General features: G+C 47.1%; 226 protein-coding genes, 1 tRNA gene, 1 other RNA gene, 2 pseudogenes, 3 riboswitches and 3 other annotated features (2 of these 236 only partly in view). Of the genes and pseudogenes, 47 read left to right on the top strand and 183 right to left on the bottom strand.

Annotated features, from left to right (window positions below; all coding sequences use genetic code 11):
• The 8 genes from pheT to infC form a co-directional block, all read right to left on the bottom strand.
• A protein-coding gene (gene pheT, locus KNP99_RS06390; protein ID WP_215193117.1) for a phenylalanine--tRNA ligase subunit beta crosses the window boundary here: on the bottom strand, positions 1–823 show its 5' portion. Its footprint begins 1,574 nt before the window's first position; only the first 823 of its 2,397 coding nucleotides appear in the window; it begins with the start codon at positions 821–823; the stop codon falls past the left edge of the window.
• 12 nt (positions 824–835) lie between these two features.
• Positions 836–1,858, bottom strand: a complete 1,023-nt coding sequence (gene pheS / locus KNP99_RS06385) for a phenylalanine--tRNA ligase subunit alpha (RefSeq protein ID WP_029331121.1) — start codon at positions 1,856–1,858, stop codon at positions 836–838.
• Positions 1,859–1,906: 48 nt separating this feature from the next.
• Positions 1,907–2,122: a binding site (T-box leader), on the bottom strand.
• Between the two features lie 44 nt (positions 2,123–2,166).
• Positions 2,167–2,922, bottom strand: coding sequence for a TrmH family RNA methyltransferase (locus tag KNP99_RS06380; protein WP_029331122.1), 756 nt, complete (start codon positions 2,920–2,922; stop codon positions 2,167–2,169).
• Positions 2,923–2,925: 3 nt separating this feature from the next.
• Positions 2,926–4,008: a M42 family metallopeptidase gene (locus KNP99_RS06375; protein ID WP_088837589.1), complete on the bottom strand. Its 1,083-nt coding sequence runs from the start codon at positions 4,006–4,008 to the stop codon at positions 2,926–2,928.
• Between the two features lie 12 nt (positions 4,009–4,020).
• The gene (locus KNP99_RS06370) at positions 4,021–4,503 is read right to left on the bottom strand and encodes a dUTP diphosphatase (RefSeq protein ID WP_214766554.1); all 483 of its coding nucleotides are present in this window, start codon (positions 4,501–4,503) and stop codon (positions 4,021–4,023) included.
• A 118-nt stretch (positions 4,504–4,621) separates the two neighbouring features.
• Positions 4,622–4,981, bottom strand: coding sequence for a 50S ribosomal protein L20 (gene rplT, locus KNP99_RS06365; protein WP_088837591.1), 360 nt, complete (start codon positions 4,979–4,981; stop codon positions 4,622–4,624).
• Between the two features lie 37 nt (positions 4,982–5,018).
• Positions 5,019–5,213, bottom strand: a complete 195-nt coding sequence (gene rpmI, locus KNP99_RS06360) for a 50S ribosomal protein L35 (RefSeq protein WP_012371058.1) — start codon at positions 5,211–5,213, stop codon at positions 5,019–5,021.
• A gap of 27 nt (positions 5,214–5,240) precedes the next feature.
• Positions 5,241–5,771 carry a translation initiation factor IF-3 gene (gene infC, locus KNP99_RS06355; RefSeq protein WP_029331126.1) on the bottom strand — a complete coding sequence of 177 codons (531 nt, stop codon included), beginning with the start codon at positions 5,769–5,771 and terminating at the stop codon, positions 5,241–5,243.
• A gap of 432 nt (positions 5,772–6,203) precedes the next feature.
• On the opposite strand from infC, the gene KNP99_RS06350 reads away from it, so the two are divergent.
• Positions 6,204–7,679, top strand: a complete 1,476-nt coding sequence (locus KNP99_RS06350) for a catalase (protein ID WP_159173490.1) — start codon at positions 6,204–6,206, stop codon at positions 7,677–7,679.
• Positions 7,680–7,835: 156 nt separating this feature from the next.
• Here the strand turns inward: KNP99_RS06350 and KNP99_RS06345 are convergent, their stop codons facing one another.
• From KNP99_RS06345 to KNP99_RS06285, 13 genes are all read right to left on the bottom strand, one after another.
• Positions 7,836–9,032 (bottom strand): glycoside hydrolase family protein, encoded by a 1,197-nt coding sequence (locus tag KNP99_RS06345; RefSeq protein WP_251132185.1) that lies wholly within the window; start codon positions 9,030–9,032, stop codon positions 7,836–7,838.
• A 201-nt stretch (positions 9,033–9,233) separates the two neighbouring features.
• On the bottom strand, positions 9,234–11,174 hold the full coding sequence (thrS, locus tag KNP99_RS06340) for a threonine--tRNA ligase (protein WP_215193116.1): 1,941 nt from the start codon (positions 11,172–11,174) through the stop codon (positions 9,234–9,236).
• Between the two features lie 323 nt (positions 11,175–11,497).
• On the bottom strand, positions 11,498–12,415 hold the full coding sequence (gene dnaI, locus KNP99_RS06335) for a primosomal protein DnaI (RefSeq protein ID WP_214766556.1): 918 nt from the start codon (positions 12,413–12,415) through the stop codon (positions 11,498–11,500).
• A gap of 12 nt (positions 12,416–12,427) precedes the next feature.
• Entirely contained in the window at positions 12,428–13,783 is a 1,356-nt protein-coding gene (locus tag KNP99_RS06330; protein WP_088837595.1) for a replication initiation and membrane attachment family protein, read from the bottom strand.
• 67 nt (positions 13,784–13,850) lie between these two features.
• On the bottom strand, positions 13,851–14,333 hold the full coding sequence (gene nrdR / locus KNP99_RS06325) for a transcriptional regulator NrdR (RefSeq protein ID WP_088837596.1): 483 nt from the start codon (positions 14,331–14,333) through the stop codon (positions 13,851–13,853).
• A gap of 13 nt (positions 14,334–14,346) precedes the next feature.
• Positions 14,347–14,715 (bottom strand): hypothetical protein, encoded by a 369-nt coding sequence (locus KNP99_RS06320; RefSeq protein ID WP_088837597.1) that lies wholly within the window; start codon positions 14,713–14,715, stop codon positions 14,347–14,349.
• Positions 14,716–14,819: 104 nt separating this feature from the next.
• Positions 14,820–15,206, bottom strand: coding sequence for an adenosylmethionine decarboxylase (gene speD / locus KNP99_RS06315; protein ID WP_029331133.1), 387 nt, complete (start codon positions 15,204–15,206; stop codon positions 14,820–14,822).
• Positions 15,207–15,468: 262 nt separating this feature from the next.
• Positions 15,469–16,509, bottom strand: coding sequence for a glyceraldehyde-3-phosphate dehydrogenase (locus tag KNP99_RS06310; RefSeq protein WP_088837598.1), 1,041 nt, complete (start codon positions 16,507–16,509; stop codon positions 15,469–15,471).
• 164 nt (positions 16,510–16,673) lie between these two features.
• Positions 16,674–17,264 carry a dephospho-CoA kinase gene (coaE, locus tag KNP99_RS06305; protein WP_088837599.1) on the bottom strand — a complete coding sequence of 197 codons (591 nt, stop codon included), beginning with the start codon at positions 17,262–17,264 and terminating at the stop codon, positions 16,674–16,676.
• The gene (mutM, locus tag KNP99_RS06300) at positions 17,261–18,091 is read right to left on the bottom strand and encodes a DNA-formamidopyrimidine glycosylase (RefSeq protein ID WP_088837600.1); all 831 of its coding nucleotides are present in this window, start codon (positions 18,089–18,091) and stop codon (positions 17,261–17,263) included. Before mutM ends, coaE begins: the two co-directional genes overlap by 4 nt.
• A 21-nt stretch (positions 18,092–18,112) precedes the next feature.
• The gene (polA, locus tag KNP99_RS06295) at positions 18,113–20,707 is read right to left on the bottom strand and encodes a DNA polymerase I (RefSeq protein WP_088837601.1); all 2,595 of its coding nucleotides are present in this window, start codon (positions 20,705–20,707) and stop codon (positions 18,113–18,115) included.
• Between the two features lie 213 nt (positions 20,708–20,920).
• Positions 20,921–22,654: a two-component system histidine kinase PnpS gene (pnpS, locus tag KNP99_RS06290; protein WP_088837602.1), complete on the bottom strand. Its 1,734-nt coding sequence runs from the start codon at positions 22,652–22,654 to the stop codon at positions 20,921–20,923.
• Entirely contained in the window at positions 22,651–23,358 is a 708-nt protein-coding gene (locus KNP99_RS06285; RefSeq protein ID WP_029331139.1) for a response regulator transcription factor, read from the bottom strand. The genes pnpS and KNP99_RS06285 overlap by 4 nt, the downstream gene beginning before the upstream one ends.
• A 223-nt stretch (positions 23,359–23,581) precedes the next feature.
• Between KNP99_RS06285 and KNP99_RS06280 the strand changes: the two genes are divergently transcribed.
• The gene (locus tag KNP99_RS06280) at positions 23,582–24,007 is read left to right on the top strand and encodes a divergent PAP2 family protein (RefSeq protein ID WP_088837603.1); all 426 of its coding nucleotides are present in this window, start codon (positions 23,582–23,584) and stop codon (positions 24,005–24,007) included.
• A 243-nt stretch (positions 24,008–24,250) separates the two neighbouring features.
• Here the strand turns inward: KNP99_RS06280 and KNP99_RS06275 are convergent, their stop codons facing one another.
• The 11 genes from KNP99_RS06275 to dnaE form a co-directional block, all read right to left on the bottom strand.
• Positions 24,251–25,390, bottom strand: coding sequence for a zinc-dependent alcohol dehydrogenase (locus KNP99_RS06275; RefSeq protein ID WP_214766562.1), 1,140 nt, complete (start codon positions 25,388–25,390; stop codon positions 24,251–24,253).
• Between the two features lie 318 nt (positions 25,391–25,708).
• The gene (mdh, locus tag KNP99_RS06270) at positions 25,709–26,641 is read right to left on the bottom strand and encodes a malate dehydrogenase (protein ID WP_214804342.1); all 933 of its coding nucleotides are present in this window, start codon (positions 26,639–26,641) and stop codon (positions 25,709–25,711) included.
• A gap of 26 nt (positions 26,642–26,667) precedes the next feature.
• Complete coding sequence (icd, locus tag KNP99_RS06265; RefSeq protein ID WP_214810617.1) at positions 26,668–27,942, bottom strand: NADP-dependent isocitrate dehydrogenase; 1,275 nt, start codon at positions 27,940–27,942, stop codon at positions 26,668–26,670.
• A gap of 66 nt (positions 27,943–28,008) precedes the next feature.
• Positions 28,009–29,121: a citrate synthase gene (citZ, locus tag KNP99_RS06260; protein WP_214768725.1), complete on the bottom strand. Its 1,113-nt coding sequence runs from the start codon at positions 29,119–29,121 to the stop codon at positions 28,009–28,011.
• 214 nt (positions 29,122–29,335) lie between these two features.
• Positions 29,336–29,806, bottom strand: a complete 471-nt coding sequence (locus KNP99_RS06255; protein ID WP_214766568.1) for a DUF441 domain-containing protein — start codon at positions 29,804–29,806, stop codon at positions 29,336–29,338.
• 57 nt (positions 29,807–29,863) lie between these two features.
• A complete protein-coding gene (gene pyk, locus KNP99_RS06250) occupies positions 29,864–31,612 on the bottom strand; it encodes a pyruvate kinase (protein WP_088837607.1) in 1,749 nt (582 codons plus the stop codon).
• An 85-nt stretch (positions 31,613–31,697) separates the two neighbouring features.
• Positions 31,698–32,666, bottom strand: coding sequence for a 6-phosphofructokinase (gene pfkA, locus KNP99_RS06245; protein ID WP_088837608.1), 969 nt, complete (start codon positions 32,664–32,666; stop codon positions 31,698–31,700).
• 147 nt (positions 32,667–32,813) lie between these two features.
• Complete coding sequence (accA, locus tag KNP99_RS06240) at positions 32,814–33,749, bottom strand: acetyl-CoA carboxylase carboxyl transferase subunit alpha (protein WP_029331147.1); 936 nt, start codon at positions 33,747–33,749, stop codon at positions 32,814–32,816.
• Positions 33,736–34,596 carry an acetyl-CoA carboxylase, carboxyltransferase subunit beta gene (gene accD, locus KNP99_RS06235; RefSeq protein ID WP_215193115.1) on the bottom strand — a complete coding sequence of 287 codons (861 nt, stop codon included), beginning with the start codon at positions 34,594–34,596 and terminating at the stop codon, positions 33,736–33,738. Before accD ends, accA begins: the two co-directional genes overlap by 14 nt.
• A 21-nt stretch (positions 34,597–34,617) precedes the next feature.
• Positions 34,618–35,136, bottom strand: a complete 519-nt coding sequence (locus KNP99_RS06230) for a FadR/GntR family transcriptional regulator (RefSeq protein WP_214768727.1) — start codon at positions 35,134–35,136, stop codon at positions 34,618–34,620.
• 101 nt (positions 35,137–35,237) lie between these two features.
• Positions 35,238–38,408 carry a DNA polymerase III subunit alpha gene (gene dnaE, locus KNP99_RS06225; protein ID WP_214804339.1) on the bottom strand — a complete coding sequence of 1,057 codons (3,171 nt, stop codon included), beginning with the start codon at positions 38,406–38,408 and terminating at the stop codon, positions 35,238–35,240.
• A gap of 163 nt (positions 38,409–38,571) precedes the next feature.
• On the opposite strand from dnaE, the gene KNP99_RS06220 reads away from it, so the two are divergent.
• The gene (locus tag KNP99_RS06220) at positions 38,572–38,766 is read left to right on the top strand and encodes a YtzJ family protein (RefSeq protein ID WP_214766574.1); all 195 of its coding nucleotides are present in this window, start codon (positions 38,572–38,574) and stop codon (positions 38,764–38,766) included.
• Between the two features lie 58 nt (positions 38,767–38,824).
• On the opposite strand, the gene KNP99_RS06215 is transcribed toward KNP99_RS06220, so the two are convergent.
• Positions 38,825–39,763 carry a DHH family phosphoesterase gene (locus tag KNP99_RS06215; protein WP_088837613.1) on the bottom strand — a complete coding sequence of 313 codons (939 nt, stop codon included), beginning with the start codon at positions 39,761–39,763 and terminating at the stop codon, positions 38,825–38,827.
• 67 nt (positions 39,764–39,830) lie between these two features.
• On the opposite strand from KNP99_RS06215, the gene KNP99_RS06210 reads away from it, so the two are divergent.
• A complete protein-coding gene (locus tag KNP99_RS06210) occupies positions 39,831–40,139 on the top strand; it encodes a YtpI family protein (protein WP_088837614.1) in 309 nt (102 codons plus the stop codon).
• Between the two features lie 35 nt (positions 40,140–40,174).
• On the opposite strand, the gene KNP99_RS06205 is transcribed toward KNP99_RS06210, so the two are convergent.
• Positions 40,175–41,485 (bottom strand): DRTGG domain-containing protein, encoded by a 1,311-nt coding sequence (locus KNP99_RS06205; protein WP_029331154.1) that lies wholly within the window; start codon positions 41,483–41,485, stop codon positions 40,175–40,177.
• Positions 41,486–41,638: 153 nt separating this feature from the next.
• Here KNP99_RS06205 and KNP99_RS06200 point away from each other — a divergent pair, with 153 nt between their 5' ends.
• Entirely contained in the window at positions 41,639–42,742 is a 1,104-nt protein-coding gene (locus tag KNP99_RS06200) for a M24 family metallopeptidase (RefSeq protein WP_215193114.1), read from the top strand.
• A gap of 59 nt (positions 42,743–42,801) precedes the next feature.
• Here KNP99_RS06200 and KNP99_RS06195 read toward each other — a convergent pair whose 3' ends face one another.
• Positions 42,802–43,527 carry an SDR family oxidoreductase gene (locus KNP99_RS06195; protein WP_088837617.1) on the bottom strand — a complete coding sequence of 242 codons (726 nt, stop codon included), beginning with the start codon at positions 43,525–43,527 and terminating at the stop codon, positions 42,802–42,804.
• Between the two features lie 152 nt (positions 43,528–43,679).
• Here KNP99_RS06195 and KNP99_RS06190 point away from each other — a divergent pair, with 152 nt between their 5' ends.
• Positions 43,680–44,117, top strand: coding sequence for a universal stress protein (locus KNP99_RS06190; RefSeq protein WP_088837618.1), 438 nt, complete (start codon positions 43,680–43,682; stop codon positions 44,115–44,117).
• A gap of 90 nt (positions 44,118–44,207) precedes the next feature.
• Here the strand turns inward: KNP99_RS06190 and KNP99_RS06185 are convergent, their stop codons facing one another.
• From KNP99_RS06185 to tpx, 4 genes are all read right to left on the bottom strand, one after another.
• A complete protein-coding gene (locus KNP99_RS06185; protein ID WP_029331158.1) occupies positions 44,208–44,813 on the bottom strand; it encodes a 3D domain-containing protein in 606 nt (201 codons plus the stop codon).
• Between the two features lie 619 nt (positions 44,814–45,432).
• Complete coding sequence (locus tag KNP99_RS06180; protein ID WP_088837619.1) at positions 45,433–46,644, bottom strand: acetate kinase; 1,212 nt, start codon at positions 46,642–46,644, stop codon at positions 45,433–45,435.
• 122 nt (positions 46,645–46,766) lie between these two features.
• Positions 46,767–47,675: a class I SAM-dependent methyltransferase gene (locus KNP99_RS06175; protein ID WP_088837620.1), complete on the bottom strand. Its 909-nt coding sequence runs from the start codon at positions 47,673–47,675 to the stop codon at positions 46,767–46,769.
• Between the two features lie 103 nt (positions 47,676–47,778).
• Entirely contained in the window at positions 47,779–48,276 is a 498-nt protein-coding gene (tpx, locus tag KNP99_RS06170) for a thiol peroxidase (protein ID WP_157898524.1), read from the bottom strand.
• Positions 48,277–48,443: 167 nt separating this feature from the next.
• Here tpx and KNP99_RS06165 point away from each other — a divergent pair, with 167 nt between their 5' ends.
• Positions 48,444–49,259, top strand: a complete 816-nt coding sequence (locus KNP99_RS06165) for an NAD kinase (protein ID WP_215193113.1) — start codon at positions 48,444–48,446, stop codon at positions 49,257–49,259.
• Positions 49,260–49,506: 247 nt separating this feature from the next.
• Here the strand turns inward: KNP99_RS06165 and KNP99_RS06160 are convergent, their stop codons facing one another.
• Together KNP99_RS06160 and ezrA are read right to left on the bottom strand one after the other, a co-directional pair.
• On the bottom strand, positions 49,507–51,072 hold the full coding sequence (locus tag KNP99_RS06160; RefSeq protein WP_214804337.1) for an amidohydrolase: 1,566 nt from the start codon (positions 51,070–51,072) through the stop codon (positions 49,507–49,509).
• Between the two features lie 67 nt (positions 51,073–51,139).
• Entirely contained in the window at positions 51,140–52,846 is a 1,707-nt protein-coding gene (gene ezrA / locus KNP99_RS06155) for a septation ring formation regulator EzrA (protein ID WP_215193112.1), read from the bottom strand.
• A gap of 224 nt (positions 52,847–53,070) precedes the next feature.
• On the opposite strand from ezrA, the gene KNP99_RS06150 reads away from it, so the two are divergent.
• The 3 genes from KNP99_RS06150 (at position 53,071) to KNP99_RS06140 (ending at position 55,061) form a co-directional block, all read left to right on the top strand.
• Positions 53,071–53,556: a GAF domain-containing protein gene (locus KNP99_RS06150; protein WP_088838511.1), complete on the top strand. Its 486-nt coding sequence runs from the start codon at positions 53,071–53,073 to the stop codon at positions 53,554–53,556.
• 225 nt (positions 53,557–53,781) lie between these two features.
• Entirely contained in the window at positions 53,782–54,381 is a 600-nt protein-coding gene (gene rpsD, locus KNP99_RS06145; protein WP_012371102.1) for a 30S ribosomal protein S4, read from the top strand.
• Positions 54,382–54,533: 152 nt separating this feature from the next.
• Positions 54,534–55,061 (top strand): biotin transporter BioY, encoded by a 528-nt coding sequence (locus tag KNP99_RS06140; RefSeq protein ID WP_088837624.1) that lies wholly within the window; start codon positions 54,534–54,536, stop codon positions 55,059–55,061.
• 51 nt (positions 55,062–55,112) lie between these two features.
• On the opposite strand, the gene tyrS is transcribed toward KNP99_RS06140, so the two are convergent.
• The gene (tyrS, locus tag KNP99_RS06135) at positions 55,113–56,360 is read right to left on the bottom strand and encodes a tyrosine--tRNA ligase (protein WP_215193111.1); all 1,248 of its coding nucleotides are present in this window, start codon (positions 56,358–56,360) and stop codon (positions 55,113–55,115) included.
• 50 nt (positions 56,361–56,410) lie between these two features.
• Positions 56,411–56,612 (bottom strand) — a binding site (T-box leader).
• Positions 56,613–56,764: 152 nt separating this feature from the next.
• On the opposite strand from tyrS, the gene KNP99_RS06130 reads away from it, so the two are divergent.
• Positions 56,765–59,287, top strand: a complete 2,523-nt coding sequence (locus tag KNP99_RS06130; protein ID WP_214766582.1) for a transglycosylase domain-containing protein — start codon at positions 56,765–56,767, stop codon at positions 59,285–59,287.
• A 126-nt stretch (positions 59,288–59,413) separates the two neighbouring features.
• Here KNP99_RS06130 and acsA read toward each other — a convergent pair whose 3' ends face one another.
• A complete protein-coding gene (gene acsA, locus KNP99_RS06125; protein ID WP_214807228.1) occupies positions 59,414–61,117 on the bottom strand; it encodes an acetate--CoA ligase in 1,704 nt (567 codons plus the stop codon).
• Between the two features lie 145 nt (positions 61,118–61,262).
• Between acsA and KNP99_RS06120 the strand changes: the two genes are divergently transcribed.
• The 4 genes from KNP99_RS06120 to KNP99_RS06105 all read left to right on the top strand — a co-directional run bounded on the left by KNP99_RS06120 (position 61,263) and on the right by KNP99_RS06105 (position 64,596).
• Positions 61,263–61,895 (top strand): GNAT family N-acetyltransferase, encoded by a 633-nt coding sequence (locus KNP99_RS06120; RefSeq protein ID WP_214766586.1) that lies wholly within the window; start codon positions 61,263–61,265, stop codon positions 61,893–61,895.
• A 12-nt stretch (positions 61,896–61,907) separates the two neighbouring features.
• Positions 61,908–62,540, top strand: coding sequence for an acetoin utilization AcuB family protein (locus tag KNP99_RS06115; protein ID WP_088837629.1), 633 nt, complete (start codon positions 61,908–61,910; stop codon positions 62,538–62,540).
• Complete coding sequence (locus KNP99_RS06110) at positions 62,537–63,730, top strand: acetoin utilization protein AcuC (RefSeq protein WP_215115531.1); 1,194 nt, start codon at positions 62,537–62,539, stop codon at positions 63,728–63,730. The genes KNP99_RS06115 and KNP99_RS06110 overlap by 4 nt, the downstream gene beginning before the upstream one ends.
• Positions 63,731–63,840: 110 nt before the next feature.
• Positions 63,841–64,596, top strand: coding sequence for a FixH family protein (locus tag KNP99_RS06105; RefSeq protein ID WP_214810608.1), 756 nt, complete (start codon positions 63,841–63,843; stop codon positions 64,594–64,596).
• Between the two features lie 74 nt (positions 64,597–64,670).
• Here KNP99_RS06105 and ccpA read toward each other — a convergent pair whose 3' ends face one another.
• The 4 genes from ccpA to KNP99_RS06085 form a co-directional block, all read right to left on the bottom strand.
• Positions 64,671–65,681 carry a catabolite control protein A gene (gene ccpA, locus KNP99_RS06100; protein WP_088837632.1) on the bottom strand — a complete coding sequence of 337 codons (1,011 nt, stop codon included), beginning with the start codon at positions 65,679–65,681 and terminating at the stop codon, positions 64,671–64,673.
• A gap of 156 nt (positions 65,682–65,837) precedes the next feature.
• Positions 65,838–66,923, bottom strand: a complete 1,086-nt coding sequence (locus KNP99_RS06095; RefSeq protein WP_088837633.1) for a bifunctional 3-deoxy-7-phosphoheptulonate synthase/chorismate mutase — start codon at positions 66,921–66,923, stop codon at positions 65,838–65,840.
• A gap of 185 nt (positions 66,924–67,108) precedes the next feature.
• Positions 67,109–67,672 (bottom strand): YtxH domain-containing protein, encoded by a 564-nt coding sequence (locus KNP99_RS06090; RefSeq protein WP_214766590.1) that lies wholly within the window; start codon positions 67,670–67,672, stop codon positions 67,109–67,111.
• Entirely contained in the window at positions 67,669–68,241 is a 573-nt protein-coding gene (locus tag KNP99_RS06085; protein WP_029331178.1) for a DUF948 domain-containing protein, read from the bottom strand. The genes KNP99_RS06090 and KNP99_RS06085 overlap by 4 nt, the downstream gene beginning before the upstream one ends.
• Before the next feature lie 140 nt (positions 68,242–68,381).
• Here KNP99_RS06085 and KNP99_RS06080 point away from each other — a divergent pair, with 140 nt between their 5' ends.
• Positions 68,382–69,494 (top strand): aminopeptidase, encoded by a 1,113-nt coding sequence (locus KNP99_RS06080; protein ID WP_088837635.1) that lies wholly within the window; start codon positions 68,382–68,384, stop codon positions 69,492–69,494.
• Between the two features lie 54 nt (positions 69,495–69,548).
• On the opposite strand, the gene KNP99_RS06075 is transcribed toward KNP99_RS06080, so the two are convergent.
• The 7 genes from KNP99_RS06075 to KNP99_RS06045 all read right to left on the bottom strand — a co-directional run bounded on the left by KNP99_RS06075 (position 69,549) and on the right by KNP99_RS06045 (position 74,814).
• On the bottom strand, positions 69,549–69,989 hold the full coding sequence (locus KNP99_RS06075; RefSeq protein WP_029331180.1) for a Dps family protein: 441 nt from the start codon (positions 69,987–69,989) through the stop codon (positions 69,549–69,551).
• A 114-nt stretch (positions 69,990–70,103) separates the two neighbouring features.
• Positions 70,104–70,619 (bottom strand): DUF5698 domain-containing protein, encoded by a 516-nt coding sequence (locus tag KNP99_RS06070; protein ID WP_088837636.1) that lies wholly within the window; start codon positions 70,617–70,619, stop codon positions 70,104–70,106.
• A 165-nt stretch (positions 70,620–70,784) separates the two neighbouring features.
• A complete protein-coding gene (gene murC, locus KNP99_RS06065) occupies positions 70,785–72,080 on the bottom strand; it encodes a UDP-N-acetylmuramate--L-alanine ligase (protein ID WP_214766592.1) in 1,296 nt (431 codons plus the stop codon).
• A gap of 78 nt (positions 72,081–72,158) precedes the next feature.
• Complete coding sequence (locus KNP99_RS06060; protein ID WP_215193110.1) at positions 72,159–72,953, bottom strand: hypothetical protein; 795 nt, start codon at positions 72,951–72,953, stop codon at positions 72,159–72,161.
• A gap of 37 nt (positions 72,954–72,990) precedes the next feature.
• Positions 72,991–73,599, bottom strand: a complete 609-nt coding sequence (gene ytpR / locus KNP99_RS06055) for a YtpR family tRNA-binding protein (protein ID WP_214766594.1) — start codon at positions 73,597–73,599, stop codon at positions 72,991–72,993.
• A 53-nt stretch (positions 73,600–73,652) separates the two neighbouring features.
• Positions 73,653–74,450 (bottom strand): DUF1444 domain-containing protein, encoded by a 798-nt coding sequence (locus KNP99_RS06050; protein WP_088837640.1) that lies wholly within the window; start codon positions 74,448–74,450, stop codon positions 73,653–73,655.
• A 55-nt stretch (positions 74,451–74,505) separates the two neighbouring features.
• Positions 74,506–74,814 carry a thioredoxin family protein gene (locus tag KNP99_RS06045; RefSeq protein WP_029331186.1) on the bottom strand — a complete coding sequence of 103 codons (309 nt, stop codon included), beginning with the start codon at positions 74,812–74,814 and terminating at the stop codon, positions 74,506–74,508.
• Positions 74,815–74,940: 126 nt separating this feature from the next.
• Between KNP99_RS06045 and KNP99_RS06040 the strand changes: the two genes are divergently transcribed.
• Positions 74,941–75,231, top strand: a complete 291-nt coding sequence (locus tag KNP99_RS06040) for a hypothetical protein (RefSeq protein ID WP_214768760.1) — start codon at positions 74,941–74,943, stop codon at positions 75,229–75,231.
• Between the two features lie 164 nt (positions 75,232–75,395).
• Here KNP99_RS06040 and KNP99_RS06035 read toward each other — a convergent pair whose 3' ends face one another.
• Together KNP99_RS06035 and KNP99_RS06030 are read right to left on the bottom strand one after the other, a co-directional pair.
• Complete coding sequence (locus KNP99_RS06035) at positions 75,396–76,409, bottom strand: PTS sugar transporter subunit IIC (RefSeq protein WP_088837641.1); 1,014 nt, start codon at positions 76,407–76,409, stop codon at positions 75,396–75,398.
• 147 nt (positions 76,410–76,556) lie between these two features.
• The gene (locus tag KNP99_RS06030; protein ID WP_088837642.1) at positions 76,557–77,627 is read right to left on the bottom strand and encodes a M42 family metallopeptidase; all 1,071 of its coding nucleotides are present in this window, start codon (positions 77,625–77,627) and stop codon (positions 76,557–76,559) included.
• 123 nt (positions 77,628–77,750) lie between these two features.
• Between KNP99_RS06030 and KNP99_RS06025 the strand changes: the two genes are divergently transcribed.
• Both KNP99_RS06025 and KNP99_RS06020 read left to right on the top strand, forming a co-directional pair.
• The gene (locus tag KNP99_RS06025) at positions 77,751–78,053 is read left to right on the top strand and encodes a PepSY domain-containing protein (protein ID WP_029331190.1); all 303 of its coding nucleotides are present in this window, start codon (positions 77,751–77,753) and stop codon (positions 78,051–78,053) included.
• A gap of 57 nt (positions 78,054–78,110) precedes the next feature.
• A complete protein-coding gene (locus KNP99_RS06020; RefSeq protein ID WP_214768764.1) occupies positions 78,111–78,467 on the top strand; it encodes a DUF1304 domain-containing protein in 357 nt (118 codons plus the stop codon).
• A 71-nt stretch (positions 78,468–78,538) separates the two neighbouring features.
• Here the strand turns inward: KNP99_RS06020 and KNP99_RS06015 are convergent, their stop codons facing one another.
• Both KNP99_RS06015 and trmB read right to left on the bottom strand, forming a co-directional pair.
• Positions 78,539–79,054 carry a hypothetical protein gene (locus KNP99_RS06015; protein ID WP_029331192.1) on the bottom strand — a complete coding sequence of 172 codons (516 nt, stop codon included), beginning with the start codon at positions 79,052–79,054 and terminating at the stop codon, positions 78,539–78,541.
• Positions 79,055–79,170: 116 nt separating this feature from the next.
• The gene (gene trmB / locus KNP99_RS06010; RefSeq protein ID WP_215193109.1) at positions 79,171–79,812 is read right to left on the bottom strand and encodes a tRNA (guanosine(46)-N7)-methyltransferase TrmB; all 642 of its coding nucleotides are present in this window, start codon (positions 79,810–79,812) and stop codon (positions 79,171–79,173) included.
• Between the two features lie 175 nt (positions 79,813–79,987).
• Between trmB and cydS the strand changes: the two genes are divergently transcribed.
• The 3 genes from cydS to budA all read left to right on the top strand — a co-directional run bounded on the left by cydS (position 79,988) and on the right by budA (position 82,677).
• The gene (cydS, locus tag KNP99_RS15560) at positions 79,988–80,089 is read left to right on the top strand and encodes a cytochrome bd oxidase small subunit CydS family protein (protein ID WP_371816015.1); all 102 of its coding nucleotides are present in this window, start codon (positions 79,988–79,990) and stop codon (positions 80,087–80,089) included.
• Positions 80,090–80,253: 164 nt separating this feature from the next.
• Positions 80,254–81,948, top strand: a complete 1,695-nt coding sequence (gene alsS, locus KNP99_RS06005) for an acetolactate synthase AlsS (protein ID WP_215193108.1) — start codon at positions 80,254–80,256, stop codon at positions 81,946–81,948.
• Between the two features lie 15 nt (positions 81,949–81,963).
• Positions 81,964–82,677: an acetolactate decarboxylase gene (budA, locus tag KNP99_RS06000; RefSeq protein ID WP_029331195.1), complete on the top strand. Its 714-nt coding sequence runs from the start codon at positions 81,964–81,966 to the stop codon at positions 82,675–82,677.
• Between the two features lie 329 nt (positions 82,678–83,006).
• Here the strand turns inward: budA and KNP99_RS05995 are convergent, their stop codons facing one another.
• The 6 genes from KNP99_RS05995 to pepV form a co-directional block, all read right to left on the bottom strand.
• On the bottom strand, positions 83,007–83,804 hold the full coding sequence (locus tag KNP99_RS05995) for a phosphotransferase family protein (protein WP_215193143.1): 798 nt from the start codon (positions 83,802–83,804) through the stop codon (positions 83,007–83,009).
• Between the two features lie 51 nt (positions 83,805–83,855).
• Positions 83,856–86,024 carry a type I pullulanase gene (pulA, locus tag KNP99_RS05990; RefSeq protein WP_251133058.1) on the bottom strand — a complete coding sequence of 723 codons (2,169 nt, stop codon included), beginning with the start codon at positions 86,022–86,024 and terminating at the stop codon, positions 83,856–83,858.
• 38 nt (positions 86,025–86,062) lie between these two features.
• Positions 86,063–86,929, bottom strand: coding sequence for a hypothetical protein (locus KNP99_RS05985; protein WP_088837646.1), 867 nt, complete (start codon positions 86,927–86,929; stop codon positions 86,063–86,065).
• A 9-nt stretch (positions 86,930–86,938) separates the two neighbouring features.
• On the bottom strand, positions 86,939–87,454 hold the full coding sequence (gene thpR, locus KNP99_RS05980; RefSeq protein ID WP_157898490.1) for an RNA 2',3'-cyclic phosphodiesterase: 516 nt from the start codon (positions 87,452–87,454) through the stop codon (positions 86,939–86,941).
• Positions 87,455–87,459: 5 nt separating this feature from the next.
• Positions 87,460–88,605 carry an MFS transporter gene (locus KNP99_RS05975; RefSeq protein ID WP_088837648.1) on the bottom strand — a complete coding sequence of 382 codons (1,146 nt, stop codon included), beginning with the start codon at positions 88,603–88,605 and terminating at the stop codon, positions 87,460–87,462.
• 64 nt (positions 88,606–88,669) lie between these two features.
• Positions 88,670–90,067, bottom strand: coding sequence for a dipeptidase PepV (pepV, locus tag KNP99_RS05970; protein ID WP_088837649.1), 1,398 nt, complete (start codon positions 90,065–90,067; stop codon positions 88,670–88,672).
• A 307-nt stretch (positions 90,068–90,374) separates the two neighbouring features.
• Here pepV and KNP99_RS05965 point away from each other — a divergent pair, with 307 nt between their 5' ends.
• Both KNP99_RS05965 and KNP99_RS05960 read left to right on the top strand, forming a co-directional pair.
• The gene (locus KNP99_RS05965) at positions 90,375–90,593 is read left to right on the top strand and encodes a DeoR family transcriptional regulator (RefSeq protein WP_029331202.1); all 219 of its coding nucleotides are present in this window, start codon (positions 90,375–90,377) and stop codon (positions 90,591–90,593) included.
• Positions 90,594–90,703: 110 nt separating this feature from the next.
• Entirely contained in the window at positions 90,704–91,336 is a 633-nt protein-coding gene (locus tag KNP99_RS05960) for an SDR family oxidoreductase (protein ID WP_088837650.1), read from the top strand.
• A gap of 75 nt (positions 91,337–91,411) precedes the next feature.
• Here the strand turns inward: KNP99_RS05960 and KNP99_RS05955 are convergent, their stop codons facing one another.
• Together KNP99_RS05955 and KNP99_RS05950 are read right to left on the bottom strand one after the other, a co-directional pair.
• Positions 91,412–92,131 carry a pseudouridine synthase gene (locus tag KNP99_RS05955; RefSeq protein WP_029331204.1) on the bottom strand — a complete coding sequence of 240 codons (720 nt, stop codon included), beginning with the start codon at positions 92,129–92,131 and terminating at the stop codon, positions 91,412–91,414.
• Positions 92,118–93,782 (bottom strand): putative polysaccharide biosynthesis protein, encoded by a 1,665-nt coding sequence (locus KNP99_RS05950; protein WP_215193107.1) that lies wholly within the window; start codon positions 93,780–93,782, stop codon positions 92,118–92,120. Before KNP99_RS05950 ends, KNP99_RS05955 begins: the two co-directional genes overlap by 14 nt.
• A gap of 379 nt (positions 93,783–94,161) precedes the next feature.
• Between KNP99_RS05950 and KNP99_RS05945 the strand changes: the two genes are divergently transcribed.
• On the top strand, positions 94,162–95,427 hold the full coding sequence (locus KNP99_RS05945; protein ID WP_088837652.1) for a BaiN/RdsA family NAD(P)/FAD-dependent oxidoreductase: 1,266 nt from the start codon (positions 94,162–94,164) through the stop codon (positions 95,425–95,427).
• A gap of 61 nt (positions 95,428–95,488) precedes the next feature.
• On the opposite strand, the gene KNP99_RS05940 is transcribed toward KNP99_RS05945, so the two are convergent.
• The 5 genes from KNP99_RS05940 to KNP99_RS05920 form a co-directional block, all read right to left on the bottom strand.
• Positions 95,489–96,469, bottom strand: a complete 981-nt coding sequence (locus tag KNP99_RS05940) for a hypothetical protein (protein ID WP_214767961.1) — start codon at positions 96,467–96,469, stop codon at positions 95,489–95,491.
• Between the two features lie 132 nt (positions 96,470–96,601).
• Positions 96,602–99,007 carry a leucine--tRNA ligase gene (gene leuS / locus KNP99_RS05935; protein ID WP_215193106.1) on the bottom strand — a complete coding sequence of 802 codons (2,406 nt, stop codon included), beginning with the start codon at positions 99,005–99,007 and terminating at the stop codon, positions 96,602–96,604.
• A gap of 46 nt (positions 99,008–99,053) precedes the next feature.
• Positions 99,054–99,276: a binding site (T-box leader), on the bottom strand.
• A gap of 39 nt (positions 99,277–99,315) precedes the next feature.
• Positions 99,316–99,960 carry an HAD family hydrolase gene (locus KNP99_RS05930; protein WP_215193105.1) on the bottom strand — a complete coding sequence of 215 codons (645 nt, stop codon included), beginning with the start codon at positions 99,958–99,960 and terminating at the stop codon, positions 99,316–99,318.
• A 61-nt stretch (positions 99,961–100,021) separates the two neighbouring features.
• The gene (locus KNP99_RS05925; protein WP_215193104.1) at positions 100,022–101,053 is read right to left on the bottom strand and encodes a peptidoglycan bridge formation glycyltransferase FemA/FemB family protein; all 1,032 of its coding nucleotides are present in this window, start codon (positions 101,051–101,053) and stop codon (positions 100,022–100,024) included.
• A gap of 174 nt (positions 101,054–101,227) precedes the next feature.
• Complete coding sequence (locus KNP99_RS05920) at positions 101,228–102,403, bottom strand: MDR family MFS transporter (RefSeq protein ID WP_088837658.1); 1,176 nt, start codon at positions 102,401–102,403, stop codon at positions 101,228–101,230.
• Positions 102,404–102,529: 126 nt separating this feature from the next.
• Between KNP99_RS05920 and mnmM the strand changes: the two genes are divergently transcribed.
• Positions 102,530–103,165 (top strand): tRNA 5-(aminomethyl)-2-thiouridylate-methyltransferase MnmM, encoded by a 636-nt coding sequence (gene mnmM / locus KNP99_RS05915; protein WP_157898525.1) that lies wholly within the window; start codon positions 102,530–102,532, stop codon positions 103,163–103,165.
• A 38-nt stretch (positions 103,166–103,203) separates the two neighbouring features.
• On the opposite strand, the gene KNP99_RS05910 is transcribed toward mnmM, so the two are convergent.
• The 3 genes from KNP99_RS05910 to metK all read right to left on the bottom strand — a co-directional run bounded on the left by KNP99_RS05910 (position 103,204) and on the right by metK (position 105,824).
• Positions 103,204–103,908 (bottom strand): alpha/beta fold hydrolase, encoded by a 705-nt coding sequence (locus KNP99_RS05910; RefSeq protein ID WP_088837660.1) that lies wholly within the window; start codon positions 103,906–103,908, stop codon positions 103,204–103,206.
• Positions 103,909–103,985: 77 nt separating this feature from the next.
• Positions 103,986–104,474, bottom strand: coding sequence for a GNAT family N-acetyltransferase (locus KNP99_RS05905; protein WP_088837661.1), 489 nt, complete (start codon positions 104,472–104,474; stop codon positions 103,986–103,988).
• Between the two features lie 141 nt (positions 104,475–104,615).
• Positions 104,616–105,824 carry a methionine adenosyltransferase gene (gene metK, locus KNP99_RS05900; protein ID WP_088837662.1) on the bottom strand — a complete coding sequence of 403 codons (1,209 nt, stop codon included), beginning with the start codon at positions 105,822–105,824 and terminating at the stop codon, positions 104,616–104,618.
• 128 nt (positions 105,825–105,952) lie between these two features.
• Positions 105,953–106,079, bottom strand: a riboswitch (SAM riboswitch).
• Between the two features lie 232 nt (positions 106,080–106,311).
• Between metK and pckA the strand changes: the two genes are divergently transcribed.
• Positions 106,312–107,880 carry a phosphoenolpyruvate carboxykinase (ATP) gene (gene pckA, locus KNP99_RS05895; RefSeq protein ID WP_214768776.1) on the top strand — a complete coding sequence of 523 codons (1,569 nt, stop codon included), beginning with the start codon at positions 106,312–106,314 and terminating at the stop codon, positions 107,878–107,880.
• 67 nt (positions 107,881–107,947) lie between these two features.
• Here the strand turns inward: pckA and KNP99_RS05890 are convergent, their stop codons facing one another.
• The 9 genes from KNP99_RS05890 to KNP99_RS05850 all read right to left on the bottom strand — a co-directional run bounded on the left by KNP99_RS05890 (position 107,948) and on the right by KNP99_RS05850 (position 117,968).
• Positions 107,948–109,204: an EAL and HDOD domain-containing protein gene (locus KNP99_RS05890; RefSeq protein WP_088837664.1), complete on the bottom strand. Its 1,257-nt coding sequence runs from the start codon at positions 109,202–109,204 to the stop codon at positions 107,948–107,950.
• 164 nt (positions 109,205–109,368) lie between these two features.
• Positions 109,369–110,109 (bottom strand): alpha/beta hydrolase family protein, encoded by a 741-nt coding sequence (locus KNP99_RS05885; protein ID WP_239456741.1) that lies wholly within the window; start codon positions 110,107–110,109, stop codon positions 109,369–109,371.
• On the bottom strand, positions 110,081–110,554 hold the full coding sequence (gene ytkD / locus KNP99_RS05880; protein WP_029331221.1) for an RNA deprotection pyrophosphohydrolase: 474 nt from the start codon (positions 110,552–110,554) through the stop codon (positions 110,081–110,083). The genes KNP99_RS05885 and ytkD overlap by 29 nt, the downstream gene beginning before the upstream one ends.
• A 133-nt stretch (positions 110,555–110,687) precedes the next feature.
• Positions 110,688–112,037: a glucose-6-phosphate isomerase gene (locus KNP99_RS05875; protein ID WP_029331222.1), complete on the bottom strand. Its 1,350-nt coding sequence runs from the start codon at positions 112,035–112,037 to the stop codon at positions 110,688–110,690.
• A 113-nt stretch (positions 112,038–112,150) separates the two neighbouring features.
• Positions 112,151–113,317 carry an iron-containing alcohol dehydrogenase gene (locus tag KNP99_RS05870; RefSeq protein ID WP_215193103.1) on the bottom strand — a complete coding sequence of 389 codons (1,167 nt, stop codon included), beginning with the start codon at positions 113,315–113,317 and terminating at the stop codon, positions 112,151–112,153.
• A 136-nt stretch (positions 113,318–113,453) separates the two neighbouring features.
• Positions 113,454–113,846, bottom strand: coding sequence for a S1 domain-containing post-transcriptional regulator GSP13 (gene yugI, locus KNP99_RS05865; protein WP_012371159.1), 393 nt, complete (start codon positions 113,844–113,846; stop codon positions 113,454–113,456).
• 379 nt (positions 113,847–114,225) lie between these two features.
• On the bottom strand, positions 114,226–115,269 hold the full coding sequence (locus KNP99_RS05860; protein WP_214766931.1) for a ribonucleotide-diphosphate reductase subunit beta: 1,044 nt from the start codon (positions 115,267–115,269) through the stop codon (positions 114,226–114,228).
• Positions 115,238–115,726, bottom strand: a complete 489-nt coding sequence (locus tag KNP99_RS05855) for a flavodoxin domain-containing protein (RefSeq protein WP_088837666.1) — start codon at positions 115,724–115,726, stop codon at positions 115,238–115,240. The genes KNP99_RS05860 and KNP99_RS05855 overlap by 32 nt, the downstream gene beginning before the upstream one ends.
• A gap of 16 nt (positions 115,727–115,742) precedes the next feature.
• Positions 115,743–117,968: a ribonucleoside-diphosphate reductase subunit alpha gene (locus KNP99_RS05850; RefSeq protein ID WP_251132187.1), complete on the bottom strand. Its 2,226-nt coding sequence runs from the start codon at positions 117,966–117,968 to the stop codon at positions 115,743–115,745.
• Between the two features lie 317 nt (positions 117,969–118,285).
• Between KNP99_RS05850 and KNP99_RS05845 the strand changes: the two genes are divergently transcribed.
• From KNP99_RS05845 to KNP99_RS05825, 5 genes are read left to right on the top strand one after another with little or no spacing between them, the layout of a single operon-like run.
• Entirely contained in the window at positions 118,286–118,519 is a 234-nt protein-coding gene (locus KNP99_RS05845) for a DUF1871 family protein (RefSeq protein ID WP_214766927.1), read from the top strand.
• 13 nt (positions 118,520–118,532) lie between these two features.
• On the top strand, positions 118,533–118,772 hold the full coding sequence (locus KNP99_RS05840; RefSeq protein ID WP_215193102.1) for a NifU N-terminal domain-containing protein: 240 nt from the start codon (positions 118,533–118,535) through the stop codon (positions 118,770–118,772).
• Positions 118,773–118,829: 57 nt separating this feature from the next.
• Positions 118,830–119,624 carry a glycosyltransferase family 2 protein gene (locus tag KNP99_RS05835; protein WP_215193101.1) on the top strand — a complete coding sequence of 265 codons (795 nt, stop codon included), beginning with the start codon at positions 118,830–118,832 and terminating at the stop codon, positions 119,622–119,624.
• A gap of 5 nt (positions 119,625–119,629) precedes the next feature.
• Complete coding sequence (locus KNP99_RS05830; protein ID WP_051667304.1) at positions 119,630–120,127, top strand: Lrp/AsnC family transcriptional regulator; 498 nt, start codon at positions 119,630–119,632, stop codon at positions 120,125–120,127.
• On the top strand, positions 120,124–121,311 hold the full coding sequence (locus KNP99_RS05825) for an aminotransferase (protein WP_088837670.1): 1,188 nt from the start codon (positions 120,124–120,126) through the stop codon (positions 121,309–121,311). Before KNP99_RS05830 ends, KNP99_RS05825 begins: the two co-directional genes overlap by 4 nt.
• Positions 121,312–121,390: 79 nt before the next feature.
• Here KNP99_RS05825 and KNP99_RS05820 read toward each other — a convergent pair whose 3' ends face one another.
• Complete coding sequence (locus KNP99_RS05820) at positions 121,391–122,281, bottom strand: MazG nucleotide pyrophosphohydrolase domain-containing protein (protein WP_239456742.1); 891 nt, start codon at positions 122,279–122,281, stop codon at positions 121,391–121,393.
• On the bottom strand, positions 122,244–122,432 hold the full coding sequence (locus KNP99_RS05815; protein WP_088837671.1) for a hypothetical protein: 189 nt from the start codon (positions 122,430–122,432) through the stop codon (positions 122,244–122,246). Before KNP99_RS05815 ends, KNP99_RS05820 begins: the two co-directional genes overlap by 38 nt.
• Positions 122,433–122,517: 85 nt before the next feature.
• Here KNP99_RS05815 and ytvI point away from each other — a divergent pair, with 85 nt between their 5' ends.
• Positions 122,518–123,642, top strand: coding sequence for a sporulation integral membrane protein YtvI (gene ytvI, locus KNP99_RS05810; RefSeq protein WP_159173454.1), 1,125 nt, complete (start codon positions 122,518–122,520; stop codon positions 123,640–123,642).
• Here the strand turns inward: ytvI and KNP99_RS05805 are convergent.
• From KNP99_RS05805 to KNP99_RS05795, 3 genes are read right to left on the bottom strand one after another with little or no spacing between them, the layout of a single operon-like run.
• A complete protein-coding gene (locus tag KNP99_RS05805; protein ID WP_215193100.1) occupies positions 123,622–124,293 on the bottom strand; it encodes a DUF429 domain-containing protein in 672 nt (223 codons plus the stop codon). The two genes, ytvI and KNP99_RS05805, sit on opposite strands and share 21 nt — an antisense overlap.
• Positions 124,274–124,444: a hypothetical protein gene (locus KNP99_RS05800; protein WP_157898492.1), complete on the bottom strand. Its 171-nt coding sequence runs from the start codon at positions 124,442–124,444 to the stop codon at positions 124,274–124,276. The genes KNP99_RS05805 and KNP99_RS05800 overlap by 20 nt, the downstream gene beginning before the upstream one ends.
• Positions 124,441–125,874: a leucyl aminopeptidase gene (locus tag KNP99_RS05795; RefSeq protein WP_215193099.1), complete on the bottom strand. Its 1,434-nt coding sequence runs from the start codon at positions 125,872–125,874 to the stop codon at positions 124,441–124,443. Before KNP99_RS05795 ends, KNP99_RS05800 begins: the two co-directional genes overlap by 4 nt.
• A gap of 355 nt (positions 125,875–126,229) precedes the next feature.
• Here KNP99_RS05795 and ptsP point away from each other — a divergent pair, with 355 nt between their 5' ends.
• Positions 126,230–127,954, top strand: a complete 1,725-nt coding sequence (ptsP, locus tag KNP99_RS05790; RefSeq protein ID WP_214766917.1) for a phosphoenolpyruvate--protein phosphotransferase — start codon at positions 126,230–126,232, stop codon at positions 127,952–127,954.
• A gap of 690 nt (positions 127,955–128,644) precedes the next feature.
• Here ptsP and KNP99_RS05785 read toward each other — a convergent pair.
• From KNP99_RS05785 to KNP99_RS05760, 6 genes are all read right to left on the bottom strand, one after another.
• On the bottom strand, positions 128,645–130,168 hold the full coding sequence (locus KNP99_RS05785; protein WP_214804325.1) for an MDR family MFS transporter: 1,524 nt from the start codon (positions 130,166–130,168) through the stop codon (positions 128,645–128,647).
• 165 nt (positions 130,169–130,333) lie between these two features.
• Entirely contained in the window at positions 130,334–132,427 is a 2,094-nt protein-coding gene (gene ptsG / locus KNP99_RS05780) for a glucose-specific PTS transporter subunit IIBC (protein WP_214766915.1), read from the bottom strand.
• Positions 132,428–132,566: 139 nt separating this feature from the next.
• On the bottom strand, positions 132,567–134,090 hold the full coding sequence (gene ptsG / locus KNP99_RS05775) for a glucose-specific PTS transporter subunit IIBC (protein WP_088837677.1): 1,524 nt from the start codon (positions 134,088–134,090) through the stop codon (positions 132,567–132,569).
• A 223-nt stretch (positions 134,091–134,313) separates the two neighbouring features.
• A complete protein-coding gene (glcT, locus tag KNP99_RS05770; protein WP_029331241.1) occupies positions 134,314–135,171 on the bottom strand; it encodes a glucose PTS transporter transcription antiterminator GlcT in 858 nt (285 codons plus the stop codon).
• Between the two features lie 100 nt (positions 135,172–135,271).
• Positions 135,272–135,589: a YuiB family protein gene (locus tag KNP99_RS05765; protein WP_029331243.1), complete on the bottom strand. Its 318-nt coding sequence runs from the start codon at positions 135,587–135,589 to the stop codon at positions 135,272–135,274.
• A gap of 84 nt (positions 135,590–135,673) precedes the next feature.
• On the bottom strand, positions 135,674–136,885 hold the full coding sequence (locus KNP99_RS05760; protein WP_088837678.1) for an NAD(P)/FAD-dependent oxidoreductase: 1,212 nt from the start codon (positions 136,883–136,885) through the stop codon (positions 135,674–135,676).
• A gap of 243 nt (positions 136,886–137,128) precedes the next feature.
• Here KNP99_RS05760 and KNP99_RS05755 point away from each other — a divergent pair, with 243 nt between their 5' ends.
• Entirely contained in the window at positions 137,129–138,124 is a 996-nt protein-coding gene (locus KNP99_RS05755) for an NAD(P)/FAD-dependent oxidoreductase (RefSeq protein ID WP_088837679.1), read from the top strand.
• Positions 138,125–138,209: 85 nt separating this feature from the next.
• Here KNP99_RS05755 and KNP99_RS05750 read toward each other — a convergent pair whose 3' ends face one another.
• The 4 genes from KNP99_RS05750 to KNP99_RS05735 form a co-directional block, all read right to left on the bottom strand.
• Positions 138,210–138,707: a GNAT family N-acetyltransferase gene (locus KNP99_RS05750; RefSeq protein ID WP_215193098.1), complete on the bottom strand. Its 498-nt coding sequence runs from the start codon at positions 138,705–138,707 to the stop codon at positions 138,210–138,212.
• A gap of 62 nt (positions 138,708–138,769) precedes the next feature.
• Complete coding sequence (locus KNP99_RS05745) at positions 138,770–139,279, bottom strand: GNAT family N-acetyltransferase (protein WP_214766911.1); 510 nt, start codon at positions 139,277–139,279, stop codon at positions 138,770–138,772.
• A complete protein-coding gene (locus KNP99_RS05740; protein ID WP_214810594.1) occupies positions 139,276–140,142 on the bottom strand; it encodes an NAD-dependent epimerase/dehydratase family protein in 867 nt (288 codons plus the stop codon). Before KNP99_RS05740 ends, KNP99_RS05745 begins: the two co-directional genes overlap by 4 nt.
• A gap of 124 nt (positions 140,143–140,266) precedes the next feature.
• Positions 140,267–140,617, bottom strand: coding sequence for a HesB/IscA family protein (locus KNP99_RS05735; protein ID WP_029331252.1), 351 nt, complete (start codon positions 140,615–140,617; stop codon positions 140,267–140,269).
• A gap of 116 nt (positions 140,618–140,733) precedes the next feature.
• Positions 140,734–140,873, top strand: a riboswitch (FMN riboswitch).
• A 157-nt stretch (positions 140,874–141,030) separates the two neighbouring features.
• Here KNP99_RS05735 and KNP99_RS05730 point away from each other — a divergent pair.
• On the top strand, positions 141,031–141,597 hold the full coding sequence (locus KNP99_RS05730) for an ECF transporter S component (protein ID WP_088837683.1): 567 nt from the start codon (positions 141,031–141,033) through the stop codon (positions 141,595–141,597).
• A gap of 60 nt (positions 141,598–141,657) precedes the next feature.
• Here KNP99_RS05730 and KNP99_RS05725 read toward each other — a convergent pair whose 3' ends face one another.
• Positions 141,658–141,891, bottom strand: a complete 234-nt coding sequence (locus KNP99_RS05725) for a YuzB family protein (RefSeq protein ID WP_088837684.1) — start codon at positions 141,889–141,891, stop codon at positions 141,658–141,660.
• Between the two features lie 92 nt (positions 141,892–141,983).
• Between KNP99_RS05725 and KNP99_RS05720 the strand changes: the two genes are divergently transcribed.
• Positions 141,984–143,036, top strand: a complete 1,053-nt coding sequence (locus KNP99_RS05720; protein ID WP_088837685.1) for an NAD(P)/FAD-dependent oxidoreductase — start codon at positions 141,984–141,986, stop codon at positions 143,034–143,036.
• A gap of 350 nt (positions 143,037–143,386) precedes the next feature.
• Here the strand turns inward: KNP99_RS05720 and KNP99_RS05715 are convergent, their stop codons facing one another.
• Positions 143,387–143,689, bottom strand: a complete 303-nt coding sequence (locus KNP99_RS05715) for a DUF1462 family protein (RefSeq protein WP_088837687.1) — start codon at positions 143,687–143,689, stop codon at positions 143,387–143,389.
• 109 nt (positions 143,690–143,798) lie between these two features.
• Here KNP99_RS05715 and KNP99_RS05710 point away from each other — a divergent pair, with 109 nt between their 5' ends.
• A complete protein-coding gene (locus KNP99_RS05710; protein ID WP_012371190.1) occupies positions 143,799–144,026 on the top strand; it encodes a NifU family protein in 228 nt (75 codons plus the stop codon).
• A gap of 47 nt (positions 144,027–144,073) precedes the next feature.
• On the opposite strand, the gene KNP99_RS05705 is transcribed toward KNP99_RS05710, so the two are convergent.
• Both KNP99_RS05705 and KNP99_RS05700 read right to left on the bottom strand, forming a co-directional pair.
• Positions 144,074–144,838 carry a TIGR01457 family HAD-type hydrolase gene (locus KNP99_RS05705; protein ID WP_088837688.1) on the bottom strand — a complete coding sequence of 255 codons (765 nt, stop codon included), beginning with the start codon at positions 144,836–144,838 and terminating at the stop codon, positions 144,074–144,076.
• Between the two features lie 6 nt (positions 144,839–144,844).
• The gene (locus KNP99_RS05700; protein ID WP_088837689.1) at positions 144,845–145,288 is read right to left on the bottom strand and encodes a DUF86 domain-containing protein; all 444 of its coding nucleotides are present in this window, start codon (positions 145,286–145,288) and stop codon (positions 144,845–144,847) included.
• A 155-nt stretch (positions 145,289–145,443) separates the two neighbouring features.
• On the opposite strand from KNP99_RS05700, the gene glpX reads away from it, so the two are divergent.
• Positions 145,444–146,424 (top strand): class II fructose-bisphosphatase, encoded by a 981-nt coding sequence (gene glpX / locus KNP99_RS05695; RefSeq protein WP_088837690.1) that lies wholly within the window; start codon positions 145,444–145,446, stop codon positions 146,422–146,424.
• 38 nt (positions 146,425–146,462) lie between these two features.
• Positions 146,463–146,741, top strand: a complete 279-nt coding sequence (locus KNP99_RS05690) for a DUF3055 domain-containing protein (RefSeq protein ID WP_088837691.1) — start codon at positions 146,463–146,465, stop codon at positions 146,739–146,741.
• Between the two features lie 47 nt (positions 146,742–146,788).
• Here the strand turns inward: KNP99_RS05690 and KNP99_RS05685 are convergent, their stop codons facing one another.
• The 26 genes from KNP99_RS05685 to KNP99_RS05560 all read right to left on the bottom strand — a co-directional run bounded on the left by KNP99_RS05685 (position 146,789) and on the right by KNP99_RS05560 (position 172,521).
• Positions 146,789–147,241, bottom strand: a complete 453-nt coding sequence (locus KNP99_RS05685; protein WP_088837692.1) for a general stress protein — start codon at positions 147,239–147,241, stop codon at positions 146,789–146,791.
• 88 nt (positions 147,242–147,329) lie between these two features.
• Complete coding sequence (locus tag KNP99_RS05680) at positions 147,330–147,695, bottom strand: YutD family protein (protein WP_088837693.1); 366 nt, start codon at positions 147,693–147,695, stop codon at positions 147,330–147,332.
• Positions 147,696–147,800: 105 nt separating this feature from the next.
• Positions 147,801–148,700 carry a lipoyl synthase gene (lipA, locus tag KNP99_RS05675; RefSeq protein WP_088837694.1) on the bottom strand — a complete coding sequence of 300 codons (900 nt, stop codon included), beginning with the start codon at positions 148,698–148,700 and terminating at the stop codon, positions 147,801–147,803.
• Between the two features lie 64 nt (positions 148,701–148,764).
• A complete protein-coding gene (locus tag KNP99_RS05670) occupies positions 148,765–150,069 on the bottom strand; it encodes a bifunctional metallophosphatase/5'-nucleotidase (protein ID WP_214766905.1) in 1,305 nt (434 codons plus the stop codon).
• Positions 150,070–150,089: 20 nt separating this feature from the next.
• Positions 150,090–150,932 (bottom strand): DUF72 domain-containing protein, encoded by an 843-nt coding sequence (locus KNP99_RS05665; protein ID WP_088837696.1) that lies wholly within the window; start codon positions 150,930–150,932, stop codon positions 150,090–150,092.
• Positions 150,933–151,052: 120 nt separating this feature from the next.
• Positions 151,053–151,613, bottom strand: coding sequence for a dihydrofolate reductase family protein (locus tag KNP99_RS05660; protein ID WP_215193097.1), 561 nt, complete (start codon positions 151,611–151,613; stop codon positions 151,053–151,055).
• 619 nt (positions 151,614–152,232) lie between these two features.
• Complete coding sequence (gene sufB / locus KNP99_RS05655) at positions 152,233–153,630, bottom strand: Fe-S cluster assembly protein SufB (protein WP_028105809.1); 1,398 nt, start codon at positions 153,628–153,630, stop codon at positions 152,233–152,235.
• A gap of 32 nt (positions 153,631–153,662) precedes the next feature.
• Positions 153,663–154,097, bottom strand: a complete 435-nt coding sequence (sufU, locus tag KNP99_RS05650; protein ID WP_029331275.1) for a Fe-S cluster assembly sulfur transfer protein SufU — start codon at positions 154,095–154,097, stop codon at positions 153,663–153,665.
• Entirely contained in the window at positions 154,087–155,310 is a 1,224-nt protein-coding gene (locus KNP99_RS05645) for a cysteine desulfurase (RefSeq protein ID WP_029331277.1), read from the bottom strand. The genes sufU and KNP99_RS05645 overlap by 11 nt, the downstream gene beginning before the upstream one ends.
• A 1-nt stretch (position 155,311) precedes the next feature.
• Positions 155,312–156,589: a Fe-S cluster assembly protein SufD gene (sufD, locus tag KNP99_RS05640; RefSeq protein ID WP_088837698.1), complete on the bottom strand. Its 1,278-nt coding sequence runs from the start codon at positions 156,587–156,589 to the stop codon at positions 155,312–155,314.
• Positions 156,590–156,607: 18 nt separating this feature from the next.
• Entirely contained in the window at positions 156,608–157,393 is a 786-nt protein-coding gene (gene sufC, locus KNP99_RS05635) for a Fe-S cluster assembly ATPase SufC (protein ID WP_012371204.1), read from the bottom strand.
• A gap of 156 nt (positions 157,394–157,549) precedes the next feature.
• Entirely contained in the window at positions 157,550–158,776 is a 1,227-nt protein-coding gene (locus KNP99_RS05630; protein ID WP_214766898.1) for an MDR family MFS transporter, read from the bottom strand.
• A 72-nt stretch (positions 158,777–158,848) separates the two neighbouring features.
• Positions 158,849–159,676 (bottom strand): MetQ/NlpA family ABC transporter substrate-binding protein, encoded by an 828-nt coding sequence (locus KNP99_RS05625; protein ID WP_088837700.1) that lies wholly within the window; start codon positions 159,674–159,676, stop codon positions 158,849–158,851.
• 33 nt (positions 159,677–159,709) lie between these two features.
• Positions 159,710–160,375, bottom strand: coding sequence for a methionine ABC transporter permease (locus KNP99_RS05620; protein ID WP_088837701.1), 666 nt, complete (start codon positions 160,373–160,375; stop codon positions 159,710–159,712).
• Positions 160,372–161,394 carry a methionine ABC transporter ATP-binding protein gene (locus KNP99_RS05615; RefSeq protein WP_088837702.1) on the bottom strand — a complete coding sequence of 341 codons (1,023 nt, stop codon included), beginning with the start codon at positions 161,392–161,394 and terminating at the stop codon, positions 160,372–160,374. The genes KNP99_RS05620 and KNP99_RS05615 overlap by 4 nt, the downstream gene beginning before the upstream one ends.
• A gap of 78 nt (positions 161,395–161,472) precedes the next feature.
• Positions 161,473–161,579: riboswitch (SAM riboswitch) on the bottom strand.
• A 59-nt stretch (positions 161,580–161,638) separates the two neighbouring features.
• Positions 161,639–162,805: a bifunctional cystathionine gamma-lyase/homocysteine desulfhydrase gene (locus KNP99_RS05610; protein ID WP_215193096.1), complete on the bottom strand. Its 1,167-nt coding sequence runs from the start codon at positions 162,803–162,805 to the stop codon at positions 161,639–161,641.
• The gene (locus KNP99_RS05605; protein WP_215193141.1) at positions 162,798–163,721 is read right to left on the bottom strand and encodes a PLP-dependent cysteine synthase family protein; all 924 of its coding nucleotides are present in this window, start codon (positions 163,719–163,721) and stop codon (positions 162,798–162,800) included. The genes KNP99_RS05610 and KNP99_RS05605 overlap by 8 nt, the downstream gene beginning before the upstream one ends.
• A complete protein-coding gene (locus tag KNP99_RS05600; RefSeq protein WP_088837705.1) occupies positions 163,718–164,182 on the bottom strand; it encodes an S-ribosylhomocysteine lyase in 465 nt (154 codons plus the stop codon). Before KNP99_RS05600 ends, KNP99_RS05605 begins: the two co-directional genes overlap by 4 nt.
• 3 nt (positions 164,183–164,185) lie before the next feature.
• Positions 164,186–164,824 (bottom strand): class I SAM-dependent methyltransferase, encoded by a 639-nt coding sequence (locus tag KNP99_RS05595; RefSeq protein WP_214845237.1) that lies wholly within the window; start codon positions 164,822–164,824, stop codon positions 164,186–164,188.
• 549 nt (positions 164,825–165,373) lie between these two features.
• Positions 165,374–165,652 carry a thioredoxin family protein gene (locus tag KNP99_RS05590; RefSeq protein WP_029331290.1) on the bottom strand — a complete coding sequence of 93 codons (279 nt, stop codon included), beginning with the start codon at positions 165,650–165,652 and terminating at the stop codon, positions 165,374–165,376.
• A 101-nt stretch (positions 165,653–165,753) separates the two neighbouring features.
• Positions 165,754–166,137 (bottom strand): glycine cleavage system protein GcvH, encoded by a 384-nt coding sequence (gene gcvH / locus KNP99_RS05585; protein ID WP_029331292.1) that lies wholly within the window; start codon positions 166,135–166,137, stop codon positions 165,754–165,756.
• 64 nt (positions 166,138–166,201) lie between these two features.
• Positions 166,202–166,555: an arsenate reductase family protein gene (locus tag KNP99_RS05580; protein WP_088837707.1), complete on the bottom strand. Its 354-nt coding sequence runs from the start codon at positions 166,553–166,555 to the stop codon at positions 166,202–166,204.
• Between the two features lie 35 nt (positions 166,556–166,590).
• On the bottom strand, positions 166,591–167,046 hold the full coding sequence (locus KNP99_RS05575) for a DinB family protein (RefSeq protein ID WP_214804317.1): 456 nt from the start codon (positions 167,044–167,046) through the stop codon (positions 166,591–166,593).
• 71 nt (positions 167,047–167,117) lie between these two features.
• Positions 167,118–168,902 (bottom strand): acyl-CoA dehydrogenase family protein, encoded by a 1,785-nt coding sequence (locus KNP99_RS05570; protein ID WP_088837709.1) that lies wholly within the window; start codon positions 168,900–168,902, stop codon positions 167,118–167,120.
• On the bottom strand, positions 168,899–170,089 hold the full coding sequence (locus KNP99_RS05565; RefSeq protein WP_215115554.1) for an acetyl-CoA C-acetyltransferase: 1,191 nt from the start codon (positions 170,087–170,089) through the stop codon (positions 168,899–168,901). Before KNP99_RS05565 ends, KNP99_RS05570 begins: the two co-directional genes overlap by 4 nt.
• Positions 170,090–170,103: 14 nt before the next feature.
• Positions 170,104–172,521 carry a 3-hydroxyacyl-CoA dehydrogenase/enoyl-CoA hydratase family protein gene (locus KNP99_RS05560; protein WP_215193095.1) on the bottom strand — a complete coding sequence of 806 codons (2,418 nt, stop codon included), beginning with the start codon at positions 172,519–172,521 and terminating at the stop codon, positions 170,104–170,106.
• A 186-nt stretch (positions 172,522–172,707) separates the two neighbouring features.
• Here KNP99_RS05560 and KNP99_RS05555 point away from each other — a divergent pair, with 186 nt between their 5' ends.
• Positions 172,708–173,343 carry a class I SAM-dependent methyltransferase gene (locus tag KNP99_RS05555; protein ID WP_215193094.1) on the top strand — a complete coding sequence of 212 codons (636 nt, stop codon included), beginning with the start codon at positions 172,708–172,710 and terminating at the stop codon, positions 173,341–173,343.
• 157 nt (positions 173,344–173,500) lie between these two features.
• Here the strand turns inward: KNP99_RS05555 and KNP99_RS05550 are convergent, their stop codons facing one another.
• The 13 genes and pseudogenes from KNP99_RS05550 to KNP99_RS05490 form a co-directional block, all read right to left on the bottom strand.
• Entirely contained in the window at positions 173,501–174,322 is an 822-nt protein-coding gene (locus KNP99_RS05550; protein WP_215193093.1) for a DUF2785 domain-containing protein, read from the bottom strand.
• A gap of 77 nt (positions 174,323–174,399) precedes the next feature.
• Positions 174,400–175,317 carry a proline dehydrogenase family protein gene (locus KNP99_RS05545; RefSeq protein WP_029331301.1) on the bottom strand — a complete coding sequence of 306 codons (918 nt, stop codon included), beginning with the start codon at positions 175,315–175,317 and terminating at the stop codon, positions 174,400–174,402.
• A gap of 84 nt (positions 175,318–175,401) precedes the next feature.
• Complete coding sequence (locus KNP99_RS05540) at positions 175,402–176,076, bottom strand: TVP38/TMEM64 family protein (protein WP_088837713.1); 675 nt, start codon at positions 176,074–176,076, stop codon at positions 175,402–175,404.
• Positions 176,073–176,756, bottom strand: a complete 684-nt coding sequence (trhA, locus tag KNP99_RS05535; RefSeq protein ID WP_214892826.1) for a PAQR family membrane homeostasis protein TrhA — start codon at positions 176,754–176,756, stop codon at positions 176,073–176,075. Before trhA ends, KNP99_RS05540 begins: the two co-directional genes overlap by 4 nt.
• A gap of 201 nt (positions 176,757–176,957) precedes the next feature.
• Positions 176,958–177,573: pseudogene (hisIE, locus tag KNP99_RS15555) on the bottom strand (bifunctional phosphoribosyl-AMP cyclohydrolase/phosphoribosyl-ATP diphosphatase HisIE).
• Entirely contained in the window at positions 177,570–178,319 is a 750-nt protein-coding gene (gene hisF, locus KNP99_RS05525; protein ID WP_029331307.1) for an imidazole glycerol phosphate synthase subunit HisF, read from the bottom strand. Before hisF ends, hisIE begins: the two are co-directional and overlap by 4 nt.
• A complete protein-coding gene (hisA, locus tag KNP99_RS05520; protein ID WP_215193092.1) occupies positions 178,313–179,017 on the bottom strand; it encodes a 1-(5-phosphoribosyl)-5-[(5-phosphoribosylamino)methylideneamino]imidazole-4-carboxamide isomerase in 705 nt (234 codons plus the stop codon). The genes hisF and hisA overlap by 7 nt, the downstream gene beginning before the upstream one ends.
• A complete protein-coding gene (gene hisH / locus KNP99_RS05515; RefSeq protein WP_215193091.1) occupies positions 178,990–179,577 on the bottom strand; it encodes an imidazole glycerol phosphate synthase subunit HisH in 588 nt (195 codons plus the stop codon). Before hisH ends, hisA begins: the two co-directional genes overlap by 28 nt.
• The gene (hisB, locus tag KNP99_RS05510; RefSeq protein WP_088837717.1) at positions 179,574–180,155 is read right to left on the bottom strand and encodes an imidazoleglycerol-phosphate dehydratase HisB; all 582 of its coding nucleotides are present in this window, start codon (positions 180,153–180,155) and stop codon (positions 179,574–179,576) included. The genes hisH and hisB overlap by 4 nt, the downstream gene beginning before the upstream one ends.
• Positions 180,128–181,099, bottom strand: a complete 972-nt coding sequence (locus KNP99_RS05505; protein WP_215193090.1) for a pyridoxal phosphate-dependent aminotransferase — start codon at positions 181,097–181,099, stop codon at positions 180,128–180,130. The genes hisB and KNP99_RS05505 overlap by 28 nt, the downstream gene beginning before the upstream one ends.
• On the bottom strand, positions 181,099–182,316 hold the full coding sequence (gene hisD, locus KNP99_RS05500) for a histidinol dehydrogenase (protein WP_214766880.1): 1,218 nt from the start codon (positions 182,314–182,316) through the stop codon (positions 181,099–181,101). The genes KNP99_RS05505 and hisD overlap by 1 nt, the downstream gene beginning before the upstream one ends.
• Positions 182,316–182,924 (bottom strand): ATP phosphoribosyltransferase, encoded by a 609-nt coding sequence (gene hisG, locus KNP99_RS05495; protein ID WP_029331313.1) that lies wholly within the window; start codon positions 182,922–182,924, stop codon positions 182,316–182,318. The genes hisD and hisG overlap by 1 nt, the downstream gene beginning before the upstream one ends.
• Entirely contained in the window at positions 182,925–183,746 is an 822-nt protein-coding gene (locus KNP99_RS05490; RefSeq protein ID WP_214768821.1) for an ATP phosphoribosyltransferase regulatory subunit, read from the bottom strand.
• Positions 183,747–183,877: 131 nt separating this feature from the next.
• Here KNP99_RS05490 and hisJ point away from each other — a divergent pair, with 131 nt between their 5' ends.
• A complete protein-coding gene (gene hisJ, locus KNP99_RS05485; RefSeq protein ID WP_215193089.1) occupies positions 183,878–184,672 on the top strand; it encodes a histidinol-phosphatase HisJ in 795 nt (264 codons plus the stop codon).
• A 39-nt stretch (positions 184,673–184,711) separates the two neighbouring features.
• Here the strand turns inward: hisJ and KNP99_RS05480 are convergent, their stop codons facing one another.
• From KNP99_RS05480 to hxlA, 3 genes are all read right to left on the bottom strand, one after another.
• Positions 184,712–185,491, bottom strand: coding sequence for a hypothetical protein (locus KNP99_RS05480; protein ID WP_215193088.1), 780 nt, complete (start codon positions 185,489–185,491; stop codon positions 184,712–184,714).
• Between the two features lie 229 nt (positions 185,492–185,720).
• Complete coding sequence (gene hxlB / locus KNP99_RS05475) at positions 185,721–186,269, bottom strand: 6-phospho-3-hexuloisomerase (RefSeq protein WP_028105789.1); 549 nt, start codon at positions 186,267–186,269, stop codon at positions 185,721–185,723.
• Positions 186,270–186,905 (bottom strand): 3-hexulose-6-phosphate synthase, encoded by a 636-nt coding sequence (hxlA, locus tag KNP99_RS05470; RefSeq protein ID WP_026827605.1) that lies wholly within the window; start codon positions 186,903–186,905, stop codon positions 186,270–186,272.
• A 204-nt stretch (positions 186,906–187,109) separates the two neighbouring features.
• Between hxlA and KNP99_RS05465 the strand changes: the two genes are divergently transcribed.
• A complete protein-coding gene (locus KNP99_RS05465; RefSeq protein ID WP_215115564.1) occupies positions 187,110–187,475 on the top strand; it encodes a winged helix-turn-helix transcriptional regulator in 366 nt (121 codons plus the stop codon).
• A 55-nt stretch (positions 187,476–187,530) separates the two neighbouring features.
• Here the strand turns inward: KNP99_RS05465 and KNP99_RS05460 are convergent, their stop codons facing one another.
• The 14 genes from KNP99_RS05460 to KNP99_RS05395 all read right to left on the bottom strand — a co-directional run bounded on the left by KNP99_RS05460 (position 187,531) and on the right by KNP99_RS05395 (position 199,932).
• Positions 187,531–188,040, bottom strand: a complete 510-nt coding sequence (locus tag KNP99_RS05460; RefSeq protein WP_215193087.1) for a GNAT family N-acetyltransferase — start codon at positions 188,038–188,040, stop codon at positions 187,531–187,533.
• A gap of 174 nt (positions 188,041–188,214) precedes the next feature.
• Positions 188,215–188,733, bottom strand: a complete 519-nt coding sequence (locus KNP99_RS05455) for an AAA family ATPase (RefSeq protein ID WP_251133065.1) — start codon at positions 188,731–188,733, stop codon at positions 188,215–188,217.
• 524 nt (positions 188,734–189,257) lie between these two features.
• Positions 189,258–189,616, bottom strand: a transfer-messenger RNA (tmRNA) gene (ssrA, locus tag KNP99_RS05450).
• Between the two features lie 58 nt (positions 189,617–189,674).
• Positions 189,675–190,145 carry an SsrA-binding protein SmpB gene (smpB, locus tag KNP99_RS05445; protein ID WP_014971147.1) on the bottom strand — a complete coding sequence of 157 codons (471 nt, stop codon included), beginning with the start codon at positions 190,143–190,145 and terminating at the stop codon, positions 189,675–189,677.
• A 32-nt stretch (positions 190,146–190,177) separates the two neighbouring features.
• Complete coding sequence (rnr, locus tag KNP99_RS05440) at positions 190,178–192,535, bottom strand: ribonuclease R (RefSeq protein ID WP_215193086.1); 2,358 nt, start codon at positions 192,533–192,535, stop codon at positions 190,178–190,180.
• Positions 192,536–192,549: 14 nt separating this feature from the next.
• On the bottom strand, positions 192,550–193,290 hold the full coding sequence (locus KNP99_RS05435; protein WP_215193085.1) for an alpha/beta hydrolase: 741 nt from the start codon (positions 193,288–193,290) through the stop codon (positions 192,550–192,552).
• A gap of 101 nt (positions 193,291–193,391) precedes the next feature.
• Entirely contained in the window at positions 193,392–193,625 is a 234-nt protein-coding gene (gene secG / locus KNP99_RS05430) for a preprotein translocase subunit SecG (protein WP_029331335.1), read from the bottom strand.
• A 146-nt stretch (positions 193,626–193,771) separates the two neighbouring features.
• Positions 193,772–194,686 (bottom strand): ribose ABC transporter substrate-binding protein RbsB, encoded by a 915-nt coding sequence (rbsB, locus tag KNP99_RS05425; protein WP_214766857.1) that lies wholly within the window; start codon positions 194,684–194,686, stop codon positions 193,772–193,774.
• Between the two features lie 30 nt (positions 194,687–194,716).
• Entirely contained in the window at positions 194,717–195,676 is a 960-nt protein-coding gene (gene rbsC, locus KNP99_RS05420) for a ribose ABC transporter permease (protein WP_029331338.1), read from the bottom strand.
• A 10-nt stretch (positions 195,677–195,686) separates the two neighbouring features.
• Complete coding sequence (locus KNP99_RS05415; protein ID WP_214768833.1) at positions 195,687–197,165, bottom strand: sugar ABC transporter ATP-binding protein; 1,479 nt, start codon at positions 197,163–197,165, stop codon at positions 195,687–195,689.
• A gap of 12 nt (positions 197,166–197,177) precedes the next feature.
• A complete protein-coding gene (rbsD, locus tag KNP99_RS05410; RefSeq protein ID WP_214804307.1) occupies positions 197,178–197,567 on the bottom strand; it encodes a D-ribose pyranase in 390 nt (129 codons plus the stop codon).
• Positions 197,564–198,442 carry a ribokinase gene (rbsK, locus tag KNP99_RS05405; RefSeq protein WP_215193084.1) on the bottom strand — a complete coding sequence of 293 codons (879 nt, stop codon included), beginning with the start codon at positions 198,440–198,442 and terminating at the stop codon, positions 197,564–197,566. Before rbsK ends, rbsD begins: the two co-directional genes overlap by 4 nt.
• Positions 198,439–199,419, bottom strand: a complete 981-nt coding sequence (locus KNP99_RS05400) for a LacI family DNA-binding transcriptional regulator (RefSeq protein WP_088837739.1) — start codon at positions 199,417–199,419, stop codon at positions 198,439–198,441. The genes rbsK and KNP99_RS05400 overlap by 4 nt, the downstream gene beginning before the upstream one ends.
• A 180-nt stretch (positions 199,420–199,599) precedes the next feature.
• On the bottom strand, positions 199,600–199,932 hold the full coding sequence (locus KNP99_RS05395; RefSeq protein WP_214801990.1) for a hypothetical protein: 333 nt from the start codon (positions 199,930–199,932) through the stop codon (positions 199,600–199,602).
• 152 nt (positions 199,933–200,084) lie between these two features.
• Between KNP99_RS05395 and KNP99_RS05390 the strand changes: the two genes are divergently transcribed.
• Complete coding sequence (locus KNP99_RS05390) at positions 200,085–200,405, top strand: hypothetical protein (RefSeq protein WP_215193083.1); 321 nt, start codon at positions 200,085–200,087, stop codon at positions 200,403–200,405.
• A gap of 531 nt (positions 200,406–200,936) precedes the next feature.
• On the opposite strand, the gene eno is transcribed toward KNP99_RS05390, so the two are convergent.
• The 8 genes from eno to KNP99_RS05350 form a co-directional block, all read right to left on the bottom strand.
• Positions 200,937–202,229 (bottom strand): phosphopyruvate hydratase, encoded by a 1,293-nt coding sequence (gene eno, locus KNP99_RS05385; RefSeq protein WP_023469213.1) that lies wholly within the window; start codon positions 202,227–202,229, stop codon positions 200,937–200,939.
• Between the two features lie 72 nt (positions 202,230–202,301).
• Positions 202,302–203,849, bottom strand: a complete 1,548-nt coding sequence (gene gpmI / locus KNP99_RS05380) for a 2,3-bisphosphoglycerate-independent phosphoglycerate mutase (protein ID WP_214807213.1) — start codon at positions 203,847–203,849, stop codon at positions 202,302–202,304.
• Positions 203,850–204,602: a triose-phosphate isomerase gene (gene tpiA / locus KNP99_RS05375; RefSeq protein ID WP_215193082.1), complete on the bottom strand. Its 753-nt coding sequence runs from the start codon at positions 204,600–204,602 to the stop codon at positions 203,850–203,852. It lies immediately after the preceding gene.
• Positions 204,603–204,631: 29 nt separating this feature from the next.
• Positions 204,632–205,816, bottom strand: a complete 1,185-nt coding sequence (locus KNP99_RS05370) for a phosphoglycerate kinase (RefSeq protein WP_088837743.1) — start codon at positions 205,814–205,816, stop codon at positions 204,632–204,634.
• Positions 205,817–205,938: 122 nt separating this feature from the next.
• Positions 205,939–206,949: a type I glyceraldehyde-3-phosphate dehydrogenase gene (gap, locus tag KNP99_RS05365; RefSeq protein ID WP_088837744.1), complete on the bottom strand. Its 1,011-nt coding sequence runs from the start codon at positions 206,947–206,949 to the stop codon at positions 205,939–205,941.
• Between the two features lie 53 nt (positions 206,950–207,002).
• On the bottom strand, positions 207,003–208,025 hold the full coding sequence (locus KNP99_RS05360; protein WP_215193139.1) for a sugar-binding transcriptional regulator: 1,023 nt from the start codon (positions 208,023–208,025) through the stop codon (positions 207,003–207,005).
• Between the two features lie 118 nt (positions 208,026–208,143).
• Complete coding sequence (locus KNP99_RS05355) at positions 208,144–208,407, bottom strand: glutaredoxin family protein (RefSeq protein ID WP_215193081.1); 264 nt, start codon at positions 208,405–208,407, stop codon at positions 208,144–208,146.
• Positions 208,404–209,552 carry an RNA polymerase factor sigma-54 gene (locus KNP99_RS05350; protein WP_215193080.1) on the bottom strand — a complete coding sequence of 383 codons (1,149 nt, stop codon included), beginning with the start codon at positions 209,550–209,552 and terminating at the stop codon, positions 208,404–208,406. Before KNP99_RS05350 ends, KNP99_RS05355 begins: the two co-directional genes overlap by 4 nt.
• 187 nt (positions 209,553–209,739) lie before the next feature.
• Between KNP99_RS05350 and KNP99_RS05345 the strand changes: the two genes are divergently transcribed.
• Together KNP99_RS05345 and clpP are read left to right on the top strand one after the other, a co-directional pair.
• Positions 209,740–209,815, top strand: a tRNA-Arg gene (locus KNP99_RS05345).
• Between the two features lie 180 nt (positions 209,816–209,995).
• Positions 209,996–210,580: pseudogene (gene clpP, locus KNP99_RS05340) on the top strand (ATP-dependent Clp endopeptidase proteolytic subunit ClpP); the annotation flags it as partial.
• Positions 210,581–210,720: 140 nt separating this feature from the next.
• Here clpP and KNP99_RS05335 read toward each other — a convergent pair.
• The 11 genes from KNP99_RS05335 to hprK all read right to left on the bottom strand — a co-directional run bounded on the left by KNP99_RS05335 (position 210,721) and on the right by hprK (position 219,881).
• Entirely contained in the window at positions 210,721–210,957 is a 237-nt protein-coding gene (locus KNP99_RS05335; RefSeq protein ID WP_029331360.1) for a hypothetical protein, read from the bottom strand.
• A gap of 82 nt (positions 210,958–211,039) precedes the next feature.
• Entirely contained in the window at positions 211,040–211,996 is a 957-nt protein-coding gene (gene whiA / locus KNP99_RS05330; protein WP_088837747.1) for a DNA-binding protein WhiA, read from the bottom strand.
• Positions 211,993–212,991, bottom strand: coding sequence for a gluconeogenesis factor YvcK family protein (locus tag KNP99_RS05325; protein ID WP_029331362.1), 999 nt, complete (start codon positions 212,989–212,991; stop codon positions 211,993–211,995). The genes whiA and KNP99_RS05325 overlap by 4 nt, the downstream gene beginning before the upstream one ends.
• A complete protein-coding gene (gene rapZ / locus KNP99_RS05320; RefSeq protein ID WP_029331363.1) occupies positions 212,991–213,860 on the bottom strand; it encodes an RNase adapter RapZ in 870 nt (289 codons plus the stop codon). The genes KNP99_RS05325 and rapZ overlap by 1 nt, the downstream gene beginning before the upstream one ends.
• Before the next feature lie 112 nt (positions 213,861–213,972).
• Positions 213,973–214,935 carry a thioredoxin-disulfide reductase gene (trxB, locus tag KNP99_RS05315; protein WP_215193079.1) on the bottom strand — a complete coding sequence of 321 codons (963 nt, stop codon included), beginning with the start codon at positions 214,933–214,935 and terminating at the stop codon, positions 213,973–213,975.
• Positions 214,936–214,995: 60 nt separating this feature from the next.
• Positions 214,996–216,477 carry a tetratricopeptide repeat protein gene (locus tag KNP99_RS05310; protein ID WP_215193078.1) on the bottom strand — a complete coding sequence of 494 codons (1,482 nt, stop codon included), beginning with the start codon at positions 216,475–216,477 and terminating at the stop codon, positions 214,996–214,998.
• Positions 216,478–216,575: 98 nt separating this feature from the next.
• On the bottom strand, positions 216,576–216,956 hold the full coding sequence (gene kapB / locus KNP99_RS05305; RefSeq protein WP_215193077.1) for a kinase-associated lipoprotein B: 381 nt from the start codon (positions 216,954–216,956) through the stop codon (positions 216,576–216,578).
• A gap of 29 nt (positions 216,957–216,985) precedes the next feature.
• Complete coding sequence (locus KNP99_RS05300) at positions 216,986–217,468, bottom strand: acyltransferase (protein WP_214766843.1); 483 nt, start codon at positions 217,466–217,468, stop codon at positions 216,986–216,988.
• Positions 217,452–218,108 (bottom strand): pyrophosphatase PpaX, encoded by a 657-nt coding sequence (ppaX, locus tag KNP99_RS05295; protein ID WP_088837752.1) that lies wholly within the window; start codon positions 218,106–218,108, stop codon positions 217,452–217,454. The genes KNP99_RS05300 and ppaX overlap by 17 nt, the downstream gene beginning before the upstream one ends.
• A gap of 4 nt (positions 218,109–218,112) precedes the next feature.
• Complete coding sequence (lgt, locus tag KNP99_RS05290) at positions 218,113–218,946, bottom strand: prolipoprotein diacylglyceryl transferase (RefSeq protein WP_088837753.1); 834 nt, start codon at positions 218,944–218,946, stop codon at positions 218,113–218,115.
• Entirely contained in the window at positions 218,946–219,881 is a 936-nt protein-coding gene (gene hprK, locus KNP99_RS05285) for an HPr(Ser) kinase/phosphatase (protein WP_029331373.1), read from the bottom strand. The genes lgt and hprK overlap by 1 nt, the downstream gene beginning before the upstream one ends.
• Before the next feature lie 126 nt (positions 219,882–220,007).
• Here hprK and KNP99_RS05280 point away from each other — a divergent pair, with 126 nt between their 5' ends.
• The gene (locus KNP99_RS05280; RefSeq protein ID WP_215193076.1) at positions 220,008–220,400 is read left to right on the top strand and encodes an Asp23/Gls24 family envelope stress response protein; all 393 of its coding nucleotides are present in this window, start codon (positions 220,008–220,010) and stop codon (positions 220,398–220,400) included.
• Between the two features lie 185 nt (positions 220,401–220,585).
• Here KNP99_RS05280 and tnpB read toward each other — a convergent pair whose 3' ends face one another.
• From tnpB to KNP99_RS05250, 6 genes are all read right to left on the bottom strand, one after another.
• On the bottom strand, positions 220,586–221,758 hold the full coding sequence (tnpB, locus tag KNP99_RS05275; protein ID WP_215193075.1) for an IS200/IS605 family element RNA-guided endonuclease TnpB: 1,173 nt from the start codon (positions 221,756–221,758) through the stop codon (positions 220,586–220,588).
• A 117-nt stretch (positions 221,759–221,875) separates the two neighbouring features.
• Positions 221,876–222,982, bottom strand: a complete 1,107-nt coding sequence (locus KNP99_RS05270; RefSeq protein ID WP_029331375.1) for a DUF4097 family beta strand repeat-containing protein — start codon at positions 222,980–222,982, stop codon at positions 221,876–221,878.
• A 108-nt stretch (positions 222,983–223,090) separates the two neighbouring features.
• Positions 223,091–225,946: an excinuclease ABC subunit UvrA gene (uvrA, locus tag KNP99_RS05265; protein WP_214766837.1), complete on the bottom strand. Its 2,856-nt coding sequence runs from the start codon at positions 225,944–225,946 to the stop codon at positions 223,091–223,093.
• A gap of 1 nt (position 225,947) precedes the next feature.
• A complete protein-coding gene (gene uvrB / locus KNP99_RS05260) occupies positions 225,948–227,915 on the bottom strand; it encodes an excinuclease ABC subunit UvrB (protein WP_371816394.1) in 1,968 nt (655 codons plus the stop codon).
• A 204-nt stretch (positions 227,916–228,119) separates the two neighbouring features.
• The gene (locus KNP99_RS05255) at positions 228,120–229,283 is read right to left on the bottom strand and encodes a PDZ domain-containing protein (protein ID WP_088837757.1); all 1,164 of its coding nucleotides are present in this window, start codon (positions 229,281–229,283) and stop codon (positions 228,120–228,122) included.
• A gap of 19 nt (positions 229,284–229,302) precedes the next feature.
• A protein-coding gene (locus tag KNP99_RS05250) for a S41 family peptidase (protein WP_214766833.1) crosses the window boundary here: on the bottom strand, positions 229,303–230,686 show its 3' portion. Its footprint extends 35 nt past the window's final position; 1,384 of the gene's 1,419 nt are visible here — the last part of the coding sequence; its start codon lies off the right edge, out of view; it ends in the stop codon at positions 229,303–229,305.

Below are 230,686 nucleotides of genomic sequence, written 5' to 3'. Positions count from 1 at the left end.
TTTCAGCATCGAATGAATGAAGCGGTTGTCCTGTTTCAAGTAAGACGAAGTTCGTCACGTCGACGACATTGTTGATTGGACGAATCCCGTTCGCAATCAAGCGGTTTTTGAGCCAAAGTGGCGACTCACCGATGACGACATGTTGGATTTCACGCGCCGCATAAAACGGACATTCCTCCGACTCAAGTGTGACAGCAAGTTTCGTTTTTTCTTCATCTTCCGTCACGTCGATTGCCGGGAAAACAGCCGTCGTATTTAAGATACCTGCTACTTCATGCGCCACACCGTACATGCTCAAGCAATCAGAACGGTTCGGTGTCAAACCGAGTTCTAATACTTCGTCATGCAGACCAAGTAGTTCTAAGACGTCTTGCCCTGGTGTGACCGGCTCACGGAATGTATGAATTCCAGCTTGCTCATCTTCACGAATATACTTTTTCTCAAAGCCAAGTTCTTCAAGTGAACAAATCATGCCTTCAGAAACGACTCCACGCAGTTTAGCTCGCTTAATTTTAATGCCCGGAAGGCGTGCTCCGACACGGGCAACGATGACATCTTGTCCTGCTTCAATGTTTGGTGCACCACACACGATTTGGACCGGTTCTTCTTGTCCGATATCAACCGTCGTGACGTTTAGCTTATCCGCTTCCGGATGCTTTTCTTTTGTTAATACATGACCGACGACGATATTGTTCAAATCGGCGTCACGGACTTCGACACCCTCGACTTCGATCCCACTCTTCGTAATTAAGTCCGCCAGTTCCTCACCGGTTTTCTGACTGACGTCAACGAACTGCTGTAACCATTGTTTTGAGACTAACATCTGTTTTCCCCCTTAAAACTGTTCGCTGAAGCGAACGTCATTCGTATAGAAGTGGCGAATATCATCGACCCCATATTTCAACATGGCGATTCGCTCAATCCCCATCCCGAAGGCAAATCCAGACATTTTCGTACTATCATATTCTGCCATCTCAAGGACGTGCGGATGAACCATACCGGCACCTAAAATTTCAATCCAGCCTGTTTGTTTACAGATATTGCACCCTTTTCCACCACATTTAAAACACGAGACGTCGACTTCGACGGATGGTTCTGTGAACGGGAAGAAGCTAGGACGTAACCGGATTTCACGTGCCTCCCCAAACATTTGCTTCACGAATGCTTCGAGCGTGCCTTTTAAGTCTGCCATTGAAATCGACTCTCCAACGACGAGTCCTTCCACTTGCATGAATTGGTGTGAGTGCGTCGCATCGTCTTCATCGCGACGATAGACTTTCCCTGGGCAAAGAATCCGAATCGGTTCACCTTTCGAAGCGAGCATCGTCCGCGCTTGGACAGGTGACGTATGGGTCCGCATCAGAATTTCATCCGTGATATAAAATGAATCTTGCATATCACGTGCCGGATGATCTTTCGGCAGATTCAACATTTCGAAGTTGAACAAATCTTGTTCGACTTCAGGTCCTTCTGCAATCGTATAACCGAGTCCAACAAAGATGTCCTCGATCTCGTCCGTGACTTGTTGAAGCAAATGCGCTTGTCCGACTTTTTTGGGACGACCCGGAAGTGTCACGTCAATCGCTTCAAGCGCTAGTTTTGCGTCCATTTCTTGTTGCTTGACGTCTACTAAACGTTGCTCGAGTTCTGTTTGGATGACACCACGAACCGCATTTGCGATTTCACCGACGACCGGACGTTCTTCTGCTGATAATTTTCCCATTCCACGTAATACTTCTGTGATCGGACCTTTTTTTCCGAGATATTTGACACGGACATCATTTAATTCTTTTTGTGTACTGGCTTGATTCACGAGTTGTAACGCTTCGTCGCGAAGTGCCTCTAATTGTTCCCGCATGCTCGTCACTCCTTTTTTTCAAATAAAAAACGCCCCTTCAGCAAATGCCGAAGGGACGATTTAATTCAATCGTGGTACCACCCTTGTTCGACTTGAATCCATCAAGTCCTCAAGTAGCGCGATAACGGGCGCTTCCCGTCACGATCTCTCGTGCGACTCCGGAGTGAATTCAGCTAGCGGATTCGTAAAGAAGCTTGCAGTCTAAGGCTTCTTCTCCCTAATCGAATCGTTCTCTAACCTACTCTGTTCCATCAACGTCTAATTAAATGTTCTACTGTAACTCACTTTAGCATGAACGCTTCAGTGATTCAATCGACCGGAGCAAAATGATACAGTAAAATTCCTGCTGCAACGGCTGCATTGAGTGATTCGGCTTTTCCGCGAATTGGAATGTAAGCACGTCCATCACATTGGTCGAGCAATTCTGGTGCAACACCTTGTGCTTCATTCCCGATGATGAGTCCGATTGCACCAAGATTTTCGACTTCTGTATACGGATTGGCATTGCGTAGCGCCGTTCCGAGAACGAACACCCCTAATTCATGCAAGTCTTGAATCGCTTCATCAAGCGACATCATGATGACCGGCAAGTGGAAAATCGAACCTTGTGTTGCGCGGAGGACTTTGCTGTTATAGACATCAACTGTCCCGTGACCAATGATGACACCATCGAATCCAGCCGCATCGGCTGTCCGAATCATCGTTCCGACATTACCCGGGTCTTGCAGACGATCGAGTAACAGGTAACGGCCACGCTCTAAGCGCTCTGTTTGCTCTTTCATCTCACAAACTGCGAAAATCCCTTGTGTCGTTTCTGTTTCTGACAAGACTTTGGCAACTGATTCGTCAATTGTGATTAAGTCAGCCGCATTTTTCTTCCAAGAACCCGGAACTTGAACATCTTCACGGACAATCAATTCTTTGATGATTCCAGCACGAACAGCCTCTTCAACTAAGTGTTCCCCTTCAATGAGGAAACGTTTTGTCTGAAGACGTCCTTTTTTTGTTAAAAGCTTTTTCCATTGTTTGACGATCTCATTCTTCGTAGAAGAAATATGTTTCATGGTTTACCCCTCGTAAATCGCTTGGACTGCTTGCGTATCTAAACGTTTCGTAACGGCAACGATTAAATCGACTGCTGCTTCAAAATCTGCTTTATGCATAATGGAAACGTTCGTATGCAAGTAACGGATTGGTACTGTCAATGCGAGCGAAGGAACTCCTGTGTTCGATAAATGGAATTTCGCAGCATCCGTCCCACCACCCGGTGTTAGGTCCAATTGATATTTAATGTTTTCTTCTTTTGCGACACCTGTGACGAAATCGATTAATCCACGGTGTGCGATCATCGTCGCATCAAACATGATGACTTGTACACCTTCTCCAAGTTTTGACAATGCTTCGCGATCCGTCATTCCTGGTGTATCACCAGGGATTCCTGTGTCAACAGCAAATGCAATCGATGGATGAATCAAGTTCGCAGCCGTTTGCGCGCCACGAAGCCCAACTTCTTCTTGCACCGTTGCTCCTGCAAAAATCGTGTTCGGATGTCCTTCTTCTTTTAAACGTTTGATGGCTTCAATCGCAATCGCGCAGCCAATCCGATTGTCCCAAGCTTTTGCCATCAAGAAATTCTCATTTTTCATCACAGTAAATTCGCAATGTGGAACGACCGTATCTCCTGGTCGGATTCCCCAACCTTCGACTTCTTCTTTTGAAGTAGCACCGATATCAATAAACATTTCTTTAATATCGACTGGTTTATTGCGCGCTTCCGGTGGTAAAACATGAGGTGGTTTCGCACCGATTACGCCTGGAATGACTTCTCCAGATGATGTCACAATGTTCATACGCTGTGCCAGAAGCACTTGTCCCCACCAACCACCGAGTGGTTGGAAGCGAAGAAACCCTTTTTCATCGATCTTCGTTACCATGAATCCAACTTCATCCATGTGACCGGCAATTAAAATACGAGGCGCATCATCTTCTGCCCCTTTGTGTTCCGCGAATAAGCTACCTAACCCATCTTGATGGAATGCTTCAGCGTGAGGTTCTAGATACTCCCGCATGAGCTGGCGTACTTCTTTCTCGTTCCCGGGTACTCCTGTTGCATCCGTTAGACGCTTCAACATATGTAATTGTTCATTCATCTGATTTCCTCCTCAGTAACCGTTGTCTTGGCGAACATGATTCGCCTCGTTTTTTGAAACATAAGCCTTGAAAATCATTTCTTGTGTAAAACCAAGTGTAGCACCTAATGCTAGGTATGCACCAATTAAAACATCGTAACTTTGTTCTGTTCTTGAAATCGCGAACACATTTGTTTTATTGTAAACATCTAAAAACGCGTCTGTCGCAGTCAAGTAATAATCCCCTTCAACGAATCGATCTTTCTTATAATCAAGAGCTAGACCGAGCGATAGGAGGAAATGGACGCCGTCGACATATTCCTCAAGAATCGTAACTTGTGCTGATGGTCCCTTTGTCGACCAGAATTTAAAGCAACGTGTTTCATTCGCCAGTTCGCCTAACTCTACTAATAGGGCAAGCAACCGCTCATCAAACTGATTCCCGGTCAAATTATGTTCTGACTGGATTCGTTTATCTAACTGTTCCTGCATCTCAAAAAGTGTCAACCAGTCCATCTTAATTCTCCTTCTATCCAAAAAAATAAAACGTAGACATAAACTTCTGCCTATCACCTATTTTAGCATTCCTCAAAAAAAACGCCGGAGAATTAAATTCCCCGACGAATTGTAGAACTTAAGCGTTCAATTTTGCTTTTGCTGAGTCAGCAAGTGAAGCAAATGCAGCTGAATCTGTAACTGCGAGGTCAGCAAGCATCTTACGGTTGATGTCGATACCCGCAAGTTTGAGACCATGCATCATGCGGCTATAAGAAAGACCGTTGATACGTGCAGCCGCATTGATCCGAGTGATCCAGAGGCGACGGAAGTCACGTTTCTTTTGACGACGGTCACGGTAAGCATACATGAGAGATTTCATGACTTGCTGTTTCGCTACCTTGAAGAGTGTATGTTTCGAGCCGTAATAGCCCTTAGCTAATTTGAGTTGTTTTTTACGACGTTGACGAGTCGTATATCCGCCTTTTACGCGTGGCATATAAATTCCCTCCTAAATCTGTGTACGATTGAATAAATTACTTCGCGATCATGTGACGGATGCGTTTGAAGTCACCCGATGATACCATGCTAGCTTTACGTAATTTACGTTTCGCTTTAGTTGATTTGTTACCGAATAAGTGGCTTGTGTAAGCACGACCACGTTTCAATTTGCCAGAAGCAGTACGTTTGAAACGCTTAGAAGCACCGCGGTGCGATTTCATTTTAGGCATGAGAGATTCCCTCCTACTTCGATTCGATTAGTCTTCTTTCTTTGGAGCAAGCACTAAGAACATGCTGCGTCCTTCCATCTTCGGTCTCTGTTCAACTACACCGAACTCGCTTAAATCCGTAGCGAGACGTTCAAGGACACGTCTACCGATTTCCGAGTGAGTGATGGCACGTCCGCGGAAGCGAATACTCGCTTTCACTTTGTTACCATTCTCCAAGAATTTCTTCGCATTACGGAATTTCGTTTGGAAGTCATTCTCCTCGATTGTTGGGCTGAGACGGACTTCTTTCATCTGAATCACTTTCTGATTCTTCCGAGTTTCTTTGTCCTTCTTTTGCAACTCGAAACGGTATTTACCGTAGTCCATGATTTTACATACAGGCGGCGTTGCTTGTGGTGCGACCATGACGAGGTCAAGGTCAGCTTCCTCAGCGAGACGCAATGCCTCAGTGCGTGATTGGACTCCAAGTTGTGCACCATCCGCTCCGATAAGACGAACTTCTCGAGCGCGGATGCCTTCATTGATTAACAGATCTTTGCTAATGGTTAGCACCTCCATCGTGCAGAGCACGAAAAATGAATGATATAAAACGCTATAAAAAAAGCGTCGGCAGTTTTTCCCGCCCACACTCATAAAGAATACAATAGTCAGAGAACACTCTACTATCACATATCATCATGATGGACCAGCACAGCAACCTGTACATGGTGAGAAGCGGGATGCTTCTGCTTTGTTGTCATTTCACTTTGCTATCATAGCACTTACTTTCCCGTGATGTCAAGCCGCTTTATCAGTTCAATTAGAACGTTGCTCACATACTTGATTATAATAGCAATCCTAAGTTCGTTTAGCAAGAAGTTTCTGATTAGAAATGAATGGGTAAATTTATCTTGTGCTAAAAATTATTTATTTGAATAGTGCTTATTTCTTTATTTAGAATGATTATTGTTTTATAATTGTTTTAATCTTACATAAGGGGGAGTTAAAATAATGAATGAAAACGAAAAGAAATTAACGACGAATCAGGGTGTGCCGATTGGGGACAACCAAAACTCACGTACAGCTGGACGTCGCGGACCTACTTTATTAGAAGACTATCAATTAATCGAAAAAATTGCTCACTTTGACCGTGAGCGCGTACCGGAACGCGTTGTACACGCACGTGGCTTCGGCGCACACGGTGTCTTTAAAGTAAAAAATTCGATGAAAAAATATACAAAAGCGGCTTTCCTACAAGAAGAAGGAACGGAAGTCCCTGTCTTTGCCCGCTTCTCTACCGTCATTCATGGTACACACTCTCCTGAAACACTCCGTGATCCACGCGGCTTCTCTGTTAAATTCTATACAGAAGAAGGAAACTGGGATTTCGTCGGTAACAACTTACCGGTCTTCTTCATTCGAGATGCAATGAAGTTCCCGGACATGGTTCATTCATTAAAACCGGATCCACGGACAAACATCCAAGATCCTGATCGTTACTGGGATTTCATGACACTTCGCCCTGAATCAACGAATATGTTGATGCACCTCTTCACAGATGAAGGAATTCCAGCGAGCTACCGTAAAATGCGTGGTTCTTCTGTTCACTCATTCAAATGGGTAAACGCACACGGTAACACGGTCTACATCAAGTTACGTTGGGTACCAAAAGAAGGCGTTCATAATTTATCTGCCGACGAAGCAACCGAAGTACAAGGAAAAGATTTTAATCATGCGTCTAACGATACATTCCAAGCTATCGAAAATGGCGATTTCCCAGAATGGGATCTTTTCGTCCAAGTACTCGATCCTGCTGATGTCGAAAACTTCGACTTCGACCCACTTGACGCTACAAAAGACTGGTTCGAAGATGTCATTCCATTCCAACACGTCGGAACAATGACATTAAACAAAAACGTCGACAACTACTTTGCTGAAACGGAATCAGTCGGTTTCAACCCAGGTGTCCTTGTACCGGGTATGTTACCATCTGAAGATAAACTACTTCAAGGCCGTTTATTCTCTTACTCCGATACACAGCGTCACCGGATTGGACCGAACTATCAACAGCTTCCAATCAACTGCCCGTTCGCTCAAGTCAACAACTACCAGCGTGATGGTGCAATGCCGTTTAAGCAGCAAACAAGTTCAGTCAACTACGAACCAAACCGTTACCAAGATGAACCGAAACAAACACCTGAGTATACGGAAGACACACAGCCACTCCATGATGACATCCATGGCCGTCTCGAAATCGAGAAAACGAATAACTTCGGCCAAGCTGGTGAAGTCTACCGTCGTATGACGGAAGAAGAACAGATGGCTCTTCTCAATAACCTTGTGAATGACCTTCAACAAGTACGTCACGAAAACACAGTCTTACTTGCAATCTGTAACTTCTACCGTGCCGATGCGTCACTCGGTGAAAAGTTATCGGAAGCATTAAACGTCGATATCAAACCGTTCTTGCAACAAATGCAAAAATGATAAGCCGTATAAACGAACAGCCTACTCCTGAATCGGGAGTAGGCTGTTTTTAATTATAGAAACACTACTGACAGAAGAATTTTACATAGGATGACCAGTTCTTCTTTTTGCAGCAATCACTTGTCACGTTTCGCTTCAATATGGAATTTATATGCTTCATGGGACAAAATTGAACCGTTCTGATGTCTCTACTGAAAAATTATTCAACTTTGAATAAAGTACGACTTGCCCTACTTTGACTTCTTTGATTTTATTTTTACGAAGATTCAGCTTTTCAGCATCCGTAAATCGATTATAGACGGGTTTAAATCCATTACTTTGATGTGGTTGCATCTGGATCGCACGATCTGTATTTTCAATCTTATTACCTTTGATGATTCCACCAACGACACCGCGTCCGAGAATCGCGATCGCCTTTCCATCTGCTCGATGAACGTTTCGGATTGTATTCATTTGAACGATCGCCTTCTCCCAATTCATCATCGAAATCGCGTGATCTTTCGTACCATCAATCGTATTGTATTCAATTCGAATATTCTGATGCGGACGGTCTTGCGAGTACTGGTGGGTACCGATTGCGACATTTATGTTTTTGAACGTATTGTTTCGAATCACAATATTTTGATTCGGTGTCCGATCCTGCGCAGACCACTTCCATCGAAATCCTTGTGTTACCGGATCAGGTGTATCTAAATTAATTGATTCATTGGGTCCCGTATTTTTAATCATCGTCGCATTGATGAATGCCATATTTTCTATCACAGCATGATTCGTTGCATCTAACTCAATCGCGTGTGAACCGTTTTGGTTACGAATCGTCAGTCCACCGATGTAAAGATTCGCGTTATGGGCAATCGCAAAGGCTGCGCCTCTAGCGAGATGACTTAAATCGATTTGTGCATTGCCCTGACCTTCAATCGTCACATAATTCGAACCGTTATATTTTCCGACCGTTGTCTTCAGACGCAAAACGGATGGTGGAACGAGGTCGAAGACACTTGTTGTTGCTGCGATTTTCGTCGTCCCGGTATCGAATGTCTTTTTAATGATGACACCATCCTCTAAACGAATCGTCGTATTCGACGGAACCCCCACACGAATCGGCGACAGATACGTTCCTTTCGCTAAGATCAGTGTCCCACCGCCTTCCGCCTCGATTTTTTCTAAATAAGATCGTAACGTATAATAGTTTTTTGTTTTTTCATTATATGTCGAATACTTTCGTAAAACAGAATCAATCGGCTCCGTCCGAGGTGTAATCCGGTATGTTTTCATACTTTCGACTCGTTCGATGTCCGGCGCAATGAAGGTAAACGACATCGCACAAAGACACACTAAAATTAATTTCTTCAACCGTTCCACTCCTCTCATCCATGTATCGGCCGATTCTCAAAAACTATGTAGATACAAAACGGGTGGACTCGAAAATTTCTCCAAAATCCATCGGGGTAAGCTACGATTCCTCCTGGATGCAAGAAAAAGCCAGCTTTCCCGTGCCCGCGACGGACAGGAAAGCTAGCTTGTGTCGTGCTAACCGATTCAGCTTATTATTGATTACTTCGAACGGTTGGCGATTTCTGCTTCTAAATCAGCAACGAATTGCTCAAGCGAGGCATTGCTTGAATCTTTCGAGCCATAACGACGGATGTTGACTTCCCGTGACTCCACTTCTTTATCCCCGAGTACGAGCATGACCGGGATTTTGTTCATCTGTGCTTCACGGATGCGGTAACCGAGCTTCTCATCGCGGAAGTCCGTTTCAATCCGGATCCCTTTTTTCAAGAGCATCGCTTTAATTTCACGTGCATAGTCTTCCTGTGCCCGTGAGACCGGAATCAATTTGACTTGGACCGGTGCGAGCCATGTCGGGAATGCCCCTTTGTATTCTTCGATCAAGTACGCAACGAAACGTTCCATTGTCGAAACGACACCACGGTGCAAGACGACCGGACGATGATCTTGTCCGTCATTTCCTTTATACGTCAATTCAAAGCGCTCCGGTAACAAGAAGTCGAGCTGAACTGTCGACAGTGTCTCATCCTTACCGAGTGCTGTCCGGACTTGAACATCGAGTTTTGGACCATAAAACGCGGCTTCACCTTCTGCTTCGAAATACTCAAGTTCAAGTTCATCCATCGTTTCTTTCAACTCACGTTGCGCCATTTCCCAAATCGCATCGTTGTCGAAATACTTTTCCTTATCTGCCGGGTCACGGTAAGACAGACGGAATTTATAATCAGTAATCCCGAAGTCCGCGTAGACTTCTTGAATCAAGTGAACGATGGCTTTAAACTCATCTTTCATTTGATCCGGACGGACGAATGTATGCCCGTCGTTTAGGACCATGTAACGCACGCGTTGTAGCCCAGTCAGTGCACCTGACATTTCATAACGGTGCATGCCACCAAGTTCTGCGACACGGAGTGGTAAGTCACGGTATGACCGTGGTTCATTTTTATAAATCATCATGTGGTGCGGACAGTTCATCGGCCGAAGAACGAGTTCTTCATTATCCATCTCCATTTTCGGGAACATGTCATCTTGATAGTGATCCCAGTGACCTGACGTCTTATACAACTCAACTGAACCGAGCACAGGTGTGTAGACATGTTCATAACCCAGTTCGAGCTCTTTATCGACGATGTACCGTTCGACAGTACGACGGATGGCCGCCCCTTTTGGTAACCACATTGGTAACCCTTGACCGACGTCTTGCGATGTAAAGAACAAATCAAGTTCTTTTCCGAGTTTCCGGTGATCACGTTCTTTTGCTTCTGCCAAGAAGTGTAATTGTTGTTTCAGTTGGTCTTTTGTTGCCCAGGCTGTCCCGTAAATCCGTTGCAGCATTTTATTTTTTGAATCACCACGCCAGTAAGCACCTGCGATGCTCATCAATTTGAAGACTTGTAGCTTCGCTGTCGCCGGGACGTGTGGACCACGGCATAAGTCGAAGAACTCGCCTTGACGATACAGTGTCAAATCTTGATCGGCTGGAATCGACTCAATCAATTCGATTTTAAGCGGGTCATTCAGTTCCTTATAGATGTTTAAAGCTTCGTCACGCGAAACGACTTCCCGTTCAATGGACAAGTTTTCTCCCGCAATTTTATTCATCATCTTTTCGATGACCGGAAGATCTTCTTCTGTCAAACGACGTTCCATATCGATGTCATAATAAAAGCCGTTTTCAATTGTCGGTCCGATTCCAAGGTGAATCGTTTCATCCGGGAAAAGACGTTTGATCGCTTGCGCCATCAAGTGCGCAGACGAGTGACGAATCAAATCGAGTCCTTCTTCTGAGTCTGGCATGACGAGTTCGATGACACCGTCTTTTTCAATCGGACGTCGGTAGTCGATGACTTCACCGTCTAGTTTTGCGGCAAATGCCTTTTTACGGAGTCCTGGACTGATGGAAGCCGCGACTTCTTCAGCAGTTGTACCGGCTGCGAATTCTTTGACCGCGCCGTCTGGAAATGTAAGAGCAATAGTTGACATGACTGTTTCCCCCTTAAATTAAATAAAAAAAAGACCCATCCCTCTAAAAAGGGACGAGTCTTCATCTCGTGGTACCACCCTCGTTCCCGAACATGTTTCCATGTACCGGCTCGAACACGCGATAACGGGCGTGAGACGCAAACGGATTAGCCCCGTCTGTGCTATGAGGGAGTAAAGAAAACGAATAGAGTCCATGAGAAGCTTTCACCATCCTTCTCTCGCTTGTTTGGTCCAGTTCGTCCTTCGTATCCTCAATCTTTGCAATTCACTATACTGATTGTGCACTAAGTATAGCGAAAGATGAAGTTCTTTGACAAGGAAAATTAATAACGCCGGCGATTTTCACCTAAAAATTCAACTGGATTCGTCGTCGTCCGGATGCGTTCCATCAATCGCATCGCTTTCAATTTATCTCCTTGATCATTCGTAATCCCGAAATGAAGCTCGAGTTCATCATAGGATAAATTCGAACTGAACAATGTCGGCAAGCGATGCATCATCCGGTACTGCAAGATGATCCCGAACAGTTCGTCCCGGACCCACGGGCTGATCGACTCCGCCCCGATGTCGTCAATCAATAAAACGGGCACCGTCTGAAAACTCTCGAGGAACGTATCAAAACTATCAGACCGGATTCGGCGTTTCGCTTCCGAGACAAATCCCGGAGCATGGACAAGAATTGTCGCAACACGCTCTTTTTTGAGCGCATTCCCGATTGCTGCGAGCAGGTACGTTTTCCCGACACCGAAACTCCCGTGCAGATACAGTCCTTTGACCTGCTCTTTCGAACGAATCGTATTCAAAAATTGTGATGCTGCCCGCAAGGCAAGTTTTCGATCCGTCGTCGTCAAATCAAAGTCACTGAAGTTCGCGTCCCGTACTTCATCCGGTAAAAACAAACTTTTGAATTTTTTCTCGAGCGCCCGTTCATTTTCACGATCTTTGAGTGCTTGCGTTTTTTCATAAGCGACCATGATTTGACCTTTTTCTAAATGCAGCACGGGCTGATAGCCTTCGATAACGGCTTTTTTTTCAATCACTTGATGACCGTCCATCTGCTCGGCATATTCATTGAGCTTTAACATCCCTCGCTCAATCGTTCGTTGATCAATTTCAGGATGTGTCCTTAAAAAGACGATGACACCTGGATGCGATAGGACTCGCTCATGAATGGCGCGCACGGATGCTGCGACACCTGGACGATTCAAGATTTTTTCAATCGATGATTGGATATGTTCCATCTCACTACTCCTTTACTTCCCCTTTAGTTCACGCAGAATCCGTTCCATCTCTGCATCATCCGGTACTTCGGATTCAAAACTCGCTTTTTTAGTCGCTTCATATTTTTGTTGTTTCTCTTTTTCTTCTTGTAGCCATTTCGGATTCGGTCCAGTCGAACTCGGACGCCCTCTTCTGCCGCCAACCGTTTGGCGTGACCGTTCTTGCTTTTGATCCTGTTTCTTTGCGATTAATTCGTCTTGGTCTTTTGTTTTCGCTAATGCTTCTGCTGCTGTCGCGTAACCTTTCTGTTTCCAATCGTCGACAATCGACAGCAAAAAGTTTTTACTGAAGCGATTGTCCTTTTTCATGACAAGTGCGTAATAATAGGCAGCATTGACGATTCCCGACGACATTTCATAATCGATGATCAATTGCTGAATCAATTCTTCATCCCGTTCAGAAAGTGACTTCACCTTACGTAACTTCGCGACATAGTGCTTCGGATGAGTCCCTTCCATCGTCTCACTTTCACTTAAATCACCGACTTCGACTTCTTCGAGGACAGCGACCTTCGCTTTTTTATCACGACTGAGCTTTTGTTTCGCCGATAACATCATCTGTTTACAGCGCTCTTGCTTCTCACTGTCCGTCATTGGTAGGTACGCTTCATGCCGGAAGCGGGCATTCAACAGTTCCGCCATCAAGGTTTCATTCGACTGTGTGACGTAAGCTAGCTTCAGCAACAATTGGTCAATCGATTTCGTATAAAAGCTTCTCGGGAGAAAACGATCGGTCTGACGCTTCATTTCTTCTAAGTCGAATGAATAATCAAATTCATAGGCGGCACGTTCTTGTTTCGCATACGATTTTGGTTGATGGGCAGAAGCAAGTCCTGCTTTGACATCAAACACTTGATCAAAACGAACCGTCCGGTCAACGACATTTTTCGGTAGCTGCTCCGTCCGAAAACGATTTTGAAGTGCTCGAAAGCGGATTTCTCCGACACGATAAAACAGTAAGCTTGATAAGACACCATCATTCAAGAACGTATTCGGTGCTAACGGGACGCGAATTTGATAAACATAACGATAGGCAGCTTGTTTCGCCTCAAATGTTCGAATCAATCCAATTCCTTCGAGCTTAAAAAGCTCCTCTTTAAATTCATCAACAGAAAATCCTAACAATGTTCCTAGTTCTGCATGTGAGATATATTGTGATTTCGTTTTACCAGGAATCATCTCACTCCAAAACGTTTGGTACAGACCAAGAGCTTTTACACCGATGATCGGCTGATATAAATAATAGAGGGATTGATAAGCTTCACGATCGACGACACCATTACTCATGATTAAACATAAGTCCGTTCCCGATACATCACGTTCCAACATCTGTTTCGTCCCTTCTTTCGTGAGAAAAAGAGAGGTGCGTTCTGACCTACAGACGACCTCTCCTCGATTACGTTAAATTTTCACGTTCATTTTCTTGATGGCGTTCCATTAGTTCAGATAACTCTTGGAAAAAGACATTGATGTCTTTGAATTGTTTATAGACACTCGCAAAACGGACGTAAGCCACTTCATCAACAGAAGCGAGTTCATTCAAGACGAGCCGGCCGACCTGTTCACTCGGAATTTCATGTTGTGCCGTTGCCCGTAAGGCTTTTTCGACACGACTGACGACCGTTTCGAGTTGCTCAATTGAAATCGGACGTTTTTCACATGCACGGACGAGTCCACGTAAAATTTTATCACGATTGAATTCGTCACGGGTCCCATCCTTTTTCACGATGATGAGTGGTGTTTGTTCAATCATCTCGAATGTTGTAAAACGATAACCACATGATTCACATTCACGACGGCGCCGAATCGAGCCAAAATCTTGCACAGGTCTCGAATCGAGAACCTTCGTCCCGTTATAATTACAGGCTGGACAACGCATGCCGCACCTCCGTTCACGTAAATTCTTTTGTTCCAATCATTTTCAATCGGTATGTCGCATCTAATTCTTGATAGATTGTTTCAATCCATTGCTCGAGGTCCGGACCAAGTAATCCTTCGCGATGCAAAAATAGATCAACAGCTGTTCTACCAGAACCGACCATGATGACTGTCGCTAGTCCATCTAACCCAGTTCCTTGAAAAGATAATTCTCCTCGTTCAACATCAATTCGTTTAACGGTTCCGTGTTGCTTCGCCACGACAGTCTCAAGACCTGTAAACAACATCTCGGGAGTCGCAGCATAATAGTGCGTTCGTAATTTTTCGTTTTTATGCGTATCAGACGTTTCAAGTTGTTTTTGCAAACGTTCTTTAAATCCCATCCGCCATCACCTTTTCTGTTTTCTTCTACTATTAAGAATAACAGACGTCAGACATATTAAAAAGCCCTCGCCATAAAGACGAGGGCTGGTAGTTCGTGTTTTTGTCAGTTAACGTGCTGAATCGTAGCTGCCGGAACTTTAACTGGTCCCATGCCACGCGGAATTTCGACATTTTCACGGATTTTTGCATCTAATGCGTCAGCGATATAATTCGCTGCGATTGCTGGATCGATGCGATCCCCACACGTAAAGACATCAACTGATGCATATCCGTGTTCTGGGAAGCTATGAATCGTCAAATGCGATTCAGAAATGATGACGACGCCGCTTACTCCGTGTGGAGCAAACTTATGGAATGCGACTTCGCGTACCTCTGCACCTGCTTGAAGTGCTGCGTCAACGAAGAGTCGTTCGACAAACTCCATGTCGTTTAATTTTTCAGGATTACAATCCCAAAGTTCTGCAATAATGTGTCTTCCCATAGTATCCATTAGTGGATCCCCCCTACATTCAATGGTCTTCAAAGTATAGTCATGATCACTTACTTTGCGCCTGAGTCTTTCGCACCCACGGGGGAAAGTTAGTCCAGAGAGGTCCTAACCCTTTAAGCTGCGATTGCCAGACCGATTGAAGTTCACGATTTGAATTATAGCGAGTATCAAAAAGATACACAAGGATAAATTTTAAATTTCAGTGCCTATTTATTAAAAAACCGCTCTATCTGTTGGTATAGAGCGGTTTAAAAAATATAAATTATTTTAATTCTAATTCCTTTTCAACCGTTGTTGCCTCAATATGTGCTCCAATCATCTGAACGAGATCGACGACACGACATGAATATCCCCATTCATTGTCGTACCAAGCAAGCACCTTCACTTGGCGTCCACCCATGACCATCGTCGATAGGCCATCGACGACCGTCGAACGGACTTCCCCGTTAAAATCAATCGAAACGAGCGGTTCCATCGTCAACCCTAGAATCCCGTCTAACGCACCATCAGCTGCTTTCACGAACGCTTCATTTACTTCTGCGACCGTCGTATCACGACTCACTTCGACGACGAGGTCAACGAGCGACACGTTCGGTGTCGGAATACGGAGCGCAAGCCCGTTCAACTTCCCTTCGAGATGCGGTAAAACGAGCGAAATGGCACGTGCCGCACCAGTGGATGTCGGAATAATCGATGATCCACAAGCCCGTGCCCGACGTAAATCCTTATGTGGATTATCAATATTATTTTGATCATTCGTAAAAGCATGAATCGTCGTGACGAGTCCCGTCTCGATTCCGAATGCCCGATCGATGACTTGAACGACAGGCGCAAGACAATTCGTCGTACAGGATGCATTCGAGACGACATGATCGTTCTCATGATCGTACATCGCATCGTTGACCCCCATTACGATTGTCCGAATGTCCCCTTTCGCCGGTGCCGTGATGACGACTTTTTTTGCTCCCGCCAACACATGTTTACTTGCGCCGTCTTTCGAATTGAACTTTCCTGTTGCTTCGACGACGACATCAATCTCAAGTTCCCCCCACGGTAATAACTCAGGATTACGTTCGCTGACGATTCTCACGAGTTGTTCATTAATCATCAAACCACCCTCGACAATCTCGACCGGGTATTCAAACTTTCCATGGACCGTATCGTACTTAATTAAGTGCGCGAGTGTTTCCGGTGGATAACTTGCATTAATTGCGACGACCTGACTTTTCCCCTCAGCGATTAATCGACGGAACACCATTCGACCAATACGCCCAAACCCGTTAACTGCCACCTTGACTCCCATGTGCGGATCCCCCTTCAATGTGACGGATAATGCTCCGTTTACAGATAGAACTATATCATGAAATGTAAGCGATTTCATTATGTAAACAAAAAAAAGTTGAGAGAAGTCATCAACTTCTCCCAAAACGATACTTCTACTTCTTTAATTTTGTTTCGCTCCAAACCTCAACGCGTGACAGGTAACGTTTTTAACCACTGATCGATTTGTCGGTATAACGCTTCGACCGTTCCTTCGTTGACCAACACATAGTCGGCGAGGAGACGTTTCTGTTCAATATCGAGTTGAGATTGCACACGTGATTGCGCTTCCTCCCGTGACATTTGATTGCGTTCCATCAAGCGATCCAATTGTAGATAAGCGTTACAATAGACGACCACGACTTGATCGACAAGCTGTTTCCAATCTCCTTCTAATAAAAGCGGGATATCAAAAACAACTAAAGATTCTTCTTGCTGTTCCAATTCGTCTGCCCGGGCGAGCATCTGTTGTCGAATCTTCGGATGCATCAACTCATTCAGTAAATTCCGTTTTTCACTATCGTGAAAAATAATTTCACCAAGCTTGGCTCTGATTAATATCCCATCTTCAAATGCTTCCGGAAAGGCAGCTTTCACATCTTGATAAGCCAGCCCATCCGGTTCCATGACTTCCCGCGCGATCAAATCAGCATCGATGACCGGAATCCCATTCGTTTGTAGATACGTCGCGACGGTACTCTTTCCCGTCGCGATTCCTCCCGTCAAACCGATTCTCATAACGCGACCTGCTGACAGTTCGGGCAGAAGTGTGTCCCACGTCCACCAACCTTGATTTTTTCAATCGCTGTCCCGCAACGCGGACACGGGACACCTGTTTGACCATACACAGCAAGTTGCAGTTGAAACTCCCCTTTTCCGGATGGCGAGACATAACTCCGAATCGTACTGCCGCCACTTTCGACGGCTTTTTGTAAGACATCAACACCTGCGACGTGAATCCGCGAAATATCGTCAAGCGTCAAGGCCCCTGCTTTCGTTAACGGATGAATCCGTGCCGCGAACAACGTCTCATCGACATAGATATTCCCAAGTCCTAAAAAGATCGATTGATCGAGCAATGCTGTCTTGATCGGGCTGCGTTTTTTACGAATTAGATTTTCGGCTAAGACTTCCGCCGTGAACGTCGGATCAAACGGTTCCCGCTCGAGTTGGGCAAGTGGTGGGACCTGCATCACGGTCGCTTTTTCCCGCAGCTCCATCGTCCCGAACTTTCGGACGTCGTTATAATGCAACTCTGAGCCGTCTGTGAATCGAAAGATGACATGAGTATGCTTATCTTTTTCAATCGCTTGGGGATACGGAAAATACTTCCCTTCCATTCGTAAATGACTGACGAGATAAAACTGTTCAAATGCAAATAAAAGAAATTTCCCACGCCGTTCGACCCGTTCGATCCGCTCTTGCTTCAAAGCGTCGACAAACGGTGCAACTTCCATTCCCCGGATCATCTTCGGATGGAAGACCTTCACAGAAGAAATCGTTTTTCCAGAGACCGTCCGCTCCAGATTGCGTCTGACGGTCTCGACTTCAGGTAATTCAGGCAAACTAGCTCCTCCTCTAACAGATTATTTCGTTTCGTACCATGAATGCCCCGCATCCCCGTCAACGCGTAACGGCACTGACAATTCGACGGTCTGCTCCATCGCTTGTTTGACGAGTGCTTTTAAAGCGTCTAGTTCTTCGTCTGGTGCTTCAAATATCAATTCATCATGTACTTGAAGCAGCAAACGTGCCTTGAGTGGTGACGCTTCAAGCGCAGCATGGACATCGAGCATCGCTTTTTTGATGATATCTGCCGCCGAGCCTTGAATCGGTGTATTGATTGCTGTTCGTTCTGCAAAACCACGTAAGTTAAAGTTCTTCGAATTGATATCTGGAATGTTGCGACGCCGGTTCATCAACGTCTCGACGAATCCATTCGCTCGTGCTTTTTCGATTGCAGCATCCATGAATAACTTAATTTGCGGGAACAACTCAAAATAACGATCGATGAAGTCTTGTGCTTCTTTTCGACTGATATTCAAGTTTTGCGACAAACCATAATCACTGATGCCGTAGATGATTCCGAAGTTGACGGCCTTCGCTTGGCGACGCATGTTTCCTGTCACGTCGCCCGGATCGACCGAAAAGACACTACTCGCTGTTTGCGTATGAATGTCAGCGTCGTGCAGGAATGCATCGACCAGCGTTTTATCTTCCGACATATGCGCCATGACACGCAACTCAATTTGTGAATAGTCGGCAGCGTACAGTGACCATCCGGCTTGACTCGGAACAAACGCTTTACGAATCTTACGTCCCTCTTCAATCCGGACAGGAATATTTTGCAGGTTCGGGTTAACGGAACTGAGTCGTCCTGTTTGGGCAATCGTCTGAGCGAACCGCGTATGGATTTTCCCATCTTCTTTGATGACTTTTTGTAACCCTTCGACATACGTCGATTGGAGTTTTTGCAGTTCACGATATAGCATGATGTGATCGATGACCGGATGGAGTGGTCTTAACTTCTCTAAGACATCTGCTGCCGTCGAATAACCCGTCTTCGTTTTCTTAAAGGCAGGAAGTTCGAGTTTTTCGAACAGGATGACGCCGAGTTGTTTCGGTGAGTTGATATTGAACGCTTCACCCGCTTGACCATAAATCAATTCCTCAAGATCCGTTAAGCGTCCTGCAAGATCATGTTGCATCTCTTGCAACGTCGCGACATCAACACGGATGCCGGTCCACTCCATTTCAGCAAGCACACCTGACAAAGGACGTTCGAGCGTCTCATACAATTCGAATTGTTGGTTCGCTTTGAGCTCTTCTTGTACTTTCGGGAACAACCGCTCAATCATCCGTGCTTTTTCTGCCAAATAAGGATGCAACAGTTCGTCTGTCGGCACGCTACGCTTTGCACCTTTTCCAAGGACGGCTTCTTCACTCGGCGCCATCATCGCATAATGACCGGCAATCGACGCTAGTGTCGTCCCACCGCTTAAGTTCAATAAATATCCAGCGAGCAACAAGTCATCGAAGGCTTGCAGTTTTAAACCATGTTTCCGCAACGCGAAGGCAGCTTGTTTCGCATCGAGACAGATTTTTTGATGGTCCGACTCGATCCATTCGCGAAAAGCAGGATCCTCGACCAATTCACGAGAAGCGACATAAATTTGATTCGGTGTCGCGATACTAAAACCGATGATGTCTTCTTCCATATAGTCTTCGCGCAACTGCTCGACGACGAGGACAGCATCCTGCACGTCTGAAGGAAGTGTCGTAATCGTCTCGACGTTCAATTGTTCCTTGTCCTCTTCCTTGATGACAGGAGCAAAACGATTCGTTAACGATTTAAACCCGAGCGATTGGAACAACGAATACGGTACTTGTGTGTCGACATCACTGATTTGTAAATCAGGCAACGTGACGTCGAGCGGGACATCGAGTTTGATTGTCGCAAGTTCTTTCGACAACCGGGCAAGGTCTTCGTTCGCGATGACCTTCTCTTTTTGTTTTCCTTTTAAGTCTTCGACATGCTCATACAGTCCTTCGACTGAACCATACGCAGAAATTAATTTAATCGCTGTTTTTTCGCCGATACCAGGAATCCCGGGAATGTTATCCGATTTATCACCCATCAGCCCTTTTAAATCAATCATTTGAATCGGCTTCAGTCCACCGTATGTCTCGGCAAACAAGTCTTCCGTCATACACTGAACGTCCGTGATACCGCGCTTCGTGATCAATACCTCGACTTGATCGGTGACGAGTTGAAGTAAATCTTTATCACCCGTGACGATCCGTGTCCGGTCTGCCGGCATCGTCCGCGCTAGGGTTCCAATCAAATCATCTGCTTCATAACGATGAAGCTCCATCATTTGAATACCGAGCGCTTCACAGATATCACGTACAATCGGGAACTGCTCCCGTAGTTCAGACGGCGTCTTTTCCCGACTTCCCTTGTATTCTTGGTACACATCGTGGCGGAACGTTTCGCTCGAAGCATCAAACGCGACTAACATATGCGTCGGTTGCTCCTCTTCAAGTAATTTAAGTAACATCATCGTAAAGCCGTAAGCGGCGTTCGTGTTACGTCCTTGTGCGTCCGTCATCGGCGGCAAGGCAAAAAAGGCACGATACGTTAGTGAGTTTCCGTCAATCAATAAAAGTTTGTTTTCCATCGTCTCCGCTCCTTTGGAAGAATTTCTGTTCTTATTGTATCACTCTACACACATTTGTTCGCTAAAAACGCCATAAAAAAAGACGATTGGCTGTGAAGCCAATCGCCTTGTGGTGTACGACATGGGAGCTGAACCAGTCGTTCCACAGATGATGAAGAAGGTATCTTTAGCATACAATCGCTCTGTAAAGAGAATATGAACTCACGGTGAAGTTCAGCCTTTTTTCGGTAAACGTATCGTAAAGGTCGTTCCTTGTTGCTCCTCCGACTCGACATCAATCGTTCCATGATGCAAATCGATGATGTGTTTAACGATGGCAAGACCTAACCCTGTCCCACCTGAATTACGACTTCTCGCTTTGTCAATCCGATAGAAACGTTCGAAAATCCGTTGCGTTTCTTTCGGATGTATTCCGATCCCGTCATCCTTGATTTGGAGCGTGACCATCTCTTCCCCGTCTTCTAAGCTGACCCAGACATTCCCACCATTCGGCGTATAATTCAAAGCATTAGCAACTAGGTTGACGACGACTTGTTTCAACCGATTCAAGTCTGCCCGGATGAAGACTTCCTCTTCCGTCTCGATATGGATCGTCATCTCTTTTTCTTGCGCCTTATGATGCAGCAACGCCTCTGTCTCGTTAATCAGACTCGTCACATCGACAATCGTCGTCTCAAGTTGATAGTTATCTTGTTCAAGACGCGATAACTCCAACAAGTCCTCTACTAATGTCTGCATCCGCTCAGACTCATCGTGAATGATATTCAAAAATTGTTCGCGGATTTCCGGTACGTCTTGCGCACCATCAAGCAAGGTTTCCGCAAATCCTTTAATCGATGTTAATGGTGTCTTTAACTCGTGGCTAACATTTGCGACGAAGTCTTTCCGCATCTGCTCCAGCTTCTTGATTTCCGTGATGTCATTGAAAACGACGGTCGTACCTTGGACACGGCCATTCTTACCGAAGATTGGTGCCGCACTGACCATGAACGTCCGACTATTGATTCCAAAGCGGACACTCGATTGTTTCCGGTTCGGTTTTTCCGTCAAGTAAACATCTTCAATGACTTGACTCATTTTCTCATTTGGCAACACACGATAATACAGTTGACCATTTGATTTACCATGAATGTTGAACATTTCCCGATACGTCCGATTGACGAGGAGAACGTAGCCTTTTTCATCAATCAACATCAGACCGGCACCCATGTATTCAATCAACGACTCAAGTCGCGCGCGTTGCATCGCTTCACCGGACGAAGCATTTTCTAAGTTGCGTGCGAGTAAATTGATCGACTTCCCTAAGTCCCTTGATTCATCTGGTGAATTTAACTCATAGACACGGGATTTATAGTTTCCGTGCGATAGTTCACGCAAAACTTCCGTCGCTTCCGCTACAGGACGTAAGAACCGTTTCGTCGAGCTGTAGACGGTAAAGAAAATCATAAACAAGGAGACGATGAGCGAAAGAACGATCACCGTCCAAATGCGTGAGTAGATGACATCTAAGTCTTTCGTATAACGAATCAAGCTGAGGTACACTTCATTTCCACTAGCTGTCTGGACAGGTTTCGTAAACTGGAGACTCGTATCATCGGTCTTCGATTCGAACGTACCATCCACCGGAATCGCTGAGAAATTGATTGCCCGCACATTTAATTTCGTAACATCAACGGGTGTCCCGGCAATGATTTCTCCCCGTGAGTTAAATAAAATCATATCGAAATGCGATTCTGCGTACAATTGGTCGACATACGCAGCCATCTCTTCTAACGATCGACCTTGTAAAATCGTTTCAACGAGTGATGTTTCATCCATCAACTTTTCTTTTTCGTTATTCACATAAAACTCTTTAAACGATTGTCCTAACAAAAAACCAAGCGCAATCAGCACAAGACTGATGAAGGACAACATTTTTAGTATGAATCGTTTTCGGTATTTGCTCATTCCACTTTCGGCTCCTCCATCTTATATCCGAGCCCACGGATTGTTTTAATATAGATCGGTTTTTTCGTATTCGGTTCAATCTTTTCACGTACGTGACTGATATGCACATCGACAATTCGCGTATCTCCGACAAAATCATAGTTCCAAATCGCAGATAGGAGTTGATCACGTGTCAAAACCCGACCTTTATTTTTAGCGAGGTAAACGAGCAACTCGAACTCTTTTGGTGTGAGCTCTAGGCGTTCCTCTGCTTTGAACGCTTCATAGTTATCCGGAACGATTTTGACGTCCCCGATTAAGATCGTTCCATCCGTCGTTTCTTCCGTCGCGACTTGCTGATTCATTCGGCGAAGAATCGCCTTGACACGGGCTACGACTTCGCGCGGACTAAACGGTTTCGTCAAATAATCGTCTGCTCCGAGCTCAAGTCCCAGCACTTTATCAAATTCGTCATCTTTTGCCGTCAACATCAAGATTGGCGTGTTGATTTTTTGTTGGCGAAGTCGTTTACAGACTTCAAGTCCATCCAGTTCCGGTAGCATTAAATCGAGTACAATCAATGCGGCATCTTGCTTTTCCGCTAATTTTAAACCGGACATGCCATCGTGGGCAGTCTCTACAATAAAGCCAGCTTGTTCTAGATTGAATTTCAAAAGTGTAGCGATCGAGAGTTCGTCATCAACAACAATTATTTTATCTTTCAAAACAGTCGGCCTCCTCGGCAAATCTCATCTTCGAATGCGGAATTCATTGGAATCCACTTCTTCTGTCTTCATCTTAACGACTTTTCCTACTGAATCACAAATCTTTCTTACCTTTCTTTACACAATCTTTAAGGTCAAGCTACGTCGAAAGTCAGATTTCCGTGTAAAAGCCCATCAATTCGGGAAACAATACTGTATCGTCAATGAATCTGGAGGAATAGACATGGAATGGAATAGCCCTTTACTCGCTGCATTTACCGCATGGTTTATCGCACAAGCCGCAAAACTCGTCACAGGTGTCATCAAGAATAAAACTTTTGATCTTGAAATCATGTTCGCGTCAGGCGGCATGCCAAGTTCACATAGTTCGACCGTCGTCGCCCTCGCCGTCGTCATCGGCTTCCAAGAAGGCTTCGGTTCGTCGCTGTTCGCTCTCGCGACCATCTTTGCAGTCATCATCATGTATGACGCGACAGGCGTCAGGCAGGCTGTTGGGTTACAGGCAAAACTACTGAATGACTACTTCAAGGGAATCCGTCATGACACGCCACTATTAAACGAATTAGTCGGACACACGGAATTCCAAGTATTCGTCGGCATGTTGCTTGGTTTAGCAGTCGGTTTCCTATGGCCCGTCCTTTTCTTTTAATTCAAAGTACAGGAATGTTGGAGAATTCTTCAAAAATTGAATACCAAACTCAACATTAAAACAAAAACTGAGCACTCCTTCTTTCTGAAGGAGTGCTCAGTTTTTAGATAAAACGGAAAGACAATCTTCCATAGAAAATTCTCCATCTTCGTAACAAATTTTCTATAACCTAAATAGCTGACTAAAAGCGAGGATATCTCTCACAAAAAAATGATTGTTGGAAATGCCCATCAAAATGGGTACTTATGGTTTTAGTATCACCTTAATGCAACCGTCTTCGTGATTATTAAAGGTTTTATAAGCTTGTGCGGCGTCTTCTATACCAACCTTGTGTGTAATAATATCAGTCGGGTCGAACTCCCGATTAATAATTTTTTGAAATAACCCCGGCATCAAATGGACAACCGGTGCCTGTCCCATCTTCAACGTAATATTTCGCGTGAAAAAATCGCCAAGCGGGAACTGATTGTATTTTTCTGCATACACACCTGTTAATTGAACGGTTCCGAACTTACGAACTGCATCTTTTGCAATATTGATGGCACTCAACGTTCCGCCCTGCAATCCAATTTTTTGTTCAACCTTTTCAAGCGAAGACATTTTTCCATCCAGTCCAACACAATCAATGACAACATCTGCTCCACCTTGCGTCAACTCTTTTATATACTGTCCAGTTTCTTGATGATCTTGTAGATTTACAGTCTCGACATGGTTTGTCATCTTCGCATGATTTAAGCGATACACTTGTTGATCAACAGCGATCACTCGCTTCGCACCCTGCAACCACGCAAATTTTTGAGTCATTAATCCGACCGGACCGGATCCGAGAATTACGACGGTATCACCTTTTTTCACTCCACTATTCACAACACTCCAATATGCAGTTGGAATAACATCGGATAAAAAGAGTAGAGCCTCATCTTCTAACTCACATGATTCAGGAATAACGAGTGGCATGAAGTTTCCGTAAGGCACTTTTAAATATTCCGCCTGACCACCGGGATGGTCACCAAACGTTTCCGTAAATCCAAAGTATCCACCTGTATCAACGTGAGGATTCCCATTCGAATTATCACATTGACTTTCCATATCATGCTCGCAAAAGAAACAATGACCACAAGCAACGTTAAATGGTAAAACGACTCTGTCTCCTCGTTTTACCTTTGTTACTTCAGGACCTACTTCTTCAACAATTCCCATTGGCTCATGACCGATGACATAGTCTTTTTTTGCCGGCATCGTTCCTTGGTAAATGTGTAAATCCGAACCGCATATTGCTGTCGATGTAATTTTAACAATAATGTCATCATTCTTTTCAATCGATGGATCTGCTACATTTTTTACTTCAATATTCTTTGCCCCTTGATAGGTTACAGCCCGCATGTTGTTTCCTCCCTTTACTGAGAAATAATATGCAATGAACGTACCTTCCATTTATACCCTACTAAAAAAATATTAATACACATTCCTTGTATTCGTTTGATATGTTCCTTAAAATTTCTAATGCCTGATTGTACATATACTCAATATATGCGAACGATTTATAAAGTCTGAAATTATTCTGATTGAGGAACGATATGACATCCTCCGTTCAAAATTTTACGTTCCTACTAAGGCAGCTACATTCCTTTTAACGCAAACACCACGCCTTCCCGAAACAGTCAAGACTGTCTAGAAAGGCGTGGTGTTGTAATTTCACATTCATAAAATCGTCAGGACAGATCGAACGGTCTCCGCCGAACGGTCAAGCGATTTTTGTTCGTCTTCTGTCAATTCAAGCTCGATAATCTGTTCAAGACCATTCCCACCGATGATCGTCGGAACCCCAAAGTATAGATCGTGATAGCCATACTCTCCTTCAAGATACGCGATGGCTGGTAAAATCCGTCGCTGATCTTTTAGGATTGCCTCTACCATCTCAACGATGGCTGCTGCTGGCGCATAGTAGGCAGAACCGTTACCAAGTAACTGGACGATTTCTCCGCCCCCTTTACGTGTCCGTTCAACGATTGCCGCGAGGCGGTCGGCAGAAATGAGTTTCTCGACCGGAATACCACCGGCTTGTGAATAGCGAAGTAACGGTACCATGTCGTCTCCGTGTCCGCCGAGGACAAATCCTGAGACGTCCTTGACGGAAACATTCAACTCCATGGCGATGAACGTCCGGAACCGTGCCGTATCGAGCACACCCGATTGACCGATGACCCGCTCTTTCGGAAATCCTGACTCCTGAAAGACTGTATACGTCATCGCATCAACCGGATTCGTCAACACGATAATGATCGATTCCGGTGCATGGCGAACGATTTCTTTTGTCACCGATTTCATGACAGTTGCATTCGTGCTGACTAAGTCTTCCCGACTCATTCCCGGTTTCCGCGCGATACCTGCCGTAATGACGACGATATCTGAGTCACTGATGTCCTTGTAGTCAGACGTTCCTTGAATCCATGAATCAAATCCTTGAATCGGAGCCGTTTCCTGTAAATCAAGTGCTTTGCCTTTTGTCGGATCTTCCAGTTGCGGCATATCGACGAGTACGATATCTCCAAGCTCTTTTTGAGCAAGATAAAGTGCCGTCGTCGCTCCCGTAAATCCACTACCGATGATTGAAATTTTCTTCCGCTTGTTCATCTTCCCATACCCCCTCTAATCCGAGATTACATGTTTTTGATGAGTTCATCCGCGAATTCAGAACATTTCACTTCTGTCGCGCCATCCATGAGACGTGCGAAGTCATATGTGACCACTTTTTCTTCGATTGATGTTTCCATCGACTTGATGATTAAATCAGCCGCTTCGTTCCAGCCAAGGTGACGGAACATCATTTCTCCTGAAAGAATGACTGACGATGGGTTTACTTTGTCAAGACCAGCATACTTCGGTGCAGTACCGTGCGTTGCTTCGAAGATTGCATGTCCTGTGATGTAGTTGATGTTTGCTCCAGGAGCAATTCCGATTCCACCGACTTGTGCTGCAAGTGCATCTGAAATGTAGTCTCCGTTTAAGTTCATTGTCGCAACGACATCAAACTCTTTTGGACGCGTGAGAATTTGTTGTAAGAAGATATCTGCAATTGAATCTTTGACGATTAATTTGCCAGCAGCTTCAGCTTCAGATTGTGCTTTGTTTGCTGCGTCAACACCTTCTTCTTCTTTGATGCGGTCATACTGGTTCCATGTGAAGACATGCTCTGCGTATTCACGCTCAGCAAGCTCGTACCCCCAGTTTTTGAAAGCACCTTCTGTGAACTTCATGATGTTTCCTTTATGAACGAGCGTCAATGAAGCACGTTTGTTTTCGAGTGCATATTCGATTGCAGCACGGACGAGGCGTTCTGTACCTTCTTTTGAAATCGGTTTAATTCCGAGACCCGATGTTTCTGGGAAGCGAATTTTGTTGACACCCATTTCTGTTTGGAGGAAGTTAAGTAATTTTTGTGCACCTTCGCTACCTTCTGCATATTCGATTCCTGCGTAGATGTCTTCTGTGTTTTCACGGAAGATGACCATATCAGTATCTTCAGGACGTTTAACAGGTGACGGAACACCAGTGAAATAACGTACCGGACGGAGACATGTGTACAAGTCGAGTTCTTGACGAAGGGCAACGTTCAGTGAACGAATTCCACCACCGACTGGTGTCGTGAGTGGTCCTTTGATTGCGATGATGTGCTCACGGATTAGGTCAAGCGTTTCTTCCGGAAGCCAGCTACCTGTTTTATTGAATGCTTTTTCGCCTGCATAGACTTCTTTCCATTCAATTTTCTTTTCGCCGTTGTATGCTTTTTCGACTGCAGCGTCAAATACGCGAACTGCGGCATTCCAGATATCAGGTCCAGTGCCATCACCGATGATGAAAGGAATGATTGGAGCGTTAGGTACGTGCAATGTTCCGTTTGTTACCGTGATGTTTTCGCCTTGAATTGTAGCCATGTGTAAAATCCCCCTTGAATAATAGTTAACGTCAAAAAGCAGGAGAGGATTGCTCCTCTCCGTCGCTTAACGTTCGTTCATAGACACGTATGTCCGGTGCGTTTCACCAATATAATCTGCGCGTGGGCGAATGAGGCGATTGTCACTATATTGCTCTAAAATGTGCGCTAACCAACCTGACATCCGACTAACAGCAAAGATTGGTGTAAACAATTCTGTTTCAAGACCAAGTGCATGGTACGTAGAAGCAGAATAGAAATCAACATTTGGTTTCAATCCTTTTTCCGACTGGACGATTTCGTCAACCTTAACTGACATCTCATACCATTTCGGCTCCCCGATTTGAGCAGTCAATTGACGGCTCATCTCTTGAAGGTGCTTCGCGCGTGGATCACCATCTTTATAAACACGGTGACCGAAGCCCATGATTTTTTCCTTGTTCTTAAGTTTATTATGAACATACTCGTCAACCTTTTCAACCGAATCAATTTCAGTCAACATTTTCATGACCGCTTCGTTCGCTCCACCATGAAGTGGACCTTTGAGTGCACCCATTGCTGCCGTCACACCTGAATAGACATCAGAAAGTGTCGCGACACAAACACGTGCTGTGAACGTCGAGGCGTTCAACTCATGATCGGCGTGAAGCACAAGCGCTTGGTTGAATGCTTTTTCAGCAACTTCCGTCGGCTCTTCACCTGTCAACATATACAGGAAGTTCGCAGCGTACGAAAGACCGGATTTTGGTGCAATCGGATCGTACCCCTTCTTGATACGCGCGTACGCCGTTACGAGCGTCGCGATTTGTGCTTGGAGTTTGATGGCTTTAGCGTAGTTCGCCTCTGTCGACATATCTTCAGCAGACTCATCATACAATGCAAGCTGTGATAAAGCAGTTCGGATGGCTGCCATCGCATTCGCTGTTTTCGGAGCTACTTTTAACGTCTCAAGTACAGCCGGTGCAACTTCTGCTTCAGTAATTAAAGCTTCTGAAAGTTGCTTTAACTCATCTTCTTTTGGCAAACGATCGTTCCAAAGTAAGAAGACGACTTCTTCAAATGAGGCGTGCTCCGCCAAATCATCAATTGTATAACCACCATACGTCAACTGACCATCGATAATCGAACTAATCTTCGATGCTGTCGCGACGATTCCTTCTAACCCTTTTGTTTGAGTCATGTAAAAATCCCCCTTTTTTTCCCCCAGAAATTTAAAACGCTTTCATTTCCGTATTGAAAAAAAGACGTCTACTCAAGAAATCCCCTTGCTGAATCGCTTGTTCTTGAATAGACCATCTTGTTTCTGTCCTTAGTATAAACAAAATTAACCAAAAAGTGAACGAACTTGCATACTATTATCAAAAAATTAATTCGTTTGCGTTCATTTAAGTCACTTAGCCACTAAATGCTTTTGATATAACATCCCACATTCCAATGACGAGTGCAGCGATTCCTGCTCCTATCAATGGACCTACGGGAATACCTCTGAATAAACCGACCGCAAGAATTGTTCCGGCAAGCAGTGCCGTTGTGACGAGTGGATCTTCCTTCATCAAACCGACCCCGTGGGCAGCAACGATTGCGACGAATATTCCCGCTAAAAATGAAATGATTCCGATATGACCCCGGATGCTGTTTAACAATTCCTTAAACCCGATGTCCCCTGCCGCAATCGGCACGAGAATAGCAGCCGTGATCAATGTCACGCCCCAGGTGATTCCCTTCGCCTGCAACGATGGGAAGAGGCGACTATCTAATCCAATCGCTTTGACGATTAACAAGAAGGCAGCTGCGATGATGAGTGACTTATTTTGCGCAATGACTCCGATTAAAACGAGACCAATTAAAAAGAGATAGGCTTCCATGACGACCCCCATGTTTCGAAAAAACGGACATGGCTTTCGCCATATCCGTTTCATTGATTATGCGTTGTACAATTTCCCTGTCAATGGATCGATTGAAATCATTTGACCATCTGTAAAGATTGTCAAAGCATTTTCAACACCGACGATGACTGGTTTGCCGAGTGAAGGACCTACGATCCCAGCATGGCTTGTCAATCCGCCATCTACTGTGATCATTGCAGCTGCTAACTCGATTGCAGGCATCATGTCACGATCGGTTGAGTTCGTAACAAGAATCATACCTTTTTTTGCTTTCGCGTTTGCTTCTTCAGCTGTGTGCGCGATGACGACTTCGCCAACGACACCACGTTCGCCGATTCCGCGACCGTTCGCGATTTCTTTACCAACGATATGAATTTTCAACATGTTCGTTGTACCGGCAGTCAGAGCAGGGATCCCAGCAGAGATGACGACGAGGTCACCGTCTGTGACGAATCCAGCATCTTTTGCTGTATCGGCAGCAAGTGTCAACATATCATCCGTGTTGTCCGAGAGATGATCAACGACGATTGGGTACACACCCCAGACGATATTCAACTGACGCGCAACACGCGCGCTTGGTGTGACCGCAACGATGTTCGCCTCTGGACGGTATTTTGAAATCCGTGATGCCGTGTAGCCTGATTGTGTCGGCGTCAAGATTGCTTTTGCGTCCAAGTTGATTGATGTATGCGTAACCGCTTGAGCGATTGCATCCGTCACCGTGTGCTCACTACGCGTTTGACGATCTTTCAATAATTTTTTGTAGTCAAGCATTTTTTCTGTCCGCTTCGCAATCGTATGCATCATTTGAACAGACTCGATCGGGTAATCCCCTGCTGCTGTTTCGCCTGAAAGCATGATTGCATCCGTTCCATCAAGAATCGCATTCGCGACGTCTGATGCTTCGGCACGTGTCGGACGTGGGAAACGTTGCATCGAATCAAGCATCTGTGTTGCTGTGATGACTGGTTTACCATAGTGATTACAAATTTTGATGAGGTCTTTTTGAGCTGGTGTTACTTCTTCAGTCGGAATCTCGATTCCAAGATCACCACGTGCAACCATCAAACCGTCTGAAATCGCGATGATTTCTTCGATGTTGTCGAAACCTTCTTGATTTTCGATTTTCGGGAAGATTTTGATGTGGCTCGCGTTGTGTTTTTCAAGTAATTGACGAATCGCCACAACGTCAGACGCACGACGGACGAATGAAGCAGCGATTAAATCGATGTCACTCTTGATTCCGAACTCGATGTCTGCGATATCTTTATCTGTCAAAGCAGGTAGGTTAACTTTTACGTTCGGTAAGTTAACACCTTTTTTCGTTTTGATGATACCTTCGTTTTCGATGTCACAAAGAAGTTCACGGTTCGCAAGTTTCTCCGCAACACGAAGTCCGATTAATCCATCGTCTAACATGATCATCGAACCGACTTCGACATCATCATACAAACCGTCATATGTCACAGAGAATTTATCTGCTGTACCGACGATTTCATTTGCATCACCGCTGACGACGATGACTTGTTTGCCACGGACGAGAAGCGCTTTTCCTTCTTCAAACGTATGCGTCCGGATTTCAGGACCTTTTGTATCTAAAAGGATTGTTACTAATTTGTTTGCTTCTTCAGCTGCGCGACGGATATCCGTGATTCGTGCGCCGTGTTCTTCATAGTCACCGTGTGAGAAGTTCAAACGAGCGACGTTCATTCCTGCTTCAATCATTTCTGGAAGACGTTTTTCTGACGCCGGTCCAATCGTACATACAATTTTAGTTCTGCGCATATTCCATAAACCTCCTACAATGTTTGGCCGTTTGTCAACAGTGCCAATAAACCTAACCAAAATGACCTCGAGTATTAAAGATATATTAGATTGAAAGTTGTTTCGACAATTCTAAGATATCAAGATCGAGTACATGTTTGTTTTCATCTAATGCTTCGTCAATATCAAGATCCATCATTTTACCACCCCGAACGCCAACAACACGTCCCTGTTTACCTTCAAGTAAAATGTCGATTGCGTAAGCGCCCATCCGGCTCGCAAGTACGCGGTCAGCAGCTGTTGGCGCTCCTCCACGTTGAACATGACCTAACACGGTAACGCGTGTATCAAGCCCCGTTTCTTTCGCGATTTGATCCCCAACATCTTGCGCCCGACCTGCACCTTCAGCGACGATGACGATTGAGTGTTTTTTACCACGATTGACACCACTTTGAATACGATCGAGGACTTCTTTTAAATCTTCTGGACGCTCTGGAACAAGAATCGACTCCGCCCCACCTGCTAATCCAGCATAGAGTGCGATATCTCCAGCATCACGACCCATGACTTCGATGACATATGTCCGTTCATGCGAAGATGCCGTATCCCGGATTTTATCGATTGCTTCGAGCGCTGTATTGAGCGCTGTATCAAATCCAATCGTATAATCCGTTCCTGGAATATCATTATCAATCGTTCCCGGAAGACCGATTGTCGGGAAACCAAGTCCCGTCAGTTTTTGAGCACCACGGTACGACCCGTCGCCACCTACGACGACAAGTGCGTCAATTTCGAACTTCTTCAAGTTGACGACTGCTTTCGCACGTCCTTCTTCTGTGCGGAACTCAGGACAGCGAGCTGAACGAAGGAATGTTCCTCCACGCTGAATAATGTCCCCAACTGACCCAAGGTTCAATTGGACGAGATCTCCATTGATTAAACCTTGATATCCATTGTAGACACCAAATACTTCTAGGCCATGAAAAATTGCTTTACGTGTAACAGCACGCACCGCAGCATTCATCCCGGGTGCATCTCCACCACTTGTTAAGACAGCAATCCGTTTTAAACTCACGTTAATCACCTCTCTATTAATCTGAATCTAAAATAGCACGTTGTTTTCTTGTTTTACAACAGGGCAGATTGCATAAACTTGAACAGACAGTTTGTTCAGCCTATCACGAAATAAGGAATCCCAACCATGATAGCGATTACATGCCCCTTATGTGCCAATCCGGTGATATTTTTCTGTGCGCTTCTCAATCAGCTGTTCTGATGTTAACTGTGTAAGATACGCAAGCTTCTGTTCTAGTACAACTTTTAATTTGTCCGCCTGTAATGAAACATCTAAGTGTGCTCCACCAATGACTTCAGGAATGATTGCATCCGCAATCCCTAGACGCAATAAATCGGGTGCAGTAATTCGCATTGATTCCGCCGCTTGTTCTGCAAGACTTGCATCTTTCCAAAGCAAAGCAGCTGCACCTTCAGGTGATATGACAGAGTACGTTGAGTTTTCGAGCATCAACAGTTCATCACATACACCGATACCAAGCGCTCCACCAGAACCGCCTTCGCCAATGACGATCGAGATGATCGGCACTTCCATGCCAGCCATTTCAAAGAGATTTTTCGCGATCGCCTCGCTTTGGCCGCGCTCTTCCGCTGCACGACCCGGGTAAGCCCCTTTCGTATCGATGAACGTAATGATTGGACGGTTGAACTTCACGGCTTGTTGCATGAGTCGTAGTGCTTTTCGATATCCTTCCGGATGAGGCATTCCAAAGTTTCGGCGGATGTTTTCCTTCGTATCCTTACCACGCTGATGGCCGATGATTGTTACAGGTCGACCGTTCAGCATCGCGATTCCACCAACGATTGCAGCATCATCATATCCATGCCGGTCGCCATGAAGTTCGATGAAGTCGTCACAAATCCGCTCGACATAATCAAGCGTCGTCGGTCGTTCAGGATGACGTGCCAACTGCACACGGTTCCACGCTTTCATATTCCCATAAATATCGAGTTCTAATCGACGTAATCGTTCTTCGAGCAAATTCAGCTCTTCTTTAAAATCGAGACCTTGCGTTTCCGCCATGTCGTGAAGTTCTAATATTTTCTCGCGTAACGCGATGACTGGTTGATCAAATGGTTGCATGATTTGTTCCCTCCGCGTGCATCATCAGAATTCGTTTATAGTAGGTCTTCAAATCGTGTCGTGATACGACATCATCGAGTTGACCCGCTTGTAGTAGAAATTCCGACGTCTGAAAATCTTCCGGCAATTTTTCTCGAATCGTTTGTTCGATGATCCGTCGTCCTGCAAATCCAATCAACGCACCCGGCTCTGCAATGTTGTAGTCTCCAAGCATCGCAAAACTAGCTGAGACACCACCTGTCGTCGGATGAGTCATGCATGAGATGTAGAGGAGTCCGGCATCCGAATGTTGCTTCAGGAATAAACTCGACTTCGCCATCTGCATTAAACTGACCATGCCTTCTTGCATCCGTGCCCCACCTGAAGCAGAGAAAATCGTTACAGGCAATCGGTGTTTCGTTGCATACCGGACTGCTTCTGCAATCGCTGCTCCAACTGCCGCCCCCATCGAACCCATCCGAAAGCGTGCATCCATCACACACGCAACGAGTGGATAACCATCCACCGTCCCGACACCACAGACGATGGCTTCTTCAAGACCTGTCCGCACTTGATCCCCCTTCAATTTTTCTGGATAATCTTGAAATTGAAGCGGGTCTGCTTTTACGATCGGAAGATCAAAATATGTGATGCTACCGTCATCAAATAGTTGCGAAAACCGTTCCTGCGCCGTCAAAGGATGGTGATATCCACATGTACAGACACGCAAGTTGGCTTCAAGTTGTTTCGTATATTGGATTAATTTACATTTTGGACATTTCGTCATCAGTCCGACTGGGACGTCGACCCGTTGCTCTTTCGTCGTCAACGTCACGAACTTTTTAGGTTTTCGAAAAAATGCTTGCACGTTAGTTCCCCCTTGTAGTTCCTAAGAGCGTTTCAGGAGTGCTTCCCGTTCCGCTCGCGTATAGAGTTCCCCTTGACCAAAACTTTGATAAAATGCATTCACTTGTCTCCAAATCCGCTCGAACAAATCATTTTTCACCGTATTGATCAACGTTTCTCGAAACGCAGTATCTGAATCGAGATGTTCTTCCAGAAACGTATGATCGTCCAACTGGGCAATAGCAGATTGTTCAAGTAAGCGAAGTGTTCCTGCTAAATCTTCAAATTTCGAGTCGCCGGTCACTAAAAATTGGGCAATGATTTGAATATAGGTATGGTCGTCACGATTTAAAAGAAAGCTTCCTCCACCATGTCTCGTCTCGATGATTCCGAGATAAGCAAGCGTTCGCAATGCTTCCCTGACGGACGGTCGGCTGATTGCTAGTCGATCAGCCAACTCACGTTCAGATGGGATCCGATCTCCCGGAACTAATCCATCCTGCTCAATCATCAATTTAATTGCCGCGATGTTCATTTCAAAAGCGTTTCGCTTTTTCTCCATTTTTACGGCACCACCTTTCTGACGTACCCGTCATTACATAAAATTAGGTGGCATTGGTCAGACCAATTACCCCTTATTATAACAAATCTTATTACCTACTACTAGTTTGATCGGGGGACATTTTTTAAGATGATGTTCGCTTCACCAAATTGAATCCGTAATTGCGCGAACAGCTCTTCTTCATGACGAATCGCATATAAACCCGGCAACGTCTTTGTTTCGTTCGTGTCAGCATAGCGGACGACGACCGGAATGTCACCCGGTGCGATTTCAAGTACACGTTCAAGAGGAGCCAGCTCATTTTTAGAAGGTAACTTGATGAACAAGACATCTTGACCAAGCGGACGTAACCGCTCTAACACGAACTGCCGTTCACCTGCCCGGTCTTGCACCTTCACTTCGATCAACAACACGTTTCCGACATACAACGATCGTTTATACATGTCGTACTGTTTCGGGAAAATGACGACCTCTTCGTTCGAATACCCATCAACGGCTTGCATGACGCCCATTGATTGTGCACGCTTCGTCTTAAATTCCCGCAGCTGCTCGATATAACACACAAGATAGACGGATTCTTCCATCTCGCTTGAAACATCATGAAAGTGCGTCGTCTCGACTTGGGGTGTCATCGCTGTCATCAAAGGTGAGTAGGTTAACCAGAATCCAAGTGCTTCACGTTCGAGCCGCGCCCAGTCCGTCGCAGTACGTGTGACGGCTTTTGTCGTTGCCCGCTTACCGAGGCTTGCTAATTCGTCCGGTAACAACGTATTCGAAGCCATCGTAAAGTAATCAAGGACTTCTTGTTCCGCTAATCCCCGGTCGCCATGTGTCGCACGGTCGAATGCTCCACCATAGAGTAACAATTCGATTTTAGCGCGTTCTTTTTTTCCCCAGCCGACGGTCGTCAGTAACGTCGTGATTGTCTGCGATGATTTCGCTGCTTCTTTCAAAGCTTTGAAATCGCGTTCCGATATTCCACGTAACACTTGAATCCCGAGTCGGATGCCTTTTCCTTCCAGAGTCGAACGATAGTCTGAAATCCAAATATCAGGTGGTAAAGCTGGCAAACGCTTGTCCCGCATCGCCCGGACAAGTCGTTCCGGTTGATCGATCGACACAAGGGAAAAAACTTGTGGATAGTGAGCTTTCATATAACCTAACGCATAACTAATCTTCGTATAGGCGACTGCGTGACTCCGGTTAAAGCCATAGCCCGCGAAACGTTCGATTTGATCATACAGTGTCTCAGCAGTCGTTTGCGCAAGACCATTCTGAACGGCACCTTCTAAAAAACGCACTTTCTCTGATTCGACCGACGCACTATTTTTTTTCGATATCGCCCGACGTAATAAATCTGCTTGCGCCAGTGTAAATCCGGCGACCCGACGCGTGATTTCCATGATTTGCTCTTGATAGACGATGACACCGTATGTCGTCTCTAGTACTTCCGCTAAAATCGGATGAACCGTTTGATAAGGTTGTCCCGCCTTTCGTTTCGCATATAGATCGATGAATTTCATCGGCCCCGGCCGAAAGAGTGACATCGTCGCGACTAAATCTTCAAAACGGGTCGGTTTGACTTCACGTAACGTCTGCTTCATCCCGTTCGATTCAAACTGGAAGATATAATCCGTATCCCCTCGTGCAAATAAACGCAGGGTTGCCGAATCTTCTTCCGGAAGCTCTTCCATCGAAAAATCGGGACGTTCCCGCCGAATCAGCTGTTCCATTTGTCGAAGACGCGTCAAATTCCTGAGTCCTAGTAAATCGATTTTCAAGAGACCTTGTTGTTCGAGTGCTTTCATCAAATATTGGGTGACGAACCGGTCGCTCGATCCTGTATCGAGCGGCGTCGTCTCAATCAAGTCTTCCGAGCCGATGACGACACCGGCTGCATGAATCGACCGCTGTCTTGGCAATCCTTCGATTTCTTGGGCGAGGTGTAACAATTGGCGCCGCTTCTCACTTCCGGAGAACCAGCGGTAGATGGTTTGCTTTTGTTCGATTCCTTGTAAGGTCGTTTCTTTAGCGATTTGCTTCGCCGCAGCATCCGTCTCATCTTTTGAAAACTCGAGGACACGGGCGACATCTCGAAGTGATGCTTTTGCACCAAGGGTCGACAACGTCCCGATTTGACCGACGTGACTTCGACCATATCGGTCAACGAGATAATCCAGTAGCTCCTCGCGGCGTTCGTCCTCAATATCGATATCGATATCCGGCATCGTGATGCGTTCCGGATTTAAGAAACGTTCGAACAGCAACCCATATTTCAACGGATCAACCGTCGTAATGCCTAATGTATAACTGACGAGCGACCCGGCAGCCGACCCACGCCCGGGACCGACACGAATGCCGACCGCTTTCGCATGCCGTACTAAATCCTCGACGATTAAAAAGTAGTCAGCAAATCCAGTTGTTTCGATGACGTCGAGCTCGTAACGGAGTCTCGCCTCCGCAGTCTCATCAACTAGACCGTGTGCCAGTAATCCGTCGCGTGCAAGCTGACGTAGTTTCCCCATTGAGTCATCCGCGACACGTGGCAACGGTCTCGACTGTTTCGGTAATGTAAGTGTTTCTTGCGTCTGCGCCCACTGTTTCAAGAGACGTTGTTCGTGCTCGGTAAAATGTTCGCGTAATTCTTCATCCGACTTGAGATGTGCTTGTCGATTCACTTTTTGTTCTTGAAACGGTGTCCCTTCGTCAATCGCTCGGAGTGCTTGGTAGGCATCTGCGTCGTCACGACGCAAGTAGCGGACGGGATCGATCGGGATGGTTTCCAGTCCTAACTCTTGGGCAACTACCCGGTAACGCTCCCTGCTGTCCCGTTCGACAGTCGAGCGCGCCATTTTCACACCTAAATAGACCGTCGCATTTTTGGCATACCCCATCCAATTCACGACTTGACGCCGAAGTCGCGTTTCATCTTCTGTCGCTTGACGTTTCGGCTCAAGGATTGCGATTAATTCGCTGCATTCCTCTGTTTCCTGTCCACTGGCTAATCGGTATAATATCTGTAATCCCCGACCTGTTTTGGCATACCATAAAATATTGAATTCATCGATTTCCTTCATGTCTTGTTCATAACCGACGACCGGAAGCAAATCCCGTTTTTGACATTCAGAAACGAACGCCGGAACCCCCGTTAACGTCGTCTCGCAAATCGCCGCAGTTGAGGCTCCCCTTCGCTTCAACTCGTCGAGATACGGTGATAGACGAATCATACTCTGCAATGGGCTGTAGGCCGTTCGTACGTTCAATTGCATCATATTTCCTCCCTCCTTTTCTACTTCTTTCATCCATTATAAGTTTTTGCATGGTAAAAGTTTTCAGAACATTCATATCTAGCGACTCCTGACTATCGCCTTCTTACTCAATATTCGATACAATAAGTATAGAAATATCATGACGCGGAAGGAAGGAGTGTTTCTGATGATTTTAAATCGTAGCCAGATTGCCCGTGAAAAAGTCGAGCAACTCAAACTCGGTGTCACTGCCTTTACTGAAACAGAAGAAATCGCCGAACGCATTCGGAAGTCTGTTAAAGAGTTAGAACTCAATGTCATCGAAGACCATACAGAACGCGGAACTTGGTTTATTCCGCAAGAAGAGACAACAACGCACTGAGACCACAAAAGGCTGTCCGCTATGTATCCGAATTTGGATGATAGCGAGCAGCCTCTTTTCATTCGAAGCGGAAGTCTCGTGCGACTGCGTCGAGACGGGCGACGACTTGATCCACTTCTGACAAGTGATCGATTGTCGCACCGGACGCCATCGGATGTCCACCGCCCCGGAACTCCTTCGCTACTTCGTTGATGACGGGTCCTTTTGAACGAATGCGCACGCGGACCTCTTTTTCCGTCTCGAGGAATAACGCCCAACTCTTCATTCCTTTAAGGCCGGCAAAACTATTGACGAGCAACGAAGCTTGTTCGACCGTCGCATCGAAACGTTTTAACGTCTCTTGCGTCAAGACGACATAACCGACGCCTGCATCCGTCAACTGGATATGTTGCAAGACATATCCTTGCAAATGAAGTGCAACGAGTTCCGTTTGATACATGTTTCGATAGAGCCAGTCTGTATCGATTTCGAGATCAAGCAGTTGTGCTGCGACGGCAAACGTTTTGCTCGTCGTCCCTCTAAATTGGAAGCGTCCTGTATCCCCGACGATTCCTGCATAAAATTGAATCGCCGCTGCCGCTGGGATAGGATATCCCCAGTCATTTAACAGATGGACAAGTAATTCCGATGTCGAACTGACGGTCGGATCGACGAGTTGGACTTTTGCATAAGCATCTTCGTCCGGGTGATGATCAATCTTAATGACGTGACGCCCTGTCATCGCAACATGACCGTCGATTCGTGCTTCATTCGCCGTATCTAAAATGACGACGAGTGCTTCTTCATACATTTTCGGTTCCACTGCGTCGAGCTTCCCCATGAACGATAGGGAGTCTGCCATCTCACCGACGGCGTAGATTTTTTTCTCCGGAAATTGTTGCTGCAAAACTTCACGTAACCCGAACTGGCTTCCAAGCGCATCCGGATCCGGTCGTTCATGCCGATGAATAATAATCGTCGATGCGTCTTCAATCAATTGTCTGATTTGTTCTTTCACAGTGCACAGCTCCTCTAAATATTGATATGATACAAACAGATACGAAAAAGAAAGGAAGGTCATCCCCATGCAATTCGTTCTAATCTTGTTAATCGTCTTGTCGCTAGGAGGCTATTTACTCGCTAAGCGTCGTGCATTCCATACGAAGAGTACGAATCGGAAATTTTTATTTAACACCCAAGCAAGCATTTGGCTCAGCCTATTCGTCATCTTGTTCGCAGCCAATCAATTTCTGTCTGGCGACGGATTGACGACGTTGACGGGTAAAATCGTCTGCTCGATTTTAATCGCAGTTGGTCTCGCCTCATTCATCGCTGGTTTCATTCGTTATCGAAAAATTTACCCTTATGTTGTTCGCGAAATGGAACAATCGTAAAAAAGACGGATTCTCCGTCTTTTTTATTTGGTCATTTATCGGTCGATCAATTGTGAGGTCACAAGTGCCTTCGCAACAATTTGGGTTCCTTGGTACATCTCGACGTCGACTTTACCGAACTTCCGGCCAACATCAAATACATTTGCCCGAATCGTAATCGTACTTTCAATCTGGACCGGCTTGATGAAGTAGATGCTGACATTTTCGATGACGAGGTCACCCTTCTTCATATGCCGTAACATCCGTGTCGCACCCTCGACAAGCAGCGTCGTCAGGACGCCACTCGACGCCGTCCCCATGAAATTCGTCATCTGCGGTGAGACTTCAAGCGACAGGTACTGCCCACGATCATCTTCCGCCGTCTTAATTTGCCCTGTAATCAAATCATCAAACGTTTCGCCGACTTGCGGCTGACGATTTGCGAGTTGGAGTGCCTTCAAGACATCTTGCCGACTGATGATGCCTAGCAACCTGCCGTACTGGTCGATGACCGGCAACATTTCGATCCCTTCCCAAACCATCTGGTGCGCCGAGTTCGTTACGCTCGTCCGAATACCGACCGTGATCGGATGGCGGGTCATGACTTTTTCAACCGGCCAATCATGCGGTCGGTCAATGATGTCTTTCGCCGTGACAACGCCGACGACCTTCATCTGTTCATCGATGACAGGATACCGATTGTGTTTCGTCTGTTCGTTCAATTCATGCCATCTTGAAATCGGGTCGTTCGTCTGTAAATAGAAGGTATCATGCAACGGAATCAAAATATCGGAAACGAGCAAAATCTCCTTTTTGATCAGGCGATCGTAAATCGCCCGGTTAATCATCGTCGCAACCGTAAACGTATCGTACGACGTCGAAATGATAGGAAGTTCCATTTCATCTGCCAAGCGCTTCGCATCTTCCGTCGTATCGAAACCGCCTGTGATTAAGACTGCCGCTCCCGCCTCGAGAACCAGTTCATGCGCCTTCTCTCGGTTACCGATGATAACGAGACTATCGACGTCGATGTATCGCATCATCGCCTCTAACTTCATCGCACCGATAACGAATTTCGTTAACGTCTTGTGTAGACCGTTCCGTCCGCCGAGAACTTGTCCGTCAACGATGTTGACAACTTCTGCAAACGTCAGTTTTTCAATATTTTCTTTCTGTTTTTTCTTAATGCGGATCGTCCCGACCCGTTCAATCGTCGAAACAAAGCCTAGATTTTCGGCTTCTTTAATCGCACGGTATGCCGTACCTTCCGATACCGTTAAATCTTTCGCAATCTGCCGGACGGATATTTTTGCGCCAACATCGAGATCTTCAATGTGTCGGATGATCTGTTCGTGTTTCGTAGGCATGCTGTATCCCTTCTTTTTCCTATATTCTACTCTTCTGTCATTATACTGTACTACTCGAAAGAATGAAAAGTGTACTAGTCCGATTTGCGAGAAATGTTTTCCAAAAGCAAGGATGTTATACTGAAAAGTGACTATTAGAGAGGTGGGAATAAGATGTTAGAACGTACGAATCAAATCAGCCAAGTATTAAAAGAATCAGGCATCGATGTCGCCTTGATTACTTCAAAAGCCGGTGTATTCTATTTTTCTGGTGTCTACGCTGAACCACACGAGCGTGTCATGGCCGTCATCGTTGACGCGAATGGAAAACGAGCACTCTTCTGCCCAGCACTCGAAGCAAGTATCGTAGCAGCAAGTCCATGGGATGGTGAAGTCGTCACTTATGCCGATCATGAAAATCCATTCGACAAAATCGCGCAATTGCTCGGCTCGTTCGCCGTCTCAAACAACCGACTCGGGATTGAAGGGGAACACATGACGTTCAGCCGTTTCAAAGAGCTTGAGTCTCGTTTGGAAAATGCGGCAATTCTCGATATCGGAGATAAGCTCCAAGCATTGCGCCTCCAAAAAGATTCAGAAGAAATCACGATTTTGCGCGAAGCCGCTCAACTCGCAGACGAAGCAATCGAAATCGGGAAAAATGCAATTCGCCCCGGCGTGACTGAAATCGAAGTCATCGCACAAATCGAATTCGAGATGAAGAAAAAAGGCGTCCGCGAAATGTCTTTTGATACACTCGTCTTATTCGGTGCAAACAGCGCTGATCCGCACGGTGTCCCTGGCGACCGCGTCATTAAAGAGGGCGATTTCGTTTTGTTCGACCTCGGTGTCGTTTGGAAAGGGTACTGCTCTGATATTACACGGACGTTCGTTTTTGGAACTCCGAGTGCGGAACAGGAAAAAATGTATCAAACTGTTTTAACCGCGCTTGAAGCAGCGACAGATGCGAGTCGTGTCGGCATCACACTCGGTACACTCGACGAAGCGGCACGGAACGTCATCGACCAGGCTGGTTATGGCGAATACTTCACGCACCGCGTTGGTCACGGTCTTGGAATCGACGTCCATGAATTCCCGTCACTTGCATCGAATAATCTTCTGACAGCTGAGCCTGGTATCGTCTATACACTTGAGCCTGGCATCTACGTCCCTGACGTTGGTGGCGTTCGAATCGAAGACGACATTCATTTAACAGCAGACGGTCCAGAAGCATTGACGCGCTATCCGAAACACTTACAATCAATCGAAGCCAACTAAACATCTACTAAAAAAGGTTAGCTCAACCGACTGAATTCTTCGGATGAGCTAACCTTTTTTTATTTTCGCGACTGATGAACGACGTTGACGCCACCTGTCACATCGAGAATTGCACCCGTAATCAGACTCGCATCTTCTGCAAGTAAAAATGAAATGGCGCGGGCGATATCGCCCCCGACACCGGTCCGGCCGACAGGCGTTTGATCGTCTGCGACTGCTTCATCAATCCACTTCGTCTTGTTGTCTCCGACGATGTTTCCGGGATTGACCATATTCGCCGTAATCCCGTACTCCGCCTCTTCTAACGCAACACTTTTCGTTAAGCTGACCATCCCACTCTTCGCAGCAGCGAAAGCAGCTCGATAAATCCATCCTGGTGCTGTCGCACTTTCCGGAAAACCATATGTGATGACACGTCCATAGCGTTGCTCCCGCATGATTGGAATCACTTTCCGTAGTAACCAAAAGCTCGCCGTCAAATTCCCTGCGACGACTTCGTCCCACTCTTCGTCTGAATAATCGACGAGTGATTTCCGTTCAAAAATATACGGTCCCGCATTAAGTATCAATGCATCAATCCGCCCATGCTTTTCCATCGCTTCATCTACTGCTTTAAGCAATTCGGTTTGTTTCGTCACATCTGCTTGAATTGGATAAAGACGTTCATGTTCAAACTCCGGCTTCGATCGGTGCAATGCTGTCACATACCATCCTTCGTCTAACAGACGGCGTGTCACCATTTCTCCAAGCCCTTTCGTTCCTGCTGTAATCAACGCGTGCCTCATCTTGGCATCGCCCCCTTTCACCTTGTTCTATCTTACGATGTTCACGTTTGAAGAACAATTTTTAGAACTCTAACAATGTTCAACACTTTCCATTTGTGGGAATGGTATAATAAGGACGTAGTATCAGCCGAATACGAAGGGATGGATTCATCATGGCAATCGTATATCATAACGTACTAGTAGCAGTTGACGGATCAAAAGAAGCAGAACGTGCATTTGAGACCGCAATCGACGTCTCACTTCGAAATGACGCCAAGTTAGTCATCGCCCATGTCATCGATACACGGACGTTCGCGACTGTCGAAGCATATGACCGCACAATCACAGAGCGTGCCGAGTCTTATGCAAAAGAATTACTAGACGAATATGTCAAAACGGCGCAAGAACGTGGAGTCAAAGATGTGGAAGTCGCAATCGAGTACGGTTCACCGAAAGTCACGATTGCGAAGAAACTCGCTCCAAATCATGATGTCGATTTAATCATTTGTGGTGCGACCGGCCTGAATGCCGTCGAACGTTTCTTCATCGGTAGTGTCTCTGAAAGCATCACACGTTACGCCAAATGTGATGTTTTGATCGTCCGTCTTTAATTGAATTCATTATTTTCTCCGCACCTTCTCACGAGGGTGCTTTTTTTCGTAAAAAAATCCATCGAGCCGATGCCCGATGGATAGATGTGCTTATTTAAATTTAACGGTGACGTTACGACGTCCCCAGCTGAATGCTTCTGAGCGCGAGTAGTACAAGATATCAAGTTTTTTTCCCTTGATGGCTCCACCTGTATCCGCTGCCGTGTACGTACCTTTTAATTTCCCTTTATAATACACTTTGACCGTCGAACGAAGCGGGATGACACGCGGGTCGACCGCTACGACTTTTTTCTTCGAACTCTTGATGTTCCAACCAATCGCTGTCAAGTTGCCACTGCCCGGATCGTACGGCGTGTAAGCTGTCGCACTGACGTTTGTTAGTGTTTTCCAACCGCTTGACGATTGTTTTTTAGAAGACGAGCTCTTGACGACCTTTGAATAACGTGCGCTTAAGTATGCTGTTTTTCCTTTGTAGCTTACTTTGTACCAGTTACCTGTTTTTGCTTTGTACGGTAAAGTTTGATTTTTATAAAGAAGACCTAATTTTTTCGATGACGTGGTTGCTTTTTGACGAACAACTAGGCTATTGACCGACGATTTAACATTCTTTTTAGTAGCAGCTTCTGCTTGAAGACCTGCAAACGAACTGAGTGCTAACAACATTGCTAAAACACTAGCGAGTATTCGTTTCATCATGTAATCTCTCCTCCATAATTGTTCCCGATTTGTTAACTGAGATTAATATACATGACAAAAAGGGGCAGTGCCGTTACATATAGACCACAAAAAAATGTCGTTACTATTACTATTATGTTACAAAAGGCTCATATTTATGTTTTCAAACCTTATTTACGACTTATTTTTGAAATGAAGACAGATTTCAGAACGTTATATGACAAAGACTGTAACATAACTAAAAAACAAGAACAAAAGTTCTCGTTAAAAAAATCATTGTTTTAGCTTTATCAATACAAAAAAAGACCGGACATGATGTCCGGCCTTCGTGTAGATAAACTCTTACGAAACGTGAACATGCGATATCGAGGCGGATTTCGCTCTAAAGTGTCTGCATGCTGGATTTCCATCATGGTATTCCCTAAAAAGCGTCACGTTTCGTTGACTCCTACGGAAAAGTGCGTGTTTAACGCACGTTCAGAGGCAGGCAAAACCCTGCTCGTTGTCCGCTAGGATCCAAGGAGCAACGGCTTGCGCCTCGCCCGAGGAAAGCAACGAAAAAAGACGCTTGATCTCCCGATAGCACATTGTCTACAGTCAGAAGACCGGACATGACGTCCGGCCTTCTGCATGTTAGTACTTATGCATTTTGTTCAATCAATCCACCGACACGAACTGTATCACGTGCGATCATCAATTCTTCATTCGTCGGAATGATGATGACTTTGACTGGTGAGTGCGGGTAGTTGATGAAGAGTTCTTCTCCACGCGCTCCGTTGTTAAGCGATGGATCCCAGTAGACGCCCATGAACTCGAGTCCACGGAGAACACGCTCACGAATCGAGTCAGAGTTTTCACCGACACCTGCCGTGAAGATGATGGCATCGACGCCGTTCATCTCTGCAGCATATTGTCCGATGTATCCATGAATCCGGTTCGCGAAAATACGAAGTGCCATTTCAGAACGGTGGTTTCCTTCCGTTGCTGCTGATTCAACATCACGTAAGTCACTTGAAAGACCAGATAATCCGTAGATTCCTGATTCTTTGTTCATGACGTTCAAGACGTCTTCTGCCGACTTCCCTGTTTTCTCCATCAGGAACGGAATCAAGGCCGGGTCAAGCGAACCAGAACGTGTTCCCATCGTAATTCCTTCAAGTGGCGTGAAGCCCATCGTCGTATCGAGTGACTCACCGCCAGCAACTGCTGCAATCGATGCCCCACTACCGAGGTGACAAGAAATCAAACGAAGGTCTTTAAGCGGACGTCCGAGCAACTCAGATGCACGTTCCGTAACATATTTGTGGCTCGTACCGTGGAAGCCATATTTCCGAATGCCGTATTCCGTATAGTATTCGTACGGAAGGCTGTAAAGGAAGTTTTCTTCTGGCATCGTTTGGTGGAAGGCCGTATCGAAGACAGCCACTTGCTCGACTTCCGGCAAGATTGCTTGGAACGCACGAATCCCGATCAAGTTTGGTGGGATGTGGAGTGGACCGAGCTCTGTATAGGAATCGATATCTTTAATGACATCTTCCGTAATCACGACAGAATCCGCATACTTTTCTTTACCATGAAGGACACGGTGTCCAACACCTTTGATTTCATCGTAAGAAGAAATGATGCCAAACTCCATCAACTTTTCAAGTGAGAGTTCTACTGCTTCTTTATGTGTTGCAAGCGGAAGGACGTCTGTATACTTTTGCCCTTCACCATATTTAATTGTAAAAATTGCATCGTCTTTCCCGACACGCTCTACTAAACCGATTGCTACTAACGTTTCACTCGGCATCTCAAGTAGTTGGAACTTAAGCGACGAACTACCAGCATTTACCGCCATAATTTTTGCCATGATCTATTTTCCCCTTTTCCATTCAAAATCAGTAGACATTCACATCTGTGTGGGTGTTCTATTTTTTCTGTCTTACATTAGGATAGTCAAATTAACAATAGAATTCAATTACTTTTCACTTTTCATTTTAATTCTGTATTAATCCATTCATCAATCTGTTTCACCATTCCACCAAATGCACGTGCATCGGTGAATGACGGGAGTTCAGCAAGTAATGCTTGTTTTGGCATCGTCATTCCCGCTAGGTGATTTCGGACGATTAAATAACTTTTTGCTGCCTGTTCTTGCTTGAACATGGTTAATGGCAGTTGCAAGATGCCGACGACATGTGCCTTCGTCTCAAAATACTGCTTCAATTTCCCTTCCGTATCGTGCTCAAATAATCCATTCGGGATGACAAAGACACCGAATCCGCCTGGTTTAACATAATTCATCGCCTGTTCAATCAAAAGAAAGTGGCTGTAACTCATTCCTTCTTCTCGTTTTAACACATACTCTTTTGATACTTCTTCGTCCGGATAGTAACCAATCGGCAAGTCTGCCATCGCGAGATCGACCGGATCTAACAGTAGAGGACGGAGTGCATCTTGATGCGTGTAAGTGACGGGATAATTGAGTAATTCCGTGATTGAAGCCGATAACCGGACTAACGTTTCATCGACTTCGACTGCTTCTGCTGCCGTCCCCGTCGGAAGTTGACTCATGACGGCATGAAGCATCCCACCTGTTCCACTACCAAGATCAAGTAACCGAGCGTCGTCCTTCTTGATTAGTTTCCCGATTAAATAACCTGCAAACAATGCAACGCTGTCCGGTGTCGGCAAATGATTCGGTTGTGCCTGTTTCATTCCTTCGAGAACAGCAAGCGAAACAGCTTTCCGAATGACTTCCGGATCGACTTTTTCAGTATGGCGGTCATTTAAGCGATCAATGACCTCCGTCAGCGCCTCTAAATAGGGCATATCAAGGTCGCGTTCTAATTTTCTCGTTTGTTGCGTTAGTTCCTTATATAATTTTTCTAATGCTTCCATCGTCAGTTCATCCTTTCAAAACGAAACGGCCCCCCATATTTCCTGGGAGCCGTTCTTCTCATTACATCCATTGTATCTGTTTTACGTCGTTTGTAAACTATTCTTACTTCGCAGCTTTTGCTGCGGCGATCGCCGCATCAAAATTCACTTCGTCTGTCGATTCTGGCATATATTCGACATAGACGACTTGATTTGCTGAATCAATAACGAATACCGAACGAGCTAGCAAACGAAGTTCTTCAATCGCGACGCCATAGCTATGCCCAAACGATAAATCACGGTGATCCGATAATGTTACGACATTATCAAGCCCGCTTGCGGCACACCAGCGACGTTGTGCGAACGGAAGGTCGTTTGAGATTGTCAACACTGTCACGCCATCGATTTGTGCTGCTTCTTCATTGAACTTACGTGTTTGAGCGTCACAGACGCCCGTATCGATCGATGGAACGACGCTAATCATACGAATTCCTTTGTATGTATCGCGCGAAACCGGCGAAAGATCGTTAGCGAGTACCTCGAAGTCTGGTGCTTGTTGTCCGACTTCAACTTGTGTACCAAGTAATGTAATATCATTTCCTTTAAACGTTGCCATGTGTATTCCCCATTTCCCCATGTTGTCTTTCAAATGCATTTCCAATCTTACTATAGGAATGTTCGCCTTATAACGCAAGCTTTCTGACGAACTTCCTAGCTATCGGTTCCCGATTTCTGAAAAAACAGTTATAATGAAAGAGTACATGAAACGCTTTCAAGGGGGAATTGACCATGGCTCGAAACAATGTCTACCTGTATTACCGAAATAAACAAAGACACGAGACGCAGGTACGTAAATTAGTTGAAGTCGGCAAGCGATACGGATTGAATGTCGTCCAGGATCATAAACAAGCAAATATCATCGTTTCAATCGGTGGTGACGGCGCGTTTCTTCAAGCAGCTCGCTTTACAGGCTTCCGTGACGATGCCATCTATGTCGGTTTCTCAGAAGGTCCAAATTCCTTTTACTGTGACTTCGACATTAATGACCTGTCCTCCGTCGAAGCCATTTTCAAAGAAACAGGCGATCGCGTCTCGAATGGCGAAATTGAAGTCCGACGTTATCCATTGCTTGAAGCATCGATCAATGGCGGGCCAGGTATGCTTTGCCTCAATGAATGTTCCGTTAAATCGAGCATCATTAAATCACTCGCAATTGAAGTCTACATTGATGGATTCTTATTTGAAACGTTCCGTGGCGATGGTATGGTCATTTCGACGCCGACCGGATCGACCGCTTATAACAAGTCCTTGTCTGGTGCAATCGTCGATCCATTGATTCACTGCCTCCAAGTCAGCGAAATCGCATCCGTCAACAATAACCGCTACCGGACGCTCGGATCGGCTTTCCTCTTGAACCGCGGTCGTAAATTATCGCTTCGCATCATCGAAGACGGAAACGACTATCCGATCATCGGGATGGACAATGAAGCGTTAAGCTTAAAACGAACGGACTCCGTCGACATCCAATTGTCCGATAAAGAATTAAAAACCGTCAAATTAACGAACAATACATTTTGGCACAAAATCCAACGGTCATTCTTATAAAACAAACAAAAACTTCCCTGTCCACCAAGGACAAGGAAGTTTTTTTATCACCTAAGGAACGTACAGAAAAGAACGTCTTGAATCGCTTTAAACCGCGAAAAGCGGATCATCGGTCATTTGATTGATAGAGGACGGAAACGTTCATCCTCGACTCCGAGGGGAAAGGAAGCGCGTCCGTCACAAGGGGTGGTGTTCATCTGACTATGAGTCATCCCCTTTTGAGGATTTACGGAACGAACGCAACCTCTTAAGTCGTTGTCAAAGATGCTTCCTGGCGATAGACCGTTTTTCCTTGTTGTACCGTTTCGACTAGTCGATTCGTAAGAATCTGTTCATCTGCAAGACGATAAAAATCTTCTTCGAAGATGACGAAGTCTGCATCATATCCAGGCAATAACATTCCTTTTCGTCCATGTGTCTCTGTTGCGACATGTGGATTTTTTGTGAATAATAACAATGCTTCGTACATTGAAAGAACTTCGTTCGATTTATTAATCCGCCCTGCTTTCCCCACGGTCGCTGCATAGAGCGCTCGGCGAACATCGGGACTTGAAATCGGCGCGTCAGAGCCTCCACACATTAAGGCTCCTGTGCCCGCTAGCGACTTCAAGCGATAGGCCGAGTCGAGACGCTTCAAACCGAGACGTGCTTCAGCAAAATCAGCATCATCTAACAAGAAGACCGGTTGCACATCAATTAAGACGGGCAACTTCCGAATCCGTGCCAATAATTCAGGTCGTACGACCGTTGCGTGAATAATACGATCGCGCGTCCCTTTCGGAGCCGGATACTTTTCAAGCACATCCACGAAACGTTCGATTGCAAGATCTCCGATGACGTGCGCCGCGACAGTGAAACCGTAACTTCGTGCTCGCTTCACGAGTTGTTCAAGTTGGTCCTGCGAGTGAACTTCAATGCCACGCGTCGTCGGGTCGTCCGAATAGCCACGATGCAATAATGCCGTTCTTCCACCGAGGGCACCATCGACAAATAATTTCATCGCTCCAATTGAGAGCGTGTCAGGGAGAACAGGGTTTGCTTGAATGAATTCATCAAGGACGAGATGATGCACGAGAAGATGGGCATGAAAACCCGTTTCTTCCGTCACTTCTTTATAAGCTGATAAGACTTCGTTTAATGCACCGTGATAAGATAAATCCTCTGTATGTGCCGCCACGATCCCATGACGATATAAGTCTTTGATTGCCGCGCGCAACGATGATTTGTTTCGTTCCGTCGATCCTGCTTGCAACGCATAGAGCGGTTCCATTGCTGCATCATAAAGAAAACCATCTGCTTCCCCTGAATCGAGCAAACCGATTTTCCCACCCTCGATGACCGTTGATGCTTTATATCCCAATTGTTCAAACAATACGTCATTGACGAGTACCGTATGCCGATCCGTCCGCTTTAGTAAAGCTGGTTCTGTCGGGAACAGTTGATTCAACCAAGCTTTTGTTGGCGCTTGATCTAGCTTGGTCTCGTCGTAGCCTTCTGCCACATGAATTCCATTGATCGCTTCCGCTTTTAAAAAGGCCTGTCCGAGTTCTTCTAGCGTCATGTAACGCGAAGCATCGACACGACCTATCGCTTCGCCATATCCAATGAGGTGGATGTGCGCATCGGTAAAGGCAGGATAGACGGCTTTGCCATTCAGATTCTCAATCGACTCGACGCGTTTACCGAAACGTCGCCGTAACTTCCCCTCATCCCCCATGGCTACAATCCGACCTGCTTCGATAAACATCGCCGGATGAACATCATGTTCATGCGCCATCGTTCGAATGATTCCGTTTACATAAAGTATTCCCATCTTAATCGCTCCTTTTTTTTACGAAAACAGGGTGACCGCGGCGGCCACCCTGAGTTGTCAGTGATGATTACATATGAATCGTTTCTTGCTTGGCACATGCTTGTTTGATTCGTTCAATTGATTGTGGATCAAATTGTTCGAGGACACGTTCCCCTAGTAAAATCGCACGTTCGTAATCGCCAGCGAGGAATTTCGTCTCAGCAATCGTCAACGACATATGTATCTCATTATCATTGCGACGGAAACGATTCGCGTACTGGACAAGTCGTTCTGCATAAGTGACTTCGAACACTAATGTATCTATCCGTTCTTGCAATTGTTTAAACGTCAACTTGACATCTTCGCTTTGCGAAACGATGTAACCGACATTAAACGGAATCTCCTCAAAACGTGCCTCGAGCGTCTGTAACGAACGACTCGCTGTTTGAAGCGCTTCTTCGACATCTTGCGGCATCTTCGGTAACCCGAGCCGTTTCAATCGTAACCGGGCACTAGAGGATGCATGACGCCATTCATTGATGCGTTCGCGTACTTCCAGCTCTTCTTTGCGTAGTGCTTGGAGTTCGATACTGAACCGTTCGTATTGAATCGTTAATTGTTCTTCCAGCCGAATGGCATCACGCATCTGATCTTCTAACATGCTGAACGGAATGATTCGGCTAGCGATGGATTCGTCTAAATCCTTTGCTGCCCCAAACAACATCTCTTCATCGCGCTGAATCGACTCGTAATGCTCTCCTAAGTCAGCTGAAATCTCATACTGTTCACGGAGCGAACTAAATTCTTGCGCCAATTGGTGGACTTTTTCACGCATCCGCAGTGCTTTTTGTTTCAAGACTTGATTTTCTTTTTTCACATGATGACGCGCGTCGACTTCACGACGGAACGTATCGTACATCTGGTCGACATCAGCCGAAAGTTGCTGGACGCGTTCTTCTAAATCGTCCATTTCTAGAAATTCAAGTTTTTTAACTAGGTTGAGGCGTGTTTCCTCAAATCGTTTAATATCCGACTGCATGCCAAGCGGCTCAAGCGGATAGCCATCCAGCGTCATTTCATTATATCCGGCGCTCAATTGGTCGATTCGTTGACGTAACTCATGTGCCAGGACTTTCCAATGATTCGGAATCACTTCGACTAATTGACGCGTCTGTGCGACTCGTTCTTCAAGCTGAAGGCTTGTTTCATACGCTTTCGTCACTTCACCTGCTTCCTCAAAAGCAGACATTTCTGTACGCAACTGATCGATTTCTTCACTGCGTTCTTCAAGTTTCGCTAATGCCGGACCAAACGACGTCGCTTGTAGGAGCAACGATTTACGGACTTGACCTGAATCTGTCTCACCTTGCGCTTTCAATGAAGTCAATGCAGATTGATTATTTTTAAACGTCTCCATCTCACGCAGCATCTCATCGATTAACCCTTCAAGCTCACCGATTAATTGTTCCGTTACTTCTAAATCATTCTTGACGGCAAGGAAATGATATTTATCGAGCCCTTCTTCCGCTCGATACAATGTTTCATCGATTTGCGCGACGTGGACTGTCAACAGTTCCTCCCAAGCCTGATGCCAGGAAGTGAATTTCGTCTCCGTCTCGCCCGCCATCGGAAGCTGCTTTAATTCTTGTAGCTCCTTCGGAATTGATGCGCTAATAATCCCCTGTTTGCGCATATCTAGCTCGTCAATTTTTGTATAATATTTTTTTCGACTAATCATGCTAAATAACATGACGAGTAATACGATGACGATGACACCAATCACCCATGCCCACATTTGTCACGACCTCCACCCTATCAAGCGATTCCATTTTTCAACAATTTCGCTTTTAATCTTATCCTTATAATAGTATAGCGCAACCGATTTGCATAGATTTACTAAGGCTTTTCCTGATTTCTTCCACAGATTACAGCGTCTCGCCGAGAAATCAATTGTTTGTCAGCATCTTTAAAACTCGGGTAAGATAGATTAAATATGATTTTTCAGGAGGAATCTTAATGATGTTTGAGACAACGACGTATGATGGTGACCGAACAAAACAATATGACATGCTGAATAAGCAACTTGATGCTTTACTGACCGGAGAAACGAATCAAATTGCCAATCTTTCAAATGCGAGTGCGTTACTTGGTCAATTTCTCGATCGAACGAACTGGGTCGGCTTCTATTTAACGGACGCAGAACAAAATCAACTCGTTCTCGGACCATTCCAAGGCTTACCTGCTTGTGTCCGGATTCCATTCGGTCGTGGTGTCTGCGGTACAGCGGCAGAAGATCAAACGACACAACTCGTCATGGATGTCCATGCTTTCCCAGGCCATATCGCGTGTGATGCGGCAACGAATTCAGAAATCGTCATTCCATTAATTAAAGATGGAAAAACGATTGGTGTCCTCGATATCGACAGTCCTGAACTGAATCGTTTTGACGAAACCGATCAAGCCGGCCTTGAAGCCTTTAGCGAAATTCTTCTTCGTCATATTTGATTGACAGCAGGAATAAGCAGACGTATACTTGTAAAAGTGCAGAAATGATAACGATAGCGGTCAAATCGCTTGCGTATCACATTTCATGACTCGGCTTTGCCGGAGGGGCATCGTGTAACTTTGCTATCAAGCGAGGGTGCCACACCATGAAATGGGCGTAACGTGGGTTTGATGGCGTTATTATTTTTATGCAAATAATAACGAACACTAAGGAGGAGTCTTATTATGGCTCGCTATACAGGTCCAGCTTGGAAACTTTCACGTCGTCTCGGTATCTCTCTTACTGAAACAGGAAAAGAAATCGCAAAACGTCCGTACGCTCCAGGACAACACGGTAACAGCCGTCGCAAAATGTCTGAGTACGGTCTTCAACTTCAAGCGAAGCAAACGCTTCGTCACATGTACGGAGTAAACGAACGCCAATTCAACCGTATCTTCAACGATGCTGGCAAAATGCCTGGTATCCACGGTGAGAACTTCATGTTCTTACTTGAAGCACGTCTTGACAACGTCGTTTACCGTATGGGTATGGCTCGTACACGTCGTGCTGCTCGTCAGCTCGTCAACCACGGTCACATCCAAGTTGATGGCGCTCGCGTCGACATCCCGTCGTTCCGCGTGAAACCAGGTCAAACGATCTCAGTTCGCGAAAAATCGAAGAACTTTGTCGTTATCAAAGAAGCACTCGAAGTTGCTCCAGCAACTAAAGACTTCGTTACTTTCGATGCTGAGAAGCTCGAAGGAACGTTCGTCCGTCTTCCAGAGCGTTCTGAATTGAACGATCAAATCCAAGAACAACTCGTCGTTGAGTACTACTCACGTTAATCTGTTGTTTTTAGCACTCACTTCGGTGGGTGCTTTTTTTGTGTCCTTTTAACATTTTTTAAAAATAGTAGTTGCATCATTTTCTTTTTGTGTTAACCTTTTATTTATATTGGTTAACACAAAAAAAAAAAGAAAAGAGGCCCTCATCCATCATGAAAACAAAAGATCTTACATTTACTGCACTCGGTGCTGCAATCATCTCAGCCATTAGTTTACTACCACAACTTCAACTCGTCGGACCTGTACCGATCACACTCCAGATGCTCGCCATCATGACGGTCAGTGCCATTCTCGGTGCGAAGCGCGGCGGGCTTGCCGTCTTGATTTTTTTGCTGCTCGCTGCTGCCGGATTACCACTTCTCGGAGGCAAAGGTGGTCTTGCGCCGTTCGTCGGACCGACCGTAGGGTATTTAGTCGCCTTCCCGATTGCCGGCTTCTTCATCGGCTATGTCGCCGAACGAACGACTCGCTTCATCCCATTGTTTTTTGGAATGGTCGTTTTCGGACTCGGTCTCGTTTACTTACTCGGAACATTCGGTTTAATGCTCGTCCTACATTTATCATTCATGGATGCCCTCGTCATTAATGTCCCGTTCATCATCGGTGATACGCTAAAAGCGTTACTTGCCACGACGATCGCCGTTCGTTTATTACCACTCCGTATTTTTAGAACAGCCTAAGCAAAAAGAACGCTGACGAGCATTCGTCAGCGTTCTTTTTTGTTATATCACTTACGCATGTTCAAGTACGAAGTATTTCTTTTTCCCACGACGGATGATCGTGAAGTCACCAATCGCATCTTGCTTCGTGATCTCTTTCGTCAACTCTTGTTCACGGTCTCCATTGATGTAGATTGCGCCATTCGTCACGTCTTCTCGCGCTTGACGCTTCGAAGGACTGATTTTCGCTTCGACGAGTACGTCGACGAGATTCGTTGCTTCACCAAGCGTAAAGCGCGGCATCCCTTTAAAGGCATCTGCGATATCATCTGCCTTTAACGATTTGATGTCGCCACTAAAGAGTGCTTTCGTGATTCGTTCTGCCTGTTCAAGTGCGTCGCTGCCATGAACGAGTTTCGTCATCTCTTCTGCCAGGCGGCGCTGGGCAATCCGTTTTTCAGGTGCCGTTTCCACTTCCGCTTGCAATCCTTCCAGTTCTTCGTGTGTCAAGAACGTAAAGTATTTCAGGAATTTGACGACATCAAGGTCATCGACGTTGAACCAAAACTGGTAAAACTCGTACGGTGTCGTTTTTTCCGCATCGAGCCATACTGCCCCGCCTGCTGTTTTCCCGAATTTTTGCCCGTCTGATTTCGTGACGAGTGGTACAGTGATGCCGAATGCTTTCTCTTCATGACCAACGCGTCGGATCAGTTCCATCCCTGCTGTAATGTTTCCCCACTGATCACTTCCGCCGACCTGGAGTCGGCACCCTTCGTTTTCATATAGCTTTAAGAAATCAAATGATTGTAATAGCATGTACGAAAACTCTGTGAAAGAAATCCCGTTCTGAAGGCGTGAATCAACAGAGTCTTTCGCTAGCATGTAGCTGATTGGGAAGTGTTTTCCGATATCGCGTAAGAAATCGATGATCGTTAAATCTTTTGTCCAATCCAGGTTGTTCGCAATCGTCACAGGGTTTTCGCCATCCAGCGGTAAAAAGCGTGATAATTGCCCTTTGATGCGGTTCGCAAATTCTTCGACGATATCCGACGTGTTCAGTGATCGTTCTGTCGACCGCCCACTTGGATCTCCAATCATCCCGGTTGCGCCACCGACGAGACCGACCACGTGGTGCCCCGCCTCTTGGAAACGGCGTAGAACGAGAATTGGTAACAGGTGTCCGATATGCAATGAATCTGCTGTCGGGTCGAATCCCGTGTACAGTGTTGTCGGACTTGCCAGGAGTTCTTTAACACCTTCTTCATCTGTCATTTGGCTGATTAGGCCGCGAAACTCTAAATCCTCAAGTAACGTCATCTGTTTTCCCCCTAAAAAAATTGTATAAAAAAACCGCCCCTCCGACTGAACGAAGGGACGGAATATTCCGTGGTACCACCCTAATTGCATGCAACACATGCCACTTAGATCGTCGATAACGGGACGGTCCGCCTGATTTCTCAAGAAGCTCCTGGAGACGTAATTCATGAACACGCTATGTCCTAGTTCGCAGCACCACTAGGTCTCTGATACAGGGAGCGTTCCATTACTAATTCCAATCACAGCTGATTTTTTTCGTATATTTTTCATAAGATGTTTTCATGATACGTCGAAGTAGAATCGACTGTCAAGAGACATTGTCACGTTTCAGTTGTGGTATAATACGTCTATCTGTGATTTAATGTTAATTTACACCCAAGTTTAAGATGTAAAGGAGATCATTTATGCGCGAGAACTGGTCCAAGTTTTGGAATCATCCCCGAACGAAAGCCGTTCGGCACTGGTCGAATATCACATATGACGTATCTTGGAATATCATTTTATTCCTCATCATTGCTGTCCTACTGATTGGGAGTTTTTCTGTCGGTGCAGCAGGCGGCTATTTCGCTTCGCTCGTCAAAGATACAAAAGCACCAGAATTAACGGAAATGAAGCAACAAGTTAATAGTTATGCCATTACGAGTGAAATTTACTGGGGCAGTGGCGAAAAGTTGACGAACATTTCAACAGATGAAGAACGTCAACCGGTCAACATCAAAGAAATTTCACCTTACCTGCTAGACGCTGTTCTTTCGACGGAAGATGTCGATTTTTATGAACATGATGGCGTCGTACCGAAAGCAACACTCCGGGCAGTCTTACAGGAGTTAACGAACTCGTCTTCTCGGACGGGTGGCAGTACGTTGACACAACAATTGATTAAAAACCAGATTTTAACGAATGAAGTTTCATTCGAACGGAAAGCAAAAGAAATCATCTTAGCACTTCGTCTCGAAAATGCGATGACGAAGGATGAAATTCTACAAGCCTATTTAAACGTTGTCTCATTCGGTCGAAACTCTCTCGGACGAAATATTGCCGGAATCGAAGCCGCCTCTCGTGGTGTCTTCAATAAATCCGCGAAAAAACTGACATTACCACAAGCAGCCTTCTTAGCAGGCATTCCGAAAAACCCGTATTATTACACACCCTACCTTCAAGGTGGTGTCGTCAAAGAAGATTTGACAGCAAGTACGAACCGGATGAAAACTGTTCTAAAACGGATGTATGTCGCAAAAAACATTACGAAAAAGCAATATGAAAAAGCCGTCAAATACGATATCACAAAAGACTTCGCCAAAACGTCAACACGTTCGCGTGATACGTACCCGTACGTTTACGATCTTGCTGAAAAAGAAGCTTTGAAAATCATGACGAGCTATTTCATGAAAAAGGATGGCGTCAAAGAAGATGAAGTAAAACCATCCGAACTCGCAGAAGTCAAAGCAAACTATCAGGAACAGGCTTTAGTTGCCATGCGTCAAGGCGGATACAAGATTCACTTGACACTTGATAAGAAAATTCACGAGGCGATGCAGGCACCGGCTAAAAATGCTGCCAACTTCCCTGCTTCTCCACAATACACGCAAGTCGTTGATCCAAAAACGAAAAAGACGGTCTCGAAAAAAGATCCAGAAGAAACGGCTGCTGTCATGATTCAAAATGAGACAGGTCGTATCTTAGGCTTCGTCGGTGGACGTTACACGGATGGAACGGCGGATGATTTCAACCGCGCGTTCCAGGCAAAACGTCAAATCGGTTCGACAGCCAAACCAATTCTTGTTTATTCGAACGGTATCGAAAACGGCTTGATTACACCGGCTTCGACCGTTAATGATGAAAAGTATTATTATCAAACGGTTCCACGTCAACCAGGTGACAACCCAATCAACAATGAAGGCGGGCGTTACCGAGGTAATGTGACGGTCCGTGAGGCATTGGAACTTTCACTCAACGTTCCAGCCGTGAAGATTTACGAAAAAATGAATATGTCGAACTCGATTCAAAAACTAGTCGACATGGGTATTAAAGTTCCTGACAGCATCCGGTACGCACCATCTGCTGCTCTTGGAACGATGGAAATCACACCGGTTGAGCTTGCTGGTGCTTATGCGATGCTCGCGAACTACGGTGAATACGTCGAACCGTATATCATCTCGAAGATTACGAAAGACGGGAAAAGCATCTATAAAGCTAAATCGAAAAAAGAAAAAATCTACGAAGAGCGTACGGCTTATTTAACGCTTGATATGATGCGTGGTGTCTTTGATAACGGGACAGCTCGTTATGCGAACTCGTTATTAAAAGTACCTGGCGATTGGGCCGGTAAGACCGGAACGACGAACGAAATTAAGGACTCTTACCTCGTTGCTTCAACACCAGGGGTTACACTGGCGGTTTGGACGGGGCATGATCAAAACAACTCATTGATGGGTGCAACGACATATTACCAACGTACCCAGAACCTGTGGGCACAGATGGCAAATGCAACGTATGCTGCGAACAACAGTTACTTCAAGTCAGGTGCACGCTTCAATCAACCGGCTTCAGTAGACGCAGATGACTTCAAGAACTCAGGTTCATTCAAAGAAGAAGATAAAAAGAAAAAAGAAGCGGAAGCGAAGAAAAAAGCCGCTGAAGAAAAGAAAAAAGAGGCCGAGGCAAAAGAAAAAGAAGCAGACGCGAAGAAGAAAGACGACGCTGAAGCGCAAGCAAAAGCTGACGCTGAAAAGAAAGCTGCTGAAGATAAAGCAGCCGATGCGGACGCGAAAAAAGCGGCCGATGCCAAAGCGAAAGCTGATGCAGAGGCTAAGAAAAAAGCGGCTGACGACAAGGCGAAAGCCGATGCGGAGGCTAAGAAGAAAGAAGCAGAGGCGAAGGCTGATGCTGAAAAGAAAGCAAAAGAAGACGACAAAAAAACTGAATGAAGCCATTCAAAAAAACGGAGTTCACGTAACAGTGAACTTCGTTTTTTTGTTCATATTAAAAAACTACCAACGAAGCATCGTTGGTAGTTCAAGAACAGTCAATCCTATATGTCACTTACTCTGACATCATTCTTCCATCGTCGAGAGGTCACCCGCTTCAAGATTTAGTTCCCACGCCTTCAAGACACGGCGCATGATTTTACCACTCCGGGTTTTCGGTAGCTTGTCTCGGAAGTCAATCTCACGTGGCGCCGCATGTGCTGCCAGTCCTTCTTTGACGAACGCCTGAATTTCTTGTTTCAATTCTTCAGTCGGTTCATAGCCGTCTCGTAACGAAATGAAGGCTTTGATGATTTCACCACGTACTGGATCCGGTTTCCCGATGACACCGGCTTCTGCAACTGCCGGGTGCTCGACAAGACGACTTTCAACTTCGAACGGTCCCACCCGTTCTCCTGCCGTCATGATGACATCATCGACGCGTCCTTGGAACCAGAAGTATCCTTCATCATCCATATATGCAGAATCTCCTGAAACGTACCATCCTTTGAAGAAGTATGATTCATACTTTTGTGGATTATTCCAGATTTGCCGCATCATGGATGGCCACGGTGTTTTCAAAGCTAAATTGCCCATTCTAAACGGAGGTAACTCATTCCCTTGATCATCGATGATTGCAGCTTTTGTCCCAGGAATCGGTTTCCCCATCGACCCTGGTTTGATGTCCATCGATTTGTAGTTGCAAATCATCATTGCCCCTGTTTCCGTCATCCACCACGTATCATGGATGCGTTGGTCGAATGCTTCTTTTCCCCAACGAACGACTTCTGGGTTGAGCGGTTCTCCGACGGATAACACGTGCCGTAAGCTCGACAAGTCATGTGTTTGTGCGACGTCTGCGCCGGCCCCCATCAGCATCCGGAATGCGGTCGGTGCACTATACCAAACCGTTACCTTGTATTTTTCAATGACACTGTACCAAAACTCTGGATTGAACCGACCACCGACGATGACATTCGTCGCACCATTTAAGAACGGGGCAAAAATCCCATAACTCGTCCCCGTCACCCAGCCTGGATCTGCTGTACACCAATAGATATCATCTTCCTGAAGGTCAAGAACCCAACGTCCGGTCATCATGTGTTGAATCATAGCATTTTGAGCGTGTAAGACCCCTTTTGGTTTTCCCGTCGACCCAGACGTATAATGTAAGATGAGACCGTCTTCCCGGTCGAGCCAAACCGGTTCGAACACATCTGACGCGGACTCGAACGCTGCCCGGAAGTCCAGTAGCCGATCTGTCGTCTCGATGTCTTCATCGACTAAAAAGACGGATTCGAGTGTCGATAACTCTTCAAGCGGAACACGTGGTAATAATGCTTTCGTCGTAATCAACATCTTTGCTTCAGAATCAAGCAAGCGGTCGCGTACAGCTTGTTCCATGAAGGCTTCAAACAACGGACCGACGATTGCTCCGACTTTCAAGGCACCGAGCAACGCAAAATAAAGTTCTGGCGAACGTGGCATGAAGATAAAAATTCGGTCTCCTGCTTTGATTCCAGCATCCGTCAAAACGTTTGCCGCTTTGTTCGTCAAACGTTTCATGTCAGCATACGTAAAAGTTTGCTCCGTCGTTCCATCAAAGTAAATCAGAGCTTTTTTATTCGCTCGTTCACCTTCAGCATGACGGTCAATTGCTTCATGGGCCATATTGACTTTCCCCGTCGTTGCCCATGAAAAATATTGTTCCGCTTCTTGCCAATCGTATGACGCCGATTCATTATAGTCGGATAACCAATGCTTACCCGGAAGCGCTTTCAAAACTTTCATCTCTCGTTCCTCCCCTTCTCTATACTCCTCTCCATTATAAGCTAGTTATGGTGTAGTTCAATCGATTGCCGTTAATTTGTTAAAAAATGCCTCTCTTTCGATAAGGCGCTTCGGCTATAATAAAGAGAAAGGTGGTGACGCTTACATGTTTGAAAAACAATTCAATCATCGTACTCATGAAACATCGCTCGGTCCAGTTGAAATCGAAGGACCTGTCGCGAGTAAACAACTCGCCACTTACCTCCTCGATGATGGTTTAACTGCCTTCAGGCAACCGAAAGAGCAGCATCAAGCGCTCCTTGAAATCGCGGATTTAGATGAAGGACGGATCATTATCGCCAGGCAAAATCAAGAAATCATCGGCTATGTCACATTCCTTTACCCTGATCCCTATGAGACATGGAGCGAAGGAAATAATCCATATATTTTAGAGCTAGGTGCGATTGAAGTGTCTGCTCGTTTTCGCGGTCAACAGATTGGTAAAAAGCTTCTCGAGGTATCGATGCTCGATCCGGCCATGGAAAACTACTTAATCTTGACGACCGAGTATTACTGGCATTGGGATTTAAAAGGCAGTGGACTATCTGTTTGGGACTATCGAAAAATCATGGAAAAGATGATGAACCACGGGGGTCTCGTCTTTTTCCCGACCGATGATCCAGAGATTGCATCGCATCCGGCTAATTGTTTAATGGCACGTATCGGGAAACATGTCGCACCAGAAGTCGTCGCTCATTTCGATGCTTTACGGCTCCGCCGTCGCTTCATGTACGATTAAAGGAGGAATAGCATGTTAATCGAACAAATCATGAAGACGAATTGTATTACGATTCAACCAACAAATTCTATTGCGCATGCCGCAGAATTGATGCAACGTCATGAGATTCGCCATATTCCCGTGACAAACGCCCGTCATGAACTTGTCGGTCTCATCGGTCTAAAAGAGCTCCAAAGTGCAAGCAGTGTCTTTCATCCAGATACCCTTCACGTTGATCAACAAAATTCCGTTTCAAGTATCATGCAACAAACTCCTATCACGGCACACCCGCTTGATTTCATTGAAGACGCCGCGATTTTATTTTATGAACATCGCTTATCTTGCTTACCGATTGTTCGGGGACGGCGTCTCGTCGGCTTAATGACAGAAACCGATTTGCTTCGGACATTCGTTCAATTAACAGGAGCGCTCGAGCCGAGCTCACAAATCGAAGTGCGTGTTGAAAATACAGCGGGTACATTAGCAAAGATTGCGAATCTACTCGCCAAAACGAATATCAATATCTTAAATGTCCTCGTGTATCCTACGCCTGATCCGTATGTCCGCATCGTCGCTTTTCGTGTCCAGACGATGAATCCGATTCGAATCATCGAAAAGTTACGGAAGGAAGGATTCGATGTACTCGGTCCCGACGTCAGCCGATGAAAGAGTTTGCTTATATTTACAGTGAGGAAGAAACGAATTATCGTTTTTCCGATACACATCCTTTCAACCCAATTCGACTGGACTTGACCGTCTCTCTCTTAGAGACGATGGGGGCACTCAAGGACGTCGACTGTATCGCACCACGTCGCGCAACGGATGAGGAGTTACGACTCGTACATGATGCCGATTATATTCAAGCCGTCAAGCTGGCGGGTCAAGGTGAACTGACGCCAATGAAGGCACAGATGTATGGGCTAGCAACAGAAGATACACCCGTCTTCCCTGACATGCATGAAGGTGCCGCACTACTCGTCGGTGGAACAATTGAGGCTTGCGAACTCGTCTTGTCCGGACGATATAAACGGACATTTCATATCGCGGGTGGTCTGCACCATGGTTTTCGTGGTCGTGCTTCAGGATTTTGTATCTACAACGATACAGCAGTCGCCATGGCGGCGATGATTGAAAAATATGCGTGTCGTATTCTTTATGTCGATACCGATGCGCACCATGGCGATGGTGTCCAGTGGGCTTTTTATAATCGTTCCGATGCCATGACGCTGTCACTGCATGAAACAGGACGTTATCTCTTCCCGGGGACAGGTATGGTGACAGAGCGCGGATCTGAAGAGGGTTATGGCTTCAGTTGGAACATTCCATTTGATGCTTTTACGGAAGACGCTTCGTTTTTACTCGCCTATCGGACTGCCTTGTTCGAAGCCTGTGAGTTGTTCCAACCTGACTTGATCATTACGCAAAATGGTGCCGATGCCCACGCGCTTGATCCATTGACTCACTTGTCGCTCACGATGAAAAGTTATGAACAAATTCCGCAAATCGCTGTCGAAGCAGCAAACCGTTATACGAAAGGCCGGATTGTCGCTTTAGGCGGAGGAGGATACGATTGGTACCGTGTCGTTCCCCGCGCCTGGAGTCAAGTCTTCGCAGCTTTGACAAATCGTGCACCATTTAGTGGGGACCTCCCGAAAGACTGGATTGAGCGATGGACAAAACAGAGTACGACGGTTCCGACCACGTGGGCAGATCAATTGCCAGCATACCCTTCGATTCCCCGTCGACCTGAAATTGAGGAAAAAAACTGGGAAACCGTTAAACGACTCCTATGGCCATTTATCGATGACGCGAAAAAAGACCGTTTATCAGAAGCTTCACCCTACTCGAGTGATTAAAAATTGTCCTGTACTTTTCACATATACTTCGTTCGGATTTCACAAGTTATTGGTATACTAAATAAGGTTTCAATACTTTACATAGTAAATGAATAATTGGGGGACTGAACATGAAGAAAATGATGGGGATGAGTGTTGCCGTACTTGCAACTGGTCTATTTCTTGCAGGATGCAACAATAGCGAAGAAAAGGCGATGGACCACGACGCGATGCAAGGTAGTGGGAAACCGGCAGTCGACGTCAAAGTAGAGGTTCCAGCAAAAACGATGGCTGATGAAAAGGTCATATTTAAAGCAACTGCTGTCGAAGATAAAAAAGCAGTCAATGTAGAAGATGTGACGTTCGAGATTTGGAAAGCAGATGAAAAAGATACTGCTCATAAAAAAATTAAAGCTTCTTTGAAAAAAACGGGTTCTTACCAAGCAGAAGCAACACTCGCTGAAGGTGAATACGAAGGACTCTATCATATCAATGATAAAAAGGGTCTACACCACATGGATAAAATTTCTTTTACTGTAATGGATCATTCGCATGAAGAAGCTTCACACGACGATGCCGATCATGATCATGCTTCGAGCGAAAATCTTGCCGTTCACTATATGGGGGCAACGAAAGTCACGGCAGGTGCGACGCTCCCTGTATCGTTTCATATCTTTGAAGATGGAAAAGTCTTAAAAGCAGACGTTCAAGTCGAAGTCATCGAAGAAGGCGTCGAAAAACATACCTACATCCCGTTGACACTGAAAGAAGACATGTACGTCGGTCAAGTCAAATTAGCACAAGCTGGTCAAACGACGGTCCGGCTTCATGTTGAAAATGATCAGTTGCATCACCATCAAGATCAACTTATTACCGTGACACCTTAAATAATTTAGAACAAAACAAAAATCGTCTTTTTTCCTAGACTCGACTAGGAAAGAGGACGATTTTTGTTTGAACATCATGAACGTGTAGAGTCCCGGTGCTCAATCCGGTGCGGTAACGTTACATCATTTGTTTCAATTTCTTCTTGATTCAAGATTTTAGTCAACAGACGCATCGAAACTGCTCCGATATCATACATCGGTTGCACGACAGTCGTCAGCTTCGGACGAATCATCGTCGCGAGACGTGTATTATCGTGTCCGATGACTTCGAAGTCTTCAGGAACACGGTGACCTGCGTCCTGTAAGGCATGAATGACACCGAGAGCCATTTCATCCGTCCCAGCAAAGATTGCACGTGGGCACTCCTCACCGAGTTCAAGCAGTTGGTTCATTGCCTTCATTCCTGAATCATACGTGTAGTTTCCTAAAACGACATTTTGTTCGTCAAACGGAAGATTGGCTTCTTCCAGGGCATTACGGTACCCGGCAAATTTCTTCTCACCGTTAATCTGTTGCTCGAGTGGACCCGTGATGAACCCGATCCGTTTATGTCCATGATCGATCAATGATTTGACGGCGTCATATGCCGCACTCTCGTAATCGATGTTGACAGCAGGAAGATCATAGTCTTGATTGAGCGTCGCTGCTAATACGATCGGCACAGGGGATGTTTTGAATTCGCGGACTAAATCTTCATGAAGGCGTCCACCCATGAAAATGATGCCATCGACTTGTTTTCCGAGCAACGTATTCAAGAGATGGATTTCTTTTTCACGATTTTGATCGGAGTTACATAAAATGATGTTATATTTGTACATCGTCGCGACATCTTCAATCCCACGCGCTAAATCGGCAAAGAAAATATTTGAGATATCCGGTACGATGACTCCGACCGTTGTCGTTTTTTTACTTGCGAGTCCACGTGCGACGGCATTTGGGCGATACCCGAGTTGATCGATTGCATCCTGGACTTTCTTGCGCGTGGATGGCTTGACGTTCGGATTTCCGTTAACTACCCGGGAGACAGTCGCCATCGAAACAGCGGCTTCGCGTGCTACATCATAAATTGTAATATTACTGTTCAAAGCAAATTCCTCCTTATTTAAACAATCATTTCGTTTTCATTCTCATTTTCATTTTTAGACAACACGAAAGGAAGACAGGAAAAGATATCTTTCTTTTCCCATTCTTCCTTCATTGTAAAACGTTTTCATTCGCTATAGGTTACCCTTTTTACAAAATCATTGAACGTTTAGTGCCGGAAAAGTTGACGTTAAGTTTTCGACGAACGCATCGAATTCTTTAAAATCAAGTTGTTGGTTCGCATCAGACAGTGCCAATGCAGGGAATGGATGCACTTCGACCATGACGGCATCTGCCCCAACAGCATATGCAGCTTTCGCCGTCGGTAAAAGAATATCTTTTCGTCCTGTCGAGTGTGTGACATCGACCATGACAGGAAGATGCGTTTCTTGCTTCAGGATAGGAACGGCAGAAATATCAAGTGTATTCCGTGTCGCGCGTTCGTAAGTACGAATACCGCGCTCGCATAGGATGACTTGATCGTTCCCGCTCGCCATGATGTATTCAGCTGCGTACATGAACTCTTCGAGTGTTGCTGAAAGACCACGTTTTAAAAGAACGGGTTTGTTCGTACGCCCGACTTCCTTTAACAAATCGAAGTTTTGCATGTTACGTGCACCGACTTGAATGATATCAACATATGGTAAAGCAGATTCAACGGCACTCGGCGTCATAATTTCGGTAATGACATGTAAGTTATGCGCATCTGCTGCTTTTTTTAACATCTTCAATCCTTCTAAACCGAGCCCTTGGAAATCGTAAGGCGATGTCCGTGGTTTGTATGCCCCGCCACGCATGAAGCGAACACCATGCTTTGCAAGCTGTGCGGCTACTTCAAAGACTTGTTCCTCACTTTCAACGGCACAAGGTCCAGCAATCAGTTGTTGGGATCCGTCACCGATGACATCATCTCCAACACGGATAATCGTATTCGTTGGTTTTTGTTTACGTGACACGAGCAATTTACGTGTCCGGTCTTCCCCTTGTAGTTCAAGTGACGCTTTAAAAATCTCTTTGAACATATGCTGAAGGCGACCATTTTCAAAAGGACCATGGTTATTTTCGGCTATCGACTCAAGCATCTGACGTTCACGTACCGGGTCGTAACGGTCAAGCCCTTGCGCACGTTTTACTTTACCGATTTCGACGGCGATTTCGCCCCGCTTGTTGATTAATTCTAGTAAATCAGCGTTTACTAAATCAAGTTCATCGCGTAAACGCTTTAGTTCTGCTTGTTGATCCATCTGTCTACCACTCCCTAATCAGCATATAGCTCGTAATAGCAACTAATTATAGCCGACTTCATGCCGATTGTACATGATAGAACTACTCGAACCCATTCTTTTTTTTGATGTGCTCTTTTCAAATCAAATTATACAAAAAAATAAAACGTATTAGCTACTAAAAGCAGCTAATACGTTCAGTAAAATTACTTCTTCGGCTTTTTCTCGTTTGCCATGTCTGCTTGCGGATCGTTTTCCTCAGCCTCATCTTCTTGATCTTCTTCTAAATCTTCACGCAGCTCAGAAAGATCAGCGACAGTCTCTGTATCGAGTTGTTCCGCAACAGCTGCACCGTTCACTTCCTCACCGATTTCACGTTCGATGTCTCGTACGAGTTGTTCTGCTTCTGCGAGTGCTGCGTCAATGCTTGCCTGGTCTTTTTCAAAACCAGCGTATTGTGCCGCTTCTTGAACAGTTGAATTTTTTTTCGCTTTTTCGATGACCGGTGCTGCTTTATCTTTTGCCAGTTGAATCCATTCGCCGACGAGCGGCTCCGCTTTTTCACGGACCACTTGCGTCTGTTCATTCAAGCGTTGACGTGCAGGAGCTGTACGCTCATCGAGCATGCCACGCATCTCGCTTCCTGACTTCGGACTTGAAAGTAACGCAGCGACTGCACCAATCAATCCTCCAACGATGATGCCTGCTAAGAAGCCGCCACCTTTTGAAGTATTTTGGTCCTGGGCTTGGTATGGGTGTTGTTTTGTCATGATTTACGATCTCCCTTCAATTCATCTGGAATACTTTCAACATCCGGCACTGACACGACTTCCGGTGTCACCGGTGTATCTGCCTGTTTACGGAAACGGCGGCGTTGTTTTTTCTCCACCGTTGTCGTAGCCGTACTAGAAGATGAAACAGGTTGACCTGATTCCGGTTTATTCTTTTTAAAGAGTTCAACAGCGACTGAACCCCAACGAACCGCTTGAGCAATCTGTTCTTTGTTCGTATCTGCTGCCCCTGCTACTGTATCAGAAACAGTTCGAACAGAATCCGTCACTTTGTTTAGCGATGTGCCTAACTCTTCAATCGAATTCGCAACCGGCGCAAGGAGCTCTGTTTTTTCTTCGATTGTATCGACAAGACGATTCGTTTTATGTAGCAACGCCGTCGTCTCCATCATAATTCCGTCCAGCTGGCGTTCAAGTCCTGCTGTCGTGTCTGCGACATTATTTAGTGTCTTGCTTGCTGCACCAAGTACGCGCGCAAGGAAGATAACGAGCACTACGAATGCGATCGCAGCGACTAGTCCGGCGATACCGCCTAATGTGATTTCCATGATTCATGCCTCCAATTTCTTTTGCTAGTGTCTTGTTGGTAGTTCGACGTATCTCGAGTCGTTCCTGCTACTCCAATTGGTTTATTTCCGTTACAATGATAGATGAAACCTACATACGCAAATTAGAGGGGGAACTATTCATGCGCGATCCACGTCTTACACAACTTGCAACGAACTTAATTAATTATTCTGTTGCACTCGCTCCTGGTGAAAAAGTTTTAATTGAAAATTTCGGAATTGAGCGCGAATTAGTCGAAGCACTCGTTGATGCTGCCTATGAAGCAGGCGGACTTCCATTCGTCCTGTTGAAAGATAATCGTATTCTACGAAAATTATACCGAAATGCATCAGAAGAGCAACTTCAATTGATGGCTGACATCGAGCAAAAGCAGATGCAAGCGATGGACGCTTATATCGGCTTACGTGCCGGGGATAACATCAATGAATTATCTGACGTGCCATCGGACAAAATGAAGTTATACGGACAAACATTAGGGAAAATGCATACCCAAGATCGTGTTAAAGGAACGAAATGGGTCGTCCTCCGTTTCCCGACAGCTTCGATGGCTCAACTTGCCAACCAATCGACAGAAGCGTTTGAAGACTTCTACTTTGATGTCTGTACGCTGGATTACGAGAAAATGGGCAAGGCGATGGAACCACTCGTCGAGCTGATGAACAAGACCGATCGTGTCCGCCTCGTCGGGGACGGGACAGATTTAACGTTCTCGATTAAAGACATCGCCGCAATCAAGTGTGCCGGTAATGCCAACATTCCGGACGGTGAAGTCTTTACGGCCCCTGTCAAAGATTCCGTCAACGGCGTCATTTCCTATAATACACCGTCACCTTATCAAGGATTTACGTTCGAAAACGTAAAATTGACGTTCGAAAACGGAAAAATTGTTGAAGCAACGGCGAACGATACGGAGCGCATCAATCAAGTGTTTGATACAGATGCCGGCGCCCGTTTCGTCGGTGAGTTTGCGATTGGTGTCAATCCATTCATCCAACATCCGATGAAAGATATTTTATTTGACGAAAAAATTGATGGCAGTTTCCACTTTACGCCGGGTCAAGCTTACGCTGAAGCCTATAACGGAAACGATTCTTCGGTCCATTGGGACTTGGTCAACATTCAACGCCCGGATTATGGCGGCGGTGAAATTTGGTTTGACGATGTCTTGATTCGTAAAGATGGACGATTCGTCCTTCCTGAACTCGACGTCTTGAACCCGGAAAATCTAAAATAAGTAGAAAACGGATGGCCGAATCCTCTAAGGATGCAGTCATCCGTTTTTGTCCACTTATTTTTTTAGTGTCGCACGCAACATCCAAATTTGTTTTTCGATTTCTTTTGCTTGAGCCAGTAAATCATCTTCGACCGTCACGTCTTGCGCCTCTAAATGTTCAATCGCTTCAAGCATTTCTTTACGTACTTGTTGGAAGTCGCTGATGACGGATTCAACCATCTGATCGGCAGATAAGCCAGATTTTGCTTCTTCAAGCGTCGTCTGCTCCAAATATTCTTTCATTGTCGCTGAAGGATTTCCATTGTTCATCAACAGTCGTTCTGCGACAACATCATATTGCTCAGATACCCACGTGTACAATTCCTCTAGTTTAACGTGTAACGTCAAAAATTCTGGTCCTTTAATGTACCAATGATAATTATGGAGTTTTACGAATAAAACACCATAGTTTGCAACTTGTTGGTTTAGTGCTGTTTTTGCGTGATTACTAATCATCTTCGATTACCCCTCTCACGAATTGTAATTTGTTCTATATCATCTTTATCCTTAAATAACATAGAGTAAACATCTTTTTGTGGAGAATCCCGTGATGTTCTTCAAAAGTTTTCATTACTTTTGACGTTTTAACCCCTTCAGCATGTATCCCCCTTTGAAGTCGACCGAATCGAAAGCAACGAGGAATGCTTTTGGCTCATATTCTTCGACTAAACCACGCAATACTTTCATCCGCGTCCGTGCAGCAAGTACATCGAGCCGGTACCGGACACCGTCTCGTCCTTGTCCTTGGTAATGGGTGACACCAAATCCGTTATCGCGGATGACTTGAATCAGTTCAGCCGGAAATTCTTGTGTATGGACTTGAATCATATTGTAGCCAATCGCAAGTTTTCTTTCGACGAAGCCACCAATTAAAATACCGAGCCCGAATCCGAGTGCGTAGACGACCATTCCGAGCGTCGTCAAGTCACGGAACACGACGCCTAAAGCAAAGATATAGATTAACGTTTCGACCGTCCCGAAGACACCGGCGATGACAGTCCGCCCTTTGACGAGCATGATTGTCCGGAGTGTCAGGACAGGCACGTAAATGAGCTGCAATAATAAAATCAAGAAAATTTGTCCCATGTGATTGATTCCTTCCTAAATTAACATACCCCCACTATTCCAAAATTCAATTCAAGATGCAATAAAAAAATGGTTCGGCGTACGTCATCTTTTCTTAACTTCACGAAACCGACAAAAAAGGCATGGATGCCTGAATGCACCCATGCCTTTTACTGATGAAACATTTTATTTTGTTCCTTCATACTGCTGTTGGTACGTTTGGATATCCCCCGCACCCATGAACAATAGAACAGCATTGTCATGTTTACTTAAAATCGAAACATTATCTCGCGTCAAGATGTCAGAATTCGGAATCTTCTCTTGGAGATCCTCAATCCGAACTTGCCCTTCTTGCTCTCGCGCCGATCCGAAAATCTCACAGAGATACGTAGCGTCCGCTTCCCGAAGCGATGTCGCAAAATCATCCATGAATGACTTTAGGCGTGTGTACGTATGCGGTTGGAAAATCGCGATGACTTCCCGGTCCGGATATTTCTTACGTGCCGATTCAATCGTCGCACTAATTTCTTTCGGATGGTGTGCATAATCATCGACTAAAATCTGTGATCCGAAATCTGATTCACTAAAGCGACGTTTGACTCCTCCGAATGAAGCGAGACGTTCCGCGACATCCTCTTTGTTCAACCCTTCATACTGACAGATTGCGATGACCGATAAAGCATTCAAGACATGATGTTGACCGAATCCCGGAATCAGGAACGTGCCATAAAAATCATCCCGTAAATAGACATCGAATGATGTGCCGTCTGGTGTTGATGCGACATTTTCAGCGCGGAAATCATTGTTCTGTCCAAAACCATAGTAGAGGACAGGCACATTCGCTTGAATGTTTTGAAGATGCTCGTCGTCCCCACAAGCAACGATCGCTTGCTTGACTTGCATCGCCATTTCTTGGAACGCCGAAACGACGTCATCAATGCCTGTAAAATAATCCGAGTGATCAAAATCGATGTTCGTCATGATTGCATAATCTGGCTTGTAGTATAAAAAGTGACGTTTGTATTCACATGCTTCAAACACAAATGCTTTTGCCTCTTCGACACCTGCACCTGTACCGTCACCAATCAGAAATGCGGTTGGCGTGATTCCGCTTAAGACATGTGACAACAGACCTGTCGTCGATGTTTTACCGTGTGACCCTGTGATTGCGACTGAACGATATTCGTCTGCTAGGTGACCTAAAAAATCGTAGTAATGATAAATTGTTAAACCAAGTTCATTTGCCCGCGCGATTTCTGGATGTTCATCACCAAACGCATTTCCTTGAATGATGATTTGATCTTCTTTGATGTTGTCGGCGTTGAACGGGAAAAACGGAATACCTTTCGCCCGTAAAGCGTCCTCAGTAAAGATGTGTTTTTCGATATCAGAACCTTGTACTTGATGGTTCATCTCATGTAATACTTGGGCAAGTGCACTCATTCCAGTCCCTTTAATCCCAACAAAATGATACTTTGTCATATAAAAGCCCTCCAATTCACGTTCCGGTTCGTACCATCGGGCTTGGGTACAAAACCTGTACCATTATAGCAAACCGACTTATTTTTTACCATGTAAATTATTTTGTTCACGTCGTGCACGATACATCGCCATTAAGTCTTTAGTTGTCATCACAACGTTGACAGGCGGTCCAACAGGTTTCTTGACTGCACTTGACTGTACTTGTGTTTTTTCTTCAGCGCGCTTTTCCGTGAAGACATGTTGTTCTTGCACGGTTTCCGTCTCAAGGACATGTTCGACGGTGTTTTCCGAAGAAATCTCATCTCCGTTTTCGACGGGAGGTTGTTCCGTGTCTTCACTTAAAGATGTCACTTCTAATGATTCATCTTGTTGTTTTAGTTCAGTAACCGGTTCTTCTTCAACTGGCTCTTGTTCCGTTAGAGCTGAATCAAAAGATTCTACAGCAAATGCTTCAGTTGATGACTCGATTGATGGGTCAGGGTTGAGTAGTTCAGAATCCGTCACTGGAACAAGACCTGCGTCTACTTCGGTTAAGTCCGTCTGTTCCATCGTCTCGATCCCTGACGCTTCAATTGTTTCATCTGTCATGTTCTCAAGCGCCTCATCGGTTTTTCCCTCTTCGGTTTTTCCCTCTTCTGATTCACTTGAAACGTCCATTTCCGATTCAATCGAAGTTACATCTTCTTGGATCGACCGTTGCTTTTTAGGCCGTTGGAATCCGTAAATAGGCGATGGAACATCCGTCAACACGAAGCGATCTTCTCGCTCTTCTTTTTTCGGTCGTTCGACTGGAGTCGTCTCTTTTTCGCCCGCTAATTCCCGTCGAATCCGTGCCGCTTGTTCCTTCAATGACTGTTCGTAACGATTGCTCATTCCTTCACCCCTCCATCTTGTTAAAAAATCGGCCGAATCAACGGCCGATTAAGAATGCCTCTCCAGTATGTGCTGAATCCTCTAATACAAGAATTCCTTTTTCTTGTGGTGCGTCTGGTAATGCGAGTTCACGGGCAGAACACAGCATCCCGCTTGACGGTATACCTCGAAGTGCAGAAGGTCGAATGATTAAACCGGATGGCATGACCGCTCCTGGTTTAGCAACGACAACTTTTTGTCCTTCTGCGACGTTCGGCGCGCCACAAACAATTTGAAGTGTGTCTCCGTCCACCTCGACTTGGCAAATCGATAGTTTATCCGCATCCGGATGTTTTTCACAAGAGCTAACGTATCCAACAACGAATTTTGGTGAGTAATCGATGTCATCGATTACAAGCGCTACGCCGTTGTCCGCTAAAACGCTTTGAATTTTTTTGACGAGTTCGGGTGTCAGTTCAACTGGTCCGACTGCATTCAATTCAAATTGCTGTGACGCTTCAAAAATATTATATCCAATCACGCGCTCATGATGGAAAATCGTCGCGACAGCACCTGCACGTTCAGCCGTAACTTCCGCTCGTGGTGCATCTGATAAGATGACCATCAAGACGTCTCCGACACCTTCTTTATTATAAAACACATTCATTCAATCCATGACTCCCTTCAGACTTTCTCACAATGCTTATTGTATCAGATTATTCAAGGTTTCGGATGCTTGTTTTTCGCAAGGACGAAGACCGGTTCAAGATTTCCGTCTTCATATAGGAATGGGAGTGCCGTAACCGGTACACGTCCGTTTGTGAAGAAGTCAAACATTAGCTGTTGCAAGACATCATAGCCCGCGTCATTTCGGATATCCGCAAAAATTAAGACGTCCTGATGAGGAATCCCAATCGAAAATTCGCCTGTCACTTTGTCTGCATAATCTGCTAACAATTGTTTGTTGAGGACGCGGCTAGCCTCATAGCCATCTCCTGTACTCAAGAAATAAAAGACATTTCCTGCGACTTCATCGACCTTGAATGGTGCTTCGAGCGACTTCAAGTTGAAGCGTGCTGCTTCAGACAAGTGTTCAGTCGTCCACCCCGCCTGTTCAACTAAATCTTCATCAATTAGGCGATAGGTCGCTCCTAAGTCAAGAGCGTACATGATTTTTGTTTCACCCGTATGTGGCGTACTGATGATTCGCTTGCCATCTTTCGTTTCGTCAGCGAACGACTTCGCTCGAATGACTGGTAATACTTTTTGTTCATTTCCGACTAATGAGACAGGCTCCGTTTGTTCTAGAACCGCTTTGATGTACTCAATCGTCTCTTCAACAGCAATGACACCTCGCCGCTTTGCCTTTGCGACGAGCGGGTTTAATCCAAGGTCAACGCCCGTCCGGTCTTGTTTTCGTTCAATCCGAAGGACCGATTTTTCACGATCAAAGTACGTCGTATAACGTTCTTCTTCAAATGCTTCCGTCACCATACGGCGAATTTGTTGCAGTTCCATGGGTCATTTCCATCCTTTCTTAATGAAAAAAAGCGAGACAGCGCTCGCTTTCGTGTCAGACTGTTTCTAAAAATTCGGTCACTTGTTCAGGTGTTTTACGTTCTTTTCCGACGTAACGTCCTGTTTCTTCGTTTCCACGATAGGCAACGAAACTCGGAATGCCGAAGATGTCCATTTCCTGGGCAATTTCCATATGTTCATCACGGTCGACGTAATAAAATTCAAACTCACTGAATTTACTTTCGATTTCTGGCATGAACGGATCGAGAAAGCGGCAGTCCGGGCACCAGTTTGCTGAAAAGAGAAAAACAGCATTTCCTTGCTTCGCTGTTTCAAATAGTTGTTGAGAATCAAGTTTTTTCATGGTAGTTCCTCCTTTGATTACTTCTTAATTTCATTGGGTACATCATAGCATATTCGAATGTTTCTGTGCGTTTTCACGCTCTGTTTGCTATACTTCAACTAGAAAACGCCTTGAAAGGAAATCACTATGACGGACCAACCTATTAAACATCCATTCGAACGTTTCGTCGGCTTCGTCGGAATGACGAGTTGCCTTCGCTACGGTTACTCTTTTATCGATTCTGAACGAGGATTACCTGAGATTTTAACATTCTTAGTTATCGGGTTTGCGATTATCCTTGTCCTTGAAGCACTCGGGAAACGTGTCGCCCGAAAGTTACCAGTTGTCCGGATGCGTTACTTGACCCCCCTCTATTTAATTTATCTCTACGTATTTCTGACGAGTTTCTACTCGAGTTCGTTCGGTTTTTCTTTATAATGACAAAAGGGACTGACTTAAAAGCGTGAACGACTCTCAATTAATTAGAAATGGCCGACGATCCCGTGAAAAGTGGGATCATCGGCCTTTTGATTGATGGAGGACGGAAACGTCCGCCACAAGGATTATTTTTTTTGACTTATGAGTCAGCCCTTTTTTTAGATTCAATAGTCGATTTTTAAATCGCCGTCCTTAATACGTCCATACCGGTACAATACCCGATAAATTAGATAACTGATGATTGCCGGAGCGACGAAACATAGGATGCCGACAGCAAGATAATATTCTGTCGTGAAGCCCATTGTCTTCAGTACCATCAATGGACCAACTAATCCGCTCGTCCCCATTCCAGAACCCGCCGGATTACTCTCGAGACTGAACAAGACTGTCGCGAATGGTGCCAACAACGCACCGGCAAGCGTTGGGGGAATAATCGTCCACGGATTACGGATGATATTTCCGACTTGAAGCATCGATGTCCCGACCCCTTGTGCAATCAATCCACCAATCCCGTTATCACGATAACTGATGACACCAAATCCAATCATTTGGGCTGCACAACCGATCGTCGCTGCCCCTGCGGCTAATCCATCCAGTCCTAACATGATGCCTAAAGCAGCACTTGAAATGGGCGCTGTCAATGCGAGCCCCATGACCGTCGCAACAAAAATCCCCATCAGCAGCGGTTCGCGTTCCGTTCCCCAGCGAATGACTTCCCCGAGATCCGTCATCAACGTTCCAATCCAAGAACCGATATACTTCCCACTTAAAAAGCCGATCACTAACGTAAGTAAAGGTGTCACGATAATATCGAGACGCGTCGTTTTTGAAAACAGTTTTCCGGACTCCGTCGCAATCAACGCCGCGATATAGCTCCCGGCAGGTCCGCCTGCTTCATAACCGAACGCTCCGACAACGACTGCTGAAAATAAAATCAACGGCGGTGCCTCTAAAGCGAACGCGACAGCAACACCAATCGCTGGTCCTGTCAACGCAATCGCTTGATCCCCAATCGTGACGAGAATCGATGCATCGACTCCACGTGTCATCAAACCGTCGCCAATCGTTTTCAGAATCAATCCCATAATCAACGAGCTAAATAAACCGAGCGCCATATAACTGAGCACTGTAATGAAATAAATCCGAGGGCTTAATGATATTCCTTTATCTTTTAACAAGTCGCCACGTCCTTTTCGTCAAATCAACGTTATTATAACAAATTTCCCATAAAAGAAAACACAAATGTTATTCCATTTGACAAGACATGTGTTTCGCGAAAAAGAAGGTGAATTTGTCCATAGAGACAAATCCACCTTCCGGATTGCTTACTTCACTTGTAGTGTCGCGAGCGTTGTCGCATCCAATTGCGTGACGAGTTTTTTCAACAACTCTTTCGCCGCATCGTAGTCATCCGTATGCATGATTGAAGCATGCGTATGGATATAGCGAGCCGGTAAGCCAACGACCGTCGTCGGAATCCCATTGTTCGAACGATGAATGACACCGCCATCCGTCCCGCCCGCTCCAACATAATACTGATACGGAATCTGATTCGATTCTGCCGTATCAAGTACATAATCCGTCATTTCCTTCGATAGAATCATGACGCTATCCTTGATGCGTAACAAAGGACCTTGACCAAGTTGACCAAACTCCGTTTTATCGCCTGAAGCATCGTTCGCTGGTGAAGCGTCGACAACAAATGCGACATCCGGATCAATCATGTTCGTCGCCGTCTGTGCTCCGCGTAATCCTACTTCTTCTTGGACAGTTGCACCAGAGAATAAGACATTCGGATGATCGGCTGCCTTCGTCTCTTCAAGCAACTCAATCGCCATACCGACCCCGTACCGATTGTCCCAGGCTTTCGCCATGATTTTTTTCGGATTCGCCATCGGTGTGAACGGGAAGAATGGAACAGCCGGAATTCCTGGTCGAACGCCAAACGATTCCGCTTCTTCTTTTGAATCCGCCCCGATATCGATAAACATGTCTTTGATCGCCATTGGTTTATTCCGCACTTCCTCTGTTAAGAGATGTGGCGGTGTCGATGCGATGATTCCCGGAATGATTCCATGATCGCCGCAAATCGAAAAGCGTTGTGCAAGTAGAACTTGACTCCACCAACCACCGAGCGGCTGAATCCGAAGCATCCCGTTCTTCGTGATTTGTGTGACCATGAAGGCAACTTCGTCCATGTGACCTGCGACCATCACTTTCGGACCATCGGCCTGACCCGTCCGTTTACCGAAAATCGATCCGATACCATCTGTAACGATTTCATCCGTCACCGGTGTAATCCGCTCTCGGACGAACTGTCTGACTTCATGCTCAAACCCTGGAGCCCCGTTCAATTCCGTCAATGTTTTAAATAGATCTTTTGTCTTTTCATTCACTATGTATCGCCTCCTATTTTTCTATTATACAAAAAAATGCTTCAATCACTTAAGCTTTTGTTTCTATCTTGACGAATTATTTGGTACAGTAGGTATAGAAACCTGTAAGGAGGGGAAATTTTAATGAAAAAACGCTATTGGATTATCGGTTTGGCAGCAGCTGTCGTTGCAACTTTCGCAGTTAAGAAGGCTGTCGACAACAAACAACTATCTGCCGAGGAAGCTCTCGAAATCACGAAACGCACATTTTCAGCAAAAGGACGTGTCCAAGGTGCATGGATCTCTGCAACACCAGAGGCGTACGCATATGAGTCACGTGACTACCAAAGCTACAAAGGTGGCATCTCGGTCCTTGAAGGTGACGATGAAAAAACGTATCAATTCACAGTTGATGCAGAAACAGGCGCTTTACTCGAATACGCATAATATCGGGACCATACTTCGTCAGTCGAAGTATGGTCTTTTTTTTAGGAGCGAACTTTCATGAACCTACTCGGAACGATTCTTGTTTTACTTGTTGCCCTTGAACATTTCTATATTTTAGCTCTTGAAATGTTTTTCTTATCTTCAAAACCAGCGCTTCGTACGTTTGGACTGACGAAGGAAATCGCAGCAGATCCACGCATCAAAACATTGTTTGCCAATCAAGGATTATACAATGGTTTTCTTGCTGCCGGATTGATTCTCGGTCTTGTCCTTGATTCATCTGTCATTCAACTGTTTTTCTTAAGTTGTGTCATCATCGCCGCCCTGTACGGTGCAGCGACAGCAAATGTCTCGATTCTCTACAAACAAGGACTGCCTGCCATTTTGGCATTTCTCGTCGTATTATTTTTTTAGTTCAAAAAAAAACCCACCTCTTCGGAATCTTACTTCCTCTTAGGCGGGTGTTTCGTTTTGTCCGACAACGATTAACGTGGGTTATCGTTACGTTCGTAGATCGGGTTCATGTATTCACTTGTCGAATAAAGACGTGGTACGACGACATAAAGTACAATTGCTGGTACGGCAATCAACAAGATCATCAATAACATCGGTAACCAGTAGACTACTTTCTGCTGTAAGTTGTTCGAGTTTTTGTCGATGTATTCTTTGACGCCATCTACTTTCGCAGCATCTGCGTTCGTCAACATCTCTTTACTCTCCGTGTTATAGAAGTGGATTTCACGTTTGATTGTGATAAAGATGCCATCACGGACTGTCTCGATGACAGCGATTCCGCCGATGATTTCTTCACCTTTTTCACCAGTGAATGTTTTCGGGTCCTCGATTTCTACAGAACCTTTTTTATAATCGTAATGCGAACTCTTTAATTCCTCGTCGAGAGCCTTTTCCATTGCTGACGTATCAATCGCAGCGAATACCGATTGACCGATACTCAGCGCGAGAAAGAGTGCTGTTACGAAGGCTAAGCTTTTTTGCCACATCCCCAAATTCCCCCTTTACCTGTAAGTACAAGTTCTTCAGTCAACAACATTGTACCAATTAATAAGAAAAAAGTGTGAAAGAAATACCAGGAAAATAAGAAAACTTTTTGTCTAAATCATTTTCCGTACGTTGCTTCCATCCGATAAATCGGTTGACCAAGTGCTGAAAAACGTTCTTCGTACTCCGTTCTGACGTTATCTTCCGGCTCATTGACGTGTAGATCAAGCGACATCCAGTCGAATGTCATACCGTAAGCTGACATCGTCATCAGGCTCGATTCAAATAGTTTACGGTTATCCGTCTTAAAGTGAATCTGACCTTGCTCCGGCAAAATGTCTTCGTACGTCGCGAGGAACGTCTTATATGTGAGACGTCGTTTCGCATGACGCGACTTCGGCCACGGATCAGAGAAGTTCAAGTAGACACGAGTGACTTCTCCCTTTTCAAAGAAGTCACGTAAGTCTTTTGCATCGACCGTCAAGACACGGACGTTAGGTAGTGGCTCTTCGACCAATTTTTGAACGATTGCAACCGCAACACTTTCAAATAATTCAATCGCGATGAAGTTGATGTCCGGGTATTGCTTTGCCATACCCGTGATGAATGCTCCTTTTCCGGAACCTACCTCAATGTATAGTGGATGTTCATTTTTAAATTCTTCTGACCAGTTTCCTTTTAAGGTCGCCGGGTCCGCGATATAGATCGATGCCTGTTCTTTCATATAATCCAGCGCCCAAGGCTTATGGCGTAAACGCATATTGTTCATCCTTTCAATTCTTAAATTATCCGCAGATAAGTTTATCATGATTCGGGTAATTATATAAGATGTTATTCGTTTAGCAGAGTCGAATGTTCAGCAGATCGTCACTTGAGAATTACTGAGCAATCTACTACACTTACTATACGGACTATCCCTAAAGGAGGTTTTGACATTGGAAAATTTCTTAATTATGTGGGCATCACCGATCGTTCTCGTCATGGGCGTGACTGCTCTTTTCGTTTGGGCGACATTCGGTAAAGTTGACGCTAAATAATCGCGATTCAGTAGGCATCTTGTGTTCTGTCACAAGATGCCTTTTTTACTTTCTAAAGGATTATGGTTGGTTTCTGACTAAAACAGATGTATAATTTCGATGAAACAGTTTTTATATTACAGCTATCAATCGACAAAATACGTTGATAACGAAGGAGAATTGTAATGAGCAAAAACGAAAACAGCGAAAATGAAAATTTAGTACAGAAAAAAACAGGAGCTGATTTGGTCGTTGATACGTTAATCGAGCAAGGGGTCGAATACATCTTCGGAATTCCCGGAGCAAAAATCGATTCTGTTTTCAACGTCTTACAAGATCGTGGTCCTGAATTAATCGTCGCACGTCACGAACAAAATGCCGCTTTCATGGCCCAAGCAATCGGACGTTTGACGGATAAACCAGGGGTCGTCCTCGTTACGTCTGGTCCGGGCGCATCAAATCTCGCAACAGGTCTCGTGACAGCTAACTCGGAAGGCGATCCGATCGTCGCGATTGCCGGTGCCGTCTCACGTGCCGATCGACTCAAACGGACGCACCAATCGATGGACAACCAAGCACTCTTTACGCCAATCACGAACTTCAGCGCAGAAGTTCAAGATGCGGATAATATCCCAGAAGTCCTCTCGAATGCTTTCCGGACTGCCGAAACGACGTCCGGTGCTGCTTTCGTCAGTATTCCGCAAGATGTCGGTTTGAACGAATCAAACGTCACGTCCTTTAAAGCCGTACCGACACCAAAACTCGGGATTGCTCCAGAAGAATGGGTCGAAGAGACGGCCACACTGATCGAACAAGCGAAACTCCCTGTTCTCCTGCTCGGTATGCGTTCCAGTCAACCGGACGTCGTCAAAGCGATTCGCACTTTATTGAACCGTGTTTCGATTCCCGTCGTCCAAACGTTCCAAGCTGCGGGGACTTTGTCACGTGACTTAGAATCTAATTTTTATGGTCGTGTCGGTCTATTCCGCAACCAACCAGGTGACGCGTTGCTCGCTGAAGCGGATCTCGTCTTATCCATTGGTTATGACCCGATCGGCTACGATCCGAAGTTTTGGAACAAACCAACGAATGAACGGACATTAATTCATATCGACCAGATGCGGGCTGAAATTGATCACTTCTATCGTCCTGATCGCGAGCTTGTCGGTGACGTCGCGAAAACGATTGATGCGTTATCCGATCGTCTGAAGCCACTCGCCTTGTCAACAAGCACGGATACATTCTTGAACGGTCTTCAACAACGGCTCGTCGAGCGGGACGTCCCGCCGGTCGTCGAAGACTCGCTATTGACGCATCCACTTTATTTCATGAAGACATTACGCGAACAGATTGCAGATGACGTTACCGTAACGGTTGATGTCGGTTCACATTATATCTGGATGGCGCGTCACTTCCGTTCATACGAACCGCGTCACCTCTTGTTCAGTAACGGGATGCAGACGCTTGGTGTTGCATTACCTTGGGCCATCGCAGCGACACTCGTCCGTCCTGGTAAAAAAGCCGTCTCGATTTCAGGTGACGGCGGGTTCCTTTTCTCTGCAATGGAACTTGAGACAGCCGTCCGCTTGAATGCTCCGATCGTCCATTTCGTTTGGCGTGACAGCGGCTTTGATATGGTCGCGTTCCAACAAGAAATGAAATATAAACGGAAATCAGGCACATCATTTGGCGATGTCGATCTTGTGAAGTATGCGGAAAGTTTTGGTGCAAAAGGCTTACGCGTCAATCATCCGTCTGAACTCGTCGCTGTCATGGAAGAAGCTTGGAAAACAGAAGGACCTGTCATCATTGATGTTCCGATCGATTACAGCGATAATGCTGCGCTCGGAAAAGAAGTACACTTGGATCAATTAAACTGATAAGGAGATGAGCAGATGACGAACGATGATACGTTACTTCAAATCTCGACGATGATGGCGTTACTCGACGGCGTCTTCGAAAGCGAGGTCAGTTATGCGTCCGTTCTTGACGGGCGCGACTTCGGCATCGGAACCTTCGACCATCTCGACGGAGAAATGATTGGTTTTGATAATACCTTTTATCAATTGCGTTCTGACGGGAGCGCCCGCCCGCTCGACCCCGAAACGACGACACCGTTTTGTACGTTGACTCGATTTACTCCGACACAGTCGATTCAAATCGATCAAGAAATGACGAAACAAGACTTCGAGCATTGGCTAAGCACGCAACTCGCGACAATCAACAGCTTTTATGCCGTGCGAATCGATGGAGAGTTCACGGAAGTCAAGACACGGACGGTCGCACGCCAAGAACAACCATTCGTCCCGATCACGGAAGCCGTTGCGACACAAAGTGCACGGACGTTCGAACAGACGGAAGGGACACTTGCCGGCTACTATACACCACGCTTCGGTCACGGGATTGCCGTCGCCGGATATCATCTACACTTCATCGATCAAGCCCGCGAAGGTGGCGGGCACGTCTTCGATTACACGGTCAAGAACGTCACCGTCTCATTCGAAGAAAAACCACGCCTTGATTTACGTCTACCGACGACAGCTGCTTACCGAGAAGCAGATCTTGAAAGTCATGACATCGAACAAGAAATAAAAATAGCAGAAGGTTAATGTTCAGGCTGTAGACAAAGTTCTATCAGGAGATAAAGTGTCACGTTTCGTTGCTTTCCTCGGGCGAGGCGAGACAGGGCAACGCGAATTGTTTGCATCTCGATATAGCATGTTCACTCTTTATAAGAGTTTGTCTACAATCTGTGGTTAATTTTTTCGCTTCAACTAAAACCGCCAAAGCGCTTATTGCACTTTGGCGGTTTTTTAGTTATTTTCATTTTCTGTGACTCCTGCGGGAAACGAATGTTTTAACGGTATCACAGAAAAAGATGGTCGATCACCCGCAAGTGATGCCCACCTTTTTTCACTGGTCCAACCGCCCCTGCCGATTACATTTCATTTTCGAGCAACTGCGCGAGAAAAATATAACTTTCTGGCGCATCTGGATGTTGTGCATCTTCATACCAGTAAATCGACAAAATCGCTTGCGCCACCACGTACCAATGCATGCGCTGTTTTAATTCAAGGGTCAACGGATGACCGTAACTCGCAAACCATTCCGGCCAGTATTCCTCGTCAACATAACTATAGAGCATCATCCCTAAATCATAGGCACGATCGGCGATGATCGCATCATCCCAATCATTTAAATAGAGATGACCATCCGCCCCCGTCAACCAATTGTTGTGATTTAAATCTGAATGACAAACGACTTGCTCATCCGTTCGGACAAGCGCTAAATGCGTCTCTAAATAACCAATCGCCTGTTCAATCAAGTTTGCTTCACGTAGTTCTGCCGGTTGAAAATAGAGACGGCATTGACGCAATAGCTCGTCTGGTTCAATCGGTCGTTGATCAAGTTGTTGTAACATGAACAACAACTCTTTTGAATCATGTATTTTCCCTAGTAATCGGGCCACCTCTGGACGCTCCATCATTTCCGGTTCGAGTTCGTTTCCTTCAATGAATTGTTGCGCGCTGATGACATCCCCACTGTAAATTCGTTTAGTCCAAAGCAACTTCGGAACGATTCCATCCGCCGATAAAATGGCTAAGAACGGAGAAGAGTTCCGCTTCAAAAATAATTTTGACTGTCCAGTCGAAGCGACGTACGCTTCACCTGTAATGCCGCCTGCTGGCGTAAGCGTCCAGCCTTCGCCAAGCGCATCTAAAATATCTAATTCCATCATAATCCGCTCAACTTTTTAATAGATTTGCCATAAGGCACAATGAATATCTTAACATGTCGCAATCGTCGTTGACAACGGAAGCACTTTAATCTTGGCGACGCCTTTTTCGATTGGGGTGACGGATGCTTCATCACCTTGAACATGAAGATTCCACATCGGGTGATCGAGCGCAATCTCGATTGTTTCATCCGTCACATTATGCACGACGAGTGTTCGCTGCCAGGCATCATAAGAGTGAATCGCATCCACTTCGTAAGCGATGACACCCGGTCGCATCGATAAAAAATGAAACGATTCTTGAATCTGATTCGCCCGGTGCAAGCGGAAACCACCGTGCATCCGTCTAATCTGTAAGATATTTTTAATATAGTCGACCATCTCAAAATGACGATCCCGCAATGTCCAATCCAATCGATTAATGGCATCGGGTGCATTATAACTGTTTTCGACACCTTGTTTCGTCCGACCAAATTCTTGCCCGGCATGAAGAAATGGAATTCCCTCTGCTAAAATCACAATCGTTTGTGCAAGACGACTCATTCGTAGAAGTTGGTTTTCATCGAGATCCGGTCTAGCAAGGCTCAATTTATCAAACAGCGTATGATTGTCATGTGCTTCGACGTAGTTAATCGAGTAGGTCGGCTCTGGGAAACGACCGTACGTTTGATTCTCAAGCGTCACACTTCCGGCTATTCCGTTTCGAACCTCTCCTTCTTTCCAAAGATCGCCCGACACAAATCCACGGTCATGTTCATTAAACGTTGATCCCTTCAGTGCATCCCGAAAGACATCATTAAAATGACCAATCCCAGGCATCCGTGCAGCAGAGGAGCTAATCGCTTTTCGCCGTGCGGCTAACGGTGTCGCAAGATCCCATCCTTCCCCGTAGATGAGGATTGTCGGATCAATCGCATCAAGAGCCGTCCGAAGGCTGTTCATCGTCTCCACGTCGTGAATTCCCATCAAATCAAATCGGAAGGCATCAATTTGGAGTACCTCCGCGAAATAGGTCACGCAGTCAACAATCAATCGTTTCATCATAAAACGTTCTGATGCTGTATCATTTCCGACGCCCGTTCCATTCGCCAGCGTCCCGTCGAGTTCATAACGGAAGTAGTAACCAGGGACAAGATGTTCGAGTGCTGCCTGCTCACGAATATAGACATGATTCATGACGACATCAAACGTGACCCGGATACCGGCAGCATGCAGCTGATCAATCATCTCGACGTACTCGAAAATCCGCGTTCGCGGATTTGTCGCATCACTCGCATAGCTACCCGCCAGTGCGAACCAGTTTACGGGGTCGTATCCCCAATTGTATGGTGAGCGTGTAATTTCATCCGTCGAACCGAACAAATGTACCGGTAGAAGTTGAACGTGTGTTACGCCCAAGTCAAGCAAATAATCGAGTCCCGTCTTCTTCCCAGCCGGAGAACGCGTCCCCCGCTCGGACACACCCAGGTATTGTCCCGGGTGCGTCGATCCTGATGTCGCATCAATCGTGAAGTCCCGGATATGCGCTTCATAAATTACTGCATCCGTCGGTTTCACAAGAATCGGACGTTTTTTCCGCTTCGGAAATCGCTGCCTGATTTCTTGATCGACATCTGACAGGACGCCGAACCGTCCGTTCGCCGTCACTGCTTTTGCATATGGATCGACGACTTCGGTCGTCCCTAAGTACGTCGTCACGCGATAACGGTATCGGGCGTGTTCATATTCGCGAGCTAACGTAATTTGGTAAACACCACGATCGCCCCGTTTCATCTCGCTCGTTTTCAGAACTGTTTCTGTTGTATCGTAGATGACACACTCGATACGTTCCGCAATCGGTGACCAGACAAAAAGCGATAACATCCCATCATCCATCATGACGCCAAGCGGTCCTTCGTAACTATATTTACGATCGAACAACGATGTTTGAACAACACGCCCCGGAAAGATTCGAATCCGTCCCTGTGTCGCACTCACTAATTCATACACACTCCCTAACTCAATCGCTCCCTCTACTTCCAAAATGAGACGTGCGACTCCTCCGTCTTGTTGTTGCGAAATGACAGCATAATCGATGATTGCCTGATTTGAAACTAACTGCACGTCTTCTTTAGTGAATGACTGTTTCGATTCGACCAAAATCGATTGAAACGTCAAAAATTCCGCTGAAATTAATTGTGGGTGCATCAGCGCTAATTCGCTACTTTTCATTTTCGTCATATGTGCGCGACAACATCAAAATTTTTGCCGCTCCCTCCTCACGTCTGAATCCGTTCATTCTCTTGATCATTGACCGCCATTTGAAATGTGATCGATGACGTTTCTTTTAGTATCTTTTCACAAACTCGCATTTGAAAAGCTTTTGTATAGGGGGCGGATGTATTCATTTTGTGTAACCAGTGTGCAAAATCGACTTTACTTACATAAGTAGTTTTCGACTCTTTCGGCAGTTGATCAAAATAACCTTTCGACGCAATGACGACTCGTTCGATTGGTAGTTCAAGTTCACTTCCTAAAACAAGCCGTAAAATATCTTCTGTCCGTTTCAAACTGATCAACGGATTCAGAATGTTTTTCGTCGGTGCCTTAAACGGCTGCTCACGCCATAATTTCTCTCGTTTAATATGATAGATGCTCTCTTCTCCATCCAACCAATCGAGTAAATAAATCGCGGATGGGCCGACGGCAAAGGAACTTAACTCGACTTCTCCTTGTTGATAATGAATGACAGCACGATAAAACAAACCGTATTGATCATTTAACAGATGGACCATCTGATAAAAGTCGAGGTGTCGCCGAAGCGGCAATTTCCATATCTCATCTTCAGTTGCCCCGCCCGCTACATAGAGCAACTTTTGAATCTCGACTCGTTTTTTATACCATTTATCAAACGCTGGCTTTGAGATCTGTTTCCCTGGTAACTGGACGACGACAGGAGATTTGAAAAATTGCCACCATTTCTTAGGACGGACGATCGTCTCGCCCGGAAACAAGTCTCCAGCTTCCCACTTATGGAATAGATTCTCGTAGTCTAACTGCCGTTGCTCTTTGTAGCGTTTTGAGACTTCGAGCGGGTTCTTCTCATACTTACTCTCTAAATCATATAACTTCATCAATAACGCCATGAGATCACCTCACTGTTCTTTCCCGCATCTAGCTAAGGTATTGATTCGATATCTCGGACGATCAGCTGGATGGATTTCATATAAAATAAGTTCCGTGACATTAATTTTCGCTTGTAGCGTCATGTCTGGCAATGGTTCTTCACAGTCTGCATTCCAGCGTTTCGCAAGTGTGATATGAGGAACGAACGGTTTATGTCGTTCCGGAGCCAGTTGATTCGCGAGTCGTAATAAAGAAGTCGTCTCTTCCACCCCCGCAGCGAAAACACGTGGACGGTCCTCATTACCGAACGTAACGAGATGATTGATTATCAAAGTGAACGGCTGAACAGTAGCTGCAATTTCTTTAAGACGACATTGCCATTCATTCAATTCGCGCTCCGTCAATCCACCTAAGAAATGTAATGTCAGATGAAAGTCTTCCTGGCCGTAGACCTGTTGATAGTAATGACCAAGATTAACCGCTTCAGATAACTGCTTCAACTCGAGGAGCGGTACAGGAATCGCGATAAAATAATGTCGGTCCAATTTAATCACTCCTTGATCCTTCCACTTATCAGATAGAGCACTGCCCCAAGCAAGCTACTACTTGTATATACCCAAAAGACACTATAAATTGTCCATTGTTCGAGGACAACGCCACTCATCAAATTGAAAATCGCGGTCGCAAGTCCCGTCGTAGTAGCCATATATGTACTGACAGCCGTAGCTACCATTGATGATGGGACAAGCGAACGCACATAGTCCAGCGCAACGGGAATCAGTAATCCAACAATCATCCCTTGTAGTGCCGCAAGGATCCATAACGAGAAGACCGGTGGTTCTAAAGCAAGCAATCCCGTCCGAACAGCAGATAAAATTGAGACAAACGCGAGGACAGGAATCGCGCCAAATCGCATTAAGACACGTGTCGCAATTCGCATGAACGGAATTTCGCAGAGGACAGCTACAAAAAATAAGGTCCCGACGAGTGCCGTCGATTCGCCTCGAATCGTAACATAACTTCCGAAATAATAGTTGTTCGCAAAAATCGGACCAAAGACGAGACTTCCACCTGCTAAAAATAACAGGAAGCGCTTATTTGAAAATAGTCGTGAAACGGGCATCCGTTCACTGACCGTCAACTGGACTGGAGCTGCTTCGATACCAATCAATACTAAGAACGCTAAAATCAGCGCTGCTCCACTTGCATAAAAAATCGCTCCGAGCGTCCCCCCTTCTGTCACCTGCCCAAGTACGAAGACAGCAAGCGCAAAACCAGCTGAACCGAATAAACGAAGTGCGCCATAATCGACTGATTTCCGCTTCGAAAATTCAATGGCGAGTGTATCGACTAACGGAATATGTGCACATTGGAATAAGGCCCATAAACATGCAATCAATAAGAGCAGGATGTAGACCGATGTCAGTAAATAACTGACAGTAAATCCTGCTGCTGCGAGGAGCGCAACGAGCAACAGACGTTTCGGTCGACCAAAACGATCAGCCGCGAGTCCCCATAGTGGTTGCAACAAAATCGATAAAATCGGACCGATCGCAACAATCGTCCCGATTTCTGAACCAGATAACTGAAACGCATCATTCGAAAAATAAAGCGTTAAGTACGGAATGAGTGCACCTTGCCCGAAGAAGATAAAAAAGTAGAGTGCCTGAAAGTGATATTTTTGACGATTGATCACGCGGTGTACTTCCTTTCAAGAATCAATCCCCCGTCATCGGTGTGCCGGGGGATTCATGTCCATATTATTTGGCTAGTTCATAAATCGCTTCTGCATAAATCGCGACCGCTAACAATAACTCTTCAAAATCAACGTATTCATCGACTTGGTGCGCGACTTCCGGACCACCCGGGAAAACTGGACCGAATGCAACACCTGCTGTTAACGAACGCGCGTACGTGCCTCCACCAATTGCAATCAAGTCCGCTTTTTGATTCGTGTGACGTTCATAGACAGCACTGAGCGTCTGAATCAATTCATGTTCTGGATCAACATGGTGCGGTGGCATGTGCGTCCGCGTCTGAAGGTCGAAACCATAGGCCGAAGCCGCTTCCTTGATCAACTGTAGACGCTCCGTGAAATCAGCGCTGTGCGGATAACGAATATTGAGTGACGCCGTTCCTTGTCCCTCTTCATAGCGGAAGACACCACCATTGATCGTTAAATCCCCCGTTTCATCTGATGCCGCGACACCCAATGCGACACCGCGTGAATCACGGAACATATGCATGACGAGTTCGATGTAACGCCGTCCATTGTAGTCGAGGTGAAGCGTACTTAAGAAACGAGCAAGGTGTAATGCCGCGTTTTTACCATTATCCGGCTCCATCGCATGCGCTGCTACTCCGAAGACGTCAAAGACAAGACCTTCTGCCGTTTGCTTCACTGTCCCTGTCAATCCTTGCTCTTCCAGGTAGGCATGGAATGAAGATTCAATCGATCCGTGTTCAGCTACATGGACCGTCGCTGTCGCATGACCCGGTACCATGTTCGGACGTTCTCCGCCTACGAACGTTACGAGATGATAACCTGTGTCTGCAGTTTGTGCTGGTTTCCCTTGGATCAAAAGGCCATCATATAATCCTTTTTCAGCATTGATGATTGGAAAATCAGCGTCTGGTGCAAATCCAATCGTCGGCATCTCTTCATGCTTGAAGTAGTGATTGACACAACGCCATTCGCTCTCTTCATCTCCACCAGCAATTAAACGAATCCGTTTCGATAACGGTAACCCTAACTCTTTGACGATTTTTAACGCATAGTATGCCGCAATCGTCGGTCCTTTATCATCAATCGCACCACGTGCATATAGTTTTCCGTCCGCTAGCGTCGGATTGAACGGTCCATACGTCCAGCTGTCCCCTCCAGCAGGAACAACGTCGAGATGGCAAAGAATCCCGAGCAGTTCTTCACCTTCACCATATTCAAGGTGCCCTGCATAACCGTCGACATTTTTTGTTTTGAACCCATCGCGCTCCCCAGTCGCTAACATCCAATCAAGTGCACGTTTGACTTCTAGACCAAACGGCGCCCCTTCTTGAATTGTTGTTTCATCGAGTATACTCGGTATGCGTAACAACTCTTTTAAGTCTGTCAAAAGTGCTTCGCGTCGCGTTAAAACTTCTTCTTTCCAATTTACCATATGACACCTCTCCCTTATCCGTTAATACGTTCACCTTTTCAGTATAGCGAATGTTCGGCGATTACGAACATCCAAAATCTTAATTCTTCCATTTCTCTTATTAAGACGAACATTAAAAAATAATAAAACGATTACATTCGTTAATCAATGTTCAATTTGTATGTTTTTTTCAATAACGTTCGGTTAAATTACTTGCATTCTATACTGAAAGAGTTATACTAAAGACGAAACAACTTGATATATCACCGTCTATTGTCACCCGAAGTTTTAGAACACTATTCTATCCATTGGGGGAGTGGTTATACCAATGAAAGATTCTACAGACCGTATGTTGACCCGAATTAAGTCGATCTATCTCTTTATCAACGAGAACGGAGCTACTACGACAGCAGAGTTGGTTGAAGAGTTTGGCATCACATCAAGGACCGTTCAACGGGATTTGAATGTGCTCGAATACAACAATCTCATTGTGAGCCCAAGACGTGGTACTTGGACATCAAGTAAAAAGCAACGCCAAGCCGGTTAATCAAGCAGTTTCAACACTATTTTTCTTTTACGACGCGAATCCTTCGCGTCTTTTTTTGTTTTTATTTTTAACAGACGGGTATACCTAGTCTAGAGAAGGAGATGATTTGAATGAATATCATTATTATTGGAGCAAACGGAACAACAGGTCGAAAAATGGTTGAATTGATTGCAAAACAAGGACAACATCAAGCGATTGCTGTGGTCCGAGAAGAAAATCAAATAAACGATTTAATCGCTCTTGGTGCATCTGAAGTACGAATCGGTGATTTAACAGAAGACATGTCGAATGTCGTTAAAGATGCTGACGTTACGATTTTCGCAGCAGGTGCCGGTGGAGCATCGGACGAATTGACTCGCGCTGTCGATAAAGATGGAGCCATCAAAGTCATCGATGCATCAAAAGCAAACGGAATTGAACGCTTCATCATGCTCAGCTCTGTCGGTACGGATAATCCGCGTGGCGAACTAAAAGTTTATCTCGAATCAAAAGCCGCTGCCGACGAACACTTAAGAGCGAGTGGACTTGATTACACAATCGTCCGCCCTGGTCCATTGAGTGATGAGGACGCAAGTGGTACAGTCGAAATCAAAGAACACTTTGAATCGTACGAAGATCGTAAAGTCCCACGTGCCGATGTCGCCACACTGCTCGTGACATTAGTCGACCACAAAACACAATCACGTCAATTCGAAGTATTAAGCGGTCCTTTCCCAATCGCGGAAGCACTCCGGAACGTTTAATCTGCTCTTCAATTGATGGAATCCAAATAAAAAAACGCTTCTGCCAAGTGCAGGAGCGTTTTTTTGACACGACACTTATTCCGGTGTCCAGTCGAACAGCGCTAACTCGCCACGCGTCAGTTCACGGTACTCACCTGGTTCGAGTGTCGAATCAAGTGGCAATTCACCAATCGATAGACGTTTTAAATACGTCACTTCTTTTCCTAACGCCAGCATCATCCGTTTGACTTGATGGAACTTGCCTTCTGTAATCGTCAGTTCCAGAGTCGATGTCTCATCCGTTGCCTCTAAGATTACGAGTTTCCCCGGTTTCGTTTTATATCCATCCTCCAACGTGACACCTTCTTGTACTTCAATCACGTCTTCTTCCGTCAACGTACCGATGACTTCTGCATAGTACGTTTTCGCAACATGTTTTTTCGGTGACATCAACGCATGATTAAATGAACCGTCGTTCGTCAACAGTAATAAACCTTCCGTGTCTTTATCCAGTCGCCCGACCGGGAATGGTTTGAAGTACGTCACGTCCTCGAACAATAACTCAATCACTGTTTGGTCCCGCTTGTCTTCCGTCGCACTGATTACACCAGGCGGTTTGTTCATCATCAAGTAGATATATTTTTGATAAACGACAGGTTCACCATACATGAGAATATCTTGTGTCTCGACATCGACATGCTGTTTCGGGTCGAGTACAATCTCACCATCTACTTGAATCGCACCGGATTTTAAGAGTTGTTTGACTTCTTTACGGGAGCCTGCCCCCATATTGGATAACAATTTATCTAGCCGCATTGCCACGTCCTCGTTTCATTGAAAATTTTCTTCCTAATACTGCTTCTGCCAGTCCCGTCCAAATGGCTAATCCGGCAAAAATCACGATGCCAAGTCCCGCACCGACGATTAAAATCGCGAGCGACGCAAGTGTCGTTTCTGGCAAGAATGCAACCATTCCCCATTTCACGAGTGCAACACCGATGCCCATGATGGCACTGATGATCATGATTAACGATGTCCGGCGCAAGACACTACTGAACGGAAAATCGACCGTTTGGGTGATGCGGAAGAACATTAACCCTGTCGCGACGAGGTACCCGAGAATCGTTGCATACCCGGCACCCGTTCCGTCACCTGTCAAATGAATCAACGGTGCGTTTAGTAAATACTTCGTCACTAGTCCGGCAAGTGTCGCAGTGATTGTAAAGTATTGGCGATTGATTCCTTGTAAGACGGCTGCCGTTACAGAGTAAAGCGCTAGGAACAGCGCACTTGGAGCATAACTTAAAAGATACACCCATGCCTCCTGGTCTTTCGGGAAGAGGACATGGAATGTCTCTTGACTCAATAAAATCATCCCGACGACGGCTGGAATCGTGACGAAAAATGCCAATTGATAAATTTGTGAAATTTGTTTTTTAACTTTTTTCATGTTGCCTTGCGTGAATGATGCTGTCAACAACGGCGTTGCCGACAACGACAATCCGGTTGCGACCGAAACAGGAATCAGGACGATTTTATGACTGTCGGCAATTAAATACGCTGTCGCGTTACCCGCTGCCTCAAGTGTATACCCGATACTTTGCAAGGCTGCGTTCATCGTATTTTGATCGATGACTTGATAAAGTGGCGTCGATAACCCGACCATGACGATCGGAATCGCATATGTCAAAAGTTCTTTGTAAAGATCTGTTAACGGCCGTTCCGGTGATTGAACCGTTTGACTGTCACGTAATTCTTGTAATCCGGGAGCACGCTTCCGGAAATAGTAAACGAGGATTGCCACACTTCCGATTGCTCCAATGAATGCACTGAAGGTCGCAATCGTTGCGGCCCATGCTGCATCCGCATCGAAGATATAAATCGCAATGCTAACACCTGCCAGTAAAAACACAATTCGAACGATTTGTTCAAGAATTTGCGAAATTGCTGTGGGTCCCATCGATTGGTAACCTTGAAAATATCCGCGCGTCATGCTCATCGGTGGGATGAGTAATAACGCGAAGCTGACCCCGCGAATCGTCATCGTCACGGCATCGATGTAAGAATCCGAATTGACGTCACCGCCAGGAATTGCCCGATGTGCAAGATAGGGGGCAAGTAAGAATAAGGCGATGAACGAAACGATACCGGTCAAAGACATGATCTTTAATCCAGAACGATACAGACGTTCACTCGTATCGTATTCGCCAAGTGCATTATATTTAGCGACGAATTTAGAGACGGCGACTGGAATACCCGCTGTCGCCAGCCCGATCATGATTGCATAGTAGTTATACGCATACGTATAAAACATGATGCCGGTCGCACCGACCATAAACTGAAAAGGAAACAGGTAAATCAGACCAAGGGCTCGTGAAATCAGTGATGCTCCAGACAAGAGCATCGTTCCACGAACGAATCCCGAGTTACTGGATGAAGTCGATTGCTTTTTGTTAACAGTGGCCATGGTAACTTCCCTCACGCTTTCTTTTTTTATTAAAATTAGACGAGAATACTCCCACTTTTAAACGTTCAGCGCGTAGTCCTAGTGTGAGTGGGAGATGAATCGTCTTCGGGCAAGACGTGTCTTCCGACACGTCAATTGTCCGACACTCTTAGTTTGAAAACAACCAAGATCAGGAATCCTCTACCTCTAAGCGAAGCGTAGGTGGAGGTAGTTCAACGCTTGACAACCTATAATATATTGTCTCAATTAACAAGTTCTATGATGCACAATTGCAAATCATTATACCGCTCCCCTCTCATAAAAGAAAGAGACGGTTTGTTTACAGACCGAACTTCTGCTAAAGTGGAACAAGCAGAAAACTATTCAATGAGGTGACAGCATGTACGATGTAATCGTAATCGGAGGCGGACCGAGCGGCTTGATGGCAACGCTCGCCTCTTTACAAGCAGGCGCGAAAACACTCCTGCTCGATAAAGGAAATAAATTGGGAAGAAAACTTGCGATTTCCGGTGGTGGGCGTTGTAACGTCACGAATCGTAAACCGCTCGACGAACTCGTCCAGTCGATCCCAGGAAACGGACGTTTTTTATACAGCGCCTTTTCACAATTCAGTAACGAGTCGATCATCGACCTGTTCGAAGGGTTTGGTGTGGCGTTAAAAGAAGAAGATAACGGGCGGATGTTCCCTGTCTCGGATAAAGCAGCTGACGTCGTCCGTGTCTTGATTGATCAAATCCGAGCGCACGGTGCCGAGATTCAAACGAATGCAGAAGTCGCGTCGCTCGAGTTTCACACAGACGGTTCATTTGCAGCCGTTCTCATGCAAGACGGCACACGCCTTGAAGCGAACAGTTGTGTCGTTGCAGTCGGTGGACAATCCGTGCCCCATACGGGTTCGACCGGTGACGGGTACCCATGGGCTGAAAAAGCTGGTCATACGATTACCGAACTTTTCCCGACCGAAGTCCCGATCTTACTGAACGATGCTTTTATTCAAGCGAAATCACTTCAAGGGCTCTCGCTCCGCGACGTCGCTTTGACGGTTCACGGAAAAAAAGATAAAGCCATTAAAACACACACGGGTGATTTGCTCTTTACGCATTTCGGGCTGAGCGGTCCGATCGCACTACGTTGCAGCCAATATACAATCAAGGAACGCAAACGCTCCGGCGAACGAATCGTTCATTTATCCGTCGACTTATTCCCAGAAGAATCAATCGGAGCATTGACGGAACGTTTTCAGGCTGCGCTTGCAGCCAATCCGAAAAAAACCGTCCGAAACGCCTTAAAGGGATTCGTACCGGAACGTTTGCTTGAATTACTCTTCACACAAATCGGTTTTGGTGACGAAGTTTGTACGCAAGTGAAGAAACAAGATTTCACGCAACTGCTGACAACATTAAAACGTTTCCCACTTCATGCGACCGGGACACTTGATTTTGATAAAGCCTTCGTCACGGGCGGAGGGGTCTCAATCAAAGAAATCCATCCAAAAACGATGATGTCGAAAAAAGCAGACGGTCTATTCTTTGCCGGAGAAATTTTAGACATTCATGGTTATACCGGCGGCTACAACATTACAGCTGCTTTTGTAACAGGACACTGTGCCGGAACGAATGCTGCTCTACTCAATCAAACGACGTAATTTAAAAAAGGTGTTCGTTCGTGATTTTTTTCACGAACGAACACCTTTTTAATTTTTTTGATCAATCGATCGGGGTAAACGAACGGCTCGAAAATTTATCTGTTTCGACCAAAGCAAACAGTTCATTGTCTTGAACAAAGATTCCTTCTGCCCCGTATACTTTCGGACTTGCAGATTCTCCCGTGATCGTCTTATCCTTCGCATCAATCGAATAAAGATACAAGGAATCGGAGTCCAACGTATAAATGCGCCCTTGTCGTTCTGCGAGTCCAATCGGACGGAAATTTTCTTCAAATGCTTTTTTTGCATCTGCCCGCATACCATCTGCAGCATCGATTCGATCTCGCGTAACAACCGTCAAATACGGAGGTTTCTGCTTTTTCTTGAGTTTCTTTTTCTCTTTTGCTGTCGCATCAGGATCAATTTTAATTTCATCTTGCTTCATTTTAAAATACGTCAATTCGATGCGCCCTAACGACCGGATGTTATTGATCGTGTAAAATTCTTTTTCTTCAGCATCGTACCCAAGCCCATGAAAATTATCTCGAATGGTCGTGCCTTTGATTTTTTCACGCGTTTCTTCCGACCATGCACCGTCTTTTCGCGTAATCGTCACAAGAATTTGATTTGATGTCAGTAATGCAACCGTTTCACCATCAACGAGTGCCATTCCGTCAAGCCCTGCGAGTAACAGTTTGCCATCATTCTTCAATTGGAAGGAAGCATTGATTCGCTCGCCCGTCCCACTGACTTCAAAGAAATGATAATCTTCCGTCACAACAAGATAGGAACCAATCGAATCATCATATAACATCTGTTGAACATCCTTGATTAATGGTTCTTCCGGATTCGGAATCGAAGAAGGAAGGCTTGGCGGCACTTGTTTGACAGCCGCTTGGTGTTTTGATTGCGTCTCGATTTTTGTGAAGGTCTCTTGAATTTGCACTAACGTCTCTGGTTTTGAGAAGACGAGTAGAATACAAAGGATCAGACCGGAGACGACGGCAAAAATCGTTGTATAGACTATATAGGATCGTTTCATTTACACAAATCGCCTTTCTCTCTCGGTTTCTGATTCAGTGTAGCAGAAGGCGCACTAAAAAAAAAGCGGACGCGAGACTGAATTCAAAAACAATCCCCTTCCTCCATGACTACATGGGCAAGGGGATTCGTATTAGTTTGCTACGATATTGATGAGCTTTTTCGGTACGACGATGACTTTACGAACCGTCTTGTCGCCAATCCACTCTTTTGTTTTTTCATCTGCAAAAGCGAGTGCTTCGATTTCTTCTTTTGTTGCGTCGATACTGATTGTCAATTTTGAACGGACTTTTCCGTTGACTTGAATGACGAACTCTATCGTATCACTGACGAGTTTCGTTTCATCATATGTCGGCCATGCCGCATACGTTAATGTCTCTTCAAACCCTAGTTGCTCCCATAACTCTTCCCCGAGGTGAGGTGCGACTGGTGTCAACAACTGAATGAATCCACGAAGGAAGTGACGCGGTAACACTTGCTGTTTGTTCGCTTCGTTGACGAAGACCATCAACTGCGAAATCCCTGTGTTGAATTGAATGTTCGAGAAGTCTTCCGTCACTTTCTTGACGGTCTGGTGATAGACACGTTCAAAGTCGGCATCAACCGTCTCGACATCTTGAATGTCTGCAGTCCGTTCGAACAAACGCCAGACGCGGTCAAGGAAGCGACGTGCACCGTCGAGCCCATTTTCCGACCAAGATACGGACGCATCGAGTGGTCCCATGAACATTTCGTACAGACGAAGCGTATCTGCTCCGTGTGATTTGACGATTTCATCCGGATTGATGACGTTCCCGCGTGATTTCGACATTTTTTCGTTGTTTTCGCCGAGAATCATCCCTTGGTTATACAGCTTTTGGAATGGCTCTTTCGTCGGAACGACGCCGATGTCGTATAACACTTTGTGCCAGAAACGCGCGTACAGTAAGTGAAGGACCGCATGTTCTGCCCCGCCGATATAAATATCGACCGGAAGCCAGTATTTTAATTTCTCCGGATCCGCGAGCGCCTCTTCATTATGCGGATCGATGAAACGAAGGTAGTACCAGCAGCTACCGCCCCATTGTGGCATCGTGTTCGTTTCGCGGCGTCCTTTCATCCCTGTCACAGGATCCGTATAGTCGAGCCACTCTTCTGCAAGAGCAAGCGGCGACTCTCCTGTTCCCGACGGTTTGATTTCAGGAATCATCGGAAGTTCAAGCGGCAACTCTTCTTTATCCAACGTCTTCATCGTTCCATCTTCCATATGGACGACTGGAATCGGCTCGCCCCAATAGCGTTGACGGCTAAAGAGCCAGTCACGCAGACGATACGTAATTTTCTTCCGTCCGACTTGGTTCGTTTCGAGTTCCGCGATGATGGTTTCGATTGCGTCCGCCTTCGAGAGACCGTCGAGCATTTGTGAATTGACATGCTCCCCTTCTCCCGTATACGCTGCTTCGTCGACATTTCCGCCTTTTACGACTTCGATGATTGGAAGGTCAAACTGTTTCGCAAACTCATGATCGCGTTCGTCATGTGCCGGAACGGCCATGATGGCACCTGTTCCATACGTCGCAAGAACATAGTCGGCAATCCAGATCGGAAGACGTTCGCCAGAAATCGGGTTGACGGCGAACGCACCCGTGAAGACACCTGTCTTCTCTTTTGCAAGATCCGTCCGTTCAAGATCCGATTTCGTCTGAACAGACGCGATATAACGTTCGACTGCTGCCTGATGTTCTGCTGTCATGATGTCCGCGACGAATGGATGCTCCGGTGCTAAGACGAGGTACGTTGCGCCGAAGACTGTATCCGGACGTGTCGTGAAGACCGTGACTTGTTTTTTGTGGCCGTCAATCGTAAAGTCGATTTCCGCACCTTCCGATTTACCAATCCAGTTCCGCTGCATTTCTTTCACCGACTCCGGCCAATCGAGTTCATCTAAATCGTCGAGGAGACGGTCCGCGTATTCCGTAATCTTAAGGACCCACTGGCGCATCGGGACACGGACGACGGGATGATTTCCACGTTCAGACAATCCATCGATGACTTCTTCATTCGCAAGGACCGTTCCAAGTGCCGGGCACCAGTTGACTGCCACTTCATCGACGAACGCAAGTCCTTCTTCGTACAGTTGTGTAAAGATCCACTGTGTCCATTTGTAGTATTTCGGATCCGTCGTATTGATTTCACGGTCCCAATCATATGAAAAACCGAGGTCTTTCAACTGACGTTTGAACGTTTCAATATTTTGTGCCGTGAACTCACGCGGGTCATTCCCCGTATCGAGTGCATACTGTTCTGCCGGGAGTCCGAACGCATCCCATCCCATTGGGTGAAGGACGTTATACCCTTGCATCCGTTTCATCCGTGCGAGGATATCCGTTGCCGTGTATCCTTCCGGGTGTCCGACATGCAGTCCTGCTCCCGATGGATAAGGAAACATGTCGAGGGCATAAAAGCCTTCCTTACTTGGGTCTTCCGTCGTTACGAACGCGTTATCCTGTTCCCAGTGCGCTTGCCATTTTGGTTCAATCTCACGATGATTATACGACATCTATTCTTCCTCCTCTGATTAAAAAAACCGGTCCTCCGCCCCTAAGAATAGGGACGAAAGACCGGTTTGGCTTCCGCGGTACCACCCACGTTGTCTGTCAATGACAGACCGCTTGACTCACAGATAACGGTGTGAAGGACCGGATTCGCTACTCGTTGTTCACGAATCATGCTCCCTGACGAGTTCATGGACAGTTCCGACTGGTTTGCACCACCCACCAGTTCTCTAAACGGAATGTCTCCACTACTACTTCAGTTCGTTGCATCTGACTATCTATTAGTTAGTTTAATCTGAATCTTAATCAACCGTCAACGTTTCCGTAAAATTTCTCCAATCGCAGCATGTGTCGAAGCCTGATGATCCGCGTGATGTAACATCTGCCCCGGCATCCGGTCGTCGAGTAACGCGATGACTTCCATCCCAGCTTTTTTCGCCCCCATCATGCCGTTCGCCGCATCCTCAATGACGATACATGACTCTGGGGCGAGACCCATCCGTTTTGCTGTCAGCTCGAAGATAGCAGGGTCCGGTTTAGAGCGCGGGACTTCAAAACCGCTCGTGTAGGCGTCGACTGTCAACCCATAAAATGCGATGACGCGTTCAATTTTTTCAAGCGAACTCGATGATGCAATTGCAATCCCGTAACCTTCGCTTCGAGCGATACTCATCAACTCATGAACCCCTTCCTTTAATCCACAGTCTTCCGGCTTGGCGTGTTGTTGAAATAAGTCATGTTCCTGTGCAAGTAACACATCCGTTTGATGCGGTAAGCGATGTTGTTCAATTAATTCCTGCCACATCTCGTCGCCCGTCTTACCCATGAAGGTCGCATATTGAACTAAATCAAGTGGAATCCCGAGTTGATGAAACATTTTTTTATGTACCCCAAAGTAGCGAATTTCACTATCTAAAATGACGCCATCCATATCGAAGATTAAACCCCTCGTTTGCATCCCATTCACTCCTTTTTTTGATTTTAACAAAAAAAACGACAGTGATGGACTGTCGTTTTTATTATTTCGAAATCAGTGTTGGTTGCGAACGATATCCCGGAAAATAATGTTCCAACTCTCCGTCTCCATAGAGCTGGCACAGTTGTTCATATTGAGCAGGCAGTAGAACATTTTTTCCTAAATGATATTCAAACAAACGATAGCCCGTATAACGACACTTACTCTCGAACAGGCTATCACGCTCTTTATACCCGCCACCTAAATGCTGTTCGACCAACCCGGCATCTTTCGCACATAAAATAGCCTCGAATTCTAACCGTTGATTTGGATAGACCTTATGTTCATCCCGCTTACAGCCAATCAAATGACCATGTGCAAATTCTCGGCCAAGTAAAACGAAGTAACCTCCGATGATTTCCTCGTTAAGTTCTGCAATCAAGAGGAGCGGCGTACAGAGGCTCGTCGGCTGAAATAACTGTTCGAAGTAGTCTCGAGAAAAGTAGTAATGGCTCGAGGCATCCTTTCGGTCCATCGTCTGATAATACAACTGAATGAATGATTGTAAATCTTCGTGTGTCCCTCGTCGGACAACTAAGTCAGAAGCCAATGATTTCCGAACCATACTCCGCGTCTTTTTATGAAATGTCTGTGTAATTTCTTCTACGGATGGTCGTAAGTCGATACTCGTAGTATGTCGAATAAATTCTTTTTGTGTCCAGTGGTGCGCATACCGCTGATTTTCAGTCAACGGATTGTATCGGATCAACTCTGTGACAATCTTTTTCTGCAACGCCCAGTCATAAAAGGAAGTTCGAGCCTCTGCCCACTCTTTTTCAGTCAAATCACCCACCACTTCAGGGCCGCCATATCCGTATGGAGTAATCAAATCCCAATACTCCGTATCAAAAATAGCTCGTTTTAAGAAAGGATAAAACAGTTTCCCGGCCTCTCCTTGAAAATAAATCAACCCGGGATGTTCCCCTTCTCGTGCATTTAACATAACGTATTCATAACTGTAAAAGATGTCTAGCGGCTGATTGCGAATAAGTGCTGTCCAAGTTGCTTGATCGTCGATGAAAACGCACTTTGCCATTCTGGTACACCTCCTGTTAAAAAAAAGACCATAAAAATAAAATTAAATTTCTTTAATTTGGTTAATTAATTAAATTTTACCTCTTTAAATTATTACCCTATTTGATTTTTTTTATTCCGTCCAGCAAAAAAAAGACCAACTATTTCATTTTCGAAACAGTTGGTCTAAGATATCTTAATTGATTTTAGGAATTGCTCGAACAAATACGATACCTGCAAGTAAAATTAATCCGATTAGCGTCAAGAAGACTGCGTTCATTCCAGATAAATCGTAAATCAATCCACCGACCGTCGGACTAATCATCCGTCCAGCGGAAGCCGCAATGTTGACGTACCCTTGGAATTCCCCTTCTTTACCGATCGGTGCAAGTCGTGCCGCCATCGCAGGGACAGCTGGCCAGATGAACATCTCTCCAACCGTTAAAATGACCATCGCAACAAGAAACATTTCAAAACCTTCAGCAAACGGTACGATGAGATAGGATAATAAGAAGATGCCCGTTCCCGTCAATAATTGACGTTTTAAATCATCTCCGAACCATCTTAAAATCGGCGTCAAGAGCGGTTGTGCGAAGACGATTAATGCTCCATTGATTGTCCATAAAATCGAGTACTCGGAAATCGTCACACCAAGTGATTTCGTGTGGACGGCAAACGTTCCTTGCCATTGTACGTAAACGAACCAAAGCAACGCATACCCGACTGAAACGTAGAGCATCGTCCGAACCGACTCCTTCGATAACGGCTCACGGACTTCTTCCGTCGTAAACTCTTTTTGTCGTTTAACCTGCGGCGCCTGAATCCAGTTCAAACCTATGAACAGAACAATCGCAAACACTACATAGAGCAATAAGTTCGCGATGAAGATAAATTGAATATCAATCGCAGCAATTTGACCACTGACTGCCGTACCGAGCGCAACTCCAACGTTTTGTGCTACATAGATTGCATTAAAGGCACGTCGTCCGCCTTTTGGCCAAATCAGACCGGTTAATGCGTAAATCGTCGGGAACACCATCCCCCCGACGAAACCGATCAATCCAAGCATCGTCACATAACCAATGAATGTCTGATGGAACAACAGCAGACCAATCGAAGCAATCACGAGTCCGATGACACTGATGATGAGCGTCCGCTTCCCACCTAAACGATCAAACGCTTTTCCACCCATGTAATTTCCGACGATTGCGAGCGCAGAGTTGACGAACAAGGCCATTCCTGCCTTGGTCATGGATTCGCCTAAGTATTCATGAATATATAATGTATTAAACGGCCATAAAAAAGAGGCTCCTGTCGTATTGATCGCCATCGCCAACACGAGGATCCAGACCGCACGAGGTAATTTCGGCATAATAGGTGTCCTCCAATATAGTTCTCACCCTTGCCACTTTACGAAATTGTTCTGTGCTCTGTCAAGAAACTTCATTTTGAATGAATTATCGGAATAATGGTATAATCAGGAACAAAAGAATACGTGATGAACGAACAAAGAATAATTTTACTTGAACAGGAGTCTGAACCCATGTCACTAGCCCGCGTCTTACCTTATGCCAAAGAACTCTTAGAATCTGTCATCCACGAAGGAGATTGTGTCGTCGATATGACTGCCGGAAATGGTCACGATACCTTGTTTCTTGCGGAACAAGTCGGACCAGACGGTCGTGTCATCGCCTTCGATGTACAAGAACAAGCGATTGAAGAAACGAAACGTCGTCTAGAAACCGCTCACGTCAAAGAGTGGGTCGATCTTTACCACGAAAGTCATATTCATGTTGGCGCACGCCTCGTTAATGAAGCCCGTCCGATTCGAGCGGGCGTTTTCAATCTTGGTTATTTACCAGGAAGTGACAAGTCCGTCACGACGACCGGTGAAGATACGTTAGAAGCGCTAGGTGCTTTGTTACCCGTCCTCGTACCCGGCGGTTTAATCGTCCTCGTCATCTATCATGGACATGTAGAAGGAAGACGTGAACGGGATGCTGTTCTCGATTATGTCGAAAGTCTTTCGCAGCAAGACTACGCCGTCTTACAGTATCGTTTTCTCAATCAACAAAACAATCCACCTTTCATCATCGCCATCGAAAAAAAATTAAAAAAGCAAACACTCGATTAATAGCAAAAGACGCTGTCAGCACGACAGCGTCTTTTTTGTCATTCCTCAACCATCTTCAAAAAAAGCAATAATTTTTCAGCGAACCGCGTATTGAGACGTTCAAAGCTGAAATGCGGAAATCCATGGAGCCGTTGAAGATAGATTTGATCGCCACCCATTTTCCGGCAAATCTCTAACGTATATTTTACGTCCGCGAATTGATCGTCCGGTGCATAAAAACAAGCGAGGTTGACTCGCGGTAGTTTCTTCCGCTCTTCATCATGTAAGACGATTTCTTCTTCAATCTCCCGGTACTGTGCATATGTCAACTCACCGAGACGTGCCGTATCTTCACTATTTTGACCAAACGGCAACATCCCGAGTGGCGCATCCGGTCGAAAACGATCGAATGCACTTGCAAATACTTGTTTGACGCCACCGAGTTGTTTTGAATTATGCCAATCAAATAACGGCGAAATATACGACAAACTCGCAATCGGCAATTCATATTCCTGCAGTAGCCGGTTGACGACGAGTGCGCCCATGCTGCAGGCGATGATATGAATCGGTAACTTTCGTTTTCCGGCTTCTCGTAAAGCATCCTTCAGCAGTTGTTGATGTTCCTCAAGCGATATCCGGCGCGGAGCATCTACACGTAACACTTCATAATCCTTTTCAAGGACTCGAATTAACGCATCGCTCGGCGTCGCTCGCAGTTGAAGGGGATAGACAAGTACGATAATTCCTGTTGCTTGATCTTCCACAAACTCACCTCTTCATACAAGTATCTCTGTATTATAACGTTTACATCTTGATGTCAAAACCATCTTAAGTTGGATTTTCATTCATATATACGCTTTAAGCGTGTCACAGGTTCCACTTGACCGAAAATTTCTTCAGTCGTTTCACTTTCTTCTTTAAAACCGAAAGAGACTAGAAACTGGCGCGCTTTATAATTTCTTGATTCAACGTAGACTTCAATTGGGGAAGCACCTTGGTGTTCAAGTTCACGAATCAACTTTCGCCCAATCCCATTTTGTTGATATTTCGGTAGTACGTACAAGCGAACGATTTCCCACGTGCCGTCAACATCGATTGCATGGATGAAACCGACGATTTCTTCCTCGATAATGGCGACATTGAAATATTCTCCCCGCGCTTCCTCTGCCGTCCGAATTGCTCGAACGACTTCTTCTTGCGGATACGCCTCTTGTACGAAATGGGCTTTCGAGCTTTCCGAGTAAATCTCTTCATACGTATCCATCCAAGAGGTGATGGCAATATCATGAATGCGTGCCGCATCAGTAGGAATTGCTTCGCGTATCTCCATATCGGACTCCCCCTTTTTTCCGTTTACCGGTACATGTTCTTTTACCCTGTTCTAGAAAAATCATTCGTTTCCCTCCAAAATTCGAGACAAACAAAAAAAGTTCAGAAACAAACTCGTGCGAGTCTGCTTCTGAACTGAAAATTAAGCGAATCGTTTCGCTTGTTCTTCAAGAATTGCTGCTTTATCAGTTTGCTCCCATGGTAATTCGATATCTGTACGACCGAAATGACCATAAGCTGCTGTCTGACGATAAATCGGACGGCGAAGATCAAGCATCTTGATGATCCCTGCTGGGCGAAGATCGAAATTTTCGGCAACGAGTTCGACGAGTTGTGCTTCTGGAAGTTTACCTGTTCCAAACGTATCAACTGCAATCGATACTGGGTGCGCGACACCAATCGCATACGCAAGTTGAACTTCTGCTTTATCTGCAAGACCAGAAGCTACGAGGTTTTTCGCGACGTAACGTGCTGCATATGCTGCAGAACGGTCAACTTTTGTTGGATCTTTACCAGAGAATGCGCCGCCGCCATGACGGGCATAGCCACCATACGTATCAACGATGATTTTACGTCCAGTTAATCCTGCATCACCTTGTGGTCCACCGATGACGAAGCGACCTGTCGGGTTAATGAAGAACTTTGTTTCCGCATCGATGTATTCTGATGGAATCACAGGTGCGATGACATGCTCTTTCAGGTCTGCTTGGATTTGCTCAAGCGTCACTTCTTCTGCATGTTGTGTTGAGATGACGATTGTATCGACACGAACCGGTTCGTTGTTCTCATTGTATTCTACAGTTACTTGCGTCTTACCATCCGGACGGAGGTAGTCAAGTTGTCCAGTTTTACGGACTTCTGCGAGACGACGAGCAAGTTTGTGTGAAAGTGAGATCGGAAGTGGCATCAATTCAGGCGTTTCTTTCGTTGCATAACCGAACATGAGACCTTGGTCCCCTGCACCGATTGCATCGATTTCTTCATCTGACATGTTACCTTCGCGTGCTTCAAGCGCTTGGTCAACACCGAGAGCGATATCTGCTGATTGCTCATCGATTGAAGTCAATACAGCACAAGTGTCTGCATCGAAACCATACTTAGCGCGTGTATAGCCAATCTCACGAATTGTTTCGCGAACGACTTTCGGGATATCGACATAAGTCGATGTCGTGATTTCACCTGCGACGAGGACAAGTCCTGTCGTGACAGATGTTTCAGCAGCGACACGAGCATTCGGATCGGCTGCGAGGATTGCATCTAAGATAGAATCCGAGATTTGGTCACAGATTTTATCCGGGTGACCTTCAGTAACTGACTCCGACGTAAATAGTCGGCGATTAAGGTTTGTCATGTTTGACCCTCCCAAAAAAGAATTTGACGGTGTACTCATTTCCCCTAGTTGAGTGGGACGGTAAAATGAAAAAAACCTCTCCATGTCCAAAAAATGGTCAGGGAAAGGTTGTGCGTTCTTCCTTTACCCTCTTATCGTTCGAAGTGTTTACTTCGCTTCAGGAGAGCACCTTTTCCTTCATTAATAGAATTCTTAATGTAGGACGGTTGCCGGGTTTCTTCGGGCCTTGTTCCCTCCACCTGCTCAGAATAAGAGTATCCGTTACGAATTACATGATATAAAGTTGTGACCACTCTGTCAAGCTACGTTTTAATTTCTAGTCGAAACTTTCCCGAAGAGATGTTAAACTGTTAATGCTGAAAGCGTTTCCAAATAAATAGAAATCAGCGCTAAAAAAGGATTGCTCATCCTTTAGTATGTCATATATAATAAATGTGTCATACTAAATGTCAGAGCTAAACCAACGTAGGGGAAAGGTGGGGTCAGGATGCCGATGACGGTCCTGAATATCGAAGAGCTACTCAAGAAGGAGCATGTGTTCAAACAACTATCTGTTGCTGAGCTAGTCGAACATGCAATTCGTAACGAAGAAGGGGTTCTTGCTGAAAATGGCGCTCTGTCTGTAGAAACGGGGAAATTTACAGGTCGTTCACCTAAAGACAAGTTCATTGTTCGCGATCAGTCATGCGAGTCACATATCGATTGGGGCCATGTCAATCAACCGATGGAAGCAGACAACTTCGAGCAACTTTTACAAAAAGTTCTTCGCTACATGAATGAAGCAGATCAGCTCTACTACACAGAAGCTGCTGCTGGTGCAGACACTCATTTTACCCTTCCGGTTCGGATCGTGACACAATATGCTTGGCATAATTTGTTTGCAAAACAACTATTTTTGCGTGAATATCCGACAGAAGCTGCTTTTGAGCCTTTCACGGTTATTTATGCGCCTCACTTCAAAGCAGATCCGAAAGTCGATGGAACGAATTCCGAAACGTTCATCGCCATGTCATTCGAACATCGGATTGTCTTAATCGGTGGAACAGAATATGCGGGCGAAATCAAAAAATCGATTTTCTCTGTCATGAACTACCTTTTACCTCAACGAGACGTCTTATCGATGCATTGCTCGGCTAACGTCGGTCATGAGGGTGACGTCGCCTTATTCTTCGGATTATCCGGTACTGGTAAGACCACACTGTCTGCTGACGACAGTCGTCAATTGATTGGTGACGATGAGCACGGGTGGTCCAACGACGGCGTCTTCAATATCGAAGGTGGCTGTTACGCAAAAACGGTCAACCTATCGCGCGAAAAAGAACCACAAATCTTTGATGCGATTCGGTTTGGCACTGTCCTTGAAAACGTCGTCCTCGATGATGCACGAATTCCTGACTATGATGATACGTCAAAAACGGAAAACACACGGGCCGCTTATCCGATTACAGCGATTGATAATATTGCAGTACCATCACGCGCCGGACATCCGAAAACGATTGTCTTTTTAACAGCTGATGCTTACGGCGTCCTGCCGCCAATCAGTAAGTTGACGAAGGAGCAAGCGATGTATCACTTCTTATCCGGGTATACATCGAAGTTAGCCGGGACAGAGCGTGGCGTAACAGAACCGGAAGCGACATTCTCGACATGCTTCGGTTCACCCTTCTTACCGCTCATTCCTGAAAAATATGCAACGATGCTCGGTGAGCTCATCGACCGGCACGGTGTCACGGTTTACCTCGTCAATACAGGCTGGACGGGTGGCGCATATGGGACGGGAAGTCGGATGAAGCTTGCATATACACGGACGATGGTCAATGCAGCTGTCAACGGCACACTCGCTGATATCCCGACGGAAGAGCATCCGATTTTCGGGCTACACATGCCGCTCGAAGTCCCTGGTGTCCCAAGCGACTTACTCAACCCTGTCAAAGTTTGGTCGGATGCTGATGCGTATGAACAACAAGCACGGGCTTTGGCGACTAAATTCAAACAAAATTTCACACGGTTCGACAGTGCAACTACTGAAATCAAATCAGCAGGGCCACGTGTTTAATTAAATTAAGATAATTAAAAGGCACCAGACACTGTATGTTCAGTGAGCTGGTGCCTTTTAACGTCCATCAGACGATTGAATCTTCTTCATCCGGTTGCAAATGAAGTTCTTTTTTAGTCAACCAATCTTGACTCTCTTTTAATAGTGCATAGGCACGCTGTTTTGAAATACCAAAACGATGGGTTAGTTTTTCAAACTGTTCAAATTCACCACGGTCGGCACTAATCGCGAGCAATAAACAATCACGAAACGGATGATCTTTTCCTTGTAACACGATTTTCAACGTCGACTCGATTGGTAATTGATCAATGATTTCATCAATATCGACTGACAGTAATGCATCGATATGCGAGAGTAAGCCAATCATGTAGGCACTTTCCGGACGTAACGTCTTTGTTTCAAGTGCAAATAACTCGCATAACTTGGCACAATGCAGTGAAGAACGCAACAACTCGTCTGACCACTTGTACGGACTCGCAAGTCGCATCTCTCGTAAAACGATTAACGAAATCCAACTTTTAAGTTGTGAAAACCCGAGTAGTGAAATCGCTTGACGAACGGATTCGACGGTATTTCGAAGACCAATCCCGGGAGAATTGATGAGCTGGAGGACTTGCACACTAATGTATGGATTTCCTTCGATTTCATCGACGACTTGGTCATAATACTCATCTGATTCGAGCCACTTCAACATCTTTAACAATACAGGCAATTGTGGCGGAACAGCCTTCCCTTTCATCAACATCGGTTTTGCATAAAAATAGCCTTGGAACCAGTCGTACCCCATGCTCAAACTACGAAGATGATCTTCATGCGTTTCGACACGCTCTGCCAACAAACGGATATGCGGATAGTTTCGTTTAACGATATGTAAAATCGCACTTTGTTCACGTGGGTTGATTGCTTCGATATCAATTTTTATTAAATCAATTAAATCAAACAACTCTGGACCATGATTTCGTAATAAATCCGTCACGAAATCATCCAAGGCCAATTGAAATCCAGCCTCTTTCCATTTTTTCAAAACCGACAGCATATGTGAATCGATGACGACGGTCTCAAGCACCTCGATGACAAATCGTTCCGGATCTAAGTGATCAATCAGCTCACCTTGTAATAAATCACCGGTGAAATTGATGAATAAACGTTTTCCTTCTGCCACTCGATCGACACCTAAATGGACGAGCGTATTCGTCAACACGTCCATCGTCGCTAATTCACCATCAAAAATAGCAGGCGCTTCCACTGAACGATATAATAATTCAAATGCATCGATGGCACCGGATCGATTCACGATTGGTTGTCGTGCCAGCAAGATTTCCATCCCGTTCTCCCCTTTTGTCTTCCACCCTATTGTTCACTTCATATTTTCTAGTATACCAAATATTGTTTTTTGTTTAAAAAATGCTTTTTTAAAACATATCAATGTTACTGATTTCCTAAAAAAAGTCACCCCGGCTGTTCGAGGTGACTACATCCTATGTTCCATCAGCGCAACATCCAATCGATGATTTCCTTCGTCACAGCAAATTTTTCGTGCAACGGAAATTGATGGGCCTGCTCGTAAATACGAAGCCGCGTCTGACTCGGATAGCGCGCAGCATAATTCGTTGCATGACGTAAGCGAACCTTTTGATCGTACCGTCCGTGAATCAGCAAGACTTGCCCTTGTGGAGCGGCGTAGAGCGGCGAACGGATTTGATACGCTTGTTGTTGCGTCTCTGGCAATCCACCCGTGAAACGGCGTAACATTTTTTGCATCGTTCTCTGTTCTTCATATGTCCAGACGAGATTCGTCACCCCTGCCCATGAGACCGTGCGCGCGACCGGGCGATGATGTGCCAACAACAAGGCCATCTGCCCACCACGAGAGAAGCCAAACACCGAGACGCGTTCCGCGTGACGGGTTAACCAATCATATGCCCCTGTTGCATCACGAATATCATGATGACCAAAATCTTCCTTCCCTGTGCCTCCTAAGTTCCCTCGGTAAAAAGGGGCCATGACTAAAAATCCGGCTTGAGCAAACTGCATCAGTCGCGTCGGTCGAACCATTCCGATATTACGTGTCCCGCCACGTAAATACAGCATCCCTTGCCCATTCGGACGTGTCGGTAAAACGACATAGGCACCGACCCGTTCGTGATCAGATGTTTCATAGTATATACGAAACGTCCGGAAGGGACCTTGCTTCGGCAATTCAAACCAATCGGCGTTCGGCGAGTACACGAAGTGTCTCCGGAAGGACACGGTCCTTCATCATAAAGCTGTATTTTCGATTCGCGTCAAGACGCTGCGGGAGGTCGTCCAACAAAAAGGCTCCGTCTGTCTCATCGACAGCGAGATGCGGAACGAGTGATTCGATTTCGGCGAAGTAGATATTCTTAATGATTGTATCGCCTCGTCCTTCGACACGATATTGACCAATGTAGGCGAGGCTTGCGATGCTACCGCCTGTCTCCTCCATCACTTCCCGGCGTGCCGCTTCTTCCGCTGTTTCACCCGGTTCGACTTTTCCCCCAGGAAACTCGTACCCGCGCTGCTTATGATGCGTCAATAGCCATTTCCCCTCGTACACGGCAATGACCCAGACATGGAGAGGTTTTGTCGAGAAAGGATGATCATCGAAACTCAACTCAACTTGATTTTGATAGTAATCTAAAAATCTAATCACGTACGTGCACCTCATTTCTTCTTCTACCTTCACTTTACCTGTTTCGAAAGCATTCTAAAAGTGAAAGTGCGTAGGAATCGAGGAGAATGACAAAAAAAGGCATCCCCTGTCATCCAGGAGATGCCTTTCCAACTTATTTCAAGCGTGCTTCGAGCTCTGCTTTTTCTGCTTCAAAACCAGGTTTTCCGAGAAGTGCGAACATATTTTTCTTATATGCCTCAACACCCGGTTGGTCGAATGGGTTAACTCCAAGAAGATAACCGCTCATCGCGCAAGCTTTTTCGAAGAAGTAGAACAAGAATCCGAGATGGTACGGCGTCATCTCTGGTAATTCGACTGTTAAGTTCGGAACTTGACCATCTGTATGAGCAAGTAACGTCCCTTCTGCCGCTTTATCGTTGACGAATTGGATTGATTTCCCTTCGAGGAAGTTCAAGCCGTCAAGATCTTGTGCATCTTTTTCAATCGTCAATTCATGACGCGCTTGACCGACTTTAATGACCGTCTCAAACAAATCACGACGCCCCTCTTGCACGTATTGACCCATCGAGTGTAAATCTGTCGAGAAGTCGACCGCTGCCGGGAAGATCCCTTTGAAGTCTTTTCCTTCTGATTCTCCGTACAACTGTTTCCACCATTCTGATACATAATGTAACGCTGGTTCGTAGTTAACGAGAAGCTCGATCGTTTTTCCTTTTGCATATAATGCATTTCGGACGACAGCATATTGATATGCTTCATTTTCAGCCAGGTTTTCGTTCGCAAATTTCTCTTGTGCGTCACGCGCGCCAGCCATCAATTCTTCGATTGAAATACCAGCAGCAGCGATTGGCAAAAGACCGACCGGTGTCAAGACAGAGAAACGTCCACCGACATCATCCGGAATGACGAACGTCTGGTATCCTTCTGAGTCAGCAAGTGTTTTTAACGCCCCACGTGCTTTGTCCGTCGTTGCATAAATTCGGTTTTTTGCTTCAGCCTGACCGTATTTCTCTTCCATGAACGATTTCAACAATCGGAATGAAATTGCCGGCTCCGTCGTCGTCCCTGATTTAGAGATGATGTTGACCGAGACGTCTTTTCCTTCAAGCACTTCAAATAAATCGTGCAGATACGTCGATGAAATGTTATGACCCGCATAAATGATTTGTGGCGCCTTCCGCTCGTCTTTTGATAACAGGTTGTGGAAGGAATGACCTAACATCTCGATTGCGGCACGCGCTCCGAGGTAAGATCCACCGATTCCGACGACGAGCAAGACGTCTGAATCTGATTTGATTTTTTCAGCTGATTCTTGAATGCGAGCGAACTCCGCTTTGTCATAGTTCGTCGGTAAGTCGACCCATCCGAGGAAGTCGCTGCCGGCACCTGTGCCATTATGAATCGCTCCATGTAATGTCTTAACCGTGTCTGCCATGTAATCTACTTCATGTTGCCCTACGAATTGTAATGCTTTCGAATAATCAAAACGTACCGTTGTCATTCCATCGTCCTCCTTATTCATTCGCAAACAAATGCGACCTTCCTTCTCATTAAAACGCAAGAAGGAAGGTCGTTCAAGTCTTTTGTGAAAAGATTAGCAAATGTTAGAGAAACTTATAACGCTGCCGTTACGATTTCACGAACATCTTCATTACCAAGTGATTTGAAGTTACCGAAATCACCGCGCGTCATTGCTGACTTGACGATTGAATCGACTGTATCTTCTTTGATGTCGTAGTCCGCGAGACGGTTTGGTGCACCGAGTGATGTCCAGAATGCACTGATTGCATCGATCGTCGCATGAGCTGCTTCGATTTCTGATTTACCTTCTGTGTCGACGTTAAAGACGTTTTCACCGAGTGTCACGAAACGATGTGCGTTTGACTCGTCTAACACGTGGCGCATCCAGTTCGGGAAGAGGATTGCAAGACCACCTGCGTGTGGGATGTCATGAACCGCTGAGACGGCATGCTCGATATTATGTGAAGCCCAGTCACCGCGTGCTCCCATTTGAAGTACGCCGTTAAGTGCCATCGTACCTGCGAAGAGAATCGTTCCGCGAAGTTCAATGTTTTCAAGATCGTTGACGAGTTTTGGTGCTGCTTCGATGACAGCTTTCATGACGCCTTCTGTCATCCGTTCTTGGACAGGTGCGTGTGCTGTGTGGAAGTACTGCTCAAGACAGTGACTCATCATGTCGACAATCCCGTAAATTGTTTGGTCTTTTGGAACACTGACCGTGTATTTTGGATCAAGGATTGAGAACGTCGGGAATGTAAGCGGGCTACCCCAACCGTATTTCTCTTGCGTTTTCCAGTTCGTGATGACAGAACCAGAGTTCATTTCTGAACCGGTTGCTGCAAGTGTCAAGACGGTACCGAATGGAATGACTGTTTCCGGAGTCGCTTTCCCGATGACGAGATCCCATGCTGAACCTTCATACGGAATACCTGCTGCGATCAGTTTTGTACAGTCGATGACAGAACCACCACCTAGTGCGAGCAATGCATCAACATCTGCTTCACGTGCGATCTTAATGCCGCGCTCTGCTGTTTCAATGCGTGGGTTTGGTTCAACGCCATCACATTCGACGTATTCGATTCCTGCTTCGTTCAGTTCGCGTGTAACGTCGTCATAGACGCCGTTGCGTTTAATACTTCCGCCACCAAAGACGAGCATGACTTTCTTAGCATTTAGTGTTTTAAGTTCTTCTTTGATTTGGCTGACTTGACCGTCACCAAAAATTAATTTCGTTGGATTGCGATATTGAAAGTTTTCCATTGTGTGTTGCCCCCTCGATAAGTAATGAACATCTTACATTATCCACACATTCCCCTTTCGCATCTATTTTAATGCTTATAACGCAAAAAAACGTAAAAAAAGAGAACCGACCGATGTCGATTCTCTTAAAAATTTCTTATTTTTGGAAGTTTGATTTTTCAATCCATTCTTCCAATTTGCCTTTTAACACGTTGAAGCCAGGAGCTTCTTCTTGTTTGAAAGCAGGACCTGCATCGCGGCGTCCAGCGTTTTTGCGTGGGCCTTTAGCGCGTGCTTCGCGTTTTGGAGCTTCCTGAGTTGCTTTGATCGAAAGCTTCATTTTTTTGTTAGCTTCGTCGATGTCGAGAACTTTAACAGTTACTTCATCGCCAACTTTTACGTAATCGTTGATGTCTTTTACGTAATCGTGTGAGATTTCTGAGATGTGGACGAGACCTTGTGTTTGCTCGTCAAGTGCTACGAAAGCACCGAAGTTTTGAATACCAGTTACTTTACCAGTAACGACTTGGTCTTTTTCAAAGTTTGCCATAGTTTATACACTCCCTAACTAAATTCATCAACTTATAATAACATACTTTTTACGGATGGTAAAAAATATTTTTTAAATTGTTTATTTTTTATTTTCCGAGGGAACATTTTAGTAGCAAGACTTCAAGTATTCCCCCTGATTCTGCCGGACTTTTAGAGTCCGGCCCTTTTTTTGTTTCTTCTTACTCCTCAACGCAAAAAGGACCGGTTCGGTCTGCTCGCTTTCCGCGGACAAGACATCATGCCCGCTTCAGATGCGTTGCATCTTCCAGGGTCATGATTAACTTGTTTTTCCGCAGGAGTCGAACATGACCTCACCTGTCCTAGCGTAAAGGAAAACGAATCGTGAAGCAATCAAAATTTAAAGATTCATTTACTGCTTACAAATCGTCAAATCCGTTCGCATCCGTCACTTTTGCATACGAACGTGATTTTTGTTCGAAGAAATCGGATTTCGTCGCATTCATCGAGTCATCCGAATACGCACGAATCCACGGCATGACGTCCTCGTCATGTCCTTCATAGAGATCGGAGAGACCAATGACACGAAGGCGCTTGTTCGCGAGATATTTGACGTAATCACGCATTTCACTGACATCGAGTCCGTCCAAGTCACGCAGGACATACTCACTCCACTCGATTTCGAGATCGACGGCACGCTCGAATGTGGCATACACGAACTTCGTGAATGAACCATCGGCATCGATTTCCGAGTGTTCCGTCAAGACGGCACGCAACAATTGACTGATGAAGTACGAGTGTTGCAGTTCGTCTCGCTGGATGTAACTGATCATCGTCGACGTTCCGACCATTTTTTGATGACGCGCTAAGTTATAGAAGAAGGCAAAACCAGAATAGAAGTTGATTCCTTCAAGAACGATTGATGCGACGAGTGATTTCGCAAAGTTTTCCGGTGTCCGGTCGTTTTGGAAATCTTCATATAAATCAAGAATAAAGGCATTCCGCTTCATGACCATATCGTCATCTTTTGCGATATCGAAAATCCGGTTTTGTTCCGAAAGTGGAACGAGACTCGATAAGACATAGCTGTACGACTGGTTATGGACGACTTCCTGTTGCGCGATGATCGCAAGAATTGCATGAATCGATGCATCTGACGTGAACATCGCCGACTCTAGGATGTAACGCGTTTGGACCGAATCCAAGATTGATAGCAGACCGATGATCCGTTCAAACGCATCCTGTTCCCGCTCACTCAACTGGTTCCACTGTTGCATGTCTTTTGACATCGAAATCTCATCCGGAATCCAAAAGTTCGACAAAAGCTGTTTATAGATTGAATAAAACTGCGGATAGGCGATATCGTTCCAGTTGACGATTGAACTCGTCTCCCCACCGATAATCGCTGTCGCACGATTCGGATGGCGGGCATCAAGCAGTTTGATCTTTTGTAACTGTTCCATGTTGTTCGACTCCTTCTTGCTGTAATTGCAGGATCGTTCGTTTCGTCCATTCTTTGACGGTACGCGGACGATTCCGTGGTGACTGTTCGATTTTTAACAGTTCACCGGCGAGCGGCACACCAAATTTCGCGAGATGGTAGGCCATTTCATCAACGGCGCGGCAGTACTTGACGAACATCTTATCGCCCGTACCGAAGACGGCAGCTTGCGGAATTTTGTGCGGACTTTCCTTTAAGACAAGCTTCAGGCAGTCGCGCATTTCATCCGGTAATTGACCGTCGCCCCATGTGTAAGAACCAAAATAGACGATATCATAAGGTGCTAATTGATATGTCGTCACATCATCAGCGAACATCATCGTTGGTTCGACGTGCATGTCGGAACAGGCTTTCGCAATCAGTTCCGCAACCTCCTCTGTGTTACCGCTCATTGACGCATATACGATTGCTGCCTTCATGATATCGTCTCCTCTCTTATGACGAACACGACTCACATTCATCGATTTCGACGGTTGTCGAACGTGTATAATAAATCGTCTTCATCCCGAGTTGCCATGCTTCCATGTGCATCTCGAGTAATTCAGTCGCTTTGACGTTGTTTTTGACATAGAGATTAAAACTGATCGCTTGGTCGATATGACGTTGCCGTGATGCATTTTGACGAATGCTCCACAGTTGATCAATCTCAAACGCTGATTTATAGAACCAGTTCGTATCCGGCGTCAAATCCGGAACCGTCACAGGAATCTTGTAGTTTTTCTTTTCTTCTGCGTAGACTTTTTTATAGATTGGATCAATCGATGCCGTACTACCGGCGATGATTGCTGTCGACGAGTTCGGTGCGACTGCCATCAGGTAGGCATTTCGCATACCATGCTCTGTGATATCTGCTTGGAGACGATCCCAGTTCAGCTCGGCAGTTGATTTATAGTGACGACGTTTGATGTATTCACCTGTTTGCCATTCTGATCCTTCGAATAAACGGTATGCCCCTTTTTCTTTCGCAAGTTGCATCGATGCATCAATCGTCAAGTAAGCGATTTTTTCGTAAAGACGATCCGCATACTGGACGGCTTCGACCGATTCCCAGCGAATCCCTTCGAGTGCAAGCAGATGGTGCCAACCGAACGTCCCGAGACCGACGGCACGGTATTTTTGGTTCGTGATTTGTGCTTGCGGGACGTCAATCGTATTCAAATCGATGACGTTGTCGAGCATCCGCATCTGAATCGGAATCAACCGTTCGAGGACATCCGAACGAACGGCGCGCGCGAGGGCGATCGAAGATAAATTACAGACGACGAAATCGCCCGGTGTTTTCGTAATGATGATTTTTCCATCTTCCGTGTATTCTTCCGTCACGGTCGTCGGACTCATGTTTTGCATGATTTCCGAGCAGAGGTTTGACGAATAGATCATGCCGGCATGCTTGTTCGGATTGGCACGGTTTACCGCGTCACGGAAGAACATGTACGGTGTTCCGGTCTCGAGTTGCGAACGCATGTAACGTTTGACGAGATCAATCGCCGAAACTTTCGTCCGGCTGAGACGCGGTTCGTTGACACAGGCTTCATACTTTTCAGTGAAGCTGCCCCCTTGTTCCGTCTCATCGAAATGATCTTCAAGACTAAAGCCCATCACGGTCCGGATTTCGTGTGGATCGAATAAATACCAATCGCCACGCGCTTCAACCGTACGCATGAAGTGGTCCGGTAAACTCACGCCCGTAAAGAGATCATGTGTCCGCAATCGCTCGTCCCCGTTGTTGAGTTTCGCATCGAGGAACTCGAGGATATCTTTATGCCAAATGTCGAGATAGACCGCAATTGAACCTTGACGCATACCGAGCTGATCGACACTGACTGCCGTGTTGTTCAATTGTTTCATCCAAGGAATGACACCACTCGAAACACCTTTGAATCCTTTAATGTCTGATCCGCGCGAACGAATTTTACCCATGTAGACGCCGATTCCGCCGCCGCCTTTTGAAAGTGTCGCAACGTCCGTATTCGAGTCGTAAATCCCCCGGAGTGAATCATCTACCGTATCGATGAAACAAGACGATAACTGTCCGTATGATTTCCCGGCATTCGAAAGCGTTGGCGTCGCAACCGTCATGTAGAGGTTCGACAAAGCCCAGTACGATTCTTTGACGAGCTCGACCCGGCGTTCTTTCGGTTCTGTCTGCATCAACGTCATCGCGATAATCATGAAGCGTTCTTGTGGTAGTTCATATAATTTTTTCACGTGATCCCGGGCAAGATAACGATCCGCTAACGTCCGGAGACCAATGTATGTGAAGAGTTGGTCGCGTGAAGGATCGATTGTCGCAGCGAGTTCTTCGATTTCATCCTTCGTGTAGGCTGAAAGTAAATGTGGTGTGAAAATACCAATTTCAGTGAGCTTTTCAATCAACGTGTAAAGCGATCCATAACGTTCATCTGCTACATATCCACGATTTTCACTTGCCTCGAGATAAAGACGATTTAAGTACGTTGCCGTCGCGACGAACGTCCAGTTCGGTTCCTCTGCTTTTAACATGTCGAGCGCATGCATCGTCAACAATTCATACACTTGATCGGCCTGGAGGGTTTTCCCTTCGAGCGCCCGAATCGCGCGTTCTGTATAACGTTCGATGTCGAGTTCTGGATAAGACGCTGTCACTTGTCGAATCACGAGATATACATCTTCTATTGTCATTGCACCCTTATAGATGCGTGCTGTATTCAGTGGAGATGCCACTATGAACCACTCCCATTCTCTATCGTTAAACAGGTTCGCATTGCAGTAAAAAATGCGCTAAACTAAAAAAAGACGTCCTACATATAGAAAGAACTATTAAAGTGTCACTCTATATATAGACGTTTTAAGCGTTTTTAAACCTATTTATGTACAAGATATAGGTTATCACTGAATCAGCAAAAAATAACCCCTTGCATTAAAAATCAGGTCAAACAAATTTAAAAACGCAGACCACCGCCTTTTGAGATATATTGAGATAAGGAGTTGAACGCGTTTTGAGTTCAGAAGAACTTTTAAATAAATATGATCCTTTTCTCCTAGGGTCAGGAAATTATCCAACGGAAATGTCTGCTATACTAGTGCTATTAACGATTCACGATCAAGTAAGCCCACTTGCACTAGCAATTGGTGAAATATTTGAAGAATCGTTTGGGGAACAACCCGATCAGCAGGAACTAACAACACTCGCAACGAATTTACTTTTGTGCGAAGATTCGTGTGAACTTTGAAAGGAGACTTATTATGCAAGTAGACTACACACCAAACCCGAACTCAGTAAAAATCACGCTCGACGGAGACCGTTTCGGCTCAAAAAGTGCGAGTGTCAAAAAAGACGATACACCAGAGGACGCATTACTCGCAGCATTGATTACGATCGATGGCATCGATAACCTCTTCGCTTACGGTGATTTTGTCACAGTAACGAAAGAACCAGCCGCTGAATGGAATGAATTACTTCCAGTTATCGAAGAACAGATGTAAGGAATACATGAAGACACCTGGATGTTGCAGGTGTCTTTGTTGAAGGAGCCGATTCTCATGCCAATGGTATCTGTCATCATCCCGACGTACAATCGCCCACGTGAGTTATCTGAGGCGCTCGAAGCATTGACCCGTCAATACTATCAAGATTTCGAAGTGATTCTTTTGAACAACAACGGCGACTCGATTATTCCCGTCGTACGTGCTTTTGAAGACCGCTTAACACTTATCCATGTCGACTTACCTGAAAATCATCACGTCCGGGCTCGCAACCACGGCGTGACAATCGCGAACGGTCAATTCATCTTGCTCCATGATGATGATGATTTATTGTTGCCTTCTCATATCGAGGAATCGCTCGGCGATTTAGAAGCCGGGGCAGACTTGACGTATGCAGATGCCGAACTCTTTACGTATCGCTGGGAGAATGGACGCCGGACCGTCATCGATACGGAGCCATTCGCCTATCCATATGACCGTGACACGATGAAGCAAGACTCGACGTTCATCCCATCCGGATCAATGTATCGCAAATCACTTCACCAAACACTTGGTACGTTTGATGAAGACGTCTTCAACTACTGGGACTGGGACTGGATTCTCCGTGTCGGGAAGGACCACCTCGTGCTTCATCCAGCACGCGCGACGGTCCTCTATGCCTTTAATCCGTCCGGTAATCATCAATCCGCTCAGCAAGATGCGGCACGAAAAGTCTACTTCGACCGTCTCGTCGCTAAACACGAGTTGCCAACGACCGAAATGAAAAATTTTCATATTGTTCAGTCTGAACGCCGTGCCCGGTTACGTGAGACACGCCGGACGTTTGACGGACAATTGACAGAAAGCGAGTGAATCCCGTGTATACAGAAAAACAATTAGAACTCTTAGAGTTACTATCACAAAGTGGTCCTGTCGATTCGACACTCGCTGCTCAAATGCTCGACCTGCCAGTCGACGAAGTCATCGACTCGATTGCCCGTTTTAAACAAGATGGTGTCTTGTTAGGTTATACGGCAGTCATCGATTGGCAAAAAATCAATTCCCACCATGGCGTCACGGCATTCATCGATGTCAAAGTTACACCGAAACGGGGCCGCGGCTTTGATGAAGTCGCAGAACGGATTCATCGTTTCCCGGAAGTCACGTCGCTCTACTTGATGTCAGGTGCTTACGACTTACAAGTCGTCCTTGACGGAAAGTCGCTTCAGGAAGTCTCGCAATTCGTCTCGGAAAAACTATCGACACTCGATTCCGTCATTTCGACGACGACCCATTTCCGTTTGAAGACATACAAACACGATGGTGTCCTCTTCAGTCAGGATGACGGCGATAAACGATTGAAGGTGTCTCCATGAAGTCACTTTCTGAACGCGTCGAACAATTAGCACCGTCCGGCATCCGTCGCTTCTTCGACTTAGCCGGTTCAATGGAAGATGTCATCTCGCTCGGCGTCGGCGAACCCGACTTCGTCACCCCGTGGAACGTCCGGGAAGCAAGCTTCGCAGCACTCGAGCAAGGGTATACGGCATATAGCGCCAATGCCGGTTTAGTCGAGTTACGGCAAGAAATCCGAAACTATATGCACGAAAAATTTGCAATCGAGTATCAAGTCGAAGACGAAATCATCGTCACGACCGGTGCATCCGAAGGACTTGACTTAGCTTTTCGGACGCTGATTAATCCTGGTGACGAGGTCATCGTCGTCGAACCGGCATTTGTCTCGTATGCGCCTTTAATTGAGCTCGCAGGCGGAATTCCTGTTGCTGCTGCCTGTCGCCCGGAAGACGGCTTCGCCATTCTTCCTGAGACGATTGAAGCCAAGATCACGGCACGGACGAAGGCCATCATTTTTTGTTTTCCGTCCAACCCGACCGGTTCTGTCATGACGTGCGATCAACTCGCAGATCTCGCCCTCCTCGCAAACAAACATGATTTATATGTCATCAGTGACGAAATCTATGCAGAGTTGTCGTATGAGGAAGAGGCGACGTGCTTCGCAACGTTACCTGGAATGCGGGAGCGCACGATTGTCATCAATGGTTTCTCAAAAGCCTTTGCGATGACAGGTTGGCGTCTCGGTTTTACCTGTGCGCCAAAAGAAATCACGGCGTGTATGCTGAAAGTCCATCAGTACGGCATGATGTGTGCACCGACGCTCGTCCAATTCGCTGGGATCGAAGCACTCCGTTCACGCCACAAGACGGTTCCTGACATGGTCCGTAGTTATCGCCAACGTCGTAACTACTTCGTCAAAGCTTTGAATGAAGCCGGTCTCCCGACTCATTCACCCGGGGGCGCCTTCTATGCCTTTCCATACATCGGAGATACGGGTTTGACGAGTGAAGCCTTTGCAGAACAACTGTTACTAGCAGAACGTGTTGCCGTCGTTCCTGGTTCCGTCTTCGGGGCGAGTGGTGAAGGTTATGTTCGCGCAAGCTATGCCAGTTCAATCGAACAACTGCAAGAAGCCATCCATCGTATTTCTCGCTTCATGCAACAACTTGAACAACGAACGGCAGTTGCTGATCGTCTGACATGATTTTCCCGACCGTTTTCTTTCAACACACAAAAAGCGAACCACCTTACGAGGCGGTTCGCTTTTTAGCGTCATTTTCTAATTACGCATCAATATAAAGCAACAAAAACATCCGGTGTTCGTCCTCTGAGTGAAACGGTGACACCGGCCCTAACTGTGAAGCATATACATCGATTCGGTACGGGGCTTCTTTAAAGGACAAAGGGGTTTGTTCTTTGATGATCCGTCCGATTTCTTCTGCTTGTTCTTTGACAGCGACCAATTGATCACTTCGCTCAATCGGTGCTTCCAGAACAAATGCCTCGATTCCCTCATTACGAGCACACCGTAAAAAGCGTCGCAACGACGGTAGTGCCTGTTGGATGTTCTCTTCTAAGGAACGTTCCGCTTCATACACCGGCGCACCCCAGAGTCGCTCCTCACTGCCGGTCGCACTCCGGTAATGATCAATCGTCGCCTCCGTAATGGGGTCTCGTGTCAGTGCGAAACGCTTACTGTCACGCACGAGGTTCTTTTCATTCGTCCGATCGATTTCTTTTAACAAATCAAGACCTAATGGACGGGCAAACCGGAACAACTCGCGCTGCAGACGGGCGAGTGACGTACCGACCGTAAGCGTTGCATCTGTCTTTTTCGGTGGCTTGTCTCCTTCGTAGCCGTTCATGACCCGGGCGACCTGACCTGCTTCATGAACGAGTCGGTAAAACGAGGCGTCCGCTTCGTCCTGTTCTGTTTTCAACTGCTGATGCTCCGAGGCTAAATCGGTCACGTATTGGTTTGACAGACATGTTGAAATCATTAACACGTCGACGAGCTCGGCACACAGTAACGTCGTGTCCTCTTTTTCTAACGCTTCTCCCACTTCCCCGACTTCTTCAATCAAGCGCGCGAGGCCAGAGAGCGGACGAAAATAACCACCTAACGCTCGAATCGTCTCATCGACTTTTTGTTGAAGTAGAATCATCTCCTGCATCCGTCTCGACCTCCGTCATTTCTTTAATCAACTGCCGCTGCGTTTGTCGTTGATACTGCTCAGTAAATTTTCGGTTTTTACGCCATTCACGGACGGCTACACCACTTGCGATCGCCAAGGAAACCATTAGTCCCACTTCTTTTCGTTTCATCGAAATTCCTCCTCTGTTTGAACTACGTTCTCGTTCCTTAACATGCTATGATGATGGTATTACATATATATAAGAGGTGTTGCTCGTGTCGACTGAACGTCTTTGGCAATTGGCTCGTTTCATCGGTGTCATACTCGCCTTGTTTCTCACAGGTTTTATCATCATCCGCCTGTCTTCGTTGATGTATCCGTTCGTCTTCGCATTTTTATTAGCCCTACTCAGTCGTCCGCTTGTCGACTTTTTCCAAAAACGTCTTCGACTCAACCGTGGTTGGGGTGCGTTATTGTCCATCATCTTAATGAGCGGTCTTTTGATTGGGTCACTCGTCTTGATTGTCATGCAACTGATTCGAGGACTCGTCTTCGTCGCCAATCAACTCCCGGACCAAATCCAGGAACTCAGTCTCTACTTCCAAAAGCTCTACAATGACAAATTGGCCCCGATGTGGAACGACGCTTCGGAAGCGCTCCGGTCACTCGGTCCGTCACAACAGAATACGGTTCAAAACAGTATCGAATCACTCGGAAGCTCACTTGCAAGCTTCATCGGCGAGGGATCTAAAAGTATCGCCACGATGTTGCAAAGTGTGTTAGCGACCTTACCTTCAATCGCCTTGATTCTCGTCATCGTTCTGCTCGCCTGGTTTTTCCTCGCGAAAGACTGGCACAAATATGAAATCAGGATGAAACAGTATGAGATGTTCCCCTGGTTCGCACGTGCAGAAACGGTCGTTTCGAGTCTTCGGTCCGCCCTGTTCGGCTACATCAAAGCCCAATTGACATTGATTACGATTACATTTTTCATCGTCTTAATCGGTCTTTTGGTTCTCGGTGTCGATCATCCGTTTGCGATTGCTTTTATTGCCGCTTTCTTTGACATCTTGCCGTATCTAGGTACAGGGTCTGTCTTTTTACCGTGGATTGCTTACTCGATCATCACAGGAGATACGGGACTTGCGATCGGACTTGGTATTCTGTATGCAGTCGTCATTTTGCAGCGTAATATCATGGAACCGAAAATCGTCGGTGACAATATCGGCATCCAGCCGATTACGGCACTGATTGCCTTGTTCGTCGGGATTAAATTTTTCGGGGTCTTCGGTCTGATTCTCGGACCGCTCGTCGCCGTCATCATCAAAGCGTTATATAATGCACAAATCTTTCATTATTTATGGGACTTTATTAAAGGATCACCCACACCATTCCGGTGAGGGTGATTTTTTAGGTGCTGCCGCATATAAGGGATGACCCGTCGCATCAACCGGTCGATGGTTCGGGAGATATTCCACCGGACAAGTCGCCGCGACGGCAAGCAGACAGGCATCAATCCAGTCGTCAGTCGCAACCCCTTTGACGGATTGTTCCCAAAAAGCAGGACATGCGAACTGTCGTAACAATTCTGTCCGCTCCTTTATCCCCTGGACCGTCTTTTTGTTATGGCGGGCCGGTCGTCCCGTCAGGCGGGCAAAACAGACTTCCGGATGCGCCTCATACATGCCGGTTCGGTAGTAGCTTCGGGCTTCCCGAATCTTCGGCAACAAGTACCAGGCTTGTTTTGATAGGCCTAGCCCTGCCATTTGTTTTGACTGCTCGTTTGCCGTTGCATAGTCCTGCGCGTCAAGCGCTGTAATTAAAGGTGCATTAAACACACTGCTCGTCCGCCCCGGCTTCAACTCGTCTCGTAACAGCTGATCGACAAGACGTCGCGCTCCTGTCTCAAGTCCGATCGGCATGTCGATGTAGAGTACGTCGCTATTTTCGAGTTGATCGAGGTGTTCGACGATTTGATAGGAAAACTGCCCCTCTTCAATCGAGACCGCGACCCAGCCGGCTTTTGCCGCGTCAATCCCGGTGACGCGCATTCGTTTTCTCCCGTAGCACCTTCAGTAATGACAAGACCGTAAAGACTCCTAAAAACGTAGCCCACGCTAGCGAAACGCGTGAACCCGACTCTACATACCAGACGATGCTGAGCACCGTCATGATGAGTAAGAGGACGTTCAGCCATCTCATCCTTCTTGTTCAGCGAACCGGTAAAGACTTCGAACCATGACACCTGTCGCTCCTTTTGGACCAAGCTCCGATGCTGATTTTTGCTCTGATGTTCCGGCGATATCAAGATGGAGCCATGGCGTTTTCCCGACGAATTCACCAACGAACGCTCCGCCAAAGATCATGTGTCCCATCCGTCCCGGTGAGTTATTTAAATCAGCGACTTCCGAACGGCGCACTTGTTTAATGAATTGATCGACGTACGGCATCTGCCAAATCATCTCGTTCGTCTCTTTTGTGATGGTTTCAAAACGGCTGTACAAAGCTTGGTCGTTCGTTAAGGCACCCGTGATTTCTGTCCCGAGCGCAACGAGCACTCCACCCGTCAATGTCGCGAGATCAATAATCATTTTCGGATTGTATTCTTTTGCATAGGTGACAGCGTCCGCTAAGACGAGACGCCCTTCCGCATCCGTATTCAAGACTTCAATCGTTTTTCCAGCCATCGATGTAATGACATCATCCGGCTTGAAGGCATCACCTGAAATCATATTGTCCGTTGCCGGAATCACTCCAAGGATGTTGACGTTCGGCTTGAGTTGACCGAGGGCTTCGAATAAGCCGAGGACGGCTGCTGCACCACCCATGTCCCCCTTCATGCCGACGATACCGTCTTTTGGTTTAATCGAGTAACCACCTGTATCGAACGTGACACCTTTTCCGACGACGGCGATTGGTGCTGCATCACCCGCCCCTTTATATTCGAGGACGATCATTTTCGGCGGGATTGTCGAGCCTTGATTGACGGCAAGCATCGCCCCCATGCCGAGTGCTTCCATTTCTTCTTTTTCAATGACTTTTAACGCATGTCCATGACGTTCTGCAATGAAACGAGCTTCGTCAGCGAGTGCCGGCGCCGTCAGGATGTTCCCAGGCATCGTGACGAGACGACGGGCTAAGTTCGTTGCTTCAGCGAGGGCATGCCCGCGTACTGCTTCTTGTTCCCCTTCATCGGACCAAATCGTCAAATCGAGTTCGTACGAAACGCTTGGACCTGTTTTGTAGTGTTTGACGTCATATGTAGCAAGTGCAAACGTCTCAGCGATCAACTCGGCAGGTTTCCCCGGGAATGTCGCAGCATCAACCGTGACGTTCGATAGCTTCCGGACTTTTAAAAATTGGGCGGCTTTTCCTAACAGTCGACGTAACTCATCTTGAGATAGACGGTCCGCTTTACCAAGACCGACAAATAACACACGGGCAATCGTCCCCGTCAACGTCGGCAATAACCGGAGTTCGCCTTGTTTCGTCGAAATATCTCCACCGCGGACCCACTCATCAAACCGCTCCGGATAAAGTGCCTGAATCCGTTCTTCCATTTGTGCATTTCCTGAGATACCGACGACGAGTACTTCGATGTCTGCTTGCTGATCTACTTGTTTTAATCGCATCTTAAAAATCCCCCTTTAGTGTTACTAATAAGTATGAAGTGTTTTGCGCCATTTTCCAACTGATAGCCATCACGCAGCTTGAAAACGCTCTCATTTTTGACGTTCGGTAATTTGTCGAAATGCACGGCTCCAAACAATTGTTGCCCGTTTCACAATGTGATAGGATTAACAGGTGAAAAGTACAGGCACTTCATAGAAACGTTCATTTTGGTAACGACAGAAATGTCTACGTTTTCATTCAAAGGGAGAGTTCGCAGTCGACCCGTTAAGAGAGATGCGTTTATGGGTATCTATAGATAGCAGAGAAACGACGTCGTTGCGGCGAAAAAAACTTACTGAAAAGAGGGTAATGCACATGGCACAACATATCAAGGGAATTGGCGCTTCTGCAGGGATCGCGATTGCAAAGGCATTCGTGATGGAAACACCTGTCTTTGACATTCCAAACAATAAAATCGAGGATTCAGCAGCTGAAAAGGAACGGTTCCAGGCAGCGATCGCTCAATCAAAAGGTGAACTCGAAATCATCCGTGAGAACACATTAAAAGAACTCGGTGCAGACAAAGCAGAAATCTTCTCAGCTCACTTGTTGATCCTCGAAGATCCTGAAATCGTCAGCCAAGTCAACGCAAAAATCGACGAGGACAAAACGAACGCAGCGCAAGCACTCGACGAAGTCTCACAAATGATGGTGACAATCTTTGAATCGATGGACAACGAGTACATGCGCGAACGTGCAGCTGACGTCCGTGACGTAACAAAACGGACAATGGCACATCTTCTCGGTATTACATTCGTCACACCTGCACAAATCAACGAAGAAGTCATCATCATTGCAGAAGACTTAACACCATCAGACACTGCCCAACTCAACCGGAAGTACGCAAAAGGTTTTGCGACGAACATCGGTGGACGGACTTCGCACTCGGCGATCATGTCACGTTCTCTTGAAATTCCAGCAGTCGTCGGGACAAAAGTCGTCCTGACTGAAGTCAAACACGGTGATTTCTTGATTCTTGACGGAGCGGAAGGCGATGTCATCGTCAACCCTTCAAGCGAACAAATCGCAGAGTACGAAGAAAAACGCTCAGCATATATCGCTCAAAAAGAAGAATGGAAAAAACTCAAAAACGAAAAAACAGTTACAGCAGACGGTCATCACGTCGAGCTTGCAGCGAACATCGGAACACCAAACGATGTCAAAGGTGTGCTTGAGAACGGTGCGGAAGCAGTCGGTCTCTACCGGACTGAATTCCTCTACATGGATGCGGAAACGTTCCCGACGGAAGATGAGCAATTCACAGCATACAAAACAGTTCTCGAGTCGATGGGCGATAAAAAAGTTGTCATCCGGACACTTGATATCGGTGGGGATAAAGAACTTTCATACCTTGACCTTCCACACGAAATGAACCCGTTCCTTGGTTACCGTGCAATTCGTCTTTGCCTGGACCAAACTGACTTGTTCCGGACACAACTTCGTGCGTTGCTTCGTGCAAGTGCATACGGCAAACTTGCTGTCATGTTCCCGATGATTGCAACACTCGAAGAATTCCGTGCAGCAAAAGCGTTACTTCTTGAAGAAAAAGCGAACCTTCAAGGTGAAGGTGTAACGGTTTCTGACGACATCGAAGTCGGAATGATGGTCGAAATTCCGGCGACAGCAGTCATGGCGAAACAATTCGCGAAAGAAGTCGACTTCTTCTCTGTCGGAACAAACGACTTGATTCAATACACAATGGCGGCAGACCGGATGAACGAAAAAGTTTCGTATCTCTACCAACCGTTCAACCCTGCCATCTTGAACCTCTTGAACAACGTCATCACAGAAGCACACAAAGCCGGTAAATGGGTCGGCATGTGTGGTGAGATGGCGGGAGAAGAACTCGCACTCCCAATCCTCCTCGGACTCGGACTCGACGAATTCTCAATGTCTGCTTCTTCTGTCCTTCGCGCACGCAGCTTGATGACGCGCCTGAACAAAACAGAGTGTGAAGCAATCGTTGAGCAAGTCCTCGACATGGATACAGCCGAAGACGTCGTCAACTTCCTCAGCACGACATTCGATATTAAAAAATAATTTTTTCGGACACGTCCCATCTCGGGGCGTGTTTTTTTGTCGCGTCAAAAGGAACCGTTATTTATACAGACTGTAGACTAACCCTTATGAAGATTAAAAAGTTTTTATAGGTATGGCCTGCCCTGACCGCGCTTCCCCATCTCGACTCGTCTACATAACACATGTTGCCCAATGTCGCTCTTCCTACACCCTAGTTCAAAAGCTAATATTCATCTGTGCGCTTCCTGTAGAAGCCTCGATTTCTTGAATACAAAAAAAGGGCTGACTCCAAAGTTACTCTAACATCAGTCTTAGTGACGGACGGTTCCGACATCCTCGCTTTCCACGGGCGGAATGTAAGCCGCAGCAACCCGCGTTTCATGCGGTCATGCCGGGTCTTCCCTATTCCTGACGGAAGCGCTGATCGCGCTTCCTTTTCCCATAGGAGTCGAGGATGAACGTTCCGCCCTGTACGCAAAAAAACGCCGATGATTCCGTCTTTCACATACGGAGTCATTGGCGTTTTCGATATCTATTCTTCTCGGTCCTGACTGATGTGTATCTAAGCCGCACATCGAAAAGGAAAAAGTATGCACTCGTTTTATTCGAATCCCACAGGAGAGCGTATCCTGTTTCCTGTTGGAGAAAAACACGCGTGTGAAAGAGTGATTCCTTTTACGTCAGTCTCTTTCCTATCAAAAATGACTTGAATTATGCTTGTTTCGTTTGTGGTCGATCGCCTTGTTCTTCTTTTAAGATTGGTCGTTCATTACCCATGAAGAACACGAAGATGACACCCAGTATCGCTGGAATCAACGCCCACATATAAACAGAGGAAATCGAATCTGCAAGTGCTGTTTTAATCGCTGTCGCCACTTCCGGTGGCATCTTCGCAAATGCTGCTGCTGTCGGGAACTGTCCACCGTCCGGTGCGCTGCCGCCAGGTAATTGCTCACTAACAGATGACGTAAACGTCCGTGATTGAACGATTCCGAGAATCGTTACACCAAGTGTCATCCCGATTGTCCGGAACGTCGAGCCCATCGATGTCGCCGCACCACGACGTTTCATCTCGATGCCATTGATGCTTGCAAGATTCAATAAAGAGAAACTGAAGCCGACACCAAAACCTAAGATGATCATATAAATCGTAACGGCAGTCCGTGTCGTCTCAAGTGACATCGTACTTAATAAATAAACACCAAGAACAAAGAACACGGCCGAGAGCATCATGACATTTCGGAACCCGTATTTATTCGGGAGACGTCCTCCGAGTTGCGCCGAAACTACTGAAGCAATCAACATCGGCATCAAGATCAGACCTGAGTTCGTCGCACTGCCGCCAAAGACACCTTGGACGAAAATCGGAATGAAGACACTTGCGGAGATGAAGACGAATCCATAAAAGAATGCGACCCCTTGCGTCGCTGCGAACAGGCGACGACTGAATAGACTGAACGTAATGACCGGATCAGCTGCCCGGCGTTCAATCAGACCAAAGAGGATAAATAACACGAGTGATAAACCAAACAAACCAAGAATTTGTGGTGAACTCCACGCATACTCTTTCCCACCGAGTTCAAGCCCGAGCAGGAACGTGACTAATCCAGCGACCAATGTCGCGGCACCCGCATAATCAATTTTTTGAGTCCGGTGAATCGGTGATTCTTTATAGAATAGAGAAACGAGCGCCAACGCAATTAAACCAAGTGGAATGTTGATATAAAACACCCAGCGCCAGTTAATTGCGTCCGTCAAAACGGCTCCAAGCAATGGTCCGAAAATACTTGAAATTCCGAAGACTGCTCCGAACAAACCACTGACTTTCCCTCGTTTTTCTGGTGGGAAAATATCAAAAATGATTGTAAAAGCAATCGGCATCAAGGCACCGCCACCTAGTCCTTGAACGGCACGATAAATCGATAACTCTGTAATCGAATCTGCGACACCACACAGGATACTCCCTACGATGAAGAGCAACATACCGAATAAGAAAAATCGTTTCCGCCCATACATGTCACTTAACTTACCGAAAATTGGCATCCCTGCGACCGTCGCGATCATGTAAGCGGACGTGACCCAGGCATATTGATCAAAACCATTCAGTTCACTGACAATCGTCGGCATTGCTGTTGCAACGATTGTATTGTCCATCGCCGCTACTAAAATCCCGATCAATAATCCAAGAACGACATAATTCGTCTTTGTCTTTGTTTCTGTTGTAGTCGAAGCCATCGACTCACCTCTTTCTTAAAATATAGCTAATCTTCATAATAGCTTACTCATTGTATCATCATATGTGCAAATTCTCATTACTGAATGTTTTTGGACTACAAAAAAAATCGTATCCGACAATTTCGTCGAATACGATTTCGAGGTCCCATTATTTTTTAAATGACGTCATTTAATCTCATACGTGACTTTCTCTCCTGCTTCAACCGTCCGGCCAATATCAACCGTTACTTTCCGGTCACCACTGTTCGTGACAATGATCGGCGTTAAGAGTGACGGCACAAGCGGTCGAATTTGTTCGAGATCGACGTTCAACAGTGGTGTTCCTGGCTCAACACGATCTCCCGCTTTCGCGAGTGCTTCAAAACCTTTTCCTTCGAGTGAAACCGTATCGATTCCGATGTGAATTAAAATCTCATCACCATTATCGGCCAGGATTCCAATCGCGTGTTTCGTTGGGAAGAAGGTCGTGATTTCACCGGACACTGGAGAAACAACATAACCTTCAGTTGGTTCGATTGCATACCCGTCCCCCATCATCCGGCCAGAGAAGACTTGATCCGGTACATCATCAAGCGAACGAATCGTTCCGCTCAGCGGCGAGACGTATCCGTCACTTGGTACATACTCTCCACCTGATCCTGCTAAGTCTTCCCGTTCTTCCCCACGTGACTCAGCTCCAGTCGGAACTTGCGGAATCGGGTCAGCTTCTGGTTTTTCAGGTGGTTGATAATTTGGATCGTTCATGATTTCTGCCATTTCCGTCTTGATGCCATCTGATTTCGGACCGAAGATGGCTTGGACATTATCGCCAACTTCTAATACACCGGCTGCGCCAAGTTCTTTCAGACGATCCTTGTTGACACCCGATTTATCATTAACGGTAATCCGCAGACGTGTGATACACGCATCGAGGTGTTTGATATTCGATGGTCCACCAAACGCTTGCAGAATCTCATATGGGAGCTCACCAGCCGTCGCACCAGCTGTTGCCGCCCCTTCCTTAATTGCTTCACGTCCTGGAATTTTTAAATCAAACTTCGTGATCACAAAACGGAATCCGAAGTAATAAATGACGGCGAAGACTAAACCAACCGGTATAACGAGCCACCAGGCGGTCCTGTTCGGTAAGATTCCGAATAAGGTGTAGTCAATCAATCCACCTGAGAAGGTCATCCCGATTTTAACGTTCAAGATGTCCATGATCATAAATGACAATCCTGCAAAAACAGCGTGGACTGCAAACAATAACGGTGCCACGAACACGAATGAAAACTCGACTGGTTCCGTGATCCCTGTCAGGAACGATGTTAAAGCAGCAGAGAAGTAGAGTCCTTCAACTGCTTTACGACGATCTTTCGCAACCGTATGATACATCGCGAGACAAGCTGCCGGAAGTCCGAACATCATGAACGGATATTTCCCGGTCATATACGTCCCGGCCGTGAACGGAACACCATCTTTTAACTGAGCGAAGAAAATTCGCTGGTCCCCGTTGATAACCGTGCCTGCTTTATCCGTATACTCACCAAATTGGAACCAAAAACTTGAATACCAAATATGGTGAAGACCGAATGGAATGAGTGACCGTTCGACTAAGCCAAAGATGAAGGCTGATAACGTTTCATTTGACTCGATGATTGTTTTCGAGAACGTGTTAATCCCACTCCCGATTGGTGGCCAGATGAAGGACAGTGCAAAACCAGCGACTAAACTGAATAGCGCTGTTGCAATCGGTACGAACCGTTTACCGGCGAAGAATCCAAGAAAGTCCGGTAGTTTGATTTTAAAGAATTTATTATAGCTATATGCGGCAATTAACCCCGCTATGATCCCTCCGAATACCCCCATTTGTAAGGTCGGTATCCCTAATACAGTTGCGTACGATAAGTCACTTGATTGTTGCGCTTCTGAAACTTTTTCCGGTGTGATTTGTAGGAATGAACTGATAACCTTGTTCATGATCAAGAATCCGACGATTGCAGCAAGCCCTGCGACCCCTTCCCCATTCGCAAGACCAATCGCAACCCCGACGGCAAACAGTAATCCTAAGTTCGCAAAGATGATATCCCCTGCGTCTTGCATGACACGCCAGATGACGACGAGCGAATCATTTTCGAGAAAAGGCAGATACTGCGTCAGGTTCGGGTTTTGAAACGCCGTACCAAACGCCAGTAGAAGCCCTGCTGCCGGCAAGATGGCAACTGGTAACATCAATGCTTTACCAATCCGTTGCAACACTCCGAATACATTTTTCCACATCAGTGATTTCCCTCCTTTTTTTGACCAGACTATTTAGTTCATACCCTGAATCTTTCTCCCGCAAAACTAATCACAACAATTCTTTGAAACACAAAAAAATGAGCCTCCCGATTTCGGAAGACTCACTTTACTTAAAGACTTAAACTGATTTTTCTTGTTTACGTGAATTGATGACGGCTTGGATCTCAGATTTGATGTTATCTGATTTTGGTCCGTAGATCGCTTGAACGTTGTTACCCACTTCAAGGACACCAGCGGCTCCAAGTTTTTTCAATTCGTTTTTGTCGACTTTCGACTTGTCGAGAACTTCAACACGAAGACGTGTGATACATGCGTCAAGGTGTTTGATGTTTGATTCAGAACCGAGTGCGTCAAGGATACCCGCTGCGAGCTCAGAACCTTGAGCCAATGAAGTTTCTTGTACTTCATCTTCACGACCTGGTGTTTTCAGGTTGAACTTGCGGATTGCGAAACGGAATCCAACGTAGTAAACGACTGCAAGAACAAGACCGACGACGATGACGAGCCACCACTGCGTACGTCCTGGAAGGACACCGAAGAGAAGGAAGTCAATCAATCCACCAGAGAATGTCATCCCGATTTTAACGTTCAAGAGTTGCATTGTCATGAATGAAAGACCAGCGAAAACTGCGTGTACTGCGAACAAGATTGGAGCAACGAATAAGAATGCGAATTCGATTGGCTCTGTGATACCTGTTAAGAAAGCTGTAAGTGCTGCTGACCCAAGAAGACCACCAACGACTGCGCGACGCTCTGGGCGTGCTTCATGGTACATTGCAAGTGCTGCTGCTGGAAGACCGAACATCATGAACGGGAATTTACCAGTCATGAACGTACCAGCTGTTAATTCAACGTTGTCTTTTAACTGTGCGAAGAAGATTGCTTGGTCACCGCGGACAACATCTCCTGCTGCGTTCGTGTACGAACCGAATTCGAACCAGAACGGTGCGTAGAAGATATGGTGAAGACCAAACGGAATCAATGAACGCTCAATGAGACCGAAGACGAAAGCTGCAAGCGTCGGGTTTTTCTCCATCATGAAGTGAGAGAATGAGTTCAACCCGTCTTGAGCGAATGGCCATACGAAGACAAGTACAAGACCTGCGAACAATGAAACGACTGCTGTAACGATTGGAACGAAACGTTTACCTGCGAAGAATCCGAGGAACTGCGGCAATTCAAGATTGTGATACTTACCGTAAGCCCAGGCTGCGAGTAAACCGATGATGATACCACCGAAGACACCTGTTTGAAGTGTCGGAATACCAAGTACGTTTGCGTACCCTTGACCGTTTGCGACCATTTCTGGTGTAACGCCGAGCCAAACACTCATCGTTTTGTTCATGATCAAGAATCCGACGATTGCTGCAAGTCCGGCTGCGCCGTCCCCTGCTAAACCAATCGCGACACCGACCGCGAATAAGAGTGCTAAGTTACCGAAGATGATATCCCCGGCTGCTTCCATCAATTTTGCAACCTTGATGATCGCATCATTTTTTAAGAACTCGAGTTTTGACGTCAAGTTCGGATTTTGCATCGCGTTACCGAATCCAAGTAAGATCCCGGCAGCTGGCAAAATCGCAACAGGAAGCATTAACGCTTTACCGACACGTTGAAGAACAGCGAAAATCTGTTTGAACATGTGTGTTTCCTCCTCTTAATCTAAAATCTAGGAATAATGAATAATACCAATGACAGGTTGAAAAAAGTCAGACATCCGACCGATTTTTACAGAAAAAAATCAGGCACGAGCGGATTGTAGAACAAAATACACTTATTCCGCGAAATGAATCTAACGGAAATAAACCATTTTGTCCGACTTCCCACTCATGCCTGATCGTATCAGTAACACGTAGTCCGTGCGGTCATTTACCTAAATCGTACTGCACTAAGCGTTGCAGATGCATCGTAAGATACGTCGCCTCACCGCGCGGTACCGCTTTCTTCAACTGACGTTCCATGATGGACATCAGCTCCCAAGCAGTATCATAGCACAGGGGATATTCTTCACGCAATAGCTTTTCTACTTTTTCTGGCGCCTCTAGGTACTCCCCATTGGAAACCCTTTCAATCGCCGAGCGGAGATGGCGAATTAAACGCTTATAATCCAACGATTTTCGATCGATTTTAATTTCTAGCCGTTGCTCGATATGACTCGCAATTAATCCGACGAGTTGATGATGACGATTGACTTCGAGCACATCTTTAAAGTTCGTCGCCGAATGAATATGGAGTGCGATGAATCCTGTTTCTGCCGGCGGAAGATAAAAATTCATCTCGGCACTGATGAATTCAACGATTTCCTCAGCAAGCGCATATTCTTCCGGATACAAAGCTTCCGTTTCCGCTAAAAAGGGATTCGTGACCTCCATCCCTTGTTCGAGCCGCTTGAACGTAAACGTCAAATGATCCGTCAGTCCGATATGGATATGTTCATCAACGCGCTTACCGAACCGCGTTTCAATCATCGAGACGATATCATTCATCAAGGCGACGAAATTTTCATCTAAATGCCCGACGAGTGCTTTATATTGGTCTTGCTCTTCTTTATCCTTCAAGGTATAGACTTTTTCTAATTTTTCAAGATCCGTCAGTTGATCGCCTGGCTTCCGTCCGAAGCCAATCCCTTTTGCGAGGATAATGACTTCCTGATTTGCACCAGTCGAACAAATGACGACATTATTATTCAAGACTTTGATAACGTGGTACATTTGTTTATCCATTCGCTCTCAACCCTATCTGCTCTTACACATTTTTTAAAGACACTGTTTTTATTATAACGTGTTTCCACGCACTAAAAAAGCCTACTTACTCAAGTAGGCTTTAAAACATTTGGTAACCGCTTTTACGTAGGAAACGAATCGACATTCCGGCAATGATGATACCGGCAAGTCCTGCCGCAAACATCGTAACGTCCGCTGTCTGCAAACCCATGATTCGATCACCTAACGCTGGAATTGCTTTTTTCGCATTCGTAAAATATTCAAGCGTCGACTGATTATCAATCATCATGATGATGATGACCGGATATAAGACGAGCATAATCCATGTGCTACGTAACAACATGTTTAAGATAAAACCAATACTAAAGAACATGACGAGATAAAGTACACTCCCGATCACGGCTTGGATAATATGCATAATGTTCCCCCTTTAAATCTCTTCGTCTAGTATAACCGACAAAAAAGGCAAATGCACGAGTGTACATTTGCCTAAAAGGTGAACTTAGAATTTACCTTTTTTGATCGCAAGACCAATTTTCTTCAGTTCAAGGAAATGTTTGTTGTCGATGACTTTTTTCATGAATGATGCGTTACGACCATAAATCTTCTTACCGAAGACCATACCGATCCCATCTTTATGACCAAGTGATGCGACTGTTCCTTTATTTTCATATGTGAACGTCGATGTTTCACGTCCACCGATGAGTGCTGAAATGTTTTCAGCGACTTTATGCGCTTGTTGTGTCGCGATTTGTGCTGTTGGCGGGTATGGACGGTTTGAACTTGGGTCCATGACTGCTGAACAGTCACCAATCATGAAGACATTGTCATGTCCAGGGACACGAAGATCTTCCTCAACGACAACACGGTTACGCATTGCTTCGAAACCTGATGCCGCAACGACCGGGTTCCCACTGACGCCACCTGTCCAAATGATTGTGTTCGCTTCAATCGTTTCTGTTGTATCACCTTGGAGTGGACCAAACGTAACCGTTCCAGGACCACATTCCTTGATGCCGTTACCGAGTTTGAACTCGATCCCTTGGCGCTCAAGCCATTTGTGTGCGTAGTTGACGAGATCCGCATCAAACCCAGGAAGGACAGTCGGAGCTGCCTCGATGTTGACGACACGCACGAGTTCGCGTGGGATATCGTATTGTTTACAAAGCTCTGGAATCCGGTTGACGAGCTCACCCATGAACTCGATTCCTGTAAATCCAGCTCCACCGACAACGATCGTCAGAAGTGAACGATCCGTTGAACCAGTCGTTTTGTATTCTGCAAATGAATAGTCGATGTGTTCTTTGATTTTCCGGACACTGTTCAATGAGCTGATCGTTAGAGCGTTCTCTTTCAATCCTTTGATTCCGAAAGTCTCTGGAACGCCACCGAGTGCAACGACGACGTAATCGTAAGGAACAGCTCCACCGTCTTGAAGTTTCACTGTGTTGCTTGCCGTATCGACTTTTTCAACAATCCCTTTAACGAGTTTGACGCGTGAAGGATTGATGACATCATTGATATAGATGCGCGCTTGTTCTGCTGACATCGTACCTGCCGCAGGTTCATGTAACCAAGTAGTTTGGTAATGATAGTCGTGTTTGTTGATCAATGTGATGTTGGCTTGATCGACGCCAAGTTTCTTTTGAAGGTTGACTGCTGTGATCAATCCACCGTAGCCGGCTCCAAGAATAACAATGTTAGGTGTGTTCATGTTCTGATACTCCTTACGAATGGTAGTTTTGTTGTGATTTTCTTCACATTCAATTACAAATAAATGCTCAAAAACTTTGTTCAAATAATGTTCACATGTCTATAAGCCTATTGAAACACTTTTTCTGACGGATTGCAAAAGAAAATTCTAGAAATGCTGAAAAAAATGTAAGATTTCCCGTACTTGCAACACCCGCCCCTCCTACCTATATAATAGGAGTATCCAACTATAGGAGGGAATCAGATGTACCAACCATATGATGTCACGATTATCGGGGGCGGTCCAGTCGGATTGTTCACCGCGTTTTATTCAGGGATGCGTCAGATGAAGACGAAAGTCATCGAAAGTCTCCCCCAACTCGGTGGGCAACTGGCGACGCTTTATCCCGAGAAATATATATATGATATTGCCGGCTTCCCGAAAGTCAAAGCTCAGGATTTAGTCGATCGTTTGCTTGAACAAGCAAATGAATTTGACCCGACGTATGTCCTCGGCGAAACGGTCGTCGCCTACGAGCGCCTCGAAGACGGAATCATCCGCCTCGTGACGAACAAGGGAGAACACTTCACGAAGACCGTCATCTTGACGGCAGGTAACGGCTCGTTCGCCGCCCGTCCACTTGGTGTTGCCGATGCTGAACGTTTCGAAACGAGTAACTTGCACTATTTCGTCAATGAAATGGATCGCTTCAAAGATCGTCAAGTCGTCTTACTCGGTGGTGGCGATTCCGCTGTCGACTGGTCATTGATGCTTGAGCCGATCGCGAAATCCGTCACGCTCGTTCACCGTCGCGATAAGTTCCGTGCACATGAACATTCAGTCGAACTGCTCCACAACTCATCCGTCAATGTCATGACACCGTATACGCTCGAATCCGTTACCGGTGAAGAGAGTATCGAAACTCTGACGTTCAAACATGCGGAAACGGAAGAAGTCATCGTCGTCGGGGCAGATGACGTCGTCTGTAACTTCGGTTTCGTTTCGTCGCTCGGCCCGTTAAAAGAATGGGAAGTCGAGTTTGAACGGAATTCGATTCGCGTCAATTCGAAAATGGAGACGGCGATCCCCGGCATCTTTGCCTGTGGTGACATCGCGACGTACGACGGTCGTGTCAAATTGATTGCGACCGGCTTCGGTGAAGCACCGATTGCTGTCAATCAAGCGAAACTACTCGTCGATCCGTCCGCCCGTCATCCACAACACTCGACAAGCCTGTTCGAAAAAGTAAAAAATCATTAAGTGACATGAAGAAGAAGCGTTTCCTCGGTGTAAATCGAAGGAACGCTTCTTTTTTTGCAGTTCCTAAAAAAATCTGTGTTCTTCTTTATGAAGCAACAATCGGTAAAGCAACTTGGTATACATATTCCTCTAGCTCTTTCCCACCGCGTTCAATCACACATTCGGAAACACGGATACCTCCGAGTCGTTCATAAAAGTGGCAGGCCGGATTATCCGCGAGCACGGCAATGATGAGTGACGTAACACCATGTTCCTCCAACTGACGGACGACACGGTTGACTAAGGCGCGACCGATTCCGCGCCCTTGATACGAACGCAACAAATAGATCGCTGACAGTTCGCCTTCCGTCGATTCTGTTTGATTTTGCTTCCCGTGGGCAAAACCAATCAAACCTTTTGCGTCGACAGCAACAAAAACAAGTCCATCAACTAACAATTCCCGCCATGCAGCGGCACGCTTTTCTGTCGACAACTGATCGAGGTAGTCGTCAGGAATGATGCCGCGATAGGTCTCTTGCCACGCTGAAACATGGACGGTGGCGATTGCTTCAGCGTCGTCTAACGTCGCTCGCCGTATCTGCATCTCGAAACCCCCTTCCTCAAATTAAAAATCATCCTAATCAAAGTAGGATGATTAGAATGATGTTAAGACAGCGGAACGTTGAATCGTCGTACACGTGTCCCGTCTTCTTTCATAAATGACTCCAGTTCTTCTCCGCCGTTCGCTTCGATGACACGTCCTGATGCGATGTTGTCTGCACTGCACGTAATCAAGACCGATGTTAACCCGCGTTCTTTTGCGACTTCGAGTGCTTGACGCAGACCTTCTGTCGCGTAACCGCGCTTCCGGGCGCTCGGCCGAATCCCGTATCCGATATGTCCCCCGATTTGTTTTAAACCATCGTTTAAGTCATGACGGAAGTTCACAGCACCGACGATTTGTTTCCCGTCGTAAAACCAATACGTCGAGTGCGTCACCCAGTTCTCTGGAGCCGTCAATGCCTCTTGTTCCTGCTCCTCTAAAAAATCAGCGAGAGGTAAAAACGTTTTGCTGACGACACTCGGGACAATCGTTTCACCCGATTGTTCCCATTCTGCCAAAAAGTCTAAATACTCCGCTTCGAGATGGACGGACGGTTTTACTAACGTAATCATTTGTGATTTCGTACCTCCTCTTCAATGAGTCGATCGAGCCACTCGTCGACGTGTTGGAATAAATAGCCGGCTTTTTTCGCTGCTGACGTATCCATGTAGAAATCACGTTCCGGCGCCAGTGGTGATTCATCGTCGCCCGTCGTCGCGAACGTTGATTCCGTTCCTGCGACACGGTCAATCTTATCCATCAAATCTTGAATCGATAACACCCCGTCACTCGCTGCATTGATTGGTCCTGTCATCGTCGAACGACCACACCATTCAAGGAACGAGGCCGCTTCATAGCTTGAGATATATCCCATCTTCGCATAGAGGTTTTTAGCAACCACAGGAGTCCCTGCGAGCGCACGTTTCACATGGAAGACGAGACGTTCCGTGTAATCATCCGGTCCTAAGACGACCGGGAAACGAACGGCGATAACAGGAAATGTCGCCCGTTGAAAGAAATAACTTTCTGCTTGGCGCTTTCCTTCCCCGTAATCATGTTCCTGTTCCAAGTCATATTTCCCGGGAAACGGATTGAAATCCCGCTCTGAAAGATTTGCTCCTCCCCCGTCATAGACGGACATCGTCGACGTTAAGATGTAGCGTCCGACCTTTCCTTCGAATGCATCGACGGCAAGTTTTGCTTGATATGGATTAAAACAAATATTGTCGTAGATGATATCCCAGTTTTGACTCCCTAAATCTTTCATCGTACTGCTTGACGTCCGGTCCCCTTTAAAGAATGTCAAGCCCTTCGCGACAGGTGGCGTATGTTCCCCCCGTGTGACGAGCGTCACATCATCGCCGGCGTCAGCGAGTCGTAATGCCAGGCGTCTTCCAAAATAACGTGTCCCACCAAAAATCAACACTTTTCGCATCGATAGTCCTCCTTAATGATGACGTACTCATTCCGTTGCCTTACTGTCTTCTCTACCCGATTCTTAAAATCCTGTATCGCACGAAAAAACAAAAAAACGCGGACTCTGAGGTCCACGTTGTGAGTTAGCAACCACCGGGTGTCCCGGCGTTCGTCGCTGTTCTGAATGATGTCCCGCAGCCGCATGTCGCGATTGCATTCGGATTCGTGATTGTGAATCCGCCACCGAGCATCGATTGTTTATAGTCAATTTCTAATCCTTTGACGACCGGATAGTCTTTTTCATTGACGATGACATTGACACCATGTTGCTCAAATGTCAGGTCCGTCTCCTTTTGGCTATCGAAACCCATTCCGTAGGAGAGACCACTGCATCCGCCACCTTGAACGAGCATGCGGAGATTTCTTTCATCGTCCGGCGCTTGTTGCATCATCTCTTTGACTTGAAGAGCAGCTGCTTCTGTTAATTGGATCATGTAATCACCTTCCCTTTTTCTATAGTATACGCAACTTTACGTAGATTCGAAACCTAGTTGCTTGAAACTATCTTGAATTCGTTGTATAAATGAATTGTATCAAAAAAATTAAATCGTTCCATCTTCAGGGCAGGGTGAAATTCCCGACCGGCGGTAAACAGACTTTTGTCTGAAGCCCGCGAGCGAATAGGGCGCTATTTGCTGATTCTGTGTGACTCAGGAGCCGACAGTATAGTCTGGATGGGAGAAGATGGCGGCATGTATATAGACTTATTCCGATTTTGCACATTTCGGATAGGCTTATTTTATTGCGGACTTCTCCCCTGTTGAATCTTATTCAACGGGGGTTTATTTTGGACGCAGTCATGCCAATACTTCATCGAGAGGAACGAAAAAAAGGAGATTTTACTCGTATGAAACGCACTCAAAAAATGGTCACACTCTCAATGTTAGGTTCAATTTCATTTGTTCTTATGTTACTCAACTTCCCACTACCCTTTTTACCGAACTATTTAAAAATCGACTTCAGTGATGTCCCGGCGTTAATTGCTGCTATCATGTTCTCACCGGTAGCGGGTGTAATCGTCGAAGCATTGAAGAACGTTCTCTATTATATTTTCCGCGGAAGCGGTGTTCCGGTCGGCGAACTTGCAAACTTTGCAGCGGGTGTTGCTTTCATTCTTCCTGTCAGCTGGTTCTACCATAAAAAGAAATCAACGCAAGGTCTTGCAACCGGCTTAGTCGCAGGAACAATTACCATGGCACTTGGACTTGCGATTCTCAACTATGTGTTGATCCTCCCGGCATATGCTTGGTTCTTCGGGATGGACTACATGCTTGATCCGGCTGTCAAATGGACAACGATCATCGCTGGTATCTTGCCGTTCAACATCATCAAGGCCCTCTTCATCTCAGCACTCTTCATTCCGCTGTTCTTAAAATTAAAACCTTGGATCAACCGTCGTCAACAAGCTGCATAAGTCCTAGGCGCGCCCGCCGACCGACAAAATCCCCCACTTCATTTGAGGTGGGGGATTTTTTTAGAGTTCATTTTCTTCGATTTTAGCGTAGATGTTTTCTAACAGTTCTTCCGGTGTCTCTCCGATGACGGTCTGGCCGTCAACAAGACAAAAATGGTCAAGCGAGCAGATGCCGCAGTAGCCAAGACAACCATACTCGACGACATCGACATTCGGGTCGCGTTCGAGTTGTGACATGACGACTTGTGTCCCTGCCGCTAAGTTACTGATACAAAATTCAATAATGGGATTCACTTTTTTTCCTCCTTTAAGCAGGAATTTACCTTCCTCTTGTCGTATTATACAAGGTCAGACTGATTTAGGGGAACTAAGGGGGATTTTAAGTTATGAAGCAACTAGTCGTTTTAGGTGGCGGATATGGCGGAATGCGAATTTGTGAACGCTTCAAGGATGAAGAGGTCGCCGTGACGCTTGTCGATCGATTGCCGTATCACGCACTAAAGACCGAGTATTACGCTCTTGCAGCAGGTACATTATCCGATCGTGATGTCCGGATTGAATTTCCGGAGGGGAAACATCTCACATATAAATATGGACATGTCGTTAACATCTCGCCAGAGACGAATTCTGTGTTCTTGCAAGACGGGACAGAACTTTTTTATGACGATCTCATCATCGCATTAGGTTGCGAAGATAAATACCATAACATACCGGGTGCTCAAGAGTTTACTTATAGCATTCAGACACTCGAAGAGTCACGCAAAACGCATCAAGCGATTTGTGGACTGTCGCCCGGCGCGACGGTCTCGATTGTCGGTGCCGGTCTCTCGGGTGTTGAACTGGCAAGTGAACTCCACGAAAGTCGCAAGGACTTGAAGATTCGTTTATTCGATCGTGGTCCATCTGTCCTATCGTTCTTATCTGATAAAGTATCCTCTTACGTTCAGGAATGGTTCGAGGAGCATGACGTCGATGTCATCAACAATTCGAACGTCACCCTCGTCACAGCAGATGATGTCCGCAACGGTGAGGACGTCTATCCGACGAACTTAACGATTTGGACAGCCGGAACGCAACCCGTCAAAGTTGTCCGTGACCTTGGATTTGAAGCAGATAGCGGCGGACGGATTAAACTAGCGGAGCATCATCACGTTCCGGAATACGATAACTTGTTCGTCATCGGTGATTGCGCGAGCCTCCCGTACGCACCAAGCGGACAACTCGCAGAGCATCAAGCGGATCAAGTCGTTGATGTCCTTGAAGCGAAATGGGCCGGAAAAAAACTTCCGAAATTACCGGAAATCAAATTACGCGGCATGCTCGGGTCACTCGGAAAATCAGATGGATTCGGAATCGTCATGGGTAAACAGGCCCTGACGGGAAAAGTGCCACGCCTTCTAAAATCAGGTGTCTTATGGAAACATAAAAAGATTAAATAAACGCAAAATCCCCAAAGTCCATTTAGGCGCTTTGGGGATTTTAGGCTGTATACACCACTTATGTAGAGTAAAGAGGCTTACATGCCTCTGCTTTCTCCTCACCTTTTCTTACACCGGCCTAAAAAGCTTTTCATTTCGTTGACTCCTGCGGGAAAAAGCGCGTTTTTTCGCGCTGCCAAGAGGCAGGCAAGACCCTGCTCGTTGTCCGCCAGGATCAAGGGGCTTGCGCCTCGCCCGAGGAAAGCAACGAAGAAGAAACAAGCTTTGATCACCCCATACTACTTTGTCTACACGCTGAAACCCCCAAAGTCCGCTTAGGTACTTTGGGGATTTTTAAACGTCAATGAAGTTTACTGCGCAGCCTGATTCAATTTCAGATCAATCGCACGCGTGACTTTTTTCAGTTGAACATACCCTTCGTCAATCATTTCGCCATCGAGTAAGACGAGTGGGTAAAAATATTCGTCGTCTTTTAAAGCATCCACCCAACTGTCACGTGTCGTCGCCTGTTCAAAATCGACGTAAACAAATGTTAACTCCGTTTCATATTTCCGTCCAAGTACAGCCTGTAACCAGCTGAACGTCTCTTCCGAACTCGGTGCCCCGACACAGCTCGGACACGTCACAGCTGCCCCATATACCTTGATTTCCATCAGATATCCCCCTTCTTCCGTTTACTCTTTCTCAGTATACAAGTTTTCCAGATTGAGAACATTTTTCAACCCTGTTACAATGAATTTATAAGAAAGGATGTGTTTACGCATGGAAATGTTTGATCAAGTGAATGAAGTCCTCGAAAAATTGCGTCCGTTCCTTCTTCGTGATGGAGGAGACGTTGAGCTCGTAGATGTTGAAGATGGTATCGTTAAACTTCGTTTGATGGGAGCTTGCGGCAGTTGCCCAAGTTCGACAATCACATTGAAGGCTGGTATCGAACGTGCCCTGCTTGAAGAAGTAGCTGGCGTCGTTGAAGTAGAACAAGTCTTCTAATTCGAAAAAACCCCCCGATGACATCCGTCGTCGGGGGGTTTTTATGGTTATAAAATCCACTCGGCAAGCGAATCGACCATGTACGTCGGCTGAACATCCTGCCCTTGAATAAAGACAGGCGTATGAACACCCGAGTTGACATGCATCGTCCGAATCCCACCATTGATTCCGAATAAGATATCCGTATGGTAGTTGTCACCAACCATGATGACATCTTCCTTCGCAAGACCAATCATTTCAGCAGCGATGTTGACCATGACCGGTTCCGGTTTCCCGATGTAGAACGGCTCTTTTTCTGTCGTCACGCGTAAAACCGACGTCAAGGCACCGTTTCCTGGTAAGAAGCCGCGTTCTGTCGGAATTGCGATATCGCCGTTCGTCGAGATGAATCGTGCTCCTGCCCGAATCGCCAGTGCACCGATCGCTAACTTCTCATACGTGATTTGACGATCGAGTCCGATGACGACGTAATCCGCATGCTCATCGGCAACGACTTGAAGTCCTTGTTGTTCTAAGGCATCGAGCAACCCGTGTTCACCGATCGCATAGACATTTGCACCTGGGTCGAGTTCTGCGATGTAGCGACCTGTCGCCATCGCACTCGTTAAGACATGTCCTGCATCGGAATGAACGCCCATGCCGCGTAGTTTTTCAGCGACGGCTTCTGCTGTCATCGATGCATTGTTCGTCACGAACAGGTACGGCACGCCTTCTGCTTGCAAGCGATTGACAAAATCAACGGCTTCTTGAACAGGTTCTGTTCCGTTATACATCGTGCCGTCTAAATCGAATAAATAACCTTTCGCTTTCATCCTGACTCACTCCTCGTTTGGTAAAAATGCCGAGACGGGTCCGAGTTCTGTCTCTAAGTATTGACGGACCGCGGACGGAAATCGACGAAGCTCTATTTCTTCTTCGCTCAAGACCGTCCGGACTTCTGCTGTACTCGACTTCGTAAACTCACGGACGATCGGTGTCCGCAGTGCGACGATTCGTTTTAAGCTCGTCGCGAGTTCTGCGTCAATCACCCGCTCGTCTTCTAAAATCAATACGATATCTTCATAACTTCCCGGATCACGCATGATGAAACCATCAATCATACTATTTCCGATATCAATGATACTTTCGATGACTAAAAACCCGATCCGTTCCAGCGCTAAAGCTGTCGTCACCGCATCCCCCGTTAACTCTTTGCTTTGACGAAGCGCTGTCTCGAAACAAATCACCGTTTGTTCAATCTTTTCCCGATTCACGAAATACATCTAGCATTCCCCCTCACATCTTCCATTTTAGACCTATCGGCGGTCCATGAAAAGTAGAAACGCCATTTGCATCACATTCCTCAATGTGTTATCCTCAATTTAGATTTTTACCCAAAATAGTATGTCACATTAAGTGACTTGGAGGTTATTTATACATGGAACGGGAACTTGCATTAGAAATCGTCCGCGCAACAGAGGCTGCTGCCCTCGCATCTGCAAAATGGATTGGTCGTGGGAAAAAGAACGAGGCAGATGATGCCGCAACGACAGCGATGCGTGAAGTCTTGAATACGGTCAATATGACAGGAACAGTCGTCATCGGAGAAGGTGAACTCGATGAAGCACCGATGCTGTTCATCGGCGAACAACTCGGCACGACAAATGGTCCGATCGTCGACATCGCAGTCGATCCGCTCGAAGGCACGAACATCGTCGCAAAAGGACTCGGTAACGCCATGGTCGTCATCGCTGTCGCAGACCAAGGCGCACTCTTGCATGCTCCTGATATGTACATGGATAAATTAACGGTCGGTCCGAACTTAAAAGGACATGTCTCGCTCGACGATCCACTCGAAGTCATCATTGAAAAGGCAGCTGAACTGAACAATAAACGGATTGAAGACGTGACGGTCATCATGCAAGACCGCCCCCGTCACGACCACTTCCGTGAAGCCGCTATGCGGATGGGCGCCCGCGTCCGGTTATTCGAGGACGGCGATGTTTCTGCCGGAATCGCCCCCCTTTCACCGGCAACAGGCATCGACATCTTCATCGGAACGGGCGGTGCACCGGAAGGCGTCATTACCGCTGCTGCTGTTAAAGCAATGGGTGGCGACATGCAGGCACGCTTGCACCCGATGGACGACGAAGAGACGGCCCGTGTCATTCGGATGGGACTTGCTGATCCGTTACAATTATTGACGCTCGACGACTTAATCAAGAGTGACGATTGTATCTTCGCGGCGACAGGTGTCACGACCGGTGAAATGCTCGACGGGGTCAAGTTCATCACGGACGATATCGTAGAGACGACGTCGCTCGTCATGCGCTCAAAAACACGGACCATCCGTAAAGTCATCGCGGAACACAGTCTGTCGCGCAAACCGTACTTGCAAAATGTTCCCCAAACCCTTTAATCTGAAAAGAGACTAGGAAATGAGGGACTTTACACGTCATGATGGAAGAACGCGATTTTTTATATGATGATGTCGAACAAACGAAAACACGGTTTATTTGCTGGATTGGTGAAACGAGCCGGTTCGATTTAGCAATCACGCACTCGGAACATTTTTTCGGAAAGATTTTAGTGCTGAATTTACTCTCGAACCGCTTCGCAATCATCGGTGCCGATGATTTTGACGAACCGGGTTATATCGCTCATGCCTTCGACCTCGAAGAAGACGCAGCTGATGAACTCGAACGGTATTTAAGTGAATACATTGGTCTCACATGAAAAAAAGCAGCTCCATCCGTGAAGGATGGAGCTGCTTTTTAAGCATTTTAGAGGAGACGATCATTGCGTTCATTCAGTGTATTCGGTCCACTGAACACATTCGTATTGTCTGAATCATCATGAGCTTTACGCTCTGAATGCTGATCTGCCTCGTCCCCGACGAGCAAGACGAATTGATGGTCTTCGACTGCTTTGTTTGCACGGTCGACATCTTCTTTACTTAAGCCACTCGCTTGCAACACATCTGTATGCGTCGTCGAAGCAGCTTCTTTCTTTTTGAAGATCCCTTTGATCTCATGCCATAGGTTCATATGCTCTTCTTGCGACAGCTTCGTTGACGTTTGGTGATTATGCAAATCTGCCATGTCTTCGATTTGATCTAAATCATAGCGGTCATGGGCAACGACTTTTAAGTCCGTTGAAATGACTCCGGCGACACGCAAATCATGAACAGCACTAACGATTTCTGGCACAGTTTTATAAATCCCGACGATTCTCATGGATGGTTCCCCCTATAGGTACGTGATACTTATAGTAATAGCCGAAATCAGCCCATCAGAAACGCTTTTAAATATGTCTTTTTGATTACTATGCTTCTTCAGTCGGAGAAAATTTACGTTTAAGCTTCAACGTATTGGCCGAAGATCCGTCGAAGCGAGGTGGTGCTTCTTCTCCTTCTACCGGCTCCATCCGCTTGACGATGAAATAAGCACAGCCGAAATTACAGTATTCATATAAATAATCCGCAACATGCGAAATCTTCGTATCAAACGTCGCCTTGATGTGATCGTCATTATAGAAGCCACGTAGTCGAAGTTGACCGTGCCCCCAATCTCCGACGATGTAATCATATTTTTCGAGGACATCACTGAATCGTCCGATGAAAGCTTCCTCATTGAAACCTTCACGCTTTTCTTCGACGATTTCATATCGTTCGCGATTGACTTGTATCATTTTTCCACCCCCTGCTCCTATTATCATAGCATATTCATTTCTGAAAACGAATCTCCGCGCAGACGAAAAACCGTCCCAGTCGGCTACTGAGACGGTTTCATTTACTCAATCGATTGGTAAAGCAGCTTTATTTTTTTTCGCTGCGTTGACTTGTTCATCCGCATGATAAGAAGAGCGGACGAGTGGACCGGCTTCACAGTGTGAGAAGCCTTTGCCAAGCGCAATTTGTTTTAGTTCAGCAAATTCTTGTGGTGTATAGTATTTGATGACATCCAGGTGTTTTTTCGTCGGTTGAAGATACTGACCGATTGTCATGATATCGACGTCGTTCGCACGAAGATCATCCATCGTCTGTAAAATCTCTTCCCACGTTTCACCAAGTCCTAACATCAAACTTGATTTCGTCGGGATTTCGGGAGCAAGCTCTTTTGAACGGCGAAGGAATTCGAGTGTCCGGTCATACGTTGCTTTTGCGCGGACCGTCGGTGTCAAGCGTCGAACCGTCTCGATGTTATGGTTCATGATGTCCGGTTTCGCTTCAATCAAGGTTTGGAGCGCATCAAAGTTTCCACCCATATCAGATGGCAAGACTTCAATCGATGTCTCCGGGTTCATCCGTCGTACTTCACGGACCGTTTCGGCGTAAACTCCTGCCCCGAAGTCATTCAGGTCGTCACGTGCTACTGCCGTGATGACTGCATGTTTCAAGTTCATCAGACGAACCGATTCTGCGACACGTGTCGGCTCTTCTAAATCGAGTTCATTCGGACGTCCTGTCGTCACAGCACAAAAACGGCATGCCCGTGTACAGATACTTCCAAGAATCATAAACGTCGCCGTCCGGCGAACGGCCCAACATTCATGGATGTTCGGACACTTCGCTTCCTCACAGACAGTATGTAGCTTTTTTTCTCGCATCATACTCTTAAGCTCTGTGTAGGTCTCGTTCGTATTCAACTTGATTTTTAGCCATTCTGGTTTCCGTTGAATCTCTCCTCTAGCCATAAATACACTTCCCCCTTCATCCCCAAAAAAAGTCATTTATTTTCTGTTTCAGTATACCAAACAATTATCGTTTAGGGGCATGCAATTCAGTGAATTCTGACTTCTCCGATAGCCGGTTAAATAGCAAATCTCGTAAAAGCTCCGGCATGAAATACTGTTTTGGCATGTCTTTGATTGCTGGGAAGAGAGGTCCAAACGTAAACATGTCTGGCATCGCGACCGTGTAGTGCGCCGACTCGTCCAGTGTGGCTAAAACGGAGTCACGTCCTGCGTAATGCATTTTCCCCATCAATTTCCCGCGAAACCCGAGTCCACGGACTTTTAACTGTTCAAACTGATTCGTTTCGACTTCTTCCATGAACGTCATCAGTTGCCGTCCTGTCATCGTGACGTTACACGGATTGATGGGATGCGGACATAACCGGTGCAGGTCGAAGGAAGAGACGGGACCCGGAGATAGCGAACCGAGCAACATACCAGCCGGGACACAAGCAATATCTGCTTTACACCAGTCCTGCATCGTCTCTGCTAACAGTTGGGAGAACGGTGACGGACTAAACCAGTCATTCGCTAGACCTGATGTCCTGCCAATCGGTTGTTTCATCACTTTTTCAGCAGTATATTGTTCACGGTCGAGTAATCCGGAACTCGCTTCATCCGCCGCATAGTCGTGGAGCGGGTGCAAGACGGCTTCTTTTTCACCGGTATCCGTGTTGAGATAAATCTCACCTGCGTATTGACCGTGCTTACCGGCTTGAGCAATCAAGACACCATTCTTGACGACACCATCGTCTAAGACATGATGCGTATGGGCTCCGATGATTAAATCAAGCTCCGGAAACCGTTCTGCCAGTTCCTCATCCTGATAAAACCCAAGATGACTCAAACAAATCAGGACGTCGACCTGTCCGCGAAGCGACTCGATTTCACGCGCTGCTGCTTCGAACGGGTCTTCGATTGTCCACCCGAGCAACTCATACAGTTCATAGTAAGGGGCCGTCAGACCAAAGACTCCGACGTTACCGGTCGGAAGTTCCTGAATCATGCCAGACTTCGCGAACGGTGCTGTCATATTCGAGACGAGTACAGGGAACGTCGCTTCTGTATAGAGTGCCGCAAGCCAGTCATGGGGAAACGTGATTCCTTCATTGTTTCCGATCGTCACGGCAGTCGGTGCTAACTCATTTAAGAGATGGGTATTGATTTTTCCTTGCGTCGCTTCCGTCGCCGGTGCGACACGGTCTGCATGATCCCCTAAATCAAAGACAAGGGAGTCGTACGTCCGGTGTTCCTTGATGAACGACATATAGCGAGGCCACATATCAAAGTGTGAATGAAGATCATTATAATGGATGACGTGTAACTTCACGCTCAAAGCCTCCTCTAAAATTAAAACAACGAGATTTGCCGGGGAGCGAGTTCATAATCGAGATTAAGGATCTCAATCAGACGTTTCGCATTCGGCGCGGCATCGCCTGCTGAATTGTTATTAAAGAAAACATACACGTCTTTCGCTTGTCCTGCAAGCGTCCGGACATGTTCTGCTAATTCTTGTAATTCTTCTTCCGAGTACCGGTATAAACAACGGACCTTCCGCCAGTCGTCACTGCTTTGTCCCGGCTTTTTCAGCCAGCCGTTTTTGTTCCGACCATGCAAGCGGACGAACGCTGTTTCTTGCGTGACGACAGGAACAAACGGGACGGAACCGTCTTCTGTCTGCGGCTCATCACAAATCGTATGAATGAACTGATGCTCTGCTAAAAAACGAAGTGTCCGTTCCCGATATTCGTCGGAGTACCAGGACGGATTTCTGAATTCGATCGCAACCGGGAGTCCCGCAAGCGATTTACGAACAGTTTGCAAGTATTCAAGGTGAACTTTACTAACGTCGAACCAAGGTGGCAGTTGAACGAGAATCGCAGCAATCTTCCCGCTCTGCCGCATCGGCTCAATTGACGCGATATATTGTTCGAAAATCGGACCGAGCGGATCTTTGTTGTCCCGATCGTGCCCGCTCATCGCCCGGTGTACTTTGACGATGAAGCGAAAGGCGTCTGGTGTTTCTGTGACCCATTTTTGATAGTTTCGTTCCGGTTGAATCGCATAAAACGTCGAATCGACTTCGACTGCCGGAAAGTGTCCCGCGTAGGCAGCCAGTTTTTCTTTTCGGTCTTGCGGTGTCGGATAGAGGCTATCATGATCCCCCCAACCGGTCACGCCGACATAAATCATCCGCTTATCCCTCCTTACGACAAAAAAGACCTATCGCTTTTTTTGACGCAGGCTTTTTTGCACTGTCTATTTTCTTATCATATCACAGCTAAATCGAAAACTTCTTCTCGAAGATTGTCGTCAGCGTGTTCGTTCGTATCGAAGGACAACACAGCCGGAAGAAGCAAAGTGCCGTTGTTCGACGAGGCGTAAAGCAAGTGGTTGATCGAGGCGTCCAAACATCCGTTTTCCGCATCCGAGCAGGACAGGATAGACGACAACATGGTATTCATCAATCAAGTCACGTTGCATGAATTGTGCAGCAAGATTTGCGCCACCGACGGATATCCGTTTGCCGGGCATCCCCCGTAAACGTTCGACTTCTTCTTCAATCGTTCCTGTTGCAAGCCGGGCATGCCCATCGACGTGCGTCAATGTCCGGGAGAAGACAATCTTCTCGATTCCTGTCCAAATCAGTGCATAGTCACGAATTTCTGTGACTTCTTCCGTGTCGCTTACGTTCGACCAAAACGGATGCATCATTTCATATAATTTCCGTCCATAGAAATGTGTATCAAACTGTTTTTCGTAGTCATTGAAGTAACGATGGAGTTTCTTGTCAGGTGTAAAGGGGAGTAAGCCTTGCCCATCCTCTAGATAGCCGTCAAGCGATGCTTGAAATGAGTAGACGATCGGTCGCATCGGTCATCCTTCCTTTCGAGAGAACTGTTTCTTACTCTCTACCCGTTGTCGGAAAGAACAATCAACAATATAAGACCGTATGCCAGACGGATAGTTCGTGTTATCCGACACGCTTTCCCTTCTCGAATCACATCTTGAAAACACGTTGATTCTCGTGACTCCTATTGGAAAAAGCGTTCAGCGGTAATCGCTTTAGCAACCAATCTGACTTTCGTTAAAGTCAGCTACTGGAGACAAATGCTGTCTTATGAAGATTGAAGAGCCGACATCACCATACTGCCGTGTCGCGCTTCCATGTCTCGACTCGCCTTACTCTGCGGCACAACCTAAACAAAGCTTCTCTTTTTCGTTGACTCCTACGGGAAAAAGCGCAAGGCAACTTGCGCTGTCAGAGGCAGGCAAGACCCTGCTCATTGCCCGATAGGTCAAGGAGCAACGGCTTGCCCCTCGCCCGAGGAAAGCAACAGAAAAGGAAGAAGCTTATTCTTGTCTAATCCGGCTTCGCCTAAAAAAGTACGAGAGCAGATTTTAATCTAAACGAAATCACGCGCCTCACCCGATTCCTAAAGGAAAACGGATAAAGCGCGTGAGGAGTGTAAAATTCTTTTTCGGAGTTAGATTATCCGATTGAACCTTCCATCTCGAACTTAATGAGACGGTTCATTTCGACCGCATATTCCATCGGCAATTCTTTTGTGAATGGCTCGATGAAGCCCATGACGATCATTTCTGTTGCTTCTTCTTGTGAAATCCCACGGCTCATGAGGTAGAACAATTGTTCTTCCGAGACTTTCGATACTTTCGCTTCGTGTTCAAGCGAGATGTTATCGTTGAGGATTTCGTTATACGGAATCGTATCCGATGTCGATTGGTTATCCATGATGAGTGTGTCACATTCGATGTTCGAACGCGCTCCGGTCGCTTTACGGCCGAAGTGGACGATTCCGCGATACGTAACTTTCCCACCGTGTTTAGAAATCGATTTCGAGACGATCGTTGACGACGTGTTTGGCGCAAGGTGGATCATTTTCGCACCCGCGTCCTGGTGTTGCCCTTTACCCGCGATGGCAATTGATAATGTCATCCCACGTGATCCTTCACCTTTTAAGATGACGGCTGGGTATTTCATCGTCAATTTCGAACCGATGTTACCATCGACCCATTCCATCGTCGCGCCGGCTTCACAGATCGCACGTTTCGTCACGAGGTTGTAGACGTTGTTTGCCCAGTTTTGGATCGTCGTGTAACGGCAATACGCGTTTTTGTTGATGAAGATCTCAACGACCGCCGAGTGAAGCGAGTTCGTTGTGTAGACCGGTGCCGTACATCCTTCGACGTAGTGCACAGATGCTTCTTCGTCAACGATGATGAGCGTCCGCTCGAATTGACCCATGTTTTCCGAGTTGATGCGGAAGTAGGCTTGAAGCGGCGTATCCATCTTGACGCCTTTTGGTACGTAGATGAACGATCCACCCGACCAAACCGCTGTGTTAAGGGCAGCGAATTTGTTATCTGTCGGCGGAATCAATTTACCGAAGTACTCACGGAACAAGTCTTCGTTCTCTTTGAGTGCTGTATCTGTATCTTTGAAGACGATCCCTTGATCTTCAAGTTCACTCTTCATGTTGTGGTAAACGACTTCTGATTCGTACTGTGCCGAAACACCTGCCAAGTACTTTTGTTCTGCTTCCGGGATACCGAGTTTGTCAAACGTACGTTTGATTTCTTCCGGTACTTCATCCCATGATTTTTCAGCACGTTCCGACGGTTTCACGTAATACGTGATGTCGTCAAAACGAAGATCTGATAAATCGCCACCCCAGGCTGGCATCGCTTGTTCGTTGAAAATCTTAAGCGATTTCAAACGGAAGTCGAGCATCCATTGTGGTTCTTCTTTCATTTTCGAGATCGTTTCGACGACTTCTGTCGTCAAGCCACGTCCAGAACGGAAGATCGAGATATCGCGATCGTGGAAACCATATTTATAATCGCCAATTTCAGGCATGTTCTTAGCCATGTTCATTTCCTCCTCTTACTTACTGACCGAAGTTACTTGCCTTCTTCCACGCCACGTTCGAGCGCTTTCCAAGCAAGTGTCGCACACTTGATACGTGCTGGGAATTTTGTCACACCGGAAAGTGCTTCTGCGTCCCCAAGATCAAACTTCTCATCATCATAGTCTTTCCCTTGAACCATCTCCGAAAAGATTTCTGCGAGTTGTAATGCTTCTTCGACCGTTTTTCCTTTGACGATCTGTGTCATCATCGACGCGGACGCCATACTGATGGAACACCCTTCGCCGTCAAACTTCGCATCTTGGACGATATCGTCTTCGATCGCGAGCTGTAAACGAATCGTGTCTCCACACGTCGGGTTGTTCATATCGATCGTCACGCCTCCCTCGATCGCACCGCGATTACGAGGAGTTTTATAATGATCCATGATCACTTGACGGTACAAGTGATCGAGATTGTTAAAATCCATGACTGAAATACTCCTTCGTTTGACGAAGTCCTGTCACTAAGGCATCGACTTCTTCTTGCGTGTTATACAAGTAGAAGCTTGCTCGTGCCGTTGAACTGGCACCGAGCCAACGCATCAGTGGTTGTGCACAGTGATGACCGGCGCGGACTGCGACGCCTTGCATGTCGAGTACCGTCGCGACATCATGTGCATGGACATCGCCGAGATTGAATGTGACGAGACCGACACGTTCTTCTGGACCATAAATCGTTAATCCATCGATTTCACGCATCTGTGCCATCGCATACCGGGCGAGTTCGCGTTCATGGGCTTCGATGTTCTCTAGACCGATTTCTTCTAGAAAATCAATCGCTGCCGACAGACCGACTGCCCCCGCAATGATGGGTGTACCGGCTTCAAAACGGTACGGTGATGGTTTGAACGTCGATTCTTCAAGTCCGACGTAATCAATCATCTCGCCTCCGAATTCGACCGGTTCCATCGCATTCAGTAATGCTTTTTTACCATATAAGACGCCGATTCCTGTTGGTCCACACATTTTATGGGCAGAGAACGCCAGGAAATCACAGTCGAGATCGACGACGTCAATTTTTTGATGCGGTGCACTTTGCGCTGCATCGACGACCATGACGGCACCGACGGCATGCGCGAGTTGCGCCACTTCTTTGATTGGATTGATCGTACCGAGGACGTTCGAGACATGTGCCATCGCAACGACTTTCGTCCGATCGGAAATTTGTGCTTTGACGGCTTCAATCGTCACGCGACCATCAGCTGTCAAATCAACATATTTCAATTTCGCTTTTTTCTTTTTCGCGACTTGTTGCCACGGAATGAGATTCGCATGGTGCTCAAGATAGGTGACGACGATCTCGTCGCCTTCTTGCACATGCTCCATTCCGTAACTGGACGCGACGATATTAATCGCCGTCGTCGTCCCACGGGTAAAGATAATTTCTTCATGGTGTTGCGCCTTGATGAAACGACGTACGTTCTCACGCGCACCTTCGTACGCATCCGTCGCTCGTGTTCCGAGCGTATGGACGCCACGGTGCACATTCGAATGAACCGTCTTGTAGTAGTTGTCGATCGCTTCGATGACGACGAGCGGCTTTTGTGACGAAGCCGCACTATCTAAATAGACGAGTTTCCGGTCATTAACCTGTTGGTCAAGAATCGGAAACTGATTGCGGATGGATGCATCGATTCCCATATTAGTTTACTTTCCCTTCAATCACTTGAACGAGACGTTCCTTGACGGAGTCAATCGCAAGCTCAGAGACGACAGGTTGTAAGAAACCGTGAACGACAAGGCGTTCTGCTTCTTTACGTGACAACCCACGGCTCATCAAGTAGTAAAGTTGAAGTTCGTCGACACGGCCGACAGATGCCGCGTGTCCTGCCATGACATCATCTTCATCGATCAAGAGGATCGGGTTTGCGTCACCACGTGCCTTTTCAGACAACATGAGCACACGTTCCGTTTGGACTCCGTTTGATTTCGACGCACCATGGTGAATCATTGACGTTCCGTTGAAGATCGACGTCGCAGAATCTTTTTGGACACCGTGAATCAAGATGAATCCTTCAGATCCTTTACCGAAATGATCCGTCCGGACGTTGAAGTTTTGTTTTTGATCGCCACGACCGACAGTAACGGCTTTCGTATCTGAGAACGAATCGTTCCCGACGAGATGCGTTTTCGTTTCTGTGATCGTATGTCCGTCATTCATGTGACCGAGTGCCCATTCGAGCTTCGCACCTTGTTTGACGACACCACGGCGGTTCATATACGTGACAGCACCTTTCGCAAGCGTATCAACGCCTCCGAAAAGAACTTTTGCATTCGCTTCGACGAACACTTCCGTCACGACGTTGACGTTATGTGCTTCTTCACCGTAAGAGACGAAGCTTTCGATATACGTCAATTCGCTGTCTTGATCGGCAACGATGATTGCGTGGTGGTAAAGTGCGCCGCCTGCTTGTTCGAGCGTATAGATTGCTTGCATCGGTACCGTCAGCTTAACGCCTTTAGGTACGTACAAGAATGTTCCGCCGTTCATGAGTGCTGCGTTGAGTGCTGCGAGACGGTCTTCATTGACGTTGACGCCTTCTGTCATGAAATACTTCTCAACGAGTTCCGGATGATGCTTCATCGCATCCTCAAGCGTCGTGAAGATGACACCGTTCGTTGCTTCACTATTTTGCGCATGGACAAGTTGTCCGTTACGCGTGATCAACATATGGTCACGGTTTTCACCGATTAATGTTTCGATATCCGGCGTGAGACCTGTTGCTGTCTCAAGATCTGCTGTGCCTTCTGTGAAGTTCCAGCCACCGATTTTAATTTTTTCTACTTTTGGCAATGCGAGCGTTGGGGCAAGATCAAGTGCATCTTGGCGCTTAGAAATCATCCAAGCGGGCTCCCCTAAGCGAGTCGCACGTTCTGCCACTGCCTCGCGATTTACGGCAAGATTCAGTTCTACAGTCATCATGCTTCCTCCCTCGTCTTACGCTTTTGTTTCGATTTCGACTTCTTCGATGCCGAGTTCTTTTTTAACCCAGTCATATCCTTCTGCTTCAAGACGGTGTGCAAGTTCTTTTCCGCCAGACATGACGATTTTTCCACCCATCATGATGTGGATGAAATCAGGCTCGATGTAGTTCAAGAGACGCTGATAGTGCGTGATGATGAGGCAACCGAACTCAGGTGAACGCATTTCGTTAACACCTTTTGCAACGACTTTAAGTGCATCGATATCAAGACCTGAATCGATTTCGTCGAGGATTGCGATTGCTGGTTTCAGCATCGTCATTTGAAGAATTTCGTTCCGTTTTTTCTCTCCGCCTGAGAAACCTTCGTTGAGGTAACGGTGTGCCATTTCGCCTGGCATTTCAAGAAGTCCCATTTGTGCGTCAAGTTGACGGATGAACTTCATGAGTGAAATTTCATCGCCTTCTTCGCGACGTGAGTTGATTGCTGAACGAAGGAAGTCAGAGTTCGTAACACCGCTGATTTCGCTTGGGTATTGCATGGCGAGGAACATTCCTGCTTGCGCACGTTCGTTAACTTCCATCTCAAGAACATCTTCTCCGTCGAGTGTGACTGATCCAGATGTTACTTCATACGTTGGGTGACCCATCAATGCAGACGCGAGTGTTGATTTACCTGTCCCGTTTGGTCCCATGACCGCGTGGATTTCGCCGCCTTTGATTTCTAAGTTAACGCCTTTCAAGATTTCTTTGCCGTCGATTGCGACGTGTAGATCTTCAATCTTCAAGTGTGAAGCCTTCATGTAGAATCCCTCCATCTATTCATTTCGTGTCTGACGATTCAGTTCACGAGAGTTACTAATTTAGTATCATTCTAATCTTAATGAATCATACCACATTATTCAAGCGTCATCGCTCATGGTTTTTTCTCAAAATGAAGCCTTTTAGTGAGAATGACTTTAAAGTGATACGACTTCTTTCTCTTCTTCCACCTTCGTTCGTCTGTGAACCCGCTGTGACAGTAAGAGCAGTGGTATTCCGAGTAATGTCAAGAGGGCTAAGCAACCAAAAATCGGCAACGGACGATCGGCGCCAAAATAAAAAAGTAATTGTCCGCCGATGACCGGTCCGATTGACTGACCAATCGATGTTAAGCCCATCGCTCCGAAATAACTGCCCCGTAATTCCGGTTTCGCAAAACTATCGGTCAAGATATCCGTCATCGTGAACATCATCACTTCCCCGCACGTGAAGATGAACATCGCACCGATCATCAACCAGACCGTTCCGGCATTCCCCATGACGAATAAACCGAACGCGACGGTCGCAATCCCGACCGTAATCGAGACGAGCGGCGACGTCTTCATCCCGAACTTCATGATCGGGTACTGGACGATTAATACGGTCACGGCATTAATCGTGATCAATAAAGCAAACAAACTAGTCCCACCGGACAGTAACGTCGTCGTCGTCAAAAATTGCGGCAACGTCGAGTTGAACTGACTGTAGCCGAGAATCCCGAAAATGATACCGGCGAGGGCAAACGTGAAAGCGACGTCCGTTTTCAACAGTTGAACCGTTGCGCCGAACGAAACTTTTTTCCCGCCGTGACTCTCTGTGATCGGATACCGCTGAAACAGGATAAAAATCGCAATCCCGTACGCGAGATAAACAAAGGCTGTTATATAGAAGGTAATCGCTGTATTGCCGGCACTGAGCAATAACGCAATCCCCGGCCCGATCGCAGCCGCGACATTGATCATCGCATAACGGATGTTGAAGACGAACAGTCGATTTTTTTCATCCGTCGTGTCACTGATCAGGGCACGGGCGGATGGTTCAAAGATGGAACGAAACACGCCGTTCAAGGCACTCAAGGTAAAGAACGCCCAAAACGTCTCGACCTGCGCCAAGGCGATGAAGACGAAAACGAAGCCGAGTGTTCCGGTCAGCATCATCGTCCGACGGCCGTAACGGTCAGACAAGGTCCCGCCGATGAAACTCATGACAAGACTCGAGACGGCTGAAATACTGAGGACCCAGCCGACATCGACCGGGCTGAACTCCAGCACCGTCGATAAATAAATCGCAAAGAATGGCATCGTGATGAACGTCCCGAGCCGTGAGAAAAATGTTCCGAGCAGGACGCCGATCGTCAGCGGATGTAACTGTCGTAAACGGTGCACCTAGAATCCCCCTTCAACTAAAAAAATAATGCATCCTTCCATTATATAGGAAGAATGCATCATTCGAGTGAATTATTTGCTGACCGGGACGACGGCCCCTTTATATTCTTTCGTAATCCAATCCTGTGTCTTTTTCTCGTGTAAGATATCGAGCAATGCCGTCACACGCTCGTCTTTTTCATCACCTTCACGCGTGACGATGATGTTGACGTATGGTGAAGACTCATCTTCAAGGGCAATTGTGTCTTCTAACGGGTTCAAACCGTTATCAATCGCGTAGTTCGTGTTGATGAGGACAGCATCGCCTTCATTGTTTTTGTACGCTTGCGGCAAGAGTGACGCTTCGATATTCGTTTTGAACTCAATGTTCTTCGGGTTTTCCGCGATATCGCTAAGCTGAGCATCTGTCGTCTTACCGTCTTTCAACTTAATTAAGCCTTCGTTTTGGAGGAACGTCAAGACACGTCCACGCTCCGCGACGTTTGAGCTCGTCAAGATCGTTGCACCTTTCGGTAACTCGTCGAGCGACTTATATTTTTTTGAGTAAACGCCGAGCGGTTCAACGTGGACGCCGCCTGCATTTTCAAATTTATAAGATTTGTTCTCTTTTTCCTGTTGCTCAAGGTACGGAACGTGTTGGAAATAGTTCGCATCGATTTCTTTTTCAGCGAGTGCCTTGTTCGGCAACACATAATCTTGGAACTTTTTGATTTCGAGTTTGTAGCCTTTTGCTTCATACTCTTTTTGAACGTGCTCTAGGATTTCAGCATGGGGAACGTTTGAAGCACCGATGACAAGTGTCTTCGCGTCGTCTCCTGACGACTCTTCCCCACATGCTGCAAGACTGACTGCTAAGACGGATACTGCTGCTGTACCGACGAATTTTTTCCAAAGTTTCATGAATAATTCCTCCCAAGTTAACTAAAAATAGTATTATCGTTTATCGATTGCTTTTACGAGCAGGTCACCAATAATTTGAATGATGAAGACGATGACGAGAATCAACAATGTCGCGATGGCGATGACATCGTTTTGAGAACGCTGGAAACCTTCGATATATGCCATGTCCCCGAGTCCTCCTCCTCCGACTACTCCGGCCATTGCCGTGTAACCGACGAGCGCGACGAGCGTGACGGTGATACCGGAGACGATTGCTGGTAGTGCTTCCGGAATCAACACTTTATAAATGATTTGGAACTTCGTTGCCCCCATCGATTCCGCTGCTTCGATGACACCTTTGTCGACTTCACGCAGTGCCAGTTCGACCATCCGCCCGTAAAACGGTGCCGCCCCAAGAATCAGTGCCGGAAGTGCCGCTGTTGGTCCTAAGAACGATCCGACGATGATGAGCGTCACTGGAATCAATAAAATCAACAATATAATAAACGGAATCGAACGGAAGATGTTGACTAAAAAGCTGAGCACGGAATACAGTGCCCGGTTCTTAAACAATAAGTCTTCATTCGTCGCATACAACAACAGACCAATGATTAAACCGAGTATGAAAGTCGCTAGACCCGCGACGGCTGTCATATAAACGGTACTGCCGGTCGCCGTCCAGACCATTTCCCAATCGAGGTCGTTAAAGAATGTCGTCATCGGTGATCCACCTCCACTTCCACGTCACTCGCTTGAAGTTTCGCGATGACCGCTTGTGTTTCATGTGCCGCACCAATCAGTTGGATGAACAACGTTCCGAGTGCACCGTCTTGCGTCTGTCCGACGTTCCCGCCGATGATATTAAATAATAAGGTCGAATCTTTCATGACTTCTGCCAGGATCGGACTTTCTGCTGTCGAACCGACGAATGTCAGCTGGACGATTTTCCCTGTCGGATAGCGCTCACGAAGTTTCGCGAACGTCAACTCGTTTTCTGTAGACGACGTCAGTTGTTTGACGAATTCTTTTGTCATCGCTTGTTTCGGATGCCGGAAGACTTCTGAAACAAGACCCTGTTCGACGATTTTTCCGGCCTCCATGACGGCGACCCGATGACAGATTTTTTGAATGACGTGCATCTCGTGTGTGATCAAGACGATCGTCAGTTTTAGTTTTTTATTGATGTCGACGAGTAACTCTAAGATCGAGTCCGTCGTTTTCGGATCAAGGGCGCTTGTCGCCTCGTCACATAATAAGACGTCCGGGTTTGATGCCAGTGCGCGGGCAATCCCGACGCGTTGTTTTTGTCCACCGGATAGTTGTGACGGATAAGCGCCTTCGCGACCGTCGAGTCCAACGAGTTGAATCAGCTCGGCGACCCGTTCTTTCCGGCGTGCTTTCGGATATCCGCCGAGTTCGAGCGGGAACATAATGTTTTCTTCGACCGTTCGTGACCAAAGCAAGTTGAAGTGCTGAAAGACCATCGAGACATTTTTCCGGACGCCGCGTAATTCTTTCGGTCGTAACGTCGTCATCTCGACACCGTCAATTTGAATCGAACCGCTTGTCGGTGCTTCTAACATGTTCAGCAGGCGAATCAAGGTTGACTTCCCTGCACCGGAATAACCAATTATCCCGAAAATTTCGCCGCGCTCAATCGTGAGATCGACGTTTGCGACAGCTTCGACTTCGCCGCGCTTCGAGCGATAAATCTTTCCTACATCCTGTAAACGAATCACTACTGTCCCTCCTAAACATAAAAAAAGTGCGCACGTTTTAGAGCAAACGCGCGCACTTTCAGTACACAAAACCATTTGCTCTCATCTTGCAGACGTTCGTCTGCTGGAATTAGCACCACTTCGGAAATAAATTCCGCGGTTGCCGGGTTTCATCGGGCCAGTCCCTCCACCACTCTTGATAAGAGTTATCGGTATTTAGTTGTTTTTAATATATTTTGAATATTAGCAGGGGTTATTTTGCTTGTCAAACAGTTTTTTCAGAAACTTTTTCGAGCAGACTGAAAGCATACGTTAAATCTTCTTTCAAATCCTCTGCATCTTCAAGTCCGACCGAGATTCGGACGAGACCATCCGTGATGCCGAGTTCCGCCCGACGTTCTGCTGGAATCGATGCATGTGTCATCCGTGCCGGAACGGAAATCAAACTTTCGACCGCCCCTAAGCTTTCAGCAAGCGTGAAGAAGTGTGATGCTTCCACAAGTTTCTCTGCATTTGCAGCTGAACCGACATCAAAGCTGATCATCCCGCCGAAACCAGTCGCTTGTTTTTGCTGGATCGTATGACCGGGATGCGAGGCGAGTCCCGGGTAGAAGATGTTCGAGACGACGTCTTGCGCTTGCAGGAAGCTGACAAGTTCATGTGCTGTCTCTTCGATCGCTTCCATCCGGATACCGAGCGTCCGCAGACCACGGACAAGCAGGAAGCTGTCTTGCGGTCCGAGAATTCCGCCCGTCGAGTTTTGGATGAAGTGGAGTTCTTCGCCGAGCGTATCATCATTGACGACGACAAGCCCTGCGACGACGTCCGAGTGTCCGCCGATGTATTTCGTTGCACTATGCAGCACGATATCTGCCCCAAGCGCGATTGGTTGTTGCAAGTATGGTGTCGCGAACGTGTTGTCGACGACGAGCTTCAAGTCGTGACGACGCGTGATGGCTGCGATCGCTTCGATGTCCGTCACTTTTAATAACGGGTTCGTCGGTGTCTCGACGTAGAGCATCTTCGTGTTGTCCTGAATCGCCGCTTCCGTCGCGCTGAGATCCGTCGTATCGACGAATGTCACTTCGATGTTGAACTTCGGTAGGACACGTTGCATCAAGCGGAACGTTCCGCCGTAGACGTCGTCCGTCATGACGATGTGGTCGCCAGACTGAAGCAGATTGAAGACAGCATGGATCGCCGCCATTCCTGATCCGAACGCGAATCCACGGACGCCTCCTTCAAGATCAGCAATCAATCGTTCGATGCTCGTCCGCGTCGGGTTTGCTGTGCGCGAGTACTCATACCCGTCTTTTAATTGACCGATTTTTTCTTGCTTATATGTGCTCGTTTGATAGATTGGCGGTGTAACGGCACCCGTTGCCTTGTCTACACCCGTTCCTCCGTGAATCAACGCTGTTTTTTTACGCATGTGTCTCGTCCACCTTTTCAAAGATTTGTTGGCTCAAATACCGTTCTGCACTGTCTGCGAAGACGGTGACAATCGTACTTCCCGGATGGCGCTGGGCGATATCGAGCGCCGCGGCGAGTGCCGCTCCTGCTGAACTGCCGACGAGTAACCCTTCACGTGCCGCCAGTTCATGGACCTTCGTAAAAGCATCCAAATCAGAAATCGTATGAATTTCATCAACTAAATCACGAGAAACGAGACTTGGCCATTTGGCTGTCCCGATTCCTTCTGTTTTATGCGGTCCGGCTGACCCTCCGTTGAGGACGGAGCCTTCCGGTTCGACGATTGCCCCTTTTGTCCCGAAGCGTTCTTTTAAGAAAGCCGTCGTTCCGGCAAACGTTCCACCTGATCCGCATCCGGCGACGAACCAGTCGATGTGACCGAGTTCCGCCACAAGCTCCGGACCAAGTGTCCGCTGATAAGTGACCGAGTTTTCTTCGTTTTCGAATTGGAGTGGCACATAACTGTTCGGAATCGTTTGTCCGAGTTCTTTTGCCTTATCGATTGCGCCTTGCATATCGAGTTCAGTCGGCGTGTTGACGACAGTCGCGCCGAGTGCCCGCATCAACGTCTGTTTCTCTTGACTGAACTTTTCCGGGACGACACAAATGACCTGTAAGTCATATTTTTTAGCGGCGAGCGCCAAACCGATGCCGGTGTTGCCGGCAGTCGGTTCGATGATCGTTCCGCCTGGTGTCACGTACCCCTGTTCGATTGCGGCATCAACGAGTTGGATACCGAGGCGGTCTTTGACGCTGCCCCCAGGGTTCATCCATTCGAGCTTCGCCAAAATCCGCGTACCAGCAGGCAAATCGAATGAAGTAATCTCGTACAGTGGCGTATTTCCGACGAGGTCGCGGACTGACTTCGCGATCATCCGAAGACGATGTCCCATTCGTCGCGACCGGCAAGCATTTTCTCGGCATAGTGCTTCGCTCCTTTAAGGTCGTGTGCGCTCGCAAACCCACATTGTGTTTCGTTTTGTGCCGGAATCACTTCAGCCGCTAAGACGTCGTTCAATGTCTTCTCGACGAGTTCACTCATTTTTTCGACTGAGTCAAAGTTCATCATCGCCATGTAGAAACCAGTCTGGCAGCCCATTGGCGAAACATCGATGACGTCGTCCGAATAGTTGCGGATGTTTTCAGCAAGTAAATGTTCGAGTGTGTGCATCGCACGCATCGGCATTTGCTCGACGTTCGGTTGTGTGAAACGAATATCATATTTGACGACTTGGTCGACTTTACCTTCTTTATAGCCTGCTACACGAATATATGGTGCTTTGACTTTCGTATGGTCCAAGTTAAAGCTTTCTACGTTCATTTTTTTGATTGTCATGATTTATTCCCCCATTTTCTCGGCTTCTATGAGCCAGACGAAGTGATTGTATTGTGTGAATGTCACGTTAAATCCGCGTGACGTAAAAATCTGTTCCATCACTGGAATCAGTGGATAAAATTCGCGTTCTAAATCTTCTGCAAGGTTGTCAAACCCTTGAGTTTTTGCTTCTGCAATCGTTTCTAGACGTGCTGCCTCAGAAACGAACATCGTATCGGCATAGACGATCTTTCCGTCTGCCGGTAAAATCGCTGCCATCAAATCGACGGCCTGTCCTTTTTCTTCATCCGTCAAATGATGAAACGCATAAGTCGAGACAAAACTTTTTGCATCTGCTGCTTCAAACGATAAGAAATGACCATCTTGAACAGCCAGCGCCGGAATTTTATTGATTAAGATGTCGCGCATTTCCGGACTTGGTTCAATTGCCAGTACCTGCTCATGACGCGCAAGCAAACGTTGCGTCAAGTTGCCTGTTCCTGCGCCAAATTCGGCAACGGGTGACATCGCTTTTTCAGCGACCGTCTCTAATATTTCGTCATAACGGCGAAAGACTTCTTTGTACTCCGGATCTTGCCCCGTTACTGTGTCGTCGTAAGATGACGCCCACTCTGTAAATACATCCATGAAACGTACTGTCATGCCTTTTCGTCCTCCGCATCCCGCTTTTAATTCCGACTAATCGGATATGAATTAAAGTATTTTTCCTTAATCGCATTGTAGCAGGGACAATTCTGATTAGCAAGGCGACAGCTTCAAAATCTTTCGGAAACAAAAAAAAGGCGTTGCCGGAGAACCGACAACACGAATAATGTGGTTAGAAATGCAACGAAGGAAAACCCAGCTCTGATGCGAACTTCTTCGTTCGTCACATCAGAGGACGGCGCCCTTTCGAACTATAAAAGCAAGATGTCACAGTAGTCAGATCGACCATTCGAATCCACCATCTCTTTTTTGAACCGCTTCGTCTTTGGGGGACGACTTAAGGGGAAACAGAAAAAAAGATTTAGGATGTCATTGAATGGTTCTAAATACGAGAAACATCAGGTTCTATACCTCTGCCAGACTTCCTATAAAAGCATTTCTAGAAGTTGATATGAATATACCATTCATAAATTGTCATTGTCAATGAATTATTGTAAATATTCCGACAATTTAACATAAAGAAAAATCATCCTATGATTTTTCTTGTTATTCTGCACAAAACGCAAAGACATTTTGGACGTTTTGGAACGCATATAACCGCTCTACGACTTGATGATCCTTTACTTTGAGTAATGCCGGCACACTCATGACTTGCGCCTGCTCTAGAAATTCAGGAATGAAATTTCCATTCGCTTTTTGGATCCATTCCTCGTCTTTCGTCGCTTCGACGATGTCGAGCATCCGACTGGCGATGGCACATGTGCCGCACATCGGTGCATAGACATACAACAACCCGTTTGCTGGTACTTCTGTTACTTCCTTCATCTTGACCCCTCCTGTTATCCAGTGCTTCTGAAGCCAGTATACAAAAAAAAGGACAGCGATGAAACAAAATCGTTTCACCCCTGTCCGTCTTACCTTAAGTATTACTCGTTAATCATTGATTTGTATGCCGCAGCATCCATCAATGCTTCAACTTGCGACTCATCTTCTAGCTCGATATCAACCATCCATGCACCTTCAAATGGTGATTCGTTAACGAGTTCTGGGGAATCGGAGAGTGATTCATTGATTGCAACGACTTTCCCTGAAATCGGTGCGTACAACTCTGAAACCGTCTTGACCGATTCAACCGAACCGAATGGCTCGTTGATTGAGATCGTATCTCCGACTTCTGGAAGCTCAACGAACACGATATCACCGAGTTCGTGCTGTGCGAAATCCGTGATTCCGATTCGTGCTTTGTTGCCTGTTACTTCGACCCATTCATGCTCTTCCGAATACCGTAGATTGTCTTTGACTTGACTCATTTGCGATTCCCCCTGTGTTCTATAGTGGACTAACGGTTTTAGTATACCAAATTCAATCGGCTTCTTAATACCATTTTCCTTGATACATCTCTTCTTTAAATCCAAGTGTGACATCTGTCCCGTCCGTGACGATTGGACGTTTCAGTAACATGCCGTCACTTGCGAGCAAAGCATACTGCTCTTCTTCCGACAAGTCGGGTAAACGATCTTTCAGACCAGCCGCACGATAGGATTGACCACTCGTGTTAAAGAATTTTTTCAGCGGTTCGCCACTTTTTTGATGGAGTTCGCGAATCGTCGCGGCACTTGGTGTCTCGTCGACGATGTGTTTGTAATCGACTTCGACGCCGTTGTTTTCAAGCGCCTTCTTCGCTTTGACACATGTACTGCACTTTGGATAGCCATACATCGTTACCATGTTTCATCACCTCACCTTTAAGACTAGCAGATGGATCAGTGTTCCTTCAAGCGCGCGAGTGCCGCATCAATTTGATCTTGATGATGGTGATCGTGGGCGATGAACGACGCGACGAACTCACGGGGACAAAAGCGCCCTTCATACGTCTGTTCATACTGCGCGTCCGTCAACCGTCCGAGTTGCGTCACGAGTTCGCTTCGAACCGCGATTGCTTTTTTCAGTAACGTCAATGCGTCGACATGATGCGCATACTCGACCGCTAACCGGTTGAATTCATCAAAGTCCGTCTCAACTAACGTCAGTCGATCGTCAGGGAGCTTCGCGACGGCATGATCGAGGTAATACCGGTCCCACAGGAACAAATGGCCGACACACTCCTGTACCGTCCATTTATCGATCGCGAGCGGCGACTGCCACTCTTCATCCGATAAACGCTCGAGCGATTTGTAGTAGTCGACTGCAAACTGAAGTTCTTTTACATCTTCACGCATCGCTATTCCCTCCTCAAAAAAATTCGCCTTTACAGAGATTTTCCCTGCAAAGGCGAACTCGTAAACCTGACTTAGACGAGATATTTGTTAGCTTCAATCAAACGTTTCGCAATCGCACGTTTCGTGCCGATTGAGTTGATTGGTTGGTAACGGCTGAATTTCTTCAGTGCCGACAGTAACATCCGTAACTCGTCTCCACTTGCTGCTGCGTAGAGTGTTTCTTTCGCGTCACGTTCAACACCTTCGAATGCCTGTTGGGCGAAGACTTCCGTATAACGGATTTTGAGTTCGCTCTTCTCGGCGCCTTTTGAAGCGATCGCTTTTTCTGTCCGGACGATGGCTGACTCGAGCGCATAGATTGCACTCATGATATCGGCCGTGTTCGCGAGAATTTCCTGTTCGCCTTGTAACTTATCTTGATATTTCTGAACAGCCGTTCCAGCCGTCAATAAGAAGATCTTTTTCATCATCGCGAGCAAGTGACGTTCCCGGTCGAGCGGTTCTGTTCCGACTTCTGTCGGCATGAAGCTCATGACTTCCTGTTGGAGGCGCTGCGCTTCCGCTAAGAGTGGTAACTCGCCTTTCATCGCTTTCTTCAAGAGCGTACCTGGTACAAGCAAACGGTTGATTTCGTTTGTTCCTTCGAAGATCCGGTTGATCCGTGAATCACGGTACATGTTTTCGACTTCATATTCCGCCATGAAACCATATCCGCCGTGGATTTGAACCGCCTCATCGATGACATAATCAAATGTCTCGGACGCAAAGACTTTGTTCATCGAACATTCAATCGCGTACTCGGCAATCGAATCAGCGACGCGTTTGCCATCTTTACTTTCTTCTTCCGACAGCTGATCGAGACTATCTTGGAAGAGACCGCCTGTCCGGTAAACTGAGCTTTCCATCGCATACGTTTGAGCTGACATCGTCGCCAGTTTCTCTTGAATCAATGGGAATGAGCTGATCGGTGTTTTGAATTGTTTCCGTTCGTTCGCATACTGAACGGCGAGATCAATCGCGCGTTTTGATGAACCGACGGCACCGACAGCGAGTTTGTAACGCCCGACGTTCAAGATGTTAAAGGCGATGACGTGCCCGCGACCGATTTCACCGAGGACGTTTTCGACCGGTACTTCCGCATCTTCTAAAATCAATGTCCGTGTCGATGACCCTTTGATGCCCATTTTTTGCTCTTCCAGACCTGTCGAGACGCCCGGGTACTCACCCTCGACGAGGAATGCCGTGAATTTATCGCCATCGATTTTCGCATAGACGACGAACAGACTGGCGAAACCGGCATTCGTGATCCATTGTTTTTCACCGTTCAAGATATAGTGTGTCCCGGCTTCGTTCAAGACAGCTGTCGTCTTCGCACCGAGTGCATCTGACCCCGAGCCCGGTTCTGTCAATGCGTATGACGCAATCCATTCACCTGACGAGAGTTTCGGCAAGTACTTTTGTTTTTGCTCTTCGTTTCCGAAGAAGACGATTGGGAGTGAACCGATTCCGACGTGTGCGCCGTAGCTGAGGGCGAATGAACGACCACGTGCGAATTTTTCTGTGATGATCGAAGACGAGATTTTATCCATTTGGTAGCCGCCGTATTCTTCCGGAACGTCTGCCCCGAGAAGACCGAGCTCGCCTGCTTCACGCAAGAGACCGACTGAAAGTTCGAACTCATGTTTTTCGATCCGGTCAAGTACTGGAACGACACGATCTTCGACGAATTTCGCCGTCATGTCACCAACCATTTTATGTTCTTCTGAAAAATCCTCCGGTGTAAAGAGACGCTCTGCTTTTAATTCATCCAGTACAAAACTTCCACCTTTAATCAATTCGTTCGTCGTTTGGCTCATTGTCCTGTTCCTCCTTCAACTAATTCGAATACACCGGCAGCACCCATGCCGCCGCCAATACACATCGAGACGACACCATATTTCGCGTTGCGGCGTTTCATTTCATGTAAGAGTGATAATGTCAGTTTTGTTCCCGTACAGCCAAGTGGATGACCGAGTGCGATCGCTCCCCCGTTGACGTTGACGATGTCTTCGTTGAGACCGAGCTCACGGATGACACCAAGGGACTGTGAGGCGAACGCTTCATTCAATTCAATCAAGCCGACCTCTTCGAGTGTGATTCCTGCGAGTTCGAGGGCCTTCGGAATCGCGACGACGGGTCCGATTCCCATGACTTCCGGACGGACACCGCCGACGGCAAACGACTTGAACTTCCCGAGAATCGGCAGTCCTTGACGCTCTGCTTCCTCACGCTCCATCACGAGTACGGCTGCTGCCCCGTCTGATGTTTGTGACGAGTTCCCGGCCGTGACACTGCCACCAAGCCGGAAGACCGGGCGGAGTTTTGCCAAGCCTTCTTTTGAAGAGTCTGCCCGGACGCCTTCGTCATGCTGAACGACCCAGGATTTTTCTTCGACCTTCATGTCATCGTTGACGACGTATTCCGTCACCGTGACGGGGACGATTTCATCCGTGAACTTACCGGCTGCGATCGCGGCTGCTGCTTTTTGATGACTGCGTAAGGCAAAGGCATCTTGATCTTCACGTGAGACGTTATACGTCGCTGCGACTTGCTCTGCCGTATGCCCCATGCTCATATAATATTCAGGTTCCGATTCGACGATTGATGGGTTCGGACGAACGACGTGTCCCGGCATCGGGATTTGACTCATCGACTCGAGACCACCGGCGATGACGGCCGTCGCTTGACCGGTCATGATCTTCATCGACGCATCAGCGATCGATTGCAGACCAGACGAGCAGTACCGGTTGATCGTGATGGCCGGTACTTCGTGTGACAAGCCGCCAAGAACGGACGCGTAACGGGCGATGTTCATCCCTTGCTCCGCTTCCGGAAGAGCACAACCGAGAATGACATCATCGATTGTTCCCTCATATTTTGAACGCTTCAACGTTTCCTTAATCGCGATTCCTGCGAGTTCATCAGAACGCATCGCTTTAAATGACCCTTTTTTTGCTTTACCGACTGGTGTCCGCGCACCAGCGACGATTACTGCTTCTTTCATTCGAATCCCCCCAGTCAGTTACGAAGCGGCTTGCCTTTGACAAGCATATGTTGCATCCGTTGTTGTGTTTTCATCTCACCGATCAAGCTCAAGAACGCTTCCCGTTCAAGGTCGAGCATGTATTGCTCATCGACGTGTGTGCCGAAGGCAACGTTTCCGCCCGCGATGACATGCGCTAACTTGTTCGCGATCTTCAAGTCATGCTCCGAGACATAACCGCCATAGAACATTTCCCGTGTTGCCAGCTCAAGCGTCGCTTTCCCTGTCCGTCCGACGACTGGAATCAAGGATTTAGCAGGTGGCGTATAGCCTGTCCGGTCGAGCTCGAGGACAAGTTGTTTCGCATCATACGTCAAGTGATCCCGGTTCATCGAAATCTGGTCGACAGAGCGGACATAGCCGAGTTCGCGTGCTTCGAACGCTGATTTCGAGACTTTCGCCATCGCGACGTTTTCAAATGTCTTTTGTGCTGCTTTTTCGAGATTGACTAAACCGTCCGGCGTGTTTTCAAGTAAACGACGGTACGTGTTGACGTTTCCGCCACCACCTGGAATCAAGCCGACACCGACTTCGACGAGCCCCATGTAAGTTTCGAGTCCTGCTTGCAAGCGGGCTGCCGGCAGTGAAATCTCCGTTCCGCCACCGAGCGTCATCCCTTGTGGTGCTGCGACGACCGGGCGTGACGCGTAACGAATCTTTTGAATCGATTGCTGGAATTTATTGATGATCCAGTCCAGCTCGAACCAGTTTTCATCTTCTGCTTCCATCAGCATCATCGCGAGGTTCGCACCGACACAGAAGTTTTTGCCGTCGTTTGCGATGACGAGTCCGCGGTGATTTTTTTCGACTAAGTCAATCGATTGTTCAATCATCTGCATGATGTCGACGCCGATTGCATTACTTTTCGACGTAAACTCAAGCACGGCCACGTCATCTCCGACATCGAGTAAACGGGCTCCGTTGTTCTCAAGCAAGACGCCGCTTGACTTGCGGACGTCACGTAAACGGATTTCTTTCGGGTTCTGTTCGCTGCCGACATACGTTTTGCTCGTCGCATCATAATGCTGACCATTTTCGTTGTAGAAACTTGTGTTGCCTGACGCAAGCATCTCGTCGACCCATGCCGGAACGTCGTAACCATCCTGCTTCATTTTTGCGACGGTCTTTTCAACACCGAGTGCGTCCCATGTCTCGAACGGTCCCATCTTCCAACCGAAGCCCCATTTCATCGCTTCATCGATTGCTTTGATGTCATCCGCGATTTCATGTGTCAGTTGTGCCGAGTAGAGCAGTGTCTTCGCATGGATCGGCCAGAGGAGTGCACCGACACGGTCGTTCGCAAAAACAACGGCTTTCAATTTATTTTTGGCACCGGGAAGAGCTTTCGCCTGACCGATCGACGGTTCAGTAAGCGCTTTCTTTTCGACGTATTCAAATGAGTTCACATCAAGTTCAAGGATTTGTTTCCCGACTTTCTTATAGAAACCTTGTCCTGATTTAGCACCGAGCGATCCTTCTGCGACGAGTCGTTTCATTTCTGCAGGAACTTCAAACGTATCTTTTTCAGGACCTTCCGGTAACAGGTCATAGACGTTGTTCGCTACATGGACGAACGTATCGATTCCGACGACGTCAAGCGTCCGGAATGTCGCTGAGCTCGGACGACCGAGTAATGGTCCCGTCACGGAGTCGACTTCTCCGATCGTATAACCGCCTTTTTTCATCTCTTCCATCGTCACGAGCAGACCATATGTCCCGATCCGGTTGCCGATGAAGTTCGGTGTGTCCTTCGCGATGACGACACCTTTTCCAAGACGCTCTTCCGCGAACTGTTTCATGAAGCGGACGACTTCCGGATTCGTGTCCGTCGTCGGAATCAATTCGAGTAGCTTGAGGTAACGTGGTGGGTTAAAGAAGTGTGTGCCAAGGAAACGTGAATTAAATGATGCCGAGCGTCCTTCACGCATCGCTTCGATCGAAATCCCTGACGTATTCGAGCTGACGATCGCATCTTCACGGAGGAACGGTTCAATCGTCGCGAACAGTTGTTGTTTGACATCCAAACGTTCAACGACGACTTCGACGATCCAGTCCGCTTCCTTCAAGCGTTCGAGGTCGTCTTCGAGATTACCGACTTCGATTAAGTCGATCAACGACTTTGAAGCGAGCGGTGCTGGATTTTGTTTCAGCAACTTTTGACGGTTTTCCCGTGCGATCCGGTTTCGGACGGTCGAGTCCGATAACGTAAGTCCTTGTTTTTCTTCCTGTGCCGTAAGTTCTTTTGGTACGATATCAAGCATCAATGTCCGAATTCCCGCATTCGCGAGGTGTGCCGCGATGCCTGCACCCATGACCCCTGAACCGATGATGACGGCGAATTGAATATGTTTCGTCAATTTAAGTGTGGTCGGCTGACCGATCTGACTCGCCATGATATACCCCCTGATTCGTAATTGAATGAACAACCATTCATTATTCTGACAAAAAAAGAAGCCCATCAATCTTTCCCCTGCTCCTTCTACCTCTCCATCATAAATGAATAATGGTTCAGTAGCAATAAAAAAACACGTTTTGGTCAAATTTTCCTGTTAGACTAAAAGAAACAAGGGGGAGATGTCATGAAACAGACGGAACAGCTGTGGGATCAGAAGGCAACGGACTGGGCGGAACGCTCGGAAATGATGTGGACACAAGGGAGTCGTAAAACGATCATCCCTTTCCTAAAGTCGGTCATCACCGCTGGCAAGATGCTTGATTTAGGATGTGGCGACGGGGCAGCCTGTCGACTGCTGGCGGATTCTTTTGACATGACGGGACTTGATTTATCGGAGGAAATGATTCGGATTGCCCGTGACAAATCACCGACCCTCGACTTCGTCGTCGGCACCGGTGAAGCGTTACCGTTTGTAGATGATGCGTTTGACGCCGTCCTCGCCGTCAACTCACTCGAGTGGTCGACGCGTCCGCTCGCAGTCCTTCAGGAAATCGAGCGGGTTGCACCAATTGTCGTCATCAGTCTGCTCGGACCGACAGCAACACCACGGGCTTTAGCCTATCGTCGGCTGTACGGGGAAGATGCACCGATGGGCAATACGATGATGCCGTGGGAACTGACGCAACTGGCAGAAGAACGCGGCTGGACATTGCTTGACGAAGCGGTCATTCAAAAAGAAGGGGCTGTGTTGACCGGTCACCGGCTACTTGATCAAGCACATGCTTTCTCGTGTTTGTTTGCGTTTCGGACACGAAATTAAAGAAAATCGGGTCTCTATAACAGACGTATGTCCACCCGCTTTTCTCGGGCGGGACGCAAGCTAGCTGCCATCTATCCGATGATCGGGTCTTGCCTGTCCCTGACGGAAGCTACGCTTCCTTTTCCCGTAGAAGTCGAGTGGACACGTCTGTTTATTTTTACTGATACCGTTGATGGATTTGAAACAGCAAGTGTTCGATCTGTTCAGGGAGCGTAGATGTCTTGTCTTGCCATTTCACCCGAAAGTACAGTGTCCGTAGTAATTGTTTTGTATTCCGGAGAACATTGAATTGAGCATCACCCCACGTCACCGGTAAATCAAGCCATCCTTCGATCGGTCTCTCAAGCATTGTCAGCAACACGTCATCTTCAACACCTCGTTCTCTCGCTGCCAACCAAGCCGTGATGACACGTTCCTGTTCTTCATCGACGAAAACATAATCCGGCGTCATCAAAATCTCGATGAATCGGGCTATTGCCGCTTGCTCATTTCTGATCTGACACCGGGGATGCTTGAACCAAGCATCATAGACGTCGGCAATATGTGCCACACTATGTGCCCATCCATAAGTCGGGACAAATCCTCGGAAATCATCCTCCATGTTGAGATATCTGAGCAACTGACTCGAGATGTCATCGTAAACACTTTCAGCTAATACATGGACTGTTGCATCCTTCTCTAAAAGCACGGCAAGAATAAGCGCTGAAAAAGAACGTCTGAAAACCGCCGTTTCATCTGTCTGCGCTAGATGATAAAACAATCCATCCTGACTAAAAACAAACGACGCGATCCGTTCAGCCGACGATCCGGTGAACTTTTCCGACATGATCCATTCGGCTAATCGCGAATAGATCAGTTCATCCCGAAGGACCGGATCGAGACTTCCGATGTGATGGAGCATCTGTTCGAGTAGTACTTCCGAGATTTCAAGGTCTACTTGTTGCAAGTGGTCTTTCAGTTGGTCTTCTGTTAGATACATGAAGGATTCCCCCTATTTTTTACGATTATACACAACAAAAGGGATGAAGCCATGACAGCTCCATCCCTATTTTTCGATTACCCTTTGACCATTCCTTTAAGGACGAACGCGACGTTTGCCGGACGTTCTGCTAAACGGCGCATGAAGTAACCGTACCAGTCACGGCCATACGGGACGTAGACACGGACTTTATAACCGAGCTTCACGAGCTCAAGCTGACGTTCGACGCGGATGCCGTACAGCATCTGGAATTCGAACTTATCATTTCCGATTCCATTTTCCTTCGCGTAGCGAATGATTTGTTCAATCATCGCGTCGTCATGCGTCGCGACCGCAGCATAATTTCCGAGTGACAATTGAAGTTTTACGAGTTTGATGTAGTTGTGGTCGACATCTTCTTTTTCCGGGAAGGCGACCGTCGCCGGCTCCTTGTATGCGCCTTTGACGATGCGGAGGTTCGTTTCAAACCGTCCGACCCGTTTGATGTCGTCTTCTGAACGATAGAGGTAAGACTGAATGACGGTACCAATGTTATCAAACGACTGACGCAACTCTTCAAACAATTGAATCGTTTTTTCACAACGTGGTTCATCTTCCATGTCGATGGTGACGAATACGCCGAGCTCTTTCGCCCGTGTCAAAATCCGTTCCATGTTCGATCGAATTAATTGATCTGAAATATCAAGGCCAAGTGACGTTAACTTTAGTGAAAGTTGCGAGTCTAATTTCTCTTCCGCAATCATTTCGACGGCGCGGATACACTCTTGCGTCATCATCTCCGCTTCGGCTCCAGTCGAGATGAACTCACCGAGGTGATCCATCGTCACACATAATCCTTTTGCATTCAAATCTTGAATCGCCCGTTTCGATGCTTCGAGTGAATCCCCCGCCACGAAGCGACCAGCCCCAAACTTCAGACCATATCGTTTCGCTAATCCATTCAATGTCTTATTCTGCGATAAGAAGATAAAACCATCCCGTAGTACTCGTTCCATCACTCATTATTCCCCCTAAATAAATGCTAGGCTGTTTTACCGTATCGGTTCACATCACTGCACTCATATTATGACATAAAGCGCTTACATATGCTCTCTCTTTTGTTTTTTTCGTAAAGATCGTTGTGCAAAAAAACCAACTGCAAAAAACAATACGTATAAAAAGACAGCTAAGAAAAATTGCCACGAAAATGGATCGCGCAGACTCGCCCCGATGTTGTTGTAAACGAACGCCCCAGGAATGATACCGAGATAACTTGCAAGTGCAAACTGCTTAAATTTAATTTTTGATAGACCGGACGCATAACTGATTGCATCAAATGGAAACAATGGAATCAAGCGGACGAGCAACACGACTGTAAAACCGTTCGAAGCAATCCGGTCGTCGAATACCGTCAGCTTACCGGTCCCAATGATTTTCTCGACAGCGCGCCGTCCGAGCAGGCGGGCAATCCAAAAACTGAGTAAACTGCCTGTTCCCGCGCCGATGACGTCAAGTAACGTGCCGAGCCACGGACCATAGGTATAACCGCCGAACATCGTCAGTAAGCTCGCCGGGAAAAAGACGAGTGGACGGATTGTATAAGCGAGGACATAGAGCAGCATACCGGGAAAGCCTTGCGCGAGAATCCAGTTCGACAACGCCTCTAAATCAAATTGCTCCATCATCCCCGACAAGCGGAAATAAAGGAGCAATCCGAGTCCGAACAATAAATAAAGTGAAAAGGGAAGCCAGTCCCGCAAGCGAAGTTTCTTCATGACATCGGTGCCGGTGCCACGTAATAGAAAATCGAGAGGAAAATCAAGACACTTCCTGCGAGAACAAACAGATGCCAAATCGCATGATTGTACGGCAAACGAGCCCAAACGTAAAAGATGACGCCGAGTGAGTACGCGAGTCCACCGCCGAGTAGTAACAAGAACCCTTGTAAACCAAGTGCTTCATAGATCGGTTTAATGGCGAAGAGACAACACCAGCCGAGCACTAAATAAGAAACGTTCGAAATCCAGACGTGTTTCCCCGTCGAATAGAGTTTCCAAATCATCCCGAGCGTCCCGACGCCCCAGACGATGCCGAGCAACGTCCAACCGAGTGGTCCGCGTAACGTAATCAACGCGAACGGTGTGTAACTCCCTGCAATCAAGAGATAGATGCCTGCGTGATCGAGAATTTGCAGGACTTTGTTCGCCTTCGTATGCATCAGCGAATGCATCAATGTCGAGAACAGATAAAGTAAAATCATCGTCGCGCCAAAGATGCTGACCGCCGTGATGTTCCATGCACTACCGGATTTCGTCGCCTGTAACACGAGCAACACGAGTGCCACGATACTGAAGATGACACCAAGACCGTGCGTAATCGCACTGGCGATTTCTTCTTTCAAGGAATCCCCTTTGGCGAGTAACTCCTCGAGCGTTTCTTTGGACTGTTCCTTAATCGTTTTCGTGATTTCTTTTTTTGTAATCAAACGAACACCTACTTTCTAAACAAGACGGACTATGCCCTTGATTATACGCCTGAACAGCAAGACTGCCTATTAAAACATTCTGTCAATTTGATGACGTCCTGGGCACTGTAACCTATTCCCGATTTTTCATCAAAAAAATCCACTTCCCGTAAAGGAATGTGGATTTCGGATTTACCACCGTTCGATATCCGGACGATCTTTGAACGTCGATTTCGTACCGTGCCGTTCGTTCAGCACGGCTTCGACTTCTTTATACGAGACACCGCGGTCAGCAAGCAAGACCGTCAAATGGTACAACAGGTCTGCCGTTTCTTCCGCGAGTGTATCGTCGCCTGCGAGGACGACCTCGAATGCTTCTTCCCCGAACTTCTTCGCGATTTTCTCGCGTCCAGACTGGACGAGATAGTTCGTGTACGAAGAGTCCTCATTCGCTGCGATTTTATCTTTTACTGTCTGTTCCAATTCATGTAGCATGGGGCACCTCCACTTCTGTATAGAAACATGTCCGGTTGCCGGTGTGGCACGTCGGACCATTCGCTTTGACCGTGATCAACAGACTGTCCTGATCACAGTCGATCCACATGCGACGGAGCTCAAGCGTATGTCCACTTGTCTCCCCCTTCGTCCAGAGCCGGTTCTTCGTCCGTGAGAAGAACGTGACGAGTCCAGTCGCAAGCGTTTTGTCGTAAGCGGCCTGATCCATGAACCCGACCATCAAGACATCGTTCGTCGTTTCGTCTAAAATCACCGCCGCAACGAGTCCTTTTGAAAAATTCAGTTCGATCATCGGACGTCGACTCCTCTCGCCTTCAAGTAGTCCTTCGTCTCCGGCATCGAATACGTCGCTTCGTGGAAAATCGAAGCGGCAAGTGCAGCGTCGGCACCTGCTTCGAGACCCTCGGCTAAATGCTCAAGTGTCCCGACACCGCCGGACGCAATGATCGGTACGTTGACGACGTCGCGTAACCGTTGAATCAGTTCCAGGTCATAGCCGTCCTTCGTCCCGTCCGCGTCCATCGATGTGACGAGTAACTCACCAGCGCCGAGCGCAACAACTTCCTGCGCCCACTCGATGACGTCCCGACCGACAGCTTGTGTCCCGCCGTGTGAGAAGACCCCCCACGAGTCGCCCGTCCGTTTGGCGTCGATCGCGACGACCGTCGCCTGGACACCAAACAACTGACTGACGTCATGGACAAGTTGCGGATTCTGCAGAGCGGACGAATTGAGAGAGACTTTATCGGCACCAGCTCGTATCAGGCGTTTCGCGTCCTCGAGTGTCTTGATCCCGCCGCCGACCGTAAACGGCATGTAGATGACTTCAGCGACCCGCTCGACGATATCGAGCATCGTCTCCCGTCCTTCTTGTGTCGCCGAGATATCAAGCAAGACGAGTTCGTCCGCCCCTTGTTCATAGTAGTACTTCGCGACGGCGACGGGATCGCCGAGGTCACGTAAGTTTTGGAACTTGACACCTTTGACGACACGCCCTTCCTTGACGTCGAGGCAGGGAATGATTCGCTTCATCAACATATGGTCAGCACCTCTTTCAACGAGAGCGACCCGTCGAGTAAGGCACGGCCGATGACGGCGCCGTCCATCCCGATTTCTTTCAAGCGGGCGACATCTTCGACCGTCGTCACGCCACCGGAGGCAATCAGTTCAACGCCGTCCCGTTTCAAGCGATCGAGTCCGTCGACATCCGGTCCCTGCATCATCCCGTCGCGCGAGATGTCGGTATATAAAAACGTCTTGATGCCTTTTTGAATCAAGTGTTCGATCGCCCGTTCGAGCGTCCAATCACTTGCTTCGAGCCAGCCGCGTGTCTGGACGATACCGTTTTTCGCATCCAGGGCAACCGCTAATTTGTCGCCGGCTTTCTCAATCATCTGTTCGAGCAAGGCTTCGTCCTCGAGGGCGACCGTCCCGATCAAGATTCGGTCAATCCCGGCACCGACGTAGGCTTCGACCGTCTCGATGTTGCGGACACCGCCGCCTGCTTCCACGAACAACCCCGTCTCTTTTTTTATGTCGGCGATCAGGCTCAAGTGCAACGGTTCGCCCGCTTTCGCGCCATCTAAGTCAATCAGGTGAATTGCTGTCGCACCGTCGTCCTTAAACCGTTTTGCGATGGTCAGCGCATCCCCGAAAAACGTTTGTTGTTGAAAATCACCTTGCTTGAGGCGGACGGCTTGTCCGCTCATTAAATCGATTGCTGGGTAGAGTTGCATGTCGTCTCTCTCCATTCCTTAAGTAATTTCAGTCCGACTTCGCCACTCTTCTCCGGGTGGAACTGCATCCCCGTCACTAAGTCCTTTTGGACGATTGCCGGGACGAGTCGACCGTATTCGACGGAATCGATAATCCAGTCCGGTTCGCAGACGGCACCGTACGAGTGGACGAAATAGACAGCTTCGCCGTGATTCGTCAGTTCGTGCCAGCCCATATGGGGTAAACGGACCGTTTCCGGTAACTTCTCGATCGTTCCCGGTAAGATGCCCAGTCCCTGCGTCCGACCGTTTTCGTCACTCGATTCAAACAATAACTGCATCCCGAGACAAATCCCGAGGAACGGTTTTTTCGTCGCTTGGTCCTGCAAGAAGTCAATCAAGCCGGTCTCTTTTAACCGGGCCATCGCCGGGGCATAGGCACCGACGCCGGGCAAGACGAGTGCTTCCGCCTGTTCGAGCAGTTCGATGTCACTCGTGACGATGACCGCTTCCCCGAGTTCTTTTAACGCCCGTTCGATGTTCGCGATATTCCCGACGCCATAATCTACGATTGCGATCATTGATCAATCAGTCCTTTCGTCGAGGGCACGCCTTCACTCGTCACGGCGATCGCTTGGCGAACTGCCCGTCCGAGTGCTTTGAACAAACCTTCAATCATGTGGTGCGTGTTCGAGCCGTAGAGGACCTCGGCATGAATCGTCATCCGTGCACTCCGCGACAGACCTTGGAAAAACTCTTCCGCGAGTTCCGTATCGAAATCCCCGAGCTTCGGATTTTTGAATTCAGCACGGAAGACCGTATAGGGACGTCCACTGAAGTCGAGAACGACGGAGGCGAGTGTCTCATCCATCGGTACACGCGATTCGCCGTAGCGTTCAATCCCGGCCTTGTCACCGAGTGCTTCCGTCAAGGCAGCCCCGAGGACGATCGCTGTATCTTCGACCGTATGGTGGGCATCGATCCAAAGATCGCCTTTTGCTTCGATGACGAGTCCGATCCGCGCTTGAAAAGCGAATAACGTCAACATGTGATCAAAGAAGCCGACGCCTGTTTTGATCTCGACCGGGCCTCCCGCGAGGTCGACCGCAACCTTGATTTCTGATTCTGAACTTACTCGTTCGCTTGTCCCACGACGCATTGCATTTCCTCCTCTACACATCTTTCTAATACGTTCATTGCTTCAACCGAACCACAACTGATCCGGAACGCTCCGTCAAACAGGCGGATCCGCAGTCCGGCTTTGGCGCACCGTTCAGTAAAACGTTCCGCTTCATCATATTCGACATAAACGAAATTCGCGGCACTCGGATAGGTTGTTCCGAGCGGCTCGACGAGACGGGCAATCGTGTCCCGGCTCGCATACGTTTCCGCTAAGACAAGATCAAGCTCCGGTTCGGCCATGATGGCGATCCCGACGGCTGCCGAAAGGCCGGATACATTATACGGCGACTTGATTTGTTCGACTTCCGCAACAATCGCTTCACTGGCGATCAGGAAGCCAAGGCGCAGGGACGCAAGTCCGAACGCTTTTGATAAGGTCCGGAGGATGATGGCGTTCGGATACTCCTCGAGTAAGCCGACCATCGACTGCTCGAGGGCGAAGTCGATATACGCTTCATCGATGACAACGTATTTGCCGCTGTCGAGTAACCGGCGCACGTCGGCTTCTTTTCGTAAAATCCCCGACGGATTGTGCGGGTGACTGATGAAGATGATGTTCCCCGGTGCCGCAATCAAGGCATCGACGTCGAGTGCCATCCCGTCGAGGAGCGGGACTTTGCTGAAGTCGGCCCGCGCGCGGTCGGCATAAAACTGATACATGACGAAGTCCGGTTGTGACGCGATGACCGGTGACTCTGGACCAGCGTAGCGGGCACAAAGGTAACCGATCAGTTCATCGGAGCCATTCCCGGCCACGAGTTGTGTCGGGCGGACACCGGCATAGGTGCTGTAAGACGTTTTGACTTGGTCGATGATTTCGACCGGATATTCGTTTAACGGAAACGTCTCGACGAGTTGTTTAATCGTCTCGATTCCGACTGTACTATGAGCAGTAAAGCGTTCATTTTGGTGGAGTCGCATCAGTTTTCCCTCACTTCTATCGCTTGTGCGTGTGCTTCGAGTCCTTCGACCCGGGCAACGGTCTTCGCGGCATTGGCAAGACGCTGGACACCTTCTCGTGTCGCTTCGAGCATCGTCTGGTGACGCAGGAACGTTCGGGCAGATAAGCCGGACGCGAAGCGTGCCGTCCCTGACGTCGGTAAGACGTGGTTCGTTCCGGCGACGTAATCACCGAGCGTCTCCGGCGTTTCGTGACCGAGGAAAATCATCCCGGCATGACGAATCGATTTGACGACGTCCTGCGGATTGGCGACGGCGAGTTCCAAGTGTTCTGCTGCTAGGCGGTTCGCTTCCTCGATCGCTTGCTCGAGCGAGGCGACGAAGACCCCGCCGTTTTCCATCGCCCGGCGTGCAATTTCCTGACGCGGTAACTGTTGCAGGCGTGTTTCGATGTTGGCATCGACGTCTGCTTTCATCGCTTCCGTCGGGACGAAGGCGATCGCGACCGCGTCCCGGTCGTGTTCTGCCTGGGCAAGTAAATCAGCGGCAATCCGGTCCGGGTGCGCCGTCTCATCCGCGATGACGACGACTTCTGATGGTCCGGCAACGGAATCAATCCCGACGATCCCGTAGACTTGCCGTTTCGCTTCCGCGACAAACCGGTTCCCCGGCCCGACAATCAAGTCGACGGCACCAATCGTTTCCGTTCCGAATGTCAATGCGGCGACGGCTTGCGCACCACCGATCGTATAGATTTCCGTCACACCGGCGATTTGAGCCGCGACCAAGACTTCATCCGTCAGTCCTGTCACGGGTGTCACCATGACGATTCGTTCGACACCGGCAACTTTTGCTGGAATCGCATTCATCAGGACGGTCGACGGATAACTTGCCGCGCCACCCGGGACATAGATTCCGACTGAATCGACAGGCAGGAACCGTTGCCGCCGTGTAACATCCGCTTCGACGAGTTCGATGTCGGACGGTAACTCTTGTTCGTGCCACTCGACGAGGCGTGTCGCCATCAATTTGAGCGAGTCGATTAAATTAGTGTCCGCTTGCTCGAATGCTTGTTGAATCCGTGTTTCGTCTAATCGCAAATCCGTCAGCTCGATGTTGTCGAACTGTGCTGTATAGCGGCGGACTGCTGCGTCGCCATCGTTTGCGACCGTTTCAAGGATCGCCCGGACGGCTTGTTCCGTCTCACGGTCGACGCTGAAGTTTTTTGTCGTTGCCATTACCGTGTCACTCCTTCTGTCAGCTGTTCCAGTAATTGAATCACTTCGACCCGCTTGCGTTTCAGTGTCCATTCACTCGTAAAGAACCGGGCACTGATGTCGATGATTTTTTCATATTCGTTCAGTCCGTTCGCCCGTAACGTCTCGCCCGTCTCGACGATATCGACGATTGCATCGGCGAGTCCGAGGAGCGGTGCCAATTCGACCGATCCGTTCAGCGGGACGATATCGACGTCGACGCCGAGTTCACTGAAGTAGCGTTTTGCGATGACCGGATACTTCGTTGCGATCCGGACCCGGCGTCCGCCTTCGAACTGGAGCGGCTCTTTCGCACAGACCGACATCCGGCAGACGCCGAACGGTAACTCCGTCAGTTCCGATAACTCTTGATCCGACTCAAGTAAGATGTCACTGCCTGTAATCGCGACGTCAAGGACGCCCTGGGCAACGTACGGTATTAAGTCCGACCCTTTCATGAAGACGAATTCATGCTCGCCCCGTTTGACGATCAATTCACGTTCAATCGCGCCCCATGTCTCGACGCCCGCTTCTTTTAAGTAACGCTCGGTCGCTTTCGACAGGCGTCCCTTCGTGATTCCGATTCGCATTTACAGCACCTCCGCAAGCCGTTCGACCGAAAATCCGATGCCGAACGCCTGTTGTTGTTGACCAAACTGTTCATATAACCGGTCGTAACGACCGCCGACTAAGACCGGCTCCGTCACACCATCGATGAAGCCGTGAATCGTCACGCCGTCATAATAGGTCTGTAAGCCCATCTGTCCGAAGTCGAGATCGGCATTGACGGCGTCCGCTAAATCAAGGACGGCGTTCAACCGTGTTTCATCGACGAACGGTAAGATTTTTTCTGCGCCTTCACGTCCGAATAACAATGGCAGTTTTGCCAGCAATTCATCATCGAGTTCGCGGGCGATTTGTTTCAGTTCAATCACGTTCCGCAACCGTAGCATTTGCGTCACTTGGTCACGCAAGTGGTGATCACCGACCCGTGTCTCAATCAAATGTTCAATCAGTCCGGCGTCGCCAATCGATAACGTGACTGCTTTGCCCGTCAATTCTTCAATCAAGCGGACGGCCAGCTGAATCGCTTCGACGGCTGCGATTTCGCCCCGTTCCTCGAACCCGACTTGGAACTTCTCTTCCGGCTGAAAGACCGAACCGCTGTAAAAGACACGCTTATATTGTTCACGGCCACGCTCACTGAGGGCGCGGGCGACACTTGTCGTAAAGTCCATCCGAATTTGTTCCCGTCCACCGATTTCTTCAATTAAAGGTGTGATTAATCGGGTATAGTTAGATTGTTCGAGTCCATCCTCAAGCTGACGGATGACCCGTTGCAGACGTTCTGCTGACGGTCCGACATAGTCTGTCGCCCCGTCCTTGAGTCGAATCGTAGAAAATGATTGCATGTCGCCACTCCTTTATCTTATTATCACTGTACCACGCTAAATTATTTAACGATAAGATACCTTTTTTGTGGTCCGATTGTCAATCCTTTTGCCTGTTTTACTACTAAAAAAAACATATCGGAGGTTTTGTCATGCACTTAATGAAATGGGACGGTCACGTCCACAGCCCGTATTGTCCGCATGGAACGAAGGATCCGCTCGAAGCCTATATCGAACGCGCCCTGTTACAAGGGCTCGAACGAATCAGCTTCACCGAGCACGCCCCGTTGCCGGAAGGACTCACCGACCCGGCACCCGATAACGACTCCGGGATGTCGTTTGCGACGGCAGAACGCTACATCGAGGAACTGAAGACGTTACGCGAGAATTATAAAAACGATATCGAGATCCGGATCGGGATGGAGTTTGATTACTGGGAGCATGACGTCAACGGGACGCGTGACATCATCGCCCGCTACGGTCCCGAGCTGACGGACGGCATCCTATCGCTGCATTACCTCTGGATCGAGGACCGTTATTACGGAGTCGACTTCAGTAAAGAAAGTTTTGGTGAGATCGTCACGACACTCGGCAGCGTCACAGCCGCCCACGAGCGCTACTACGAAGGCATCCAGGCACTCGTCATGACAGACTTAGGGAAACACCAACCGAAGCGCCTCGGTCACCTGACGTTGCCGACGAAGTTCATCCAAGCCTATCCGCTCGAGTCAAACCCGGTGAACCTTGACGATACGTTACGGAAAATCCGTCAGGCGGACTTCACGCTCGACGTCAACACAGCAGGACTCCGTAAGCCGTTATGTGGTCTTTCCTATCCTTACCCGGAACTCCTGCAAGTCACGCAGTCTTTATCGATTCCTCTCGTTTACGGATCGGATGCCCACCTCGCGAAAGATGTCGGGGCTGATTTTGATTTTAAATGGTAACAAAAAACCCGGATGCCGCCTGGCGTCCGGGTTTTAGCATTACATCGGGTAAGGGAAACTGTCTGAGCTGACAGGCGCAATCGTCACCGCTAACTGTTGCAGTTGCGAAAGCGACAGATTGCCCGATAAGAGGACGAGTTGATTGTCGTCCGCATAATACAGGTTAGCCCTTTGGTTGTTCTCCTGCATATAAGCCGTTCGGCCGTCAGCAAGTGTGATTGTCTTCCAGTCAGACGCAGCAACGTCCTGCTTCGGGAGGACCGTGATCACTACAGCATCAGTTTTCGTATGAAAGAGCCACGTCATCCTGGAATCTTGATTAGAGATTGTACTACTCTCAATCGCTTGAAATGTCGAGAACGGCAGTTTCAGACCGTTCGCCGCACTGGTAGCTTTTATCGGTTTGATGTCTTCAAACAGGATGTCTATTAAAATCCAAGTCTCTGCTTGTCGTTGATACGTCAGGACGGCAAGGCGATTTGCCCCTTTCGGATAATGGAGTGTCGCCGTGGCATGGTCCCCGACGACGGCACTGCTCCATAAATCGCTCGCTGTCGGATGCGCCAACGTCCCGTCATTGAATTGAAATTTCAGGTGGCGGCGAACACCCTCTTCAAAAGTAGTCGCATCTTGCGGAAATGCCTCAACCTTAATCCTCTTCACGATGGCATCTGATGTCGTTCCCCCATCCGCCGTGGTATCATCGATCCATTTCATTTCTTGATGACTCGAGGGGAGAAATTGTTCCGGTTCCGCACAACCGGTCAAGATAGTCGCAAGAAGCAGTGTGCTGATCAAATCAAATCGTTTAAATCGCATGTGTCTCTCCTTCGCAAGATTTGTCATGGGTTTAGTATCGCACAGTTCACAACAACGTTTGGCATTTAATTTACAAAAATAAGGGAATTCGGGTTTTCTTACACTAAAAAATTGCTCAGAAATTCTGACCAATCAATCATGTATGTAATGAATGGATCAGTCCTACTAAAAAAAAGATTAGCCGTTTCTTCACTTTAAGAAGAGGACTAATCTTTTTCACATATCCATTTCACTCTAGGTTAGCATGTTTGCCGTACATCGTTTTTGAATCAAGTTGTTTCGCCGCCATGATATGAAGGATCAAGGCATCATAAAATAGCAACATCGTTTGTTCAAACAATGAGCCCATCGGCTGAACCGTTTCGTCCGCCGTGGCTGTCCGCTCTTTCGGCACGCCGGGCAGCTTGACGGTAAGATCCGCTAACTTTGCCAGTGTCGACGTCGGCTCAATCGTGACGACCGCGACGGTTCCACCGATTTGTTTCGCTTTCTCGACGATCGGGACGAGTGTTTTTGTCTCACCGGATCCTGATCCGATGATCAACAAATCTCCTTCACGCAAGTTCGCTGTGACCGTCTCACCGACGACGTACGCATCGAAGTTCATGTGCATCAAGCGCATGACAAATGCTTTGCCCATCAAGCCGGAGCGACCGGCTCCAGCGAGAAAGATCCGGTCTGCCTTTAGAACGGCTTCCGCGAGTTGCGTCGTCTCGGCTTGATCGATCGCTTCGACCGTTGACGTCAGCTCTTGTAAAATCGTTTGAATATGTGTCATTTACGCCTCTTGCAGCATCCGTCGCATCGTTGACGCTGTTCCTTGTTTGTCATCTTGTCCGGTAATCCCGCCACCGACGATGATCAGGTCAGGACGCGCTGCGATGACTTCCGGTAATGTCTCCATCTTGATGCCGCCAGCAACTGCTGTTTTGGCGTTTTTAACAACGGACTTGATTGTTGCGAGATCCTCGAACGAGTTTTGACCGACGGCTTGAAGATCGTAACCGGTGTGGACACAGATGTAGTCAACACCGAGTTCATCAAGTTCTTTCGCACGTGTCGCGATATCTTTAACAGCGATCATATCAACCAAAATCTTCTTGCCTGATTTTTTCGCTTCTTCAACGGCACCTTGGATCGACATATCTTCGGCTGCTCCAAGAATCGTCACGATATCGGCACCGTGTGCGACAGCTTGGCTGACTTCATAGCCGGCAGCATCCATGATTTTTAAGTCGGCGAGAACCGTTAAGTTCGGGAATGCCGCTTTCATTTCTTTAACGGCACGAAGCCCTTCGTTGATGACGACCGGTGTCCCGATCTCAACGATATCTAAGTTTTCTTCACCAATTTCTTTGACTAAAGCGATGGCACCTGCTGTATCTACTAAATCGATTGCTAATTGTAATTTCATAATTGATCTCTCCCATTCTTCTCTCTATTTATGGATCCTGGCACTTCCTTCTGACGTTCGTGAAGGAACATGACTAAATATAATCCTCATAGACGAACTTGGGAAGTACGCACTTTTAATTTACATAGTGCGGTTTTTCATACATAGTGCGGAAAAGTATACTGTCGATGACAAGAGGGCTATACTGAAAAAGGAGGTGGATTGATGCCACATTTTGAAGACCGGCAGTTTAATTGTGAAAAGGAATTGACCCTATCAATCATCGGAGGGAAATGGAAGATGCTGATTCTTTGGCACCTCGGGAAAGAAGGCACCAAACGGTTCGGAGAGCTAAAAAGTCTGATGCCCGGCATTACGCAACGGATGCTCGTCAATCAATTACGGGAACTGGAAGATCACCATATCATTCACCGGGAAGTGTATCCGGTCGTTCCGCCGAAGGTCGAATATTCATTGACGCCACACGGCTTCAGCCTGATGCCGATTCTGGATGCAATGTACGACTGGGGCAAGGATTATGCCAAAAATGTCCTCGAAGTCGAGTTTGAACAACAAAAATTATCACAATAAAAAAGATGCTCGTCTGTCCCGTCTCAATCTGAGAGGAGGCAGCCGAGCATCTTTTTTAGGTTTCTTCTGTTGTAAAAATCTTTGACATCGCCAGTTCGTCGACGTACTCCCCGTCAATGAACAGCGAGGCAATCCGCGTTCCTTCGATGTTGAAGCCAAACTTATGATAGAGCTCGATCGCCCGCAGGTTATCTTTGCGAACCGTCAGTTCGAGCCGGATAAGTCCCGCTTCAACGGCAAACGTATCGACTGCTTCGAGTAATCCAGCACCAAGGCCCTGACCGGTATAGGCATCGAGCAAGCCGATCACGAGGTTCGCCCGGTGACGGATCCGACTTGGTTTGCCACCGACGACCAACACATAACCGACGAGTTGGTCATCGACATCAACGACGAAGATATCTGAGTTCGCTGCCTGACCAAACCGTTCAATGAACGCTTCGGCCTGTTCCGTTGACATGCTGCGTTCTTCCGGTTCATACAGCATATATTTCGTTTCCCGATCAATCCGTCGCATCAAATCCGATAAGGCCTTTCCGTCCATCAAGGTGGCACGTCGTATCATAGATGTCAGCTCCTTTTCCATAAAACATAATATGAAAAAATTAGTTCTTTTAGTGTACTTGATTAAAACATAACACGTAACCCTTTTTGAAATCTTGGATTGCACTGCACTACATTTCTAATCAACAAAGATGTCGTTTAAGTAGTATACGCGTAATCCGGCACATTCCCCTTTTTATGAACAGGGCGACTCTTTGATTTGATGAAGAATTAAGTCCACGATGTGTTGTTGACTCATATCGGTGGTGAGCATCATTTCACCGTTTATCCCTAGCTGATCATGCGGAATCCACCAGGTATTTAAACGTTCTTCCCCAAACTCTTTTGCAGAAGAACGTAATTTATGTCGCTCGACCGTTTCTGTAAAAGGTAAATCAAAGTAATAGACATAGACGTGATGATCAAAGTAGTCAACGAGATCAAGTAGTAATTCTTTATAAACTTGTTTTTTCAATATCCCCTCTAAAATAACCACTTTGCATGTACCTTTACCAAACTCCGTAATTCTTTTGATTAGCTCGATTGACATATTCCCTTGCAAGTCTGGTACCATCAACATCTCGCGGCGCACAATATCCTGTGAAACCAGCAGTGTTTCTTCTCCTAAACTTTTTTGAAGCATTTTTGCAATTGTTGTTTTCCCGCTTCCAGAATTACCACGTAAAATAATCAATTTCGTTTCGATTTTAATCAGACCTTTCAAAATTAAATTCCGAAATGAATCATATGCTTTTCTTCTTCTATCGCTCTTATGATAATCAAAACCAGTTCTTGAAGATCAGCAGATTTTTTTAAACAACTTGAAGAAATTACAATATCACAAAATAACGATAGCGACTCAGGTGGAATAATTGTAGTACCATGGTACGCCAAGCCACTAGCTGGTCGATTAAATGTCTGGAAATATGTTTTCATGATTAACAGTTGCTCCATTAAATCGCTAACAACATTGTCACCAACACTAATGCAATTAAATTTCTTTGGTTCATAATCAATGTACCTCGGTAGATTTTTATGATTATCAATAATTCCAAATTCGTGATTAAGCGCTATATTTTTCACCTTCTTATAATTAATTGATTATGCTAAGACCATTAATCTAAGTACACTTTTTAGCAATACTATAACTTTCTCTTCTTAAATTCAGTAAAAATCCTATAAAAAAAACCCTTGATTTACAAGGGTTTTAACAATCTTTGAAATCCTTAAGATTTCAAGGTATGGAGACGGTGGGAGTCGAACCCACGTCCGAAGGCATCGTATACTTAAGCTTCTACGTGTGTAGTCAATTTATTGGGATCTCGTCGTCAGGCTGCCAATTGACAGGCGTCCGTCCAACCAGTCTGATTCCATCTCTTCTCTTTCCCTCCAGACGGAAGGGTCCAAGCGTAGCCTGTTTAAAGTGAGACCCTAGAAATCAGCCGACCAGGCGACGGCTGCTAGGATCCGTAGCAACTGTTACGCTGCTGCGAGTTGTGTGTTAGTTTTGCCAGTTATGGCTGATGCGTTTTAACGAGGCCGACCCCTCGACACGCCACAGAAGACCGAACTACCCCCGTCGAATCCGTAACGTCCCCAAGATATAAAATTGGGGCTTTCCGAATACTATTATAATAGCAGAAAAGTGTTACGGGTTCAATACTTTTGCTTGTCGCGTAACGCACGGTCGATATCCCGCTTCGCATCCTTCTTCTTCAGATCGTCGCGCTTGTCGAATTTCTTCTTCCCGCGTCCGAGTCCGATCAGACATTTCGCGTAGCCGTTCTTGATGTAGACCTTCAGCGGCACGATCGTGTACCCGTCGCGCGAGACGAGTCCCATCAAGTTTGCGATCTGTTTTTTGTGCAGCAACAGTTTCCGCGGACGGAGCTGTTCGTGGTTGTACCGGTTCCCCTGTTCAAAGTGGGCGATGTTCGAGTTCCAGAGAATCGCTTCCCCGCCGTCGAATCGGACGAACGCGTCGCCGATACTGATTTTTCCTTTACGGACCGATTTGATTTCGGTTCCCGTCAAGACGAGACCCGCTTCGATCGTATCTTCAATCGCATAATCAAACGACGCCCGTTTGTTGTTGGCTAATACTTTTGAACTTGTCCCTTTTGGCATCTCTCTTCCACCACATTTCTAAACAGAAGCGCTTATTTGCGCTTCCGTTTTTTATTCGAGACCGCTTTATGGAATGGCGGTTTATCCTTTTTGTCTTTCCCGGCGAAGCCTTTGCCTTTAGACTGGTCCTTCGGCTTACTCGGACGCTTCGACTTGCCGCGACGGTCGTCTTTCTTATCGTCGCGTTTTTGTCCCGGACGTCCGCCGCTTGAACGGATCGTCTTCGACTCAAACCGTTTTTTCGGTTGGCGTTCCGGCATCCCGACGACCGCAAAATCAATCGTCTTCTCATCGATATTGACACCGGTGACTTTGATCTCGACGACGTCGCCGATCCGGAATTGTTGTTTCGTCCGTTCGCCGATCAACTGATAGTTCGCTTCATCGTACCGGTAGAAGTCATCCGTCATCGCCTGGATGTGGACGAGTCCTTCAATCGTGTTCGGTAACTCAACGAACATACCGAAGTTCGTCACGCCACTGACGACACCTTCAAACGTCTCACCGATGTGTTGCTCCATGTACTCGGCTTTCTTCAGGGCATTCGTTTCGCGTTCCGCGTCGACGGCACGGCGTTCCCGTTTTGAGGCGTGATCGGCGATTTCCGGCAGCATTTCCGCATAACGGTCCTGTGTCTTTTGCGATTTATCATTAAAGATGATGTACTCGCGTAAGAGACGGTGGACCATCAAGTCGGGATAGCGGCGGATCGGTGACGTGAAGTGCGTGTAGAAATCAGTCGACAGACCAAAGTGACCAATCGGTTCGACGTCATATTTCGCTTGTTGGAGCGACCGTAACATGACCGTACTGACGACGGCTTCTTCCGGCTCCCCTTCGACGGCGTTCAGAATTGTCTGCAACGTCTTCGGTGTGACCGACTCGCCCTTGCGTTCAACATTGATGCCGAAGTTGGCGATGAACTTGAAGAACGTATCGAGACGTTCTGCTTTCGGCTCATCGTGGATCCGGTACATGAACGGCAGTTTTTGGTGTTGGACGTGTTCCGCCACCGTTTCGTTCGCTGCAAGCATAAACTCTTCAATCAACTTCTCAGCGACGGACCGTTCCCGTAACAGGATTTCGCTCGTCTTGCCTTCTTCATTAACGAGGACCTTCGCTTCCGGGAAGTCGAAGTTAATCGCCCCACGGCGCGAGCGCCGTTCGCGGAGGATCGCTGCCAGTTCCGCCATCTGATCGAAGTTGTCGACGAGATCGTGATATTTTGCGATCACTTCTTCGTCTTCGCGTTCGATGATTTTCCGGACATCGGTATACGTCATCCGTTCCGTCGTCTTGATGACACTCTGTAAAATCTCTTGGTTGACGACAGCACCGTTCTTGTCGATTTCCATAATACAGCTCAGCGTCAACCGGTCGACGTGCGGGTTCAGTGAACAAATCCCGTTCGACAGACGGTGCGGAATCATCGGAATGACTCGGTCGACGAGATAGACACTCGTCCCGCGTTCGCGTGCTTCTTCGTCAAGCGGTGAATCTTCCTTGACATAGTGTGAGACGTCGGCGATATGGACACCGAGCTCATAGTTGCCGTTCGCAAGTTTCTTGACGTGGACGGCATCATCCAAGTCCTTCGCGTCAGCACCATCAATCGTCACTGTGACTTCGTTCCGTAAGTCAACCCGACCGACGAGGTCCTTCTCATCGATTTGATCCGGAATGTTGTTCGCTTCCGCAATCGCTGCGTCCGAGAAGTCGACGTTGATGCCGTGCTTATGGACGATCGATAGGATATCGACACCTGGGTCATTTTTATGCCCGATGATTTGTAAGACTTTTGCGGTCCCGGCGTAACGACCGTCCGGGTACTTTGTGATCCGGGCGAGGACTTTATGTCCGTCGACGGCACCGAGCGTATCTTCGTCCGCGACGACCGGCAGGAACGTCAGCTTCGAGTCATCCGGTTCGATGTAGGCGATCGATTCAATCCGTCCTTTAGGACTGACGAACGTCCCGACGAAATCAGCCGGTCCGCGTGAAAGAATCTTCAGCAGCTTGCCTTCGCGGCGGTCGCCGCCGTTTGATTCGGCAAAGACTTTGACGAGGACACGGTCGCCGTTATAGACGTTGCCGAGTTCCGGCGCCGGCAGGAAGATATCGCCTGCTGAACCGTCTTCCGGTGAAACGAATCCGAATCCGCGTTGATGGACGGAGATTTTCCCGGCGACTTGCCCGATTTGCGCGAGCGTCCCGTATTTGTTCGAGCGGGTCCGGGCGACGAGTGCCTCTTCTTCAAGTGCGTTCAACGTCCGGATCAATTCTTTGAATTCAGTTGTATCCGTTAATTCCAGTTTTTTCGTTAATTGATCGATCGACAGCGGACGTTCTTCCGCCGTGATGACCTCGAGTATTCGTTCACGTAATTCCAACGTGACACCTCCAGTTAATTGCTCCAGTTCAACGATTCTAAAAAGTCATGAATGTCCGCGTGGAGCTTATCTTTTTCTTTGTCGAGCGTAATGACATGACCTGAGTTCTCATACCAGATCAGCTCTTTTTGGAATGCACTGACACCATCATGGATGATGTTGGCCGAATCCGTATTGATCATATGATCATTACGGGCCTGGACGACGAGTGTCGGCGCATAGACATCTTCGAGTGAATCGCGTGTCTGCTTCAACAACTCTTGTAAATCTTTTAAGGTCGGCATCGGTTCGAACGCTGCCATTTCTTGTTCGATTTGTTCCGGTGATTTTCCTTCTCGTTTCTTAAATTCGATAGCGTACTCGGTAACGCCTGCATACATGACGTCTTCACTTTTAATATAAGCGGGTGCGCACATCGGAATGACCGCTTTGACGGGACGGTTCATCGACAGTTTCAGTGACATGACGCCACCGAGCGATAACCCGCAGACGGCGATTTCGTCGTACCCTTTCGCGACGAGCTCTTCGTACCCGTCGAGGACGTCCTGCCACCAGTCGGCTGGCCCGGTCTTCGTCAGCTCTTCGGGTGGGGCGGCGTGCCCTTTATATTGTGGGGCGAGTGATGTATAGCCCTGTTTTTGCAGGTAACGGCCGAGGATCCGGACATCGGCACTCGAACCCGTGAAGCCGTGTAACAGTAAGACGGCCCGTTTGCCGGCTTCAAAAAAGAATGGTTTTGGTAATGTAATTTTCATAAAATGATTCCCCCTCTAACTCTATACCCCAAAATGAAAATTTAGAAATCGAGAAAACAAGAAAAAACGACAGCGCAAACGTACGGCTGTCGTTTCAATACTCACTTATAAAAAGCGACGAGTAACGCCAAAATAAAGAATAAAGCTCCTAAAACAGATGCCACACGATTCAGGACCGCATCCAAGCCACGAGCTTTTTGGCGACCAAATAATTGTTCTGCCCCACCAGTTAATGCTCCGAGTCCAGCCGTACGGCCTGACATCAAGAGAACGACGATGATGAGAAGAACGGAAACGACGATGAGGCCGACAAGAGCCACGTTATGAATGATCATCGATGATCCTCCTTCAATAATATACGCTTCTTTCATTATAGAGAAAAACAGGTACGGGAACAAGGAATAGATTTATCGGATTCCAGTTCCTGCAAAAAAACATCAGTCGCTCAAGGATTGCTCCGGCGCGACTGATGATAGAAGACTTATTGTTTGATGAGATCGAGTTCGACTGGAATGTTCTTGTCGACTGTCTCGCCTTTCAAGTGTTTGATCGCTGTATCGATGCCCATCTTCCCGATTTCTGTCGGTTTTTGCGCAACGGTTCCTGCCATCTTGCCATCTTTAACAGCTTTGACGGCATCGTCTGTCGCGTCAAATCCGATGACTTTGACATCTTCCATGCCGGCTGCTTTCAATGCTTCGACAGCACCGAGTGCCATTTCGTCATTGTGGGCGAAGACTGCTTTGATGTCTTTGTTGTTCTGTAAGATGTTTTCCATGACCGACAGACCTTTTGCACGGTCGAAGTTGGCTGATTGTTTTGCAACGACGTCCAGTTTCCCGTCGACTGCCGCGTGGAACCCTTCGCCGCGGTCACGCGTTGCGGAAGCACCCGGAATCCCTTCAAGTTCAACGACTTTTGCTTTGTCGCCGACGAGTTCGATCATGTATTCACCCGCTTGTTTTCCACCTGCGACGTTATCCGACGCGATGTGGGCGATGACGTCACCGGCTTCAGCGTTCCGGTCGACTGTGATGACTGGGATGTCGGCATCGTTTGCTGTTTGGACGGCCGCACCGACTGCTGCTGAATCCGTTGGGTTGATCAAGATGAGATCGACTTTCTTTTGAATCATGTCTTCGATGTCGCTTGCTTGTTTTGCCGCGTCATCTTGCGCATCGGCGACTTGCAGTGTTGCGCCTTGTGCTTTTGCTTCTTCTTCGGCTCCTTCTTTGAGTGAAACGAAGAACGGGTTGTTCAGTGTCGAGATTGAGAGACCAATTTTAAAGTCCTTTGTCTTCGTCTCTTTTTCTGTGTCACTGCCTGGCTGCTCTGTCGAACACGCGGCTGCGAACACCATCAAGGCCATCATGACGAGTGCAAGTAATTTTTTCATCTGTAATTTCCTCCTTCAAAATGTGTGTGATTACGTCGTTTGTTTCCGGTCTGCGAGAACGGCGAACAGGATGACGAGTCCTTTGACGACAAGTTGGAAGAACGATGACACACCGAGTAAGTTCAAGCCGTTGTTGAGTGTCCCGATGATCAAGGCCCCGATCAATGTTCCGACAATCCAACCGCGACCACCGGATAGACTTGTCCCGCCGAGGACGACGGCTGCGATTGCGTCGAGTTCATACGATGTTCCTGCCGTCGGTTGCGCCGAGTTGAGGCGTGACGTCAGGATGATGCCGGCGAGTGCTGCCATCAAGCCGGATAGCGAGTAAATCATGATTTTGACTTTGTTGACTTGAATCCCCATCAATTTCGCCGCTTCTTCATTTCCACCAATGGCATATGTGTAACGCCCGAACGTCGTTTTCTTCAAGATGAAGTAAAGGACCGCGAAGGCGATTAACATCGTCACGACCGGTACAGGGAAGATCCAGAAGTAACCCCGACCGAATAATTCAAACCATCCACCTTGACCGAGTCCCGTGATGGGTCGTCCGTCCGTATAGACGAGCGTCAGGCCACGGAAGATCGTCATCGTCGCCAGTGTCGCGATGAACGGTGCGACTTTCCCGAGTGAGATGACCATGCCGTTTAACGCACCCATGATAGCACCGACGATCAGTCCGGCGAGAACGGCAATAATGGCTGATGTTCCGTCCGTCATCAGTCCGGCGACGAACGCCGACGATAAGGCGAGAATCGAACCGACCGATAAATCAATCCCACCCGTCAAGATGACGAACGTCATGCCGAAGGCGATCAAGGCGTTGATCGACACTTGGCGTAAAATGTTGAATAAGTTATTGAGTGTTAAAAAGTCCGGTTCCATAATCGATACGACGAGCACGATCGCGAACAGTCCGGCGAGCGGACCGAGCTTCTGCCCGATTCCGAGCCGACGCGGTTTCTTTTCCGTCAGTTTCCCTTGCATCAATTCCATCTCATTGTCCTCCTGTCGCAAGTGTCATGATACTTTCTTGCGTCGCCTCTTGTTGTTCGAGCATCCCGCTCACTTGCCCTTCCCGCATCACGTAGACGCGGTCACTCATCCCGAGAATCTCCGGGAGGTCGGAACTGATCATGATGATTGCGACACCAGACGCGGCGAGCTCATTCATAATCAGGTAAATTTCTTTTTTTGCCCCGACGTCGACACCACGTGTCGGTTCGTCGAGGATCAAGACATCCGGTTTCGTCCCGAGCCATTTCGCGAGGACAACCTTTTGCTGATTCCCGCCGGAGAGTGACTTCGCCGGTTGATCCATCGAGCTGTGACGGACGGATAACGACTTGAGATAGCCTTCCGCGAACTGGCGCTCCGACTGATCGGAGATGACACCCGACTTCGCTAACGACCGAATCGTCGGCAAGGAGATGTTCTCCCGGAGTGAGAAGTCGAGGAACAAACCCTCGCCTTTTCGGTCTTCCGTCAAGAAACCAAGTCCTTGTTTGATTGCATCGTGCGGTGATTTGATGTTGATGACGTTGCCATTCAGCTTGATTGTTCCTGCCTTCAAGCGATCAACACCGAACAGACCACGCATGACTTCCGTCCGTCCCGCTCCCATCAAACCGGAAAAGCCGACGATTTCACCGGCACGGACGGAAAACGAGACGTCTTCAAACCGTTTCCCCGTCGCTCCCGTCACTTCTAAGACCGTGTCACCGTGTGTAACCTTGCGTTCCGGGTAGCGTTCACCCATCTCGCGTCCGACCATTTCGCGGACGATCTGTTCAAATGATGTCTCAGCGATCCGGTGGGTCGAGACGGAGACCCCGTCCCGCAAGACGGTAATCCGGTCACACAGTTCGAAGATTTCTTCCATCCGGTGCGAGATGTAGACGATTGAGACGCCTTGCTCGCGTAACGCCGTCGCGACACTGAACAGGGCGCGAATCTCACGTTCCGTCAAGGCAGCTGTCGGTTCATCCATGATGATGACCTTTGCGTGCGTCATCAGTGCTTTTGCGATCTCAATCATCTGTTGTTGCCCGACCGATAACGTCCGCGCCAGTTGATTGACATCCATGAAGACGTTCAGTTCCGCCAGTTCCCGTTCCGCGAGTCGTTTCATTTCCGCCTGTTTCAACACACCGAAGCGTGATTTCAACTCACGACCGAGGAAAAGATTTTCCGTCACCGTCAAATCAGGCAGAATGTTTAACTCCTGGTGAATGAAGGCAATCCCCGCTTCTTCCGCCAGTTTCGGATTTTTATAGTGTTGTTCGACACCATCGACTTGAATCGTTCCCTCGTCCGCTTTATGGACACCGGTCAAGATTTTCATCAGCGTTGACTTACCGGCTCCGTTCTCGCCCATCAAGGCATGAATTTCACCTGTCGCGAGTTCGAAGTCGACACCCTTTAAGACGGGCACGGGACCAAACGCTTTTGTGATTCCTGTCATCTCAATGTGCATCGTGCTTCCCCCTTAAAAAATGACGCCGGCGTGTAAAATTACATTGGCGTAAGGCGTCGCTTCACCTGTCCGGATGATGACTTTCGCCTGCTTCGTCAATTCCTTAAACGCTTCGTGCGAGACGTATTCCGTCGTCACGTTTAATTGACTCACCGTAGTGAGCGCCGCTTCGTTCGCTTCCTTGATTTCCGACGCCAGTGTCACCTGTTCAACCGCCATGTCGTCCGCGACGACGCGCAAGACGTCGGCAAACGCCGGTGTCCCGAGTTCGAGCGCTAAATCAATCCGCGCAACGCCGGTCGGAATCGGTAAGCCGCAATCAGCGATGACGATCATATCGGTATGACCGAGATCTGCTAAGACTTTACTGATTTGACTGTTCAAAATGCCGTGTCGTTTCATACTTCGACCTCCATCTGTTCCCGCGATGGCATGCCGCCTTGAGCACCGAGCGCCCGGACGGACATACCGGCTGCCTTGTTCGCAAAGCGAATCGCTTCCGTCAGTGACTTTCCTTCCGTCAACGCGACAGCGAGTGCTCCGTTGAACGTATCGCCGGCACCGGTCGTATCGACGACGTCCGTCTTAATCGCCGGCACCGTCACGATGGCGTCGCCGTCATAGAAGCGGGCACCACGACTGCCTTCCGTTACAATCAATTTATTCGGATACTGGCTTAACCAATGTTCAAGAGATTGCTGTTGTCCGAAAATCAAGCCACATTCATGTTCGTTTGGTGTTAAGTACGTCACGTCTTCGAGCAACTCGTCGTCAAGGACGATGGCTGGCGCCGGATTCAAGATAACGGGAATACCGTGCTCTTTTCCGTAACGCGCCACCTGTTTGACCGTTTCCAGTGGAATTTCGAGCTGTAATAAAATCATGTCCGTCTGACCGAGCAAGCTGTCGAGCTGGCTCTCATCATAGACGACGGCTAAGTTCGCCGACTGGACGACGACGATTGAGTTGTCGCCTTCAGCGAGCGTGATGTGGGCCGTTCCCGTCCGTTCGTTCGCGATCGTTCGGAGGTGTGTCGTCCCGACGTGTTCCGCTTCGAAGTTTTGGCGAATCGCTGTCCCGCTCGCATCGTCACCGATGCACCCGACCATCTCGACGCTCCCGCCGAGTCGGGCAATCGCGACTGCTTGATTCGCCCCCTTACCACCCGGGACGGTATGAAACGCTGAGCCGATGACTGTTTCACCCGCTGACGGACGACGATCGCTTTCAACGACCAGGTCCATCGAGATACTCCCTACTACACTGATTTGTTTCATATTTGTTCATCCTTCCGCTTCGTCGTTTCCCGTTCGATGACTTCGACCGTCAACTCATGATGGACGGCCGCGATTTCTTTTCCTTCAATTCGTTGAATCAGCAACTTCGCCGCCAGTTCCCCCATCTGATAAATCGGTTGGGCGATCGTCGTCAGTGGCGGTGAAATCATTTGTCCGAGTTCGATTCCGTCATACCCGATGACTTGCAGTTGCTCAGGAATCGCTATCCCGCGTTCTGCCGCGACTTGAATCGTTGCCGCTGCGATGACATCGTTCGCTGCAAAAATTCCGTTACAGGTATAGTGGTCGAACAAATAGTTCGCCGCGTCGAGTGCGCCTTGAAAATGAAACGGGGACTCGATGCTTGCGACGAGATGTTTTCCTGCGACTTCTTCAAAACCATCCCGGCGTTTTTTGATCGTCGGTAACTTTGACGGCCCACTGATGACGACGAGTTCATCCGCTCCGTGATCGAGCAAAAATTGGGCTGCCTTCTTCCCGCCGTCGTACCCGTTTGATGTGACGGTCGGGATTGCTCCTTGTAACACCCGGTCGAGTGCGACGATCGGCACTTCGATGGTTTCATAGTTCGGGTTGTTCGAGTAGTTCGTCGTAATGATCAATCCATCGACATGCATCGCTTCGAGAGACTGGATATATTCATGTTCTTTCTGAAACTGTTCATCCGTGTTACACAAAATCACTTGATATCCATGCTTATGTGCCATATCCTCGACGGCACGTGCCAGTTGGGGAAAATAAGGGTTTGTGATGTCCGGTACGATCAATCCAATCAATCCTGATCGTTTTTGAAACAAGGAACGGGCGACACGATTCGGTCGATAATCAAGCTGTTTAACCGCTTGAAGCACCGCCACACGCGCTTTTTCGCTGACATATCCTTTTTCATTCATGACGCGTGATACCGTTGCGACTGATACATTTGCCACTTTCGCTACTTCCCGGATGGTCGACATGATTTCGCCACCTCTTTCTTTTGATAACGCTTACAATATGTATCATATTGTGTAACCGGTTACACATCAACCGTTTTCCGTAAAATATATTTTATTTATTTTATTCCGCTTACTTTCTAAAACTCCATACATAGCAAAAAAGTACGAAAAAACGTTTCATACGAACGTTTTCCGTACTTTTCAAGAGTGTTGGTGTCGTTTTTTGAAAGCTCTTCGAATGATCGCAATGACGAACGCGAGGATCGCGAGCGGTTCGAATAAGTAGATCAGCAAAAATGTAACATCGATGATGGCATCTTGCGGATTGTACCGTAAGATATAAATCGCACCCGGTAGTAAGGCAATCAATCCCCCGACACCCAGGATGGTTCCGATGATTAAACTTTGTCGTGAGAAACGACTCGTGATTTGATAAAGTCCGATGAATAGAATCAATTCCGTGAAATAGATGATACGTAACGGAATATCGTCAATCGATGTCTCCATTCCTAGAAATAAATAACGAAACAACATGATTCTTCCCTCCCCGTTCTTTCTTCTGTACCCGGTTATTGATTCGATTAATGCAACAACTGCGACTTGACTGCATATCCTAGCTTAATTTAGGGAACTAAACTAGAGGATAGAGGTTAAATCAAGGATATAAGAGAAAGTTGGGGGTTTCGGTGAAAGAAGAATATTCAATGAAAGTCGTCAGCTGTTTAAATGATTTTTTTAAAAAAAACAAAGAACCACTCGAAGTCGATTTACTGCGTGGACTTCCACCCGTCGTCTTGTTGCTAAAAGATGGAGCAAAACGATCATTTCCTGTTGAAACCAATCTTCATGATGAATTGCTGAGTGATATCAAGCGGCTTGTGCAAGAATGCCTGGATCCGGAGACCTTGCGCAATCTTGACATCGACACAGATTTACCTGAATTTTTTGTCACGAAAGCACCACTGTATTCACCGTATCATTACCTCGTTACGTTTATTGAGGATTGATTTCAAAGTATAAAATTTCATTTTAATATTACGGGATTCGACATTGAGTCGGATCTCGTTTTTTCTGCGTAAAAAAGTTAGGGAAGCACTTACGTCTCACTCACTTGCCATTCATGTGCTTTTTCCTGTAGGAGTCACATGAAGCAAGTAATTGTCGTAGTTCCCATCTTATCTGACAGGATCTATACCAACAAAATAGACCCGTGCCCGGCTTTTTAGGATAGAGGACACTTAGACCTCTGCTACCTGCTAGAAGTTTAGCAAATTGTGTCCTACGTGAGCCAGAGTACAACTCTGTTAATCAATGCCTACAAAAGCGAAAAGCATACCCCGCTCGACTTCTAAAGGGAAAAGGAAGCTTAGCTTCCGTCAGGGACAGGTGAGACCCGGACATCTGATTAAGATGTCCGCGGCTTGCGTCCCGCCCTAGAAAAGCGAGCGGAGTAATGCTTGAGCTTGATTCTTCCTTCTCATCATCAACAAAAAAAACAGCCCCTCGCTAAGCGAGAGACTGTCGACTCAATCCGTAAATTACTTCTTGAGGTTGTAGAATGATTTGATTCCGTCGTAGACAGCAACATCTGAAAGCATGTCTTCGATGCGGAGAAGTTGGTTGTATTTCGCAATACGGTCTGTACGTGAAAGTGAACCAGTTTTGATTTGACCAGCGTTTGTCGCAACAGCGATGTCAGCGATTGTTGAATCTTCTGTTTCACCAGAACGGTGAGAAACGACAGCTGTGTAACCAGCTTTTTTAGCCATTTCGATTGCGTCGAATGTTTCAGTCAACGTACCGATTTGGTTAACTTTGATGAGGATCGAGTTAGCGATGCCTTTTTCGATACCTTCAGCAAGTTTTTCTGTGTTTGTTACGAACAAGTCATCTCCAACGAGTTGAACTTTGTGTCCGATACGGTCTGTGAGAAGTTTGTGGCCGTCCCAGTCGTTTTCGTCACAGCCATCTTCGATTGAGATGATTGGGTATTTGTCGACGAGTTGTGCGTAGAATTCAACAAGCTCTTCTGTAGAAAGGACTTTGCCTTCGCCAGCGAGGTTGTATGTTCCAGCTGCTTTGTCGTAGAACTCAGAAGAAGCGACGTCCATTGCAAGGTAAACATCTTCGCCTGCTTTGTAGCCAGCTTTTTCGATTGCTTCAAGGATAACTGTGATTGCTTCTTCGTTTGATTTCAAGTTTGGAGCGAATCCACCCTCGTCACCAACTGCTGTGTTAAGACCCATTCCGCTAAGAACTGATTTCAACGCGTGGAAGATTTCAGCACCCATACGAAGTGCTTCTTTGAATGTTGGAGCTCCAACAGGCATGATCATGAACTCTTGGAAGTCAACGTTGTTGTCAGCGTGTGATCCACCGTTGATGATGTTCATCATTGGAGTTGGAAGTGTTTTCGCATTGAATCCACCGAGGTACGTGTAAAGTGGAAGTCCAAGCTCATCTGCAGCAGCACGAGCAGCAGCCATCGAAACACCGAGGATTGCGTTAGCGCCGAAGTTACCTTTGTTTTTTGTTCCGTCGAGATCGATCATTTTTTTGTCGATTCCAGCTTGGTCGAAAACATCGTAACCGATGATTTCAGGTGCGATTTTTTCGTTGACGTTGTCAACTGCTTTCAAGACACCTTTACCGAGGTAACGTGCTTTGTCGCCGTCACGAAGTTCTACTGCTTCGTGCTCACCAGTTGATGCGCCTGATGGGACGAGTGCGCGACCAAAGCCGCCGTCTTCTGTATATACTTCTACTTCTACTGTTGGGTTACCGCGTGAGTCAAGAATCTCGCGTGCATAAATCTCTGTAATCATTGACATTTAAATTCGCTCCTTTTAGTTGAAAAAAAATAGTGTGTGTTGCTTTGTTAGACGTTTATTCCATCGACGGGATTATTTCTTTAATACGATGGATTTACCCGTCATTTCTGACGGCTGATCTGCGCCAAGTAGATCAAGTAATGTTGGTGCTAAATCCGCTAATGCGCCTGTAAGTGGCTCGAGAAGCTCGACGTCTTCGACTGTCACGATACATGGTACCGGTTCTGTCGTATGGGCCGTCATCTTGCTGCCATCTTTATTGAGCACTTTATCGGCATTTCCGTGGTCAGCAGTCACGATTGCTGCGCCACCTTTGCTGACGATCAAGTCAACGACTTTACCGAGACATTCATCAACTGCTTCGATTGCCTTGATTGTCGGTTCGAGCATACCCGAGTGACCAACCATGTCCGGGTTCGCGAAGTTCAGGATGATGGCATCATGTTTGTCGGAATTGATCGCTTCAACAAGCGCATCCGTTACTTCATAAATGCTCATCTCTGGTTGTAAGTCGTATGTTGCGACTTTTGGCGACGGGATTAAGATACGATCTTCGCCTTCATACGGTTCTTCACGTTGTCCGTTGAAGAAGAACGTGACGTGTGGATACTTTTCAGTTTCCGCAATCCGTAATTGTTTTAAGCCTTGCTTCGAGAGTGTTTCCCCAAGCGTGTTTTTGATATCTTCTGGCGGGAAGACGATATCCGTATCAATCGCATCCGAGTACTTCGTCATGGAGACGAGCAGCAGGTTCTTCGGTGCATTGTCCGGAAGTTCGAATCCTGTGAAGCCAGCTTTTTCTTTGTAGACCTTCGCCAGTTGAATCGCACGGTCAGGGCGGTAGTTAAAGAACATGATTGCATCGTTGTCGTGGATCGGTGCGACTGGCGTACCGTCTTCCTGCACGACGACGGTTGGTTCGATGAACTCGTCCGTAACGTCCTTCGTATATGATTCTTCTACCATGCCGATTGGGTCTTTTGTTGTCGGGCCTTCACCGTATGTGATGACGTCATAGACTTTCTTGACGCGCTCCCAACGGTTGTCGCGGTCCATTGCATAATAGCGTCCAGAGACACTTGCGAATTGACCGACTTGTAACTCATCCATCTTCGCTTGCGCGTCACGAAGGAAACCAGCACCCGATTGCGGATCACAATCGCGGCCGTCCGTGAAGGCATGCAGGTAAACTTTTTCGATTTCGTGAAGTTTCGCGAATTCAAGAACAGCATACAAGTGGTTGATGTGACTGTGGATTCCACCGTCAGATACTAAACCAAAGATATGGAGTGCTGAATCATGTTTCTTCACGTGACCTGCCGCATCGTTCATCGCTTGACGCGAGAAGAACGAGCGATCTTTGACGGCGTTGTTGATTCGGGATAGCGATTGGTAGACGACGCGACCTGCCCCGATGTTGAGGTGACCCACTTCTGAGTTCCCCATCTGACCTTCAGGCAAACCAACGTATTCCCCTTTCGCATTCAACAACGTATGCGGATATTTGTTCCAAAAGCGATCGAAGTTCGGTTTGTTTGCCGCTGTCACAGCATTCCCGAATTCTTCATCACGCATACCGAAACCATCAAGGATGATAAGTGCGACTGGACGTTTTTTCATTTAAATCGCCTCCAACAGTTTGAGGAACGATCCTGTCTCAAGACTTGCTCCACCAACGAGTGCTCCGTCGATGTCAGGTTGAGCCATATATTCTTTGACGTTCTCCGGCTTGACGCTGCCACCGTACTGGATACGAACTGCTTCTGCAGCTTCTGTACCGAATTCAGCAGCGACGACGTCGCGAACGAATTTACAAGAATCTTGTGCATCTTGTTCTGTCGCTGATTTACCTGTTCCGATTGCCCAGACAGGCTCATATGCGACGACAAGATTTTTCACTTGGTCGACAGTCAAGCCTTTAAGGCTGTTTGCCGTTTGTTCACGAATGACGTCTTCGAACTTGCCGCCTTCGCGCTCTTCAAGTGTTTCACCTACACAAACGATTGGAACGAGACCGTGCTCGAACGCTTTTTTCGCTTTGCTGTTGATGAATGAATCTGTTTCACCAAAGTACTCACGACGTTCAGAGTGACCGAGGATGACGTATGTCACGTCAAGCTCTTTCAGCATGACAGGGCTGATTTCGCCTGTGAATGCGCCACTTTCTTGATCGTACATGTTTTGAGCACCGATTTTAAGATCAGTTCCAGCTGCCGCTTCCGTTAAATGAGCAAGGAATACAGCTGGTGCACAGACAGCAGCATCGACAGTCGATGCAGCTGGTACTTTGCCTTTTACTTCTTCTGCGAATGCGACTGCATCCTTCAGAGTTAGATTCATCTTCCAGTTACCTGCGATGATTGGTTTACGCATTGAGAAACACTCCCTTGTGAACTATTGGATTACTTGTCGTTAAGCGCTTCGACACCAGGAAGGGCTTTACCTTCCATGAACTCGAGGCTCGCTCCGCCACCAGTCGAGATATGGCTCATCTTGTCTGCAAGACCGAATTTCTCAGCTGCTGCAGCAGAATCCCCACCACCGATGATTGAGTATGCGTCGCTATCAGCAAGTGCTTGAGCGACACCTTTCGTTCCGTTTGCGTATTTATCAAGTTCGAATACGCCCATCGGTCCATTCCAGACGACGAGTTTCGAGTTCTTGATTGCTTCCGCATACAGTTCGACTGTTTTTGGTCCGATATCAAGTGACATGTGATCCGCTGGGATACTGTCGATATCGCGTGGTCCTACATATGTTTCTTCGCCGAATTCCTTCGTGATGACACAGTCGACCGGCATTAAGAACTTGACGCCTTTGTCTTCTGCTTTTTTCATGAATTCTTTCGCTTGGTCGATTTTGTCTACTTCGAGAAGTGACGTTCCGACTTCATAACCTTGAGCTTTGAGGAATGTATAAGATAATCCCCCACCAATGATCAACGTATCGACGATATCAAGCAAGTGATCGATGACACCGATTTTGTCGGCTACTTTCGATCCCCCGATGATTGCAGTGAACGGACGATCCGGGTTCGAGATCGCTTTCCCGAGAACTTGAAGTTCTTTTTCAATCAACAATCCCGCTACAGCAGTATCGACATGGTGCGCGATTCCTTCTGTAGAAGCATGTGCACGGTGAGCTGCACCGAATGCATCGTTGACGAAGATATCTGCGAGTTTCGCAAATCCTTCAGCGAGTTCAGCATCATTTTTTGTTTCTCCAGGGTAGAAACGAACGTTTTCAAGAACGAGAACGTCTCCTGCTTCAAGCTTGCTGACCGCTTCTTCAGCGACCGGGCCATACGCTTCTTCAACGAGCTTGATGTCTTTACCAAGCAATTCGCTGAGGCGTGCTACGACTGGTGCAAGTGAGAACTCAGGATTTTTTTCGCCTTTAGGACGTCCCATGTGGCTTGCGAGAATGACTTTCGCTCCGCCATCCATCAAATGTTTGATTGTTGGAAGTGCCGCACGAATCCGTGTGTCGTCCGTAATTTTACCGTCTTCTAGTGGTACGTTGAAGTCGACACGTGTAAACACGCGTTGACCTTGTACATCGATGTCGCGAATTGATTTCTTATTCATACATTCGTCCTCCGTCTCATACGTATAGTGAGGGGCTGTGACGCCCCTCCAGACTTTTTTTCGCAATAAGAGCGGAGACTGGTAGTTTCCGCTCTTATTCAATTGCTATTTAATTGCTCGAATTACTTAGCGATTTCTGCGAAGTGTTTGAGTGTACGAACGAGTTGGCTAGTGTAAGACATTTCGTTGTCATACCAAGCAACTGTTTTAACGAGTTGCTTGTCGCCGACAGTAACAACTTTAGTTTGTGTTGCATCGAAGAGTGATCCGTAAGAGATACCAACGATGTCAGAAGAAACGATTTCGTCTTCAGTGTAACCGTAAGACTCGTTCGCTGCTGCTTTCATAGCTGCGTTAACTTCTTCAACTGTAACTTTTTTCTCAAGAACTGTTGTGAGCTCAGTGAGTGAACCTGTAGCGACTGGTACACGTTGTGCAGATCCGTCAAGTTTACCTTGAAGTTCTGGAAGAACGAGGCCGATTGCTTTAGCAGCACCAGTTGAGTTAGGAACGATGTTAGCAGCTGCTGCACGTGCACGACGGAAGTCACCTTTAGGGTGTGGAGCGTCGAGTGTATTTTGGTCGCCAGTGTAAGCGTGGATAGTTGTCATAAGACCTTCAACGATTCCGTACTGATCTTGAAGAACTTTCGCCATTGGAGCGAGACAGTTCGTAGTACATGAAGCACCAGAGATAACTGTTTCAGTTCCGTCAAGAATTTCGTGGTTCGTGTTGTAAACGACAGTTTTCATGTCGCCAGTAGCAGGTGCTGAGATAACAACTTTTTTAGCTCCAGCTTTCAAGTGAAGTTCAGCTTTTTCTTTGTCTGTGAAGAAACCAGTACATTCGAGAACGATGTCAACACCGAGCTCGCCCCATGGAAGTTCTTCTGGGTTGCGGTTAGCAAGTGTTTTGATTTCTTTACCGTTTACGAGGAAGTATCCGTCGTGTACTTCAACTTCTCCGTCGAAACGACCTTGAGTCGTATCATATTTTAAAAGGTGTGCAAGCATTTTAGTGTCTGTGAGGTCGTTGATTGCGACTACTTCGATTCCTTCAAATTGAAGAATTTGACGAAGTGCCAAACGCCCGATACGTCCAAATCCGTTAATACCAACTTTTACTACTGCCATGATAATTTTCCTCCTTTTAGTGTAAAGCGAGTTATCTATTATTCAAAAGGGGGCTACCCTTTCAAAATCGTTGTTGCGGCTCCTTCATCCGTAATGAGGATGATGTTTGGAGACTGTTTGACGTAGGCATTGATCGCTTCTGCTTTCGAATGACCACCGGCGACAACCACGACGTGTTCGACTTTTTTCAAGTCGTCGAGTTGTAGTCCGACCGTTTTGACACGGTGGACGATGTTTCCGTCCCGATCAAAATAATATCCGAATGCTTCTGCGACGGCTTGCTCGTCTTCGAGCTGTTCCAAAAGAGCTGTCGAAGCACGACGACGTTTTGCCATCGTTTTTGCATCACCAATTCCATGTACCACGATTGAAGCATCTTTAATCATCTGTAAGACATTTTTAATGCTCGGCTCCTCGACCATCTTGACGAATGTCTCGGTGCTGACCATGTCTGGAATGTGAAGCAGATGATAGTCGCTTTGGGCACGTGAAGCCATGCGTGAGCAGACCGTATTCGCTTGAAGTTCAAGCGTTTCGCCAAGACCGCCTCGTGCGGGTACAAACGTCATCGGACGATTTTCCTTATCGGGCGACATCATCGCCGCGACCGAAGCCATCGTCGTCCCACCTGTAACTGCGATCGTATTGTGGTCTTTTGAAAGTTCACGTTTTAAGCGGGCAACTGTTGCCCGTCCCATATCGCGTTGCACCCAGAAGGTTTGATCCGAATCACCCGGTACGATGACGACGTCTTTTACACCAAGCTTCTCTTTTAAGGCTTTCGCCATATCGGAGATCCCGGCGAGTTCCGCCATCACACTGTGCATGCTTCGTAATACTGTCCGCCCTTCATCCGTCAAGGACATGCCTTGCGTCGCAACTTCCAGTAAGTCTTGTTCTTTTAAGAAGTCGACCTCCCGGCGTAGAACGCGTTCCGTCAAGCCAAGGCTCGTCGCAAGTGTTCGTCGTCCGATCGGTTGCATCAGGCGTACATAATGAAGAATGTCGTAACGTGTCTGCATTTCTTCAATCAGATCAGGCACGATTCGCTTTTGGATCTGTACTAACTGCCGAATCATGTAACTCCCGCTCCTCTCAAATTGCTGGACACTTTACGTCCCGCGTGTCATATCTTGTCCCACTTGGTACATTGCTATCATAACAGTACCTTGGTTTTGTTTCAAGTCTCGACCGTCATCTTTTTTCAAGTAAACGATTTCTGACCGCCTCCGCCTCAAATTTTCCATAACTTAAGATTTCGTTTTGATGTGCGAGAACCGGTATTTCGTAGAGGTACTTCAGACTGAGCGCCGCATCGTTGTCAATGTTGATTTCTTCGAATGTCCATTCGGGAAATTCATCTAATACAAAATCGAGCAAGATGGCGGCTTCCTCACATAGTGTACAACCCGGACGTGAATAGAGTGTTAAGTGCATGTTTTCTTTTGTTCGCATCATGAATTTTCCTCTCGTCTCTCGAAGTCCGCTTGGGTCAAACCAAGGGCTGCCCGATATTTTGCGACCGTTCGTCTCGCGACCGTAATCTCCTCCGCTGTGAGACGGTCCGTCAATTGTTGATCACTCATCGGAACAGGCGACGCTTCGAGCAGTTGAGCGATCCGGACCTTAACTAAGAAACTCGACGTCCCGGTCGTCGTCCGTGAGACGAAAAAATCTTCGAGTAACATCGTGCCCTGAATCGTCTTGACCGTTTTGTTCGCAATCGCCCGTCCAACCGTCGACGGATGATGCCCCGTCACTTCCGCCACTTCTTTTTTCGTCAGCGGCGCGAGCTCGAGCTTTCCTTTAAACCAATTGAGCTGTCGCTCGATGATGACGTCCAGAATCGCCCGAAGCGTCGTCCGTCTCCGTTCATATGCACTCAAGAACGGTTTTGCTTCATCGAGGTCCGCCCAGCTCCGGTCGATTTCGAGATCAGACCAGTTGATCGTCAACTCGCCGTCACGGAATTCGATGTCTGCTTCCGGAATCGTCAGAACGGTCGTCTCCGGAAGGACCGGTGCTTTTGGTAACCGATCGAGCGCCGCTTTGATCCGTATCCGGTCTGTTGCATCATCAATGTCTTGAAGTACTTGTTTGACAGCAATCCCTTCATTCAAATCCGTCGCGACATCAATCAATAACGCGTCATCTAGTTCGAGCGCGTGCAACAACCGGCATTCGTGCGCGGAACGTGCCGCAATTCCCGTCGGTTCACACCGTTGTAAAACGTGTCGTGCTTGTTTTACGAGACTGACGTCCGCCTCTAACAATGTTGCCAGTTGCGCATCCGTCGTCCGCAATAATCCATCCGTATCTAAGTACGTCATGAGTTGTTCCGCCATATATCCTATTTCCTGTCTGACCGATTCTAAACGTATTTGCTGAAGAAGCGTCGCTTCAAATGAAGCGACACGGTCTGCGACGCGGCCAAAATCAACGTCGATTGTTTTACTGAGATTATTCCGATAAGCGCTTGTCCGGCGTATGATTCGGTATACATGTTCTTCGAGTTCAGCAAATGATTCTTCAAGAATCGTCAACTGAAACAATTGGGACGTCGATAACGTCATCCGTTGCGTCTGTTCCTGGCGCTGTTCCATCGTCGGATCTCCCTTCATTCCATTGCATCTTTAACTCTTCTATATAGTATAGAGGAAAAAATCTTCCGACCGTCTAGAAAGTCCTCCTTAAGCATCTTTCGCCCGAAAAAAAATGTTGAATTTATCAATCGAGTATTGCTTTCCTGAAAAAATGTCGGTATACTATTAATTGTTCAGTAAAAAACATGCACCCGTAGCTCAGGGGATAGAGCACTGGTTTCCGGTACCAGGTGTCGGGAGTTCAAATCTCTCCGGGTGTACCATCTTTGAATCTACAGGCAATGCCGTTCGCGGTATTGCCTTTTTTTCTATATTGATATGTTTAATTCAATGCCATTCAGGAAAAATACATAAAAGTCGCATCGTATCTTTTGACCAATATTGACCAAAGGATTATGATAGGAATAAGTCGAATATGAGCTACATACCATCATAAGGAGGCAAAGACTATGTTAATTCCAACAGTCATCGAACAAACCAACCGCGGGGAACGTGCTTACGATATCTATTCACGTTTGCTCAAGGATCGTATCATTCTTCTCGGGAGCGCGATTGACGATAACGTCGCCAACTCAGTCGTTGCCCAGTTGCTCTTCTTAGCAGCAGAGGATCCAGATAAAGAAATTTCGCTCTACATCAACAGCCCGGGCGGTTCAATCACGGCGGGTATGGCGATTTACGATACGATGAACTTCATCAAACCACAAGTTTCAACAATTTGTATCGGAATGGCCGCTTCAATGGGTGCGTTCCTCTTACAAGCAGGCGCAAAAGGAAAACGTTTTGCCCTTCCAAACGCTGAGATCATGATTCACCAACCGCTCGGCGGCACACAAGGACAAGCGTCAGACATTAAAATTCATGCAGAACGTATCATCAAAATGCGTGAACACTTAAACAAAATCATGGCAGAAAACACAGGACAACCACTTGAAGTCATCGAACGCGATACAGAGCGTGATAACTTCATGTCTGCTCAAGCAGCAGCTGACTACGGTCTCATCGACCGCGTCATGGAGCGCGCTTAATCTGTTAACCCGACCGACCGTTGATGTTTTTACATCAGCGGTCGTTTTTTTGTTGTCTTCAAAAAAAATCCTCTCCACGCCGGGCATGAACTTCATTAAATCATGAAAGTTCGTCCCGAACCTGAAAAGGATCGTTTGTGTTAGTCGATGAGATCTGTAATATCAGACACGATGTCGTGGTTTTCACGAATCAATGTGTAAATCCCGTTCGCATGTGGTGAAAGCTCTTCTTCTGCTTGCAATTGCTTAAGGAAGAGTGATGTTGCGAATGTCACGAGTGTACTTTTCGGTACACCGATTGATTTTGCTTTTTTCGTCAAGACTTCATCAAATTTCGCATCGACTGTCAGCGAAATACGTTTTTTTTCGTTAGCCATTTCAAAAACTCCTTAATTCGAACATTTAGTTGCATCGACTATATATTATAGTAGACTATGGTTCATCTCGCAAGTTTCCCCTTTAGAGCGCACCTGTCAACGACTCACCATTCCGGAGTTTATCCGCGATTTGATCAATTTTCCGCAATCGATGATTGATCCCTGATTTTGAGATGGAGCCGCTCTCGACCATCTCGCCGAGCTCTTGCAGCGTCACGTCTTGATGCGTCACGCGTAAAATCGCGATTTCCCGTAACTTGTCCGGTAAGACATCGAGTCCGACCGTCCGTTCGAGAAATTTGATATTCTCCACTTGGCGGAGCGCTGCCCCGACCGTTTTGTTGAGGTTCGCTGTCTCACAGTTGACGAGACGATTGACCGAATTCCGCATATCTTTTAAAATCCGGACATCTTCAAAACGAAGCATCGAATGGGTCGCCCCGACTACCTTGAGGAAATCAGAGATTTTTTCACTCTCCTTGATGTAGAGGATGTGCCCTTTCTTACGCTCGATTGCTTTTGCATTCAAATCGAATTGGTTCGTCAAACTCCGAAGCGCCGCATTGTGATCCTCATAGAGACTGAAGATTTCTAAATGGTACGACGACGTCGCCGGATTGTTCAGTGACCCTCCGGCTAAGAACGCCCCCCGTAAATAGGCACGTGCCCGCCGTTCATCTTTTAAAATCGTATCGCTGATTGAACGAATCATCGTGAATCCTTCGCCGAGGATGCCTAAATCCTGCAGAATCTTATCGGCTTGTTGCTTCACGCGAACGATGTAGACGTTATTTTTTTTGAGGCGCATTTTCTTTCGGACGAGTAGATCCAGATGGACCCCGTATGCCCGTTTTAATAATGAATAAATCCGTCGCGCGATCGACGCATTTTCAGTCGAAATATCAAGTGTCAATCCGCGGCCGAGTCCGAACGAAATCGCACCGTTCATCCGTGCGAGCGCCGCTAATTCCGCCTTCATCTCGTGATCCGTGATGGCAATCTGTGTTAATTCTTTTTTAACTTCTGAAGCAAAACTCACGTCAATTCCTCCTTCCCTTCGAGTTGACGCACCCGTCGAATCGATAATACTTTCCGCATGACGAGGCTCGCGACCGCGTCCGCGTCATGACGGATGAAATGATGGTTATAGTCGACGATATCGTCCGCGAGCACTTCAATTCCCGCCTCGACGAACCGTTCATCATCGTAAGTGACGATATCGGCATGATCTTTTTGGTATTTTCGCAAATAGCTTGCATCGATTGATTCGTTATTGACAATGATTGTATCGACGACACCTTGACCAAGAAAACGTTCGAGCGCAGTCAAGTGATCATTTGCCGTGAAGGCCGTCGTCTCACCCGGTTGCGTCATGACGTTACAAATATAGACGACAGGTGCAAGCGATTGTTTAATCGCTTCCCGGATTTCATCAATCAAGACGTTCGGGATGATACTCGTATAGAGACTCCCTGGTCCGAGGACGATGACATCGGCCTCAAGGATTGCTTGAATCGCTTCCGGTACCGGACGGACATCTTCTTCTTCCAAATAAATCCGTTCGATGACCTTTCCGACTTTCGGAATCAACGACTCGCCTTTGACAATCGTCCCGTCTTCGAACTCGGCACATAACGTAATCGTCCGCTCCGTCGCCGGATAGACTTTCCCTTCCGCATTCAACAGTTGTCCCATGACGCCAATCGCCTCGACGAACGAGCCGTTACAGAGCTGCGTCGCAGCCGTCAGCATCAAGTTTCCGAGCGAGTGACCGTGAAGTCCTTCTCCCGTTTCAAAACGGTACTGCATGATCCGGTCCATCAATGTCTCGGACTTCGATAGCGAGACGATGACGTTTCGAATGTCACCCGGCGGCAACATGTTGAACTCTGTCCGTAAGCGCCCCGAGCTCCCCCCGTCATCCGCGACCGTGACGATGGCCGTGATGTCGAGCGGATAATGCTTCAGTCCACGCAAAAGAGTCGACAAGCCCGTTCCACCGCCAATCGCGACGACTTTCCGTTCCCATTTCATTACTTTTCCTCCTTCGCGTGAACATAATCCCGGTGATTCGTGACGACGTGATACTGGTTTTCAAATTCTTTACTGATTGCTTCCGCAAACGTAATCGAGCGGTGTTTACCACCTGTACAGCCGAGGGCGACGACGAGTTGTGATTTTCCTTCCCGTTCGTACTGGGGAATCAGGAACTCGAGCAAGTCGACAAGCTTTTTATAGAACAATTTTGCTTCCGGCCACTTCATGACGTATGACGATACTTCGAGATCGAGTCCCGTTTTCGGACGTAACTCCGGGATGTAAAACGGATTCGGCAGAAAACGAAGGTCAAAGACGAGATCGGCATCGAGCGGCAGTCCGTGCTTGAAACCAAATGACATCACATTGACGGTAAAGGGAATCCGTTCCCCTTCCGTAAATTCTTTGAGCAAGCGTTCTTTCAGTGCAAGCGGTTTGATGTCACTCGTATCGATCAGCATCTGTGCTTTGTCACGGAATCCTTCGAGCAGCGTCCGCTCTCGCTCGATACCGATCAGTGGTGACGCAGTCGGCGCCAGTGGATGCGAACGCCGCGACTCTTTATAGCGGCGCACGAGGACGTCATTGCGTGCGTCTAAGTACAACATACGAATCTGCAGGTTCGTTTTTTTCAAATCTTCGTAAACGACAAAGAAACTATCAATAAAATCACGAGCACGTGTATCGATGGCGACGGCAATTTTCGGACGGACTTGCCCAATCACTTCAATCAATTGCGGCAGTAACGTCGGTGGGAGATTGTCGACACAGAAATAGCCTAAGTCCTCAAAGCTATTCATGGCGACACTCTTTCCAGCCCCACTCATTCCCGTGATGATGACCAATTGCGGTTGATTCTCTTCCATCTTTTCGCCCTCCAGACAACAGTTCCGCGTGTATTTTTTATTCCAAATTCAGTATAGCATAAAAAAAGAGCCAGCCTCATTGAAGTCCCCTCCAACAAAGCTGGTTCCTGTCTTACACCTGTGATGATTCCTGTAATTCCTCGAGTAACGCTTCGATATAATGCTGTGCATTTTGAGCAGCAATCGAACCATCATTCGTTGCCGTAACGACTTGACGGAGCGTTTTCTCACGGACGTCTCCAGCTGCGAAGATTCCTTTGATGTTTGACTCCATGCCTTCGTTCGTCACAACATATCCTTGATCGTTCAAGATACCAAGATCTTGGACGTAACCTGTGATCGGGTTCATTCCGATGTAGATGAAGACACCATCGATCGGAAGTGTCGTCACATCTGCCGTTTTCGTATTGATTAAATCAATCGAACCGACTTTACCGTCTTGTTCGTTGATTTGTTTGACGGTATGATTCCAGATGAAATCGATTTTCGGGTTATCGAACGCACGTTTTTGAAGAATTTTTTGTGCACGTAATTCTTCACGACGGTGGACGATTGTGACTTTTTTCGCGAAACGTGTCAAGTAGACACCTTCCTCGACCGCTGAATCCCCACCACCGATGACGAACAATTCTTTTTCTTTAAAGAAAGCTCCGTCACAAACGGCACAATACGAGACACCACGGCCGCCGAGCTCTTCTTCGCCCGGTACACCGATTTTCTTATATTGTGCGCCCGATGCGATGATGATCGCCCGCGCATGATAATCCTTGTTGTGTGCATGGACCGTTTTAAAAGCACGTCCATCCTCGATGCTACGGACGTCACCGTACGCATATTCTGCGCCGAATGCTTTCGAGTGATCGAACATTTTTTGTGAAAGGTCCGGTCCAAGGATGCTATCGTATCCCGGATAGTTTTCGATATCTTCCGTGTTGGCCATTTGACCACCTGGAATACCGCGTTCGATCATCAGTGTTGAAAGGTTTGCGCGTGATGCGTAAAGTGCTGCCGTCATTCCGGCAGGACCTGCACCGATGATGATGACATCATAAATTTTTTCAGCAGTTTCTGTCATGTTTCCACCCCATCTTAAGTTTCGTTGTAATTTGAGTATAGGTGAGAATATGGCAAACGTCTAACATTTTGCCCGAGCAGGTGTCAGGTGTTGTTTGTAGGCACGAATCGTCATCGCCACCTCATCAAAAGAGACATCAACCAGTTCGGCACACTCTTCAATCAACATCCCTTCCCGTAACTCGTGAAACAGATGGATTAATGCAGCGGCTGAACCTTCGACCGAGTCGAACGTTTCGCCACTGAGGACGAGTCGGGCAAACCGTTCATAAAAATCGCCTTCGAGACTCATCCGCTCTTCGTCAGACACGTAATGTTCTGCGAGACGAATCGTCTGTAAGGCACGATGAATCCGTTCATCGACGATATCGCCCCGTCCATTCATCTCATGCAAAATTTGTTCTGTCAGCTGCAGGACATCTTCGTGATCCGTCACTTCTGGCATCATCGAAAGGGCCAACCGTGCTTCCTCGTCATTTAGTTTCCCGAGTAGCAAAGCCGTGAAAATGCGTGAGACATCATCTTCCGTTTTCAACGCTTGAATCAAGGCTGAACGAAACTGAAGGTTATGACGAATGTCGTATGCCTCTTGTTCTTCCCGTAAGCTCGCGGCCTCTTTTGATTGTAAGAAGGCTGCAGCTTCTTCGATATGTCCCGTTTTGAATGCAGAAATCGATAACCAGTGACCGAATAATGGATCGCCTCGGTAGCCACGGCGTTCGAGCAATTTCAATTCTTCGTACGCTAAGTCATGACGACCGATAATCGCAAGAGTCGATGCGACTTTATAACGTGTTTCAAGATTGACGGAACGAACGTGTTCGAGCTTCCGTGACAGACGGTGCGCTTCTTCATCCTGCCCCATCTCATGTAAGAGAACGAGCGTATTACAAAGCGCGTGGAGATTTCCCGGATTTCCTTCTAAGACGCGTTCAAGCGAATGGAAAGCCCGGTCGTTTTCACCGAGATAAAATTCGACGATTGCCAAGTTATTATAGGCTGGCCAAAATGTCGGGTACGTCGCAATCAAGGACTCGAGTGTGTCCTGTGCTGCAAACAACATCCCTTTATCGATTTGGCGCTGGGCTTGTGCATGGAGACGAATCAACTCATCTTCATCGTCATCCTCAAGCTCTTGCTCAAGATCAATCAATTCCACGAGTGCGGCCGATGCCTCTGCGTGTTTGCCTGCCGGCGCATGTTTTAAATATTCGAGCGCATATTCTTTTGCTTCTTCATATAAAGAAACGTGCGCATAGTTGTTCGCTAAATAAAAGAGTGATTCGGTATTTGACTCATCGAGTGCACGGACACGTTTCAATACGTCGTTCGCATGATTGATTTCTCCCGTTTCGAACAGGACACGTGCGTAACGTAGTAGGTAACGGACATCTTCTGGTTGAAGCGTCGTTGCTTCGTCAAGATGATAGACCGCCTCTTCGAGTCTCCCTTCCCGATGCGCCTTCCGTCCGCGAAAATAAAAAAGTTCCGCTTGGCGCGTTGTAATCGCAAAGGGGTCTGCTTTGTATTCCGTTAATTCCATAGTGATTCAAGCCCCCATAATATAAATCTAGTTTCGTAGTTGCAGAGACAAGAATAACCTATCTCGGATAGCGTTGCAACAGAAAAAAACGCCGGGGTTTACGCCCAGCGTTTCGCATAAATGGTTTCGAGTTCCTTGTAGTTCTCTAAGCATTTTCGTACAAAAGCATCTTCTTGCGGATTCTTGTTTTGCAGACGCTCAACATCTTTTTTGAATGCTTGGCGTAAGCTGTCGGAATACGCTGGAATCTCTCCGTCATATGCATAGACGACGCTTGGAGAAACCGTGATTTTTTCGTGTTGATGTAAGGCGGTACGGATATGGAAGAGCGGTACGTCAACTTGGTTCGGTTGATGCAGATCACCTTGCGTCGGATGTTTCTCGACCGCGAGGACTTCAACGACGAGACCTTGTGGACGTTCTGCGAATAATCTTCCGAAATACTTTCCGGTCTTATAGGTGAAGCGAATATAATTCATTGCGAATCGACCTCCTTTTCACAGTTTCGTCACATTTCATGCCGGCGAAGCGGCTGACTCGAGACACGTTCGTTCGGTAAGATGTCCCGGTGAACGACGGAACCGGCACCGATGACAGCACCGTCCCCGATCGTCACCCCTGGTAAAATCGTCACGTTCGCGCCGATTAAGACGTCACTACCGATCGTCACGTTGCCGATCCGGTACTCGGTCGTCAAATACTCATGACAGAGAATCGTCGTGTTGAAGCCGATGATCGTATTCGAGCCGATCGAGATCCGTTCCGGGAACATCGTGTCCGGCATCACCATCAAGGCAAGCGCCGTCCGGTCGCCGATCTTCATCCGGAGACACGTCCGGTACAAGCCATTCTTAAAGCGGAGCGACGGTGAAAACCGTCCGATTGTAATGATGAGGAAACACCACATGACCTTGAAGAACGAAACCGTCCGGTACATGTGCCATAACGGATTCGTCGCCCCGACGTGATAGCGATCAGTCCGCCGTGCCATTTTGCGCCTCGATCCAGTCACTCAGGTGTTCCATCGAGTCGATGATGACGCTTGGCTCTAATGCTTCGAGATACGGACGTCCTTTAATCGCCCAGCCGACCGCAACGGTTTTCAATCCGGCATTTTTCCCGCCGTTGATATCCGTGTCGTTATCCCCGACCATGATTGTCTCGTCTGTTGTCGAACCGAGGAGTGCCATCGCTTTTTCAAATGGTTCGACGGCTGGTTTTTCTTCCGTCACATCGTCTGCTGCGATGATTGTCTCAAACAGTGACGTCAGTCCGAACAGCTCAATCCCTTTTAAGGCGACGCGACGACTTTTTGACGTCACGATCGCCATCTTGTAGCCCTGTTCCTTCAAGCGGCGTAAACCGTCGAGGACACCCGGATATTCAAGGACGAGTGCGTCATGCATCGCGATGTTATAGCTGCGGTAAAAGGCGACCATCTCTTTCCACTGCTTGGCGTTGAGCTCTGAAAATGATTTTTCCAGTGTTGGACCGATGAACGGAAGCAATTCTGCCTCCGTAAACGTCCGTTCCGGATAGTAGTAACTGAGCGTATGTTCAAAACTTTTTAGAATCAACGGGTTCGTATCAATCAACGTACCGTCTAAATCAAATAGAATCGTATTAATCATCGTTTCACTTCGCCTCCCGTGTCGTTCCATCCAAGTAGCGGACAGCATTTTTCCGGATGACCATCATGACGAGTCCGAAGACGATTAAACAAATCGAGACGATTTGTGCCGTCCGCAGTCCGTCCCCCATCAACAGACTATCTGTCCGGAGCCCTTCAATATAGTAACGTCCAATCGAGTACCAGACGAGGTAACCGAGGAAGACGTAGCCGCGACGCGGATTGAACTTCATCCGCCAGACAATCAACAAGATGACGCCGATGATGTTCCAAATGCTCTCATAGAGGAACGTCGGCACGTAATAGACGCCGTCGATATACATCTGATTGACGATCCAGTTCGGCAAGTGCAACGTATCTTGCAGGAACGACCATGTCGTCTCTCCCCCGTGCGCTTCTTGGTTGAAGAAGTTGCCCCAACGTCCGACCGCTTGACCGAACAGGAGTGACGGCGCCAGGATATCCGCGATTTGCCAAAACGAAATGTTTTTCTTTCGCGTATACAGGATGACTGTCAAAATCGCCCCGATGATGGCACCGTGAATCGCGATTCCGCCTTGGCGGATGTTGATGATTTGATCGAGATGTTGACCGTAATACTGCCACTCGAAAGCCACATAGTAAATCCGGGCACAGATGATGCTGATCGGAATCGACCAGATGACGACATCGACCGCGTATTCTTCGTTGAAACCGATTCGCTTCGATTCGAAGATGGCGATCATCAAGCCGACGATTGCGCCCAAGGCGATGACGACACCATACCAATAGATTGGAATCGGACCGAGCTCAATCGCGACGCGGTCGAATGTCGGTTGTACCGTTGCGAGTGTCCCCATCATAGACCACCATTCCCGTCTTCGATCGCTTGCGCGAGACGTCCGGCGAATTCTTCTGCTGTGTTGATGCCCATATTTTTCAGACGATAGTTCATCGCCGCGACTTCGATGATGACGGCAAGGTTACGCCCGGGACGAACCGGAATCGTCAAAAACGGAATTTCCGTATCGATGATTTGTAACGTCTCTTGATCAAGACCGACGCGGTCATAGACTTTCGTTTGATCCCAAATTTCCAGATTACAGACGAGGCTGATTTTTTTATGCGACCGTACAGCACCTGCACCGAACAACGTCATGACGTCGATGATGCCGATTCCGCGAATCTCAAGGAGGTGCTGAATCAATTTCGGCGCTGTCCCAACTAAGATGCCGTCACCCGTCTGACGAATTTCAACGGAGTCGTCCGCCACAAGGCGGTGTCCCCGTTTGACGAGTTCGAGTGCCGTCTCGGATTTACCGACCCCACTTGCCCCTTTGATGAAGACGCCGACCCCGTAAATATCGACGAGGACGCCGTGCATCGCTGTCGTCGGGGCGAGTTCCGCTTCGAGGAAGTTCGTGATTTGAGATTCGACCGATGTCGTATGTCCCTTCGTCGTCAAGAGCGGTACGTTCGTTTCGTCAGCTGCCTTGATGATTGCTTCCGGTACTTCAAACCCACGCGTCACTAAAATCCCTGGTGTTTCATCCGTGCAGAGGACGTTTGCTCGTTCGAGCTGTTCCTCATACGTCAGGTTGTTGAAAAACGTCAATTCTGTTTTCCCGAGGACTTGCAGACGTTCTGCCGGATAATACGCATAATAACCAGCGAGGACGAGGCCCGGTCGACAGAGATCAGCCGTCAAAATCGGACGATGTAGTCCTTCTTCTCCGGTGACAATTTTTAAATTGAATTGCTTTACGATTTCAGCTGTTCGCACTTTTGCTTGCACGCTCAATCAGCCCCTTTCACTTGAAGTATTGTACCATATTTTTGCTAAAATCAATGAATTCGATTAGAAGCTGACCATCTTGGGAATTGAATACAGTTAGAAACAAATCAAAGGAGGGGTTTTATAATGATGAATATGTCAGGTAGTGGTATCGGAATGATTATCATTATGATTTTATGCGGGATCCTTGCAATCCTCGGACTCGTCTACATCATCATCTCGTTAATCGATATGTGGAAGTCCTATTCGCGTGATCAAAATCAGACATCGCTCTTATTTTTCATCATCTCACTGGTCGGAATCGTGCTAAGTGGTCCATTTATTTCACTCATTCTCGCAATCGTCTTTTATTGGAACCGGGCGCGCAGCAAAAGTTGGATGGGAATCGGCTTAATTATTGCCGCAATTGTCCTCGCTATCGTCGGTGTCATCACATTCATTTCATTCGGGTACGACATGAACAATTTCGACAATATGAACTGGGACGAACCAATGATGGATGAAGACTATAACTACTAATCAAAAAGAAGGGGATGCGCATCATTTAGATGGCATCCCCTCCTTTTTGACTGTAGTCACACATTATTTTTTGATTGCGATGCTTAATCATACATTTGCATCAGGAAGCGTTGAACTACCTCCACCTACGCTTCGCTTAGAGGTGGAGGATTCCTGAGTAATCCGACCTAACGGTCGAAAATTGATCAGGCTAACCCCGTCGTCCCGACGGTTGAAGAAGCTAGGATGCGTTCAGCTTCTTGTTTGATGTTCAGTCCTGCGTTCACATCACGGTCGTGATGGATCCCGCAACTCGGGCATGTCCATTCACGCAAGCCAAGATGCTTCACGTCTTTGTGTTGATGTCCGCAACGGGAGCACAGTTGACTAGAGGCGAAGGTCTTTCCGACTTTCACGACGGTCTTCCCGTACCATTCCGCCTTGTATCCGAGCATGCGGAAGAACTCCGACCAACTGACCTCGGAGATGGACTTGCTCAACTTGCGATTCTTCTGCATGGTCTTCACCTGCAAGGTCTCGATGCCGATGACGTCGTGGTTTTTGACGATCTCGGTCGACACCTTGTGTAGGAAATCGGTTCGCTTGTTCGCAATCTTCTCGTGGATGCGGGCGACCTTCCGCTTCTGCTTCTGGTAGTTCTTCGCCTCGGAAAGTGTTACTTTCTTGTCCAAGGCCAACCGTTGACGACGAGAAAGTTTGCGTTGCTCACGCGCCAGCTTCTTCTCAAGCGAACGGAAGTAACGGTCGTTCTTGTACACCGTGCCGTCCGACAAGATGGCGAAGTGCTTCAACCCGACATCGACGCCGACGGATGAGCCCGTCTTCGGCATTTCGTTGTTCTCCTGCTCGACGAGCAGGGAGACAAAATATTTTCCTGAAGCGTTACGCCGGATCGTGGCGCTCAAGATGCGCCCGACAACCTGCCTCGAGTTGGCGAAACGCACCCACTTCAGTTTTGGAATTTTGATCTTAGCGCCGACGATCGAGACTTCGGGAAGTTGAGACTTGCCTTGAATGTTCGTCTTGTACGATTGAAAGGGATTGCGCTTTGACTTGAAGCGGGGTCGTTCGTTCTGCTTCTTGAAGAAGCGGTCATAGGCATCGGCAAGATGCTTGACGCTGGTCTGCACAGACGTGCTATCGACTTCCTTCAGCCAGTCGAACGCCTGCTTCAACGACGGGAGTTCTTTTGAGCAAGACGCGTAGGACAATCCTTTACCTGTCGCTTTATACGTCTCATCCCACTTCGCTAAGAAGTGATTGAAGACGAAGCGCGAACAACCGATTGTCTTCGCAATCAGGATTTCCTGCTCTTTTGTCGGGTATATTCTGAATTTGTAGGCCTTGTGTGTCAGCATGATGTTCACCTCCTTACAACGGATATACCCGAAAGAGAGGGTGGCGATTCATCTCCCACTTTCACTCGGGCTTCACCCGAATCGTTTAGAAGTGGGCGTATTCTCGCCTATTTTTGATTAAAACGCTTGTGGACTTAAGTGAACACCGTGCGTCACGGAAATCGTTCCCGTTTTCGTATCGGCTTCGACTTCAATCTTCGGCGTCCGGTCACGACCGGAGACGAAATGCAGTTTACGGTTCACGACATCTTTTTGGTCGCGAATCACTTCCATCTCATCAAGGTTACAATTCAACCCACCAAAGTTTGTTTCCAGCTCACCATATACTTCAGCGCCATGCGGCAACATCAAAGCGATGCTTCCCGCGAGTGACGACGCTTGAATCTTCGCGTCATGGGCTGTTTTGAGTTCACACCGGACATTGCCGTTCGCGGTTTTCAGCTCAGAACGTTCAAAAACCCCGTTCGCGATGATTTGACCATTCGCGGTCTTCGCTTTTAACATTTTGACTTCTGACTCTTCGACTTCAATCGAACCGTTCGCCGTCGAAGCTTTCAAATCCTCACTGTAAAGATCGCGGACATGGATCCGTCCGTTCGCTGTCATCAGTTGAACGCTCGTCGCGTCAAGCGACGACAACGTAATCTCACCATTCAACGTCTGTAACACGAACGCCTCGTAGTGACGACGCGGAACTTTTAAGTGGATCGTCGCCCGGACGCGTTTATCTTTCAAGCGAATCGATAGCGTGTTAGCGGAGACGGAATGTTGAAGCGACGCTTGAAGTTGTTCGAGCGCTTGCTCCTCATTGACTTGGCGAAGCGGACGCCCCGTCACCGTCAACTCACACTCCTCTAAATCACTTGGTTCGACGACAGCATTGGCATTAAATAAATCCAAATGAATCGTCTCTCCACTGAATGGGAATTGTTTGACGTACGTGACGTTCGGACCGGACGTCTGATTTAATGAGAGATCACTCTCTTTAATCCGGTTGACGAGACCATCAAAAGCAGACATCACTTTCGACGTCAGTGAATCAACCGTGTAATGATCGACGCGGTCGTACTGTTCCGGTTCATCGACATACTTATGATTACTTGCTGTCGTCGATTGTTGCTGATCGAGTGCTTCAAGGCGTTCGAGCTTATCGAGTGCCTCATCGATCGTCAACTTTCCTTCTTTTACCTGTTCAAGTATCAACTGACGCATATCTTGTTTCATGAACATTCCCCTCCTATTTTCTGAACACGCTATGACGCAGGAAAACTTATTCACTCTTTCGTTCTACTTCCCTTACTTCCCTTTTACGAATCCTCCGTCAAAAAAGTTTCATGATTCGATTCGGGCTGCGTCCCGTTCCAAAACAGGTGCCAAGTAATGTCCTGTATACGATTCCTTGACTTGCACGATGTCTTCCGGTGTTCCTGTTGCAACAATCATACCTCCACCATCGCCACCTTCCGGACCAAGATCAATCAAGTAATCCGCCGTCTTAATGACGTCGAGGTTATGCTCGATGACGAGGACCGTATCGCCGTTGTCGACGAGGCGTTGCAAGACTTTCAACAGGCGGGCGATATCATGGACATGCAGTCCCGTCGTCGGTTCATCGAGAATGTAAATCGTTTTCCCAGTCGACCGCTTATGCAGTTCCGAAGCAAGCTTCACGCGTTGTGCTTCACCGCCCGACAGTTCCGTCGCCGGCTGTCCGAGACGCATGTACGTCAATCCGACGTCAGCAATCGTTTGCAGCTTCCGGCTGATTTTCGGAATTTTTTCGAAGAACTCGAGTCCCTCTTCGACTGTCATCGCAAGAACGTCCGAAATCGTTTTACCTTTATATTTTACTTCGAGCGTCTCGCGGTTATACCGTTTCCCGTGACAGACTTCACACGGAACGTAAACGTCCGGCAAGAAATGCATCTCGATTTTAATGATCCCGTCTCCGCGACACGCTTCACACCGGCCACCTTTGATGTTGAAACTGAAGCGTCCTTTTTTATAGCCGCGTAACTTCGCTTCGTTCGTCGAAGCGAAAACATCACGAATGTCGTCAAAGACACCGGTATATGTCGCCGGGTTCGAACGTGGCGTCCGACCGATCGGGGATTGGTCGATGTCGATGACTTTATCGATTTGGTCGAGTCCTGTGATGCCTTTATGCGCTCCCGGCTTTTCTTTTGCCCGGTTCATCTCATGTGCAATCGTCTTATAGAGAATTTCATTAATCAATGTCGACTTCCCGGAACCTGATACTCCGGTCACGGCAACAAACAAGCCGAGCGGGATGTCGACGTCGACATTTTTTAAGTTATTTTCTGACGCTTTTTTAATTCGTAACGCCCGTCCGTCCGGTTGTTTCCGTTCAGTCGGCACAGGAATGAACTTCTTCCCCGACAAATATTGTCCGGTCAGTGAATTCGCGTCGTTCATTAATTCTTCCGGTCGACCGGCCGCTGTGACGAAGCCGCCGTGATCACCAGCACCGGGTCCGATATCAATCAGATAATCCGCTGCCATCATCGTGTCTTCATCATGTTCGACGACGATCAACGTATTTCCGAGATCGCGCATCGTTTTCAGCGTACTGATCAATCGGTCGTTATCACGTTGGTGTAAGCCGATTGACGGTTCGTCAAGGACATAGAGGACACCTGTCAGACGGGAGCCGATTTGTGTCGCGAGACGAATCCGTTGCGCTTCGCCACCGGACAATGTGCCGGCAGCACGGGAAATCGTCAAATAATCGAGACCGACGTTTTCTAAGAACGATGACCGTTCATGAATCTCGCGGACGATCATCCGTGAAATCGTTTGATCTTTTTCCGATAGTTTCGCCGGCAACTCTTCGAACCAGATGACGGCTTGCTTGACTGACATCTTCGTCACTTCCCCAATGTGGATACCGGATACTTTGACGGCAAGCGATTCGCGTTTCAGACGATGCCCTTTACAAGTCGGACATGCTTTTTTCGCCATATATCCTTCCATCTGTTCGCGGATGTAATCCGATGACGTCTCCTTGTAGCGACGTTGCAAGTTATTCAAGACACCTTCAAAGAACAGATCCGTGTTGCGGACCATGCCAAAGTCATTTTCATAACGGAAGTGAATTTCTTCTTTCGAGCTGCCGTTTAAGATGATGTCGCGTTGTTCGTCTGACAACTGTTCGAACGGCGTATCCATGTCGATTTTAAAGTGCTCACAAACTGCTTTGAGCAGTTGCGGATAATATTGTGAGCTCGTTGGTTCCCACGCGACGATTGCCCCTTCATTGAGTGACTTGTCTGCATGCGGTACGACAAGATCGACATCGACTTCAAGTTTCGTCCCGAGTCCGTCACATGAGGCACAGGCTCCGAATGGCGAATTGAACGAGAACATCCGTGGTTCGAGTTCTCCGATTGAGAAACCACAAATGGGACACGCATGATGCTCACTGAAAAGGAGCTCATTGCCATCCATCGTATCGACGATGACACGTCCCTCCGCGAGGCGAAGTGCTGTTTCGAGTGAGTCGGCGAGCCGTGATTCGACGTCCGGTCGGACGACGACACGGTCGACGACGACTTCAATCGAGTGTTTCTTGTTTTTTTCGAGTGCGATGTCATCCGTTAAATCAATCGTATCGCCATTGACACGGACACGAACGAAGCCCTCTTTTTTCAAATCTTCAAAGACTTTGACATGCGCCCCTTTTCGTCCGGAAACAATCGGTGCCAAAATCTGCAACCGCGACCGCTCAGGTAACTCCATCACTTGGTCGACCATCTGACTGATCGTTTGACTCGAGATCTCAATCCCGTGGTTCGGACAGATCGGTTTGCCGATTCGCGCATACAGCAGACGGAGGTAATCATAAATCTCCGTCACCGTCCCGACAGTCGAGCGGGGGTTTTTACTCGTCGTTTTTTGATCGATCGAAATTGCCGGACTAAGTCCCTCAATCGCATCGACGTCCGGTTTATCCATCTGCCCTAAAAACTGGCGTGCATAAGCGGAGAGGCTTTCGACATAACGTCGTTGCCCTTCCGCATAAATCGTATCGAACGCGAGTGATGACTTACCGGATCCCGATAAGCCCGTCAAGACGACGAGCTGATCGCGCGGGATTTCGACATCGATGTTTTGAAGGTTATTGACGCGAGCGCCTTTGATGATAATCTTGTTTTTCTTGTCTCCCAACTTAGGCACCTGCTTTCAATTCTAATATAAGATCTCGAAGCTCTGCTGCGCGCTCGAATTGCATGTCTTTCGCTGCTTGTCGCATCTCTTGATCCAACTGTTCGAGTAGCGTTTCGCGCTCCGGTTTTTTCAGTTTATTGAATTTCTCCAGTTTTTCGACCGTATCATCACTTTCAATCGTCGTACTGATGACACCGCGAACGTCTTTTTGAATCGTTTTCGGCGTAATGCCGTGTTCTTTATTGAACGCGAGCTGAATGTTGCGCCGACGTTCCGTCTCATCCATTGCCCGTTGCATCGAATCCGTAATCTTGTCTGCAAACAGGACGACGTGCCCTTCCGAGTTCCGGGCCGCCCGTCCGATCGTCTGAATCAATGATCGCTCGGACCGTAAGAAACCTTCTTTATCCGCATCGAGAATCGTCACGAGCGACACTTCCGGAATATCGAGTCCTTCACGAAGCAGATTGATCCCGACGAGTACGTCATACTTACCAAGCCGCAGATCGCGAATGATTTCAATCCGTTCGAGCGTCTTGATTTCCGAGTGCATGTAGTTGACCTTGACACCGTTCTCTTTTAAATAATCGGTCAAGTCTTCCGACATTTTTTTCGTCAATGTCGTCACGAGAACCCGTTCATTTTTCGCAACGCGGTCCCGGATGTTGTCCATCAAGTAATCGATTTGACCCGTGATCGGATGAATCTCGATTGTCGGATCGACGAGTCCCGTCGGACGAATAATTTGTTCAACCATCTCTTTTGAGTGCTCGAGCTCATAAGGTCCCGGCGTCGCTGAGATATAAATTGCTTGACTGACCTTCTCTTCAAACTCTTCAAAACGAAGCGGCCGGTTATCTTTCGCTGACGGCAAACGGAAACCATGCTCGACGAGGACTTGTTTCCGCGCCTGGTCACCGTTATACATCCCGCGGATTTGCGGTAACGTGACGTGCGACTCATCGGCGACGAGCAAGAAGTCTTTCGGGAAGTAATCGATGAGCGTATACGGCGTCGATCCTTCCGGCATCAGGTTTAAATGACGGGAATAGTTTTCAATTCCTGAGCAGTAACCCATTTCACGCATCATCTCGAGATCGTAGTTCGTCCGTTGCTCAAGACGTTGCGCTTCAAGTAACATCCCGTCTTCACGCATCTTCGCGAGTTGCGTCTCAAGTTCGACTTCGATGTTCGCGATTGCTTTTTGAAGACGTGTGTCCCCCGTCACGAAGTGGGACGCCGGGAAGATTGAGATATGTTCACGATCGGCGATGATTTCACCTGTCAACGGATCCATGTCGCGAATCCGTTCGATTTCGTCACCAAAAAATTCGACACGGACACATTGTTCGTCTCGTGACGCCGGGAAAATCTCGACGACATCACCACGGACACGAAACCGCCCGCGCTGGAAGTCGATGTCATTTCGTTCATATTGAATGTCAATCAAACGACGGAGCATCTCGTTACGCCCCATCTCGTTGCCGACACGAAGCGACAACACGTGATTATTGTATTCTTCCGGGTTACCGAGACCGTAGATACACGAGACGGACGCAACGATCAAGACGTCATCTCGCTCAAACAAGGAAGATGTCGCCGAGTGACGGAGTTTATCAATCTCATCGTTGATGGACGAGTCTTTTTCGATGAACGTGTCCGTCGACGGGACATACGCTTCCGGTTGATAGTAATCATAAAAGCTGACGAAGTACTCGACCGCGTTGTTCGGGAAAAATTCTTTGAACTCCGAGTACAGTTGCCCGGCCAGTGTTTTATTATGCGCCAGGACTAACGTCGGCTTTTTAATCTCTTTGATGACGTTCGAGACGGTGAACGTCTTACCGGTTCCGGTCGCTCCGAGTAACGTTTGATGCCGCTCGCCGTTCTTGACGCCGGTGACCAATTGTTTAATGGCAGCCGGCTGATCGCCGCCTGGTTCAAATGGTGACACTAACTCAAAATCCATCGCTAACTTCCCCCTCATTCCGTAAAAAATCTATCTTTATTGTATCACTTTACGAACAAACATTCGATTATGAAGTGCTCCTTCTAGGAAGTTACCCGTTTTTCCAAAAAAGAAAAAGTCCCGGTACGGATTATCTCTGAAAAAGATAAAGTTCACTCAAGAAACAACAACATCCCCTACCACTCACGTGATAGAGGATGCTCATTATTGAAGCGTTCGAATTTTCGTCCGGCGATTCCCCGGCTCACTGACGAACATGATGCCGAGTTCATGATGATCTTGTTCATAAAAAGCCCGTTGCGCAAACCGAACATCTCCATTATGATTCATCACTTCGAGACGTAAGTATGGTTTATGCTTTTGAATCGCTTCATAGAAGCTCGTCTCGGAATCAACAAAATCACCGTTGACCTTATAGATGGCTTCTCCGGGTACGAGCCCCATTTCTGATGCCGGTAATCCAGGGAACGTCCCCAGGATGACGACACCCCGTTTTCCATTGAGGAAAATCGGCGTCGCTGAACGGTTCAAGCGTTTGACCCGTTGGTGCAAGATGATGTGCAAGACGAGCAGGAGCGGTAGACCGAATAACCATTCTTCCCGGTTCGTCACGTACGCACCCAGTGTCAACAAGACCGCGAGTAACAATGTGATGACGCGACCCCGAATCAATGGACGCATCAACTCAGCCGGCAATTTTCCTGTGAACAGAAAACTGAAGCCGAGCGGGAAAAAGAGCACGAGCGGGACGTACTCCGGAAAAGCGAACCGCGGAAACCATTCCTCGAGACTACTGCCTGGAACAATGACGAGCAACGGAATCAACCACAGTTTGTTCGCGGACAACCCACCGATGAAACGCCCCCGCTTCGATAAGACGAGTGATGGGGACAACTGCTTTTGACCGCGCCACGCGACGAGCGCCAATTCTGCCAGCAGCGTCAAGCTCGCAAGCAACAGCAACGTCGTCGCGTCGACCTCTTTAATCCCGTCCATCCGTTCATCCGTCACGAACCACCCGATAAGTGCCAAAACGCTGAGCGGCCAAAGCGGCAAGTTAAACCGGACGACGCCAATCACTAATGTCACGGCAGCGAGCGCCGTAAAGGCGACAATGAAGACCGGGCTGACGGTCACCTGTAAACTCAAACTGATTGCAGATAAAACAATCCCGACGAGCAGACCGGGCAGTAATGTCTCAAAAATGTCGGTCCGTTGATCGCGTGATTTCGAGCGGAACAAGTTCCGTTCTCGCCTGACGCGACGAATACCGATTACAACACTGACTAGAATGGCTAACCACAGGATTGGACTAGCGATAAGACTAATCACTGTCCAACCGATTCCATCGAATAATTCCACGCCCATTCAGACCTCTTTCCGTGATTTATTCAGCAGCAACTTCAAGTGCCTTGATGCGTTGTACATCATTTTTCGAGTCTTCTAACTTTTTCAAAAGACGTGTCTCCATCTCGGAAGCCGTCACCGGGTCAATCTTACCCGTGACTTCGAGCTTGGCATCTTTTTGAAGTTGTTCGACTGCTTGTTTCATCGTGTCGCCATAATACCCATCCTGCCCTTTCGGATCGTAACCGATCGCTTCGAGCACGAGATGTGCATTCTCGACAGATTTTCCATAGTCCCCGACATTGAGCGCTTTGTCATCCGTCAATATTTTCGTGACATTGAAATACGCGGGTTGTTTGACTTCAACGGTCGGTTTAACCCCTTTTTTGTGAATCCAGTTCCCGTCTGGCGTCAACCATTTGTTCGTTGTCAGCTTCAGGTCACTGCCATCTTTTAAGTCATACGCACTTTGGACGATCCCTTTACCGAATGACTTTGTACCGACGACTTCTGCACCGGCGCCTTCTTTCAGACCGGCGGCTAAAATTTCTGACGCTGACGCGGAACCGCTATCTTCCAACACGACGATGTTATAAGGTTTCTTCGCGTCCGCCTTCCCGAATTCCTGCGTCCGGTCGCCTTTATTGTCTTCGACCTGGAAAATCGGTGTATCTTTCGGAATGAATGGCGCAATCATTTTCGAAACTGCCGTCAACAGTCCGCCCGGGTTTCCCCGGACGTCAATGACGAGTCCATCGATATTCTTCGCTTCGAGAGCAGCGAGTTGCTTTTCGAACTCTTCTGCAGTCGGGTCAGAGAACTGAGTCACTTGGAGTACACCAATCGTTTTCCCGTTCACTTGTTCTGTTTCCGAATAAACGGTCTCAATCGGAATCGTATCGCGTTCAATCGTGATTTTCATCGGGTCTTGTCCCCCGCGTTGAATCGTCAAGACGACTTCCGTCCCTTTTTCACCACGAATCTTTTTGACAGCTTGATCCGTCTTTTGACCTTTCGTCGACTTGCCATCGATTTCTATAATGACGTCACCCGGCTTGATTCCTGCTTTTTCAGCGGGTGCCCCTTTAATCGGAGCGACGATGACAATTGCCTCACCCTTTTGCTCCAGTGTCGCGCCAATTCCTTCAAACGATGAAGACAGATTCGTGTTGAACGACGCCGTTTCCGATTCATCCATATAGACCGAGTAGGGATCGTCAAGCACTTCCGTCATCCCACTGAGTGCTCCTTCAAGCAATTCTTGATCCGTGACATCTTCTAGGTAATACTGTGAAATCATCTGGCGGACTTGATCAACCTTTTTCCAGTCCCCCGATTCGCCCGATGAACTGGTCGTCACCGTGTCGGTACCACCTGTTGCTAACATACCGACTGCGCCTGCCCCTAGGCCAAGTCCGAATGTA

The sequence above is a fragment of the Exiguobacterium sp. s95 genome, assembly GCF_018618655.1.
GTDB lineage: Bacteria > Bacillota > Bacilli > Exiguobacteriales > Exiguobacteriaceae > Exiguobacterium_A > Exiguobacterium_A oxidotolerans.
This window is presented reverse-complemented; position numbering and strand designations above follow the sequence as displayed.

Excerpts from the sequence above, each read along its gene's own strand:
- KNP99_RS06040 (WP_214768760.1), top strand. The coding sequence starts at position 74,941 with ATGACGGACCAACCTATTAAACATCCATTCGAACGTTTCGTCGGCTTC.
- KNP99_RS06280 (WP_088837603.1), top strand. The coding sequence starts at position 23,582 with ATGGAATGGAATAGCCCTTTACTCGCTGCATTTACCGCATGGTTTATC.
- KNP99_RS06180 (WP_088837619.1), bottom strand. The coding sequence starts at position 46,644 with ATGGCAAAAATTATGGCGGTAAATGCTGGTAGTTCGTCGCTTAAGTTC.
- KNP99_RS05300 (WP_214766843.1), bottom strand. The coding sequence starts at position 217,468 with ATGGCACGGCGGACTGATCGCTATCACGTCGGGGCGACGAATCCGTTA.
- hisJ (WP_215193089.1), top strand. The coding sequence starts at position 183,878 with ATGCACTTAATGAAATGGGACGGTCACGTCCACAGCCCGTATTGTCCG.
- KNP99_RS06050 (WP_088837640.1), bottom strand. The coding sequence starts at position 74,450 with ATGGAACTGCAACAAATTCGCCGTATGGTGACGGAAGCATTTGAAGAA.
- KNP99_RS05710 (WP_012371190.1), top strand. The coding sequence starts at position 143,799 with ATGGAAATGTTTGATCAAGTGAATGAAGTCCTCGAAAAATTGCGTCCG.
- pepV (WP_088837649.1), bottom strand. The coding sequence starts at position 90,067 with ATGGTAAATTGGAAAGAAGAAGTTTTAACGCGACGCGAAGCACTTTTG.
- KNP99_RS05715 (WP_088837687.1), bottom strand. The coding sequence starts at position 143,689 with ATGGAAATCAAGGTATATGGGGCAGCTGTGACGTGTCCGAGCTGTGTC.
- kapB (WP_215193077.1), bottom strand. The coding sequence starts at position 216,956 with ATGAATTATATTCGCTTCACCTATAAGACCGGAAAGTATTTCGGAAGA.
- pheS (WP_029331121.1), bottom strand. The coding sequence starts at position 1,858 with ATGCGGGAACAATTAGAGGCACTTCGCGACGAAGCGTTACAACTCGTG.
- sufU (WP_029331275.1), bottom strand. The coding sequence starts at position 154,097 with ATGGATTTTAACAATCTCGATCACTTGTACCGTCAAGTGATCATGGAT.
- KNP99_RS06275 (WP_214766562.1), bottom strand. The coding sequence starts at position 25,390 with ATGCGGGCTGTAACCTATCAAGGGGCAAAGAATATTGAAGTAAAAAAT.
- KNP99_RS06140 (WP_088837624.1), top strand. The coding sequence starts at position 54,534 with ATGAAAACAAAAGATCTTACATTTACTGCACTCGGTGCTGCAATCATC.
- KNP99_RS06150 (WP_088838511.1), top strand. The coding sequence starts at position 53,071 with ATGTTTGAGACAACGACGTATGATGGTGACCGAACAAAACAATATGAC.
- KNP99_RS06370 (WP_214766554.1), bottom strand. The coding sequence starts at position 4,503 with ATGGACTGGTTGACACTTTTTGAGATGCAGGAACAGTTAGATAAACGA.
- KNP99_RS05705 (WP_088837688.1), bottom strand. The coding sequence starts at position 144,838 with ATGAAAGCGAAAGGTTATTTATTCGATTTAGACGGCACGATGTATAAC.
- ezrA (WP_215193112.1), bottom strand. The coding sequence starts at position 52,846 with ATGTGGGCATGGGTGATTGGTGTCATCGTCATCGTATTACTCGTCATG.
- KNP99_RS05580 (WP_088837707.1), bottom strand. The coding sequence starts at position 166,555 with ATGGTAACGATGTATGGCTATCCAAAGTGCAGTACATGTGTCAAAGCG.
- gcvH (WP_029331292.1), bottom strand. The coding sequence starts at position 166,137 with ATGAGTCAAGTCAAAGACAATCTACGGTATTCGGAAGAGCATGAATGG.
- icd (WP_214810617.1), bottom strand. The coding sequence starts at position 27,942 with ATGGCTACAATTCAAGGCGAAAACATCACGGTAACAAACGGAACATTG.
- KNP99_RS06310 (WP_088837598.1), bottom strand. The coding sequence starts at position 16,509 with ATGGGAGTCAAGGTGGCAGTTAACGGGTTTGGGCGTATTGGTCGAATG.
- KNP99_RS06210 (WP_088837614.1), top strand. The coding sequence starts at position 39,831 with ATGCAATTCGTTCTAATCTTGTTAATCGTCTTGTCGCTAGGAGGCTAT.
- nrdR (WP_088837596.1), bottom strand. The coding sequence starts at position 14,333 with ATGCGTTGTCCAGCCTGTAATTATAACGGGACGAAGGTTCTCGATTCG.
- KNP99_RS05860 (WP_214766931.1), bottom strand. The coding sequence starts at position 115,269 with ATGGAACAGTTACAAAAGATCAAACTGCTTGATGCCCGCCATCCGAAT.
- trxB (WP_215193079.1), bottom strand. The coding sequence starts at position 214,935 with ATGACAGAAACTGCTGAAAAAATTTATGATGTCATCATCATCGGTGCA.
- KNP99_RS06015 (WP_029331192.1), bottom strand. The coding sequence starts at position 79,054 with ATGTGGCAAAAAAGCTTAGCCTTCGTAACAGCACTCTTTCTCGCGCTG.
- KNP99_RS05540 (WP_088837713.1), bottom strand. The coding sequence starts at position 176,076 with ATGAAGAAACTTCGCTTGCGGGACTGGCTTCCCTTTTCACTTTATTTA.
- citZ (WP_214768725.1), bottom strand. The coding sequence starts at position 29,121 with ATGACTCAAACAAAAGGGTTAGAAGGAATCGTCGCGACAGCATCGAAG.
- hxlA (WP_026827605.1), bottom strand. The coding sequence starts at position 186,905 with ATGAAATTACAATTAGCAATCGATTTAGTAGATACAGCAGGTGCCATC.
- KNP99_RS06070 (WP_088837636.1), bottom strand. The coding sequence starts at position 70,619 with ATGGGACAAATTTTCTTGATTTTATTATTGCAGCTCATTTACGTGCCT.
- KNP99_RS05400 (WP_088837739.1), bottom strand. The coding sequence starts at position 199,419 with ATGTCGACCATCCGGGAAGTAGCGAAAGTGGCAAATGTATCAGTCGCA.
- KNP99_RS05755 (WP_088837679.1), top strand. The coding sequence starts at position 137,129 with ATGTACCAACCATATGATGTCACGATTATCGGGGGCGGTCCAGTCGGA.
- KNP99_RS05610 (WP_215193096.1), bottom strand. The coding sequence starts at position 162,805 with ATGCGTAAAAAAACAGCGTTGATTCACGGAGGAACGGGTGTAGACAAG.
- KNP99_RS05465 (WP_215115564.1), top strand. The coding sequence starts at position 187,110 with ATGCCACATTTTGAAGACCGGCAGTTTAATTGTGAAAAGGAATTGACC.
- KNP99_RS06185 (WP_029331158.1), bottom strand. The coding sequence starts at position 44,813 with ATGATGAAACGAATACTCGCTAGTGTTTTAGCAATGTTGTTAGCACTC.
- KNP99_RS05745 (WP_214766911.1), bottom strand. The coding sequence starts at position 139,279 with ATGATTACGTTAGTAAAACCGTCCGTCCATCTCGAAGCGGAGTATTTA.
- ptsG (WP_088837677.1), bottom strand. The coding sequence starts at position 134,090 with ATGTTCAAACAGATTTTCGCTGTTCTTCAACGTGTCGGTAAAGCGTTA.
- KNP99_RS05645 (WP_029331277.1), bottom strand. The coding sequence starts at position 155,310 with ATGGGAATCGATGCATCCATCCGCAATCAGTTTCCGATTCTTGACCAA.
- lgt (WP_088837753.1), bottom strand. The coding sequence starts at position 218,946 with ATGGGGACACTCGCAACGGTACAACCGACATTCGACCGCGTCGCGATT.
- KNP99_RS06375 (WP_088837589.1), bottom strand. The coding sequence starts at position 4,008 with ATGAATGAACAATTACATATGTTGAAGCGTCTAACGGATGCAACAGGA.
- KNP99_RS05620 (WP_088837701.1), bottom strand. The coding sequence starts at position 160,375 with ATGACGACATTCTTTAACGACCTCGATTGGGAAATGGTCTGGACGGCG.
- KNP99_RS05605 (WP_215193141.1), bottom strand. The coding sequence starts at position 163,721 with ATGATCGCGAAGTCAGTCCGCGACCTCGTCGGAAATACGCCACTGTAC.
- KNP99_RS05965 (WP_029331202.1), top strand. The coding sequence starts at position 90,375 with ATGAAAGATTCTACAGACCGTATGTTGACCCGAATTAAGTCGATCTAT.
- KNP99_RS05870 (WP_215193103.1), bottom strand. The coding sequence starts at position 113,317 with ATGGAAAACTTTCAATATCGCAATCCAACGAAATTAATTTTTGGTGAC.
- KNP99_RS05925 (WP_215193104.1), bottom strand. The coding sequence starts at position 101,053 with ATGGCAAAGTGCGTTTTCATCGACGATCAAGCAACTTGGACAGCACTT.
- murC (WP_214766592.1), bottom strand. The coding sequence starts at position 72,080 with ATGACAAAGTATCATTTTGTTGGGATTAAAGGGACTGGAATGAGTGCA.
- tpiA (WP_215193082.1), bottom strand. The coding sequence starts at position 204,602 with ATGCGTAAACCAATCATCGCAGGTAACTGGAAGATGAATCTAACTCTG.
- uvrB (WP_371816394.1), bottom strand. The coding sequence starts at position 227,915 with ATGGATTTTGAGTTAGTGTCACCATTTGAACCAGGCGGCGATCAGCCG.
- KNP99_RS05355 (WP_215193081.1), bottom strand. The coding sequence starts at position 208,407 with ATGATGCGAACAAAAGAAAACATGCACTTAACACTCTATTCACGTCCG.
- alsS (WP_215193108.1), top strand. The coding sequence starts at position 80,254 with ATGAGCAAAAACGAAAACAGCGAAAATGAAAATTTAGTACAGAAAAAA.
- KNP99_RS05555 (WP_215193094.1), top strand. The coding sequence starts at position 172,708 with ATGAAACAGACGGAACAGCTGTGGGATCAGAAGGCAACGGACTGGGCG.
- KNP99_RS06110 (WP_215115531.1), top strand. The coding sequence starts at position 62,537 with ATGAAAGAGTTTGCTTATATTTACAGTGAGGAAGAAACGAATTATCGT.
- rbsD (WP_214804307.1), bottom strand. The coding sequence starts at position 197,567 with ATGAAACGACACGGCATTTTGAACAGTCAAATCAGTAAAGTCTTAGCA.
- KNP99_RS05785 (WP_214804325.1), bottom strand. The coding sequence starts at position 130,168 with ATGGCTTCGACTACAACAGAAACAAAGACAAAGACGAATTATGTCGTT.
- infC (WP_029331126.1), bottom strand. The coding sequence starts at position 5,771 with ATGGAGGTGCTAACCATTAGCAAAGATCTGTTAATCAATGAAGGCATC.
- accA (WP_029331147.1), bottom strand. The coding sequence starts at position 33,749 with ATGCAACCATTTGATCAACCAGTCATCGCGTTACGCGAGAAAATATTA.
- leuS (WP_215193106.1), bottom strand. The coding sequence starts at position 99,007 with ATGTCGTATAATCATCGTGAGATTGAACCAAAATGGCAAGCGCACTGG.
- rpsD (WP_012371102.1), top strand. The coding sequence starts at position 53,782 with ATGGCTCGCTATACAGGTCCAGCTTGGAAACTTTCACGTCGTCTCGGT.
- KNP99_RS05735 (WP_029331252.1), bottom strand. The coding sequence starts at position 140,617 with ATGATCCAATTAACAGAAGCAGCTGCTCTTCAAGTCAAAGAGATGATG.
- KNP99_RS05600 (WP_088837705.1), bottom strand. The coding sequence starts at position 164,182 with ATGACAATCAAAAAAATGAACGTAGAAAGCTTTAACTTGGACCATACG.
- KNP99_RS05740 (WP_214810594.1), bottom strand. The coding sequence starts at position 140,142 with ATGCGAAAAGTGTTGATTTTTGGTGGGACACGTTATTTTGGAAGACGC.
- KNP99_RS06165 (WP_215193113.1), top strand. The coding sequence starts at position 48,444 with ATGGCTCGAAACAATGTCTACCTGTATTACCGAAATAAACAAAGACAC.
- hisA (WP_215193092.1), bottom strand. The coding sequence starts at position 179,017 with ATGCAACTCTACCCAGCAATCGATTTAATGAGCGGACAAGCCGTCCGC.
- pckA (WP_214768776.1), top strand. The coding sequence starts at position 106,312 with ATGCCGATGACGGTCCTGAATATCGAAGAGCTACTCAAGAAGGAGCAT.
- KNP99_RS06190 (WP_088837618.1), top strand. The coding sequence starts at position 43,680 with ATGGCAATCGTATATCATAACGTACTAGTAGCAGTTGACGGATCAAAA.
- KNP99_RS06115 (WP_088837629.1), top strand. The coding sequence starts at position 61,908 with ATGTTAATCGAACAAATCATGAAGACGAATTGTATTACGATTCAACCA.
- KNP99_RS05890 (WP_088837664.1), bottom strand. The coding sequence starts at position 109,204 with ATGGAAATCTTGCTGGCACGACAACCAATCGTGAATCGATCCGGTGCC.
- KNP99_RS05325 (WP_029331362.1), bottom strand. The coding sequence starts at position 212,991 with ATGAAATGGGAACGGAAAGTCGTCGCGATTGGCGGTGGAACGGGCTTG.
- lipA (WP_088837694.1), bottom strand. The coding sequence starts at position 148,700 with ATGGCTAGAGGAGAGATTCAACGGAAACCAGAATGGCTAAAAATCAAG.
- rpmI (WP_012371058.1), bottom strand. The coding sequence starts at position 5,213 with ATGCCTAAAATGAAATCGCACCGCGGTGCTTCTAAGCGTTTCAAACGT.
- sufD (WP_088837698.1), bottom strand. The coding sequence starts at position 156,589 with ATGACTGTAGAACTGAATCTTGCCGTAAATCGCGAGGCAGTGGCAGAA.
- KNP99_RS05700 (WP_088837689.1), bottom strand. The coding sequence starts at position 145,288 with ATGTATTTCGTGAATCGGGAAAAGATTGAACAAACGGTGATTTGTTTC.
- gpmI (WP_214807213.1), bottom strand. The coding sequence starts at position 203,849 with ATGAAAAAACGTCCAGTCGCACTTATCATCCTTGATGGTTTCGGTATG.
- KNP99_RS05850 (WP_251132187.1), bottom strand. The coding sequence starts at position 117,968 with ATGACAATAGAAGATGTATATCTCGTGATTCGACAAGTGACAGCGTCT.
- pulA (WP_251133058.1), bottom strand. The coding sequence starts at position 86,024 with ATGACGAAAATGAAAAGTAGCGAATTAGCGCTGATGCACCCACAATTA.
- KNP99_RS05415 (WP_214768833.1), bottom strand. The coding sequence starts at position 197,165 with ATGCACATTGAGATGACAGGAATCACAAAAGCGTTTGGTCCCGTGCCC.
- thrS (WP_215193116.1), bottom strand. The coding sequence starts at position 11,174 with ATGTCAACTATTGCTCTTACATTTCCAGACGGCGCGGTCAAAGAATTC.
- sufB (WP_028105809.1), bottom strand. The coding sequence starts at position 153,630 with ATGGCTAAGAACATGCCTGAAATTGGCGATTATAAATATGGTTTCCAC.
- KNP99_RS06130 (WP_214766582.1), top strand. The coding sequence starts at position 56,765 with ATGCGCGAGAACTGGTCCAAGTTTTGGAATCATCCCCGAACGAAAGCC.
- KNP99_RS05840 (WP_215193102.1), top strand. The coding sequence starts at position 118,533 with ATGCAAGTAGACTACACACCAAACCCGAACTCAGTAAAAATCACGCTC.
- hisH (WP_215193091.1), bottom strand. The coding sequence starts at position 179,577 with ATGATCGCAATCGTAGATTATGGCGTCGGGAATATCGCGAACATCGAA.
- KNP99_RS05460 (WP_215193087.1), bottom strand. The coding sequence starts at position 188,040 with ATGATACGACGTGCCACCTTGATGGACGGAAAGGCCTTATCGGATTTG.
- KNP99_RS05920 (WP_088837658.1), bottom strand. The coding sequence starts at position 102,403 with ATGCCGAAATTACCTCGTGCGGTCTGGATCCTCGTGTTGGCGATGGCG.
- KNP99_RS06060 (WP_215193110.1), bottom strand. The coding sequence starts at position 72,953 with ATGAGCAATCGTTACGAACAGTCATTGAAGGAACAAGCGGCACGGATT.
- KNP99_RS05350 (WP_215193080.1), bottom strand. The coding sequence starts at position 209,552 with ATGGAACAGCGCCAGGAACAGACGCAACGGATGACGTTATCGACGTCC.
- KNP99_RS06220 (WP_214766574.1), top strand. The coding sequence starts at position 38,572 with ATGATTTTAAATCGTAGCCAGATTGCCCGTGAAAAAGTCGAGCAACTC.
- tnpB (WP_215193075.1), bottom strand. The coding sequence starts at position 221,758 with ATGCTGACACACAAGGCCTACAAATTCAGAATATACCCGACAAAAGAG.
- KNP99_RS05270 (WP_029331375.1), bottom strand. The coding sequence starts at position 222,982 with ATGAAACAAGATATGCGTCAGTTGATACTTGAACAGGTAAAAGAAGGA.
- rplT (WP_088837591.1), bottom strand. The coding sequence starts at position 4,981 with ATGCCACGCGTAAAAGGCGGATATACGACTCGTCAACGTCGTAAAAAA.
- polA (WP_088837601.1), bottom strand. The coding sequence starts at position 20,707 with ATGGAAAACAAACTTTTATTGATTGACGGAAACTCACTAACGTATCGT.
- pyk (WP_088837607.1), bottom strand. The coding sequence starts at position 31,612 with ATGCGCAGAACTAAAATTGTATGTACGATTGGACCGGCGTCAGAAAAA.
- KNP99_RS05820 (WP_239456742.1), bottom strand. The coding sequence starts at position 122,281 with ATGCAGGAGATGATTCTACTTCAACAAAAAGTCGATGAGACGATTCGA.
- ppaX (WP_088837752.1), bottom strand. The coding sequence starts at position 218,108 with ATGATTAATACGATTCTATTTGATTTAGACGGTACGTTGATTGATACG.
- KNP99_RS05625 (WP_088837700.1), bottom strand. The coding sequence starts at position 159,676 with ATGAAACTTTGGAAAAAATTCGTCGGTACAGCAGCAGTATCCGTCTTA.
- ytpR (WP_214766594.1), bottom strand. The coding sequence starts at position 73,599 with ATGAATGTGTTTTATAATAAAGAAGGTGTCGGAGACGTCTTGATGGTC.
- sufC (WP_012371204.1), bottom strand. The coding sequence starts at position 157,393 with ATGAAGGCTTCACACTTGAAGATTGAAGATCTACACGTCGCAATCGAC.
- KNP99_RS05730 (WP_088837683.1), top strand. The coding sequence starts at position 141,031 with ATGAAACGCACTCAAAAAATGGTCACACTCTCAATGTTAGGTTCAATT.
- KNP99_RS06320 (WP_088837597.1), bottom strand. The coding sequence starts at position 14,715 with ATGGGATTTAAAGAACGTTTGCAAAAACAACTTGAAACGTCTGATACG.
- KNP99_RS05825 (WP_088837670.1), top strand. The coding sequence starts at position 120,124 with ATGAAGTCACTTTCTGAACGCGTCGAACAATTAGCACCGTCCGGCATC.
- KNP99_RS05490 (WP_214768821.1), bottom strand. The coding sequence starts at position 183,746 with ATGCAATCATTTTCTACGATTCGACTCAAGGACGGGGCGACAGACTAT.
- KNP99_RS05940 (WP_214767961.1), bottom strand. The coding sequence starts at position 96,469 with ATGAAACGATCCTATATAGTCTATACAACGATTTTTGCCGTCGTCTCC.
- KNP99_RS06175 (WP_088837620.1), bottom strand. The coding sequence starts at position 47,675 with ATGGAAGCATTAGAAAAATTATATAAGGAACTAACGCAACAAACGAGA.
- KNP99_RS05680 (WP_088837693.1), bottom strand. The coding sequence starts at position 147,695 with ATGATACAAGTCAATCGCGAACGATATGAAATCGTCGAAGAAAAGCGT.
- KNP99_RS05960 (WP_088837650.1), top strand. The coding sequence starts at position 90,704 with ATGAATATCATTATTATTGGAGCAAACGGAACAACAGGTCGAAAAATG.
- KNP99_RS05590 (WP_029331290.1), bottom strand. The coding sequence starts at position 165,652 with ATGAAGGAAGTAACAGAAGTACCAGCAAACGGGTTGTTGTATGTCTAT.
- KNP99_RS06085 (WP_029331178.1), bottom strand. The coding sequence starts at position 68,241 with ATGGAAATCACATTAGGCGGTATCGCCGGACTAGTCGCTGCGATCGCA.
- glpX (WP_088837690.1), top strand. The coding sequence starts at position 145,444 with ATGGAACGGGAACTTGCATTAGAAATCGTCCGCGCAACAGAGGCTGCT.
- KNP99_RS05690 (WP_088837691.1), top strand. The coding sequence starts at position 146,463 with ATGATGGAAGAACGCGATTTTTTATATGATGATGTCGAACAAACGAAA.
- KNP99_RS06195 (WP_088837617.1), bottom strand. The coding sequence starts at position 43,527 with ATGAGGCACGCGTTGATTACAGCAGGAACGAAAGGGCTTGGAGAAATG.
- KNP99_RS05280 (WP_215193076.1), top strand. The coding sequence starts at position 220,008 with ATGATGAATATGTCAGGTAGTGGTATCGGAATGATTATCATTATGATT.
- KNP99_RS05335 (WP_029331360.1), bottom strand. The coding sequence starts at position 210,957 with ATGGCTAACGAAAAAAAACGTATTTCGCTGACAGTCGATGCGAAATTT.
- KNP99_RS05765 (WP_029331243.1), bottom strand. The coding sequence starts at position 135,589 with ATGCATATTATCCAAGCCGTGATCGGGAGTGTACTTTATCTCGTCATG.
- KNP99_RS05930 (WP_215193105.1), bottom strand. The coding sequence starts at position 99,960 with ATGCAAACGAGGGGTTTAATCTTCGATATGGATGGCGTCATTTTAGAT.
- gap (WP_088837744.1), bottom strand. The coding sequence starts at position 206,949 with ATGGCAGTAGTAAAAGTTGGTATTAACGGATTTGGACGTATCGGGCGT.
- KNP99_RS05310 (WP_215193078.1), bottom strand. The coding sequence starts at position 216,477 with ATGGAATTAACGGAATACAAAGCAGACCCCTTTGCGATTACAACGCGC.
- ptsG (WP_214766915.1), bottom strand. The coding sequence starts at position 132,427 with ATGTGGAAAAATGTATTCGGAGTGTTGCAACGGATTGGTAAAGCATTG.
- KNP99_RS05255 (WP_088837757.1), bottom strand. The coding sequence starts at position 229,283 with ATGGGCGTGGAATTATTCGATGGAATCGGTTGGACAGTGATTAGTCTT.
- KNP99_RS06380 (WP_029331122.1), bottom strand. The coding sequence starts at position 2,922 with ATGAAACATATTTCTTCTACGAAGAATGAGATCGTCAAACAATGGAAA.
- secG (WP_029331335.1), bottom strand. The coding sequence starts at position 193,625 with ATGATCATTCATAACGTGGCTCTTGTCGGCCTCATCGTCGTTTCCGTT.
- KNP99_RS06095 (WP_088837633.1), bottom strand. The coding sequence starts at position 66,923 with ATGGATCAACAAGCAGAACTAAAGCGTTTACGCGATGAACTTGATTTA.
- KNP99_RS05560 (WP_215193095.1), bottom strand. The coding sequence starts at position 172,521 with ATGGCGAGTCAGATCGGTCAGCCGACCACACTTAAATTGACGAAACAT.
- KNP99_RS05835 (WP_215193101.1), top strand. The coding sequence starts at position 118,830 with ATGCCAATGGTATCTGTCATCATCCCGACGTACAATCGCCCACGTGAG.
- KNP99_RS05795 (WP_215193099.1), bottom strand. The coding sequence starts at position 125,874 with ATGCGATTAAAACAAGTAGATCAGCAAGCAGACATCGAAGTACTCGTC.
- glcT (WP_029331241.1), bottom strand. The coding sequence starts at position 135,171 with ATGGATAAACAAATGTACCACGTTATCAAAGTCTTGAATAATAATGTC.
- hisB (WP_088837717.1), bottom strand. The coding sequence starts at position 180,155 with ATGCGTCGTGGGACAAGCGAACGAGTAAGTTCAGAATCAGAAATCAAG.
- KNP99_RS05805 (WP_215193100.1), bottom strand. The coding sequence starts at position 124,293 with ATGCGCGTCACCGGGATTGACGCGGCAAAAGCCGGCTGGGTCGCGGTC.
- mdh (WP_214804342.1), bottom strand. The coding sequence starts at position 26,641 with ATGAACAAGCGGAAGAAAATTTCAATCATCGGTAGTGGATTTACGGGA.
- KNP99_RS05800 (WP_157898492.1), bottom strand. The coding sequence starts at position 124,444 with ATGAGATGGCTGAACGTCCTCTTACTCATCATGACGGTGCTCAGCATC.
- KNP99_RS05685 (WP_088837692.1), bottom strand. The coding sequence starts at position 147,241 with ATGAGAATCGTCGGGATTTATAAAACTGTGCCAGAAATCGTTAGTGCT.
- acsA (WP_214807228.1), bottom strand. The coding sequence starts at position 61,117 with ATGAAAGTTTTGAAAGCGCTTCCGGGTAAGCATTGGTTATCCGACTAT.
- dnaE (WP_214804339.1), bottom strand. The coding sequence starts at position 38,408 with ATGATGCAATTGAACGTACGAACGGCCTACAGCCCATTGCAGAGTATG.
- KNP99_RS05570 (WP_088837709.1), bottom strand. The coding sequence starts at position 168,902 with ATGAGCCAAACGACGAACGAATTGATTAAAGGTGGAAGTTTTGTACTG.
- KNP99_RS05815 (WP_088837671.1), bottom strand. The coding sequence starts at position 122,432 with ATGAAACGAAAAGAAGTGGGACTAATGGTTTCCTTGGCGATCGCAAGT.
- hisD (WP_214766880.1), bottom strand. The coding sequence starts at position 182,316 with ATGGCAACGACAAAAAACTTCAGCGTCGACCGTGAGACGGAACAAGCC.
- KNP99_RS05855 (WP_088837666.1), bottom strand. The coding sequence starts at position 115,726 with ATGAAGGCAGCAATCGTATATGCGTCAATGAGCGGTAACACAGAGGAG.
- KNP99_RS05565 (WP_215115554.1), bottom strand. The coding sequence starts at position 170,089 with ATGAAAGAAGCAGTAATCGTCGCTGGTGCGCGGACACCAGTCGGTAAA.
- pnpS (WP_088837602.1), bottom strand. The coding sequence starts at position 22,654 with ATGAGCAAATACCGAAAACGATTCATACTAAAAATGTTGTCCTTCATC.
- hisG (WP_029331313.1), bottom strand. The coding sequence starts at position 182,924 with ATGCGAATCGGAATCACGAAGGGACGCCTGTCGAAAGCGACCGAGCGT.
- budA (WP_029331195.1), top strand. The coding sequence starts at position 81,964 with ATGACGAACGATGATACGTTACTTCAAATCTCGACGATGATGGCGTTA.
- KNP99_RS06200 (WP_215193114.1), top strand. The coding sequence starts at position 41,639 with ATGTTAGAACGTACGAATCAAATCAGCCAAGTATTAAAAGAATCAGGC.
- KNP99_RS05395 (WP_214801990.1), bottom strand. The coding sequence starts at position 199,932 with ATGTTGTTTCGTTATTTATTTCTAGGAATGGAGACATCGATTGACGAT.
- trmB (WP_215193109.1), bottom strand. The coding sequence starts at position 79,812 with ATGCGTTTACGCCATAAGCCTTGGGCGCTGGATTATATGAAAGAACAG.
- KNP99_RS05995 (WP_215193143.1), bottom strand. The coding sequence starts at position 83,804 with ATGGAATTAGATATTTTAGATGCGCTTGGCGAAGGCTGGACGCTTACG.
- metK (WP_088837662.1), bottom strand. The coding sequence starts at position 105,824 with ATGACAAACCTTAATCGCCGACTATTTACGTCGGAGTCAGTTACTGAA.
- hisF (WP_029331307.1), bottom strand. The coding sequence starts at position 178,319 with ATGTTGATGAAGCGAATCATTCCCTGCCTCGACGTCAAGGAAGGGCGT.
- KNP99_RS06105 (WP_214810608.1), top strand. The coding sequence starts at position 63,841 with ATGAAGAAAATGATGGGGATGAGTGTTGCCGTACTTGCAACTGGTCTA.
- KNP99_RS05435 (WP_215193085.1), bottom strand. The coding sequence starts at position 193,290 with ATGAAAATTACATTACCAAAACCATTCTTTTTTGAAGCCGGCAAACGG.
- tyrS (WP_215193111.1), bottom strand. The coding sequence starts at position 56,360 with ATGACGTTACTTGAGGATTTAGAGTTTCGCGGCCTAATCAGCCAAATG.
- rbsK (WP_215193084.1), bottom strand. The coding sequence starts at position 198,442 with ATGAAACAAATCAGTGTAGTAGGGAGTATCTCGATGGACCTGGTCGTT.
- KNP99_RS05750 (WP_215193098.1), bottom strand. The coding sequence starts at position 138,707 with ATGCAGATACGGCGAGCGACGTTAGACGACGCTGAAGCAATCGCCACC.
- coaE (WP_088837599.1), bottom strand. The coding sequence starts at position 17,264 with ATGAGAATCGGTTTGACGGGAGGAATCGCGACGGGAAAGAGTACCGTC.
- KNP99_RS06160 (WP_214804337.1), bottom strand. The coding sequence starts at position 51,072 with ATGGGAATACTTTATGTAAACGGAATCATTCGAACGATGGCGCATGAA.
- KNP99_RS06230 (WP_214768727.1), bottom strand. The coding sequence starts at position 35,136 with ATGGAGAAAAAGCGAAACGCTTTTGAAATGAACATCGCGGCAATTAAA.
- KNP99_RS06255 (WP_214766568.1), bottom strand. The coding sequence starts at position 29,806 with ATGGAAGCCTATCTCTTTTTAATTGGTCTCGTTTTAATCGGAGTCATT.
- KNP99_RS05985 (WP_088837646.1), bottom strand. The coding sequence starts at position 86,929 with ATGGCGTTATTGATGAAGTTATATGATTTAGAGAGTAAGTATGAGAAG.
- KNP99_RS05720 (WP_088837685.1), top strand. The coding sequence starts at position 141,984 with ATGAAGCAACTAGTCGTTTTAGGTGGCGGATATGGCGGAATGCGAATT.
- KNP99_RS05660 (WP_215193097.1), bottom strand. The coding sequence starts at position 151,613 with ATGCGACCGATCGTCTACTCATTTCAAGCATCGCTTGACGGCTATCTA.
- rapZ (WP_029331363.1), bottom strand. The coding sequence starts at position 213,860 with ATGGAAGAGAATCAACCGCAATTGGTCATCATCACGGGAATGAGTGGG.
- smpB (WP_014971147.1), bottom strand. The coding sequence starts at position 190,145 with ATGCCAAAAGGGACAAGTTCAAAAGTATTAGCCAACAACAAACGGGCG.
- KNP99_RS06090 (WP_214766590.1), bottom strand. The coding sequence starts at position 67,672 with ATGACAAAACAACACCCATACCAAGCCCAGGACCAAAATACTTCAAAA.
- rbsB (WP_214766857.1), bottom strand. The coding sequence starts at position 194,686 with ATGAAAAAATTACTTGCACTCGTCATGATGGCCTTGATGGTGTTCGCA.
- KNP99_RS06045 (WP_029331186.1), bottom strand. The coding sequence starts at position 74,814 with ATGAAAAAACTTGATTCTCAACAACTATTTGAAACAGCGAAGCAAGGA.
- KNP99_RS06020 (WP_214768764.1), top strand. The coding sequence starts at position 78,111 with ATGAACCTACTCGGAACGATTCTTGTTTTACTTGTTGCCCTTGAACAT.
- KNP99_RS06330 (WP_088837595.1), bottom strand. The coding sequence starts at position 13,783 with ATGTTGGAACGTGATGTATCGGGAACGGACTTATGTTTAATCATGAGT.
- ptsP (WP_214766917.1), top strand. The coding sequence starts at position 126,230 with ATGGCACAACATATCAAGGGAATTGGCGCTTCTGCAGGGATCGCGATT.
- KNP99_RS05545 (WP_029331301.1), bottom strand. The coding sequence starts at position 175,317 with ATGGAACGAGTACTACGGGATGGTTTTATCTTCTTATCGCAGAATAAG.
- KNP99_RS05905 (WP_088837661.1), bottom strand. The coding sequence starts at position 104,474 with ATGGAGATACGCGAAGCAATTCCTACTGATGCGGCACGCATTCATGAT.
- dnaI (WP_214766556.1), bottom strand. The coding sequence starts at position 12,415 with ATGGAACATATCCAATCATCGATTGAAAAAATCTTGAATCGTCCAGGT.
- KNP99_RS05595 (WP_214845237.1), bottom strand. The coding sequence starts at position 164,824 with ATGACAGTACGTTTCATGGATGTATTTACAGAGTGGGCGTCATCTTAC.
- KNP99_RS06205 (WP_029331154.1), bottom strand. The coding sequence starts at position 41,485 with ATGCCTACGAAACACGAACAGATCATCCGACACATTGAAGATCTCGAT.
- KNP99_RS05550 (WP_215193093.1), bottom strand. The coding sequence starts at position 174,322 with ATGTATCTAACAGAAGACCAACTGAAAGACCACTTGCAACAAGTAGAC.
- KNP99_RS05665 (WP_088837696.1), bottom strand. The coding sequence starts at position 150,932 with ATGATTTATGTCGGCGTGACCGGTTGGGGGGATCATGATAGCCTCTAT.
- speD (WP_029331133.1), bottom strand. The coding sequence starts at position 15,206 with ATGGATACTATGGGAAGACACATTATTGCAGAACTTTGGGATTGTAAT.
- KNP99_RS05955 (WP_029331204.1), bottom strand. The coding sequence starts at position 92,131 with ATGCGGCTAGATAAATTGTTATCCAATATGGGGGCAGGCTCCCGTAAA.
- KNP99_RS06025 (WP_029331190.1), top strand. The coding sequence starts at position 77,751 with ATGAAAAAACGCTATTGGATTATCGGTTTGGCAGCAGCTGTCGTTGCA.
- hxlB (WP_028105789.1), bottom strand. The coding sequence starts at position 186,269 with ATGACACATATTCAAACGATTTTACAAGAGCTGACGTCAACGGTCGAA.
- KNP99_RS05875 (WP_029331222.1), bottom strand. The coding sequence starts at position 112,037 with ATGACAACGGTACGTTTTGATTATTCGAAAGCATTACAATTCGTAGGG.
- rbsC (WP_029331338.1), bottom strand. The coding sequence starts at position 195,676 with ATGCAAGGGAAACTGACGGAAAAGAAACCGCGTCGGCTCGGAATCGGG.
- eno (WP_023469213.1), bottom strand. The coding sequence starts at position 202,229 with ATGTCAATGATTACAGAGATTTATGCACGCGAGATTCTTGACTCACGC.
- KNP99_RS05480 (WP_215193088.1), bottom strand. The coding sequence starts at position 185,491 with ATGCGATTTAAACGATTTGATTTGATCAGCACACTGCTTCTTGCGACT.
- KNP99_RS05945 (WP_088837652.1), top strand. The coding sequence starts at position 94,162 with ATGTACGATGTAATCGTAATCGGAGGCGGACCGAGCGGCTTGATGGCA.
- KNP99_RS05950 (WP_215193107.1), bottom strand. The coding sequence starts at position 93,782 with ATGGCCACTGTTAACAAAAAGCAATCGACTTCATCCAGTAACTCGGGA.
- KNP99_RS05505 (WP_215193090.1), bottom strand. The coding sequence starts at position 181,099 with ATGCGACTCCACCAAAATGAACGCTTTACTGCTCATAGTACAGTCGGA.
- KNP99_RS05575 (WP_214804317.1), bottom strand. The coding sequence starts at position 167,046 with ATGCGTGAAGATGTAAAAGAACTTCAGTTTGCAGTCGACTACTACAAA.
- KNP99_RS06350 (WP_159173490.1), top strand. The coding sequence starts at position 6,204 with ATGAATGAAAACGAAAAGAAATTAACGACGAATCAGGGTGTGCCGATT.
- KNP99_RS05370 (WP_088837743.1), bottom strand. The coding sequence starts at position 205,816 with ATGAATAAGAAATCAATTCGCGACATCGATGTACAAGGTCAACGCGTG.
- KNP99_RS06075 (WP_029331180.1), bottom strand. The coding sequence starts at position 69,989 with ATGATTAGTAATCACGCAAAAACAGCACTAAACCAACAAGTTGCAAAC.
- mnmM (WP_157898525.1), top strand. The coding sequence starts at position 102,530 with ATGAACGAACAAAGAATAATTTTACTTGAACAGGAGTCTGAACCCATG.
- KNP99_RS06080 (WP_088837635.1), top strand. The coding sequence starts at position 68,382 with ATGCGCGATCCACGTCTTACACAACTTGCAACGAACTTAATTAATTAT.
- KNP99_RS05760 (WP_088837678.1), bottom strand. The coding sequence starts at position 136,885 with ATGAACACACCTAACATTGTTATTCTTGGAGCCGGCTACGGTGGATTG.
- yugI (WP_012371159.1), bottom strand. The coding sequence starts at position 113,846 with ATGGCAAACTTTGAAAAAGACCAAGTCGTTACTGGTAAAGTAACTGGT.
- KNP99_RS06120 (WP_214766586.1), top strand. The coding sequence starts at position 61,263 with ATGTTTGAAAAACAATTCAATCATCGTACTCATGAAACATCGCTCGGT.